At 52.0% G+C, this 230,686-nt stretch carries 205 protein-coding genes, 6 tRNA genes, 1 other RNA gene and 2 pseudogenes (2 of these 214 only partly in view); 90 read left to right on the top strand and 124 right to left on the bottom strand.

Going from position 1 to position 230,686, the window contains the following annotated elements; all coding sequences use genetic code 11:
* Positions 1–126, top strand: a pseudogene (locus GUC46_RS07315) (tyrosine-type recombinase/integrase) (it extends 1,043 nt beyond the left edge of the window).
* A 74-nt stretch (positions 127–200) separates the two neighbouring features.
* Here GUC46_RS07315 and GUC46_RS07310 read toward each other — a convergent pair.
* Positions 201–1,403 (bottom strand): acyltransferase, encoded by a 1,203-nt coding sequence (locus GUC46_RS07310; protein ID WP_160179992.1) that lies wholly within the window; start codon positions 1,401–1,403, stop codon positions 201–203.
* 97 nt (positions 1,404–1,500) lie between these two features.
* On the bottom strand, positions 1,501–3,147 hold the full coding sequence (locus GUC46_RS24020) for a phage tailspike protein (protein WP_226807676.1): 1,647 nt from the start codon (positions 3,145–3,147) through the stop codon (positions 1,501–1,503).
* 522 nt (positions 3,148–3,669) lie between these two features.
* On the opposite strand from GUC46_RS24020, the gene GUC46_RS07300 reads away from it, so the two are divergent.
* The gene (locus GUC46_RS07300) at positions 3,670–3,975 is read left to right on the top strand and encodes a hypothetical protein (protein ID WP_087878867.1); all 306 of its coding nucleotides are present in this window, start codon (positions 3,670–3,672) and stop codon (positions 3,973–3,975) included.
* A 192-nt stretch (positions 3,976–4,167) separates the two neighbouring features.
* Here GUC46_RS07300 and GUC46_RS07295 read toward each other — a convergent pair.
* Positions 4,168–4,430 (bottom strand): annotated as a pseudogene (locus tag GUC46_RS07295) (ogr/Delta-like zinc finger family protein).
* Positions 4,431–4,912: 482 nt separating this feature from the next.
* On the opposite strand from GUC46_RS07295, the gene GUC46_RS07290 reads away from it, so the two are divergent.
* Positions 4,913–5,158, top strand: coding sequence for a type II toxin-antitoxin system Phd/YefM family antitoxin (locus GUC46_RS07290; RefSeq protein ID WP_052932205.1), 246 nt, complete (start codon positions 4,913–4,915; stop codon positions 5,156–5,158).
* A complete protein-coding gene (locus tag GUC46_RS07285) occupies positions 5,158–5,418 on the top strand; it encodes a Txe/YoeB family addiction module toxin (protein WP_023218457.1) in 261 nt (86 codons plus the stop codon). The genes GUC46_RS07290 and GUC46_RS07285 overlap by 1 nt, the downstream gene beginning before the upstream one ends.
* 252 nt (positions 5,419–5,670) lie before the next feature.
* Here GUC46_RS07285 and GUC46_RS07280 read toward each other — a convergent pair whose 3' ends face one another.
* Positions 5,671–6,300: a DNA-binding protein gene (locus tag GUC46_RS07280; protein ID WP_003028217.1), complete on the bottom strand. Its 630-nt coding sequence runs from the start codon at positions 6,298–6,300 to the stop codon at positions 5,671–5,673.
* Between the two features lie 174 nt (positions 6,301–6,474).
* Entirely contained in the window at positions 6,475–8,373 is a 1,899-nt protein-coding gene (locus GUC46_RS07275) for a methyl-accepting chemotaxis protein (RefSeq protein WP_049002112.1), read from the bottom strand.
* A gap of 519 nt (positions 8,374–8,892) precedes the next feature.
* Here GUC46_RS07275 and GUC46_RS07270 point away from each other — a divergent pair.
* From GUC46_RS07270 to GUC46_RS07245, 6 genes are all read left to right on the top strand, one after another.
* Positions 8,893–9,147, top strand: coding sequence for a DUF1471 domain-containing protein (locus GUC46_RS07270; protein ID WP_044714077.1), 255 nt, complete (start codon positions 8,893–8,895; stop codon positions 9,145–9,147).
* A 123-nt stretch (positions 9,148–9,270) separates the two neighbouring features.
* Positions 9,271–9,864 carry a Slp family lipoprotein gene (locus tag GUC46_RS07265; RefSeq protein ID WP_003845054.1) on the top strand — a complete coding sequence of 198 codons (594 nt, stop codon included), beginning with the start codon at positions 9,271–9,273 and terminating at the stop codon, positions 9,862–9,864.
* A gap of 528 nt (positions 9,865–10,392) precedes the next feature.
* The gene (locus GUC46_RS07260) at positions 10,393–10,923 is read left to right on the top strand and encodes a hypothetical protein (RefSeq protein WP_003845053.1); all 531 of its coding nucleotides are present in this window, start codon (positions 10,393–10,395) and stop codon (positions 10,921–10,923) included.
* Positions 10,924–10,971: 48 nt separating this feature from the next.
* Positions 10,972–11,361 (top strand): fluoride efflux transporter CrcB, encoded by a 390-nt coding sequence (gene crcB / locus GUC46_RS07255; protein ID WP_160179990.1) that lies wholly within the window; start codon positions 10,972–10,974, stop codon positions 11,359–11,361.
* A 36-nt stretch (positions 11,362–11,397) separates the two neighbouring features.
* Positions 11,398–12,552: an efflux RND transporter periplasmic adaptor subunit gene (locus tag GUC46_RS07250; RefSeq protein WP_080975634.1), complete on the top strand. Its 1,155-nt coding sequence runs from the start codon at positions 11,398–11,400 to the stop codon at positions 12,550–12,552.
* Positions 12,553–12,576: 24 nt separating this feature from the next.
* The gene (locus tag GUC46_RS07245; protein ID WP_160179988.1) at positions 12,577–15,696 is read left to right on the top strand and encodes an efflux RND transporter permease subunit; all 3,120 of its coding nucleotides are present in this window, start codon (positions 12,577–12,579) and stop codon (positions 15,694–15,696) included.
* Positions 15,697–15,910: 214 nt separating this feature from the next.
* On the opposite strand, the gene GUC46_RS07240 is transcribed toward GUC46_RS07245, so the two are convergent.
* Positions 15,911–16,480: an HdeD family acid-resistance protein gene (locus tag GUC46_RS07240; RefSeq protein WP_003845049.1), complete on the bottom strand. Its 570-nt coding sequence runs from the start codon at positions 16,478–16,480 to the stop codon at positions 15,911–15,913.
* Positions 16,481–16,742: 262 nt separating this feature from the next.
* On the opposite strand from GUC46_RS07240, the gene hdeA reads away from it, so the two are divergent.
* The 12 genes from hdeA to GUC46_RS07180 all read left to right on the top strand — a co-directional run bounded on the left by hdeA (position 16,743) and on the right by GUC46_RS07180 (position 25,882).
* Positions 16,743–17,057 (top strand): acid-activated periplasmic chaperone HdeA, encoded by a 315-nt coding sequence (gene hdeA / locus GUC46_RS07235; RefSeq protein WP_003845048.1) that lies wholly within the window; start codon positions 16,743–16,745, stop codon positions 17,055–17,057.
* A 154-nt stretch (positions 17,058–17,211) separates the two neighbouring features.
* Positions 17,212–17,457, top strand: coding sequence for an acid-activated periplasmic chaperone HdeB (gene hdeB, locus GUC46_RS07230; RefSeq protein WP_371419216.1), 246 nt, complete (start codon positions 17,212–17,214; stop codon positions 17,455–17,457).
* A gap of 95 nt (positions 17,458–17,552) precedes the next feature.
* Positions 17,553–18,812 carry an ammonium transporter gene (locus tag GUC46_RS07225; RefSeq protein WP_003845046.1) on the top strand — a complete coding sequence of 420 codons (1,260 nt, stop codon included), beginning with the start codon at positions 17,553–17,555 and terminating at the stop codon, positions 18,810–18,812.
* Between the two features lie 3 nt (positions 18,813–18,815).
* A complete protein-coding gene (locus GUC46_RS07220) occupies positions 18,816–19,118 on the top strand; it encodes an urease subunit gamma (protein ID WP_044714083.1) in 303 nt (100 codons plus the stop codon).
* Between the two features lie 18 nt (positions 19,119–19,136).
* Positions 19,137–19,565 carry an urease subunit beta gene (locus tag GUC46_RS07215; RefSeq protein WP_044714084.1) on the top strand — a complete coding sequence of 143 codons (429 nt, stop codon included), beginning with the start codon at positions 19,137–19,139 and terminating at the stop codon, positions 19,563–19,565.
* A gap of 9 nt (positions 19,566–19,574) precedes the next feature.
* Complete coding sequence (locus tag GUC46_RS07210) at positions 19,575–21,293, top strand: urease subunit alpha (protein ID WP_160179986.1); 1,719 nt, start codon at positions 19,575–19,577, stop codon at positions 21,291–21,293.
* Between the two features lie 13 nt (positions 21,294–21,306).
* Positions 21,307–21,870: an urease accessory protein UreE gene (ureE, locus tag GUC46_RS07205; protein ID WP_044714088.1), complete on the top strand. Its 564-nt coding sequence runs from the start codon at positions 21,307–21,309 to the stop codon at positions 21,868–21,870.
* A 19-nt stretch (positions 21,871–21,889) separates the two neighbouring features.
* On the top strand, positions 21,890–22,591 hold the full coding sequence (locus GUC46_RS07200) for an urease accessory protein UreF (RefSeq protein ID WP_044714090.1): 702 nt from the start codon (positions 21,890–21,892) through the stop codon (positions 22,589–22,591).
* 12 nt (positions 22,592–22,603) lie between these two features.
* Positions 22,604–23,263, top strand: coding sequence for an urease accessory protein UreG (ureG, locus tag GUC46_RS07195; protein ID WP_003845037.1), 660 nt, complete (start codon positions 22,604–22,606; stop codon positions 23,261–23,263).
* The gene (locus GUC46_RS07190; protein WP_160179984.1) at positions 23,238–24,188 is read left to right on the top strand and encodes an urease accessory protein UreD; all 951 of its coding nucleotides are present in this window, start codon (positions 23,238–23,240) and stop codon (positions 24,186–24,188) included. Before ureG ends, GUC46_RS07190 begins: the two co-directional genes overlap by 26 nt.
* A gap of 32 nt (positions 24,189–24,220) precedes the next feature.
* Positions 24,221–25,213, top strand: coding sequence for an urea transporter (yut, locus tag GUC46_RS07185; RefSeq protein WP_080953310.1), 993 nt, complete (start codon positions 24,221–24,223; stop codon positions 25,211–25,213).
* An 18-nt stretch (positions 25,214–25,231) separates the two neighbouring features.
* Complete coding sequence (locus GUC46_RS07180) at positions 25,232–25,882, top strand: MgtC/SapB family protein (protein ID WP_003845032.1); 651 nt, start codon at positions 25,232–25,234, stop codon at positions 25,880–25,882.
* Positions 25,883–26,073: 191 nt separating this feature from the next.
* Here the strand turns inward: GUC46_RS07180 and GUC46_RS24220 are convergent, their stop codons facing one another.
* A complete protein-coding gene (locus GUC46_RS24220) occupies positions 26,074–26,577 on the bottom strand; it encodes a helix-turn-helix transcriptional regulator (RefSeq protein WP_223232865.1) in 504 nt (167 codons plus the stop codon).
* 76 nt (positions 26,578–26,653) lie between these two features.
* Here GUC46_RS24220 and GUC46_RS07170 point away from each other — a divergent pair, with 76 nt between their 5' ends.
* Together GUC46_RS07170 and GUC46_RS07165 are read left to right on the top strand one after the other, a co-directional pair.
* Entirely contained in the window at positions 26,654–27,607 is a 954-nt protein-coding gene (locus tag GUC46_RS07170; RefSeq protein ID WP_160179982.1) for an AraC family transcriptional regulator, read from the top strand.
* Between the two features lie 112 nt (positions 27,608–27,719).
* Positions 27,720–28,259, top strand: a complete 540-nt coding sequence (locus GUC46_RS07165) for a DUF2058 domain-containing protein (protein ID WP_003839289.1) — start codon at positions 27,720–27,722, stop codon at positions 28,257–28,259.
* A 105-nt stretch (positions 28,260–28,364) separates the two neighbouring features.
* On the opposite strand, the gene pgtA is transcribed toward GUC46_RS07165, so the two are convergent.
* Genes pgtA through pgtC form a run of 3 tightly spaced genes read right to left on the bottom strand, consistent with a single transcriptional unit; the run spans position 28,365 to position 32,807 of the window.
* Positions 28,365–29,612 (bottom strand): two-component system response regulator PgtA, encoded by a 1,248-nt coding sequence (pgtA, locus tag GUC46_RS07160; RefSeq protein ID WP_003839279.1) that lies wholly within the window; start codon positions 29,610–29,612, stop codon positions 28,365–28,367.
* Complete coding sequence (gene pgtB, locus GUC46_RS07155) at positions 29,602–31,596, bottom strand: two-component system sensor histidine kinase PgtB (protein WP_174775180.1); 1,995 nt, start codon at positions 31,594–31,596, stop codon at positions 29,602–29,604. Before pgtB ends, pgtA begins: the two co-directional genes overlap by 11 nt.
* An 11-nt stretch (positions 31,597–31,607) precedes the next feature.
* Positions 31,608–32,807, bottom strand: a complete 1,200-nt coding sequence (gene pgtC / locus GUC46_RS07150; protein WP_103414868.1) for a phosphoglycerate transport regulator PgtC — start codon at positions 32,805–32,807, stop codon at positions 31,608–31,610.
* Between the two features lie 415 nt (positions 32,808–33,222).
* Between pgtC and pgtP the strand changes: the two genes are divergently transcribed.
* Positions 33,223–34,614 carry a phosphoglycerate transporter PgtP gene (gene pgtP, locus GUC46_RS07145; RefSeq protein ID WP_049016330.1) on the top strand — a complete coding sequence of 464 codons (1,392 nt, stop codon included), beginning with the start codon at positions 33,223–33,225 and terminating at the stop codon, positions 34,612–34,614.
* 106 nt (positions 34,615–34,720) lie between these two features.
* Here pgtP and GUC46_RS07140 read toward each other — a convergent pair whose 3' ends face one another.
* Positions 34,721–34,963 (bottom strand): YfdY family protein, encoded by a 243-nt coding sequence (locus GUC46_RS07140; protein ID WP_003028231.1) that lies wholly within the window; start codon positions 34,961–34,963, stop codon positions 34,721–34,723.
* A gap of 440 nt (positions 34,964–35,403) precedes the next feature.
* On the opposite strand from GUC46_RS07140, the gene lpxP reads away from it, so the two are divergent.
* Positions 35,404–36,324 (top strand): kdo(2)-lipid IV(A) palmitoleoyltransferase, encoded by a 921-nt coding sequence (gene lpxP, locus GUC46_RS07135; protein ID WP_003845019.1) that lies wholly within the window; start codon positions 35,404–35,406, stop codon positions 36,322–36,324.
* 41 nt (positions 36,325–36,365) lie between these two features.
* Here lpxP and GUC46_RS07130 read toward each other — a convergent pair whose 3' ends face one another.
* Positions 36,366–36,983 (bottom strand): lysozyme inhibitor LprI family protein, encoded by a 618-nt coding sequence (locus GUC46_RS07130; protein WP_032948015.1) that lies wholly within the window; start codon positions 36,981–36,983, stop codon positions 36,366–36,368.
* Between the two features lie 343 nt (positions 36,984–37,326).
* Here GUC46_RS07130 and ypdK point away from each other — a divergent pair, with 343 nt between their 5' ends.
* Positions 37,327–37,398 carry a membrane protein YpdK gene (gene ypdK, locus GUC46_RS07125; RefSeq protein WP_010723117.1) on the top strand — a complete coding sequence of 24 codons (72 nt, stop codon included), beginning with the start codon at positions 37,327–37,329 and terminating at the stop codon, positions 37,396–37,398.
* A 65-nt stretch (positions 37,399–37,463) separates the two neighbouring features.
* Here the strand turns inward: ypdK and alaC are convergent, their stop codons facing one another.
* Positions 37,464–38,702 (bottom strand): alanine transaminase, encoded by a 1,239-nt coding sequence (gene alaC, locus GUC46_RS07120; protein ID WP_003028236.1) that lies wholly within the window; start codon positions 38,700–38,702, stop codon positions 37,464–37,466.
* 387 nt (positions 38,703–39,089) lie between these two features.
* On the opposite strand from alaC, the gene GUC46_RS07115 reads away from it, so the two are divergent.
* From GUC46_RS07115 to GUC46_RS07105, 3 genes are read left to right on the top strand one after another with little or no spacing between them, the layout of a single operon-like run.
* Entirely contained in the window at positions 39,090–40,787 is a 1,698-nt protein-coding gene (locus GUC46_RS07115; protein WP_003028239.1) for a sensor histidine kinase, read from the top strand.
* A 14-nt stretch (positions 40,788–40,801) separates the two neighbouring features.
* Positions 40,802–41,536 (top strand): two-component system response regulator YpdB, encoded by a 735-nt coding sequence (gene ypdB / locus GUC46_RS07110; RefSeq protein ID WP_032936528.1) that lies wholly within the window; start codon positions 40,802–40,804, stop codon positions 41,534–41,536.
* A 15-nt stretch (positions 41,537–41,551) separates the two neighbouring features.
* On the top strand, positions 41,552–42,415 hold the full coding sequence (locus GUC46_RS07105) for an AraC family transcriptional regulator (RefSeq protein ID WP_003839254.1): 864 nt from the start codon (positions 41,552–41,554) through the stop codon (positions 42,413–42,415).
* 37 nt (positions 42,416–42,452) lie between these two features.
* Here GUC46_RS07105 and GUC46_RS07100 read toward each other — a convergent pair whose 3' ends face one another.
* Entirely contained in the window at positions 42,453–42,836 is a 384-nt protein-coding gene (locus tag GUC46_RS07100) for a cupin domain-containing protein (protein ID WP_003028244.1), read from the bottom strand.
* 154 nt (positions 42,837–42,990) lie between these two features.
* On the opposite strand from GUC46_RS07100, the gene GUC46_RS07095 reads away from it, so the two are divergent.
* Positions 42,991–43,170, top strand: coding sequence for a hypothetical protein (locus tag GUC46_RS07095; RefSeq protein WP_071524306.1), 180 nt, complete (start codon positions 42,991–42,993; stop codon positions 43,168–43,170).
* A gap of 43 nt (positions 43,171–43,213) precedes the next feature.
* Here the strand turns inward: GUC46_RS07095 and ptsP are convergent, their stop codons facing one another.
* The 6 genes from ptsP to glk all read right to left on the bottom strand — a co-directional run bounded on the left by ptsP (position 43,214) and on the right by glk (position 50,628).
* On the bottom strand, positions 43,214–45,709 hold the full coding sequence (gene ptsP / locus GUC46_RS07090; protein WP_160179980.1) for a phosphoenolpyruvate--protein phosphotransferase: 2,496 nt from the start codon (positions 45,707–45,709) through the stop codon (positions 43,214–43,216).
* A gap of 23 nt (positions 45,710–45,732) precedes the next feature.
* Positions 45,733–46,773 (bottom strand): aminopeptidase, encoded by a 1,041-nt coding sequence (gene ypdE / locus GUC46_RS07085; protein WP_016150724.1) that lies wholly within the window; start codon positions 46,771–46,773, stop codon positions 45,733–45,735.
* Positions 46,773–47,858 (bottom strand): aminopeptidase, encoded by a 1,086-nt coding sequence (ypdF, locus tag GUC46_RS07080; RefSeq protein WP_160179978.1) that lies wholly within the window; start codon positions 47,856–47,858, stop codon positions 46,773–46,775. The genes ypdE and ypdF overlap by 1 nt, the downstream gene beginning before the upstream one ends.
* Positions 47,859–47,875: 17 nt before the next feature.
* A complete protein-coding gene (locus tag GUC46_RS07075) occupies positions 47,876–49,123 on the bottom strand; it encodes a PTS fructose transporter subunit IIC (RefSeq protein ID WP_096889851.1) in 1,248 nt (415 codons plus the stop codon).
* Positions 49,124–49,143: 20 nt separating this feature from the next.
* Positions 49,144–49,470, bottom strand: a complete 327-nt coding sequence (locus GUC46_RS07070; RefSeq protein ID WP_003028254.1) for a PTS fructose transporter subunit IIB — start codon at positions 49,468–49,470, stop codon at positions 49,144–49,146.
* 192 nt (positions 49,471–49,662) lie between these two features.
* A complete protein-coding gene (gene glk / locus GUC46_RS07065; protein ID WP_003028256.1) occupies positions 49,663–50,628 on the bottom strand; it encodes a glucokinase in 966 nt (321 codons plus the stop codon).
* A 204-nt stretch (positions 50,629–50,832) separates the two neighbouring features.
* Here glk and GUC46_RS07060 point away from each other — a divergent pair, with 204 nt between their 5' ends.
* Positions 50,833–52,068: an ion channel protein gene (locus GUC46_RS07060; RefSeq protein WP_016150726.1), complete on the top strand. Its 1,236-nt coding sequence runs from the start codon at positions 50,833–50,835 to the stop codon at positions 52,066–52,068.
* Here GUC46_RS07060 and GUC46_RS07055 read toward each other — a convergent pair whose 3' ends face one another.
* Positions 52,069–53,721: an alpha-keto acid decarboxylase family protein gene (locus GUC46_RS07055; protein WP_044714123.1), complete on the bottom strand. Its 1,653-nt coding sequence runs from the start codon at positions 53,719–53,721 to the stop codon at positions 52,069–52,071.
* Between the two features lie 181 nt (positions 53,722–53,902).
* Here GUC46_RS07055 and mgrA point away from each other — a divergent pair, with 181 nt between their 5' ends.
* Both mgrA and ypeC read left to right on the top strand, forming a co-directional pair.
* Entirely contained in the window at positions 53,903–54,892 is a 990-nt protein-coding gene (gene mgrA, locus GUC46_RS07050) for an L-glyceraldehyde 3-phosphate reductase (protein WP_003845004.1), read from the top strand.
* Positions 54,893–55,029: 137 nt separating this feature from the next.
* The gene (ypeC, locus tag GUC46_RS07045) at positions 55,030–55,362 is read left to right on the top strand and encodes a DUF2502 domain-containing protein YpeC (RefSeq protein WP_003839243.1); all 333 of its coding nucleotides are present in this window, start codon (positions 55,030–55,032) and stop codon (positions 55,360–55,362) included.
* Between the two features lie 32 nt (positions 55,363–55,394).
* Here ypeC and GUC46_RS07040 read toward each other — a convergent pair whose 3' ends face one another.
* A complete protein-coding gene (locus GUC46_RS07040; RefSeq protein ID WP_160179976.1) occupies positions 55,395–56,633 on the bottom strand; it encodes an Nramp family divalent metal transporter in 1,239 nt (412 codons plus the stop codon).
* A gap of 343 nt (positions 56,634–56,976) precedes the next feature.
* On the opposite strand from GUC46_RS07040, the gene nupC reads away from it, so the two are divergent.
* Positions 56,977–58,179, top strand: a complete 1,203-nt coding sequence (gene nupC, locus GUC46_RS07035) for a nucleoside permease NupC (protein ID WP_003028275.1) — start codon at positions 56,977–56,979, stop codon at positions 58,177–58,179.
* Between the two features lie 145 nt (positions 58,180–58,324).
* On the opposite strand, the gene GUC46_RS07030 is transcribed toward nupC, so the two are convergent.
* Together GUC46_RS07030 and GUC46_RS07025 are read right to left on the bottom strand one after the other, a co-directional pair.
* Positions 58,325–58,400 (bottom strand) — tRNA-Ala (locus GUC46_RS07030).
* Positions 58,401–58,442: 42 nt separating this feature from the next.
* Positions 58,443–58,518: transfer RNA gene (locus tag GUC46_RS07025), tRNA-Ala, on the bottom strand.
* Positions 58,519–58,739: 221 nt separating this feature from the next.
* Between GUC46_RS07025 and GUC46_RS07020 the strand changes: the two genes are divergently transcribed.
* Both GUC46_RS07020 and GUC46_RS07015 read left to right on the top strand, forming a co-directional pair.
* Positions 58,740–59,102 carry a YfeC-like transcriptional regulator gene (locus tag GUC46_RS07020; protein WP_003028277.1) on the top strand — a complete coding sequence of 121 codons (363 nt, stop codon included), beginning with the start codon at positions 58,740–58,742 and terminating at the stop codon, positions 59,100–59,102.
* 1 nt (position 59,103) lies between these two features.
* Entirely contained in the window at positions 59,104–59,496 is a 393-nt protein-coding gene (locus GUC46_RS07015; RefSeq protein ID WP_121540290.1) for a YfeC-like transcriptional regulator, read from the top strand.
* Positions 59,497–59,552: 56 nt separating this feature from the next.
* Here the strand turns inward: GUC46_RS07015 and gltX are convergent, their stop codons facing one another.
* Entirely contained in the window at positions 59,553–60,968 is a 1,416-nt protein-coding gene (gene gltX / locus GUC46_RS07010) for a glutamate--tRNA ligase (RefSeq protein WP_003845002.1), read from the bottom strand.
* 258 nt (positions 60,969–61,226) lie between these two features.
* Here gltX and GUC46_RS07005 point away from each other — a divergent pair.
* The 5 genes from GUC46_RS07005 (at position 61,227) to GUC46_RS06985 (ending at position 61,783) form a co-directional block, all read left to right on the top strand.
* A tRNA-Val gene (locus GUC46_RS07005) sits at positions 61,227–61,302 on the top strand.
* A gap of 46 nt (positions 61,303–61,348) precedes the next feature.
* Positions 61,349–61,424 (top strand) — tRNA-Val (locus GUC46_RS07000).
* A 47-nt stretch (positions 61,425–61,471) separates the two neighbouring features.
* Positions 61,472–61,547 (top strand) — tRNA-Val (locus tag GUC46_RS06995).
* A 4-nt stretch (positions 61,548–61,551) separates the two neighbouring features.
* Positions 61,552–61,627 (top strand) — tRNA-Lys (locus GUC46_RS06990).
* A 29-nt stretch (positions 61,628–61,656) separates the two neighbouring features.
* Positions 61,657–61,783, top strand: a non-coding RNA gene (locus GUC46_RS06985) — RtT sRNA.
* A 137-nt stretch (positions 61,784–61,920) separates the two neighbouring features.
* On the opposite strand, the gene GUC46_RS06980 is transcribed toward GUC46_RS06985, so the two are convergent.
* The 3 genes from GUC46_RS06980 to xapA all read right to left on the bottom strand — a co-directional run bounded on the left by GUC46_RS06980 (position 61,921) and on the right by xapA (position 65,050).
* Positions 61,921–62,805, bottom strand: coding sequence for a LysR family transcriptional regulator (locus tag GUC46_RS06980; RefSeq protein ID WP_003838579.1), 885 nt, complete (start codon positions 62,803–62,805; stop codon positions 61,921–61,923).
* Positions 62,806–62,903: 98 nt separating this feature from the next.
* Positions 62,904–64,160 (bottom strand): nucleoside permease, encoded by a 1,257-nt coding sequence (locus GUC46_RS06975; protein ID WP_160179974.1) that lies wholly within the window; start codon positions 64,158–64,160, stop codon positions 62,904–62,906.
* A gap of 56 nt (positions 64,161–64,216) precedes the next feature.
* Positions 64,217–65,050 carry a xanthosine phosphorylase gene (gene xapA / locus GUC46_RS06970; RefSeq protein ID WP_003838576.1) on the bottom strand — a complete coding sequence of 278 codons (834 nt, stop codon included), beginning with the start codon at positions 65,048–65,050 and terminating at the stop codon, positions 64,217–64,219.
* Positions 65,051–65,341: 291 nt separating this feature from the next.
* Between xapA and GUC46_RS06965 the strand changes: the two genes are divergently transcribed.
* On the top strand, positions 65,342–65,683 hold the full coding sequence (locus tag GUC46_RS06965) for a FlxA-like family protein (RefSeq protein WP_049000830.1): 342 nt from the start codon (positions 65,342–65,344) through the stop codon (positions 65,681–65,683).
* Here GUC46_RS06965 and GUC46_RS06960 read toward each other — a convergent pair.
* Complete coding sequence (locus GUC46_RS06960; RefSeq protein WP_003838572.1) at positions 65,674–66,600, bottom strand: LysR family transcriptional regulator; 927 nt, start codon at positions 66,598–66,600, stop codon at positions 65,674–65,676. The genes GUC46_RS06965 and GUC46_RS06960 overlap by 10 nt on opposite strands.
* A gap of 89 nt (positions 66,601–66,689) precedes the next feature.
* Here GUC46_RS06960 and GUC46_RS06955 point away from each other — a divergent pair, with 89 nt between their 5' ends.
* Positions 66,690–67,688, top strand: a complete 999-nt coding sequence (locus tag GUC46_RS06955; protein WP_160179971.1) for a bile acid:sodium symporter family protein — start codon at positions 66,690–66,692, stop codon at positions 67,686–67,688.
* On the opposite strand, the gene GUC46_RS06950 is transcribed toward GUC46_RS06955, so the two are convergent.
* The 3 genes from GUC46_RS06950 to zipA all read right to left on the bottom strand — a co-directional run bounded on the left by GUC46_RS06950 (position 67,685) and on the right by zipA (position 70,999).
* On the bottom strand, positions 67,685–67,903 hold the full coding sequence (locus tag GUC46_RS06950) for a DUF3820 family protein (RefSeq protein WP_003038102.1): 219 nt from the start codon (positions 67,901–67,903) through the stop codon (positions 67,685–67,687). The two genes, GUC46_RS06955 and GUC46_RS06950, sit on opposite strands and share 4 nt — an antisense overlap.
* 1 nt (position 67,904) lies before the next feature.
* Entirely contained in the window at positions 67,905–69,920 is a 2,016-nt protein-coding gene (gene ligA, locus GUC46_RS06945; protein WP_160179969.1) for an NAD-dependent DNA ligase LigA, read from the bottom strand.
* Positions 69,921–69,991: 71 nt separating this feature from the next.
* A complete protein-coding gene (gene zipA, locus GUC46_RS06940; protein ID WP_106902368.1) occupies positions 69,992–70,999 on the bottom strand; it encodes a cell division protein ZipA in 1,008 nt (335 codons plus the stop codon).
* A 230-nt stretch (positions 71,000–71,229) separates the two neighbouring features.
* Here zipA and cysZ point away from each other — a divergent pair, with 230 nt between their 5' ends.
* From cysZ to crr, 5 genes are all read left to right on the top strand, one after another.
* Positions 71,230–71,991 (top strand): sulfate transporter CysZ, encoded by a 762-nt coding sequence (cysZ, locus tag GUC46_RS06935; protein ID WP_160179966.1) that lies wholly within the window; start codon positions 71,230–71,232, stop codon positions 71,989–71,991.
* A 163-nt stretch (positions 71,992–72,154) separates the two neighbouring features.
* Entirely contained in the window at positions 72,155–73,126 is a 972-nt protein-coding gene (gene cysK / locus GUC46_RS06930) for a cysteine synthase A (protein ID WP_003038091.1), read from the top strand.
* Positions 73,127–73,509: 383 nt separating this feature from the next.
* Positions 73,510–73,767 carry a phosphocarrier protein Hpr gene (gene ptsH / locus GUC46_RS06925; RefSeq protein WP_003038086.1) on the top strand — a complete coding sequence of 86 codons (258 nt, stop codon included), beginning with the start codon at positions 73,510–73,512 and terminating at the stop codon, positions 73,765–73,767.
* A 45-nt stretch (positions 73,768–73,812) separates the two neighbouring features.
* Entirely contained in the window at positions 73,813–75,540 is a 1,728-nt protein-coding gene (gene ptsI / locus GUC46_RS06920) for a phosphoenolpyruvate-protein phosphotransferase PtsI (RefSeq protein WP_003038080.1), read from the top strand.
* A 40-nt stretch (positions 75,541–75,580) separates the two neighbouring features.
* Positions 75,581–76,090 (top strand): PTS glucose transporter subunit IIA, encoded by a 510-nt coding sequence (crr, locus tag GUC46_RS06915; RefSeq protein WP_000522253.1) that lies wholly within the window; start codon positions 75,581–75,583, stop codon positions 76,088–76,090.
* Positions 76,091–76,224: 134 nt separating this feature from the next.
* Here crr and GUC46_RS06910 read toward each other — a convergent pair whose 3' ends face one another.
* Positions 76,225–76,464, bottom strand: a complete 240-nt coding sequence (locus tag GUC46_RS06910; RefSeq protein WP_130714466.1) for a cytoplasmic protein — start codon at positions 76,462–76,464, stop codon at positions 76,225–76,227.
* Complete coding sequence (gene pdxK / locus GUC46_RS06905) at positions 76,461–77,327, bottom strand: pyridoxine/pyridoxal/pyridoxamine kinase (protein WP_160179964.1); 867 nt, start codon at positions 77,325–77,327, stop codon at positions 76,461–76,463. The genes GUC46_RS06910 and pdxK overlap by 4 nt, the downstream gene beginning before the upstream one ends.
* 82 nt (positions 77,328–77,409) lie before the next feature.
* On the opposite strand from pdxK, the gene ptsJ reads away from it, so the two are divergent.
* Positions 77,410–78,702: a transcriptional regulator PtsJ gene (gene ptsJ, locus GUC46_RS06900; RefSeq protein WP_149912075.1), complete on the top strand. Its 1,293-nt coding sequence runs from the start codon at positions 77,410–77,412 to the stop codon at positions 78,700–78,702.
* 13 nt (positions 78,703–78,715) lie between these two features.
* Positions 78,716–79,432: a GMP synthase gene (locus GUC46_RS06895; RefSeq protein WP_003838553.1), complete on the top strand. Its 717-nt coding sequence runs from the start codon at positions 78,716–78,718 to the stop codon at positions 79,430–79,432.
* Positions 79,433–79,523: 91 nt separating this feature from the next.
* Here the strand turns inward: GUC46_RS06895 and cysM are convergent, their stop codons facing one another.
* The 10 genes from cysM to GUC46_RS06845 form a co-directional block, all read right to left on the bottom strand.
* Positions 79,524–80,435 carry a cysteine synthase CysM gene (cysM, locus tag GUC46_RS06890; RefSeq protein WP_003838552.1) on the bottom strand — a complete coding sequence of 304 codons (912 nt, stop codon included), beginning with the start codon at positions 80,433–80,435 and terminating at the stop codon, positions 79,524–79,526.
* A gap of 67 nt (positions 80,436–80,502) precedes the next feature.
* A complete protein-coding gene (cysA, locus tag GUC46_RS06885; RefSeq protein ID WP_003847288.1) occupies positions 80,503–81,600 on the bottom strand; it encodes a sulfate/thiosulfate ABC transporter ATP-binding protein CysA in 1,098 nt (365 codons plus the stop codon).
* A complete protein-coding gene (gene cysW, locus GUC46_RS06880) occupies positions 81,590–82,465 on the bottom strand; it encodes a sulfate/thiosulfate ABC transporter permease CysW (RefSeq protein ID WP_003038064.1) in 876 nt (291 codons plus the stop codon). Before cysW ends, cysA begins: the two co-directional genes overlap by 11 nt.
* Positions 82,465–83,298: a sulfate/thiosulfate ABC transporter permease CysT gene (gene cysT / locus GUC46_RS06875; protein ID WP_003038061.1), complete on the bottom strand. Its 834-nt coding sequence runs from the start codon at positions 83,296–83,298 to the stop codon at positions 82,465–82,467. Before cysT ends, cysW begins: the two co-directional genes overlap by 1 nt.
* A complete protein-coding gene (gene cysP, locus GUC46_RS06870; protein WP_003038059.1) occupies positions 83,299–84,315 on the bottom strand; it encodes a thiosulfate/sulfate ABC transporter substrate-binding protein CysP in 1,017 nt (338 codons plus the stop codon).
* A gap of 157 nt (positions 84,316–84,472) precedes the next feature.
* On the bottom strand, positions 84,473–85,264 hold the full coding sequence (gene ucpA, locus GUC46_RS06865; RefSeq protein WP_003038057.1) for an SDR family oxidoreductase UcpA: 792 nt from the start codon (positions 85,262–85,264) through the stop codon (positions 84,473–84,475).
* A gap of 172 nt (positions 85,265–85,436) precedes the next feature.
* On the bottom strand, positions 85,437–86,336 hold the full coding sequence (gene yfeX, locus GUC46_RS06860) for a porphyrinogen peroxidase (protein WP_160179962.1): 900 nt from the start codon (positions 86,334–86,336) through the stop codon (positions 85,437–85,439).
* A 93-nt stretch (positions 86,337–86,429) separates the two neighbouring features.
* Positions 86,430–87,005 (bottom strand): RpoE-regulated lipoprotein, encoded by a 576-nt coding sequence (locus tag GUC46_RS06855; protein ID WP_016150735.1) that lies wholly within the window; start codon positions 87,003–87,005, stop codon positions 86,430–86,432.
* 59 nt (positions 87,006–87,064) lie between these two features.
* The gene (locus GUC46_RS06850; RefSeq protein ID WP_003847269.1) at positions 87,065–87,514 is read right to left on the bottom strand and encodes a DUF2919 domain-containing protein; all 450 of its coding nucleotides are present in this window, start codon (positions 87,512–87,514) and stop codon (positions 87,065–87,067) included.
* A complete protein-coding gene (locus GUC46_RS06845; protein ID WP_003038048.1) occupies positions 87,501–87,926 on the bottom strand; it encodes a GNAT family acetyltransferase in 426 nt (141 codons plus the stop codon). The genes GUC46_RS06850 and GUC46_RS06845 overlap by 14 nt, the downstream gene beginning before the upstream one ends.
* A 212-nt stretch (positions 87,927–88,138) precedes the next feature.
* Between GUC46_RS06845 and amiA the strand changes: the two genes are divergently transcribed.
* Entirely contained in the window at positions 88,139–89,008 is an 870-nt protein-coding gene (amiA, locus tag GUC46_RS06840) for an N-acetylmuramoyl-L-alanine amidase AmiA (RefSeq protein ID WP_003038046.1), read from the top strand.
* Positions 89,009–89,010: 2 nt separating this feature from the next.
* Positions 89,011–89,910 carry an oxygen-dependent coproporphyrinogen oxidase gene (hemF, locus tag GUC46_RS06835; protein WP_130714462.1) on the top strand — a complete coding sequence of 300 codons (900 nt, stop codon included), beginning with the start codon at positions 89,011–89,013 and terminating at the stop codon, positions 89,908–89,910.
* A gap of 122 nt (positions 89,911–90,032) precedes the next feature.
* Here hemF and eutR read toward each other — a convergent pair whose 3' ends face one another.
* The 17 genes from eutR to eutS form a co-directional block, all read right to left on the bottom strand.
* The gene (gene eutR, locus GUC46_RS06830) at positions 90,033–91,085 is read right to left on the bottom strand and encodes an HTH-type transcriptional regulator EutR (protein WP_160179960.1); all 1,053 of its coding nucleotides are present in this window, start codon (positions 91,083–91,085) and stop codon (positions 90,033–90,035) included.
* A 48-nt stretch (positions 91,086–91,133) separates the two neighbouring features.
* Entirely contained in the window at positions 91,134–91,679 is a 546-nt protein-coding gene (locus GUC46_RS06825) for an ethanolamine utilization microcompartment protein EutK (RefSeq protein ID WP_003838538.1), read from the bottom strand.
* A gap of 11 nt (positions 91,680–91,690) precedes the next feature.
* Positions 91,691–92,350: an ethanolamine utilization microcompartment protein EutL gene (eutL, locus tag GUC46_RS06820; RefSeq protein WP_003838537.1), complete on the bottom strand. Its 660-nt coding sequence runs from the start codon at positions 92,348–92,350 to the stop codon at positions 91,691–91,693.
* A 9-nt stretch (positions 92,351–92,359) separates the two neighbouring features.
* Entirely contained in the window at positions 92,360–93,250 is an 891-nt protein-coding gene (gene eutC / locus GUC46_RS06815; protein ID WP_003038033.1) for an ethanolamine ammonia-lyase subunit EutC, read from the bottom strand.
* Between the two features lie 20 nt (positions 93,251–93,270).
* Positions 93,271–94,632, bottom strand: coding sequence for an ethanolamine ammonia-lyase subunit alpha (gene eutB, locus GUC46_RS06810; RefSeq protein ID WP_003038029.1), 1,362 nt, complete (start codon positions 94,630–94,632; stop codon positions 93,271–93,273).
* An 11-nt stretch (positions 94,633–94,643) separates the two neighbouring features.
* A complete protein-coding gene (gene eutA, locus GUC46_RS06805; protein ID WP_088903197.1) occupies positions 94,644–96,047 on the bottom strand; it encodes an ethanolamine ammonia-lyase reactivating factor EutA in 1,404 nt (467 codons plus the stop codon).
* Positions 96,044–97,276, bottom strand: a complete 1,233-nt coding sequence (gene eutH, locus GUC46_RS06800) for an ethanolamine utilization protein EutH (protein ID WP_003038023.1) — start codon at positions 97,274–97,276, stop codon at positions 96,044–96,046. Before eutH ends, eutA begins: the two co-directional genes overlap by 4 nt.
* A 119-nt stretch (positions 97,277–97,395) precedes the next feature.
* Entirely contained in the window at positions 97,396–98,583 is a 1,188-nt protein-coding gene (eutG, locus tag GUC46_RS06795; RefSeq protein WP_003038020.1) for an ethanolamine utilization ethanol dehydrogenase EutG, read from the bottom strand.
* A complete protein-coding gene (gene eutJ / locus GUC46_RS06790) occupies positions 98,573–99,412 on the bottom strand; it encodes an ethanolamine utilization protein EutJ (RefSeq protein ID WP_003838530.1) in 840 nt (279 codons plus the stop codon). The genes eutG and eutJ overlap by 11 nt, the downstream gene beginning before the upstream one ends.
* Before the next feature lie 12 nt (positions 99,413–99,424).
* On the bottom strand, positions 99,425–100,828 hold the full coding sequence (locus GUC46_RS06785; RefSeq protein WP_003038014.1) for an aldehyde dehydrogenase family protein: 1,404 nt from the start codon (positions 100,826–100,828) through the stop codon (positions 99,425–99,427).
* A gap of 11 nt (positions 100,829–100,839) precedes the next feature.
* A complete protein-coding gene (gene eutN / locus GUC46_RS06780) occupies positions 100,840–101,127 on the bottom strand; it encodes an ethanolamine utilization microcompartment protein EutN (protein WP_003038011.1) in 288 nt (95 codons plus the stop codon).
* Between the two features lie 114 nt (positions 101,128–101,241).
* Positions 101,242–101,535 (bottom strand): ethanolamine utilization microcompartment protein EutM, encoded by a 294-nt coding sequence (eutM, locus tag GUC46_RS06775; RefSeq protein ID WP_003835054.1) that lies wholly within the window; start codon positions 101,533–101,535, stop codon positions 101,242–101,244.
* A 37-nt stretch (positions 101,536–101,572) separates the two neighbouring features.
* On the bottom strand, positions 101,573–102,589 hold the full coding sequence (pta, locus tag GUC46_RS06770; RefSeq protein WP_016150739.1) for a phosphate acetyltransferase: 1,017 nt from the start codon (positions 102,587–102,589) through the stop codon (positions 101,573–101,575).
* On the bottom strand, positions 102,586–103,389 hold the full coding sequence (eutT, locus tag GUC46_RS06765; protein ID WP_003838524.1) for an ethanolamine utilization cob(I)yrinic acid a,c-diamide adenosyltransferase EutT: 804 nt from the start codon (positions 103,387–103,389) through the stop codon (positions 102,586–102,588). The genes pta and eutT overlap by 4 nt, the downstream gene beginning before the upstream one ends.
* A 9-nt stretch (positions 103,390–103,398) precedes the next feature.
* Positions 103,399–104,103 (bottom strand): ethanolamine utilization acetate kinase EutQ, encoded by a 705-nt coding sequence (eutQ, locus tag GUC46_RS06760; protein WP_003847253.1) that lies wholly within the window; start codon positions 104,101–104,103, stop codon positions 103,399–103,401.
* Positions 104,081–104,560, bottom strand: coding sequence for an ethanolamine utilization acetate kinase EutP (gene eutP, locus GUC46_RS06755; protein WP_003037998.1), 480 nt, complete (start codon positions 104,558–104,560; stop codon positions 104,081–104,083). The genes eutQ and eutP overlap by 23 nt, the downstream gene beginning before the upstream one ends.
* A 12-nt stretch (positions 104,561–104,572) precedes the next feature.
* Positions 104,573–104,908: an ethanolamine utilization microcompartment protein EutS gene (eutS, locus tag GUC46_RS06750; protein WP_003037995.1), complete on the bottom strand. Its 336-nt coding sequence runs from the start codon at positions 104,906–104,908 to the stop codon at positions 104,573–104,575.
* Positions 104,909–105,294: 386 nt separating this feature from the next.
* On the opposite strand from eutS, the gene GUC46_RS06745 reads away from it, so the two are divergent.
* From GUC46_RS06745 to GUC46_RS06730, 4 genes are all read left to right on the top strand, one after another.
* A complete protein-coding gene (locus tag GUC46_RS06745; protein WP_160179957.1) occupies positions 105,295–107,757 on the top strand; it encodes a type VI secretion system Vgr family protein in 2,463 nt (820 codons plus the stop codon).
* 10 nt (positions 107,758–107,767) lie between these two features.
* Complete coding sequence (locus GUC46_RS06740) at positions 107,768–108,328, top strand: T6SS effector amidase Tae4 family protein (protein ID WP_088903194.1); 561 nt, start codon at positions 107,768–107,770, stop codon at positions 108,326–108,328.
* A 159-nt stretch (positions 108,329–108,487) separates the two neighbouring features.
* Positions 108,488–108,745, top strand: a complete 258-nt coding sequence (locus GUC46_RS06735) for a hypothetical protein (protein WP_225990936.1) — start codon at positions 108,488–108,490, stop codon at positions 108,743–108,745.
* 460 nt (positions 108,746–109,205) lie between these two features.
* Positions 109,206–109,490 carry a type VI secretion system PAAR protein gene (locus GUC46_RS06730; RefSeq protein ID WP_031605187.1) on the top strand — a complete coding sequence of 95 codons (285 nt, stop codon included), beginning with the start codon at positions 109,206–109,208 and terminating at the stop codon, positions 109,488–109,490.
* A gap of 247 nt (positions 109,491–109,737) precedes the next feature.
* On the opposite strand, the gene maeB is transcribed toward GUC46_RS06730, so the two are convergent.
* Positions 109,738–112,017, bottom strand: coding sequence for an NADP-dependent oxaloacetate-decarboxylating malate dehydrogenase (maeB, locus tag GUC46_RS06725; protein WP_003838520.1), 2,280 nt, complete (start codon positions 112,015–112,017; stop codon positions 109,738–109,740).
* 280 nt (positions 112,018–112,297) lie between these two features.
* Between maeB and tkt the strand changes: the two genes are divergently transcribed.
* Positions 112,298–114,292: a transketolase gene (tkt, locus tag GUC46_RS06720; RefSeq protein ID WP_016150740.1), complete on the top strand. Its 1,995-nt coding sequence runs from the start codon at positions 112,298–112,300 to the stop codon at positions 114,290–114,292.
* Here tkt and GUC46_RS06715 read toward each other — a convergent pair.
* From GUC46_RS06715 to aegA, 3 genes are all read right to left on the bottom strand, one after another.
* Positions 114,282–115,325, bottom strand: a complete 1,044-nt coding sequence (locus GUC46_RS06715) for a DUF1176 domain-containing protein (protein WP_130714458.1) — start codon at positions 115,323–115,325, stop codon at positions 114,282–114,284. The two genes, tkt and GUC46_RS06715, sit on opposite strands and share 11 nt — an antisense overlap.
* Positions 115,326–115,448: 123 nt before the next feature.
* A complete protein-coding gene (gene nudK / locus GUC46_RS06710; protein WP_003838513.1) occupies positions 115,449–116,024 on the bottom strand; it encodes a GDP-mannose pyrophosphatase NudK in 576 nt (191 codons plus the stop codon).
* A 156-nt stretch (positions 116,025–116,180) separates the two neighbouring features.
* Positions 116,181–118,160 (bottom strand): formate-dependent uric acid utilization protein AegA, encoded by a 1,980-nt coding sequence (gene aegA / locus GUC46_RS06705; RefSeq protein ID WP_049002449.1) that lies wholly within the window; start codon positions 118,158–118,160, stop codon positions 116,181–116,183.
* 260 nt (positions 118,161–118,420) lie between these two features.
* On the opposite strand from aegA, the gene narQ reads away from it, so the two are divergent.
* Both narQ and acrD read left to right on the top strand, forming a co-directional pair.
* Positions 118,421–120,118: a nitrate/nitrite two-component system sensor histidine kinase NarQ gene (narQ, locus tag GUC46_RS06700; RefSeq protein WP_044714589.1), complete on the top strand. Its 1,698-nt coding sequence runs from the start codon at positions 118,421–118,423 to the stop codon at positions 120,116–120,118.
* 184 nt (positions 120,119–120,302) lie between these two features.
* Complete coding sequence (gene acrD, locus GUC46_RS06695; protein ID WP_160179955.1) at positions 120,303–123,416, top strand: multidrug efflux RND transporter permease AcrD; 3,114 nt, start codon at positions 120,303–120,305, stop codon at positions 123,414–123,416.
* A gap of 75 nt (positions 123,417–123,491) precedes the next feature.
* Here the strand turns inward: acrD and ypfM are convergent, their stop codons facing one another.
* Positions 123,492–123,551, bottom strand: a complete 60-nt coding sequence (gene ypfM / locus GUC46_RS06690) for a protein YpfM (protein ID WP_001386977.1) — start codon at positions 123,549–123,551, stop codon at positions 123,492–123,494.
* A 388-nt stretch (positions 123,552–123,939) separates the two neighbouring features.
* Here ypfM and GUC46_RS06685 point away from each other — a divergent pair, with 388 nt between their 5' ends.
* Genes GUC46_RS06685 through GUC46_RS06675 form a run of 3 tightly spaced genes read left to right on the top strand, consistent with a single transcriptional unit; the run spans position 123,940 to position 125,655 of the window.
* Positions 123,940–124,296 (top strand): ArsC family reductase, encoded by a 357-nt coding sequence (locus GUC46_RS06685; protein ID WP_003835078.1) that lies wholly within the window; start codon positions 123,940–123,942, stop codon positions 124,294–124,296.
* A gap of 3 nt (positions 124,297–124,299) precedes the next feature.
* Positions 124,300–125,427 (top strand): succinyl-diaminopimelate desuccinylase, encoded by a 1,128-nt coding sequence (dapE, locus tag GUC46_RS06680; RefSeq protein WP_003037976.1) that lies wholly within the window; start codon positions 124,300–124,302, stop codon positions 125,425–125,427.
* 27 nt (positions 125,428–125,454) lie between these two features.
* The gene (locus GUC46_RS06675) at positions 125,455–125,655 is read left to right on the top strand and encodes a membrane protein (protein WP_003037974.1); all 201 of its coding nucleotides are present in this window, start codon (positions 125,455–125,457) and stop codon (positions 125,653–125,655) included.
* 103 nt (positions 125,656–125,758) lie between these two features.
* Here GUC46_RS06675 and ypfH read toward each other — a convergent pair whose 3' ends face one another.
* The 6 genes from ypfH to dapA form a co-directional block, all read right to left on the bottom strand.
* Positions 125,759–126,457 (bottom strand): esterase, encoded by a 699-nt coding sequence (gene ypfH, locus GUC46_RS06670; protein ID WP_003037972.1) that lies wholly within the window; start codon positions 126,455–126,457, stop codon positions 125,759–125,761.
* 73 nt (positions 126,458–126,530) lie between these two features.
* A complete protein-coding gene (locus GUC46_RS06665; protein WP_160179953.1) occupies positions 126,531–128,546 on the bottom strand; it encodes a tRNA(Met) cytidine acetyltransferase TmcA in 2,016 nt (671 codons plus the stop codon).
* 15 nt (positions 128,547–128,561) lie between these two features.
* Positions 128,562–129,428: a neutral zinc metallopeptidase gene (locus tag GUC46_RS06660; RefSeq protein WP_003037967.1), complete on the bottom strand. Its 867-nt coding sequence runs from the start codon at positions 129,426–129,428 to the stop codon at positions 128,562–128,564.
* 128 nt (positions 129,429–129,556) lie between these two features.
* Complete coding sequence (gene purC / locus GUC46_RS06655) at positions 129,557–130,270, bottom strand: phosphoribosylaminoimidazolesuccinocarboxamide synthase (RefSeq protein ID WP_048217279.1); 714 nt, start codon at positions 130,268–130,270, stop codon at positions 129,557–129,559.
* A gap of 111 nt (positions 130,271–130,381) precedes the next feature.
* Positions 130,382–131,416: an outer membrane protein assembly factor BamC gene (gene bamC, locus GUC46_RS06650; protein WP_032937846.1), complete on the bottom strand. Its 1,035-nt coding sequence runs from the start codon at positions 131,414–131,416 to the stop codon at positions 130,382–130,384.
* A 16-nt stretch (positions 131,417–131,432) separates the two neighbouring features.
* Positions 131,433–132,311: a 4-hydroxy-tetrahydrodipicolinate synthase gene (dapA, locus tag GUC46_RS06645; protein ID WP_003037957.1), complete on the bottom strand. Its 879-nt coding sequence runs from the start codon at positions 132,309–132,311 to the stop codon at positions 131,433–131,435.
* Positions 132,312–132,456: 145 nt separating this feature from the next.
* Between dapA and GUC46_RS06640 the strand changes: the two genes are divergently transcribed.
* Positions 132,457–133,029 carry a glycine cleavage system transcriptional repressor gene (locus GUC46_RS06640; RefSeq protein ID WP_003037954.1) on the top strand — a complete coding sequence of 191 codons (573 nt, stop codon included), beginning with the start codon at positions 132,457–132,459 and terminating at the stop codon, positions 133,027–133,029.
* Positions 133,029–133,499: a thioredoxin-dependent thiol peroxidase gene (gene bcp, locus GUC46_RS06635; RefSeq protein WP_003037951.1), complete on the top strand. Its 471-nt coding sequence runs from the start codon at positions 133,029–133,031 to the stop codon at positions 133,497–133,499. The genes GUC46_RS06640 and bcp overlap by 1 nt, the downstream gene beginning before the upstream one ends.
* Before the next feature lie 115 nt (positions 133,500–133,614).
* On the opposite strand, the gene iadA is transcribed toward bcp, so the two are convergent.
* The 4 genes from iadA to GUC46_RS06615 form a co-directional block, all read right to left on the bottom strand.
* Positions 133,615–134,778, bottom strand: coding sequence for a beta-aspartyl-peptidase (gene iadA / locus GUC46_RS06630; RefSeq protein ID WP_160179951.1), 1,164 nt, complete (start codon positions 134,776–134,778; stop codon positions 133,615–133,617).
* Positions 134,779–134,789: 11 nt separating this feature from the next.
* Positions 134,790–135,251, bottom strand: coding sequence for a YjiG family protein (locus GUC46_RS06625; protein ID WP_003037948.1), 462 nt, complete (start codon positions 135,249–135,251; stop codon positions 134,790–134,792).
* A 1-nt stretch (position 135,252) separates the two neighbouring features.
* Positions 135,253–135,912, bottom strand: coding sequence for a nucleoside recognition domain-containing protein (locus tag GUC46_RS06620; RefSeq protein WP_003847228.1), 660 nt, complete (start codon positions 135,910–135,912; stop codon positions 135,253–135,255).
* Between the two features lie 166 nt (positions 135,913–136,078).
* The gene (locus GUC46_RS06615) at positions 136,079–137,143 is read right to left on the bottom strand and encodes an AI-2E family transporter (RefSeq protein WP_003037941.1); all 1,065 of its coding nucleotides are present in this window, start codon (positions 137,141–137,143) and stop codon (positions 136,079–136,081) included.
* 226 nt (positions 137,144–137,369) lie between these two features.
* Between GUC46_RS06615 and bepA the strand changes: the two genes are divergently transcribed.
* Both bepA and arsC read left to right on the top strand, forming a co-directional pair.
* Positions 137,370–138,833 carry a beta-barrel assembly-enhancing protease gene (gene bepA / locus GUC46_RS06610; RefSeq protein WP_003037939.1) on the top strand — a complete coding sequence of 488 codons (1,464 nt, stop codon included), beginning with the start codon at positions 137,370–137,372 and terminating at the stop codon, positions 138,831–138,833.
* A 123-nt stretch (positions 138,834–138,956) separates the two neighbouring features.
* Positions 138,957–139,316, top strand: coding sequence for an arsenate reductase (glutaredoxin) (arsC, locus tag GUC46_RS06605; protein ID WP_003037937.1), 360 nt, complete (start codon positions 138,957–138,959; stop codon positions 139,314–139,316).
* Positions 139,317–139,349: 33 nt separating this feature from the next.
* Here the strand turns inward: arsC and GUC46_RS06600 are convergent, their stop codons facing one another.
* From GUC46_RS06600 to GUC46_RS06585, 4 genes are all read right to left on the bottom strand, one after another.
* The gene (locus tag GUC46_RS06600) at positions 139,350–140,051 is read right to left on the bottom strand and encodes a DnaA inactivator Hda (protein ID WP_211924219.1); all 702 of its coding nucleotides are present in this window, start codon (positions 140,049–140,051) and stop codon (positions 139,350–139,352) included.
* Positions 140,052–140,146: 95 nt separating this feature from the next.
* Positions 140,147–141,436 (bottom strand): uracil permease, encoded by a 1,290-nt coding sequence (gene uraA, locus GUC46_RS06595; protein WP_003037932.1) that lies wholly within the window; start codon positions 141,434–141,436, stop codon positions 140,147–140,149.
* A 96-nt stretch (positions 141,437–141,532) separates the two neighbouring features.
* Positions 141,533–142,159 (bottom strand): uracil phosphoribosyltransferase, encoded by a 627-nt coding sequence (gene upp / locus GUC46_RS06590; protein ID WP_003037929.1) that lies wholly within the window; start codon positions 142,157–142,159, stop codon positions 141,533–141,535.
* Between the two features lie 183 nt (positions 142,160–142,342).
* Positions 142,343–143,773, bottom strand: a complete 1,431-nt coding sequence (locus GUC46_RS06585) for a 6-phospho-beta-glucosidase (protein WP_130714454.1) — start codon at positions 143,771–143,773, stop codon at positions 142,343–142,345.
* A gap of 295 nt (positions 143,774–144,068) precedes the next feature.
* Between GUC46_RS06585 and purM the strand changes: the two genes are divergently transcribed.
* The 4 genes from purM to ppx all read left to right on the top strand — a co-directional run bounded on the left by purM (position 144,069) and on the right by ppx (position 149,571).
* On the top strand, positions 144,069–145,106 hold the full coding sequence (gene purM, locus GUC46_RS06580) for a phosphoribosylformylglycinamidine cyclo-ligase (protein WP_130714453.1): 1,038 nt from the start codon (positions 144,069–144,071) through the stop codon (positions 145,104–145,106).
* Positions 145,103–145,744 (top strand): phosphoribosylglycinamide formyltransferase, encoded by a 642-nt coding sequence (gene purN / locus GUC46_RS06575; protein ID WP_160179949.1) that lies wholly within the window; start codon positions 145,103–145,105, stop codon positions 145,742–145,744. The genes purM and purN overlap by 4 nt, the downstream gene beginning before the upstream one ends.
* A gap of 214 nt (positions 145,745–145,958) precedes the next feature.
* Entirely contained in the window at positions 145,959–148,025 is a 2,067-nt protein-coding gene (ppk1, locus tag GUC46_RS06570) for a polyphosphate kinase 1 (RefSeq protein WP_003037917.1), read from the top strand.
* 4 nt (positions 148,026–148,029) lie between these two features.
* Positions 148,030–149,571 carry an exopolyphosphatase gene (gene ppx, locus GUC46_RS06565; protein ID WP_160179946.1) on the top strand — a complete coding sequence of 514 codons (1,542 nt, stop codon included), beginning with the start codon at positions 148,030–148,032 and terminating at the stop codon, positions 149,569–149,571.
* Here the strand turns inward: ppx and GUC46_RS06560 are convergent.
* Positions 149,551–151,821 (bottom strand): sensor domain-containing phosphodiesterase, encoded by a 2,271-nt coding sequence (locus GUC46_RS06560; RefSeq protein ID WP_049014902.1) that lies wholly within the window; start codon positions 151,819–151,821, stop codon positions 149,551–149,553. The genes ppx and GUC46_RS06560 overlap by 21 nt on opposite strands.
* Before the next feature lie 350 nt (positions 151,822–152,171).
* On the opposite strand from GUC46_RS06560, the gene GUC46_RS06555 reads away from it, so the two are divergent.
* Positions 152,172–152,375, top strand: a complete 204-nt coding sequence (locus GUC46_RS06555; RefSeq protein ID WP_071524479.1) for a YfgG family protein — start codon at positions 152,172–152,174, stop codon at positions 152,373–152,375.
* A gap of 364 nt (positions 152,376–152,739) precedes the next feature.
* Positions 152,740–153,615 carry a small-conductance mechanosensitive channel MscS gene (gene mscS / locus GUC46_RS06550; protein WP_130714450.1) on the top strand — a complete coding sequence of 292 codons (876 nt, stop codon included), beginning with the start codon at positions 152,740–152,742 and terminating at the stop codon, positions 153,613–153,615.
* 100 nt (positions 153,616–153,715) lie between these two features.
* Here mscS and guaA read toward each other — a convergent pair whose 3' ends face one another.
* Together guaA and guaB are read right to left on the bottom strand one after the other, a co-directional pair.
* The gene (guaA, locus tag GUC46_RS06545) at positions 153,716–155,293 is read right to left on the bottom strand and encodes a glutamine-hydrolyzing GMP synthase (RefSeq protein WP_003037760.1); all 1,578 of its coding nucleotides are present in this window, start codon (positions 155,291–155,293) and stop codon (positions 153,716–153,718) included.
* Positions 155,294–155,356: 63 nt separating this feature from the next.
* Positions 155,357–156,823 (bottom strand): IMP dehydrogenase, encoded by a 1,467-nt coding sequence (guaB, locus tag GUC46_RS06540; protein WP_003037756.1) that lies wholly within the window; start codon positions 156,821–156,823, stop codon positions 155,357–155,359.
* A 160-nt stretch (positions 156,824–156,983) separates the two neighbouring features.
* Here guaB and xseA point away from each other — a divergent pair, with 160 nt between their 5' ends.
* The gene (gene xseA / locus GUC46_RS06535) at positions 156,984–158,357 is read left to right on the top strand and encodes an exodeoxyribonuclease VII large subunit (RefSeq protein WP_115489989.1); all 1,374 of its coding nucleotides are present in this window, start codon (positions 156,984–156,986) and stop codon (positions 158,355–158,357) included.
* Positions 158,358–158,404: 47 nt separating this feature from the next.
* Here xseA and GUC46_RS24015 read toward each other — a convergent pair whose 3' ends face one another.
* The 17 genes from GUC46_RS24015 to GUC46_RS06455 all read right to left on the bottom strand — a co-directional run bounded on the left by GUC46_RS24015 (position 158,405) and on the right by GUC46_RS06455 (position 187,580).
* On the bottom strand, positions 158,405–158,629 hold the full coding sequence (locus GUC46_RS24015) for an adhesion domain-containing protein (protein WP_232481242.1): 225 nt from the start codon (positions 158,627–158,629) through the stop codon (positions 158,405–158,407).
* A 121-nt stretch (positions 158,630–158,750) separates the two neighbouring features.
* Positions 158,751–164,312, bottom strand: coding sequence for an adhesion domain-containing protein (locus tag GUC46_RS06530; protein WP_371729204.1), 5,562 nt, complete (start codon positions 164,310–164,312; stop codon positions 158,751–158,753).
* 133 nt (positions 164,313–164,445) lie between these two features.
* Positions 164,446–165,402, bottom strand: a complete 957-nt coding sequence (locus GUC46_RS06525) for a SinI family autotransporter-associated protein (RefSeq protein ID WP_003838469.1) — start codon at positions 165,400–165,402, stop codon at positions 164,446–164,448.
* 58 nt (positions 165,403–165,460) lie between these two features.
* On the bottom strand, positions 165,461–167,659 hold the full coding sequence (gene sinH / locus GUC46_RS06520) for an intimin-like inverse autotransporter SinH (protein ID WP_130714449.1): 2,199 nt from the start codon (positions 167,657–167,659) through the stop codon (positions 165,461–165,463).
* Positions 167,660–167,864: 205 nt separating this feature from the next.
* Entirely contained in the window at positions 167,865–168,083 is a 219-nt protein-coding gene (locus GUC46_RS06515; RefSeq protein ID WP_003838464.1) for a zinc ribbon domain-containing protein, read from the bottom strand.
* 53 nt (positions 168,084–168,136) lie between these two features.
* Entirely contained in the window at positions 168,137–169,171 is a 1,035-nt protein-coding gene (locus tag GUC46_RS06510; protein WP_130714448.1) for a Gfo/Idh/MocA family oxidoreductase, read from the bottom strand.
* A gap of 63 nt (positions 169,172–169,234) precedes the next feature.
* Positions 169,235–170,776: a peptide MFS transporter gene (locus tag GUC46_RS06505; protein WP_003037736.1), complete on the bottom strand. Its 1,542-nt coding sequence runs from the start codon at positions 170,774–170,776 to the stop codon at positions 169,235–169,237.
* A gap of 299 nt (positions 170,777–171,075) precedes the next feature.
* A complete protein-coding gene (gene der, locus GUC46_RS06500) occupies positions 171,076–172,548 on the bottom strand; it encodes a ribosome biogenesis GTPase Der (RefSeq protein WP_003037733.1) in 1,473 nt (490 codons plus the stop codon).
* Positions 172,549–172,665: 117 nt separating this feature from the next.
* Complete coding sequence (gene bamB / locus GUC46_RS06495; protein ID WP_003037730.1) at positions 172,666–173,844, bottom strand: outer membrane protein assembly factor BamB; 1,179 nt, start codon at positions 173,842–173,844, stop codon at positions 172,666–172,668.
* Between the two features lie 10 nt (positions 173,845–173,854).
* Positions 173,855–174,475 (bottom strand): YfgM family protein, encoded by a 621-nt coding sequence (locus GUC46_RS06490; RefSeq protein WP_003037727.1) that lies wholly within the window; start codon positions 174,473–174,475, stop codon positions 173,855–173,857.
* A 13-nt stretch (positions 174,476–174,488) separates the two neighbouring features.
* Positions 174,489–175,763 (bottom strand): histidine--tRNA ligase, encoded by a 1,275-nt coding sequence (gene hisS / locus GUC46_RS06485; protein ID WP_003835173.1) that lies wholly within the window; start codon positions 175,761–175,763, stop codon positions 174,489–174,491.
* A gap of 110 nt (positions 175,764–175,873) precedes the next feature.
* Positions 175,874–176,992 (bottom strand): flavodoxin-dependent (E)-4-hydroxy-3-methylbut-2-enyl-diphosphate synthase, encoded by a 1,119-nt coding sequence (gene ispG, locus GUC46_RS06480; RefSeq protein ID WP_003838451.1) that lies wholly within the window; start codon positions 176,990–176,992, stop codon positions 175,874–175,876.
* 26 nt (positions 176,993–177,018) lie between these two features.
* Positions 177,019–178,011 (bottom strand): cytoskeleton protein RodZ, encoded by a 993-nt coding sequence (rodZ, locus tag GUC46_RS06475; RefSeq protein ID WP_003847106.1) that lies wholly within the window; start codon positions 178,009–178,011, stop codon positions 177,019–177,021.
* A 284-nt stretch (positions 178,012–178,295) separates the two neighbouring features.
* Complete coding sequence (locus GUC46_RS06470; protein WP_003037713.1) at positions 178,296–179,462, bottom strand: bifunctional tRNA (adenosine(37)-C2)-methyltransferase TrmG/ribosomal RNA large subunit methyltransferase RlmN; 1,167 nt, start codon at positions 179,460–179,462, stop codon at positions 178,296–178,298.
* Positions 179,463–179,752: 290 nt separating this feature from the next.
* The gene (gene ndk, locus GUC46_RS06465; RefSeq protein WP_003037710.1) at positions 179,753–180,184 is read right to left on the bottom strand and encodes a nucleoside-diphosphate kinase; all 432 of its coding nucleotides are present in this window, start codon (positions 180,182–180,184) and stop codon (positions 179,753–179,755) included.
* A 148-nt stretch (positions 180,185–180,332) separates the two neighbouring features.
* Positions 180,333–182,645: a peptidoglycan glycosyltransferase PbpC gene (gene pbpC, locus GUC46_RS06460; RefSeq protein WP_160179943.1), complete on the bottom strand. Its 2,313-nt coding sequence runs from the start codon at positions 182,643–182,645 to the stop codon at positions 180,333–180,335.
* The gene (locus GUC46_RS06455; protein WP_160179941.1) at positions 182,646–187,580 is read right to left on the bottom strand and encodes an alpha-2-macroglobulin; all 4,935 of its coding nucleotides are present in this window, start codon (positions 187,578–187,580) and stop codon (positions 182,646–182,648) included.
* Between the two features lie 206 nt (positions 187,581–187,786).
* Here GUC46_RS06455 and sseA point away from each other — a divergent pair, with 206 nt between their 5' ends.
* Positions 187,787–188,632 carry a 3-mercaptopyruvate sulfurtransferase gene (sseA, locus tag GUC46_RS06450; RefSeq protein WP_032937887.1) on the top strand — a complete coding sequence of 282 codons (846 nt, stop codon included), beginning with the start codon at positions 187,787–187,789 and terminating at the stop codon, positions 188,630–188,632.
* A gap of 43 nt (positions 188,633–188,675) precedes the next feature.
* Here the strand turns inward: sseA and sseB are convergent, their stop codons facing one another.
* The 11 genes from sseB to trmJ all read right to left on the bottom strand — a co-directional run bounded on the left by sseB (position 188,676) and on the right by trmJ (position 197,425).
* Positions 188,676–189,452 (bottom strand): enhanced serine sensitivity protein SseB, encoded by a 777-nt coding sequence (gene sseB / locus GUC46_RS06445; RefSeq protein ID WP_032937889.1) that lies wholly within the window; start codon positions 189,450–189,452, stop codon positions 188,676–188,678.
* 109 nt (positions 189,453–189,561) lie between these two features.
* Positions 189,562–190,845 (bottom strand): aminopeptidase PepB, encoded by a 1,284-nt coding sequence (gene pepB, locus GUC46_RS06440; protein WP_130714445.1) that lies wholly within the window; start codon positions 190,843–190,845, stop codon positions 189,562–189,564.
* Between the two features lie 61 nt (positions 190,846–190,906).
* Positions 190,907–191,107 carry a Fe-S cluster assembly protein IscX gene (gene iscX / locus GUC46_RS06435; RefSeq protein ID WP_003037694.1) on the bottom strand — a complete coding sequence of 67 codons (201 nt, stop codon included), beginning with the start codon at positions 191,105–191,107 and terminating at the stop codon, positions 190,907–190,909.
* 11 nt (positions 191,108–191,118) lie between these two features.
* A complete protein-coding gene (gene fdx / locus GUC46_RS06430; protein WP_003037690.1) occupies positions 191,119–191,454 on the bottom strand; it encodes an ISC system 2Fe-2S type ferredoxin in 336 nt (111 codons plus the stop codon).
* A gap of 1 nt (position 191,455) precedes the next feature.
* Positions 191,456–193,306: a Fe-S protein assembly chaperone HscA gene (hscA, locus tag GUC46_RS06425; RefSeq protein ID WP_003838439.1), complete on the bottom strand. Its 1,851-nt coding sequence runs from the start codon at positions 193,304–193,306 to the stop codon at positions 191,456–191,458.
* 15 nt (positions 193,307–193,321) lie between these two features.
* Positions 193,322–193,837, bottom strand: coding sequence for a co-chaperone HscB (gene hscB / locus GUC46_RS06420; RefSeq protein WP_160179938.1), 516 nt, complete (start codon positions 193,835–193,837; stop codon positions 193,322–193,324).
* Positions 193,838–193,945: 108 nt separating this feature from the next.
* Entirely contained in the window at positions 193,946–194,269 is a 324-nt protein-coding gene (iscA, locus tag GUC46_RS06415; RefSeq protein WP_003037681.1) for an iron-sulfur cluster assembly protein IscA, read from the bottom strand.
* A 20-nt stretch (positions 194,270–194,289) separates the two neighbouring features.
* The gene (gene iscU / locus GUC46_RS06410) at positions 194,290–194,676 is read right to left on the bottom strand and encodes a Fe-S cluster assembly scaffold IscU (RefSeq protein WP_002913991.1); all 387 of its coding nucleotides are present in this window, start codon (positions 194,674–194,676) and stop codon (positions 194,290–194,292) included.
* Positions 194,677–194,701: 25 nt separating this feature from the next.
* Positions 194,702–195,916, bottom strand: coding sequence for a cysteine desulfurase (gene iscS, locus GUC46_RS06405; protein WP_003838433.1), 1,215 nt, complete (start codon positions 195,914–195,916; stop codon positions 194,702–194,704).
* A gap of 112 nt (positions 195,917–196,028) precedes the next feature.
* Positions 196,029–196,520: a Fe-S cluster assembly transcriptional regulator IscR gene (iscR, locus tag GUC46_RS06400; RefSeq protein WP_003037674.1), complete on the bottom strand. Its 492-nt coding sequence runs from the start codon at positions 196,518–196,520 to the stop codon at positions 196,029–196,031.
* Positions 196,521–196,693: 173 nt separating this feature from the next.
* Entirely contained in the window at positions 196,694–197,425 is a 732-nt protein-coding gene (gene trmJ, locus GUC46_RS06395) for a tRNA (cytosine(32)/uridine(32)-2'-O)-methyltransferase TrmJ (RefSeq protein ID WP_003838431.1), read from the bottom strand.
* A 118-nt stretch (positions 197,426–197,543) separates the two neighbouring features.
* On the opposite strand from trmJ, the gene suhB reads away from it, so the two are divergent.
* Positions 197,544–198,347, top strand: coding sequence for an inositol-1-monophosphatase (gene suhB / locus GUC46_RS06390; protein ID WP_003037670.1), 804 nt, complete (start codon positions 197,544–197,546; stop codon positions 198,345–198,347).
* Positions 198,348–198,419: 72 nt separating this feature from the next.
* Here the strand turns inward: suhB and GUC46_RS06385 are convergent, their stop codons facing one another.
* Together GUC46_RS06385 and GUC46_RS06380 are read right to left on the bottom strand one after the other, a co-directional pair.
* Positions 198,420–199,400: a nickel/cobalt transporter gene (locus GUC46_RS06385; RefSeq protein WP_003838430.1), complete on the bottom strand. Its 981-nt coding sequence runs from the start codon at positions 199,398–199,400 to the stop codon at positions 198,420–198,422.
* Positions 199,391–200,029, bottom strand: a complete 639-nt coding sequence (locus GUC46_RS06380; RefSeq protein WP_130714444.1) for a DUF1007 family protein — start codon at positions 200,027–200,029, stop codon at positions 199,391–199,393. Before GUC46_RS06380 ends, GUC46_RS06385 begins: the two co-directional genes overlap by 10 nt.
* Positions 200,030–200,449: 420 nt before the next feature.
* Between GUC46_RS06380 and GUC46_RS06375 the strand changes: the two genes are divergently transcribed.
* The 7 genes from GUC46_RS06375 to csiE all read left to right on the top strand — a co-directional run bounded on the left by GUC46_RS06375 (position 200,450) and on the right by csiE (position 208,835).
* Complete coding sequence (locus GUC46_RS06375) at positions 200,450–201,433, top strand: autoinducer 2 ABC transporter substrate-binding protein (RefSeq protein WP_003037665.1); 984 nt, start codon at positions 200,450–200,452, stop codon at positions 201,431–201,433.
* Between the two features lie 103 nt (positions 201,434–201,536).
* Positions 201,537–203,045 (top strand): sugar ABC transporter ATP-binding protein, encoded by a 1,509-nt coding sequence (locus GUC46_RS06370; protein ID WP_003838428.1) that lies wholly within the window; start codon positions 201,537–201,539, stop codon positions 203,043–203,045.
* A complete protein-coding gene (locus GUC46_RS06365; protein WP_003037661.1) occupies positions 203,038–204,027 on the top strand; it encodes an ABC transporter permease in 990 nt (329 codons plus the stop codon). The genes GUC46_RS06370 and GUC46_RS06365 overlap by 8 nt, the downstream gene beginning before the upstream one ends.
* Before the next feature lies 1 nt (position 204,028).
* Entirely contained in the window at positions 204,029–204,982 is a 954-nt protein-coding gene (locus GUC46_RS06360; RefSeq protein ID WP_003037658.1) for an ABC transporter permease, read from the top strand.
* 17 nt (positions 204,983–204,999) lie between these two features.
* The gene (locus GUC46_RS06355) at positions 205,000–206,637 is read left to right on the top strand and encodes an FGGY-family carbohydrate kinase (RefSeq protein ID WP_046670152.1); all 1,638 of its coding nucleotides are present in this window, start codon (positions 205,000–205,002) and stop codon (positions 206,635–206,637) included.
* Positions 206,634–207,233, top strand: coding sequence for an SIS domain-containing protein (locus GUC46_RS06350; protein WP_003838425.1), 600 nt, complete (start codon positions 206,634–206,636; stop codon positions 207,231–207,233). Before GUC46_RS06355 ends, GUC46_RS06350 begins: the two co-directional genes overlap by 4 nt.
* 324 nt (positions 207,234–207,557) lie before the next feature.
* Complete coding sequence (gene csiE, locus GUC46_RS06345) at positions 207,558–208,835, top strand: stationary phase inducible protein CsiE (RefSeq protein WP_160179936.1); 1,278 nt, start codon at positions 207,558–207,560, stop codon at positions 208,833–208,835.
* On the opposite strand, the gene GUC46_RS06340 is transcribed toward csiE, so the two are convergent.
* From GUC46_RS06340 to GUC46_RS06325, 4 genes are all read right to left on the bottom strand, one after another.
* Entirely contained in the window at positions 208,830–209,978 is a 1,149-nt protein-coding gene (locus GUC46_RS06340; protein ID WP_003037650.1) for a 3-phenylpropionate MFS transporter, read from the bottom strand. The two genes, csiE and GUC46_RS06340, sit on opposite strands and share 6 nt — an antisense overlap.
* 88 nt (positions 209,979–210,066) lie before the next feature.
* Positions 210,067–210,909 carry an aldose 1-epimerase gene (locus tag GUC46_RS06335; RefSeq protein ID WP_057101991.1) on the bottom strand — a complete coding sequence of 281 codons (843 nt, stop codon included), beginning with the start codon at positions 210,907–210,909 and terminating at the stop codon, positions 210,067–210,069.
* On the bottom strand, positions 210,909–212,348 hold the full coding sequence (locus tag GUC46_RS06330; RefSeq protein ID WP_003838420.1) for a sugar porter family MFS transporter: 1,440 nt from the start codon (positions 212,346–212,348) through the stop codon (positions 210,909–210,911). The genes GUC46_RS06335 and GUC46_RS06330 overlap by 1 nt, the downstream gene beginning before the upstream one ends.
* Positions 212,349–212,421: 73 nt before the next feature.
* Complete coding sequence (locus GUC46_RS06325; RefSeq protein ID WP_160179934.1) at positions 212,422–215,688, bottom strand: DUF5107 domain-containing protein; 3,267 nt, start codon at positions 215,686–215,688, stop codon at positions 212,422–212,424.
* Positions 215,689–215,802: 114 nt separating this feature from the next.
* Between GUC46_RS06325 and GUC46_RS06320 the strand changes: the two genes are divergently transcribed.
* The gene (locus tag GUC46_RS06320) at positions 215,803–216,996 is read left to right on the top strand and encodes an ROK family transcriptional regulator (RefSeq protein WP_003037640.1); all 1,194 of its coding nucleotides are present in this window, start codon (positions 215,803–215,805) and stop codon (positions 216,994–216,996) included.
* Positions 216,997–216,999: 3 nt separating this feature from the next.
* Here the strand turns inward: GUC46_RS06320 and hcaR are convergent, their stop codons facing one another.
* Entirely contained in the window at positions 217,000–217,893 is an 894-nt protein-coding gene (gene hcaR, locus GUC46_RS06315; protein WP_032949800.1) for a DNA-binding transcriptional regulator HcaR, read from the bottom strand.
* 135 nt (positions 217,894–218,028) lie between these two features.
* Between hcaR and hcaE the strand changes: the two genes are divergently transcribed.
* The 5 genes from hcaE to hcaD are packed head-to-tail and all read left to right on the top strand — an operon-like array spanning position 218,029 to position 222,246.
* A complete protein-coding gene (hcaE, locus tag GUC46_RS06310) occupies positions 218,029–219,390 on the top strand; it encodes a 3-phenylpropionate/cinnamic acid dioxygenase subunit alpha (protein WP_003037637.1) in 1,362 nt (453 codons plus the stop codon).
* Positions 219,387–219,905 (top strand): 3-phenylpropionate/cinnamic acid dioxygenase subunit beta, encoded by a 519-nt coding sequence (hcaF, locus tag GUC46_RS06305; protein ID WP_016150770.1) that lies wholly within the window; start codon positions 219,387–219,389, stop codon positions 219,903–219,905. The genes hcaE and hcaF overlap by 4 nt, the downstream gene beginning before the upstream one ends.
* Complete coding sequence (gene hcaC / locus GUC46_RS06300; RefSeq protein WP_003847084.1) at positions 219,905–220,225, top strand: 3-phenylpropionate/cinnamic acid dioxygenase ferredoxin subunit; 321 nt, start codon at positions 219,905–219,907, stop codon at positions 220,223–220,225. The genes hcaF and hcaC overlap by 1 nt, the downstream gene beginning before the upstream one ends.
* Entirely contained in the window at positions 220,222–221,034 is an 813-nt protein-coding gene (gene hcaB, locus GUC46_RS06295) for a 3-phenylpropionate-dihydrodiol/cinnamic acid-dihydrodiol dehydrogenase (protein ID WP_003037631.1), read from the top strand. The genes hcaC and hcaB overlap by 4 nt, the downstream gene beginning before the upstream one ends.
* Before the next feature lie 9 nt (positions 221,035–221,043).
* Positions 221,044–222,246, top strand: a complete 1,203-nt coding sequence (hcaD, locus tag GUC46_RS06290) for a phenylpropionate dioxygenase ferredoxin reductase subunit (RefSeq protein WP_160179932.1) — start codon at positions 221,044–221,046, stop codon at positions 222,244–222,246.
* Between the two features lie 92 nt (positions 222,247–222,338).
* Here the strand turns inward: hcaD and glyA are convergent, their stop codons facing one another.
* The gene (gene glyA, locus GUC46_RS06285; RefSeq protein WP_003037627.1) at positions 222,339–223,592 is read right to left on the bottom strand and encodes a serine hydroxymethyltransferase; all 1,254 of its coding nucleotides are present in this window, start codon (positions 223,590–223,592) and stop codon (positions 222,339–222,341) included.
* Positions 223,593–223,918: 326 nt separating this feature from the next.
* Between glyA and hmpA the strand changes: the two genes are divergently transcribed.
* Positions 223,919–225,109 (top strand): NO-inducible flavohemoprotein, encoded by a 1,191-nt coding sequence (hmpA, locus tag GUC46_RS06280; protein WP_016150774.1) that lies wholly within the window; start codon positions 223,919–223,921, stop codon positions 225,107–225,109.
* Positions 225,110–225,210: 101 nt separating this feature from the next.
* Here hmpA and glnB read toward each other — a convergent pair whose 3' ends face one another.
* From glnB to purL, 5 genes are all read right to left on the bottom strand, one after another.
* Entirely contained in the window at positions 225,211–225,549 is a 339-nt protein-coding gene (gene glnB, locus GUC46_RS06275) for a nitrogen regulatory protein P-II (RefSeq protein ID WP_002914032.1), read from the bottom strand.
* A 60-nt stretch (positions 225,550–225,609) separates the two neighbouring features.
* Positions 225,610–226,944 (bottom strand): two-component system response regulator GlrR, encoded by a 1,335-nt coding sequence (gene glrR / locus GUC46_RS06270; protein ID WP_304502307.1) that lies wholly within the window; start codon positions 226,942–226,944, stop codon positions 225,610–225,612.
* Positions 226,944–227,687, bottom strand: coding sequence for a two-component system QseEF-associated lipoprotein QseG (gene qseG / locus GUC46_RS06265; protein ID WP_003037617.1), 744 nt, complete (start codon positions 227,685–227,687; stop codon positions 226,944–226,946). Before qseG ends, glrR begins: the two co-directional genes overlap by 1 nt.
* Before the next feature lie 22 nt (positions 227,688–227,709).
* Positions 227,710–229,140 (bottom strand): two component system sensor histidine kinase QseE/GlrK, encoded by a 1,431-nt coding sequence (gene qseE, locus GUC46_RS06260; RefSeq protein WP_003037614.1) that lies wholly within the window; start codon positions 229,138–229,140, stop codon positions 227,710–227,712.
* A 635-nt stretch (positions 229,141–229,775) separates the two neighbouring features.
* A protein-coding gene (purL, locus tag GUC46_RS06255) for a phosphoribosylformylglycinamidine synthase (protein ID WP_160179930.1) crosses the window boundary here: on the bottom strand, positions 229,776–230,686 show its 3' portion. 2,977 nt of this gene lie beyond the right edge of the window; the window shows 911 of its 3,888 coding nt (coding positions 2,978–3,888); its start codon lies beyond the right edge, outside the window; it ends in the stop codon at positions 229,776–229,778.

The following is a 230,686-nucleotide window of genomic DNA, read 5'->3' as shown; positions in this document are numbered from 1 at the left end:
ATAGAGATGCAACTGGCACACGTAAGTGGCGGAACTCGCTCTGTTTACAACCACGCAGCTTACCTTGATACGCGCAGGGAGATGATGCAGTGGTGGGCGGACTGGCTTGATGAGAAGGTGTCGTAATCGAACGACGCGGAAGATGATGTCATCCATTGATGGCCCAGCTATTGTTGGTAATCTGCCGGGCCAGGAAATTTTTACCGAGAGGCGTCCTCTACAAGATCGACTTTAACACCCTTCTTACGTGATATTACCCGGTCAATGAATGAAGCGAAATTAGCTGAAAGATCGATTGATTTTTTATCAACAAACTTATAAAAAACTGTGCTTGCCAAAAGCGTAACTGCTGTTACTGACACGAACGCAATCAATGCACCCTGCGATGTTTGCCCTGTGTAATTCCAGATATAAGGGCCAATTAGTGCAAGAAAAATAGGGTGCAGCAGGTAAACTGAAAACGACATTTTACCGAAAAACTTGAAGGGCTGCTTTGCCAGAAACTTTAATACTGCGCAGTCAACAAATATGCTTGTTATCACAAGAATTGCACCAGTTCCAAGCGGCAGCATCCAAGAAACTCTTATACCATGCTGAGACATGTGTACAAAAAGAGAAACAACATATTGATACGAATAACTTGCAGAAGTATAACCCATCAGGTAAAGGCCTAAAGCCAACAGGGCAAGCGATATAAATTTAGTTTTTAATGTTGACGTGTAATTTATTTCAAAAGTTGAGATAAATACACCGGCCATAAATAGGCCATAAAACACAGCAAAATCATTTGGGTGAAAGGTAAGAAATATAAAAGCTGTAAATGAAGCTATCCGCAATAAATTCTTATCTCTTCCAAATAATGCAAGAGTTGCGTAAACCAACAACGATCCGAAGAATTCTACACTTATCGTCCACAGAACATAATTATATGGAGTAACACCAAATAGCATTGCTCCAAAAGCACCATCCCACAAAGCCCCTTTTAATGTCGGATCAAAAAGGAACTCAGCAGCCAGAGGAACGTGCCTTGCAACATCTGCATTCGCTTTGAACGCTCCGGATACTGCAAACAGAAAACAAACCATAACCGAGAAGAACACTGGCAGGCCAAGGCGTATGTATCGTTTAAGTGCCGCATCTCTAACATACTCATATGCAACATTTCTTTTTAAGCAACTCATAGAGAGCACAATGCCGCTAAGGACAAAAAATATAGCGACAGCAGAGCTACCATTGTAGAAAAACTTAAATGGTGAGTTAAAAATTGCAGCTTCTATCTCACTTTTAAGTGCTGCACCTGAATGCATCCATGGCGAAAACATGAGGAAGGCGTGAGAAAGGACAACCGCGATAGCAGCTACCCCTCTCACCCCGTCAAGAACGAATATATTAGATTTACTCATTTCCATCACTCACAAAATTTTTGTGAGATTATAGTTAAAAAACAAATAAATTCAAGGCATAATCATAATTATTGAATTTATTAAAAAACAATAAAGCTTATTGGAAGCTTTTACTTATAGCTGAAATATAAATTTCTGAGGTAACTCCTACTGGTGCTGACGTCAAATTAACCATTTGAAGTTCAACGTAGCTATTGTTTGTATTAGCCACTTGAATTACAAGTTGAGGATATAATTTTTGCATGGTCCATGAAATTGCCGCGCCTTGTTTTAAGTTGTTAAATAAAATGCTCTCAGTATAAGTTGCATTTGCTGCTATGGTTGTGCTTATTTCTTTTGACACGAAAAGCTTATTGAATATTCCGGCGAGAGAGTGTATTTCTTCTCTAAATTGGGTCTTCAACTGATTGTTTGGTATATCTTCTCCATTATCTGTCCCTATTACATTTCTTCGGTGGCCGCTTGGATTTATTGTTGACCAGTTTACTTTTGTTGGGTCATTGTATGGAAACAATGATAGCCCTACAAATGTTTGTCTTCCGGGGTCTTTTGCTAAACAAGTAAAGTCTGGATTGCCGTTATCAATGCTAGTATTTATCCATACGTTATGATAAGGGGAGTTTATTGAAAAGAACCATTCAAATGCTGACTTGCATCCCTCAATATTACATGTCATAAATGTGTTTGTTTCGTATACTCCGCGAACATTACTGAAATCATACGCCAGCTCATTTGATGACCACGTGTTACTGATAAATGTATTTCTATTAACAACCCCTCCAAATCTAACGGCTCTGGTGCTTCCTCCACCGTAGCATTGTTCAATTATTCCGAAATAGCACTGACCGCCTGCCGTTGGATCATGAGCGTTTGGATAAGTGATAACGCCGCCAGATTCAGTCCTTGTGTCATCTATCCACCTATTAAATGAAATATCATTATTGAATAAATCCATTCTTATTCTTTTTAACTTGAAGTAAGATGAATCACCAATATCAATTGCATCTATGTCTTTTGCAGTTTGGCCTACCAGATAAATATCCTCAATCCCGATATTATGACATCCAGGAACCCATCCCGATGGCCTGTTCGACCTGATCATTGTCTTTCCGGCTGGAAAACCACTCGAGGCTCTGATTAATGTCTTATCGTAACCTCCGCCCTTCAACGTAACGCCAGGATATAGCAACACTGTATCTGAGATGTAAAAATCACCAACGACGGTTACCTCTGGAATTCCTAAAGTGTGCGCGGCCACAATTGCAGCCTGGAGATTTGTAGTCAGATCTGGTTGACCAGTAATCACCCCACCTGGAACAAAATCAGCAGCCAGGTCGATAGAGTTTCTTAGCTTTCTGTCTACGGTGGTGAGTTGTGATGATGGCTGGTTGAGATTGTATCCAACCATAGTGGAGCCGTCTGCAGACTGTAGTTCTGCGGTGAATCTCTGCTCGAACTGGTCAGGGTCGTATTTTAATACGTTTGGATAGTAGAATTGCTGAGAGCCATAAGCGTCGTAAATTGCCATTGAATGGCCTTCAACGGTAACAAACTTTGCAATTTGCCCGTTGTAAACCGGATAGCCGGCAGCGTTTATAATGATTGGCTGAGAAACTGGTATTGGATCTGAACCATCTTCTGGGTCAATGTATACCTGAATCTGATTAGCTGGATTAACCGGGTCAGTATCAATCTGACCGATATAAACTTTACCGTTAGCGTTGGCTGCCGGAGATCGGCGCAAAAAAAGTGTATGTGTTTAACGGCGGCGTGATCGGGTAACGCTATCGAGCACTGTCATAACTGGCGGGGCTGGCCAACTTCCGGCATGGTGAAAAGATAGCCAGCCAGGAAGAAGTGATCGCGCGTATCCTATTTTTAAGTGGTAACAGTGGGATCAGTGGTAGCAGAATTGATTTATAGGCAGTTTTTCTGTTACCACCTGCTGTTACCATGTGGGATCAGGTGGTAACACGTTTTAAATCAGAGGGTTAAACAAGCTGCGGCGAACGTGATCCCACCAGTGGAAAAGCAGTGGTAACAAGATAAATCTTTAAATATCAACGTTGTTACCACTGATCCCACTGTTACCACCGTTTTGGCAATAACAATGTTTAATGCCTTTCCCTGTTAGTCAGGCTCCCAACGAAGCGTTGACTACACCGTATAGTTTTAAAAGTGAGAGGTGACACCATAATTTTTATCGTTACTAGGATTAGTCTGGTTAAGCTCATTTGGGTGACTAGTCAATTTTAAAGGAATAGAAATGCCAAAAATGAAAGATGGGGATCTGCTCTATAAAGATTACGTCAACCATGCCCGATCAGCTGGTGACGACCCAACAAAAATTATTTCAGATGCTAAGCGCTTTAACAGGCATGAAAAGTATGAGGTCCTTGATTTTCTTAATGCATTACATGGAGAGAACGGGGCAGATCTTTCTATCAAAACACGTCAGATTTGTGAGTGGATGATTCGCAACTACTTACCCGGTACGATCCAGAGTACCAAGGCGGTTGAATCGTGGATTGCTTCGAATTTCGACGAACTATCTAAAAAATATCCGTATTGAGTGAATTTCATTATTCAAGGTCATCATTGATGGCCTTTTTATTAATAATATCAAAAGCCAACCTCCACAGGTTATTTCACAGTATTTTTACCATAACAATAAAATAAATTTTATTGATAGAATAAAAATCGCGCATAACATATTTTTGTAGATGTAAAATAACATCTACATCCACGAAATAAATAACTAAATTCATTTGCTAATCTGCAATAAATCCAGCGCCGCGCGTTTCTGATCCGGCGTCATCATATCAATCATAGTCTTTACAGCTTTCGCCCCGGTCAGTGCGCTGGGGCTTAGTGTATGGGAGAACGTCATGTTCACAACGAAAGTATGCCCGCACTCCACGTTATTGCACGCGCAATAAATATCAGAAAGTTGAGGGTGTTTGCGGACGGTCTTTTTATTACTGAATTACTTTCACATTCAGGGCAAATAATCTTAGGGCTGCGCATAATAACCACCATTTGAAAAGATGCATTATTATACCACTGTTAATACTGCCCCCAGAAACCAAGCATGATTTAAATTATCTTTAATATCATTATGTTACGTTATTTTGTTCTTTTTCTATTTTTCCAGTTTCGTCACGCAATGTGCATTTTTCATTTTAATTTTCAAATGGTTATATAAACTCTGCTAAAAATTGAATTTTGTGCATGACTGTAATTATTGAAATCCTTTGCAAAGAACTGCATTTTTTCAGTCTCCAATCTCCCATAAAACCTTGTTTAACGCCTGTCCTGGCGCTTCTTTCCTGTAATTTTTCAAACTGAAAAAACTCTCACCACGTAAACACCGTGGGCGTGCGGGTGAGCGCGGTTTTCGTCCCGCTGCCGTTTATGCCGTAACAAATAAGTAACACACAACCAGATGTACAACTAACTGTACGTGTGACATACTTACCTTCTCAGGGCCTCGACACCATGGAGAAATAATGCAACACGTAAACTATACCGATGCTCGACAGCATTTAGCTGACCTGATGCAGCAGGCTAATGATGATCGTGCGCCAATCCTGGTTACTCGTAAGGGTGCTAAAAGCGTGGTAATGATCGACGCGGAAGAGTTCGCATCGATTCAGGAAACGTTACATCTGTTCAGTAATCCGGCGAACGCCGCACACATTGAAGCCAGCCTTGCATCACTCGAACGCGGCGATTATGAGGAACTGGACATTTAATGAAAGTCAGGATATCCCCGCAGGCAAAAAGCGATCTTCAATACTGGGCCGAGACTGACCCAAAGACGCATAACAAAGTAATGGAGTTAATCAAATCGGCTAAGGAAAGCCCCTTCAAGGGGATAGGGAAACCGGAGGCGCTAAAGCACCGTAAGCCCCTCTGGTCACGTCGCATCACAAAAGAACATCGCCTGGTGTACTACGTTGAGCAAGGCGATCTGTACATTGTCGCGTGTCGTTATCACTACACCACGATCTAGCGGCTTTTCCCTGGCTGGCGGGTTTATATTGGACTTTGCCAGCTAATCTTGCCCTCCCCTTTCTGTATTTGATTCTCAAAAAGGGAATCTCGCAAAACGGGTATAAATACGGGTATAAATACGGGTACAAATAAAACCATCACTGTAAAAACAAATTAAATATCAATCAGTTATCATTTAAGGCGTTTCCTGCAGGGGACACTCTGAAATTAATGCATCCTGTTTAAATCCAATCAATTACCAGCCAGTTCATCACTGGGCCAGGCGGTAGAACGGCACATTCCTCACTGTTGCAGTAAGATTGTCGGACACCATTGTCTGCTTTGTAGCTATCCGCATCCCTGCTTTTCTCAGCCTCAACACATCAGCGGCAATACGCTGGCTGCCAAACCAGAAAAGCCCATCCAGCGCAGTGACATCAAGGCCCGATTCAAGTGCCAGCTTCAGACGTTCGCGTGGTGCTTTTACTGTTTTAGCAATCTGCTGATATGGCGCTTCGCTTGAACCTGCAGGACTAATGCGCCGGATTCGATGCGACAGGCGGTACTGAAATTCATCCGGTATCCCACCGAGACTCGCTTTCAGGCTGTAAACACAACCAAAGCGTTTGCCGTTAAAGATGACGTTTTTCTGACTAAGCTGCAGCTCTTCACGCACGCTGGCAATCAGTTGCGGAGTACGGAGTAATAATAGGCGGAAAGGCAACTCAAAACTGGTCACGTAGTCCACATTCAATAAAGCAATACGCAGACGCTCTTGCGGTCCCGCCTTCAATTCGCGACATTCAGTAATAACATCAGCCCACTGGCCGGTAAGGCGGGAACTCTCAGTCGCCTCAGTAAAGCTGTATTTTTCAGTCTCATAATCAATACGTTCAGTCACACGGAATTCCCTTCTGGCCACATCTCGGTATCGGTTGTTCACTTTACCAGCGACAAGATTGCTATGTCAGGAATCTTTGCTTAACCCACCCAATATTTGCTTCATACCATCACACTAAGATGACGACAACTGACCGATCCGGCGCGTTTACCGGATCGGTACAGCGGCGTCATGTCAGACAACAAAACGATTGACCAGCCCCTTCATGGTGACCGACAGATTGTCCAGCCGCTGGCTGTCGCTCGCGGCCTGAGAAACCAGCGCCGCATTTTGCTGCGTAACCTGCTCCATCGGTCGCAGAGCCTGGTTTATCTGGGTTACCCCTTGCGACTGTTCTGTCGCCACGCGCGCGATATCCGCAATATATTGCTTCATACTGGTGGTATTGTCCGCTGCCGCTTCCAGCGCGGTAGCTGATGCCGTGACCCGCTCAACGCCCTCACTAATTTTAACCATGTTCTGCGCAACCAGCTCGCGGATCTGGTTAGCTTCTTTGGCGCAACGCTGGGAAAGATTCCGCACTTCACTGGCCACAACCGCAAACCCCCTGCCCATCTCTCCTGCCCGCGCAGCTTCCACTGCCGCATTCAGCGCCAGTAAGTTAGTCTGAAACGAGATATCATCAATTGAGGTCACAATATTCGATATTTTCTCACTGGAAGCGCGAATATCCCCCATACTCTGGTTCGCCGCAGTGGCAACGTTACTGGCCTGTCGGACCTCTTTTTCCAACCTGATTGTCAGATGCTCCGCTTCGCGGGCATTATCCGCTGTTTGCGTAATCGCAGTTGATAGCTGCTCCATACTGGCCACGGCTTGTACTATTGATGCAGCCTGTTCATCTGTACGTTGAGCCAAATCCTGATTTCCCACCGTAATACTGCTGCTGGCATCGGACAAAACCACGGCGCCTTGTTTAATCTCCTGTACGATATGCTGAATACTTTCCAGCATCGTGTTATAGGCACGATTAAGTGAGGAAAGCTCATCTTTACCCGGCGTCGCCAGACGTTGAGTCAGATCGCCATTCATCCCCGCAATCTTGCGCAGCGTGTCGCTGAATTGTCGATGCATATTGATTGCGATGGCTCCAGCGAAGGTCAATGATGCCAGTAGCGCTAACAAGCTGACGACCATATATATTTGCCAGTTTTTTCGTGCATCCTGCGCGAGTTTTTCTGCATTCGCCAACAGAAGATTCGCCGTCACATTTTCTATCTGCCGCATCACTTCAATACGCTGGGTTTGTACTTTGAACCAGGTAGTAGGATCGACACCAAATCCACCGTTCTCGACATGATTAAACGCGGTTTCACGAAATGAGAGGGCTTTTGACGCTTCTGCAGATTGTAAGCGATTTTTCAACATGGCCGCCTGTTCAGGCGAGCTCAGGCGCAACGATTGTGCCAGCCAGACGTTCTGTTTACTGACGACATCACTGAGCTGATGTAACTGTCCGTCGGCGAAATGACCGGAGGAAAAGATATTTGATAACAGTGCCCGTTCAATACCCGCTTGTTCTTTCAAATTCAGCAGATTGTAGTAGGCGGCGAATGCGTTTGCCATTTCGCCAGAATCCGTCAACTGCCCCAACTTACCGACAAAACTCAGCACATCAGCAATGACGTTGGTGTAAAACTTGACCACATCTGCGGCTGGAAGCCCCAACTGCGTGACATTTTCCCGGATGGTGGCGAGCGAAAGAATGTTTTTCTTAAACGCAGCGACAGAGGTAGCAACATCCCCTTCCGGTAATTCAGTATCGGACAACGAGCGCACGAATACCTCGATCTCGCGATCGGTCAAAGCCCGCTGCGCGTTTAACTCATCTTTGAACGTAGTCCCTGCAGCCCCCAGAAATCCGACACTCATTCCCCGTTCTTTTTGCAGTTCATGCACCACATTTCCGGCACTGCGTGCGAGCGCTGTCAGTTGGGCAATATTCTCCATCTGTCGTTCTGTTTCTATACGCGCCAATATTCCTGAACCTGCAAACCAACACAACGCCAGCAATAGTGGTTGTAGTGCGATTATTAACTTCATTTTCATCGGCATTCGATAAACCCACCACATGCCACTTCCCTCCATTAACCATATTTTCACCATGGTTATCGGCATCAAACAGCCTCTCTTTAAAATCCCCCATGAGACAAGTGATTGTTTTTAGGCCTAATATTCACCAGAATACCTCTATTGGGCTATATTACTCAGAATTAATGTTTGCCCAATCACAGTAATTCAAACTTATATTTCATCTTTTTGAATAATATAGATTATTATTTTATTCTTGTTGCGCGTTTATCCGTTCGATACAGGCACAGACATCCGGTTTATCTCGTGTTCCCTTAAACAATGATCAAAAGAGCAGTAATTTAATTGATGCAATACACAATACACTTTGCAAAGTGCTATTATCATTCTGCATTAAGATTATTATATTAAATATTCAACAAGAGAAAAACACATTCAAATCAAATAATTATTAGCATAATGAATTACTACTGATAAATCCGAACAACATTTATATTGAATTAAAAAATAAGTTATCTAACATAATTATTGCTTATCACTAATCTATAAGAGAATAAACTTATGAAAAAACTCAGCATTATTGCATTGTTAGGTTCAACATTAGCATTTTCAGCATATGCCGCTGAACAAATCTCACCAGAGCAAGCCAGCAAATATACAAAAATAGGAGAACTTAGTGTAACTGAAGACGGCTTTACAATGACAGATGACGGGCTCAGCAAAAAGGTGGATGAAAAGGGTGGCAAATACTATGTAATTACCTCAATTGAAGGGCAATCGGAACACAAAACGATCAATGCTGATATTTATAAATAAACCATAATAGAAATAAATCATTACCAATCTGCACCGCCATGATTACTTGACCCTCCCTAAACAGGAGAGTCAAGTAATTGCATGTAATTATTGTTTTTCGTTGAATATATTTAAGGAGATAATATGCCCAGAATTTATATCTCTGGAAAACTGACGTATATCGCCTTCTCCGCGATGACACTCTTGCTATCAGGTTGTGCCTCCATTCCTTCATCAATTAAAGGTAATGGCCAACCAGACCTGCAGAAAGATTTTCTAAAACTGAAGCAAACTCCCAATCTCTATGTAGGACAGCAAGCGCGACTGGGTGGACTGGTTATCAATGTCGTTAACCAACCGCATGAAACGTTGCTCGAAATAGCGGTACTACCGCTTAATTATAATGCGAAACCAGAAATCGGGACACCATATCAAGGACGATTATTAGCCCGGAGTTCAACTTTTCTCGACCCTGTTAATTTCCGCAATCACTACGTTACCGTTTTGGGTAACCTGACCGGGAGCCGTTCTGGTCGGGTCGGTAATTCCAGTTACCCATTTGTTACAATGAATATTCTTGGGTATCAGGTATGGCAGGAAGAAACACGTATTATGCCAGCACCGGGTTTTGATTACGGTATTGGACCCGTTTGGCCTGCCGACTGGAATGGTATGATGTATCCTGGCTGGGGATGGTACGATCCGCCGCTGCAAGTGGAAAAGACGCTATCTCCTTAAGTTTCGGTACCTCCCCCTTCATAACCTCGTCTCCATTCAATGCCTGGATGGCCCACGTTTCCGGGCATTATCAGTAATCATCCGTTAATTATCTTGTTAAAGATGAATAAAAAAAGCTGGCGAATCCATCGCCAGCAAAAGTCTGTAAAGGAGTCTCGAGTTTGTCACCAATACAAGTGACATAGTAATCCTAATACTCTGGCAGATACACAACAAGTTACTCTTATATAAATTAATCTGGATAAGATAAAACATAATATCTCATAGTAATACCTAAGGAGTATTTGTAATACCAGATTATTCTTATACTAAAAACAAAAAACCATATATTTTGCAGGATTAAGAATTTTACTTAGGATTATTATATAGGTACATCTCTGGATAAATTATAAAAATAGATTATGTTTATATTATTATCTAAGCATAACACGGGATAATTACCCCTACATATCAAACTCGATCACCAATGTTAAAACTCTGTTTTCTACAAACATTATAACTAGACATCTGCACCAAAGGAGCATTTTTATGATTTTCATTATCACAAAGGATTTTTTCCTTTTCCAGGGTGTTTTTAACCTACAGGAAAAGGAAAAAACCATCAAAATCAATCAACTTTCAGACATTAACTTTAATGATCTTGATCACAATGTAAAAATCATTATTGACACTTATCATAATAATATTATTGATGAAATTACGGTCAAGCTACTCAATGACATCAATGTTGAAAGGATCATCATCCTGGCCCCCTTTCACATTAGCAAATTAAAAAGCCAGTCGCCTTTACTGTTCGTAAGCAGAAAAGAGCAGATATTAAATTTACTCTCCCTCATCATAGATGAAAAAATTTCATATCAAAAACCTAACGTGGCACTCTCGCACAACCAACTTAAACTTGTCAACTCCATAATTAACCAACATAACATACATGAAATTACGCAGTCCCTGAACATTTCAGAGCAAACAATGCGCATTCAAAAATTTAATATCATGCTCAAGCTAAAACTTAGAAGAATAAGCGATCTTGTTACCTTGAAGATATCACCTTATTTTTAGCATACAAGTGATTGACATTCAAAAACATCCATTAGAAAAGAAGGTTTTATGCTCGCATCTTTAATTGCCATTATGGTTGGTGGTGGTGTCGGTAGTGCTTTACGTTGGGGCATTTCCCTGCGATTGAATGCACTATTCCCTTTATTACCCCCCGGAACGCTCGTTGCAAATATAATTGCCGGATTCATTATTGGATTTGCTACAGTTTTTTTTACCCGACTAACATCATTTTCTCCGGCAGTGAAGCTGATGGTCACCACAGGGCTATGTGGTGGTTTATCGACATTTTCTACTTTTTCAGAGGAGGTATTTTCGCATTTGCAAAACGAAGATTACATTTGGGCCGGTACTGAAATCGCGGTTCACGTGCTGTTCTCCTTACTCGCCGTGTATACCGGCTTCTTAATTGCGTCATTTATTATCTATTGGTACCGATGAACCGTAAACCTTCGTAACTTATATGTGAGGGATATAATGCAGATAAAAAGAAAATTTGCGGTAATTGGCCTGGTTAATATTCTATTCGTTGTGGGGTGTGATGATAGTAAGAATGCCCCACCACATACCGTGATACCGGATGTCGGTATTATTACGCTTAAAGAAGAATCCGTGAATATCACCAGTAAATTACCCGGGCGAATTGTACCTTATGAAGTTGCTGAGATACGCCCGCAGGTTGGGGGGATTATTCTCAGCCGTCAGTTTAAAGAAGGCAGCACGGTTAATGCCGGAGAACCGCTGTACCAGATTGACCCTGCCCCTTTACTGGTAGAACTGGATCGGGCGAAGGGAAGTCTGGCTAAGGCTCAATCAGCAGCAGATAACAGCCGCTTAACGTTGAATCGTTTTACGTCATTGCTTAAATCACATTATGTCAGCCAACAAGACTACGACGAGGCCCAGACTAACGCGAAGGAAGCGCAGGCAAACCTGCAAGTGGCGAAAGCGGCGGTTGAAAGCGCCAGAATCAACCTGAACTATGCCAGCGTCACCTCGCCGCTGAGTGGATTAAGCGGCAAGTCAACTGTCACCATCGGCGCACTTGTCACCGCCAATCAGGGGCAAGCACTGGTCACAGTTCAACGTCTTGATCCTATATACGTGGATGTTACCCAGTCCGCCAATGATTTTCTCCGGCTAAAAACAGACATGGAGCAAGGCATAATAGAGCAAAGCCAGGGCCAGGCAACGGCCATATTAGAGTTTGATAACGGTAAGCAATATGCTCACACAGGGAAATTGCAGTTTTCCGACCTCACAGTGGATGAAACAACGGGGTCTGTTACGCTCAGAGCAATTTTTCCTAATCCAGATAACACGCTATTACCTGGCATGTACGTCACTGCCGTGCTCAGTGAGGGTATCCAGCGCAATGTATTGTTGGTTCCACAAGAAGCGGTAACTCGCAATGCCAGCGGCAAAGCAACAACGCTTATTCTTGATCCGGAAAACATTGTCCAGTCGCGTGAAATTATTGCCACTAAAGCAATAGGAGATAAGTGGCTGGTGACTTCCGGTTTGCACCCTGGCGATAGGGTCATTATTTCTGGGCTCCAACAGATTCGGCCTGGCATTAAAGCTCATGCTCTCCCCTCCCCTTTAGATTCAAATCCCCCTTTACCTCAGTAAGGCCGGGTAACAGGAGTTTTTTCTATGGCTAATTTTTTTATTGAGCGCCCGGTCTTCGCCTGGGTTCTTGCTATTATCATGATGCTAAGCGGCGTCATTGCTATTACTCAGTTGCCCATTGCTCAATACCCCAACATTGCCCCACCGGCGGTAACTATCAGCGCATCATACCCAGGAGCCGATGCACAGACTGTACAAAACTCGGTGACGCAGATTATTGAACAGAATATGAATGGTCTGGATGGATTAATGTATATGTCCTCAACCAGCGACGCCTCTGGCAATGCCGCCCTGACCCTCACGTTCGAGTCGGGGACCAACCCGGATATCGCTCAGGTACAGGTGCAGAATAAATTACAGTTGGCGATGCCGTCATTACCGCAGCAAGTACAACAGCAAGGTATTAGTGTTGATAAAGCCAGCAGCAATATTTTACTGGTTGCCGCATTTATTTCAGAGGATGGGGCGCTTAGCCAGTACGATATTGCCGACTATGTTGCGTCCAATATCAAAGATCCGCTTAGCAGAATCGCAGGGGTGGGCAGCATTCAACTATTTGGTTCACAGCATGCCATGCGAATTTGGCTTGATCCGGTCAAACTCAACCAATATCAGCTTGTCCCTCAGGATGTTATTCAGAAAGTCAAAATACAGAATAATCAAATATCGGGAGGACAGTTAGGTGGTGCACCTCAGGCAAATAACCAGCAGTTGAATGCTTCAATTATCGTCCAGACTCGATTACAAAACACACAGGAGTTTGGAAATATTCTACTGAAAGTTCAACAAGATGGCTCACACGTTACATTGAACGACGTTGCTCACATTGAACTGGGTGCTGAAAGTTATGGCACTGTAGCAAAATACAACGGGAACCCTGCAGCAGGGATTGCGATTAAGTTGGCCACAGGTGCCAATGCCCTGGATACCGCAAAGTTAGTCAAAGAAGAAATAGCCCGACTTTCGCCCTGGTTCCCGCCAGGTCTCAAAACCGTCTATCCCTATGACACCACGCCCTTCATTAAGATATCCATACAAGAAGTCGTTAAAACGCTGGTTGAGGCCATTGTTTTAGTTTTCATTGTTATGTATTTATTCTTACAAAATTTTCGGGCAACACTTATTCCAACAATAGCAGTCCCGGTTGTCATATTAGGCACATTTGCCGTTCTCTCCGTTGCTGGCTTTACCATCAATACTCTGACAATGTTTGGCCTTGTCCTGGCCATTGGTCTGCTCGTTGATGATGCTATTGTGGTGGTGGAAAATGTTGAGCGCGTGATTGCAGAAGAGCACCTTTCGCCCAAAGAGGCTACGCATAAATCAATGTCACAAATACAAGGGGCGCTGGTGGGGATTGTGCTGGTCCTGTCGGCTGTATTTGTACCGATGGCGTTACTGGGCGGTTCAACCGGAGAGATATACCGGCAATTCTCGGTAACGATTGTCGCCGCCATGGCGCTTTCTTTATTAACCGCATTATCGTTAACGCCCGCATTATGTGCCACGCTGCTCAAACCAGCGCATCATGATACCTCCCATTCTGCACCTCGTTTTTTCACACTGTTTAACCAGCACTTTGAGCGTTTTACCCAGCATTACAGCGACAGTACGCGCAAGATTCTGCGAGTCACTTCTCGATATATGATTCTGTATTTACTGATCATTATTGCCATGGTGCTACTGTTTCTACGCATTCCGACCTCATTTTTACCTGAGGAGGATCAGGGCGTATTGCTGACCATGGCCCAGTTGCCACCGGGTGCTACGCTGGTGAAAACTAATAAAGTACTTGAAGACGTCAGCCACTATTACCTGACGCAAGAAAAAAGTAATGTGGAATCAGTTTTTACTGTCAGCGGTTTTGGATTTAGCGGGCAAGGTCAGAACAACGGGTTGGCCTTTGTAAGCCTGAAACCCTGGTCTGAACGCACGGCAAGTGCCGATGGTATTAATGCGATCATTCAACGTGCCACCAGAGGTCTGGCTACAATAAATCAGGCTATTGTTTATCCCTTCAATTTACCCGCCGTCCCGGAACTTGGCACGGCCTCAGGTTTTGATCTGGAACTTATAGATAAAGCCAATCTGGGTCACCAAAAGCTCACTCAGGCAAGAAATCAGCTCCTCGGAATGGCAAAACAGCATCCCGAACAGGTGGTCGGCGTTCGCCCCAATGGACTGGAAGATACGCCCATGTTTCGGGTGCATGTCAATGCGGCAAAAGCAGAATCTATGGGCGTATCTCTCAACGATATAAATCAGACGATCTCAACCGCGTTTGGTAGCAGCTACGTTAATGACTTCCTGGATAATGGACGCGTCAAAAAGGTCTTCGTACAGGCAGCCATTCCTTATCGCATGCTTCCGGAAAGTATTGATAGCTGGTATGTCCGTAACGCTTCTGGGGACATGGTACCGTTTAGCGCATTTGCCTATACAGATTGGACTTATGGTTCACCGCGTCTTGAACGCTATAACGGCTCTCCTTCAATGGAGATTCTTGGCGAAGCCGCACCGGGAAAAAGCACCGGAGATGCAATGGCATTTATGGTCTCACTCATCGAAAAACTGCCTGCTGGCATCGGATATGACTGGACAGGAATGTCGTATCAGGAGCGTTTATCCACAGACCAGGCCCCTATGCTATACCTTATTTCAATCATCGTTGTTTTTCTGTGTCTGGCAGCACTCTATGAAAGCTGGTCAATTCCCTTTGCCGTAATGCTGGTTGTTCCACTTGGCGTTGTTGGCGCCTTATCAGCGACCTGGTTGCGTGGGTTATCCAACGATGTCTACTTTCAGGTTGGTCTACTGACAACAATTGGGTTATCGGCTAAAAACGCGATTTTGATTGTAGAATTTGCCGTTGAAATTATGCAAAAACAGGGTAAAAGCGATATTGAAGCGACATTAGACGCAGCCAGAATGCGCTTAAGACCGATTCTGATGACCTCTTTGGCATTCATTCTTGGTGTGCTTCCATTAGTCATTAGCAACGGCGCGGGTTCAGGCGCACAAAACGCAGTAGGCACAGGCGTGATGGGCGGTATGATCGCCGCAACTATCCTGGCGATATTCTTTGTCCCCGTGTTCTTTATTGTTGTACATCGCTTTTTTACAAAAATAGCGATAAGAAAATAAACAATATTAGTTAGGATTTATTTATTAAAAACAAGCGCCGGAAGTTTTGCAACATATCGCAAGAGTGTTTACGATAATACGGGTATCAGTGCAGACTGATCCCCTGAGAAAACATTTGGTATGCTTCCGATTTTAACTGCCCGCGAGGGCAGTTTTTTTAATGTAATGACCCCGCTATCGGGGCCAGATAATAGTAACAACTAACTACTTAGTTTCAGGTTTTACGAAACTGATTAGCAATATATGCGCAACTAATACCACTCAGCATAAGCTCAATTCCCGTCACCATTGACACCATATAAATTGATGCCTGCGGAGTGGCAGTAATAAAACACCATGCGATAAAGAGATCCAATATACCGATAACACCCTGTAACCATACCTTTTTCTCTTTTCTGTGCTTAAAAAAGTTGGTCAGTCGGATAATTCCACCTAAACAAAATAGACATGCCAAAAAAGTTGCGATAGCAAAAACACCCAATTCAGGTGCAGTAATAAAAAAATACCCCATCAAAAAATATGCAATACTGACGACTACCCCAGAAACAACTGGCCAAAAATTATGCACCCTGTTTTTAAACATACCCACTGCTAACGCTACACCACTGCACATCAAAATCCCACCGACAATGATACTGAGCACGCCTCCAGACACATAAGGGAATAGGATAAAAAGCACCCCACCCAAGAACATCAGGCATGCCAAGAACTTAAGAAACCGCCGCTGTTTGACCAGCACATCATCGTCAAGCTTAGATAGAATATCTCGTGTTACATTTAACATTTGCTTCTCCTGTTAGTCAGAGTACTACTGACAACATTAATTTATTCTAAATATCATCAATAAATACTACGTCATTAATAATATAGTCCGATGATTTCTTCTTAAACGCCTTACAACTATCTAATAACAAAAGAGAATATTGGACATATTAAAAACCCCATTCAATTCAAAATATGACATCCACGCTGTTCCAGGATATATATTTAATGTCGCAATCAGACTTTTCACCCATAGATATTAATTGATACACGAGGTACGTTAGATGAATAAAACATTAAGCATGATCGTTGGCTCCCTACTCATGATCCCTGCTCTGGGTCAGGCGGCAGAAAATCACAAACCCGTCAGTCAATGGACGTGTGAAGATTTTCTTGCCACAGATACCACATTCCAACCCACAGTGGTTGGCTTTGCCGAAGCGTTGAATAAAAAGGACAAACCAGAAGACGCGGTACTGGATGTTAAAGGGATTGAAACAGTGACCCCTGCACTGGTGCAGGCATGTATGCAGGATAAAAAAGCCAATTTTAAGAAAAAAGCTGACAGTGAGTGGGACAAAATCAAAAAAGATCTGTAATTAAACCAACACCAGTAATTTTTTTATTGATATCACTGAAGCGAGAACTGTACCCCAACAGTTCCCGCTTCAGTAAATTAATTGTACTAAAGACACTATGAGGTTATATATGAAACGCGTACTTATCACACTTACTCCCCTGTTATCCTTATTTATGCTAAACGTCCCTGTTACGCATGCGGCAGACAACAGTCCTGATAAAATGACCTGTCAGGAGTTTATCAATCTGAATCCTAAGGCCATGCTTCCAGTTGCATGGTGGATGCTCAATGAAGAAACGGTTTATAAGGGTGGTGATTCTGTTTCTCTGAATGAAACAGACCTTACCAGCATCCCGCAAGTCATTGAATATTGTAAACGCAACCCACAATCAAAATTATATTCATTCAAAGACAAGTAATTATCCATTAATAAATTAAGTAGTAATTTATCTTTCGTATGGAAAATAGCCAAGTTACATCTTTTTATAAACCTTAAGCAAGGGGCACAGGGTATATGGGAATATTACCTGTACAATTTCAAATACTGGATCCAGCGAATACAGCATTTATGCTGTTATGCACCAGTCTGGTCATGTTAATGACACCGGGACTCGCTTTTTTTTACGGGGGGTTAGTCCAGCGTAAAGGCATACTCACCATTATGTTTCAGAGTTTTGTCTCTATGAGCTGGGTAGCCATATTATGGTTTGCTGTGGGTTATTCCCTGGCCTTCGGTCCCAGCCTCAATGGCATTATTGGCAATCCGCTTCATTATGCGTTTTTACAAAATATCAATGCGAACACGCTATTCACCGGCAATGAGGCAGGGATCCCAATCCTGGTACATTTCGTCTACCAGATGATGTTCGCCATTATCACTCCGGCCCTTATTACTGGCGCTTTTGTCGGACGGGTAAAATTCAAGGCGTACCTGATTTTTATTACCCTTTGGACATTATTCGTTTACTGCCCGTTTGTGCATATGGTCTGGAGCCCGCAGGGCGTGATGGCTAAATGGGGAGTAGTTGATTTTGCCGGTGGTATTGTTGTCCACGCGACAGCAGGATTCGCTGCGCTTGCTTCCGCTTTATACGTCGGGCGTCGAGTCATTCAACCCGATGGTAGCCACAACATTCCTTATATTGCTCTGGGGGCGGGATTACTGTGGTTTGGCTGGTATGGGTTTAACGCAGGCTCTGAATTACAGGTTAACACAATTACTGTTTCTGCATTTGTCACCACCGACATTGCAGCTGCTTTTGCCGGTGCGACATGGCTACTCATTGAGAAAATGCATACCGGTAAACCAAAGTTTGTTGGCTTTCTGACAGGAGCTGTCGCAGGCCTTGCCACCATAACCCCTGCTGCGGGGTATGTTTCAATTCAATCTGCCGCATTAATTGGCATTATTGCCGGTTTTGTCTGCTACTACTGCGCACTGTTCGTTAAAAAGTATGTTGATGATGCACTGGACGTTTTTGGCGTACATGGTATGGGAGGAATTACAGGCTCAATCCTGCTTGGTGTTTTCGCATCACAGGCATGGAATAGCAAAGGACCTTCAGGTTTGCTGGAAGGTGGTGGCATTTTGCAAGTTGCAAAACAACTCGCCGCTGTGCTTATTACCAGCATATGGTCTTTTATCTTTACCCTTCTAATCTTGTGGATAATTAACAAATTCACCCCAGTGCGAATTTCGACCAATGACGCCCGCCAATCTCCTGATTATTCAGCGTTTGGCGAAGATGCCTATACCCTTTCAGGTAAGGAGTAATTTATGAAACTTAGCCCCAGAGAAATAGAGAAAATCATGATTTACTCACTTGCCAACGTGGCGCAAAGCCGGAAAGAAAAAGGAATTAAGTTAAATTATCCGGAAGCCGTTTCTATTATTGCGTCAACTGCCATGGAAAGTGCCAGAGAAGGAAATGATCTGGAAACCGTCATGAATAAATCAAGAGATGTTTTGACTAAAGACGACGTTATGGAAGGCGTCGCTGACCTTATCCCACAAATACAGGTTGAGGCTATTTTTACCGATGGCAGCAGACTGGTAACCGTGCACGACCCTATTCGTTAAGAGCGGGAGAAATAGACTATGTCGCAGAACAAAGAAGCAGAAAATGTACCCTATGGTGGCTACGTTCTGGGAGCCTCCCCTATTTCATTTAATACCGAGAAACCTGTAACCAAAGTACGTGTCAAGAATACAGGGGATCGACCGGTCCAGGTAGGATCACATTTTCATTTCTTTGAAGTTAATAAAGAACTGGAGTTTGATCGCGAAAGCGCACTGGGTAAACGCTTAAATATTACCGCCACAACAGCCATACGCTTTGAACCCGGTGATGAGATAGAAATAGAACTTATCCCCTATAGCGGTAATAACGATATTTTTGGTTTTAATAACCTTGTCGACATGACCGGTGAACAGCTCGCTGAAGTGATCAACGATCCCACGAAGTTAAAATCACTCATTGATAACGCCCGGCAAGCCGGTTTCAAAATGCCTACTAATCCTAGCTGAGGACCTATTATGCCAACAATATCCAGAAAGGAATATGCCAGCCTGTTTGGTCCAACGATCGGTGATAGAATTCGTTTAGGTGAAACTGATTTATATATTGAAATCGAACAAGATCTACGCGGTTATGGTGACGAATCGGTTTATGGCGGCGGAAAATCATTACGCGATGGTATGGGTGCTAATAATCAGTGTTCCCGCGACCAGGGCGTTCTCGATCTAGTTATTACCAATGTCACGATAGTTGATGCCAAACTAGGGGTTATTAAAGCAGATGTTGGTATTAAGGATGGATTGATATCGGGCATTGGTAAAAGCGGCAACCCAGCAATTATGTCTGGCGTCACGCCAGGGATGACGGTCGGGCTTAGTACCGACGCTATTTCTGGTGAGCACTTGATTCTGACTGCGGCAGGTATCGACTCTCATATTCATCTGATCTCCCCTCAGCAAGCATATGCCGCATTGTCTAACGGTATCACCACCTTCTTCGGTGGAGGAATTGGGCCAACTGATGGTACAAATGGTACCACTGTGACCGCTGGACCAAAGAATATGCGTGCCATGCTACGTGCATGGGAAGGTATTCCAGTCAACATTGGCCTACTGGGCAAAGGCAATGCCTACAGTAAAGCTCCCCTGCAGGAGCAAATTATTGCCGGTGCCGTTGGGCTGAAAGTGCATGAGGACTGGGGTGCCACACCAAACTCGCTCCGCCACGCACTTCGCACCGCCGATGATATGGATATTCAGGTCTCCGTACATACTGACAGCCTCAATGAAGCCGGATATGTTGAAAATACGATTGCGGCCTTTGAAGGACGGACAATTCACACCTTTCATACAGAAGGCGCTGGCGGTGGTCATGCTCCGGATATTATTAAGGTCGCCAGCCAACCAAACGTTCTGCCAAGTTCGACCAATCCAACGTTACCTTTTGGTATTAACAGCCAGGCAGAACTGTTCGATATGATTATGGTGTGCCACAACCTGAATCCTAACGTTGCTGCCGATGTTTCATTTGCAGAAAGCCGCGTTCGTCCTGAAACGATTGCAGCAGAAAACATTCTGCATGATATGGGTGTTATATCCATGTTCTCCAGCGATTCTCAGGCAATGGGTCGCGTAGGAGAAAACTGGCTGCGTCTGGTGCAAACTGCGCATGCGATGAAAGTCGCTCGCGGGAAATTACCGGAAGACAATCCGAATAACGACAATTTCCGTGTTCTTCGATACGTTGCCAAAATTACGATCAACCCTGCCATTACACAAGGTGTTAGCCATATTCTTGGTTCTGTTGAAGTGGGTAAGATGGCTGACCTTGTACTCTGGGAACCTCAATTTTTTGGGGCCAAGCCGAAACTTATTATTAAAGGGGGGATGATTAACTGGTCCTTAATGGGTGATCCTAACGCTTCTCTGCCAACTCCTCAGCCCGTCTTCTATCGCCCTATGTTTGGTGCTATGGGAAAAACGTTGCAGGATACCTGCATTACCTTCGTATCACAGGCTGCCCTTGAGGATGGTGTTAAAGAAAAAGCCGGGCTTGAGAGACAGGTGGTTGCAGTTAATAACTGTCGTAGCATTAGCAAACATGACCTTATCAGAAACAATGCAACCCCACACATTGATGTGAACCCAGAAACATTTGCCGTAAAGGTTGATGGTGTGCATGCAACCTGCCAGCCCATTCAAACTGCTGTTATGAATCAAAAATATTTCTTTGGTTAAAAGGAAAGCTGTTATGTATTTAATCGAAAAAACCCTCGGAAATATAAATTCCCGTGGCGAGCTTGATCTCTCCGCTGAAGGAATTAAACACGATGTACTGGTTCTTGAACAATGGGAAGCACAGAAAAGCCGTTGCCGGAAAAAAAGTCAATTCGGCTACGATATCGGTTTATCGCTTGACCGTCATATCCGCCTAAATGATGGTGATATTCTTTTATATGATCAAGCCAAGCGATATTTACTTACGGTAAAAATACAGCTACGGCGCGTAATGGTTGTCGATCTTGGATTATTTGGCGTAGAAAAAATCACTGACCTTCTCACCCGAGCGTTTGAACTAGGTCACGCTTTAGGAAATCAGCACTGGAAAGCCGTCATAAAAGGATACTGTGTTTTTATTCCTATTGTTGTAGCCGACAAAATGTTGGCTTCAGTCATGAAATCTCATGGTTACATTGAAGGGCAATACTATTTTACGGAAGGTGAAAAAGTCATCCCGCTCTTAACACCGTCTGAATCCCGACTTCTTTTTGGTGGCACAGAAGAAGCGCATACGCACGTACACATTGACCACTAACGTAATAAGGTTGGCAATCATGTCAGAGAGCTCACATAGGTTACTTAATATCGCTCGGATACTACAATTTGGCGATTCAGTCCTTCCTGTCGGGGCATTTACTTTTTCCTGTGGAGTTGAATCTGCCATATCTTGCGGCATTGTCTACAATCGGCAAACCCTGAAGCAGTATGTCTGTACCGCCCTATTGCAGGCCGCAAAGTGCGATGCTGTCGCGCAAATACAAACCATGCGCGCCTGCCGCAGTAACAGGTTAAATGAGCTTATCTCAATTGATAATGATTTGATCAGTAGAAAATTATCTCCAGAACCCAGACTGATGACCCAAAGAATGGGAAAAAAAATAACTGAACTTTCAGCCGCTATTTACCCTGATCCGGTATTTAACTGGTGGCTCGAGCAAATTCGCCAGGGAACGGTTGTTGGCACCTACCCTGTTTCCCATGGGCTACTCATGAGCCATTTAGATCTTGATGAAGATGCGATGCTGGCCATGCATTTTTATGGCGTAGCAATGACCATTCTCAGTGCCGCGCAAAGACTGATGCGGATCACACATCTGGATAGCCAAAAAATTCTGGCCGAAGTCACGTCACTTTTTCCTGATTACGCTGAAATGGCGCTCAACACCCGACCGGAAGAAATGTCTTCTTTTTCACCGATGATCGACATTCTGGCAGCTGTTCATGTCGATGCCCATGTACGTTTGTTTATGAATTAACTGAGGTTAGAAATGAAAAAAATTACTCGAATTGGCATTGGTGGTCCCGTGGGTTCAGGAAAAACGGCCATTATTGAAGTTATTACTCCCGTTCTTATTCGTCGCGGATATAAACCTCTGATTGTGACTAATGATGTGGTCACTACGGAGGATGCAAAGCAGGTCAAAAGAACACTGAAAGGAATATTAGAAGAAGAAAAAATCATTGGCGTTGAAACAGGGGCATGTCCACACACAGCAGTGCGCGAAGATCCCAGTATGAATATTGCGGCCGTGGAAGAAATGGAAGATAAATTCCCGGATAGCGATTTAATCATGATTGAAAGCGGTGGAGATAACCTTACCCTCACTTTCAGTCCTGCATTAGCTGACTTTTATATCTATGTTATTGACGTCGCTGAAGGTGAAAAGATTCCACGTAAAAATGGTCCAGGCCTGGTACAGGCCGATATATTAATCATCAATAAAATTGATTTAGCGCCCTATGTAGGTGCCAGTCTGGAGGTAATGGAAGCGGATACCCGTTATGTCAGAAATAATCGTCCTTATATTTTAACTAACTGTAAAACAGGTGAAGGCATTGAACAACTGGTGGATATGATTGAGCGCGATTTTTTATTTGGTCACACTATTGAAGGAAAACAAGATGACTCATCCACAGAATATAAATGACGAGGTAGAGAAGACCCGGAAACGTTGGGACAAGCAAATCCCAAAAGAGTATCGTCAGGAGCCGGAGCAAATGCCCAGTGGGGCAATCGGTAAAGAGGGTTTTTTGCACCTGGGTTTCACGCGTTCCGGGAGAAAAAGCATTCTTCATCGTATGGAAAAGCGCACACCATTATTTGCGCAAAAGGCATTGTATCATGACGAGGCACTGCCTGATCTTCCCTGCGTGGCCGTGATATCGACTTCAGGCTGTGTTCTGCAGGGAGATCGCATGGTGTTATCCATTAATGTGGGTGAAAATGCTTTCGCCAGCGTCAACACACAATCAGCAACCAAAGTACATTCGATGGATAAAAACTATGGCGCGCAGATTCAATTTATCCAACTTAACGAGAATTCCTATCTGGAATACCTACCCGATCCTTTAATCCTGCATCGCAATGCAAGATTTATTAACGATACCGTTATTGATTATAAAAGAAACGCAACACTTATTTATTCAGAAGTTATTATACCGGGACGTCGTTATCATCATAAAAACGAGCTTAATGGTTTTGATTATTATTCCTCAACTGTATCTGCAAAAGATGAGTCGGGGAATATCCTTTTCAAGGAACAGATTGTGCTAAGCCCCAAGGAGCATCCCATGACAGAAATTGGGATTATTGGAAGTTTTCAAATTATCGGCACTATTTTTATATTAACCCCAGTGGAAAATATTGCATCTATTCTGTCGACCTTCAAAGCTCATTACGGCAAAGATTGTTGCTATGGGATGTCAACACTCCCTGCGGAATCGGGTCTTATATTCAAGATATTAGCTAATGACAGTAGTATTATAAAAAAACATATTCGTACCGTGTGGGCCACGACCAGAAAAGTCGTTCTGAATGCAGAATTACCGGCCCCCTTTATCTGGAAAAAATAATCCTCGCCCCTACTTTACCCTGGTAAATAATGATGACAACACATCCAATCCCAGTATTATGGAAGAATAATATTGATAAGCACTACATTCTCAAAATCATTGATATATCACTACGTGGTTGTGCCCAGGTAATGTTTCAAAACAACCCCATCACAGGGGTATTGTTTTTTATTGCTATATTTATCGCTGCTTATAGCAATAATAATCCTTTGGCTGCATGGGGATGCGTAATTGGAACTGTCCTTGCTTCAATAACAGGAGCCATAACTCATGATGTAAAAGGTTGGCGGGACGGTCTCTATAGCTATAATGGCTGTCTGGTAGGCATTGCTATTCCGGTATTTATCACTGCAACGCCGTTAATGTGGTTCTGCCTGATCGTTGGTAGTGTCGTGTCAGTTATTGCTACGGTGTGTATTGCCGATATATTAAAAACGTGGAAAATAGCTGCATTAACAGCGCCGTTTGTGCTAACAACTTGGGTAATTCTACTGGCCAGCTACGCCTTTCATGAAATCTATGGTTCGGGTTTGCCCTTACCAGAGCTGCCCCAACATTATATCCCGACAACTCCAAGCAGTTACTCGTTTAGCTTTTTTATTGACGGCACCCTGCATGGGATATCACAGGTATTTTTGTTTCCTGGGATCCTTGCAAGTTTATTCTTCATTGCAGGTCTGGCCGTAGAATCTGTTGTATGCGCCTGCTATGCCGTCGTCGGCTCTCTAATCGCGACACTGCTTGCTTATTATCTGGGTGCTAATGCTCATGACATTTCTTCAGGGTTGTATGCCTTTAGTGCCGTTCTGACATCAGTTGCCTTGGGCACCGTATTTAATCAACCTGGTTGGCGAGTATTTATTTATACTATCTCAGGGATCATTTTTACAGTTTTTATTCAGGCCGCCATGAATGTGCTTTTAATGCCTTTTGGTATACCAACATTAACCATGCCATTTGTTATTTCATCATGGTTATTCCTGGTACCAAATAAAGAATTTATGCCCGAGCATCGTCATTCCTGAATCAATGAGAGAATCATCATGACTGAAGAATTTCTTTTCCGACTTATATTAGCCAGTCTGCTCGGTGGCGTAATTGGTCTGGAGCGTCAAATTCGCGCTAAAGAAGCAGGTGTACGCACACATATCTTGATTGGTATTGGTAGTGCTATGTTCATGATAGTTTCTAAATACGGTTTCTATGATGTTATTGAACATACCCATATAGGATTAGATCCTAGCAGAATCGCAGCTCAGGTTGTCACTGGCGTGGGATTTCTCGGTGCAGGAAATATTCTGGTACAAAAACAAACCATCAAAGGATTAACAACAGCCGCAGATGTGTGGGTCACCGCGGCAATAGGCCTGGTTATCGGCAGTGGAATGTATGAAGTTGGCATCATAGGTACGATTATGGCGCTCATCGTGCTGGAGTTGTTCCGTCAGCTTACCTACCGCTTTTTAAATCGCCATCTGCATCTACGTATGCGAATTGCAGCCGGGACTACGCAGGTTGTTCTGGCCTGGATTACTGAACAGGGATATCGCATCCAATTGCGTTCACTGGCTAATGATACGTCCGATTGTCATGTACTCACGGCAAACGTTGAGTATACGGACGCAACCTCAGTGAATCAGATACTTTCTTCACTTAAAGAAAACCCAGCAATTAAAGAGGTTTCTGTGGCATAACACTATTCACATGTTAATTATATTATGTGCGATAGTTACTTTATTTATCATTGATTGTTTTTACATTTAAAATAGGATTTAACTATTATATTAGGAGATATATGCTTTGAAAGCTGTGTTATACAATACGTGCTTTCCCCTGCACTTTAACAACTTAATCCTGGTCTTTAAAAATGACCTGCGGTGTTTTTTCACAATAGATAACATGAAATCTTATGCCGTACTAAGTCACTCATTTTTCTGAGTTTAAGCAGTAACATTATATTATACTTATGGCAATGATAGGTCTTCAATGTGATGTGCATTTGCTCAGCAATTGAAGAACATGATCTTTGCTGCAGAATATAGGTAAGAATCTGGTGCTGTCGTCGAGAAAGCGATAATTCCGGAGTAATAGCATAATTTTCATTGCAATTTAGCAAAGAAATGAAGCTACTCAGCGAAACGTTTCGATTTACAAAAAAAACGGGGGTATCACCGAAGCAACGTTTGATTCTAAACGGTGAGAGTATATAAATTTTTGAGGGCTTAATTTTCTCCAATTGATACGCTAAACGAGTATGGAAAATATTGTTATTCAATGTATCAATGATCACTTTCGCATTGTGATTTTCTACAGCACATAGCTCATGTACGTGCTGAACATGAACGATCACATCATTCTTAAAAAGATGATAAATAGCCTGTAACAACATAATATCTTTAGTAAATATCAGAAACACTATCCTCTCCTGTAATGCGTATCTTAGTTAACAAATCTTATAATCACTAATGGCAACTATCTATACGCCATCGTTTCAAAATCAGTCTATTAATGACAATATTGGGGAAAATATGAATACTGCAGGCTGGCTACTAAAGGGAGGAGAAGCGAAAACATCCGTCTTCCACCTCGGTAGGTATTGTCGCGAATGGAAAGCATCAACATACTCCTATGGTGAACCGAGTTTTCATATAGTCCTGAGTGGGGAGTGCTGGCTGGATTTGTTTAACCAAAAGCCACGTATTAAGCTGGAAAAGGGAGATATCCTCTTCTTTTTTAATAACTTCTCTTTTTTTCTGGCCTCATCTCCTGATATAAACCTTGATGATTTACCCCGCAAACAGATGAGTAAAATTGAAGATTCATCTTCAGAATCCACCGATCTACTTTGTGGTTTCATTCAACCCAGAACCATCGCCAGCCAATTGCTATTTGCCTTACTTCCGGACATTTTTGTGATCAAACAAAAAGACGACGTCAGCAATAAAATACACTCTCTCTTTGAGTTACTACTGGCTGAAGTAAACGCATCTGCCGATGAAAACAATTGCATTATTGCACAGCTGACCGATGCTATATTGCATTATGTCATTAGCGAATCTTCTTCCTTATATGATATTGACGTAAATCTCTTGAATGCCGCAAATGATGAAGCCTTAGCCAAATTAATCATTGCGATAATAGACAACCCACAATATTCATGGTCACTGGATGATATGGCTCGCTTCACCTATATGTCGCGCTCGACATTTATTCGCCGTATATTGAAAGCGACAAGCTACACACCGAATCTGGTATTAAGTAAATTAAGGATTTATGTCTCATTAAACCTGCTTAGAAGAGGTATAAAAAATGAGGATATTTACAGCAGAGTCGGATATGAATCATTATCTGGATTCTATCAGGCATTTAAGCGCGTTATGGGTACCGCGCCTGGAGACCATCTCTCATCTTGCAAATAAACTACCCATGGGGTAAATCCCTGGTCTATCTGGAGAACGCTTCCACATTCTGGCATCCCGCCGAACGTTAAGGTTATAATCCTTACAACAATTTTTTGGATTAGAAGCGACAATGACAAAACTTACCCTACAAGAACAGATGCTTAAAGCGGGTCTGGTCAGCAGCAAAAAAATGGCGAAAGTGCAGAGAACGGCGAAAAAATCGCGCGTTCAGGCTCGTGAAGCCAGAGAAGCGGTTGAAGAGAATAAAAAAGCGCAGATCGAGCGTGATAAGCAACTCAGCGAACAACAGAAGCAGGCCACGTTGTCTAAAGAGTATAAAGCGCAGATCAAGCAACTAATTGAAATGAATAAAATCACCATTACCCGTGGCGATATTGGTTACAACTTTACTGACAATAATCTGATCAAAAAAGTCTATGTTGATAAGGTGACTCAGTCTCAGTTGATCAAGGGCCGTCTGGCTATTGCCCGTCTGACGGCTGAAAGTGGTAGCGAGAGCGAATACGCCATCATTCCGGCAGTCGTCGCCGACAAGATTGCCCAGCGCGATGCAAGCTATATCGTGCTTAATTGCGAACTGAGCCAGGAAGCTAAGGATGAAGACGATCCGTATGCTGATTTTGTCATTCCTGATGATCTGATGTGGTAAGCAAAATCTCTCAATAATCACCCGGAATTTCGTCACATATTTCGGTGAACGCTCACGCTGCCACCGAAATACTGTCAACGTCTCTTCATCCCCACATTCCGCCTGCTAAAACTTATAGTGTTCTTTGCTCAGTCCGTATTTTCTCATGCGTAAATAGAGTTTTTTACGCGGGATTTGTAAATACTCCGCGACTTCATTAATACGCCCCTGATGGATATTTAGCGCTTCAGTAATGATCTGCCGCTCGTACTCGTCGACCCGACGATCGAGCGGTGTCGGTTGAGGCAAATGCAGTTGCGGATTCGCGGTTTCAGCCAGTGGCAATAGCCCAACGGCAAAAAGCTCGGCGGCATTGGCCAGTTCCCGAACATTGCTTAACCACACGCGACGCCGCATACCTTTTAGTAATTCCCCGTCAATCTCAGGCACAGGATGGTTCAGACGCAGACAGGCTTTCTGCAGATAATGGCGAAACAGCGGTTCAACATCATCCGGGCGCTGAGACAACGGCTGGCAACCAATTTGCGTCATCGCAAAACAGTAATAGAGTTCGGCCACAATCTGGTTGGTTGCCGCCAGTTCCACCAACGAAGTGGCGCCAATGCCAATTAGGCGAAACGGACGTCGCTCCTGGCTTTGCAAATGCACCAGATGGTGCTGCTGTTCACGCGTCAGGCACTCAATATGGCTCAGAACCAGCGTTCCCCCTTGCGCCTGGGCAATAAGGTCATTGAGTTGTTCCGAGTTCCCGGGCGTCAGTTCACCGCGAATAAACGCTCCTTCAGCGCTGCGCCCAAGTTGATGTAAATAACGGGCCCCGGTCATACGCCCGGTTCCCGGCTCGCCATAAAACCAGACGGCAATATCCGTTTCCGCCAGTTGCCGTAAACGCTGGCGATACTGATTAACCCAGTCACTGTAGCCGACCAGTTCAACTTGTAGCTTTTGCTGGCAATAGTGACGACGTGCAATCACAGATTTTCTCTGACGCAACGCATCCTCTACCAACACCAGCAGTTTGCCAGGATCAACCGGTTTTTGCAGAAAGTCCCACGCCCCTTTCTTCACCGCGTCCACCGCCATCGGAACATCGCCATGCCCGGTGATCAACAGGATCGGAAGCTGATTATCATCCTGATGAAACAACGTCATCAGGTCGATTCCATTACAGCCAGGCATACACACATCGCTCAGGACAATCCCTGGCCAGTCGGCCTGCAACCAATTTCGGGCATCAAAAGGGTTACTGCATGCGAATACATGATATCCCTCCTGTTCAAGCAACAGGGTGTAAGCGTCGAGAACATCGGCATCATCATCAATAAGCAGAACAGAATATTCATCACTCAACATCGTTTACATCCGTCAGATTAAATTGCAGAACGACACAGGCATTGCGCCCCGGGGTTGACGCCAGGCGCAGTTCGCCGTTCATTTGCATCATTAACGATACACAAATCGATAAGCCAATACCGAGGCCAACATCCTTACTGGTGGTAAACGGTTTTAACAGTGATGGCAATAATGCCCCAGGCCAGCCGGGGCCGTTATCGCTGATAAATACGCACAACCGGCCGCCTTCGGTCTGCCAGCGAACATCTATTTTCGCCGCTACCGGACAGGCATCCAGCGCATTTGCCAGGACGTTTACCAGCACCTGCTGAATACGCACTTCATCACCAGCCACCCACACGCTACGGTCTGGGAGCGTCAGCGTACCCTGCTGTGGCTTATGCCGCATGGACAACAGTTCCCAGGCAGCGTTGAACGTTTGTCGGAGATCGACCGGATGCAGAGGCGTACCTGGCTCGGCCCGGCGCGCAAACTGACGCAGCGAACGGATAATGGCATCAATGCGAGTAATCAGTCCCTCCGCTTTGGTTAATGTGCTTCTGGCCTGAGCGGATTGCCCCTGTTCAATTGCCCTCCCCGCCGTAAACAGGTACATCGACAGCGCATTCAGCGGTTGATTAATCTCGTGCGCCAGCGTGGTCATAGTCTGGCCGACCACCGCCAGTTTTGCGGTTTGGATCAGCTCATCCTGCGTTGCGCGAAGATCGGATTCAATCTCTTTGCGCTCAGTCACTTCCTGCTCCAGCTGATTTTTTTGCGCGCTCAACTGGCCCAGAGTATGGCGCAGCAAGCCTGCGATACGCCCCAGTTCATCGCGTCCATATACCGGGATAGTGGCATCCGTTCTGCCAAGACCAATTTGCACCACGGCCTGGTTGAGCGCAGTAAAACGTTTCACCAGACGCGAACGAATGAAGTAGTGATTAAGCCCCCAGGCGAGAAGTAGCGCCAGCAGCGTCGCCAGCAGGATAAGTCCACCGCTGACACGAACAATTTGTTCCAGCCGTTGATTAAACGTCTGCATTTGCTGATGGCTACTCCCCAGTTGCGCTTCAAGCAGTGTTCGAAAGCGCCCAAGTGTGGCCTCTCTGGCATGGCTGGCATCAACGAGCGCTTTTTGCGCGGCGACATAATCGCGCATGGTATCGGGCATTTTATTTTTCATCATCCCGATTTCCAGCAGCTCATCGATAGTTTGTCGCAGTGTGATAGTGCTGGGCCAGTCATCAAGGGTACGGATATTTTCATCCGCCGTTTTCTTCAGATTTTCCAGGTAGCGGATGTGATTCTCCACCAGCATTCCGTCGTCGCTGCCCGATTTCAGTTCATTAAGCCTGTCGCGTAAATCATCAACGATCTGGTTTTCAATTCTTGCCAGGGTGTAAACCTGCTGCTGCTCGTTTTGCACCTCTCGGGCACGTTTGAGATACAGCGCCGCATCACCATTTTTGGCCTCGATTTGATCCAGCAACGTCCCCTGCTGCCAGGTAAAATCCTGCACCAGTGAATTCAGCTCAGTAGTAAAATCATCATGTAGCCAATCAATACGCGCGGAAAGTTCGCTCACTTTTTCGCGTACAAGGAACATGTTGTAGAGCACCCGGTCCAGTTCTGCCATCAGCGCCCGGCTGTCTTGCAAAATCACCGCCAGCTGCTGCTGTTCTGCTGGTTGTAACCCCCTGCTCAGCACTTCGATTTTATCCAGATGCGAGATTATCTGATTGCGCAGTTGCAGCCTTACCGTCGTATTGGGAGCCAGCAGGAATTCATTAAGCTGGTCCACAACCAGGTTGAGATTCCCTTCAATCAAAAAAGCGGAATGCACGCGCGGGAAGTAATCATCAAGCGAATAGCGTATCTGCGAGCTCTGCTCATGCCAGGAGTACAAACTGACGCAGCTTACGCTCAACGTCAGTAATGCGCCCGTCAGAAAGGCTCCTCGCAGACTGCTGCTGATGCTGAGCTGACGCAGACGGTGCAGTATCGATCCACCTTTCATTTTAATTCTTCCAGTTTTGATATCGCCTGACGCTGATTTTTAAGAAACCAGAGCTGCCACTCCATCATCTGCTGTTCGGCAACGCTTTTATTATCAAACTGCGCAAGCCAGGCTTCATCTTCACTACTTTTGGCATCTATCGGAACGCTGGTCAGTAAGGCTCTGATTTCGGGTAGCGGGCGTTTCAGGCGAGCTTCCGCACTGTATAGCGCCCGCCATGCATCCTTTAGTTGCGCAAGACGAAAACTGATTGCGGTATCAAACATCCGCTGCACCAACTGTTGCCGCTTAAGGATCAGCCGATAATTAAGCGCAGGCTGGTTCATTAAAATAGCCTGCTGAGCAGCGCGGGGATTATCAGATGCGAGCTGCGTTACCGGGTATTTCCCCGTATTAGCATCCGCAAGGATCCGCTGTCCCTCCGGGCTTAACAAATAGCGGATAAAACGACGCGCTTCATTGGGGTGCTGGCTGTTATTGAGAACAGCAACATAGGTTGGCGATACTGCCGAGCGTGGAAAATAGGTAAACGCCAGGTGAGGATCGTTAAGCAACAAGTTAGCATAATTATCAATGACCGGCCCCGCAACGCCAAGGCCGCTCTTAATTTTGTCGGCTACGCCAAAACTGCGTGATGAAATCGTCACCAGATTTCCAGCACTCGCCAGTAATGTCGCCCAGCCCTCTTCCCACCCTTTTTGCTGTAGCAACGACTCAACCATCAGATGGTTGGTATCGGAACGCGACGGGCTACTCATTAACAAAGCGTTCTGATATTTAGGATGCGTTAAATCCCCCCAGTCAGCAGGAGGCGACAAATGACGCGCCGCCAGCGCAGAACGGTTAATCAATAGGCCAAAACCAGATATCGCAACAGCCACGGAGGTAGAACGAATCGAGTCCGGCACCAGCCGCTGGCTTTCCGGCAGCACATTATCGAAGGGCGCCAGCTTCTGATGCTCCTGAAGATGCTGCAACAGCATGGGCGACGAGGTCAAAATCAAATCGACGTTCTCCGCATTGGCAGTATCAAGCAGTTGTTCCAGTGAACTGCTGGTCCGGTTTAATGTGCGAATCATCACCGACCCCGGTTCCGTCTGCCAACGCTGAATAATCCAGGCCGTTGCCCCCGGTGAAAAGGTTGTCGCCATTACCAGCTCTTTACCCTGCGCCAGATAACTCACCGACAGCGACATAAAACAGAGCAAGATCGCCCAACAACGCCCCCGGCCCAAAAGTCTGTTTGTGATCCCGTTCATAAATACCAACATGTGCAAAAAATAATATTGAGACAAAACTTACCCGTTTATCACTGCCAGAGGGAAGAATAAGGTTATTCGTAGAATAACCAAACGGAAAGTGACGGCATCGGTAAAGAATACCCGAAAATGCAGCCTGAATTTGTTAATATCCGCACACGCTGATGATAAAAACGTCCGTAAAAGAATAGAATTTAAAATCCATTATTTAAAAAGAGTCAAAATCAGCCACGCAATCCACAAATTGTGTCAATAGTGACTCATTTCATCAACTTGAGTTTCTCTGCCGTCTATTTCACTCTTTACTGCGAAAAATCCTGATATTCACATCAATATAAATTTAGGTGATGATATGTTATCAATATTTAAAGCAGGGCCAGCGGCAAATAAAGTCCCGGCGGAGAAAGTCCAGGAAACTTATGGCCGATACCGCATTCAGGCATTACTCAGCGTATTTCTTGGCTATCTTGCGTACTATATTGTGCGCAATAACTTCACGCTCTCAACACCGTACCTGAAGGAACATCTGGATCTCAGTGCCACACAAATTGGTCTACTCAGCAGCTGCATGCTTATTGCTTATGGGATCAGTAAAGGCATTATGAGCAGCCTGGCAGACAAGGCCAGCCCTAAGGTCTTTATGGCATGCGGCCTGATTCTGTGCGCCATTGTAAACGTCGGTTTAGGATTCAGTACCGGATTCTGGATTTTTGCCGCTCTGGTCGTTTTCAACGGTTTATTCCAGGGTATGGGCGTTGGCCCTTCATTTATTACCATTGCCAACTGGTTTCCACGTAAAGAACGTGGGCGCGTTGGCGCATTCTGGAATATCTCTCACAATGTTGGCGGTGGTATTGTTGCCCCGATCGTGGGTGCCGCCTTTGCCATTTTGGGGAGCGAGCACTGGCAAAGTGCCAGCTATATTGTTCCGGCCGGTGTGGCCGTCCTGTTCGCTTTTATTGTGCTAATGTTGGGGAAAGGTTCACCGCGCCAGGAAGGCTTACCGGCTCTGGAACAAATGATGCCGGAAGAAAAAGTCGTATTAAATTCCCGACACGCTGTCCAGGCACCAGAAAATATGAGTGCCTTCCAGATCTTCTGCACTTATGTGCTGCGTAATAAGAATGCCTGGTATGTTTCACTGGTAGATGTCTTCGTCTATATGGTGCGTTTTGGCATGATTAGCTGGTTGCCTATTTATCTGTTAACCGAAAAACATTTTTCGAAAGAGCAAATGAGCATCGCTTTTCTGTTTTTTGAATGGGCGGCAATCCCTTCCACATTACTGGCGGGTTGGCTTACCGATAAACTGTTTAAAGGCCGTCGCATGCCGCTGGCCATGATTTGTATGGCGCTGATTTTCGTCTGTTTGATCGGCTACTGGAAAAGTGAATCCCTGCTGATGGTCACTATTTTTGCCGCCATTGTGGGTTGCCTGATCTATGTTCCACAGTTCCTCGCTTCTGTTCAGACGATGGAAATCGTCCCCAGCTTCGCAGTGGGGTCAGCGGTAGGTTTACGCGGATTTATGAGCTACATTTTTGGCGCGTCGCTGGGAACCAGCCTGTTTGGCGTAATGGTCGACAAAATGGGATGGCATGGCGGATTCTATCTGTTGATGGGTGGGATTGTCTGCTGCATCCTGTTTTGCTACCTCTCTCATCGTGGCGCGCTGGAGCTTGAACAACAGCGAAAAAATGCTCAGCACGAGGAAGCCTCACTCCAGTTGGCGGATGCCCGGTAATTCATTTCGCTCTCACAAAAAAGTGCCAGCGATGCTGGCACTTCAATAACTCAGATAAATAAAAAAGCTCAACGTGATAATTTATTGCTAAACGTAACATTCCAAATTATTGCTTACCGTAACCCACCATAAAGCGAATAATCAAACCGCAAGCAGGAGCAAGAAACAGGAATAACCCGGTTACCATTTCGTTACCATTGGTCAATCGCATAGTAAAAAAGTAAATTAATGCCGTAAGGATGGCCATGCCGAGAAAAGCGCTGATTGACGCCGCAGCGCCCATAACCTGCCAGATATAGCAACTGACGCACAAAATGCTCAGAGCGAGAAAGATCCAGAAATAGAGCATAGCGATACCTCCTGTTTGCCGTAAACTTAACGTAAGTCCTTACACTCCCTTAACTTTATATTCTAAGACAATTCCTATCCTCGTGCAATTTCAGCAACATCTTAGTTACAAAAATCCTTCACCTGCATACTATTACTCTCTCGGGCAGACATTTATTTAATCTGCATAAAAACAACGGATTATATATAGGTTAATTTTTGTTCTTAATCGCCTTAAAAACATTTACGAATCTTGAGTAATTATTTCTGGCTGACATTAATTTTCGGGTGTACATTGTGCGTCCGATCATTCATGCCCCCTCGTGGTTTTGTCCTGACTCAGTTTTACACTCTTTACAGGAACCAATGTCGTTCATGGCGGCCTAACGATCAGTACAGAGAGTAAAGCGAAAGACAAAGAATCTTCGCGATACATCTATTTCGTATCAACAACAGGTGCTTATGTTCCCCCAATGTAAATTTTCACGCGCGTTTTTGCATCCGCGCTACTGGCTCACGTGGTTTGGTGTTGGAGTGCTCTGGTTACTGGTACAGCTTCCCTATCCCGTATTGTGTTTTCTTGGTACCCGTACAGGAACGCTGGCTCGTCCATTTTTAAAACGCCGTGAATCTATTGCACGTAAAAATCTCGAACTCTGTTTCCCAAATTTGTCGCAGGAAGAAAGAGACAAACTGGTCGATGAGAATTTCCGTTCACTCGGCATGGGGCTACTTGAAACAGGTATGGCCTGGTTCTGGCCGGACCGTCGGGTGCGTAAATGGTTTGATGTAGAAGGACTGGACAACCTGAAGCGCGCCCAGTTGCAAAATCGTGGCGTGATGGTTGTCGGCGTACACTTTATGTCGCTTGAGTTGGGTGGCCGCGTAATGGGGCTTTGTCAGCCAATGATGGCGACCTATCGCCCGCACAACAATAAGTTGATGGAGTGGATCCAAACCCGTGGTCGTATGCGCTCCAACAAGGCGATGATCGGCAGAAATAATCTGCGTGGTATTGTCGGTGCTCTGAAAAAAGGAGAAGCCGTATGGTTTGCCCCCGATCAGGACTACGGTCGTAAAGGAAGCTCGTTTGCCCCCTTCTTTGCCGTCAAAGATGTGGCAACCACCAACGGTACTTACGTGCTGTCGCGTTTGTCGGGTGCAGCGATGCTGACCGTAACCATGGTGAGAAAAGCAGATAACTCAGGTTATCGCCTGTTCATCACGCCTGAAATGGAAGGTTACCCGGCTGATGAGTGCCAGGCAGCGGCCTATATGAATAAAATTATCGAAAAAGAGATCATGCGCGCCCCCGAGCAGTATCTCTGGATCCACCGTCGCTTCAAAACGCGCCCGATGGGTGAAGCCTCGTTGTATATCTGAAAAGAAAGGCCGCAAGGCCTTTCTTTTTTTCTACGGCTGAATTACTTCACGCCCCATTTATTGTGGAGTTCAGTCATTCGTTCGTTATAGCTTCGGGCAATGCAGGCTGGCTCATCATCCTTCTCCTTCCAGCACTCGTTGCGTCCTTTGATCCAACCGCGCTGCTCTGCTTTTAACATCGGATCATTCTTCGATTTAGCCAGTGCCTGTTTAAAAATTTCGTTCAATTTCAGATCCATTGCAGAGAGCGATGGGCTCTGGCAAATAATATCTTCCGCACTTCCCTTTTGAACAGCAGAGCAGGAGTAAGACGGACCAGCGTTGGTCGATTTTTTCGCTGGAGAATAATCAATATTATCCTCCGGCAGGCAAACCCCGTGCTTACGATTAGGTCCAGTCCAGGATACGTCCGGATTTCCGTCATCTTTGCGGGAGATAGAAACGGTATTTTTACCACTTGTCGCCTCCCAATAGTTTTTATTGAAAGCCTTCACCGTCGCCTTCGCGCCATCAATCCAGACATTGCCTTTACCATCACTATTCACACCACCAATACTTGCGCAGCTGAAATTGAACGCCAGCGGCGAGGCCGCCATCGACGTCAACGGCGTAAGAGCGAGTGCTAACATCATTAACCTGGTCATTTTTAACCTTTTCATTATTAAATTCCGCGAAAAATTAACCGCATTAACATCATGGCGATATGAGAACTATCCGAGTAAGCATTCCGTCGCTCAATAGCAATTTATTACCGAAAGAAATTAAACTGTCGCCGAATCACGACACTTGTAAGTTATTAAAATTAAATAAAAAAATGCCTCTTGTCTCACCTCATTTTTAGGCGTACATTAGCGCCGTCTGGAGCATTAAAGCTCAGAATTCTGAGGTGATGCAGCCAAGTAAACGAGGGGAATTCTCCATTTCGTTTATGCGTGCATCAGCTCTCTGTCAGGTAAGCATATGTTCATTTAGACATACCCAAGGTATGCGGAGAGATGAAAAGTGAAATATTTCTTTATGGGCATTTCTTTTATGGTCATCGTTTGGGCCGGTACTTTCGCCCTGATGATCTAAATTAAAAGACGCAGCAAAAAACAGGAGCCATAAGGCTCCTGTTTGCATTTTGGGGGAACATTCGGTCAGTCGGTACTTTCAGAAGTCGATTTTGCACTGGTCGGTAACAGGCCATCTGCGCGGAACATTGCTTTGATACCGCGAATAGCCTGGCGGGTACGGTCACGGTTTTCAATCAACGCAAAACGCACATGCGTATCACCATAATCACCAAACCCAATCCCCGGTGAAACACATACCTTCGCTTCGTTCAGCAGTTTCTTGGCAAACTCAAGTGACCCCATCCCGGCGTATTGCTCTGGAATTTTCGCCCAAACGTACATCGAGGCTTTTGGCACCTCGACCATCCAGCCAGCTTCATGCAGCCCTTTGACCAGCACATCACGACGACGTTTATATTGCTCTGCAATATCTCGCACGCACTGCTGATCGCCTTCCAGCGCGGCGATAGCCGCAACCTGTAACGGTGTAAAGGTCCCGTAATCGTGATAGCTCTTAATTCGCGCCAGCGCGTTCACCAGCGTTTTGTTGCCCACCATAAAACCGATACGCCATCCCGCCATGTTGTAGCTTTTCGACAGGGTGAAAAATTCAACTGCGACATCGCGAGCGCCCGGTACCTGCATAATCGACGGCGCTTTCCAGCCGTCGTAGACAATATCGGCATAGGCAAGATCATGAACCACCAGCACGTCATAGCGTTTAGCCAGAGCCACAACTTTTTCGAAGAACTCCAGCTCGACGCATTGCGCAGTCGGGTTCGACGGGAAACCTAAGATCATCATCTTCGGTTTCGGATAGCTTTCGCGAATCGCGCGCTCCAGCTCATTAAAGAAATCGACGCCTTCGACCAGCGGCACAGATCGTACCTGCGCGCCGGCAATCACCGCGCCATAAATATGGATGGGATAACTTGGGTTGGGTACGAGGACCGTATCACCGTGATCGAGCGTTGCCAGCATCAGGTGCGCAAGTCCCTCTTTGGAACCGATGGTCACAATGGCTTCGGATTCAGGATCGATCTCAACGTCATAGCGTTCCTGGTACCAGCGGGAAATCGCCCGACGCAGACGCGGAATACCGCGAGAGGTGGAATAACCGTGCGTATCCGGGCGCTGCGCTACGGTACACAGTTTTTCAACAATGTGAGGAGGCGTGGCCCCATCCGGGTTCCCCATGCTGAAGTCGATAATATCTTCGCCGCGCCGACGCGCAGCCATCTTCAGTTCAGCCGTGATGTTAAAAACGTACGGGGGAAGGCGATCAATACGCGTAAAGCGACGTTCAGGGCGGGAGTCAGCCATAATATCCTCAGATTAACGTTAGCGCCCGGACCGTCCGAGCGACGCTGCCACGATGGTGGCACGTTTAGAAAATAGCCTGAATAATTTCCTTCTGTCGAGAGGCAAAACAAAATATTTTTTCCTGACAAAAAAGAGGAACAACATAGTAAAATGAGGAAATATTCATTTTCACAACCCGCTTAAAATTACCATCATTTAACATTTTGTTGTTAAATACATTACCTTGAACGCAGCGCTGACAGGACAGGTATTGTAAATACAACAATCATGCAACAATCCCCTTTTAATATTATGGTTTTTCCTCATTAGGCACAGGCTGCGTGGGCACTGGTCATCCTGGCCCAGGTTACCTATCATAGAGGTTTAACCCTTGCGCAAGAGTCACCCGTGCACGAAATATTCAATATGCTGCTGGCGGTATTTGACCGGGCAGCACTGATGCTGTTCTGTCTGTTTTTCCTGATTCGTATCCGCCTGTTCCGCGAACTGTTGCACAAATCAGCCCACTCCCCAAAAGAGCTGCTCGCCGTTACCGCGATTTTCTCAATGTTTGCCCTGTTCAGTACCTGGTCCGGCGTACCGGTTGAAGGCTCACTGGTTAACGTGCGTATTATCGCGGTCATGTCAGGGGGGATTCTGTTTGGCCCGTGGGTCGGTATCATTACGGGCCTCATCGCGGGTACCCACCGCTATCTGATCGACATCGGCGGCGTCACCGCCCTGCCCTGTTTTATCACCAGTATTCTGGCAGGCTGTATTGCCGGGTGGATCAACCGTAAGATCCCTAAAGCACAGCACTGGCGAGCTGGCATTTTAGGCGGAATGCTTTGCGAATCCCTGACGATGATCCTCGTCGTCGTCTGGGCCCCCTCTACCGCACTGGGACTGGATATTGTCTCAAAAATCGGTATCCCAATGATCCTGGGCAGCGTCTGCATTGGCTTTATCGTCATGCTAGTGCAAAGCGTGGAGGGCGAGAAAGAGGCCAGCGCCGCGAAGCAGGCCAAGCTGGCGCTGGATATTGCCAACAAAACCTTGCCGCTTTTTCGGCAGGTTAACAGCGAGTCGCTCCGCCAGGTATGCGAAATTATTCGCCATGACATCCATGCGGACGCCGTCGCAATTACCAATACCCAGCACGTTCTGGCCTACGTTGGCGTGGGGGAACTTAACTACCGTGATAACGATGATTTCGTCAGTCCTACCACGCAGCAGGCGATCAATTACGGAAAAATCATCATTAAAAACAATGATGAAGCGCATCGCACACCGGAAATACACTCCATGCTGGTGATCCCGCTGTGGGAGAAAGGCGTTGTCACTGGTACGCTAAAAATCTACTACTGTCACGCCCACCAGATAACCTCCTCGCTGCAGGAAATGGCTATTGGCCTGTCGCAAATTATCTCGACTCAGCTTGAAGTTTCCCGGGCGGAACAGCTACGCGAAATGGCAAATAAGGCAGAGCTACGCGCACTACAAAGTAAAATAAATCCCCATTTCCTGTTTAACGCCCTGAACGCAATTTCGTCGTCGGTGCGACTTAACCCGGACACCGCACGCCAGCTCATTTTTAATTTGTCGCGTTATCTTCGCTACAATATCGAATTAAAAGACGATGAGCAGATCGACATCAAAAAAGAGCTGTATCAAATCAAGGATTACATCGCCATCGAACAAGCGCGTTTTGGCGACAAACTAACGGTTATTTATGATATCGATGAAGAGGTAAGCTGTTATATTCCCAGCCTGCTGATTCAGCCGCTGGTAGAAAACGCTATCGTCCATGGGATTCAGCCCTGCAAAGGGAAAGGTGTGGTCACCATCAGCGTGGCGGAGTGTGGTAACCGGGTTCGTATTGCTGTGCGGGATACGGGCCACGGTATCGATCCAAAAGTGATTGAACGGGTCGAATCCAATGAAATGCCGGGCAATAAAATTGGTCTGTTGAATGTGCACCATCGCGTTAAGCTGCTCTACGGTGAGGGATTACATATCCGCCGTCTGGAGCCAGGCACTGAGATTGCCTTTTATGTACCGAATCAGCATTCGCCCGCAGCCGCACCGGCCACATTGTTGCTTTAACCAGGAGTGAAGTCGTGAAAGTCATCATTGTTGAAGATGAATTCCTGGCCCAACAGGAACTGAGCTGGCTGATAAAAGAGCACAGCCAGATGGAGATTGTCGGCACGTTTGACGATGGTCTGGACGTGCTGAAATATCTCCAGCACAACCGCGTTGACGCCATTTTTCTGGATATTAATATTCCCTCGCTGGACGGCGTATTGCTGGCACAAAATATCAGCCAGTTCGCGCATAAACCCTTTATTGTGTTTATTACCGCGTGGAAAGAGCACGCCGTTGAAGCCTTCGAACTGGAAGCTTTTGACTACATTCTGAAGCCGTACCAGGAATCACGCATTGTCAGCATGCTGCAAAAGCTGGAAGCCGCCTGGCAACAGCAGCAAACGGGAACTTCGCCCGCCAGTCCGGTGGCCCGCGAAAACGATACGATCAACCTGATCAAAGATGAGCGGATCATCGTGACCCCGATCAACGACATCTACTACGCAGAAGCCCATGAAAAGATGACATTTGTCTACACCCGGCGCGAATCGTACGTGATGCCGATGAACATCACCGAATTTTGCAGCAAACTGCCGGCTTCGCATTTCTTCCGCTGCCACCGCTCGTTCTGCGTGAATCTGAATAAAATCCGCGAGATCGAACCCTGGTTTAATAATACCTATATTTTGCGCTTAAAAGATCTGGAATTTGAAATCCCGGTTAGTCGGAGTAAAGTGAAAGAGTTCAGACAGTTAATGCACTTATAGCGCAGAGAAAGAGCGATGAAAGAGCCAGGCCTTCCCGCAGACCAACAGTTTTTCGCCGATCTGTTCAGTGGCCTGGTGTTAAACCCACAGCGTCTGGGGCACGTGTGGTTCGCAACCCAGCCCACCACGTTACCGACCGGCAGTTTATGTATTGATCTTCCGCGCCTTGATATCGTGCTACGTGGGGAATACAGCAACCAACTGCAAAAACAGCAGCATAACCTGGCAGAAGGCGACATGCTGTTTATCCCGGCGAAAGCGGCCAATCTGCCCGGCGGCGACAAACCCGTGATGCTGCTGAGCCTGGTTTTTTCTCCGGCATGGCTGGGACTCTCTTTTTACGATAATCGAACCGCATCGCTGCTTCGTCCGGTACGCCGTATTGAGTTACCCCATCCACAGCGCGGCGAAGGCGAGGCGATGCTCACCGCATTAACGCATTTAAGCCGGTCTCCTCAGGCCCAGGATATCATTCAGCCGTTGGTGCTTAGTCTGCTGCATCTGTGTCGTAGCGTGGTGAATACCCGCCCAGACACAGAGCGCCCACGCGCTGAATTTCTCTATCATAGTATGTGTAATTGGATACAAGATAACTATGCCCAGCCGCTGACTCGCGAAAGCGTGGCGCAGTTTTTTAATATCACACCCAATCACCTGTCAAAAGTGTTTGCCCAGCACGGCACTATGGGGTTCGTCGAGTATCTGCGGTGGGTAAGAATGGCGAAGGCGCGCATTATCTTGCAGAAATACCATCTGTCGATTAGCGAAGTTGCACAGCGGTGTGGATACCATGACAGTGATTATTTCTGCCGCCTGTTCCGGCGTCAGTTTGGCCTGACGCCGGGAGAGTACGGCGCGCGTTTTCAGTCAGCGCGTTGATTATGTCAACACCTGCCAGGGCCGCCGCATCTTTGCTTTATGGTGAGTCGTTACAGCCGATGTCTGTGTGTTTAGCCCAATTGACCATTCCCTGGAAATCAACAATCACCACGGATTCATCGCCAACCACCCAGGCATCATGGCCTGGAGGAATGCGCGACAGCTCACCGGGCTTACAATCAAATTCGCTGCCATCATCCATTTTTACCCGCAGCACACCGGAAACGTGGTACTGAAAATGAGGGGCTTCGCAACTCTTCGTTCCAGCGATAGGTTGAACTGACGTAGACCACCGCCAGCCTGGCTCCAGGACAGCACGGCCGACGATTGCACCTCCCACATCGAGAAGCTCCAGTCGCCCGTGAGGGAACTCACGAACTTCGTCTGGAAGACCAAATGACTTCACTTCTGCTTTGTCCATTGCGCACCTCCTTAGGTTGATTACGCGCATGGCCGCTCTTAAATTATATCAGCAGCGGTCATTTATTGTACGATTCGTAATCTCAGCCAGGATCGTTGTAAAATAACGGCCTTTAGCTAAACCCTGCAGGCTTACTCAATAAAGTGAATATACGATGAAGAACAGACGTGCACTCTCCCTGATGTGTTTTCAGATGCTGGAATCAGGTGCGGATCGTCGGACCGTGAAAAGAGCCCTGACCTCCCGCCGTGTTAAAGGTCGCCAGGCGGTAGTTCTGCTCTGCAAGCAAGAGATGACGCTGTTGAGGGCCGGGAAACTACCGTTCTCTGATTGATAATTTCCCTTTCTGACCCGCTTATCCACTCTTGCTGTCAAACTTAAAACGTCAGTTCTGCCTCCAGCAGCGCAAGAATGCTCTCAGCATTTTCAGCGGCAAACAACGACTGGCGGAACTGCTTGTTCACCAGCTTGCGCGCCAGCTGCGAGAAGACCTTCACGTGGTTTATGCCTTCATCGGCACCCAGCGTCAGCATGATCACCAGTTCCACATCACCCATATCAGACTGCCAGTCAACGGGCTGCAGAAGCCGGGCAATGCTGATGCTGGAATGGCGGATCCACTGGGATTTCGTGTGCGGAATAGCCACGCCGAAGCCGACGGCGGTGGTGACGATCTCTTCGCGCTGCCAGACATCCTCTTCCAGTTCAAACGGATGTTCAGTCCGTCCATTAACGCCAAGATTGCCGCACAGGAACTGGATCACCTGCTCTTTGTTACTCAGAGATTCGCCGACAAAGATGTTCTCCAGCGCCAGCAGCGGACGCACATCTTTCTGCGGTGCAAACTGGTTTAGCAGATCTTCTATCTCCTGAGCGCTACGGCATTCGCAGGCCTGCATGGCGAGCTCACGACATGCCCGACCGTCCAGTTGACGAAGCTGGCTTTTTACCGCCGGAATACGTGGGCTGCTCATGCTCAGCTCGTCCAGCCCGAGGCCCAGAAGCAGCGGTAAATAACGTCCTTCACCGCCCAGTTCGCCGCAAATACCCACCCATTTACCGCGTTCGTGCGCCACGCGAACAATCTGCTGTAACATGCGCAGGAACGACGGCGTAATCGGGTTGTACAGCTGCGAAACGCGCGGGTTATTGCGATCAACGGCGTACAAATACTGGGTCATGTCATTTGAGCCAATACTGAAGAAATCCACCTCATCACAGAAATGGTCGATGATGTAACACACCGAAGGGACTTCAACCATAATCCCCAATGAGATTGTCGGAGCATGACGTAAGCCGTCCGCTTTCAGCGCCACCAACGCTTTTTGCAGTTCGCTTTTTACCCATAAAATCTGGTCGAGGCTGTGCACCATCGGGATCATCAGTTGCGGATTGCCGAAGGACGCCGCCCGTAAAATCGCGCGCAATTGAGTGCGAAAAAGCCCGGCAAACTCCGGATAAATCCGCACCGCGCGATAGCCCAGGAACGGATTCTCTTCCTGCGGAATATTAAGATAGCGGATGTTCTTATCGCCGCCGATATCCATGGTGCGAAAGATAACCGGCTTGTCGCCCGCGGCCAGTAAGACCTGCTGGTAGGCTTCAAACTGTTCCTGCTCATCAGGTGCGCTGTCGCGGTCCATAAACAGCATTTCAGTACGAAACAGCCCAATCCCTTCCGCACCATTGGCAAACGCTCCCGGCGCTTCCAGCGCGGTACCGATATTCGCTGCAACGTCAATACGCTGATGATCTTTGGTCAACGCAGGCTGGGCGGCATCAAGCGCCTGCCGCCGCTGGCATTCATCGGCCAGCTTCTGCGCAATCGCGTAATAGCCGCGAACGGCATCGTCTGGATTGATGGCTAATACCCCACATCGGGCATCCAGTACCGCATGCTGCCCGGAATACCGGTTAAAGGCCGCTAGCGGCAAGCCGCTAAGTACCGGAATAGCTGACGCACGGGCAAGGATCAGGGTATGCGAAGTGCGCCCCGTTTTCTCCAGGATCATGCCAGACAGATGCTGCAAATCGAGGCTTAAAAACTGGCTGGGCGTCAGATCCTCAGCAACCAGAATCGTCGGTTTATTCAGCACCAGCGCATTACGCGGTCGTCTTTCAGGCCAGGTGATGTGCAGCAACTGTTCGCTGATATCACGGATATCACTGACGCGTTCGCGCAGGTAATCACTACCGGAGGCCGACAGCTTGTCGCACACCAGCTCCATATTGGCAACAATTGCCGCCCCTAGCCCCAGATGTTGCTCCAGCATTAAGCGGCGAATATTCCCGGCAAACTCGTCATCCTGAATCAGAGACAGATGCGCGCTAAGGATGGTTTTACTCTCGCCGTCGCGCTCGCGCAGCTGCTGATTGAGCTGTTCGGCAAGCGTCGCCAGACTATGCTCCAGCCGGGTATTGTCTTCCGCACTCGCCGCAATCGCACGATAACTTTCCAGGTTATCACTCTGCCAAAGCGTGAGCGTACCTGCTCCCACGCCCCCTGCCAGCACGCTGCCGTACAGCAGGTCCGGGTTGAGGCGAATCAGCGAACGCGGCAACGGGTGCGCCGCCAGTTCCGCCGGGGTCGGCTGAACGCTATCGCTGTCAATAAACCGGTGCTGCAGGTACTCCTCCAGCGCTCGCCGGGCCTGTTCTTCATCGCGACCAGTAATGGACAGGCTGCAACTGTCGTTAAAAAGCGTTCCGGTGCCTATCAGCGCCAGCGAGCTTTTCGCATCCGCCCGCGCATTCTGGCGATGATTAATAAATACCACCTCACTTTGCCACTGGCTGCATTGTTCTTTCAGCTCCCACGCCGGACGCGCATGCAGACCATTGGGTAACGGGCAAAGAAATTGAATCGTTAGCATAACAACTCCTGATTAGCGCGAAATCAGCACCTGAAATCCGTCAGATGAGCCACGGTTTCGCACGTAAGATGTGAAATAAGAGCCGACAACAGCTGCTGCGTCTGGATGATGTCCCGGCAGTCGGCAATCGACGCCGCGCAATGTCCATACCGTGTGGCGGGTCCCATGACAACCGTTGGGATCCCTGTGCCGCTTACGTGCACCGCCCCGCCGTCGGTGCCGCCGTTACTGAACATATCGAGCTGCAGGGAAATACCCGCGTCAGCGGCCACGCTTTCAACCCACACCGTCAGCTTTGGCGGTGCAATCAGCGATTTATCGCTCAGCACCAGCATCGGACCTTTGCCGAGCTGCCGATGGTTGGCCACACTGTAATCAAAGTTTTTGGCCCAGCAGGCGGTATCCAGCACAAATGCCACATCCGGTGCGACAACGCGTGCAGCCGTTTGTCCTCCGCGCAGTCCCACTTCTTCACTGGAACTGGCCACCAGCCAGACCTCGCAAGGAAGTATGGCGTTATGCCATTCACGCAGTAGCGCCACCAGCAAATAACATCCAAGACGGTCATCAAAGGCTTTGCCCATGATTCGCTGGTGCGGCAAGACCTGAAAGGTTGTGTCGAATGTGACGCGATCGCCGGGGCGTACGCCGGCCTGGAGTACCTCATCATAAGATCGCGCGCCAATATCTACCCGCAGCGTATTGACCTCATTACCGCAGCGCTCTCCGTCGAGCAGACCGGGAATTTTGCTCTCTTCACGGGTGGTGATCCGCACCGGCTGCAGTTGTCTGGCCGCCATACGCACATTTCCCACCGGCAATACATCGATCGCCCCTTCGCTGGAAATACTACGCACGATAAACCCCACTTCATCCATATGCGCGCAGATCATCACCTTCGGACCGGTTGATTCATTGAGACGGATCAGCACCGATCCCAGACCATCGAAGCGCACCTCTTTATTAAGACGATCCGCCTCCTCAAGCAGGATCTGCCGCACTTCCTGTTCTGACGAGGCGATCGCGTCCGCCTCGCTCAGCGCCTTTAGTAACGATAAATCCATTACGCCTCTCCCGTGTGTAGCAATGTTTTCGCCATGGTATAGAGCACCTCTCCGCCGTCAGGCGTAACCAGCACAACATCTTCAATACGCACCCCCCCCTGCCCCGGCAGATAAATACCCGGCTCAACGGTGAGCAGCATGCCAGCGACCAGAGGTGTTGTGTCAGCGGGGGAAAAACTTGGATTTTCATGCACTTCAATGCCGATAGCATGTCCGGTGTTGTGACCAAATGCATCGCCATAGCCCGCCTGGATAATGACTCGCCTGGCTGCGGCGTCTACCTCATTGCATCGCGCACCTGGTCGAATTGCCGCCACCGCGGCACGCTGCGCCGCAAGGACAATCTGGTACACGGCAAACAGCGCGCTTTCTTCCGCTGGCTGGCTCGCATCGGGGATGCGAAAGGTTCGCGTCATATCCGAACAATAACCCTGATACAGCGCGCCAAAATCCAGCGTGATGAACTCACCCGCCTCAACACGTTTGTCGCTGGCTTTGCCGTGTGGCAGCGCACCGCGCCAGCCGCTGGCGACAATGGTGTCAAAAGAAGCTTTATCTGCGCCGAGCGTGCGCATAAACCACTCCAGTTCAGCGGCAATTTCGCGCTCACTGAGACCGGGTTGAATAAAGCGTCGTATATGTTCCGCGCTGAGGTCAGCTATCCGGCAGGCTTCGCGGATGCAGGCTATTTCCTGCGCCGTTTTCACCTGCCGGAGCACATCCGGTACGGCGCTCACCAGTCGGGCGCGCAGTTTTTCCGACCACGCGTTCGCCGTTTCCCAGCTTACTTGCTCACCTTCGAATCCCACCGTCTGCAGCTTTTCGTGTGCAATAATGTGATTCACCTGCGAATACAGCGTCTGCGTTCCATCGAGCCGATGGATCTGATAGCCCTGAGTACGCGTGGCAACATCGGTGTAGTAACGGGCATCAACCAGGATATGCGCACTTTCATGGCTGATAAACACAAACCCTGAACTGCTGGAGATCCCCATATGCGGCTGTTTGTTCTGCCGTGATGACAACAGCATCGCGTCGAGATGTTGCGCCGTTAACCAGTCGCGCAGTGAAGCAAGTAAGCTCATAGTTACAATCCTTTTAATCAGAGGCTTTCAATCAGCAACTTGCCTTTGCGATACATCAGATGGCGAAGGAACACCACCATCAGCGCCGTAACCACCGCGCCTAACAGGATCCCCGCCATATAGACGCCGAGGTTAGTCACCAGCGGCCACGCCCAGATAGCGGATTCCGGGAACCACTGCACGGCCCCCAGCCAGACGGCAGCCGTCGACCCGACAATGGCGCCAACCATATAAGAAGGAATTGCGGTGATGGGACTTTCCAGTGCAAACGGGATCGCCCCTTCGCTGATGCCCATAAATGCGAGGAACATTGCCGTTTTCCCCTGCGGGTAAAGCTGTGCGCTGAACAGGCGTTTGCCGGTTAAGCGACGGTCAATAAGCGTGGCCAGTCCGAGGCCAATCGGCGGAATGACAATCGCAATAGAGCGCGCGGTGACCGGCAGAACGTGATCGGTAGTAAAGCTGAAGGCGACAAAACCTGCGGCTTTATTAATCGGGCCGCCGAGGTCAATCGCCGTTGCCGCGGAAATCCCCATCGCGTACATCAGCGTGCCTTTCTCGCCAGCCGCCGTCAGCAAAGTACGGATCCCGCCGTTAATCCAGCCGCCAAACGGCGTTATCACGTAATACATCGCCAGCATGACGAAAATGGCGGAGAGAATGGGCAGTAAAAAGGTGGTTTTGAATGCCAGCAGGAAATCAGGCAGCTGGATTTTTTGGTTCATCCACTTCACCAGATACCCGGCGACAATCGAGATAATCAGCGCACCAATAAAGGTTGACGGAACCGGAGCACTGGTTACCCATTGCAGCGTTGATGGGTCAAAATTCAGTATCTGTGTCGGCTGAGTAGACATCAGCCCGCCGATGAACCCCGCCGGAAACGCCAGCTTGCCGCCTATGGAGTTGGCAACGAACGCGGCAAACATCGGAATAGCAAAACCAAACAGCACGCCGCCAAAAGATTGCGACAGCCAGGCAAACTTCAGTAATGAGAGATTAAAACCGGTAAATTTTCCGCTGTTCAGCGCATCCATGATGCCAGTGTCAGCAGGAATATCGAGCCAGCTATAGGCGATCAGTTGCGAGAAGGCGAGAATCACCCCGCCCATAATTAACGTCGGCACCATGCGTGAAATTCCCGACATCACATGTTGCGGAAGTTCACCCCAGAAGCTATTGCGGGAGGCCGGTGGATTTTTTATTGCCGCTGCCGCACCAGATGCGCCAGGCACAACGGTTGCACTGCGTTTTTTAATGGCCATACGTAATTCCCTGTCGATGATTATTGTTGTTCAGCGGCAACCATCTCTTCGATCTCTTTAATGATGCCGGCAGCATTTTTTATCGCGTCCTGTAGCGTAATTTCGTAGACATCACGCGACTCAAAACGCTCGTTATCTTCTGGAGTTACGGCAACTGAATGGATGATTAACGTCGCCTCAGCAATATCCTGCGCCGTCAGGCGATTTTGTATTCCGTCAGCACCCTGGGTTTCGATTTTCACTTCATAACCGGCTTCAACCGCGGCTTCTTCCAGCGCCTGAGCTGCCATAAAGGTGTGGGCCAGCCCCATTGGGCACGCGCAGACGGCAATTAATTTTTTACTCATAATCATTTCCTCGTAATAGTTAACGAGTGAAATTATGGTCCGAGGAAAGTAACAACCGTTATCAGACAAATAATGCTTTTACTGGACAAATAATCCAGCAATGAGGAAGTGTGACGAAGGTCGGAAAGGTGGGCGGCAGGCATAAAAAAAACCGCGTGATTTACGCGGTTTTGCAGATTTCTGATTGAAGAATTAAAGAATATGGCCCAGCGTCTGACGCAAATGCGCACCTGCGCCAAGTAGTCCAGGATTATCGTGCACAATCAGGTACACCGGAATATCCTGCACGTAGGCTTTAAAACGGCCTTTATCTTCAAAACCACCGCGGAAGCCTGAAGCCTTAAAGAAGTCGAGGAAGCGCGGTACGATACCACCGGCGATGTACACACCGCCAAACGTCCCAAGGGTTAACGCCAGATCGCCACCAAAACGCCCCATAATGACGCAGAACAGCGACAGCGCCCGACGACAGTCAATGCAGGAATCTTCCAGCGCCCGTGCGGTGATATCCTTCGGCTGCAGATTTTCCGGCAACCGCCCGTCTGATTTGACGATGGCGCGATACAGATTCACCAGCCCCGGACCGGACAGCACGCGTTCTGCGGAAACATGGCCAATTTCGGCGCGCAGGACTTCAAGGATAATTCCTTCTTCTTCGCTGTTAGGCGCAAAATCTACATGACCGCCTTCACCGGGCAGGCTCACCCAGCGTTTGTCCACGTGCACCAGATGCGCCACGCCGAGCCCGGTTCCTGCGCCATAGACGGCTATCGGTTTACCTTCAACAGGTTCCGCGCCACCAAACTGGATCAAATGCTCTTTTTTCAGCATCGGGATCGCCATCGACACGGCGGTGAAATCATTGATGATTTCCAGATGGCTAAAGCCCAGATTTTTTTTCATCTCAGCAATAGAGAATGCCCAGGTATGGTTGGTCATTGCCACCCAGTCGCCAGTAATCGGACAGGCAATGGCAATGCAGCCATCTTCGACGCTGACGCTATGCTCATCCAGGTACACGCGCACCACGGCTTCCAGACTAGGGTAATCCAGCCCGGAATAGGTTTTTGCCTGCGAAATCTCGCCGCTGGCAATATCGCACAGAGCAAGACGCGCGTTGGTGCCGCCAACATCCCCTACTAAAGCATATTTTGTCATTCTTCCACTGCTCCGCTAAAGTCAGATTAAATCTTTGCCACACTGTAAATTCATGGGGACATAACAACAACGGTCTGAAGGCTGATGCCCGTGGAAAATCGATCCAGATCACACAATTACTTTATCGTTTCAGCATCATTTGCAGCAATGCCGTCAGGCATGCTGTGCAAACTATGGCTATGACTCTGTTTTAAGGAATACAAAATGCTCCATCCGCGAGCCAGAACGATGCTCTTGCTATCAACCCCAGCGCTAATCATTGGCATAGCGTCCAGCCTGGTGTTGATCGTTGTGATGAAAGTGGCTTCCGTTTTACAGCAGTTTTTGTGGGAACGTCTGCCTGTTAGCATCGGTATAGCCCAGGACTCTCCGGTCTGGATTATCGGTATGCTGACGCTCACGGGGATCATGGTCGGGTTAGTTATCCGGTACAGCCATGGTCACGCAGGTCCGGATCCGGCCTGTGAACCGTTAATTGGTATGCCGGTGCCAACGTCAGCACTTCCGGGCCTGCTGGCAGCGCTAATCCTTGGCCTCGCGGGTGGCGTCAGTCTGGGTCCGGAACACCCCATCATGACCGTAAATATCGCTCTGGCAGTGGCACTTGGTAGCCGCATGTTTCCCCGCATTGCGAAACTGGACTGGACCATTCTCGCCTCTGCCGGCACCATCGGCGCGCTATTTGGCACCCCCGTTGCCGCTGCGCTGATATTTTCGCAAACGCTGAATAGCTCAAACGATGTGCCCTTGTGGGATCGCCTGTTCGCGCCGTTAATGGCCGCGGCCGCGGGTTCGCTAACCACCAGCCTGTTTTTTCACCCCCATTTTTCACTGCCCATCGCGCACTACACGCAGATGCACTTGATCGATATCCTCAGCGGCGCGGTTGTTGCCGCAATCGCTATTGCTGCCGGAATGGTAGCCGTCTGGTGTCTGCCACGTTTGCACCATTTAATGCATCGATTAAAACACCCGGTACTGATCCTCGGGGCAGGCGGTTTTATCCTTGGAATTTTGGGTGTTATCGGCGGGCCGCTTACCTTGTTTAAGGGACTGGACGAAATGCAGCAGATGGCGTTTAGCCAAACGCTGGGGACATCGGATTATTTCATGCTCGCCGTAATTAAGCTGGCGGCGTTAGTAGTTGCGGCAGCGAGTGGTTTTCGCGGAGGGCGAATATTCCCGGCGGTATTCGTTGGTGTCGCCTTGGGTCTGATGCTGCACGCCCATGTTGAAGCGGTGCCGGCTGCCATCACGGTTTCTTGCTCTATCCTCGGGCTGGTGCTGGTCGTCACCCGCGACGCCTGGCTGAGCCTGTTTATGGCAGCAGTGGTGGTACCAGATACCACCCTGCTGCCGCTGCTGTGCATCGTCATGCTGCCCGCCTGGCTGCTGCTGGCAGGCAAGCCGTTGATGGTCGCTGAGCGCCCTGATAAATAGCTATCCGCTGTTGCGAGATTCCAGCGCACGGGTCACCGTGCGCAATAATTCAGGAAGATCGGCTTTCGGTAGCACCACCTCAATTAACGATAATCGTTGCGGATGGGACAGCCTGGCCAAAACTTCCTCCAGCTGTACCGCCTGCCTCACCCGCCAGCATTCCGCCTGGCATTCACGACTAAACGCCTGCGGCACCAACGTCCAGCTCCAGGCGGCGATATCGTTATAGCGCTGATTTGCCCCGTGTATGGCCCGCTCCACGGTATAGCCGTCATTGTTGAGGAGTAAAATAACGGGTGATTGCCCGTCTCTGAGCATGGAGCCCAGCTCCTGAATGGTGAGCTGCGCCGCGCCATCGCCAATAATCAGGATCACCCGACGGTCCGGACAGGCCGTTTGCGCGCCGAATGCCGCCGGTAGCGCGTAGCCAATAGATCCCCACAACGGTTGAACCAGTACTTCCGCCCCGCAAGGTAATGAGAGCGCAGCCGCGCCAAAGGCGGCGGTTCCCTGATCGACGAGGATAATGTCATTAGGCGCCAGATACTGCTGCACCGTATGCCAGAAGTTTTCCTGCGTCAGAGGCCCCTTCTCAACCTGAATGCGCGCCACTGGCGGACGTTCTGGCGGCAGTGAAAACGACATTTCCAGACACAGCTCCCGCAATGTGGTGACCGCCTGCTCCATCGGGATGTTAAACCAGCTGGTTCCAATCCGTGAGGCATGTGGCTGAACCTCAATGGTGCGCTCCTGCGGTAGCTGTTGCGTAAACCCGGCGGTCAGGGTGTCGACAAATTGTGTGCCGACACAAAATATCGTGTCGGCATCTTCGATAGCCAGACGAACATAATCGCTACTGGCTCCGGCACTGTATGTGCCAACAAACGCCGGATGACGTTCATCGAACAGCCCTTTGCCCATCAACAACGTGGCGTGGGCCATCGGCGTTTCCGCCATCCAGCGCTGTAAAACCGGCTGCAAACCAAAACGTAGCGCGAGAAAGTCCGCGAGCAGCGCGACGCGCGGGCTGTCCAGCAATCGTTCACGGGCATGATAGCGAAAAGCTTCTGCCACACTGCTCTCCGGCTCGCTCAGAGGAACAATCAGGATGTCATTCGGTGGTGTAGCGGGCTGTTTTGCCACATCTGCAGGCAACATCAGATAGCCCGGTCTGCGTTCGATGAGCATTGCTCGCAACACGCGGTCAATTTCATAACAGGCGTTTTGTTCATCCAGTACCGCGCTCGCCGTCGTCACCGCCTGCTGCATACGGTAAAAATGTTGAAAGTCACCATCACCCAGCGTGTGATGCATCAACTCCCCACGACGCTGTGCACCGCGACAGGGCGCGCCAACAATATGCAAAACAGGAACATATTCCGCATAACTTCCTGCAATACCGTTAATCGCACTTAACTCGCCCACACCAAACGTGGTGAGCAGCGCCCCTACCCCAGAGACCCGTGCATAGCCATCTGCCGCATAAGCCGCATTCAACTCGTTCGCACACCCGACCCAACATACGTTGGGATGTTCAATCACGTGGTCAAGAAACTGCAAATTATAATCGCCTGGCACACCAAAGAGATGGCCGACGCCACAGCCTGCCAGCCTGTCCAGCAGATAATCAGCAACGGAATACGGGGTTTGCATGACAGCTATCCTTCTGACGGTAACCTCATGTTGAGTATCGAAGAACTGTGATGACTGTCCAGGAAAGTCGCTGTGAAGGGGTGGAAAGCAGGATTTACAGTTTTGGCGGTAAAAATTCATTGAAGAATAGACGGTGTAACCGTATACACTGAAAGACACACGCATTGTGGAAGGGGGTAACATGGTTTATCACGCAGATGAAAATCGTTATCAGACAATGGAGTACCGCCGCTGCGGTCAGAGTGGCCTTAAACTGCCGATTGTCTCGCTGGGTTTGTGGCACAATTTTGGCGATACCACACAGGTCGAAAACAGTCGGGCATTGTTACAGCGCGCATTCGATCTGGGGATCAACCATTTTGATCTGGCAAATAACTATGGTCCACCGCCGGGTTCGGCAGAACGGAATTTTGGTCGGATCCTGCAGGAAGATTTTTTACCGTGGCGAGATGAGCTTATTATCTCCACTAAAGCGGGCTACACCATGTGGGAAGGTCCCTACGGTGACTGGGGTTCACGCAAATATCTGATTGCCAGTCTCGATCAAAGCCTGAAGCGCCTGGGACTGGAGTATGTCGATATTTTCTACCACCATCGCCCCGACCCTGAAACACCGCTAAAAGAAACCATGCGCGCACTGGATCACATCGTCCGTCAGGGCAAAGCCCTGTACGTCGGGTTATCTAACTATCCGGCAGATCTTGCCAGGCAGGCGATTGAAATACTCGACGATTTAGGTACGCCATGCCTTATTCACCAGCCCAAATATTCCATGTTTGAACGTTGGGTCGAAGGCGGTCTGCTGTCGTTGTTACAGGAAAAAGGTGTCGGCAGCATCGCCTTCTCACCGCTTGCTGGCGGACAGTTAACCGACCGCTACCTGAACGGCATTCCTGCTGATTCTCGTGCGGCAAGCGGCAGCCGTTTCCTGAACCCGGATCACATTACGCCAGAGAAACTGGAGAAGGTGCGGGCGCTGAATGCGCTGGCAGAACGACGCGGGCAAAAGCTTTCCCAGATGGCGCTGGCATGGGTGTTACGGGATGACAAAGTTACGTCAGTGCTGATTGGCGCGAGTAAAACGGCGCAGATTGAAGACGCTGTCGGCATGCTGGCAAACCGTCACTTTACGTCTGAAGAGTGCGCGGAGATTGATGCTATCCTGAGTTGATTGAAATAAAGACACATTTATTAACAAAAAGTGCTCTCACTTGCGATTTAAGAGTTAAGGCGATGAAACGGGGCTTTACTGCCCCGTAATATTGTATTAACAGGCCGGCTACGGCTCGATCGTGAAGGAGAGAAAACATGTTCAGGTCACTGATTCTGGCGGCAGTCTTATTGGCTTTTACACCGCTGGCCGCGAACGCCGGCGAAATCACCCTGCTGCCATCAATAAAATTGCAAATTGGCGATCGCGATAACTACGGTAACTACTGGGATGGCGGCCGCTGGCGCGACCGGGATTACTGGCACCATAACTATGAGTGGCGCAAAAATCGCTGGTGGCGTCATGACAATGGCTATCATCGCGGTTGGGATAAACGCAAAGCTTATGAGCGCGGCTACCGTGAAGGCTGGAATGACCGTGACGACCACCGCGGTCGCGGAAAGGGCCGAGGTCATGGCCACCATCATTAATGTAACAAAAGGGCCCGCAGGCCCTTTTGTTTTTACAAACCGAGCGCGGTTCCTACCAACAGCCAGATATTGAGCGTCACCACCAGCACAACAATCACCCAGCCTACCTGTTTTACCCATCGGGTATTCACCAAATCGCCCATCAGCTGACTGTTGCTGGTGAAAATCAACAGCGGCACCAGCGCCAGTGCAATACCAAAACTGAGCAACACCTGGCTCATCACCAGAATACGCGTTGGATCTAATCCCATCAGAATCACAATAAAGGATGGCATCATGGTAACCGTACGGCGAACCCAAAGCGGAATGTGAAAACGGATAAACCCTTGCATCACCACCTGCCCCGCCAGCGTACCGACCACGGTAGAAGAAAGTCCCGCAGCCACCAGGCTTAAACCGAACACTGTCGCCGCAGCGTGACTCAACAGCGGTTCAAGTGTCAGATACGCTTGATCGAGATCGGCAATACCGGTATGCCCGCTAAAATGAAATGCAGCGGCAGCCGTCGCCATCATCGCCAGATTGACAAATCCGGCAATCGTCATGGCGATAGCCACATCCCATTTCGTGGCCGCATAGCGCTGTTGACGTGTTCCACCGTGCAGATGCTGGGTTAAGGAAGAGTGCAGATAAATGACATGCGGCATGATAGTCGCGCCGAGCACACCAGCGGCGAGGAACACCGCTTCGTAATTAGGTAGGCTCGGGATAACCATCCCCTTGCTGAGTTGCGCGAAGTTCGGCTGGGAAAAGATCAATTCCACAATGTAAGCCGCAGCCACAAACAGCAGCAAGCCGCCAATCACTTTTTCCAGCGGTTTTTGCCCGCGGCGCTGCAACATCAGAATCAAAAAAGTCGCGATACCGGTGAGCACGGCACCCTGCAATAACGACACGCCGAGGATCAACTTAAAGCCAATCGCGGCACCAATGAATTCAGCAAGGTCTGTCGCCATGGCGATAATTTCGGCCTGCACCCAGTAGAACCACACCACCGGACGAGGATAGTGATCGCGAATTTGTTCCGCCAGATTTTTACCCGTGGCAATGCCAAGCTTTGCCGATAGCACCTGGATCAGCATCGCCATCAGATTTGCCCAGACCACCACCCACAACAGTTTATAGCCAAAGCTGGCCCCTGCCTGGATGTTGGTGGCGAAGTTGCCCGGATCGATATAGCCGATCGCCGCGATGAACGCAGGTCCCATTAATGCGAGCTTCAACTTGCGCGCTGCCCGTCCACTGCTACTCTCAACGCGATCGTTAGTCATTTTAGTGCCTCAGAAACATAGCCTTTGCTATGTTTCAAGCTACGCCTATTGAGAATGATTATCAAATTCATTTTGATGGGTGAAGTTGATTTCTCTGATAGTGTTTGTCTATGGATCGATAAGGATTCTGGGAAAAACGGTAAGATGTTTAATTATTGTTATAGATTAGCACAATGACATAACTTTTCACTTCGATACAAAGCATAACGGAAGTGTATCACCGATCACTAATTTTGAATCTCGTCACAGGTCCTTATTATAGTGTGTGTTTGATCTCGTTTTCTTTATGGTTGTTACATAGAATGTGCACGAAAACTAAACCTGCCTCATATTTGGAGCAAATATGGACCGCGTCCTTCATTTTGTATTGGCATTGGCCGTTGTTGCGATCCTTGCGCTGCTGGTAAGCAGTGACCGTAAAAAGATTCGCATTCGTTATGTTATTCAACTGCTTGTTATTGAAGTGTTACTGGCGTGGTTCTTCCTGAACTCCAACGTCGGCCTGGGCTTCGTAAAAGGCTTCTCCGAAATGTTCGAAAAACTGCTCGGTTTTGCCAACGAGGGGACGAACTTCGTCTTCGGCAGCATGAATGATCAAGGGCTGGCATTTTTCTTCCTGAAAGTGCTGTGCCCTATCGTCTTTATCTCCGCCCTGATCGGTATCCTTCAGCATATCCGTGTGCTGCCGGTTATTATCCGCGCAATTGGTTACCTGCTTTCCAAAGTGAACGGTATGGGCAAGCTGGAATCCTTCAACGCCGTCAGCTCTCTGATCCTGGGTCAGTCCGAGAACTTTATCGCCTATAAAGATATTCTCGGCAAAATGTCTCGCAACCGTATGTACACCATGGCTGCAACGGCGATGTCTACCGTTTCCATGTCTATCGTCGGCGCGTACATGACCATGCTGGAGCCGAAGTACGTTGTTGCGGCGCTGGTACTGAACATGTTCAGCACCTTTATCGTGCTGTCGCTGATCAACCCTTACCGCGTTGATGCCAGCGAAGAAAATATCCAGATGTCTAACCTGCATGAAGGTCAGAGCTTCTTCGAAATGCTGGGTGAATACATCCTGGCAGGTTTCAAAGTGGCAATTATCGTTGCGGCGATGCTGATTGGTTTCATCGCGCTGATTGCTGCCCTGAACGCCCTGTTTGCCACCGTGACCGGCTGGTTTGGCTACAGCATCTCCTTCCAGGGCATCCTGGGTTACATCTTCTATCCGGTTGCATGGGTAATGGGTGTTCCGTCCAGCGAAGCGCTGCAGGTGGGCAGTATCATGGCGACAAAACTTGTTTCCAACGAATTCGTTGCGATGATGGACCTGCAGAAAATCGCCTCTACGCTCTCTCCGCGCGCTGAAGGCATCATCTCTGTGTTCCTGGTCTCCTTCGCTAACTTCTCTTCTATCGGTATTATCGCCGGTGCGATTAAAGGCCTGAACGAAGAGCAAGGTAACGTAGTTTCCCGCTTTGGTCTGAAGCTGGTGTATGGCTCTACGCTGGTGAGCGTACTGTCTGCATCTATCGCAGCACTGGTGCTGTAAGCGTAAGACAACGTCGTAGTGATAAGGCCGGGGAATTTCCCCGGCTTTTTTTATGCTTGCTATTCAGCAGAGCAGAGAGATACCGGTAAGAATCGACAGGATGCAGAAACAAAAAACCCCCGCTTTTCAGCGAGGGTTTAAATTTTGGTGGAGCTAAGCGGGATCGAACCGCTGACCTCTTGCATGCCATGCAAGCGCTCTCCCAGCTGAGCTATAGCCCCACGATGCGTTTACGTATATACCAAATTCGTTGGGATAAAATTTGGTGGAGCTAAGCGGGATCGAACCGCTGACCTCTTGCATGCCATGCAAGCGCTCTCCCAGCTGAGCTATAGCCCCATTACGTAAAGCTTGTCGAGTTGACGGGCGGCATCATATGAATTCCCTTCGCGTGTGTCAACGGCAAAATTAACTCATAGAATTCAATCGCTGAAAAAGCAGTCAAATGAAGAACATTGCGCAACAACTCGCATTCAGTAGTTAAACGCGTCACGGTTTCTACTAAAATGGTGCTATAAAATGAGCCACTAATTAACCCCACGACTATTCAGGGAATCGTTATGTTCAAGGAACGGATGACGCCAGAAGAACTTGCTAATCTGACCGGATACAGCCGACAGACCATCAATAAATGGGTGCGCAAGGAGGGTTGGGCTACATCACCAAAACCAGGCGTACAGGGCGGTAAAGCGCGTCTGGTTCACGTCACCGAACAAGTTCGTGAATACATTCGCAGCGCTGAGCGTTCAGCCGAAGGTTTATCAGATAATTTATCGTTATCAGGCGATACCTCTATCGAAGCTCTACTGATTAGGCTCGCCAAAGAGATGACTCCGTCAGAACAGAAAATGTTTACGTCACTGATCCTGCGTGAAGGCATTACGGGTTTATTACAACGCTTAGGGATCCGCGACAACAAATAATATGAAAAAATTACGCAGCAAAATGACGACCGAAGAACTGGCGGACTGTCTCGGAGTTGCCAAACAAACCGTCAATCGTTGGATCAGAGAACAAAACTGGACCACCGAAAAGTTTCCCGGCGTTAAAGGGGGTCGTGCAAGGCTGATTCATATCGACTCCAGCGTCCGCACGTTTCTGCTCAATATTCCGGCTTTTCGCAAAGTACCTGAAATTTATCAGGTAGAGGAACCGTTGGCAGAATACAACCACGTGGTGCGTAGCCACGCCTGTCGCCAGATAATTAGCGCACTGGACAACATGTCCCCAACGGAACAAGAAAAGCTGGCAATGTATATTTCTCGCGAAGGTATTCGCACTTTCCTTACCCGTCTGGGTATTGATGAGTCTGAATAACAGGCAAAAAAAACGGCAGGATGCGCTCCTGCCGTTGTTTAATCGCTCAACCGATCTTACTGCTGGCTTTCACGCTCAGCAATAAACGCCAGCGCTTTATTAATACGCTCAATGCTGCGGGATTTACCAATCGCATGCACTGTGACGTCTAACGCCGGAGACTGACCCGCACCGGTTACGGCTACGCGCAGCGGCATCCCAACTTTACCCATACCCACTTCCAGCTCATCAGCGGTCGCCTGAATCGCGTGGTGCACGTTTTCTGCCGTCCACTCGCTGATAGCAGCCAGTTTATCGCGAACCACTTCCAGCGGCTGACGTGCTACCGGACGCAGGTGTTTCTTCGCGGCGTCCGCGTCGAACTCAGCAAAATCTTCGTAGAAGTAACGGCAGCTCTGCGCCATCTCTTTCAGCGTTTTGCAGCGCTCACCCAGCAGTTTAACCAGCTCAGACAGCTGCGGGCCGACGCGAGTGTCGATATTTTCCTGCTCAATGTGCCATTGCAGATGCGTTGCCACATATTCCGGTGCCAGCGCATTAATGTAGTGATGGTTCAGCCACTGCAGTTTTTCGGTGTTGAACGCACTGGCAGACTTACTCACCGCACCAAGGGAAAACAGTTTGATCATCTCTTCACGGGTGAAGATTTCCTGATCGCCGCTGGACCAGCCCAGACGCACCAGATAGTTCAGCAGCGCTTCCGGAAGGTAACCGTCGTCGCGATACTGCATAACGCTGACCGCACCGTGACGTTTTGAAAGTTTTTTACCATCGTCGCCGTTGATCATCGACACGTGTGCATAAACCGGTACCGGCGCATTCAGCGCTTTCAGGATGTTTATCTGACGCGGAGTGTTGTTGATATGGTCTTCACCACGAATAACGTGAGTGATTTCCATATCCCAGTCGTCGACCACCACACAGAAGTTGTAGGTCGGGGAACCGTCGGTACGGCGGATGATCAGATCGTCCAGCTCCTGGTTGCTGAATTCGATCGGCCCACGGATCTGGTCATCAAAAATAACGGATCCATCCTGCGGGTTGGCAAAACGCACCACGCATGGTTCATCATCAGCATGATGTTCATGACCGTGGCGGCAGCGACCGTCGTAACGAGGCTTCTCACCGTTTGCCATCTGCTCTTCACGCAGCGCGTCCAGACGTTCTTTGGAGCAGTAGCATTTGTACGCGGTACCGGCTTCCAGCATCTCATCAATCACGGCGTTGTAGCGATCAAAACGTTTGGTCTGGAAGTACGGACCTTCATCCCATTCCAGATTCAGCCAGTTCATGCCATCCATAATGGCTTCAATAGCTTCCGGAGTGGAGCGTTCGAGATCGGTGTCTTCAATACGCAGCACAAACTCACCGTCATGGTTACGTGCAAAAAGCCAGGAATATAGAGCAGTACGCGCACCACCGACGTGCAGGTAACCTGTCGGGCTTGGCGCGAAGCGAGTTTTGATTTTCATGAAATGGCCTTACGTTTATAAAGATGCCGACAACCGGCAAATCCTGGGAAGATTATCAGGCTCGTATTCTATCACTGTGGTCTGATTCCTCAATGTTGTTCAGGTTGGAACATCACGCTTTGCCATTTTCGTATACAAATCATGCTGCATGGATTGATTTGCGATCGTTTTGTTTAAATTTACGACGAACGAACAAATTCTTTAGAAAATGCGTTGACTCATTTTCAACTCTCCCTATAATGCGACTCCACACAGCGGGGGTGATTAGCTCAGCTGGGAGAGCACCTCCCTTACAAGGAGGGGGTCGGCGGTTCGAACCCGTCATCACCCACCAACTACTTTATGTAGTCTCCGCCGTGTAGAGTAAGAAATTGAGAAGTGGGTGATTAGCTCAGCTGGGAGAGCACCTCCCTTACAAGGAGGGGGTCGGCGGTTCGATCCCGTCATCACCCACCACTTTCTCGCCAGCTGGATTTCTTACGATAAAATTGAAGTACCGAAGTGGGTGATTAGCTCAGCTGGGAGAGCACCTCCCTTACAAGGAGGGGGTCGGCGGTTCGATCCCGTCATCACCCACCACTTCGGGTCGTTAGCTCAGTTGGTAGAGCAGTTGACTTTTAATCAATTGGTCGCAGGTTCGAATCCTGCACGACCCACCAATGTAAAAAAGCGCCCTAAAGGCGCTTTTTTGCTATCTGCGATTTGTAAGATTCGAACCTGCCGCAGGTTCGGTGTTGAGCGCAGCGAAACAACGGAGCCGGTTACGGCGACGGCCCGAAGGGCGAGCGAAGCGAGTCATCCTGCACGACCCACCAATGTAAAAAAGCGCCCTAAAGGCGCTTTTTTGCTATCTGCGATTTATACAACTGCCTGATGCGCTACGCTTATCAGGCCTACCGACAATACTCCCTTCGTAGGCCGGATAAGACGTTAGTCGCCATCCGGCACAGATTCACATCGTCAATGCCGCTACCAGTTTCTCCAGCGCGGGTGTCGCCTGCTGTTGGTCATACACAATATATAAATCCGCCGGAATACGTTCCTCTAACGGTCGGAATACCACGCCTGGCCAACTCATCTGCGCATAACTGTCAGCAATTAACGTAATACCAATCCCCATGCTGATCATCGCCAGCACCGTTTGCGGCTCCCTCACCTCACGGATAATCATCGGGGAAAATCCAGCGCTCAGGCAAACTCGCTGCAAAAATGCCCAGTCGGTATGAATGGAGGGCATCGTGACAAAATATTCATTTCTCAACGCTTCCAGCGGTACGGATTCACAGGCGGTAAGAGCATGTTCTTCTGGTATGGCCACCAAAAATGAGGACTCATGTAAGCGCAGGCTGGTAAATCCGGGAGAGGGTTCAGTAGCCATGCGCCAAATCCCCGCATCCAGTTCACGTCTTTCCAGCATCGTCATCTGCATTGCGGGCATGTTCTCGCGAAACTGCACCTCAACGTTGGGATTTTCCTTCAGAAAACGCCGCATCACCGGACGCATTTTTCCCCACATTGCGGTACCAATGACGCCTAGCTCAATTCGCCCTGCCTCACCGCGACCAATCTGTTCCACTCGTGCCAGCGCCTGATTAGCACTGGATAACAGTCTGCGCGATTCTTCCATCAAAATTTTTCCGGCGTGGGTTAACGCCACGCTGCGGGAATGACGGATAAATAGCAACGTGCCGAGCTGCTGTTCCAGCTCTTTGATATGCGTACTGAGCGGCGGTTGCGACATATTCAGGCGAGCAGCAGCGCGTCCAAAATGCAGTTCTTCTGCGACGGCAAGAAAATAACGCAGTAACTTCAGATCGATGCGGTGCGTGCGTTCCATGGATAATGCGCTCCTGAGTGAAGAATAATGCGCAAAGTTACCACATTGCATCGCAGAAAATGAAACGGCGGGTATCAGAACCCGCCGCTAAAGGAGCATTAATGTGCCGGTGATTTCTGCGCCAGTCGTTCAGGCTCATGCTTATATTTAAAGAACAATGCAAAGATAACCGCCAGGACCAGCGCGTAAGCGGCAAACACCAGCCAGATAGTTTGCCAATCCTTGACGCCATCGACAGAAAAATAGTCCACCGCCATCCCGCTCAGGATTGAACCCACCCACGCGCCAATGCCATTTACCATCGTCATAAACAGCCCCTGGGCGCTGGCGCGAATGCTTGAGTCAACTTCCTGCTCGACAAATACCGACCCGGAGATGTTGAAGAAATCAAACGCGCAGCCGTAAACGATCATCGACATCAGCAGCAACACAAAGCCAAACGGGGACGGATCGCCAAAGGCAAAGAAGCCAAAGCGCAGCGTCCACGCCAGCATGCTCATCAGCATCACCGTTTTGATGCCAAAACGTTTGAGGAAGAACGGGATAGTGAGGATAAAGCCCACTTCCGCCATCTGCGAAACTGACAGCAAAATGGAGGGATATTTCACCACAAAGCTGTTGGCAAACTCAGGGTTACGGGCAAAATCATGCAGGAACGGATTGCCAAAGACGTTGGTGATTTGCAGCACCGCCCCCAGCATCATGGCAAACAAAAAGAAAATTGCCATACGTGGATTTTTAAACAAAACAAACGCATCCAGCCCCAGTTTACTGACCAGGGTGGCGGACTCTTTTTTCTTCGCAACCGGTATTTTTGGTAACGTCAGCGCATACAGAGCCAGCAGCAGCGATGCGCCTGAAGCGATATAAAGCTGTGCGCTGCTCAGTTCCAGTCCCATTAAGCTGACCGTCCACATCGCCACAATAAAACCTATCGTGCCAAATACACGAATTGGCGGGAATGCGGTGGCCGGATCCTGACCCGATTGTGCAAGGCATGAATATGAGACGCTGTTCGATAACGCAATCGTCGGCATATACGCCATAGCGTTAACCAACATTACCCAGAACATGGTCTGTGGATCGGTAACGGTTGTGGCGTACAGCAACACGCCAGCACACACCAGATGGCACAGCATATAAGCGCGCTCGGCACGCAGCCACTTATCGGCAATGATCCCCATAATGCCCGGCATAATAATCGCTGCCAGCCCTTTCGAGCTGTAGACCATACCCACATTCGCGCCGGTAAAATCCAGGGTGTTAATCATGTAAGAACCCAGGGTTACCAGCCAGCTTCCCCAGATGAAATATTGCAAAAACGACATGAGCTTTAAGCGAGATGCGATACCCATTTTTCCGTTCCTTGCCATAAAGTAAGACCCCGCAAGCGGGGTCATGTTTTAATTATTCAGGCCAGTTTGCGCAAGAAGCCACAGATCAGATTGATGAAGTTCTGCCGGGAGAGTTCCGCTGCAGCCAACGTCTGTGCGTGAGATAACTTCACATCCCCCAAACCTTCCGCCAGGTTGGTGATGGCAGCCACCGCAACCACTTTCAGACCGCAGTGACGCGCAGAAATAACTTCAGGCACCACCGACATCCCCACCACGTCACCGCCAATAATTTGCATCATGCGGATTTCTGCCGCCGTTTCAAAGTTCGGTCCCGGATAAGAAACAAACACCCCTTCGCTCAGCGGAAACCCTTCTTCTGCGGCGACGGTTTGCAGGATCGCACGATAGTCAGCATCATAGGCATTCGCCAGCGAAAAGAATCGCTCACCAAAACGCTCATCGTTTAGTCCGACCATTGGTGTACCTGGCATCGTATTAATGTGATCGCTAAGCGCAACGAGACTACCTGGTCCGACTTCGGGGCGCAAAGAACCTGCGGCATTAGTACAAAATAACAGTTCGCAGCCCAGCAGCTTCAGGGTGCGAATGGCATCGGTCATCACCGTCATGCCGCGACCTTCATAAAAATGCCCACGCCCTTTCATACAAGCCACCGGAATACCCGCCAGATTTCCCAGCACCAGCTCACCGGCATGACCATGTACAGTACTGACAGGGAATCCCGGCAATTTCTCGTAAGAGATGGCCACTGCATCCTCGATTTGATCCGCCAGAGCACCGAGGCCAGAGCCAAGAATAAAGGCTACGCGCGGGGTGAAATCGGGTTTGTAACTACGAATGATGTCGGCGCTATACCAGGGATTTTGCGAGAAAAGAGAGTGACTCATGAGATATCCTTAATACTGAGTAGTCGAAAATAATGTCGCGTACCGCACTGTTATAGCGAGACTACGCAATCGATTACCAATACCGTTTATCCCGACAACCGATAGTAAATCGGTATCGATGAGTCGCACTAAACCAGCCTGAAATCACATTTTTTTCGGGCCAGAAATGGCACAGGAATAGAGATACATGAAGATTTGGAACTTGTATTATTAAACTCCGCTCCGCCATATTGTAACTGAAGTTCTGTTCACTAATGCCGATACTCATGTTTTATGGTGTGAGGAATCCGTATGACAACGATTAACGTTTCCACCCCAACTGTTCAAAGCAGTAGTGGTGGTGGAAAAGCCCCAGCCGGGAATGACATCTCCGCTCAGATTGCACAAGTCACCCAAAAGATAACCAAGCTAACTCAGCAGCTCAAAGATATTCCCAATAGTAGTGGCAGCGTTGAGCAGAAGCGCGAACAGCAGGAACTTATTCAGACACAAATCAAAATGTTACAAGCACAGCTGGCTCAACTGTTGCGACGGCAGGCCGAGGAGTCACAGCAAAAGCAAAGCGCCGATCAGAGAAAAGCTGAGGGCATCAACACGGTTTCCGACCAACATCAGGTCGATATTTATATCTGATACAACGGATCACGGGCACGACCGGCGGTTAATTCACTGGCCTGCATACGCACCACGTCCCACAGCGCCTGAGCCGCGGTTGATAAAGAGCGGTTTTTACGTCGAGCCAGCATCAGTTGCCGTTCAACTACCGGCGTCAGGCGCTTAACCTGCAAGTGACTGCCCTGCGGTAAGGGGAGCGCCAGCGCGGGCAGCACACTGATGCCAATCCCCGCCTCCACCATCGGGAACAGCGTGGCGGGATGACCAATCTCCTGAACGATGTTGGCATCAATGGAAAAATGGGCCAACGCCGCATCGATCAGCGGTCGACTACCGGAAGCGTAATCCTGTAACACCAAACGTTCGTGATACAAATCCTGCCAGTTCACCCACTCACGTTGGGCTAACGGATGATCCTCGCGACACAGCAGCAGGAACGGTTCGGACAGTACGGCTTCACACTGCAGGTCGGTCACCGCTCCGGGATCAATCACAATGCCAAAATCGACTTCTCCCTGGCGAATACTTTCCAGCACCCACTGCTGGGGCCTGTCGTGCAGCACAAAATCGATCGCAGGGTAAAGCTCATTACTCTGGGCAATACACTGTGGAATAAGGTGAGCAGAGATTGTCTGGCTGGCGGCAACACGCACCGTTCCAGTTAACTGTGTCCCCACCTGGCCTGCTTCACGCAGCGTGCTGTGCAGTTCATCCAGAATACGTTCCAGCCGCGTCGCCAACTGGTACCCCGCTTCCGTCAGCACCACTTCCCGCGTTGTTCTATCTAACAACCGCACCCCCGTCTGAGCTTCAAGCTCTTTAACGCTGTGGCTGACCGCAGACTGGCTTAAGCCAATAATATCCCCCGCCCGGCTAAAGCTTTTGGCCTGAGCGACGGTAACAAAGATACGCAACTGACGCAGAGAGTAATTCATCTATTCGATTCATATATGGATGCAATAAATCAATTTTATTTCTCAAATGGAAAAACGCAAAATGTTGCTACTGAATTTCAGGAGCTTTTATGAAACTTTTTCGTATCCTTGATCCGTTCACGATTACGTTGATTACGGTCGTATTACTGGCGTCCTTTTTCCCAGCCGAAGGTGGCTTTGTGCCTTTCTTTGAAGGCTTAACCACCGCTGCCATTGCCCTGCTGTTTTTTATGCACGGGGCGAAGCTCTCTCGTGAGGCAATTATTGCCGGCGGTAGTCACTGGCGTTTGCATCTGTGGGTGATGTGCAGCACGTTTGTTGTTTTCCCGGTGCTGGGCGTTCTGTTCGCCTGGTGGGCGCCGGTTAATGTTGACCCGATGCTGTACACCGGTTTCCTGTACCTGTGTATTTTGCCGGCCACGGTGCAGTCGGCAATCGCCTTTACGTCGCTGGCGGGGGGTAACGTTGCCGCCGCCGTGTGTTCCGCTTCGGCCTCCAGCCTGCTGGGTATTTTTCTCTCGCCGTTGCTGGTTGGCCTGGTAATGAATATGCACGGCGCAGAAGGCAGCCTGGAGCAGGTGGGGAAAATCATGCTGCAGCTGCTGCTGCCGTTCTTACTGGGACATCTTTCGCGTCCGTGGATTGGTAACTGGGTGTCCCGACATAAAAAATGGATTGCAAAAACGGATCAATCATCCATTTTACTGGTGGTTTACTCCGCCTTCAGTGAAGCCGTGGTGAACGGGATCTGGCACAAAGTGGGGATTGGCTCACTGCTGTTTATCGTGGTGGTCAGCATCGTATTGCTGGCAATCGTGATTGGCATCAACGTCTTTGTTGCGCGTAAATGCGGCTTCAACAAAGCCGATGAGATCACCATTGTCTTTTGCGGATCGAAAAAGAGCCTGGCGAATGGGATCCCAATGGCAAATATTCTGTTCCCGACGTCAGTGATAGGAATGATGGTGCTGCCGCTGATGATCTTCCATCAAATTCAACTGATGGTTTGTGCGGTGCTGGCACGTCGCTACAAGCAACAGACGGACGCATTGCAGGCGCAGCAGAAAAGCCGCGCCGCAAAGGCTTAAAGCGGGCGTTTCAGGGGCTGCACCAGTTGCGTCAGCCCTTCAGTTTTAATCAGCAGCGTGATTTGCATCAGTTCGCCGAGCTTGCCCGGCGGGAATTCATCCTTACGGGCAAACCACAGCAGATACTCTTCCGGTACATCAATCAGCCGACGCCCTTTATATTTGCCAAAGGGCATCACGGTATTGGCGATTTCAACCAGCTGCTCTTTTTCCATCTCAGTCACCCAGTAAGCGGATCATTTCAGCTTCGTCGATCACTTCAATGCCCAACTCCTGCGCTTTTGCCAGTTTAGAGCCCGCCGCTTCCCCCGCAATCACTAGATCGGTTTTCTTCGACACGCTACCGGCCACTTTTGCCCCCAGCTCGGTCAGTCGTGCTTTGGCATCATCGCGTGACATCAGGCTCAGGCTCCCGGTCAGCACCACCGTCTTACCCGCGAAGGGGCTGTCGATTTCTTCAGCGTTGATAACCACCGGCGCTGGCCAGTGAATCCCCTGCTCCAAAAGCTGGACGATCACCTCGCGGTTACTCTCTTCGGCAAAGAAATTAAACACGTGGGTCGCCACCACGATGCCGACATCCGGCACTTTTTGCAGCTCTTCAACAGAGGCGGCTTCCAGCGCGTCGAGCGTGCCGAAATATGCCGCCAGACCTGCAGCCGTCGCTTCGCCGACTTCACGAATACCCAGCGCATAGAGGAAACGGGCAAACGTGGTCTCTTTCGCTTTTTCCAGCGCATTCACTACGTTTTGCGCCGACTTCGGCCCCATGCGATCAAGACCGGTCAGCTTACCTGCGGTCAGCGTGAAGAGATCCGCTGGCGTATGGACATACTCTTTCTCGACCAGTTGATCGATAATTTTGTCGCCCATGCCGTCGACATCCAGCGCACGGCGGGAAACGAAGTGTTTCAATGATTCCTTCCGCTGTGCCCCGCAGATTAAACCTCCGGTACAACGAGTAACCGCTTCGCCTTCCACACGCTCAACGTCAGAGTTGCATACCGGACAGTGGGTGGGAAACTCGATTTCGCGGGTATTGTCCGGGCGCTCGGAAAGCACGACGTTCACTACCTGCGGGATGACATCGCCCGCACGGCGAATGACGACTTTATCGCCAATACGCAAACCAAGACGCTCAATTTCATCCGCATTGTGCAAGGTGGCGTTACTGACCAACACCCCTGCAACCTGAACTGGCTCAAGGCGGGCGACAGGCGTAATCGCCCCTGTACGTCCAACCTGAAACTCAACATCGCGGACAAAGGTCATCTGCTCCTGCGCCGGGAACTTAAAGGCCACCGCCCAACGCGGCGCGCGGGCAACAAAACCCAGTTGTTCCTGCAAGGCCATAGAGTTGACTTTGATCACCACACCATCGATATCGAATCCCAGCGTCGGTCGGTCTTCTTCAACCTTATGATAGTAAGCAAGTACTTCCTCCGGAGAGTCGCAAAGCGCCACTCTGTCGCTCACCGGCAATCCCCACTCTTTAAATTGCAGCAGACGGCCCAGATGGGTATCGGGCAACACACCACCTTCCAGCACACCAACGCCATAGCAGAAGAAAGTAAGCGGTCGCTTCGCTGTGATACGCGGATCGAGCTGGCGTAATGACCCAGCCGCCGCATTTCGCGGGTTAGCAAACACTTTGTTGCCAGTACGGCGGGCCTCTTCGTTGATTTTTTCAAACCCGGCCTGCGGGAGGAACACCTCGCCGCGCACTTCCAGACGCGTCGGAATGTTATCGCCGCGCAGTTTTAACGGGATCGCACGAATGGTGCGCACGTTCGAGGTAATGTCTTCCCCGGTGGTGCCATCGCCGCGCGTTGCGGCGCTAACCAGCACGCCGTTTTCATAGAGAATACTCACCGCCAGCCCGTCAAGCTTCAGCTCACAGCACCAGGTTAGTTTGTCCGTACTCTTCAGTCGGTCCTGTACGCGCTTGTTAAAGGCGAGAAAACTCTCTTCATCAAACACGTTATCCAGCGACAGCATCGGCACTTCATGGCGAATCTGACTGAACGCCGTTAACGGGGCGGCGCCAACGCGTTGGGTTGGCGAGTCAGGGGTAATAAGGTCCGGATGCTGCGCTTCCAGCTCGCGGAGTTCGCGCAGCAGACGATCGTATTCCGCATCTGGAATTTCCGGCGCGTCCATCACATGGTAGAGATACTCATGATGGCGAAGCGTGGTTCGCAGTTCTGTCAGTTGTTGTTCGATTGATTCCATATCGCACCATCAATGATAAAAAACCCCCGACAGGCGGGGGTTTAGCAAGGAGATGTCACGCCAAAGGAGAATCAGGCGCGAGATTCTTTAACTTCGCGGATGCGGTCCTGATACTCGCGCAGTTTCTGCGGCGTCATCATGCGACGTTGATCGTCAAGCACCACACCACCCACTTCATCGGCGATGTGCTGTGCGGACTGCAGCATCAGCTTAAAGTTTTGCAGCTCGTCCCCATAGGACGGAACCTGCATAAAAATAGTTACGCCAGGGGTGCTGAAATCACCCGTCATTTCGGGGTCAAACGTTCCTGGGTTAACCATATTGGCAAGGCTGAACAGCGACGGACCGCTGCCATCCGGGCTCAAATGACGATGGAAAATATTCATATCGCCAAATTTAAAACCGGCTTGCTGAATGCTATTGAGCAGCACTTCACCGTTGAGCTCGCTACCGTGATGCGCCGCTACGTTCATAATAATGACCGCTTCTTTACGCTGCGGTTTTTCAGCAGCAGGCGCTTCTTCAACTACCGGCTCAGGCTGCGGTTGATGTTCAACGGCAGGCTCTGCAGGCTGAAAAGTCTGCGGCGCAGGTTGCGGTGCTTGCTGCACGGGCTGCTGAACCTGCGGAGCAACGGGCTGATGCTGCATCGGCTGCTGTACAGGTTGTTGCTGAACAGGCTGATGTTGCGCCGGCTGCTGCGGTTGTACAGGCTGCGGCTGAGCATGCGGCGGCGGTACCGGCGCTTGTGCAGGCTGCTGCGCGGGTTGACGCGGCTGAGCCGACGCATAAGGCGGCTGGTACTGGTGTTGCGGCGACTGAGGAGGAACACCATGTTCCTGCGCGTTACCGGGAGCATGATTCACACGATGAACGCGAACTTCGCCCACGCCTTCGTCTTCCTCGACGTTGTCGTCGAACGAATCCTCGTCTTCACGTTTAGACTTCATGCGTTTCAGTGGGCGATCGCGGAATATAGAAGACCGCTCTTTACGGCTAGTCCAAAAACCATGTACCAGTAAAGCGATTATGGCGATCGCGCCAACAATGATTAATATCAGACGCAAATCCTGCATCATTATATTCTCTGTTGTTCTAACACCTTGCCACCACGGCAAACATTTACTCACTAAGAGTATTTGTCGATTACGCCAAGTGCAAGTGCACTCTTGGCTTTCACGGCATAAAGATGAACAAAATTGTGCTTTTTGCTGTTTTTTCGAACATTTCTGAACAGCTTAACGCTCAACAACCCGGTAAGATACGCAAAGTTTACCAGAGCTTATATAACAAGGAGTATGTCCTGACCATGGTTTCATCATCTGCAGTCGTACCTCGCAGCGGCCTTTATTACTTTTCACAGGGATGGAAGCTCATCACCCAACCGGGCATTCGTCGCTTTGTCATCCTGCCTTTGCTGGTGAATATCCTGCTGATGGGCGGCGCATTCTGGTGGCTATTCACACAACTCGATAGCTGGATCCCCGCGCTGATGAGTCACGTCCCTGACTGGCTTCAGTGGCTCAGCTACTTGCTGTGGCCGATTGTCACTATCTCCGTACTACTGGTGTTCGGCTACCTCTTTTCCACCATAGCCAACTGGATTGCCGCGCCGTTTAACGGTCTGCTGGCTGAACAACTGGAAGCGCGCTTAACGGGCGCAACACCGCCTGACACCGGTGTTCTCGGCATCATGAAAGATGTTCCCCGTATTATGAAACGTGAATGGCAAAAGCTGGCGTGGTATCTCCCGCGCGCCATCGTATTGCTGATCCTCTATTTCATTCCGGGTATTGGGCAGACCGTCGCCCCGGTGCTGTGGTTCCTGTTCAGCGCATGGATGCTGGCCATTCAGTACTGCGATTATCCGTTTGATAACCATAAGGTGCCTTTTAAGGAGATGCGCGTCGCGCTGCGCACACGCAAGGTCACCAATATGCAATTTGGCGCATTAACCAGTTTGTTCATCATGATTCCGGTGCTCAATCTGTTCATCATGCCGGTCGCGGTTTGTGGTGCTACGGCGATGTGGGTAGACTGCTATCGTGCTAAGCACGCGTTATGGAAGTAATGCAAAAATGTGTAAAAGCGGGCTGGCTTATGCCCGCTCTTATTCCATACTGCAAGGCATTATTTCCCATCAGCATATAGATATGCGATTTCCTTACTTCCCCATACTTTCTCAACAGGTATGCTGAAGCGGTATCCCAATTTCATACAGTTAAGGACAGGCCATGAGTAAGATTTTTGAAGACAACTCGCTGACTATCGGTCATACGCCGCTGGTTCGACTGAACCGTATCGGTAACGGACGCATTCTGGCGAAGGTGGAATCTCGTAACCCGAGCTTTAGCGTCAAATGCCGTATCGGTGCCAATATGATTTGGGATGCCGAAAAACGTGGTGTACTGAAACCGGGTGTTGAGCTGGTAGAACCGACCAGCGGCAACACGGGGATTGCGCTAGCCTACGTTGCCGCAGCCCGCGGTTACAAACTGACTCTGACCATGCCGGAAACGATGAGCATTGAGCGCCGCAAGCTGTTGAAAGCTCTGGGTGCGAACCTGGTGCTGACCGAAGGCGCAAAAGGGATGAAGGGTGCAATCCAGAAAGCGGAAGAAATTGTCGCCAGCGATCCGGAGAAGTTCCTGCTGCTGCAGCAGTTCAGCAACCCGGCGAACCCGGAAATTCACGAAAAAACCACCGGCCCGGAAATCTGGGAAGATACCGATGGCCAGGTTGATGTCTTTATTTCCGGCGTAGGTACCGGCGGTACATTGACTGGTGTGACCCGTTATATCAAAGGCACTAAAGGCAAAACCGATCTGATCACCGTCGCGGTTGAACCTACCGACTCCCCGGTTATCGCCCAGGCGCTGGCGGGTGAAGAACTTAAACCGGGCCCACATAAAATTCAGGGGATTGGCGCGGGTTTCATTCCAGGCAACCTTGATCTGAAACTTATCGATAAAGTCGTCGCCATCACCAATGATGAAGCAATCTCTACTGCGCGTCGCCTGATGGAAGAAGAAGGTATTCTGGCGGGCATTTCTTCCGGCGCTGCTGTTGCTGCCGCGCTTAAGCTGCAGGAAGATGAAACCTTTACCAATAAGAATATAGTGGTTATTCTACCGTCATCGGGTGAGCGTTATCTGAGCACTGCACTGTTTGCCGATCTCTTCACAGAGAAAGAACTGCAACAGTAATGCCAGCATGTTAAAAACGCGTAAAAAAGCACCCATTTGGGTGCTTTTTTGTGGCCTGCTTCAAAGTTTCAACTCGCCTGGCATTGATTCAACCCACCAGAACTGGTATTTAACCAAGCTAATTATTTTGATGCGCGAAATTAATCGTTACAGGAAAAGCGCTAGCTGAATCGATTTTATGATTTGGTTCAACTCTTCCTTTCGCGGCATAATGTTTAATGACGAACGAAACGTCAGCGGCAAGAAGTTGCCAGCAACGGATTGCACCGAACTCCTTTTGTGTCGCGTCCAGTTTACGCCGATGCTAACAATACAGGCTAAAGTTGAACCGCCAGGCTAGACTTTAGTTCCACAACACTAAACCTATAAGTTGGGGAAATATAATGTTCCAGCAAGAAGTTACCATTACCGCTCCGAACGGTCTGCATACTCGCCCTGCTGCTCAGTTTGTTAAAGAAGCAAAAGGCTTTACTTCTGATATTACTGTGACTTCCAACGGCAAAAGCGCTAGCGCCAAAAGCCTGTTTAAACTGCAGACTCTGGGCCTGACTCAGGGTACCGTTGTTACCCTGTCCGCAGAAGGTGAAGACGAGCAGAAAGCAGTTGAGCATCTGGTTAAACTGATGGCTGAACTCGAGTAAGTTCAACGAGTTCTTTTAAATATCAGTCACAAGTAAGGTAGGGTTATGATTTCAGGCATTTTAGCATCCCCGGGTATCGCTTTCGGTAAAGCATTGCTACTGAAAGAAGACGAAATCGTCATTGACCGGAAAAAAATTTCTGCCGACAAGGTTGATCAGGAAGTTGAACGTTTTCTGAGCGGTCGTGCCAAGGCATCTGCGCAACTGGAAGCGATCAAAACCAAAGCTGGTGAAACGTTCGGTGAAGAAAAAGAAGCCATCTTTGAAGGGCATATCATGCTGCTCGAAGATGAGGAGCTGGAGCAGGAAATCATAGCCCTGATTAAAGATAAGCACATGACGGCTGATGCAGCCGCGCATGAAGTTATCGAAGGTCAGGCCACAGCCCTGGAAGAGCTGGATGATGAATACCTGAAAGAACGTGCGGCTGACGTACGTGACATCGGTAAACGCCTGCTGCGTAACATCCTGGGTCTGGCAATTATCGACCTGAGCGCTATTCAGGAAGAAGTTATCCTGGTAGCCGCAGACCTGACCCCGTCAGAAACCGCACAGCTGAACCTGAACAAGGTGCTGGGTTTCATTACTGACGCGGGCGGACGTACTTCCCATACCTCTATCATGGCGCGTTCTCTGGAACTGCCTGCCATCGTCGGTACGGGTAGCGTCACCTCTCAGGTTAAAAACGACGACTATCTGATTCTGGATGCCGTAAACAATCAGGTTTACGTCAATCCGACCAACGACGTTATCGAGCAACTGCGTGCCGTTCAGGAGCAGGTTGCAACCGAGAAAGCGGAACTCGCTAAGCTGAAAGATCTGCCGGCTATCACGCTGGACGGACATCAGGTTGAAGTTTGCGCCAATATCGGTACCGTTCGTGACGTTGAAGGCGCTGAACGTAACGGCGCTGAAGGTGTGGGTCTGTACCGCACCGAATTCCTGTTCATGGACCGTGAATCGCTGCCAACTGAAGAAGAACAGTTTGCTGCGTATAAAGCCGTTGCTGAAGCCTGTGGCTCTCAGGCGGTCATCGTTCGCACCATGGACATCGGCGGCGATAAAGAACTGCCGTACATGAATTTCCCGAAAGAAGAGAACCCGTTCCTGGGCTGGCGTGCCGTGCGTATCGCCATGGATCGTAAAGAGATCCTGCGTGACCAGGTTCGCGCGATTCTGCGCGCCTCTGCTTTCGGTAAACTGCGCATTATGTTCCCAATGATCATCTCTGTTGAAGAAGTGCGTGCACTGCGCAAAGAGATCGAAATCTACAAACAGGAACTGCGCGACGAAGGTAAAGCATTTGACGAGAGCATTGAGATTGGCGTAATGGTGGAAACACCGGCTGCGGCAACAATTGCGCGTCATTTAGCCAAAGAAGTTGATTTCTTTAGTATCGGCACCAATGATTTAACGCAGTACACCCTGGCAGTTGACCGTGGTAATGATATGATTTCACACCTTTACCAACCGATGTCGCCATCTGTGCTGACGCTGATCAAGCAAGTTATTGATGCTTCTCATGCTGAAGGCAAATGGACTGGCATGTGTGGTGAGCTTGCAGGCGACGAACGTGCTACACTTCTGTTGCTGGGGATGGGTCTGGACGAATTCTCTATGAGCGCCATTTCTATCCCGCGCATTAAGAAGATTATCCGTAACACGAACTTCGAAGATGCGAAGGTGTTAGCAGAGCAGGCTCTTGCTCAACCGACAACGGACGAGTTAATGACGCTGGTTAACAAGTTCATTGAAGAAAAAACAATCTGCTAATCCACGAGATGCGGCCCAATTTACTGCTTAGGAGAAGATCATGGGTTTGTTCGATAAACTGAAATCTCTGGTTTCTGATGATAAGAAAGACACCGGAACTATTGAGATTGTTGCTCCGCTCTCTGGCGAGATCGTCAACATCGAAGACGTGCCGGATGTAGTTTTTGCTGAAAAAATCGTTGGTGATGGCATCGCTATCAAACCAACCGGTAACAAAATGGTTGCTCCTGTTGACGGCACCATCGGCAAAATCTTTGAAACCAACCACGCTTTCTCTATCGAATCCGACAGCGGCATTGAGCTGTTTGTTCACTTCGGTATTGATACCGTTGAACTGAAAGGCGAAGGCTTCAAACGCATCGCTGAAGAAGGTCAGCGCGTGAAAGTGGGCGACCCGGTTATTGAATTCGATCTGCCGCTGCTGGAAGAAAAAGCCAAGTCTACCCTGACTCCGGTTGTTATCTCCAACATGGACGAAATCAAAGAACTGATCAAACTGTCCGGTAGCGTGACCGTGGGTGAAACCCCGGTTATCCGCATCAAGAAGTAATTCTTGCGTAGGCCGGATAAGGCGTTTACGCCGCCATCCGGCAATCAGGCAGTACCTTGCCGGATGGCGCTACGCTTATCCGGCCTACAAAGAATCTCGTATCGTAGGCCGGATAAGCGTAGCGCCATCCGCAATTAAATGTATGCAGTCACCGGGCGATAACACGCCTCGCGCATCAGGATCTTCATCCCTTCCGGCCCGCTCTCCAGCATCCGTCGTTCCGAATCCGCCACTAACAACTCACAGTCGTAACCACCCGCAATGCCGAACATAGCCCGCGCCACGCAGATATCTTCCAGCGCCGCTGTCCCGCAGGTATCAAAGTGTCCAACCATACGCCCATTCTGACGAACCACCAGCCGGTAACTCTTCATCGCGCCTCCCCTGCCGGTGGCAGAATTAATTCATCACAACCGCACTGGTGCGTCCACGTCATCACGTCCAGCACCCGCTGTGCAGCATCGTGCGTCGCGGTCGTCAGCGCTTTCCCCATCACAAGGCCGCTCACCAGCTCGGCACAGAACAGATCGCCAGTCCCCTTCAGATCCGTTTTCACTCGCGGATGAGCTAACACCTCAACCGTTTCAGCCGTCACCACCGCAACATGAATAATCTCTTCCGTATCCCCCGGCGCACTGGTGATCACCACCCATTTGAGGGTGTCGGTGAGCAGTGATTGTGCCGCCGTAATGGCTTCATCAAGCGTACGACACGGCTTTCCGCTCAGCATTTGCAGCTCAAACACATTTGGAGTCAGCCCCTGAGCCAGCGGCAGCAGGTGCTGACGATAAGCCTCCGGAATTTCGGCTTTAACATACATACCGCTATCCGTATCGCCAATCACGGGGTCGACCAAAATGCACAGGTCCGGATGCGTGGTCAGAACGGTTTTCAGCCACTGTGCCAGCAAGACGATTTGTTCCGCGCTGCCCATGTACCCTGTCGTCACCGCCTTTAGCTCGCGCAAGGCATCACGCTCGTTTAAGGCGCGGAGATAACCGCTAAACCAGTCTGCTGGAATAACGCCGCCGTAGAAGGTTTCATAATGCGGGGTATTACTGAACAGCACCGTAGGTACTGCCGTCACGCGTAACCCCTGCGCTTTAATGGCCGGGACGGCGATGCTGTTACCTACGCTGCCATAAACCACCTGTGACTGAACGGCGACGATATCGGTCTGTAACGCCCGATGCGTGTCGTCGAAGAGCACTGACTGGATATCACTCTCCTGCTCCATAAATTTCTCCTCTCGCTGGACAGCGGGTCTACGCCTCACTATTATCGTCATATGCTAAAATTCATTTTGTCATAGGTCAATAATGATCGACGGAAAAACCGCTAACGAAATTTTTGACAGTATCCGTCAACATGTCACTACAGGCACGCTGGCAGTGGGAGAAACGTTACCGCCAGTGCGGGAACTGGCAACGGAATTAAACGTCAACCGCAATACTGTCGCGGCGGCTTACAAACGCCTGGTCACCTCCGGGTTGGCACAGAGCCTGGGACGCAACGGTACGGTGATTAAGGGGATTACTGCCCCCGTAGCACTGGAAGGTGGTAATCCGGATACTCCGCTTATCGATCTTTCCGGCGGTAATCCAGCGCCCTCGCGACTTCCTGACCTGAGTAATTATTTTGCGAAGATAAATAAGAGTCCGCGCTTGTACGGCGATGCCGCTGTGTCACCTGGACTTAAGGCGTGGGCATCAGAATGGATGCAAAATGCAATGCCCGACAAAGGGGAAATTGATATTACCAGCGGTGCCATTGATGCTATCGAACGGCTACTGTGCGCCCATTTGCTGCCTGGTGATAGCGTTGTCGTAGAAGATCCATGCTTTTTAAGCAGCATCAACATGCTGCGCTATGCTGGATTCTCAGCAAACCCGGCCAGCGTTGACCGCGAAGGCATGCTGCCGGACCAGCTGGAACTCGCGCTACAGAAAGGCGCGCGGGCAGTAATTCTGACACCGCGCGCGCATAACCCGACAGGATGCAGCCTGAGCGCCTCACGCGCGGCGCAATTGCAGGAAATTCTGGCCCGCTATCCGCAGACGCTGGTGATTGTCGACGACCACTTTGCGCTGCTATCTGCTTGCCACTGGTATCCGGTGATTGCGAAGGAAACCACGCACTGGGCGGTTGTCCGCTCGATGTCAAAAACGTTAGGACCAGATTTACGCCTGGCCATTGTGGCCAGCGATCCGCTCACTTCAGGGAAGCTACGTTTAAGGCTTAACTCCGGCAGTCAGTGGGTCAGCCATCTGCTGCAGGATTTGGCCTGCGCCTGCCTGAATGACGAGACTTACCAACACACGCTGGCGCAAACTCAGCAATTTTACGCCGCCCAGCAGCAAAAGTTGACGGCAGCTCTGCGGCGACATGGCATTGAGTTGCCCGTTGGTGACGGTCTGAATATGTGGCTACCGCTGGAAGATAACAGCCAGGCGATCGCTTTTGCGCTGGCAAAGTCCGGCTGGCTGGTACGCGAAGGCGAAGTGTTTGGCGTCAATACGCCAGCCCACGGCCTGCGCATTACGCTGTCAACATTATCAGACAGCGACATTGATAAGCTGGCGACTGATATCCATCAGGCGCTAAAGCGCTAACAGGAGAGAAAAAGTGCGAGTTCATTTTGTTATTCATGAGTCTTTTGAATCTGCTGGCGCGTATCTGCCGTGGGCTGAATCACGCGGCTATACCATCACCTGGTCGCACGTTTACGCCGGGGAAGCGGTCCCTGCGAACGCGGATGGCTTCGATATGTTGGTGGTGTTTGGCGGTCCGCAGTCCCCCCGGACCACGCTGGCAGAGTGCCCGTACTTTGATTCTCAGGCTGAGCAGCATCTGATCAATCAGGCGATTGCGGCACGTAAAATTGTGGTGGGGATCTGCCTGGGTTCACAGTTAATCGGCGAAGCGCTGGGTGCGAAGGTGTGCCAGAGTCCGGAAAAAGAGATTGGTCACTACCCGATCACCTTGACCGAAGCAGGCCAACAGCATCCGTTGTTCAGCCATTTTGGTTCACCGCTTACCGTCGGTCACTGGCACAACGATATGCCTGGATTAACCGACCAGGCGACAATTCTCGCCACAAGCGAGGGCTGCCCGCGACAAATCGTACAATACGGTAATTTCGTCTATGGTTTTCAGTGCCATATGGAATTTACAGCTGATGCTATAGAAGGGCTTATTCAACACTCCGAACAAGAACTGGCGGAAGCTAAAGGCAAGCGCTTCATCCGCTCCGTTGAAGAGATGCGCGCATGGGATTATCAGCAGATGAATGAGAAGCTGTGGCAATTCCTTGATAAGCTTGTGGAAAAACGTAACGATTGATTATGGCAGGCCGGATAAGACGCTTTTCGTCGTCATCCGGCGATCGTGCCGTACGTTTGCCTGATGCCGCTATGCTTATCAGGCCTACAAACTAAATCCCTGATCCCTGGTTAAAGTGCTCTTCGCCAAACACGCCGGTTGAAAGGTAGCGATCGCCGCGATCGCAGATGATCGCCACCACCACCGCTCCCGGATTTTGTTCGGCCACGCGAATCGCTCCGGCTACTGCGCCGCCGGAACTGACGCCGCAGAACACACCCTCTTTCACCGCCAGCGCGCGCATGGTGTTTTCCGCATCGTTCTGATGAATATCCAATACCTCATCCACCAGCGAGGCGTTAAAAATGCCCGGCATATATTCCGCAGGCCAGCGGCGAATTCCCGGAATACTACTGCCCTCTTCCGGCTGCAGGCCAACGATGGTAACCGCTTTTTCTTGCTCACGCAGAAAACGCGACACACCGGTAATGGTGCCTGTTGTTCCCATACTGGAGACAAAGTGGGTAATACGACCTGACGTCTGCTGCCAGATTTCCGGTCCTGTGGTGGTGTAATGCGCGTATGGGTTATCCGGATTATTAAATTGGTCGAGAAGTTTACCTTCTCCGCGCTGCGCCATTTCAAGAGCTAAGTCACGCGCGCCTTCCATCCCCTGCTCTTTGGTCACCAGAACCAGTTCAGCCCCGTAAGCACGCATCGCCGCTCGGCGCTCCTGGCTCATGTTGTCTGGCATCAGCAGCTTCATGCGGTAGCCCTTCAGCGCGGCGATCATTGCCAGAGCAATTCCGGTATTACCGCTGGTAGCCTCGATCAGCACATCACCAGGCTTAATTTCTCCACGTTTTTCCGCTTCGACAATCATCGACAGCGCAGCCCGGTCTTTCACCGAACCCGCGGGATTATTCCCTTCCAGCTTGACCCAAATTTCACTGCCGTTATCCGGCGCCAGACGTTGTAGTTTCACCAGAGGCGTATTGCCAATTGTTTGTTCTAATGTGTTCACGTTTTGAGCTCGTAAAAAAGCCCGGGGGCGCAGCGCTTACCGGGCGATAAACATACTTTTTAACCTATCAGGCAGATTCCGCCAGAGCAAGTTCCTCTTCACGCGTTTCAATACGCTGGTCACCGTTATACAGACGCGCATTTTGCAGCCCGACAAACAGCCGCTCGCCGCGGCTTGGGGAATCATCGCCTTGCATGATGACCGTCAGCGGTTCGTTATACCACCCCAGCGGTTGCACAACTAATTGGGTGTAGTGTCCTTTCGGGCTGGCTTCCAGTACCTGTACCGGCAACGGCGAATCCAGGCTGGTACGACGGCTGACGTCCACTTCCCACGGACGCAGAAACAGATCCACCGGTCCCTGATAACCAGGCGTATAACCCAGCGGCCAGCGGTGTGCGCCCACGTGGAATTGTCCACCGCGAATCGTCCCCTGCAGGCGGTTAACTTCCCCCATAAACTCCAGCACAAAACGGGTAGCCGGTTCGCGCCAGACTTGATCCGGCGCATCAGCCTGCTCGATATGACCCTGACTCATCACCACCACGCGATCGGCAACTTCCGTCGCTTCTTCCTGGTCGTGGGTAACAAACACGCTGGTGAACTTCAGCTCTTCATGCAGCTGACGCAGCCAACGACGCAGCTCTTTACGCACCTGCGCATCGAGCGCGCCAAACGGCTCATCGAGCAGCAGGATCTGCGGCTCTACCGCCAGCGCACGCGCCAACGCCACACGCTGCTTTTGCCCACCAGAAAGCTGCGCTGGGAAGCGGTCCGCCAGATGAGCCAATTGAACCATCTCCAGCAGTTTGGTGACTTTTGCTTTGATGGCCGCCGCATTTGGACGCTCACGCCGTGGCAGGACCGTCAGACCAAACGCGATATTGTCGAAAACGGTCATATGACGAAACAGCGCATAGTGCTGGAATACGAATCCCACTTTACGGTCGCGAGCATGCAAACGACTGACGTCGGTGCCGTGAAAACGGATATGCCCGCTGGACTGATGCTCCAACCCGGCAATAATGCGCAGCAGCGTGGTTTTGCCCGAGCCGGATGGCCCCAGCAGCGCGACCATCTGACCTGAAGGAATATCCAGCGAGATATCGTTCAGCACCTGGGTGCGACCAAAAGACTTCTTAATATTGGCAATCTCAATGCTCATGATTTTCCTCCTGCTGCGCGCGTTTCTCCTGGTTCTCCAGACGCCATTGCAACATGCTCTTCAAAAACAGGGTAATAATCGCCATCAGCGTTAATAGCGCCGCGGCGGTAAAAGAGCCGACCGTGTTGTAGTCCTGCTCCAGTAATTCAATTTGTAGCGGTAGCGATAGGGTTTCGCCGCGAATCGAGCCGGATACCACCGACACCGCGCCAAACTCGCCAATCGCACGGGCGTTGGTCAACACCACGCCGTACAGCAGCGCCCAACGAATATTCGGCAGCGTAACGCGGCGGAACATCTGCCAGCCGGACGCGCCCAGCAACACAGCCGCTTCATCTTCATTACTGCCCTGGCTTAACATCACCGGCACCAACTCGCGCACCACAAACGGACAGGTCACGAATACCGTCACCAGCACCATCCCCGGCCAGGCAAACATAATTTGCAGATTATGCTCATCCAGCCATCCACCCAGCGGACCGTTAGAGCCGTAAAACAGCAGATACACCAGGCCGGCAACCACCGGCGAGACGGCAAACGGAATATCCAGTAACGTCAGCAGAAGTTGGCGTCCTGGGAAGTTAAAACGGGTCACCAGCCAGGCCAGCAACACACCAAACACCAGGTTCACCGGCACCGCAATCAGCGCAATCAGCACCGTCAGCCAGATGGCATGCAGCATGTCCGGGTCTGCCAGGTTCTGTAATACCGGCATTAATCCCTTGCTGAACGCCTGCACGAAGATGTAAATCATCGGCACCAGCAAAATAAACGCGGAGACCAGCATGCCCGTGCCGATCAGAAACCATTTCCCCCAGTTGATGCGGGGTGCGCCATAGCGTTTCAATTGGGTAATGTCTGCCATCAGTGACCTACCACACGTCGACCAAAGCGACTTTGCAGGGTGTTAATTGAAAACAGCAGCAACAACGAAGCCCCGAGGATCACAGAAGCAATCGCGCTGGCGGCCGGGTAGTCAAACTCCTGCAAGCGAACAAAAATCATCAGCGAGGTTACTTCCGTTTTCCATGCGATGTTCCCAGCGATAAAGATAACCGCGCCAAACTCACCGAGGCTTCGGGTAAACGAAAGCGCAACGCCCGCCACCAGCGCGGGGGACAGCTCCGGCAGCACCACTTTACGGAAACTCTGCCAGCGCGTAGCACCGAGCGTTTCTGCGGCTTCTTCATATTCGGGACCTAATTCTTCCAGCACCGGCTGGACGGTACGCACCACAAACGGAATGCTGGTAAACGCCATCGCCACCGCGATACCAAGCCAGGTGTAGGTCACCTTGATATCCAGCTTCGCCAGCCACTCGCCGTAGAAGCCATTAACCGAAAACAGCGACGCCAGCGTCAGACCCGCCACCGCTGTAGGCAGCGCAAACGGCAGATCCATCAGTGCATCCAACAGCGTACGGCCAGGAAAGCGATAGCGGGTTAAGATCCACGCCATCAGCAAACCGAACACGCCGTTAAAAATCGACGCGACAAACGCCGACAGCAGCGTCACTTTATAAGCCGCCACCACCTGCGGATTGGTAATCACATCCCAGTATTGCGCCCAGCTCATTTGCGCCAGTTGCATCACCAGCGCGCTCAGCGGCAGCAGCAATATCAGGCAGACAAACAGTAGGCTGGTGCCCAGGCTCAAAGTGAAGCCGGGCAGCACGCGTCGGGAAGAAACAGCAAACATTTACTTACGCCCCGCCGCCAGCAGTTTGTCCAGCTCTCCACCGCTGACAAAGTGTGTTTTCATCACTTCAGGCCACGAACCAAACTTATCTTCCACACGGAACAATTCGGTCTGCGGGAATTTATCTTGCTGTTTGTCCATCACCTGCGGGTTATTCACGCGGTAGTAGAAATCGGTAATAATGGTTTGCGCCTGTGGGCTGTACAGCCAGGTCAGGTACGCTTTAGCTGCTTTTTCAGTACCGTTGGCTTGCACATTTTTATCTACCCAGGCTACCGGGAATTCAGCGAGAATATTGGTTTTCGGGATAACCACTTCAAAACCCTGCGCTTCATACTGTTTACGAATGTTGTTCACTTCTGATTCGAAGCTGATCAGCACATCGCCCAGACCGCGCTCTGCAAAGGTGGTGGTAGCACCGCGACCGCCGGTATCAAACACTTCGACGTTTTTCAGAAACTGGGTCATGAACTGTTCGGTTTTGGTTTTATCACCACCGTCAGCTTTATCCGCAGCACCCCACGCCGCCAGATAGGTATAGCGCGCGTTACCGGAGGTTTTTGGGTTCGGGAAAATCAGTTTCACATCAGAACGCACAAGGTCATTCCAGTCATGAATGTTTTTCGGATTCCCCTTACGCACCAGGAAACCCATAGTGGAATAGAACGGCGAGCTGTTATTCGGCAGACGGCTTTGCCAGTCGGCGGGGATCAGTTTGCCTTTGTCATGCAGGATCTGCACGTCGGTGACCTGGTTATAGGTCACCACATCGGCTTTCAGCCCCTGCAGAATCGCCAGAGCCTGTTTTGATGACCCGGCATGAGATTGTTTAATCGTCAGTTTGTCACCGCCGTTATCCTTCGCCCATTGCTGTTCAAACGGCGGATTAAGGGCGGCAAAAAGCTCACGGGAAACATCGTATGAACTGTTCAGCAGTTCCGTTGCCTGCGCCTGCCCCACCAGCAACAGCATGGCTGCCAGCGTCAGTGTTCTTTTTTTCAGTAAGTTAACGGCCATTGCGCACCCTTATAAATTTAATGACTTTCTTATGGTCATCATATTTATAACCAGTGCTAAAGGAGTAACGGTTTTATATACCGTTTGATGATTTGAAAGTTGAAAAGAGAATAAGAGAATCCCTCCCCACATCGAGTGAGGAGGAGACCGGCATCAATCAGACGCCGACGCTAACGCTTTCTGGCAGGGTGCTACCGCCATCAATCACGTTTTGCGTGCCAGTTAAGTAACTGGACTCATCCGACGCCAGGAACGCCGCCAGTTCACCGACCTCAAGCGGACAGGCCAGACGACGCATCGGGATCGCTTTCGCCATTTCGACTAATACGGATTCAGGATCTTCCGGGTTAGATTGACGCGCAATGCTTTCCGCCATCGGCGTACGAACGTAGCCTGGGCAGATGGCATTAACGCGAATGCCTGACTGCGCATATTCTACCGCCAGGGATTTGGTCAAACCGATGATTGCGGCTTTCGACAGTGCGTAGGCCGTTTCGCCCGGGTCGGCAACCATATCGCCGGTCACCGATGACATCATCACGATGCGCCCATCTTTGCGCGCAATCATCTCCGGCAGAACGGCTTTCGTCACATTCCAGACGCCTTTAATGTTGATATCAATGTGAAAATCGCGATCTTCATCGCTCATATCAAGGAAGTTGCCGAGGCGGCATACGCCGGCATTGTTCACCAGAATATCGATTTTGCCTTCAATCTGCTTCGCGCGCATCACCGCTTCCTTGACCGACGCAAAATCTCTGACGTCAGCGTGAACGGCTGTGCAACGGTGCCCTCGCCCAGCCAACTCATCCGCCAGTTTTTCAATCTCATCGGAGATATCCAGCAGAATTAAGTTCGCACCATGGCGGGCAAACGTTCTGGCGATACCCTCGCCAATACCCTGAGATGCGCCCGTAATCAATGCTGTTTTGCCCGTGAGTTTTCCCATTTCAATATTCTCCTTTTGAATATGAAGCCTTCGCTTCATTCACGCAGAAGATACAGCAATAACAAATTAGTGCTGAGGAATAGCTCACTAAATCAGGTTAATCTCAGGTAAAAAAAATCCCCGACGATGCGGGGATGTCTATTTCGTGGCCGATAACAGGATCAGATCGCCATTACAGCGCCATTAAACGGTCCAGCGACGGTGCAAAGTAATAGCCGCCGGTTACCGGTTTGGTGAAGCGCAGCATTGCATCACGCTTACCGTCGGTGTCACCAAACATGCTCAGCAACTGTTGTTCAATGTTGTGCAGACGGGCGCAGTAGGCGCAGAAATAGAGACCATGCGTGCCGCTGGCAGTGCCGTATGGCAGGCTCTGGCGCACAATTTTCAGCCCTTTACCGTCTTCTTTGAGGTCAACACGGCTCAGGTGAGAGGTGACCGGACGGTCATCACCGTCGATCTCTTCGTTGGCTTCCTTGGTGCGGCCAATCATCATTTCCTGGTCATGGATGCTCATGCGATTAAGCTGCTTCAGGTTATGTTCCCAACGCTGCACAAACACATAGCTGCCACCGGCATCCACACCATCTTTGATAACGGCGACTTCACGGCGCGTTTCTTCGCCTGCCGGGTTTTCCGTACCGTCAACAAAGCCGCTGAGATCGCGCTCTTCGACCCAACGGAAACCGTGGATTTCTTCTTTGACTTCAATACAGTCGCCAAATGCTTCCATTGCCGCCTGCGCAACGGAGAAATTCACGTCATGACGCAAAGAGAGAATATGGATCAACACGTCATATTGGGTTGCTGGTGCCAGACCTTTACCATAAGGGATAAAGTCTTTTAACTCTTCAGCACCGACGCCGCCGCTCAATGCACGCCAGGTGTTGTTGCCAAAAGCGACAACCGCGCCCAGATGCGCATCCGGGAACTTAGCTTCAAAGGTCGCCAGCTTATCGGCGAAGGTTTTGCTGGCCGCACGCAGGGCCACAACGTCGCCTTTAACATTGGCTTCAATCCAAATCGCCGCACGGCAATGTTCTGGCAAAATGCCACTCTGAACCTGAGACATTGTTCCTCCTGAAAAAAAGATGCCACGACATCGTGGCATTGATGGGCGCTATTCTACCTGTTTTTTTAACAAGCCGATTTGTTCAGACGCAAATTAACGCCGCCAGATAATTTTGCTTACTTTCCACGCTTTCAGCGTGTCGTCAGACGGCATTATATCCTCAGGCCCGCTCCATTCACCGGAAAAAATATAGCTAATATGTTGACTTCCTTCAGCTTTACACTCAACGCCCGCGCTGTCATCGCCGGTTGCCTTTTGGCAATTACCGAAAGCTTTAGTGTAAAGGTCGCTAAACGGTGTACCGATTTCGACACCCGCGACTGACGAAATATCGTGGTCTAACACATCAATACGACTAATGGTTCCCTGGCTGCCATTGATGACTATCGCCAGCTTGTCGTCTTTCATCGCTTCATAGAAGCGCACCACATTTCCGTTATCAGTCTTCATCCCGCTACGCAGGCGGTAATCACCGTCCAGCGCATCAGCAATGGCTTTTTCATCCAGCGGTGTCGCGCCCGTTAACGCTCCGACGCCCTGCTCTGTGACCTGCGTTGAAGAACCAAACCAGTTCCACGGATTGGCGGCAGACCAGTTCACCGAGGACAACGTTGAACACCCGGCCAGTAGCAGCGGCATCGCGCATAAAGTCAAACGCAGTGATTTCATTTCACTTCCTTCCTTATTTATCAACGTTGCTTGGAGTCCGGTTTCCCCAAAAAGTGCCGTTATTCTTTCTCAAGGGAAAAACAGGCGCGCAGACGTTGATTGGTTAACAGCCAGATCAATGCGACGATATCCGCCACCAGCAGCGCCAGCCCGACACCGTTGAGCGGATCGCCTGCCAGCCACATCACCGGCTGCCAGCACAGCAGCACCAGTTGAGCGAGAATCAATAATCCGCGCAGCCAGCGCCAGATTCCCGGAAACGCAAAGCGTCTCCCGCTGAGTAAAAACGCCAACACGGCGGGAACGCCGGGGAGCAAACCCAGCCAGAATGCGTCATGATCGGGATAAAACAGATTCAGCAACGTGTTGCCCTGCTCACGAGAAGAACCGGCAATCACAAACAAAACCCAGGTGCGTGCCTGTAACAACAGCACGCACCAGAAGAGAAAAGGCAGGCGCAGACGCCCATGACCGTCATAGTCGGCCGGATGAAACTCAGTACTCTTCATCTTCAATCAAACGCTTGCCCAGATTGAGTACATCCGCATGTTCATAGCCCAGACGTTCATACATGCCCTGAACAACATCGTTATCGTCACGCACCATGATTTGAATCTTCGGGCAACCGCGGGCAATGAGCTTTTTCTCCAACCGGTTGAGTAGCGCATTGGCGATACCGCGACCGCGAAACTCAGGATGCACGCCCAGGTAATAGGCGGAACCACGATGCCCGTCGTATCCGCCCATCACCGTACCGACCACCTCACCGTTCACTTCAGCGACGAGGAACAAGCTGACGTCATGATTGACTTTACGTTCGATGTCCATTTCAGGGTCGTTCCATGGACGCAGCAAATCACAACGCTCCCAGAGGGTGATCACCTCTTCGAAATCTTCCTGGCGAAAAACGCGTATTTCCATGGTATTGGTTACCTTTTCAGGACGTTAAAAAGCGATTATGGCGCGAACGGCTGATTTAGCCAATATCTGACGCGAAGCGGCGGAAAAAATGGCATAATACGGAATTGTCACGTATTGAAATGAAAAGTAAAACAATTCTTATCTCGATCCGTCGCAACGGACTACGCGATACGATATAACGTTTAGAACCTTTTTTTTACAACTCAGGCCGTATGAGCACTTTTAAACCACTAAAAACACTCACATCGCGCCGCCAGGTGCTGAAAGCCGGGCTGGCCGCCCTGACGCTGTCAGGCATGTCGCAAGCCATCGCTAAAGAAGAAGCGCTAAAGACCAGTAATGGACACAGCAAACCGAAAGCGAAAAAATCAGGCGCTAAGCGTGTTGTTGTTCTTGATCCGGGGCACGGCGGGATTGATACCGGCGCAATTGGTCGCAACGGATCGAAAGAAAAGCACGTGGTGCTGGCGATTGCCAAAAACGTGCGCTCAATCCTACGCAACCAGGGGATTGATGCACGCCTGACCCGCTCCGGCGATACGTTTATTCCGCTCTACGATCGCGTCGAGATCGCCCACAAACATGGCGCAGATCTTTTCATGTCGATCCACGCCGACGGTTTTACCAATCCGAGCGCTGCGGGTGCTTCGGTCTTTGCCTTATCCAATCGCGGTGCCAGTAGCGCCATGGCGAAATATCTGTCCGATCGTGAAAACCGGGCCGATGAAGTCGCCGGGAAGAAGGCCACCGACAAAGATCATTTGTTGCAGCAGGTGCTGTTCGATCTGGTGCAAACTGACACCATTAAAAACAGCCTGACGTTAGGCTCGCATATTCTTAAGAAGATCAAGCCGGTACACCGTCTGCACAGTCGCAGCACGGAACAAGCCGCCTTCGTGGTGCTAAAATCACCTTCGATTCCGTCGGTCCTGGTCGAAACCTCGTTCATCACCAACCCGGAAGAAGAACGATTACTGGGGACGGCTGCGTTTCGTCAGAAAATCGCCACCGCTATCGCCAATGGCATCATCAGCTATTTCCACTGGTTTGATAACCAGAAAGCACACTCGAAGAAACGTTAACCATGAAGCCCGATGTACAACGCGTAAAACAGTTCCTGCTCAACTTGCAGGATGAGATTTGTCAGCAGTTATCCACCATAGACGGCACCGAATTTGTTGAGGATAACTGGCAACGCGAAGCGGGCGGCGGCGGGCGCAGTCGAGTGTTGCGTAACGGCGGTATTTTCGAGCAAGCAGGCGTCAACTTCTCTCATGTCCATGGAGATGCAATGCCGGCCTCGGCTACTGCGCATCGCCCGGAGCTTGCCGGGCGTAGCTTTGAAGCGATGGGCGTCTCGTTGGTGGTGCATCCGCAGAATCCTTACATTCCGACCAGCCATGCCAACGTACGTTTTTTTATCGCGGAGAAACCGGGCGCCGACCCGGTGTGGTGGTTTGGCGGCGGCTTTGACTTAACGCCCTACTACGGCTTTGATGAGGATGCAGTTCACTGGCACCGCACGGCGCGGGATCTATGCCAGCCGTTCGGCGATGACGTTTATCCCCGTTACAAAAAGTGGTGCGATGACTACTTCTTCCTCAAGCACCGTAACGAGCAGCGCGGCATTGGCGGGCTGTTCTTCGATGATTTGAATACGCCAGATTTCGACCACTGCTTCGCCTTTATGCAGGCTGTTGGAAAGGGTTATACCGAGGCGTATTTGCCCATCGTCGAGCGCCGCAAAGCAATGAGCTGGGGCGAGCGTGAACGCAATTTTCAGCTTTATCGTCGCGGACGCTATGTGGAATTTAACCTGGTGTGGGATCGCGGCACATTATTCGGTTTGCAAACCGGCGGGCGCACGGAATCGATTCTGATGTCGATGCCGCCGCTGGTACGCTGGGAGTATGACTGGCAGCCAGAAGCGAACAGCCCGGAAGCCGCCCTTAGCGAGTTTATTCAGGTCCGCGACTGGGTGTAATGGCCTGATAGCGACACAATTCGTAGGCCGGATAAGACGCAAGGCGTCGCCATCCGGCAGCGCAGCCAGCACAATTGCCTGATGGCGGCTAACGCCTTATCAGGCCTACTCAAGCTATACCATCACGCCCACTGGCGCATACGCTGATGCAGCGTCAACGAAGGTTTCTCCGCAAACAGTTGCTGGTAGTCGGTAGCAAACTGCCCTAAATGCCAGAATCCCCACTGCATGGCGGCGTCTTTCACCGTCGCACTCTGCGACCACGGGCTTATCAACTCACGGCGCACGGCGTTCAGGCGAATACGTTTCAACCAGGCATTCGGGCCAATACCGAGGATCGCGTGAAAGGCGTTTTGCAACGTCCGGCGGCTAACGTGCAGTTGATTGCATAAGTCGAGCACGGTCAGCGGCTCTGACATATTTTCCAGCACATATTCGCGCGCACGCGACAGCAAGCGACGATAGCTCTGATGGCTGATGCTCTCCGCAGTCATAATCGGCTGCGCTTCTTCCAGCATAGTCCCCATCGCCAGCAGCAGGTTATCGCCCAACACTTTGCGTACCGCAGGTTGGCGAAGGTTTTCCGGGTTTTCGCTAAACGTCGCCAGCGCCTGCTGCACAAAGCCCCACAGCGCGGCTTTGTGTTGTTCTTTCACTTCCAGCGCCGACTGGTTGCGCAGCATATGCAACACCCTTTCCGGGTTATGCAGGAAGTTGGCCTGACGGGCAATGGCCTCTTCAGAAATGACGACACCCAAAATGGTGTAGTCATCCGGCGTACTTAGTTCAAACTCCGTCCCGCCTGGGCGGGTGGCAATTTCAGCGTTACCCAAACACTGGGTACCAATAAATCCCTGCTCGCCGCGCGTGGCCGGAATGCCAAACCAAAATGAGTTTGGCCAGACAAGGCATGACTGACGCAGCGCCAGTCCGGTGTATTCACGGAACACCTGAATATCATCGAGCAGGATTTCCGTGAACTCGCCTTGAAATTTTCCCGGATGCAGCTGGTCGTAGATCTGCTGCCAGGCTGTAATCGTCAGCGCGTGCTCATACACATCCGTTGTTCGCCGTTGGTGAACGTTGTCCACTTCCACTTTCGGCGTCAATTTAACGTCTTCGGGTAATACTTCATGATAAAGATGGTGCAAGTTTGCAGTACGGTTCTTTTTCATGATCTTTTAAGCCGGAAGCTTCAACGAAGCCCCCGGCCCTCCGACAGGTTAATTTTTTAAGCGATAGCGACTACTGCGTTTACGCAACGCTCCGTCAGAAAAGAGCTGTTCCAGCGCATTTCTGGCTTCATCAAGTGACCAGCCAAAGTGGGCAGCCACTTCCCCTGCCGTCATTCCTTGACGGACCGATGTTAACAGCGCCAGCAATTCATCAGAGGATTCAGATGACACAGGTGCTTCCTGCGTCTTCTCTGGGGCCACATCTGACTTCACTTCAGGCTTCTGCTCTGGTTTCTTCGGTTCTGGTTTCTTCGGCTGGCGTTTAAAACCGCCGATCAGCCACTGGGTGTCATCGTCCGGCCGGCCTATTTCCTTACGGCTGATAACACGGCCTGTACGCGCTGCAGCTGCACTGCCAGCATCCAGCGCTGCTCGGCATGCCGCCAGATCGCCTTCCACCACCAGCGTCAGCCGACCAGGATCGAGCACTTCGTGGCTAAGCAGGCGCACATTCGCGGCTTTCAGCATGGCATCGGCCGCGTCCACGGCAGCCACCATGCCATCCACTTCCAGTAATCCCAGTGCATTGATCATCACTACCTCTCTTACGCGCGCTGGATTGGATTACGGGCAATATCCAGAACGGCATCGGCAAAGGCGTTACATGCGGCTTTACAAGCGGCCTGGCTACCGGTCAAAAACGCTGCTGAATAGTTGGTTTCTGACGGCGGTGGTACATAGGTTACCAGTTGTACATCGGCAGATTTCAGCGCGGCATCAATACCAAATGTCGCTTCCAGCGGCGGTGCTACCAGATACGCCATCGGATCGCCCAGTCGGCATCCCGCGGTCGCGGAAAGATACGAACCGGTACGCGAAACCACATGCGCCAGGAAGGCGGTATCTTCTGCGTCATTCGCCCACTGGAATGCCGCACCGCTTTCAATATTGGCCACCATCGCGTCCAGACCCGCGCGAACTTCGGCCGGGTTTGGTCCACCGAGCATAATCAGCACTTCGCCCGAGGTTGGAGAGGGACTGTGCGCCGCACCGGCATACAGCGAGCGGCCATAAACCACTTCCACCATCGCCTGTTTTGTCGCTTCATCTGCGGCAATATACGCCACGTCATCAGAGTCTGCTGTGATGAGTCCGAGGCTACGTATATGTGGCGGTAATTTAAGTTCGCGGGCAAAACCGTCATTTACCGAGGCAATCACACGCATCGCGGTGACTGAAGGTCTAATCAAATCTAATGCTGGCATGATGCCTCCTTAACGGGTCATATTGATGCCGGATGCTTTTTGCTCCAGCATGCGCTTGGCCAAATCCACAATCACCGCCGCCGCTTCAACCGGTGGCGTACCGCCCTGGTGAATGTTCGAGATGCAGGTACGGTCAGCCTCAACGGTGGTTGCCACACGCGGCGAATAGACGGCGTAGCAAGAAAGACTTTCCGACTGGCCGAGGCCCGGACGTTCACCAACCAGCAGGATCACCGCTTTTGCACCCAGCAGTTCGCCGATCTGATCTTCAATTTTCACGCGCCCATAGCGAACAAAGAACGGCGTCCCGACCTTCAATCCGGCCTGTTTTAAACCCGACAACAGCGGCGGCAGGATCTCTTCGTAGTTGGCGGTGATGGCGTCAGTAGACAGGCCATCAGAAATAATCACCTGCACATCCGGATTCATTACACACTGTGATTTCAGTGCTTCAATGGCTTCCGCACTCAGACGACGTCCCATGTCCGGGCGCGTCAGATACAGGTTTTTGTCGCTGATTTCCGAGCGCACTTCCAGTAGTCCCTGGGCTTTTACCCACTCTTCCGGCACTTCTTTCAATACCGTATCTTTCGAACGCGAGTGGTCAGCAAGGAAGCGCAGCAGCGCCTGGGTACGCGGACGTGGACCGGCACGACCGGTACATACACGCGCAGCGGTGCTACGGCGCAGTTCGGTCAATACCTCTGCACGATGCGGATTCTCAACGCCAATCCACGCTTTCGCTTCAGCTGAACCTAAGTCCATCGCACAGCTTTCACCGGTCGGCGCGGCGCACTGCGTAGTGCTACATTTCACTTCCGCTGATGGCGCTTGAACCTGCGGCTCTCCCATTGACGCCATTACGCTGCGTACAATTTCTTCAATCTGTTTTTGATCCATCGTGTGTCATCCCCGCGTCATCAGAAGAACAGTGACGGATCGCCCGCCCGTTTGGTCAGGCGACCGTTTGCCATAATGCCCATGGTTTCCAGCCAGCGTTCAAACTCCGGCGACGGGCGCAGGTTCAGCAACTGGCGCACGGTCGCGGTGTCGTGGAAGGCGGTGGTCTGGTAGTTGAGCATGATGTCGTCACCGAGCGGCATGCCCATGATGTAGTTGCAGCCAGCGGTGGCGAGCAGAATCATCAGGTTTTCGTTGAGGTTCTGGTCAGCATCAGCATGGTTGGTGTAGCAGCAGTCGCAGCCCATTGAGATGCCGCTCAGCTTGCCCATGAAGTGATCTTCTAAGCCCGCGCGAATAATCTGACGATCGTTGTAGAGATATTCCGGCCCGATAAAGCCCACCACGGTGTTCACCAGGAACGGATCGTAGTGACGCGCCAGCCCGTAGTTACGCGCTTCCATCGTCACCTGATCGGCACCAAAGTTAGCGCCAGCGGAGAGCGCAGACCCTTGCCCGGTTTCAAAGTACAGGCAGTTTTCCCCGGCGATACGGTTGAACTCAGCACCCACTGCACGCGCTTCATCCAGCATGGCCAGCTCAACGCCAAACTCTTTTAAGCCTTTTTCGCTACCGCAGATACTTTGGAAAATCAGCCCGCCCGGCGCACCGCGACGAATTGCTTCAATCTGGGTGGTGACGTGCGCCAGTACGCAGCCCTGGGTCGGAATATTGAACTTGTCGATAACGCCATACACGGTATCGAGCACGCGGCTTAAGTTTTCCACGTCATCTGTGACCGGGTTGACACCGATCACCGCATCGCCCGCTCCGAAGGACAGTCCTTCATAGATTTGCGCCGCAATACTCTGTACATCGTCACGGGTATCGTTCGGCTGCAAACGGCAGCTAAAGGTGCCCGGTAAACCGATGGTGGTGTTCGCCTTTTTGATCACCGGCATTTTCTTACCGCCGTAGATCAGGTCCGCGTTAGAGCAGATTTTTGCTACCGCAGCGACCACTTCCGACGTTAACCCTTTACGCGTAAACGCAATATCATCAACAGAGGTTTCATCGCTCAGCACGTACTCGCGCAGCTCGCTGATACTCCAGTTTTTGATGCGGTTATAGGCCGTTTCGTTGACGTCATCCTGAATCAGACGCGTCACGCAGTCCTCTTCATAGGAAATCACCGGGTTATTACGGATATCCGCTACCGTCATTTCCGACAGCACCTGCTTGGCCGCCACGCGTTCCTGCGAACTGGTTGCAGCGACACCTGCCAGCACATCCCCCGAACGCAGTTCGTTGGCTTTTGCCAGCACCTCTTTAACATCCTTAAACTGATAAACATTGCCGAACAATGTGGTCTTTAGTTTCATAAGTCGTTCCCTCAGGAAGGAAATGCGAGTGATTTCACCGTCACCGGCACAACCGATCCGCCAAAAAGAGGCGTACCAATGTCGATATAGTCCCCCGCCCGGACAACCACCTCATCGATGACCGCCAGCGGGTGTTGCTGTAACTGTGGGCGTAACAGCATGCCCAGGGCCTTACCAAAATCCTGCTCGGCTACCACCAGCAGGGGATGCGGATTCGGATAGCGCGCGACAAAGGCCAGCAGCGCATCAATCACCGTTAACAGCGCGGCGTAGCGCACCGGCAGAGAACCGGGCAGCGCCAGCACGTAGGCGTCCGTTTGCGGGTCCAGATCGAGCTGCATTAGCGCCTGTTGCCAGGCGGCCACCAGATCAGCCTCATCAACCGGAATCGCCACTGGCAGATTGCGCAGCGGAAGCGCCACACCCTCCAGCCAGATAGTGCTGCCCGAAAGCGACAGCGTATGCGCACCGGCGCCAATCACCGTGGCGCGCACGGTTTGCGCCGGGAACTGCACGTTCATCTCACGCAGGCGCGGATGTTCATGCAGCGCCGTCGCTAACAGCGGCCCAATGTCGGAAAAACAGAACGGATCGGCAGGTTGGTTGCGGTAGCATTCGCCCACCCCGCCGGACAACGTAATCACTTCCGGCTTCACGCCCGCCGGTAACAGAGCGGTTTGCATCAGCGCCTGTGCCAGCGGTGAAAGCGTGCCGTCAATCACCTCCACAATCAGCGCCGCCATCCGTCGGGCCACCTGAACAAGCTGCGCCGCATTGAGGGTTCGGGCATCAGTGCCTGGACCAAATACGTCATCCACAATCATTTGTCCCGGCTGATGCGCATGCACCACGCGCCCCTGACCGTCCGTTTCCAGTAACCGTCCGCCGACATTCAGACAGGCCGATCCGCTGACTTTTCCGGCATCGAACAGAACGTAGTTCGACGTACCGCCGCCGATGTCGATATTCAGTACGCGGCACAACTTCTGCTCGGAAAGGGTTTGTGCCCCCGCACCGTGACCAGCAATCACCGATTCCAGATGCGGACCGGCGCTGGCAACCACGAAATCCCCCAGCGACTGGGAGAGCGCCATCACCGCCGGGCGCGCGTTGCGCGTTTTGGCACTTTCCCCGGTAATGATGATCGCGCCGGAATCAACGGTCTCTGGCGCAATCCCCGCCGCCTGATACTGGGCGAGGATCAGTGCTTTCAGTTCGGCCTCTTTCAACCCGCCCTGCTTATCAACGGGGGTAAAGAACACCGGGCTTTGCCAGCTAATTTCGCGTTTGATGAATTCGTAGCGCGGCACCTGCGACACTGCCGCACGGTTAACCAGCTCAAGGCGCGAGAAGATCACCTGAGTGGTGGTGGTGCCGATATCGATACCGACGCTGAGTAGCTGGCGAGTATTCACGATTGCGCCTCCGGATTGGTTTCTGCTGGTGCCGGAACATCTTCGTCTTTCGGTACTAACAGCATAGCCACGCCAATCGCCGTCACGCCGCCGATCAACTTGCCGACAATCATCGGGAAGATCATGGCGTTCATGTTGGCAGCGGCGAAACCTAAGTGGTCACCCAGAGCGAAGGCCGCGGAAACCGCAAAGGCGCAGTTGATCACTTTGCCGCGGGTATCCATGTTTTTCATCATGCCGAACATTGGGATGTTGTTGGCAAGCGTTGCCACCATACCCGCAGCCGCAATGTTATTGACTTTTAACAGGTTGCCGACGCTCATCAGCGGTTTTTCAAACCAGCGGGTCAGCAGCAGCACCATCGGGTAGGCCCCCAGCAGCACACAGGAGATAGAACCGATAACTTCGATGGCGCGCATCACTTCACCCGGCTTGTCGCCTGGCGCCATGAAAATAGGATCAAGACCTGGGATCAGCTCCCAGCCGAGCAGGAACTTGATGACTGCCGCAGCCAGACCGAGGGTGATCAGCGCTACCAGGAACTTGGCGAAGATCTGGAAGCCGTTTATCATTTTTTCCGGGATGAATTTCAGTCCTAGCGCCACCAGCACGGCTACGATCAACACCGGGATCATGTTCATCAGGATCAACGCAAAGGTGAACTCCACCGGCTGACCGTTGATTTCCACGCCGGAGTACATCGCGACCAGACCACCCGCAATACAGCCAATCGGAATGGTGACAATACCGGCCAGCACGCCCAGCGCCAGATAACGACGGTCAGACGGTTCAATAATTCCCAGCGCAACCGGAATGGAGAACACCAGCGTCGGCCCCATCATCGCGCCGAGAATCAGGCCAGAGTACAACCATGCCGCCACGTCGCCGCCCGCCAGTTCTTTCGCCAGGAAGAAGCCGCCCATATCGCACGCCAGCAGCGTTCCGGCAAACATCGACGGGTTCGCGCCCAGCATTTCATACAGCGGAATAATTACCGGCCCGAGCACATGCGCCAGTACTGGCGCCAGCGCGGTCATACCGACCATCGCCAGACCCAGCGCGCCCATTGCCATAAAGCCTTCTTCAAACTGACCGCCCGATCCCTCAATACTCTTACCGAACTTACCGAGGAAGCGCGCCGAACCGCCGAACTGCGACAGGATCCTGTCCACGGCGGCAATCAGCATAAAGAACATCATGATGTACATGATGATTTCGTTAATTCCCATAGCCCCTACTCCCTGTCATTTGTGATTTGTAGGCCGGATAAGACGTTTACGTCGCCTCCGGCATTAACGCCGTGTTATTGCCGGATGGCGGTGCGAGCACCTTATCCGGCCTACAGGCATTACCCGGCAGCCGCGTACAGGTCGATAATCTGTTCCTGCGTGGCGGTGCGTGGGTTACTGCGAATACAAATATCCTCCAGCGCGGCGTGTGCCCATGCGCTGTAATGTTCGGGTTTTGCTCCAACGTCTGAGAGCCGTTTGGTCTGGCCCACTTCGCTAATCAACTCGCTGACCGCGTTGATAGCATCACGATCGTCCGATTTCTTGTTGGTTAACGCGCGTCCGATATGGCTGAAGCGCTCACGACACACCATGCGGTTGAACCCCATTACCGTAGGAAGCAGCATGGCGTTAGCCTGTCCGTGTGGGATATGCAACGTCGCTCCCGGCTGGTGCGCCATCGCATGGCACAGGCCCAGCCCTGCGCTGGAAAACGCCATCCCGGCCATACAGGAAGCCAGCAGCATGCTTTCGCGCGCCGCCAGATCCTGACCGTAGCCGACGGCCTTCGGCAGCGATTTACCTATCATCGCAATCGCGCCAATCGCCAGACTGTCGGTAAATGGCGTCGCGTTCAGCGCGCTATACGCTTCAACGGCGTGCGTCAGTGCATCAATCCCGGTCATTGCCGTTACATGTGCAGGCACGCCTTCCGTCAATGCAGCGTCCAGGATCGCCACATCCGGCATCAGGGTTGCGTGGGCCAGCACTTTTTTGAGTCCAGTCGCGGCGTCGATTATTACCGTGACGTTGGTGGTTTCTGAGCCCGTTCCGGCGGTAGTCGGTACGGCAATCAGCGGCAGACGTGGGCGTAACGCGCTGCGCTCGTCCATGTCTGCCAGCGTCTGAGTGGGGTTGGTCACCAGCAACGCCACTGCCTTGGCGGCATCCAGTACGGAGCCACCACCAAAGGCCACAACGCCATCGCACTTCGATTCACGCAATTGCGCGACCGCCGCGCAGACGTCCGTAATACACGGTTCGCCTACCGGACATGGCCACAGCGTCATCGCCACGCCTTTCATCGCCAGACTGCGTTCCAGCGCGGCGGTCATCCCCGCCTGATGCAGGAAGCTGTCCACCATGACGAACATATGCGTCAATCCGCGCGTTTGTGCTTCCTGTCCGCAGGTACTGAGCGCTCCCAGCCCACAAAGGGTTACCGGTGGAACGCTAAACGTTTTTACGCGTTGCAGATTCAGGGTATCGAATGCCTGAAAGAGCGCGGTCTGCAATTCAGCTTGCATAGATTCCTTCCGCTTTTTCTTTTCCGCTGTTGGCAATCGCCAGCGGGGTCATAAACAGGCTGTGCTGGGGTAAATGCACCTGCAGTTCCGGGAAACGCTTACGGAACAGCTCATCAACGCCCGGCTGCATGCAGGAACCACCGGCCAGCCATAAATCGGTAACGCCCTGACCCGCAATATGATGAGCCACGATTTCCGCCATTTTTTCGTAGACAGGCTTCACCACCGGCCAGATTTCTTTGCCGTTGCTACGCTTGTACTGCTCGGCTTCTTCTAACTGGATACGACGGTTCCCGGCCAGCGTCAGAGAGATATGATGCCCACCGGTTGCTTCATCAGCGGAGTAGGTCACCTTGCCTTGTTTAACGATCGCAATCCCGGTAGTGCCACCACCAATATCCACCACGCCGGCGTTATCGAGCTGCAACAGATCCGCCACCGCTGTCGGTTCGTCGAGCACATGGCTCACTTCAAGCCCGGCAGACTCCAGCACGTTAATAGAGATGCGAGGGTCAGTTCCCGGTGGAAATGAGGTTGCCGCATGGGTAAAGCGGCAACCCAACTGTTGTTCGAGCGTATCGAGATGGCGACGAACGATGGTCACCGCACCAAAGAAATCCCAGACGATGCCATCGCGCACGACATCGGCCCAGTCCAGGCAAACCGCGACCGGCTGTCCGTCACTGTCCACAACCATCGACACCACATCACACGTTCCCAAATCAATGCCCAACCACAGCGGTGAATCGCTCTTTGTGGGCGTCTGGTTACATAGCGTTGCCGCTTTTAGCAGTCTGGGTGTCAACCAACGTTGTTCGTCGTGCGCCATCTCATTTACTCCTTATACAATCCTGAAGGCGTCTACCAACACACAGCGACGCAGACGCACAAACGTACGCGCACTGGTCACCCCTTCCCCGGTTGGTGTGGTAATGGTCATCGTGGTCCAGCCTTCACCGCCCAGTCCAAGACCGGCAATGCACGGTCCATTCTTAACGAAAATGCTGGTATCAATGGCGTTTGCCATGCGGTTCATGTTGTCGATATTGCGTGAGTGCATCGCCGCCGTATGGTGGCAACCGCCTTCAAGCTTGACCGCCAGTTCAATGGCTTCATCGACGTTAGCGACCCGCACGACTGGTAGAACCGGCATCATCAGTTCGGTGACGGCAAACGGATGCGTCGCGGAGGTTTCGACGAATAACAGACGGGTTTGCTCCGGTACGTTCAGACCAATCGCCGCAGCGATTTTGCCTGCGTCACGACCTACCCAGTCACGACTGACCGTGCCTTTACCGCGCTCATCGATATTTTTCAGCAGCACCGGCTGCAGCTGTTCTGCCTGGGCCGTGGTGAGTTTCACCGCATGCTGGCTTTCCATCAGACGCATCAGTTCATCAGCGACACTATCGACCACGATCAGCACTTTTTCGTCAGCGCAGATGATGTTGTTGTCAAACGATGCGCCTTTGACTACCGACTGCGCCGCGCGTGCCAGGTCAGCCGTTTCATCAACCACCACCGGCGGATTACCTGCGCCAGCGGCAATCAAACGTTTGTTGGTGTGCTTACGCGCGGCATCTACTACGGCTTCACCACCGGTCACCACCAGCAGGCCGATACCAGGGTACTTGAACAGACGTTGGGCAGTCTCGATATCTGGGTTGGCAACCGTCACCAACAGGTTTGCCGGACCGCCTGCGGCAACTACCGCCTGGTTAAGCAGAGTGATAGCGCGCTGAGAGACTTTTTTCGCCGCCGGATGCGGTGCGAAAACCACGCTGTTACCAGCGGCAATCAGGCTGATGGCGTTGTTAATAACGGTCGCGGCCGGGTTGGTAGATGGGGTTACCGAGGCCACCACGCCCCACGGCGCGTTTTCAATCAGCGTCAGACCGTTATCGCCGGTCAGAACCTGTGGAGACAGGCATTCCACACCTGGAGTGCCGCGCGCCTGCGCCACGTTTTTGGCAAATTTATCTTCGACGCGTCCCATGCCGGTTTCAGTGACGGCAAGTTCCGCTAATTCTCTGGCGTGCTTTTCGCCCGCCTCACGTAGCGCCGTGATAGCCAGTTGGCGCATAGCGACGCTTTTCAGCCCCTGCTGGGCCAGTTTTGCTGCCGCCACTGCGTCATCCAGGGAGGCAAAAACGCCCATTTCTTGAACGGCACTGACGGGTTGGCTGCTGTCTTTCATTTTCAGCAGTACCGCTTTCACGACCTGTTCAATATCCTGTTGATTCATGATTTTCTGCCTTATTTATGGAAGATCACCTGACCACCTGCCACCACTTCATCGACAATGCCAATCACGCACAGATCGACAGGCGATGATTCATTCCGGTGCGCCTGACGGGCGGAGCTTCCGCTGACCAGCAGCACCCACTCTCCGGTTCCCGCCCCGATGCTGTCGATAGCAACAGCACATTGCCCGTCGGGATTTCCCTGGGCGTCAATCATTTCCACCATCAGCAACTTGTCGTGCGCGAGCCCCTGATGGCGTACGGTACAAACAATTTGTCCTGTAACGATTGCCAGTTTCATACGCGCCTCCGTGGCATATTTCAGGTAAAACCTCCCCCTACCCTCCGCAGAAGGTAATGTGAAAAGGAGAGAGGGTGACGCCAGCAATGAAGTCTGTGGCGTCACATGGACGACTTACATGTCGTTGCTGTCGCCTTTAAAGCTGATCGGGAACACTTCTTCCAGATCGCCGTGCGGACGCGGGATCACGTGCACTGAAACCAGCTCGCCAATACGCTGTGCTGCCGCAGCACCTGCGTCCGTTGCAGCTTTACATGCCGCTACGTCGCCACGGACCATGGCAGTGACCAGACCGCCACCGATCTGCTTCACGCCAACCAGTTTCACGCGTGCCGCTTTAACCATTGCGTCAGAAGCCTCAATCAGTGCAACCAGGCCCCGGGTTTCAATCATTCCTAATGCTTCCATTGTGTTTTCCTCTCATTAAGGGGTCCTGAACGGGACCTTATACAACCAGTGTGTGCGAGGCGTTTTCACGACTCATGTCAGTCTGGCGCGGCACTGCTGCCACCAACGCCAGTTCGATAATTTCCTGTACGCTACAGCCACGAGAGAGATCATGAAGCGGTGCGGCAAGCCCCTGAATCAATGGCCCTACTGCGCGATACCCTCCCAGGCGCTGAGCGATTTTGTAGCCAATATTGCCCGCCTCCAGCGATGGGAAGACCATCACATTGGCATTGCCCTTTAACGGACTTGCGGGCGCTTTTTGCGCAGCGACATCCGGAACAAAGGCGGCATCAAATTGCAGTTCACCGTCCACGGTAAGCTGCGGGGCACGCTCACGAACGATCTCGGTCGCCTGCTGCACGTTAGCGACGTTAGGATGGCGAGCACTGCCATTACTTGAAAACGACAGCATGGCCACACGCGGCTCTTCACCTGTGATCGCCTTCCAGGTTTCAGCGCTGGCGATGGCGATATCCGCCAGCTGTGCAGCAGTGGGCTGCGGCACAACGCTACAGTCTGCAAATCCTAATGACGGCCCGAGATACTGCGGCAGCATCAGGAAAATTGACGACAGCGTTTTGCAACCAGGCTGTAATCCAATAATGCGCAATCCTGCACGCAGCACGTTTGCCGTTGATGACAGGTTGCCCGCAATACACACATCGGCTTTACCGGCACTGACCATCGCGGCGGCAAACATCAGTGGATCGTTGAGCTTCTCTCGCGCATCCGGCGGCGTTTTTTCACCCGCACGCGCCAGCCAGCGCAGGGCAAACTCTTCACGCATCTGTACATTGCTTTGTGGATCAATAACCTGAATACCATCCATGGCTACGCGATGGCTGAGCGCAAACTGGCGTAGCGCAAACGGGCTGGCGACGAGAATGGGGCGTGCCAGACCGTGCTGATGCAGGTAATTCGCCGCCTTCAGCACCCGGACATCCAGCGCATCCGGGAACACTACTCGTGCAGGTGAGCGTTGGGCGAGTTGACGAGCACGTTCAATGATCATTGCTTCTCCCCCAGTCTCTGTTGAATTTGACTAACCGTCAGCGGATGCTTTGCAACACTCAGAATCATCATCACGTAGACCGTACTGGAAAGGCGGTTGAGCGCCTGCATAATGTCCGGTCGTATAACCTCAAAACTGCGAGTGATGAATACCTGGGCCGCCACCGTCTCCGTTTCACGGACTTTGGTACGCAGCAGATTAAGCAGCGCGCAATCACGTCCATGGCTGGCTTCAGGCACCAGATGGTCGTGGTCCAGATAGCGCAGCGGTTGATGCGAAAGACGGTGTAAATCTTCGTCACTTAAACCCACGACAGCTTGTGCTGCCAGCGGCTCATCCATGGCGTCTGCGCGCATAATATTGCCCAGGCGCGAGCGGATATCCGCCAGCCACGGCTGCCACGGTTCTGCCATCTCAATCTGCAACCACACGGCCAGGGCGATGGTGCTGTCCAGCGCGGCGCGAAATCCCAGCCGAGGGTCACTTTTGGCGACCATCTTGTCCGCCGTCAGATGCGTCAGGGTGTCCGGTTTCTTCGCCACCGGTTGATGGCACAGTTCGCAGCTGGCCTGTGGATGCGTATCACTGCTGGTTAACCCATGCACCGGCTGCGGCTGCTGTTCTTCGTCATCAATAAACAGGCTGCCCTGCTCGTCAATAAACTTAATGCGCAGATGTCGGCTTTCCAGTAATTCCCGGGCAGACGGCGTCAGGCGAGCGTCAGCGGGGAGATGAATTTCAGCCCCTTCGCTGAGCGTATGATTCGCTCTGAGCCATGCTTCGGTAATGAAATCCTTCATACATCCGCCTTAGCAGGACTGCCAGTTCGCAGGCCAGGCCACATACAGAAACTTCACCGTCGATGGCGTACCAAATTCGATGCTGGAGCCTTTCGGGATAAACATCACGTCCCCGGCTTTTGCAATCATGGTTTCGCCTTCGTGGCGAACATGCAGCTCTCCTTCCAGAATCATGTCGATTTCGTCGTAGTTCAGCGTCCATGGGAAAAAGGCGTTATCCCACTGCATAAACCCGGCGGCCATGCTGCTACCGTCCTGGTCGGTCACCAGATCGGTTAAGCCCACGCAGTGCGGCTGCGCGCCGTCAAAACGACCAAACTTCACGCTGCTGCCGTCGATGACTTTCACACCGCCTTTGCCGGTCACCGAGTTAAAGCTCGGCTGCATTCCGCCCTGCTCCAGCGACTGCTTTTCCTTCATGACTTTGTCCATCAACTGCGCGACCAGGCTTTCGGTAAACTGCCCTTCCGGTAACTGCGCAATGATGGTTTCGCGAATGCGCTGGCTTTCCGTTTTGCCATCAGTCACCGCTGCCGGAGCAGCAGCGACGGCTCCTGGCGCGGATTCATCGCATTCACTGATGGTAACGCCCAGCAGCTCCGCAACTTCGCGCGCCTCCGGGGTGATGATGCTGGCGCGCAGAACAACCGACATTTCCTGTTCGCCGCGTGCGTGGGCCGCACGAATATCGTTAGCTGTGATGAGTTTTTTCACCTGCCCTTTCCTCCTTTTGGCTGAGCTCAGTCAGATAATCCACCAGGTGCTGCACACTGCGCGGGTCATGGCTATTGAGCTCAAAAATCGGCTCCTGAAACCCCATCCCGCGAAGTAGTTGTCGCGTTGCGGCGACGTCGGCATCCGGCATGTCCGTTTTACTGATAACGGCGATTTGTCGTTTACTGGCACCGATATCCAACAGCCCGGCAGGTAAGCGACTTTCTTTATCATTTGCCGCGTGTATATAAATCAACGTATCAACATCCTGCAGCGTGGTAATTAAGGCGTGATACCAGCGCGGATGGCTAAAATATTCCCCTGGCGTATCGATATCGCCATTTTCATTAAACTCCACGGCCTGTGTTTTTCTGGCGAGGGAATAATTCCCCTGTAGCGCATTAAAGAGCGTTGTTTTCCCCGCCCCCACCGTACCGACAAACGCAATACGTTTCATCGCCGCCTCTGATTAACTTTTTGTCAGGTTGCACAAAGTGAAATTTAATAATCGACCCAGACCGCTTACCGTCTGTAATAACGCTTCTTCTACTGCGCCTACCGAGCCGTAGATCACCAGTGCGCCGCTGAATCTATCGAGAAAACCGATATGTACATCCGCCGCCTTCATGGCTAAGTCACCGGCAATCATCGCGGTTTCGCCTGGCGTCAGCGTCATGATGCCGATAGCGCCCGCTTCGGGAACGCCGATCTTTTTCGCTAATTCCTCGCCGGGGTGCGCAATGAGATGCGCCAGCGTGACCTGTTTCCCCGGCACAAATTCCTGAATAATGCGTTCTTTTTCCATTGCTCACCGCCTCCGCTAAAACTGCCCTCATCGTGGCAATTTTTTGTCAGAGTAAATAACAAAATTCGGCAACCAGGTTTAAAAGGTGAAGTAGATCACTAAGAGAAGGGGTAATAAAAAGTGAAGCGCATGAATTTGATGTAGAAATCAAAGAAGTTCATTTGCTTTAAATGGAATCATTAGCTTTTAAATAAGTTTAATCAAAACATCTATCATAGATTGTGTAAAAGGTTGCTTCCGCCGCGAGTAGCGACAAACTGATGATAGTTTTTTATCTCCAGACCTAAACGTTTTCTGAATCTCATTCACCCCCCCCTTCAGTTCTACCTGTGCTGACTTTACTGGCGTATGGTGACTTTCGGATGATATATCATGGAGAGAAACTCATGTCACAGCAGGGACTGCGCTTTACGCTGGAAGTGGACGGGTTACTGGCGATGAGCACCGCCGTCGTCAGCTTCACCCTCAGCCAGAATCTCTCCACCCTCTTTACACTCAGTGTCGATATCGCCAGCGGCCTGCCTGACCTCACCGCCACAGATTTTCTCGAGAAAAGCACCACCCTCACTGTCTGGCAGGGGGCTGTTGCACTGCGTTATCTTCACGGCATCATCACCGGCGTGGAGCTCAGGGAGAACAACGACTGGCAGATGAATTACCAGCTGACTGTTTCGCCCCCGCTCTGGCGGGCAGGGCTGCGGCAGAACTTCCGCATCTTTCAGCAGCAGGATATCCAGACTATTTCCTCCACCCTGCTTGCTGAAAACGACGTCACTGACTGGGTGCCTTCCTTTTATGAGCCCCATCCCGCCCGCGAATTCTGCGTGCAGTACGGCGAAACTGACCTCAATTTTCTGAGCCGCCTGTGGGCCGAAGAGGGTATTTTCTTCTTTGACTGGTTCCTCCCGACCGGTCCCGACCAGAAACTGGTGCTCTGCGATGACGTCGCCGGGGTCTCCACACTCGGCGACATGCCCTTTAACCCGAACACCCGGGAAGCCACCACCGCATGCATCAGTGCGTTCCGCTACCGGGCGCAGATTCGCCCTTCCTCGGTGGAAAACCAGGATTACACCTTTAAAGCCCCCGGATGGCCCGGTTACTTCAGCCATCACGCCAAAAACCTCAACGGCCAGCGCACACAGTATGAAATCTTTGATTATCCGGGACGCTTCAAAGACGTACAGCATGGTCAGGACTTTGCCCGCTACCAGGCGGAGGGCCACCGGCAGGATGCTGAAACGGCAGCCTGCGTGAGCAACTCCCCGAAACTGTGGCCCGGCAAACGTTTTACCCTGACCGGTCACCCGTCAGAGACGCTGAACCGCGAATGGCAGGTCACCGGCTCTGTACTGGAAGGAAAGCAGCCACAGGCGCAGCACGGTAGCTCCGGTGAAGGCACCACACTCAGTAACCACCTGGACGTCATCCCGGCTGACCGGACATGGCGTGCCTCCCCGCTGCCCAAACCCGCCGTGGACGGCCCGCAGAGTGCCATTGTCACCGGTCCTGCCGGCGAGGAAATCTTCTGCGACGAGCATGGCCGGGTGCGGGTGCGTTTCCACTGGGACCGCTACTGCCCGGGAAACGAAGACAGCTCCTGCTGGGTGCGGGTGTCACAGGCGTGGGCCGGTGCCGGATTCGGCAACCTCGCCATTCCGCGTGTGGGTCAGGAAGTGATAGTGGATTTCCTGAACGGCGACCCGGACCAGCCCATTATTATGGGCCGCACCTACCACCAGGATAACCGCTCGCCGGGCAGCCTGCCGGGCACGAAAACGCAGATGACCATCCGCTCGAAGACCTACAAAGGTGGCGGATTTAACGAACTGAAATTCGATGATGCGACGGGCAATGAGCAGGTCTATATCCATGCGCAGAAGAACATGGATACGGAGGTGCTGAACAACCGAACCACTGATGTGAAGGTGGACCATACGGAGACCATCGGCAATAACCAGAGCATCACTGTGGGACTCGGGCAGACCATCACGGTGGGTAAAGAAAACGCATCCGGACACGACCGGACAGTCACGGTCGCGCATGACCAGCGCAACACGACGGGGAATGACCGTCAGGTGACGGTGGGTCATGATGACACGGTGACCGTAAAAAACGACCGGAAGACAGAAGTGATGCACGACCGGCGTGAGCAGGTGGGGAATGACGAGACGCTGGTTGTGGGCAATGACCGGAAGATGTCGGTGAAGGGAAAACAGGAGCAGACCACCACCGGTGACCATATCAGCCTGGTGAAAGGGATGAAGAGCCTGGAGGTGAAGGGAGACCTGGCGCAGAAGATAAGCGGCGCGCTGGGAATAAAGGTTCAGAGCGATATTGTGCTGGAAAGCAGCAGCCGGATAAGCCTGAAGGTGGGCGGTTCGTTTGTGGTCATCCACCCGGGCGGCGTGGATATTATGGGGCCGAAAATCAATCTCAACAGCGGCGGGAGTCCGGGTACGCCAGTGGGGACACTGCAACCAGTTGTTCTGGCAACTTTATCAAGTGATGGCACTGGAGAAAATTCAGGAGGCGGCGATGATTCGAATGTCTCAGGTAATCCGGTGATTGAGTCGGAAGATGTAGATGAAGAGAAAAAAATTACCTCGATTAGTTGGTCTTATGGTGAAGATAAAATAGAGCTTGGTGATATATCGAGACATTATTTTGACCTGAACCTTCATATTCAGACAGAAAACTATAATCCTGGCGAAAGTGTTTGTTGTGCTGTGGAATATAATGACATAGATAATATTAAACAAATAATAACTGTTACTGGAATTGTTGATAATACTGGAAATGTTTGCATACGCAATGTTTTTAGTGATGTACTAATGAGCGTGCAATAAGGATATTGTAATGGGTAAAGTTCACGCAAGCGCAGGGGGACAAAAGTCCTCTTTGACGGCAAGAAGACCTACATGGAATAATGTTTATAATGGATACCCTAAAGTTAATGGAGGTACTTCATCGGAAGGTGATGAGTATTATGATACCGTTTTTACTAATGTTTTTGGTGCGAGTTATGATAAAACGATATATTTTAATGCTTGTGGAACAAGAGTTTCCCTAGCGTTGCTTGCTGGTGGAGTGAGGCAGGTTGGGAACCGAGGGATAAAAATAACAAATAAAAATCATAAATTTTATGGTAAGCAAATTGAACCTGGCGCTGAAAAATTAAAGAGTATTCTCGAAGGTAAGTGGGGAAAGGCTGACATAGTTGTAAATTTCCCGACTAACCTGAGTGATGTAAGTTCAAAACTAGATGGCAAGAAGGGTATTTATATTATGATCCCTAAATCCCCTAGAGATTTCCACGCATCAGGGCATGCAACATTATGGACCGGGAATAGAGTTATGGCCGATCATTACTATATCGCAGAATATACTGCCGCAATATACTTTTGGGAGTTGAAATAATGATACACAGACTCAACTTAGTCTTTTTTTTTATTTTTTGTTCCCAGATATGCCATTTGTTCAAATGGAAACGATCTCAATATCCATGAGCATCTTCTAGATAATTACAAAACGTATTCTCTTGCTCGATGCATTACTAATAATTATGAGGAAATGGGAATGGATTTTAATAAACTACCCTTGAAAGATTATACAATGGGATTCATTGATATCGAGAAAGGATTAGCTTTTAGTAGTGATAAAAATAATGCTCTTGATATGTTTATAAAAAGTAAAACAGATAATTTTTATAAAACCAGACAAACTGAAGGCGATCTGGCTCAGCTAAATATGGTTATATATGATTGTGTTGATTTTTATCACTCAAGAGAGCTGGATGCGCTTTTAAATAGTTTGATTTCAAAAAAAACAAAATAAGACAGGGTATGAAACTATCGATAGTGTTTTCAATTAAAGCCAAATAGCTGAGTCGAATACTGTTATATTTTTTACCGGCCCTCTCAGGACAATGGCGTAGTGTTATTTTCTCTGCTAAGTGACACTACGTCTAAACTTGTATTACCTTGCTCTTGAGTAACTGCCCCACTCAATAAATCATAAGTATGAATCTTGTCCAGCAATTGCACATAAAGTATGAATGATTCAGATATAGAACATAACTTACATATCATTACAAAATGATATTTTAAAAATTTGGCTGCATTGTAAACATTCAAATATTGTTTTTACTCACAACATTAATAATGGAGAACACTTGAATCACAAAAGATAATCTTCTGAAGATCATGTAATAGCAATAAATTCTAAATTTAAAATCATTTATTAACATAAATTTAATTTCTGCTCTAACTCTGACTAAATATTATGGAGGATCCCCATGCCCACAGCAGCCCGACTTAACGATAAAGGTACCCAGCACGATGGTTATCACGAAACTGTCATTACAGCGGGTTCCCCAACGGTATTTATTGATGGATTGCCTGCTGCCCGTATGAGTGACCCACTGACGCCTCACGATAAACCGAAACACCCACCTCACCCCCGAAAAATAGCCAGTGGTTCAGGCACTGTGTTTATTGACGGCCTGCCTGCCGCCAGAACCGGTGATGCAATTGACTGTGGCGGCGTGGTGATCGGCAGCGGCACAGTCAGTATCGGCTGATATACAAGGACAAGGTTATGTCACAAAATGGTTTGTGTTTTACGCTGGATGTGGAGAACTCAGTGTCCGGGAAGTGACTTCAAGGAAGAATTTACGGTCGTAGTGATAGATTCGAAACAAGAAAAGGATAAACCAATAAACTAAAGAGATGATAAAAAATCACAAAACATAATTTTAATGATATCAATGAAATTCCCCCTTACCCCATTCAAGCCAGGGTAAGGGTTCATACTTCACACTAACATAATTACAGCGGCTGAGTCTGTGCTTCTACAACCGCCAGCGCCACCATATTAACGATACGACGAACAGAGGCGATCGGCGTTAATACATGAACAGGTTTCGCAACCCCCATCAGCACCGGGCCAACCGTTACGCCTTCAGAACTGGAAACGCGTAGTAAGTTGTAACTAATACGGGCCGCTTCCATATTCGGCATCACCAGAATATTAGCTGAGCCTTTCAGCGGACTGTCCGGCATGCGGTCATTACGGATACTTTCCACCAGCGCGGCATCGCCGTGCATTTCGCCGTCAATCATCAACTCTGGCGCGCGCGCCTTAATCAGCTCCAGCGCTTCGCGCATTTTGCTGGCCGACGGGCAGTCAGAGGAACCAAAGTTGGAGTGCGACAGCAACGCCACCTTCGGTTCAATACCAAAGCGACGCACAGTCTCTGCCGCCATCACGGCGATTTCCGCCAGTTGCTCAGGCGTAGGATCGTCGTTGACGTAAGTATCGGCGATAAAAGTGTTACCGCTTGGCAGCAGCAAGGCGTTCATCGCCCCAGCAGTATGCACGCCGTCACGATGACCAAACACCTCTTTCACCACGCTGAAGTGCTCATGGTAGTCGCCAATCGTACCACAGATCATCGCATCCGCTTCGCCACGCTGCACCATGATTGCACCGATCACCGTAGTGTTGGCAATCACCGCACGCTGCGCCTGCTCCTGGGTGATCCCACGGCGCTTCATGATCTGATAATACTCACTCCAGTACTCTTTAAAGCGCGGATCGGATTCGTTGTTGACGATTTCAAAATCGACGCCCGCTTTGATCTGCAGCCCCAGTTTCTGGATACGCATTTCAATAACGCTCGGACGACCGATCAGGATTGGTTTTGCCAGCCCTAAAGTAATCAGCTCCTGGGTAGCATGCAGTACGCGCGCTTCTTCCCCTTCCGTCAGCACCACACGCTTCGGCGCTTTGCGTGCCAGGGAGAAAATTGGCTTCATGAACAGGTTGGTTTTGTAGACGAATTCAGTCAGCTTATCGATGTAAGCGTCAAAGTCGGCAATCGGACGCGTTGCCACACCAGAGTCCATCGCTGCTTTCGCCACAGCAGGGGCGATTTTGACGATCAGACGCGGGTCGAACGGTTTCGGAATGATGTATTCCGGGCCGAAGCTCAGGTCCTGATCGCCATAAGCAGAGGCCACCACTTCACTCTGCTCGGCATGCGCCAGCTCAGCAATGGCGTGCACCGCCGCCAGTTTCATCTCTTCGTTGATGGCCGTCGCACCAACATCCAGCGCACCGCGGAAGATGAACGGGAAGCACAGGACGTTGTTAACCTGGTTCGGGTAGTCTGAACGACCAGTACAAATGATTGCGTCGGAACGCACCTCTTTTGCCAACGGCGGCAGGATTTCCGGTTCCGGGTTAGCGAGTGCCAGAATCATTGGCGCACGCGCCATCTTCTTAACCATTTCCTGCGTCAGCACTTTCGGACCGGAGCAACCGAGGAAAATATCTGCGCCGTCAATGACATCATCCAGCGTACGCTTACCGTCATCCACCACCGCATAAGCCGCTTTGGTTTCCGCCATGTTCGGTTCGCGGTCTTTGTAAATCACGCCTTTGGAGTCACAGACCACAATATTGTGTTTCTGCATACCCAGCGCTACCAGCAGGTTCATACAGGCAATCGCTGCCGCGCCTGCGCCAGACACCACCATGCGCACGTCGGAGATATTTTTCTCAACCACCCGCAGACCGTTCAGAATTGCGGCAGTACTGATGATTGCTGTGCCGTGCTGGTCATCGTGGAAGACCGGAATATTCATGCGTTCGCGCAGCTTTTGCTCAATGTAGAAGCACTCCGGCGCTTTGATATCTTCGAGGTTGATACCGCCAAACGTGGGTTCCAGGGCCGCAACCACATTGATAAATTTATCCGGATCGAGTTCATCGACTTCAATGTCGAACACGTCGATCCCGGCGAATTTCTTAAACAGAACGCCTTTACCTTCCATCACCGGTTTGCCGGCCAGTGCGCCAATGTTGCCAAGACCCAGCACCGCCGTACCGTTAGAGATAACCGCAACCAGGTTGCCACGCGCGGTGTATTTGTAGGCTGCCAGCGGGTCCTTTTCAATTTCAAGACACGGTGCAGCCACGCCCGGCGAGTAGGCCAGCGCCAGGTCGCGCTGCGTTGCCAGAGGCTTGGTCGGAGAAACCTGGATTTTACCGGGTACTGGAAATTCGTGGAAATCGAGGGCGCTTTGTTTTAACTGGTCATCCATCTTGTTGTTCCTTTCACGTATCTATCAAAAAAGTGGCGCGGGTAACCATTCTACTGAGCCGCACATTATCACCTCAGTCAACGGCACAAACTTTGAAGGTCCCCAAACTCTCACCATTCAAAGAAAGAATTTGTTATCAATTTATAACAGCCATGTTACCTGCTTAATCCAGCAATACCATGCTTGTCTGCTATGCTTTTTGCTGACAACGCCCGCAATTTTCCCAAAAGTGTGAATCACAACACGCATCTAACACTTTACTTTTCAAGGAGTATTTCCTATGACCCGTAAAGAGCTTGCCAATGCCATTCGTGCGCTGAGTATGGATGCCGTCCAAAAAGCTAACTCCGGCCACCCAGGAGCACCAATGGGGATGGCCGATATCGCCGAAGTGCTGTGGAACGATTTTCTACGCCATAACCCGACAGATCCCACCTGGTACGATCGTGACCGGTTTATTCTGTCCAACGGCCACGCCTCAATGCTGCTTTACAGCCTATTGCATCTTTCCGGTTACGACCTGCCGATCGAAGAATTAAAGAACTTCCGTCAGCTCCATTCGAAGACGCCAGGTCACCCGGAAATTGGCTACACGCCGGGCGTGGAAACCACCACCGGACCGCTGGGCCAGGGTTTGGCCAACGCCGTCGGCATGGCCATTGCCGAGCGCACGCTGGCAGCGCAGTTTAACCAGCCGGACCATGAGATTGTTAACCACTTTACCTGGGTCTTTATGGGCGACGGCTGTCTGATGGAGGGTATTTCACACGAGGCTTGTTCGCTGGCGGGCACGCTGGGGCTTGGCAAACTCATCGGCTTCTACGATCACAACGGCATCTCAATTGATGGCGAAACCGAAGGCTGGTTTACCGACGATACTGCAAAACGCTTTGAGGCTTACCACTGGCATGTAGTGCACGACATTGACGGTCATGACCCTGAGGCGGTGAAAAAAGCCATTCAGGAAGCGCAGGCTGTTACCGATAAACCGTCGCTGATTATCTGCCGCACGGTGATTGGTTTTGGCTCACCGAATAAAGCCGGAAAAGAGGAAGCGCACGGCGCTGCGCTGGGCGAAGAAGAGGTGGCGCTGACCCGGCAGAAACTGGGGTGGCATCATCCTGCTTTTGAAATCCCCAAAGAGATTTACCGGGCCTGGGACGCACGCGAGAAAGGCGAAAAAGCGCAACAGGGCTGGAAGGAAAAATTCGCAGCTTACGAACAAGCCTACCCAGAACTGGCGGCAGAGTTTACTCGCCGGATGAGCGGCGGACTGCCTAAGGAGTGGGAAGCAACAACCCAGAAATATATTACCGACCTGCAAGCCAACCCAGCCAAAATAGCCACCCGTAAAGCTTCGCAAAATACCCTGAACGCCTATGGGCCGATACTGCCAGAACTGCTCGGCGGCTCGGCGGATCTGGCACCCAGCAACCTGACCATCTGGAAAGGCTCCTCCTCTCTTAAAGAGGATCATGCAGGAAACTACATCCACTACGGCGTGCGGGAATTTGGCATGACCGCCATTGCCAATGGTATCGCGCACCACGGGGGCTTCGTACCTTACACTGCCACGTTCCTGATGTTTGTTGAATATGCCCGTAATGCCGCGCGCATGGCGGCGCTGATGAAAGCCCGACAAATCATGGTTTATACCCACGACTCGATTGGCCTGGGGGAAGATGGTCCCACGCACCAGGCCGTCGAACAACTCGCCAGCCTACGCCTGACACCTAATTTCAGTACCTGGCGACCGTGCGATCAGGTTGAGGCGGCAGTAGGCTGGAAGCTGGCGGTCGAACGCCATGACGGGCCAACGGCGCTGATCCTCTCGCGGCAGAATCTGGCGCAGGTTGAGCGCACACCTGAGCAGGTGCAGCAAATTGCCCGCGGCGGCTATGTGCTGAAGGACGGCGGCGGTAAGCCGGATGTTATCCTGATTGCTACCGGTTCAGAAATGGAAATCACACTGCTGGCAGCGGAAAAACTGACCGGCGAAGGCCGTAACGTACGGGTAGTTTCTCTGCCTTCAACCGATATCTTCGACGCCCAGGATGAGACGTACCGGGAGTCGGTCCTGCCGGCAAACGTCAGCGCGCGCGTGGCGGTAGAAGCCGGTATTGCCGACTACTGGTACAAATATGTTGGGCTGAAAGGGGCGATTGTTGGGATGACGGGCTATGGGGAGTCGGCGCCGGCAGACAAGCTGTTCCCGTTCTTCGGCTTTACGGTAGATAACATCGTCGACAAAGCACACAAGGTGCTTAACGTGTGATCCACAGTGTGGGCCAGGCATCTGGCCCATGCCAGTTATCACAACTTGGCTCCTGGGCATAGCGCACCAGGCGAAAACGCTGACCATCGTAGCGCCAGCGGGTCTGGATACCGCAATCTGCCAACCCTCGTCCTTTAGCGAGGGTAACCAGCTCCCGCGACTTTTCGTCAAACGTAGCGTTGGTCAGCTCCATATCGCGACTTTCCGCATCCGTTTTAAAAGGCAGGCTTAACCGTACCGCGCGTGAAGTCAGCGGGGTTGTACGTGAAACCACCCACGCCAGATCGATAGTGTTATACGCTCCGGCCTCACAGCCAATCATCAGCAGCGCTTTATCATCCGTTAGGGCCGTGACGCGCATCTCGCGACGCAGCGGATCGATAGAGCAACGAATACCGTTGATTCGCCAGTTACCATAGTCCAGCAGTTCACTGCGCTCTTGCTGTGTGAGAGGCGTTGGTGTTGGGTTAATGACCGCTACGCCTTTCAGCGCGGGGGCAGGAGGTACACTGAGCGGAGGCTCGTCACCTTTTTCGATCCATGCGGTTTCGCTGCCAACCCGTTTTTGCTGGGCATCGATAAACAACAATGCGGCTTTTAGCCCGACCAGCGAAAGATTTTGCGCACCTTTTTGCAGGGTAATCGCCTTCGCGTCCTGTACGGTTTGTAAAAATGCGCTAATGGTGGCGGGATCATCGGTCATCAGTTGCCATGGGGTAACACGCCAGAGCTCGCCGCTCAGCGAGAGCGGCACACCATCCAACAACAGACGCGGCGCAATATCGCTCTCTTTGACGTTGGACGATTCCAGCCCGCCCAGCTCAATACGCAACACGGCGTCAGTATGTGCCCCGGCGCTGCGGCTCAAGGTCATGACCAGGCCGTGGTGCTCTCCGGTATTGCGCGCCACGCAAAAATTTTGGTTATTACACGTCACCTGCCAGTCAGAAAACGCCTGTTGCGCGGGCGCAGCCCAGAGCAATCGGGCTGGTAGCAACCCGAGCAGGAAAAGGAGAATAACGCGATAGCGCATGGACGGTACAACCCCGAAGTCAAAACACACAGCCTAAGCGGTATCTTCCTTGCGCGACTGATGTGGCTCAATAAGAATTGTCGGATTGGCCGTAAATTTGTAAAGAAATATAAATTCCACGCATTAGTCCATGAGATGCGACGACTGCAAATAGTTCAACAATAGCACCGTTTTACCGTCACGGATCTCACCCGTTTTGATCATTTCCAGCGCCTGTGTGAACGGCAGTTCCAGAACTTCAATATCTTCATCTTCCACACCGCCACCAGCGTTTGCTCGCTGGCTGTCACTGTATTGTGCAATGAAGAAGTGGATTATTTCCGTCACGCCGCCCGGCGACATGTATAACTCAAACAGTTTGCGCACTTCGCCCACTTCAAAGCCGGTCTCTTCAATGGCCTCTTTGCGAATGCACGCTTCCGGTTCGTCGTTATCCAACAGCCCAGCGCAGGTTTCAATCAGTTGACCATCTTCATTACCGTTGACCCAGGTGGCGACGCGGAACTGGCGAATTAAGACCACCGTTTTCTTCTCCGGGTTATACAGCAGGATTGTGGCACCGTTACCGCGATCGTAAACCTCGCGTTTATGACGAATCACCTCCCCAGTGCTACGGGTCAGGTCATAGGTGATATTGCGCAGGATGAAGTAGTTATCGGAGAGGACTTTATCTTTGATGAGGGTAATTTTTTGCGACATACCGGCTCCACAGCAAGAAGTGAGAAATAATACTACGCCGTGAAACCGGGTTTGTCTTGGAACAATGTAGGCCTGATAAGCAAAGCGCCATCAGGCATTCATGCGGCACATTGCCGGATGGCAACGCTAACGCGTTTTATCCGGCCTGGACGCCGATTAGTGAGATTTGACTGATTTTACGCCCAGCCAGTCGACGATCCCCTGGGCGGCGTGCCGCCCCTCCGCCATGGCCGTCACCACCAGATCCGCACCGCGTACCGCGTCGCCACCGGCAAAGATTTTCGGGTTACTGGTTTGGTAACGGTATGCGCTTTCAACATCGGCGGCAATGCGCCCCCAGTTATCGACCTTAACGCCATGCGACTCCAGCCACGGCATGCCGTGTGGGTGAAAACCAAACGCCATGATCACCGCATCTGCGGGCATCACAAACTCACTCCCGGCGATGGGAACAGGGCGACGACGCCCCTGCGCATCAGGTTCGCCAAGTTGGGTACGTAAGAAACGCACGCCGCTGACTCGCCCATCGGCATGCAACACCAGCTCAACCGGCTGGACGTTAAACTCGAAGTTTGCCCCCTCTTCCCGGGCGTTCTTCACCTCTTTTTTCGAACCCGGCATGTTGGCTTCATCACGACGATAGGCGCAGGTCACCTGGCTTGCACCGTGGCGCAGCGCGGTACGTACACAGTCCATGGCCGTATCGCCTCCGCCCAGAACCACCACGTTCAGTCCGGCGGTATCGATAAACGGTTCTTCAGGCAACTCATCCAGCCCCATCACCTGCTTGGTGTTGGCAATCAGGAACGGCAGCGCATCATATACGCCTGGCGCGTCTTCATTTGGCAGGTCCGCCTTCATGGAACGATAGGTTCCCACCCCCACGAACACGGCATCGTAATCCTCCAGCAACTTTTCAAGTGCGACGTCCTTACCCACTTCACAGTTAAGTTCGAAATGAATCCCCATAGCGCTGAAGATTTCACGGCGACGCGTCAGCAGCGATTTGTCCAGTTTGAAGGCCGGAATACCGAACGTCAGCAAACCGCCAATTTCAGGATGGCGATCGTAAACGGTGGCACTGATACCGCTACGCGCCAGCACATCCGCGCAGGCCAGACCCGCCGGACCCGCGCCGATAATGGCAACACGCTTGTCCACTTTCTGCACATGGCTTAAGTCCGGTCGCCATCCTTTACTCAGCGCCCGATCGGAGATGTAACGCTCAATATTACCGATAGTGACTGCGCCATGCTCACTACGCACCGTGCATGCCCCTTCGCAGAGTCGATCCTGCGGGCATACACGCCCGGTCACCTCCGGCAAACAGTTGGTTTGATGTGAAAGCTCAACCGCGGCATCGATGTTTCCGGCTTTGACCAGCTCAATCCACTGCGGAATGTGGTTATGCAACGGACAGGTCCATTCGCAAATACTGTGGTCGCCGCATTTCAGGCAGCGAGAGGCTTCCCGCTCCGCCTGCGCCGTACGAAACGGCAGATAGATCTCTTCAAAGCTGGTTTTCCGGGCATCAATCGCCAGTTTATCCGGTTCACCACGCGCAGGCGTTGCCTGCATTCGCTCACGTTTGGTGATGACATGTGGAACAAAATCGGTAGTGCTGGCGTGCCATGGCTGGCTTTCCAGACTTGCGGTACGCAGCCTGCGCGCTTTTGACAGACCGGTAAGCGAGCTTTCCGTCACCAACTGTAACGCCTGCGCCGGGCAGTTCTCTACGCAGGCGGGCCCCTGTTCACGCCCCTGGCACAGATCGCATTTGTGCGCGGTGGCTTTCACCTTCCCTTTGGCGACGGGAGTGAGTACGATCTGCATCGTGCCGAAAGGACAAGCAACGACGCACGATTTACAGCCAATGCACTTTTGCGGGTTCACCTGAACGCTGTCGTTATCATGGCTAATTGCCCCATTTGGGCAACTTCTGGCGCAGGGTGCATCTTCGCAGTGGTGACAGGTCACCGCGCTGCGCTGCTGCTGATGTTTAATGACGGTAATTCGGGGCTGAAAATGCCGTTGGCTCAGGACATGCTGTTCGCCATTGTGAGCCATGACGCAGGCGACCTCACAGGCATGGCATCCCAGGCACTGCTGGCTATTGACCATAATAAAACGATTCATGGCTTCCTTCTTTTTTGGTTGCAAAAACCTTATTCTTTATAAGAGTGTTATTAACCGACACGGAAGGAAGCGGCAATGTTCATTTGCCCAGGAAGCACAACTATTTATGCAGAACCTGTGGCAGATCAATTTATTTCATCGCATATGAAATTGTGTTTCAGTTACCATCCAGTTTCATGGCGTTTTATTAACCTTTATCAAATACACCGCATCGTTCACGCTGTTTTCAGGCGCGACGTGTATTGTGTGAGGATGCACAAGTGACGGTAAAGCGTCCGGTCTCGGCCAGTCTGGCTAAAGCTTTTTTCTACATAGTGCTGCTGTCAATTCTCTCAACTGGTATTGCGCTGCTCACGCTGACCAGCAGCTTGCGAGATGCCGAAGCCATCAACGTTGCTGGCTCATTGCGCATGCAAAGCTACCGTCTGGGTTACGATCTGCAAAGCCAGAGCTCGCAGCTTAACGCCCACCGCCAGCTTTTCCAGCAGGCGCTAAACGCACCGGCATTACAGAATCTGAATGCGTGGTATGTGCCACAAGCGGTAAAAAGCCGCTATGGACGTCTGCATGCTAACTGGCTGGAAATGAATGCCCGCCTGATCGACGGCGATTTAAAATGGTACCAGGCCAATATCAACAACTACGTCGATCAAATCGATCTCTTCGTGCTGGCGTTGCAACATTATGCCGAGCGTAAAGTCATGCTGGTATTTGGTATCTCGCTGGCGGGCGGGATCGGCATATTCACCCTCGTCTTCTTTACCCTGCGGCGCATTCGCCAGCAGGTGGTGCGTCCGCTGAATAAACTGGTGATGGCCAGTCAGCAAATTGAACACGGTCAGTTTAATATCCCACCGCTTGATACCGGTTTGCCCAATGAGCTGGGGTTGCTGGGCAAAACGTTTAGCCAGATGTCGAGTGAATTACACAAGCTGTATCGCTCGCTGGAAGCGTCTGTTGCCGAGAAAACTCACGATCTCCATGAAGCCAATCGCCGTCTGGAGGTGTTGTATCAGTGCTCCCAGGCGTTAAATACCAGCCAGATTGACGTGTACTGTTTCCGCCATATTTTACAGATCGTCCGCGAACATGATGCCGCGTATTTCCTTGAGCTCACCGTCGGTGATAACTGGCGGATTAGCGAAGGGACTAAAAGCCTGGAGCTACCGATGCAGATCCTGCCGGTCACTATGCAGGAAACCGTCTACGGCGAACTGCACTGGCAAAGTCCAAACGTCAATGCTTCTACTCCGCTGCTTAACAGCGTTTCCTCAATGCTGGGACGCGGGTTGTACTTCAACCAGGCACAAAAACATTTTCAGCAACTGTTGTTAATGGAGGAGCGAGCGACGATTGCACGCGAACTGCACGACTCACTGGCACAGGTACTCTCTTATTTACGCATTCAGTTGACGCTGCTGAAGCGGTCAATTCCGGAAGATAACGCCCCAGCGCAAAGCATCATGGCGGATTTCTCCCAGGCGCTGAACGATGCCTACCGCCAGCTACGCGAACTGCTCACCACCTTCCGTCTGACCTTACAACAGGCAGACTTACCCTCCGCCCTGCATGAAATGCTGGAAACGCTGCAAAATCAAACCTCAGCTAAACTCACACTCGACTGTCGGTTACCCACGCTGGCGTTGGATGCGCAAATGCAAGTGCACCTGTTGCAGATCATCCGCGAAGCGGTGCTGAACGCCATTAAGCATGCCAGTGCGAGCGAAATTGCCGTCAGTTGCGTAACGGCTCCGGACGGCAACCACACGGTTTATATCCGCGATAACGGCATCGGCATTGGCGAGCCGCATGAGCCTACAGGGCACTATGGACTAAATATTATGCGTGAGCGGGCGGAAAGACTAAGCGGCACGTTGACCTTCTCTCAACCTTCCGGAGGAGGAACGTTGGTAAGCATCAGTTTCCGATCGGCTGAATCAGACAGTTATCTAACGTAAAGAACCACAAAGCGCCGTCGGGTCTGGATCCTGGCCTGACGGCGTTGGCACGAAAGGTATGCTGTAAACGGGCATGATAATTTACATTATCTTCTTTTTTTCTCCACGTTTGACCCGTACCTTGCCGCTAAAGTGAAGCAAGCCATACCCATAACGATACGCAGAAACACGAGGTCCTCTTTTAATGGCGAATTTTTTCATCGATCGCCCCATTTTTGCCTGGGTGTTAGCTATCCTGTTGTGCCTGACAGGAGCCCTGGCTATTTTTTCACTACCCGTTGAGCAATATCCCGATCTGGCGCCGCCAAACGTACGGGTCACCGCCAACTATCCTGGCGCCTCGGCTCAGACTCTGGAAAACACCGTCACCCAGGTGATCGAGCAGAACATGACCGGTCTCGATAACCTGATGTACATGTCGTCACAGAGCAGCGGGACAGGTCAGGCGTCAGTTACGCTGAGCTTTGTCGCCGGAACCGATCCTGATGAGGCCGTCCAGCAGGTGCAAAACCAGCTGCAATCGGCAATGCGTAAACTGCCGCAGGCGGTACAGGATCAGGGGGTCACGGTGCGTAAGACCGGGGACACCAATATTCTGACAATCGCCTTTGTCTCCACCGATGGCTCAATGGATAAGCAGGACATCGCCGACTATGTCGCCAGTAACATTCAGGATCCGCTCAGCCGTATTAACGGCGTGGGGGATATTGACGCTTACGGCTCACAGTACTCCATGCGAATCTGGCTTGACCCGGCCAAACTGAACAGTTTCCAGATGACCGCTAAAGATGTGACCGACGCTATCGAGTCACAGAATGCGCAGATTGCGGTCGGACAACTTGGCGGTACGCCTTCGGTGGACAAGCAGGCGCTGAACGCGACGATCAACGCCCAGTCGCTACTGCAGACTCCGGATGAATTCCGCGCCATTACTCTACGTGTCAACCAGGATGGCTCAGAAGTTAAACTGGGCGATGTGGCAACGGTCGAAATGGGGGCCGAGAAGTACGACTACCTCAGCCGGTTTAACGGCAACCCGGCTTCCGGTCTGGGCGTGAAACTGGCCTCCGGCGCCAATGAAATGGCAACGGCAGAGCTGGTGCTCAACCGCCTTGACGAACTGTCACAGTATTTTCCACATGGGCTGGAATATAAGGTGGCATATGAAACCACCTCCTTTGTCAAAGCCTCAATCATCGACGTGGTAAAAACCCTGCTGGAAGCGATAGCGCTGGTATTCCTCGTGATGTACCTGTTCCTGCAAAACTTCCGCGCCACGCTGATTCCCACCATCGCTGTTCCCGTCGTCCTGATGGGTACCTTCTCCGTGCTTTACGCCTTTGGCTATAGCGTTAACACCTTGACGATGTTTGCGATGGTGCTGGCGATCGGCCTGCTGGTCGATGACGCCATTGTGGTAGTGGAAAACGTCGAGCGTATTATGAGTGAGGAAGGGCTCACACCGCGGGAAGCGACGCGGAAATCGATGGGGCAAATCCAGGGCGCGCTGGTTGGTATTGCCATGGTGCTGTCGGCGGTGTTTATCCCGATGGCCTTCTTCGGCGGCACTACCGGGGCTATTTACCGCCAGTTCTCGATTACTATCGTCTCCGCAATGGTGCTGTCTGTTCTGGTGGCGATGCTCCTCACTCCTGCTCTGTGCGCCACCCTGCTCAAACCGCTGCATAAGGGCGAGCATCACGGACAAACCGGTTTCTTCGGCTGGTTTAACCGAATGTTTAATCGCAACGCCGAGCGCTACGAAAAAGGCGTTGCCAGGATCCTGCACCGCAGCCTGCGCTGGATACTGATCTACGGCCTGCTGCTCGGCGGAATGGTTTTCCTGTTCCTGCGCCTGCCAACCTCCTTCCTGCCGCTGGAAGACCGCGGCATGTTTACCACCTCGGTACAGCTGCCTAGCGGCTCCACACAGCAGCAAACATTGAAAGTGGTTGAGGAAGTAGAGAAGTATTACTTCACCCATGAGAAAGACAACATTATGTCGGTCTTTTCCACGGTCGGTTCAGGCCCTGGCGGGAACGGTCAAAACGTGGCGCGTATGTTTGTCCGTTTAAAAGACTGGGATGAGCGCGACACCACCACCGGAACCTCTTTCGCCATCATTGAACGTGCGACCAAAGCTTTTAATAAGATTAAAGAAGCCCGCGTCTTCGCCAGTAGCCCTCCGGCTATCAGTGGCCTCGGAAGCTCTGCCGGTTTCGATATGGAGCTGCAGGATCACGCTGGTGCGGGGCATGACGCGTTAATGGCCGCGCGCGACAAGCTGATTGAGCTGGCCGGGAAGGATTCTTCCCTGACCCGCGTTCGTCATAACGGTCTGGACGACAGCCCGCAGTTGCAAATTGATATCGATCAGCGCAAAGCCCAGGCACTGGGCGTTTCCATCGACGACATCAACGATACATTGCAAACGGCCTGGGGTTCCAGCTACGTCAATGACTTTATGGACCGCGGTCGCGTGAAGAAGGTTTACGTACAGGCGGCAGCAAAATATCGCATGCTCCCTGACGACATCAATTTGTGGTACGTCCGTAATAACAACGGTGGCATGGTGCCTTTCTCGGCCTTTGCCACGTCGCGCTGGGAAACCGGTTCACCGCGTCTGGAACGCTACAACGGCTACTCCGCGGTCGAGATTGTCGGAGAAGCCGCGCCCGGCGTCAGTACCGGTACAGCGATGGACATAATGGAATCGCTGGTGCGCCAGTTGCCGACCGGATTTGGCCTCGAATGGACTGCGATGTCTTATCAGGAACGGCTGTCGGGTTCTCAGGCCCCCGCCCTGTACGCCATTTCTCTGCTGGTGGTATTCCTGTGTCTGGCGGCCCTGTATGAAAGCTGGTCAGTTCCCTTCTCTGTCATGCTGGTTGTGCCGCTGGGGGTCATTGGTGCTCTGCTGGCGACCTGGATGCGCGGTCTGGAAAACGACGTGTACTTCCAGGTCGGGTTACTTACCGTTATCGGGCTATCGGCGAAGAACGCAATCTTGATTGTTGAATTCGCCAATGAGATGAACGAGAAAGGACACGATCTGCTCGATGCCACGCTCCACGCCTGTCGCCAGCGCTTGCGTCCGATTCTGATGACGTCGCTGGCGTTTATCTTCGGGGTCCTGCCGATGACAATCAGCAGCGGCGCGGGCTCCGGCGGTCAACATGCGGTGGGGACAGGCGTAATGGGTGGAATGATTTCAGCCACTATCCTGGCGATTTACTTCGTGCCCCTGTTCTTTGTGCTGGTGCGCAGACGCTTCCCGTTGAAACCGCGCCCGGAATAATCGGGCACAAAAAAGGCGACTTACGTTGAGTCGCCTTTTTTTATCCTTTACAGGATATGAATTTCTTCCAGAAAATTATTTACGAAGCATCACTTCAATAAAGTCTTTCCAGTTCCCCAGTTCACGTTCAATCATAACAACCTCTCTTATTATTATGAGCATTCTACAAAATCATCATCATCAAAAGAAGAACATTTAACCGATGGTTGTGATTACATCCTCCCGTGCTTGGGGTTTATGTCATCACTATGCGCCATACTCATAAATTTTATGTGACTTACTGCAATATTTTGAAATATTCATACGCTATCTACTACTTTGCCAATTCTGATGGAAAAACAGGCTGATGCAAACAGATAAATTCTGAATTGTGGCTCAGCACAGATTATTGGAACTTTCAGGAATTATTATTAACCATTGCCCAACAATGTTATATTTTTCTATAACGTCTGAATGACAATATGTATTATCTGCATTCATCAGCATAAGAATAGATATTCAAAATTAGTTAATAAGGATTCAAATGATCACCCTCTACGGCATTAAGAATTGCGACACGATTAAAAAAGCCAGACGCTGGTTGGAAGCTCAAGGTATTGACTATCGCTTTCATGATTATCGCGTCGACGGTCTTGACAATACGCTATTACAGTCCTTTATCAGCGAATTAGGTTGGGAAGCGCTGCTCAATACACGTGGAACCACCTGGCGTAAACTCGATGAATCCACGCGCAGTCAAATCACCGATGCGGCTTCCGCCGCCGCATTGATGATTGAAATGCCAGCAATTATCAAACGCCCATTGCTCTGCGCGCCGGGTAAGCCTATGCTGCTTGGTTTCAGTGAATCCAGTTATACTCTGTTTTTTAATGAGGTGTAGTCTATGTCGTGCCCGGTTATTGAGCTGACACAGCAGCTTATTCGCCGTCCTTCCCTGAGCCCGGATGATGCCGGGTGCCAGGCGTTAATGATTGAACGCCTGCGCGCGGTAGGTTTTACCGTTGAGCGTATGGATTTTGGTGACACACAGAATTTTTGGGCATGGCGCGGTAAAGGTGAGACCCTGGCATTTGCCGGTCACACCGACGTAGTGCCCGCCGGCGATGTCGATCGTTGGATCAATCCACCGTTCGAACCGACCATTCGCGATGGCATGCTGTTCGGGCGTGGCGCTGCCGATATGAAAGGCTCACTGGCAGCGATGGTCGTGGCCGCAGAGCGTTTTGTCGCCCAGCATCCAAACCATCAGGGTCGTCTGGCATTTTTGATAACGTCCGACGAAGAAGCCAGCGCCAAAAACGGCACCGTAAAGGTGGTTGAAGCACTGATGGCGCGTAATGAGCGACTGGATTATTGTCTGGTTGGCGAGCCGTCCAGCACGGAAATCGTTGGCGACGTAGTCAAGAATGGACGTCGTGGTTCACTGACCTGCAACCTGACCATTCATGGCGTGCAGGGGCACGTAGCCTATCCGCATCTGGCCGATAACCCGGTACACCGCGCGGCGCCAATGCTCAACGAACTAGTGGCGATTGAGTGGGATCAGGGGAACGAATTCTTCCCGGCGACCAGCATGCAGATTGCCAATATTCAGGCAGGTACCGGCAGCAACAACGTTATCCCCGGCGAACTGTTTATCCAGTTCAACTTCCGTTTCAGCACTGAGCTGACCGATGAGATGATTAAAGCACGGGTTCACGCGCTGCTGGAGAAACATCAGTTGCGCTATACCGTCGACTGGTGGCTTTCCGGTCAGCCGTTCCTGACTGAACGCGGTAAACTGGTGGATGCAGTAGTGAACGCCATTGAGCACTATAATGAAATTAAACCGCAGTTACTGACTACAGGCGGGACGTCCGACGGGCGCTTTATTGCCCGCATGGGGGCACAGGTAGTCGAACTTGGGCCGGTCAACGCCACTATTCATAAAATAAATGAATGTGTTAATGCCGCCGACCTGCAGCTGCTTGCCCGTATGTATCAACGTATCATGGAGCAACTCGTCGCCTGATGAGTGTTCCTGCAAGAGGAAAAATACATGGACTGGCTAGCAAAATATTGGTGGATTCTGGTGTTGGTGTTTCTGGTAGGCGTGCTGCTTAACGTTATCAAAGATCTCAAGCGCGTCGATCCAAAGAAATATCTGGCCAACAAACCGGAGCTTCCCCCACATCGTGACTTTAACGATAAATGGGATGACGACGACGATTGGCCGAACAAGGATCAACCGAAGAAATAATTTCCAGGCCGATAAGTCACGTAGGCCCGGTAAGCGTTAGCGCCACCGGGCGTTAAGTGCCGGATGGCAACGCTTCGCGTTTTATCCGGCCTACGGTTATCAATCAGATCATCTCAATCACATCATCATCGTGAGGCTTACCGCCGCTCAGCGCTTCATCAAAATAGTGCTTCGGTACGGTAAAACGCAGATGATCGAGCGCAAACTGCATGCTGCGTTCATCAATGGCGTGCCCCAGGTTTTCGACGATATCCAGCGTCACATCCCCACCCGCAGCAATTAATGCCTCCTGCGCGGCAACGGCATGGGAGAGCTCTATCACCCGGTCTTCACCACCGTGAATCAAATGCACCGTCGTTGCGGTAGTTGCAACCTCCGGTAAGGTGGCATAGCGACCATTGAAGGCAATGACCCGCGACGCCAGCCCCGGCTCGGCTTTGATGCTCTCAAGCGACATAATCGAACCCTGAGAAAAACCAATCAGCGCGGTGGCCTGCGGTGAAACACCGCTTTGTTTCTGCCAGTAGCGCACGGTTTCGATAAACACCGGCATAATCGCGTCGATACGCGCCTGGCGGTTCTCTTCCGTTACGCCCTGTACCGAAAACCACTGACGTCCGGAAGTCGTACCGTAAGGCTCTGCCCCGCCAATGCTGACGATTAACGCATCCGGAAACAGCGGCGCAAACCAGGAGCCAATTTCACCCATGGCAACCGGGTTATCGCCGACGCCATGAAACAGCAGCAGTAGCTGTTGAGCGGGTTTATCAGGACTTTGAACAACAAAATGGTCATGTTTCATGGCGATCTCCTTAACTGATGAGAATCATTCTACGCCGCTTAACCGCAATGACCATGCCAGGAAATTGAAGATGTTAGTGAAAAAATTGCCATTGCATAATGCGATTATGTAGCCGCTGTTCACGTTCAGCATCCAGTTGATTTAACGCTTGTGCCGCTTCGGCGCGCTGAACGACCAGCAGCGCTTTACGACCTGAGATCTTCAGCTGTTGGCATAATTCGGCGTCGCTGCGTTTAGCCTGTATACGTCCGCGCAATGCCGGAAGAGGTAATTCACTGTGCTCAAGCAGACGACTCAGACAGCCTAACGACGTCAATAATGGCCGATGCGCGAAGGCAAACCCAGCCAGCTCAGCCCAGTCATCCTCATTAAGCGTAGTCTCTTTCAGCGGGACCAGCGGAATGCTCTCACCGTTCCATCGCGCAAGGATTTCCACGTCACGCCGCAAATGCTGGTGCTCCCGCTCGGCAAGGCGCTTTCCCGCTTCGCTAATCGGCAGCAACGCCATGGCGGTATAACAGCCGCTGCTGGCTTCCCGGTGATTTCCCACTCTCACCAGCACAAAACCGCAGCGCTGCCAGAAACGCCATAGTTCAGCCGTATACCCAAAACTGACCGACAGATAGTCACACGATGTGGAATAGTGGTGGGCCAGCACAATCAGCTGTTGCCCAATACCTTCTCTTTGGCGCGCAGGATGAACCGCAATTCGACTGACTCGTCTCCCAACGAGCGTCGCCGCCAACGGGTCACCACCGTGCGCCGCCAGCGACTGCGCAACCAAATTCCCCCTCGGTCGACGATATCCGGCCCAGACGGCCTGGCTTAATTCTGCGGATAGTCCCCCTTCATCGACCAGCCAGACAGCACCCGCCACTGAGTCAGCGGTTGATGCCTGAAGAAAATGCTGACCAGGCGCGTCCATCATTCGCCGCAGGTCTAATGGCGAGGTGCGATAATGCGCTCCGGAGAGCAACTGGTATACCGCTAACGGCAGCGCCGGGCCAGCACCCCAGGACTGTTGCTCAAATGCCGAGAAGTGAAGCTCCCCCAATGGGGCATGCGTGAACGTTTCATCATCAAACACCAGCGCATCGCTGACAATTTGCTCCAGCGGACATCCCTGCGCCCAGCGCACGGGTTGTTGCAACTCATAGCGTCGAAGATTAGGGAAGCGGGCGCAGAATTTCAGCAAGAAGCCTCTACCCGTTCCCTCGTAGCCTTGTACTGTAGTGGTTAACAGCGTACGAGGAAAACGCGCCACCAGTTGGTGTAGCAGCGGCGCGGGGATCGCGGCGGCTTCATCCACAATCAGCCAGTCTGCGGTTTCAGAACTGCTTAATAGTGCATCCGGCGCCATAAAGCGGTAACGCTCTGCGGCAAATTGTGCCAGCACATCCGTTGCAGCTTTGGCAGGTGCGGTCACAATCGCAGTGCCGTTAATCCGCGCTATGAGTTGCCCTGCCAGAGCGGATTTGCCCCGACCCCGTGCGGCCGTCACCGCAACCACACCGGGAGGCATAGCCAGCAAATGATTTAATATCATCGCCTGTTCTGGTTGGGGTTCGCCGGTTGCCGCGAGCCAGGCTGCGCGAGCAGGAAAGTGCGGACAGGAAACCGGCTGATGCAGCTGCCAGTGCAGAGCCTGTCTATCGAGGGAAATCACCCGTTTGACGTGCTCAACAAAGTGCGGTGTGGGAATGGGCTCAGCACAATCGCTCCAGCGTAGTGAATCCACGTCCGGATGCGTGTGCCAGGAATGCCAGGGTGGGGTCAGCAAAACCAGCCAACTGCCGGCAAGCAGTGTACCGCTTAAGGCGGCAAACGCAGCAGCGTCAAATCCCTGCCCGGCGTCGAAAACTGCATGACGAAACTCGCGCCCCAGTAACGTTTGCAGCGCCTGTGGCGTACAGTTCGGTTCAGCAGGGGCATTCGCCCCTACCCACAACCAGTCGCCGGGTAATATGTCGCGTAGCGCTAACGCCTGCCCCTGACACCAGTTCTCCTCGCCGCTGATAATCAGCAAACGACGGATCCCCTCACGAGCCATCTGTTCGGTTAACGCCCTCAGCGCCGTGTTATCGGACATCCCTGCCTCTGTATCTTAAATACCTTTACCAAAAGTATTACATTGTCCCGGATCGCCGCTATCAAAACCGCGTTTAAACCAAGTAAAACGCTGTTCAGAGGTTCCGTGAGTAAAGCTGTCCGGTACGACGCGTCCTTGCCCCTGCTGTTGCAGACGATCGTCACCAATGGCCTGTGCGGCGTTTAGTGCCTCTTCCAGGTCACCAGACTCCAGCACGCCCTGCTGCTGCATGCTGTGGCCCCAGACACCGGCAAAGCAGTCCGCCTGCAGTTCCATACGAACGGAAAGACGGTTCACTTCTGCCTGTGAAGCATTTTGTTGCATCTGGCGAACTTTCGGTTCAATACCCAGCAGTTTCTGCACGTGGTGACCCACTTCATGGGCGATAACATAGCCCTGCGCAAAATCACCATCCGCGCCCAGCTTGTTTTTCATGTCATCATAGAATGAAAGGTCGATATATACCGTACCATCTGCCGGACAATAAAACGGCCCCATCACGGACTGGCCCGCGCCGCAGCCGGTACGCGTCGCACCCCGGTACATCACCAGCTTCGGCTGTTGGTAGGTGCGGCCCATTTTTTCAAACTGCTGTCCCCAGGTATCTTCTGTTGTAGCCAGAATCACCGAGGTAAATTTTGCCGCTTCATCATCGTTTGGGCTGATGGAGCGTGATGATTGTTGTTGGGAGACCGGCTGGCCGGTCATTAATCCGGTGAGATCCACGCCATAATAACCCGCCACCAGCACCACAATCAGCAGGATGATACCGCCTTTACCACTGGGCAGACGAAAACCAGGCCCCCCCATAGAGGGGCCGCCGCCAGAGCTGTTTCGTCTGTCTTCCACGTTGTCACTTTCACGACGCCCTTGCCAGCGCATAATCACCTCAACTTTTTATTCATTATGATGATGATCGTAGGCGGTTCGGAACAGGATTACCATAAGAAATAGTAATCAAATCAGGTGGGGTTAATGAGCCGGAGAGCGATCGCCGGCTCAGGGAAAGATTAGTCTAACTTCACACCCAGGCGATGCGCGACGGCTTCATAGGCTTCGATCAGGCCGCCCAGACTCTGGCGGAAGCGATCTTTGTCCATTTTATCCAGCGTTTCTTTGTCCCACAGGCGGCTACCGTCCGGTGAGAATTCATCACCCAGGACAACTTCACCTTTATACAAACCAAACTCAAGTTTGAAGTCGACCAGAATCAGACCAGCATCATCAAACATCTTTTTCAGCACGTCGTTAGCTTTGTAGGTCAGCTCTTTCATACGTGCCAGATTCTCTTTGCTCACCCAACCAAAAGTTTCGCAATAGGAATCGTTAATCATTGGATCGTGCATAGCATCGTTTTTCAGGAACAGATCAAACAGCGGCGGATTCAGTTCAATACCTTCCTCAACGCCTAAACGCTTAACCAGAGAGCCTGCCGCGCGGTTACGTACCACACATTCAACCGGTACCATATCCAGCTTTTTCACCAGACATTCGGTATCAGAAAGCAGTTGCTCCATCTGGGTAGGAATACCCGCTTCTTGCAGTTTAGTCATAATGAAATGGTTGAATTTGTTGTTCACCATACCTTTACGGTCAAACTGTTCAATGCGCGCGCCATCCCCTGCTGACGTATCATTGCGGAATTCGAGCACCAACAGGTCCGGGTTTTCCGTGCTGTATACGGTCTTCGCTTTACCACGATACAACTCAGCTTGCTTTTGCATCTTTATTACTCCTGGGTGTGAATTAACGATAAATATTGCGTTTTTCTGCCGACGCACACGTTTGCGTATCATATCAGAAAAAAAGGGCTGGAGTTATCCAGCCCTTTATTTTTACTTACTGAACGCTGCCTGGAAGACGGCGACCAGCGCGTCGTTCTGGCTTTGCGTCAGGGTATGCCCCTTCGGATCGATAAACTGCAAGCTACTGCGGTTGTCTAAATCACCGACCTGCAGTTTATAGTCGCCGGATACCAGACCTGGGTCACTTGCGCCCAGCTCCTGCCAGCTGCTATCAGACAGAGGTTTGTAGGTCACCGCGATGCTACCCTGAGAACGGGTGCTGTCGGTTACCTTCATCCCCACTTTCTCAAGCGCTGCTGGCAGACGCTGCCACACCACGTTGAACGGTCCGCGTACCACCAGCATTGGTAAACCGGTGTCATCGGCTGCGCTCTGAACATCCATGGTGGCTGCAGAGCGGTTCTGCGCGGCATTCGCGGCGTCGGTGGCGTTCTTATCCAGACCAGCAGAGATAACGTTCATCATCTCAGCGCTGTAACGCTGCATTGATGCCGCATCGGCTACGGGTTTACCCGCCTGCTCGAGGTTAACCAGTTTCACCGTTACCGCTTGCTGATAGCCCTGCGGTTTAACCGAGATTTGATAACGTCCACGGTACTGCTCGTCTTCATCCAGACGGTTCCAGTCAACCCAGTCGGTGGTCAGCGTCTGGCTGGCATCATCACGTTTGGTGATCGTGTAGTTTTTAGACTGAATGACGCTCACGACCTGCGGCCACAGCGTGTTGCCACGACCATTTTCCACCAGCAACGTTGAGGTATCGCCTGCGATTTGCGTGCGAGCGCCAGTGACTAACGCTAACGGCTGAGCCGGTGGACGAATATCCAGCGCTTTACCCACGGCACCACTGCCGTTGGTTACCGGGATATTATAGTCGCCCGACATAACCGGCAAAATCATCCCAGCTGGAGCATGAAGCTCAGCAAGCGGTGCGGCCTCCAGATAGGATTCATCACCGCTCACCTGGCGCTTATAGCGCGAGTCAGAGCTACAGGCCGCGAGCAACATAACAAGCGAAACACCCGCAACCTTGGCCAGGCGCGACTTTTGTACTGAGTAAGCCATCAAATCTCCCTAAACTTTACAGCAAACCGGCATGCTTAAGTGCCGCTTTGACGATTTCACGAGCATTGTCCGTGATTGGCGTCATCGGCAGACGTAGCGTATCGGTCGCCACAAGTCCCAATTCCTTACACGCCCATTTCACGGGAATAGGATTGGGTTCGACAAATAGTTTGTTGTGTAACGGCATCAGACGCTGGTTAATCACCCGCGCCTCGGCAAATTGCCCGGCTGCCGCCAGTTTGCACATTTCAGCCATATCACGTGCCGCAACGTTAGACGTTACGGAAATCACGCCATGACCACCGAGCTGCATAAAATCCAGTCCGGTCGCGTCATCACCGCTGAGCAGAATAAAGTCGTCCGAAACCAGCTCTTTGATCTGGTGAACGCGACTTAAGTTCCCCGTGGCCTCTTTAATAGCGATAATATTTTTAACTTTCGCCAGACGACCAACGGTTTCCGGCAGCATATCGCAGCCAGTACGGGACGGCACATTATACAGAATTTGCGGCAGGTCAGTATGCTCAGCGATGGCTTTGAAATGCTGGAACAAACCTTCCTGGGTTGGGCGGTTGTAGTAAGGCGTCACCGTCAGGCAGCCAACAACACCGCTGTCGTTGAAACGCTGCGTCAGACTAATGGCTTCCGCGGTCGCATTGGCGCCGGTTCCGGCAATAACCGGAATACGCCCGTCAGCCAGCTCCAGCGTCATCATCACCACATCGCCATGTTCATCATGACTCAGGGTGGCGGACTCACCGGTGGTGCCAACAGAAACGATCGCCGAGGTGCCGCTGGCGACATGATAATCAATCAGTTTTTTCAGGCTCGACCGGCAGACTTTACCTTTCTCATCCATCGGCGTAACAAGCGCGACAATACTTCCCGTGAACATGGGCCATCCTCTGTGCAAACAAGTGTCTCAATGGTACGTTTGGTACGACAATAAAAGCAAGCGACCAGAGCCGTTCTGATTGTTGTATGCATGTTTTTTTTATGCTTTCCTTATGATTACCTCACCGCTCAAAGGAAGAACAGGTTTGACATCGTCATCGCAACACTATCTGGTCATTACTGCGCTGGGTGCCGACCGCCCAGGAATTGTGAACACCATCACACGTCATGTCAGCAGTTGCGGCTGTAATATCGAAGACAGCCGACTGGCCATGCTGGGTGATGAGTTCACGTTTATCATGTTGCTGTCGGGCACCTGGAATGCCATCACCCTGATTGAATCAACCCTGCCATTAAAAGGCGCAGAGCTGGATTTACTCATTGTGATGAAGCGCACGACCGCGCGCCCTCGTCCGGCGATGCCTGCTACGGTATGGGTGCAGGTCGATGTCCCTGATTCTCCCCATTTGATTGAACGCTTCACCGCACTGTTTGACAGCCACCAAATGAATATTGCGGAACTGGTTTCACGCACGCAACCGGCGGAGAATGGAAAGGCGGCGCAGTTGTTTATTCAAATTACCGCACATAGTCCTGCGTCACATGATTCGGCAAATATTGAAGATGCGTTTAAAGCACTCTGTACAGAACTCAATGCGCAAGGCAGTATTAACGTCGTCAATTACTCACAGCATGATGAACAGGATGGAGTTAAGTAATGAACCCACTGAAAGCCGGTGATATCGCACCGAAATTTAGCTTGCCGGATCAAGACGGAGAACAAGTAAATTTAACCGACTTCCAGGGACAGCGTGTTCTGGTTTATTTTTACCCGAAAGCCATGACACCCGGCTGTACCGTACAGGCCTGCGGCTTGCGCGATAACATGGATGAGTTAAAAAAAGCTGGTGTTGAAGTGCTGGGGATCAGCACCGACAAACCAGAGAAGCTTTCCCGATTCGCGGAGAAAGAAGTCCTGAATTTCACGCTCCTGTCCGATGAAGATCATCAGGTTTGCGAGCAGTTCGGCGTCTGGGGTGAGAAGTCATTTATGGGCAAAACCTACGATGGCATCCACCGCATCAGCTTCCTGATTGATGCCGAAGGCAAAATTGAGCACGTGTTCGATGACTTCAAAACCAGCAATCACCACGACGTGGTACTGAACTGGCTGAAAGAGAACGCCTGATTTACGTTTTGCTGGAAAAAGCCTGATGGCGCTTCGCTTATCAGGCCTACGCAGCTTATTAATATTGCGAAACTTGTAGGCCGGGTGAGGCGTAGCCGCCACCCGGCATAAACGTTTATTCAAACGTCCCTTTTACGCAGGCTTTCTTCTCTCTGACCACGGCTTTTCCCTTCGCCCAAAGATGATTAACCTCCAACGCATCGTTAAGCACCAGAATGTCCGCATCGCATCCCACCGCCAGGCGCCCCTTATGTTCGAGCCCCAAAAATTCTGCGACCGTACGCGTCAGCGGACAGAGCGCCTGTTCCAGCGGTATGGCATGAACTTTCACCAACTGGCGCACCGTTTCAGCCAGTGATTCAAACCCCGCGACACCGATACCGATGAGATTACCTAACTCATCAAATTCCGGCTGGCTGCCGTTGCCATCCGAGCTAAGCGTAATGCGCGACAGTGGCACGTTCTGCCGCAGCGCCGTGGCGATAGCCGTGGCGGGGTCGACGGGCTCATCAATGCTGCTGGTAATGTCGATATAACCGCCTTTACGGGCATACTCCAGCGCCGCCTGGAACAACGGTTCCGCACGGTTAACGTGTGTCGGCAACAGTTTAGTAATCGGCACATCGCAGCAGTTGAGGATCTGGTACAATGGTTCCAGCATGCGCGGGCTATCGCCCATATGGAATACACTGATCCCCGGTTTGCGTCCTAACAATCCACCGACGCGCGACTGCGCTGCCATGTTTGCCAGCACCGAGGTATCTGGGGGTGAGGAACGATGGTCCGAAATCGCACATTTCACGCCAATGATTTTATCGATCAGCGCCACGTCACGCTCGATGCTGCCGGTGATCGTCGGGGAAGGCAGAGAATACGCCCCAGTAAGCATCCATGCGCTGATGCCTTCAAACTCCAGCGCGCGGGTTTTTGCCAGCAGCGATTCCGGATGACGGGTAATGCCATCGGTACCCAGCAAACCCACCACCGAAGTTACACCAGCTTCAACCAGGCGTGACAAGCGCACTTCCGGCGTGCGGGTATGCGGCCCTGCTTCCCCGCCTCCGCCAATCAGATGGACGTGTTGATCGATAAATCCTGGGCACACAATCGCGCCGTCAAGATTGATACACTCGCAACCGGGAAAGTCTTCAGGAGAAATTGACGGGGCGATGGCAACAATTTTACTGCCGGAGACCAGTATATCCTGTCGCCCTAAATCTTCCGGTGCGTACACGTGTCCCTGCTGGAACAACGTCAAATTAAGAATTGAACAGTTCATAACCTTCCTTGTCAGGCAATTACCTGCATAACCCAAATAGAGAGCAGCGCATTAATGACGCATACCGCAATAATCAGCGGGTAGTAACGGGGATGGACCCCCGCAGTTCCCAGGCAGCGTCCCACATTTTGCACCGGATTGCCCATCAGGTAGATTGCCGGTAGCAATACAGTCGCATCATGTCCCGAAAGCGTACCAGCAACAACCAGACTGGCACAAACGCCGACGCCGCCTCCCATACTCATCACCGCCGCCAGCAGCACGGTGGCAGATTCCCCCGGTAGCCCCCACAACGCCATCACCGGTTCGCACACCCGCCCGACAATCTCGAGCAATCCCGTCACCTTCAGCGCCTGAATAATCACAAACGCCATCACCACGTTAGGTAACAGGCTGGTTGTAGCAATTGTAAACCCGCGCCGCGCGCCATCGATAAACATATCCATGACGTTTTTACGTACCTGCGTTGTCATCTCAGACCTCCTGCTGCAGACGGCGATTTTCCAACTGCGCAATCCACAAACGCAGCAGGTTCGCACCCACAAATTTGAAGACAAGGATCACCGCCAGCGGCGTAATCACCGGAACGGTAACCACCGTAAACAGCGCAGCACCAGAGGAAAAATAGTTGGTAATACACGCGCTGCCGCTGGTTTGCCAGCAGGCAAAAATGGCACGCTCCTGTTCAGTAATAATGCCCTCTTCCGCCATCTCTTTGGTCATCCCGGCCGCGGCATCGGTATTTTGCAAATTAGCAATTAGCGCCAGCGAACAAACTCCCGGAATACCGAGTAACGGGCGCAGGACCGGCGTCATCAGCTGTTGTGCCGCACGTAAACCACCTAGCCCTTCGGTGACGGAAATAATCCCGAGTGAAAGAATGACGGAAGGTGCCAGCTCAAGCGCGAATAAGAAGCCGTCTTTGGCTCCCATCCCTCCAGAGCCGCGAAAAGAGACCGCCGTATCGCCTGCGGCATTAATCTGCCCAAAGGCGCCGTTGAGGACGGTGAAGTCAAAGACCCGCCACCATTCAGTACTTTTCGCAAACATGCCGGAAAAAAGGATAATCGTGATAAAAAAAGCGAGATAACCGCCCCATCCCACCTTTTGCTGCGTGTGTGTGTTGTGACCCATTTTGTTCTCCTGTTGGTCTTATTCCTTGCGTGACAGAAAGACATCACGCGGGTCAAGTTAAAGACAAATGCGGAGAAAAACGACAGCAGAAGAGATTATTCAGAAAGTGTGGATAGAGGTCAGACAAGTTCGGATCCGGCGACATGATATCGCCGGATCTTGCAGATTAGGGTTCGTCAACGACCTGACCATCCGGCCAGGCGTGCATTACCGCTTTGATTAACGTCGCCAGAGGGATCGCAAAGAATACGCCCCAGAATCCCCACAGACCGCCGAAAATCACCACGGAGAGAATAATCACCAATGGATGCAGATTGACCGCCTCGGAGAACAGCACGGGAACCAACAGATTGCCGTCCAGCGCCTGGATTATCAGGTACACGGCAAAACAGCTCCAGAACTCGGTGCCAAGCCCGAACTGAAACAGCGCCACGCCGACCACCGGAATCGTCACCACAAAAGCGCCGATATACGGGATCAGCACAGAGAACCCTACCAGCACCGCCAGCAGCAGCGAATAGTTGAGACCAAACAGCAGGAAGCCGAGCCAGGTCGCCACGCCGACCACCACCATTTCCAGCACCTTTCCGCGAATATAGTTGGTGATTTGCTGGTTCATCTCTTTCCACACCTGCCCCGCAAGCCCACGATTACGCGGCAGCACCCGGCGCACGGCGTTCAGCATCTGTCCTTTATCTTTGATCAGGAAGAACACCATCAACGGGACGAGAACCAGATAGACCGCCAGGGTCAGCAATCCAACCAGTGAAGCTAACGAATATTTCACCACCGAATCACCCATGGTGAGCATTCGCGAGCGCATGTTTTCCGCCATCGCATCAATGATGCCCGCATCCATCAGCGCCGGATAACGTCTTGGCAAGGTGGCGGCAAAATCAGACAATTTATTGAGCATGCCGGGCATGTCGCGGATCAGGTAAATACCCTGCTGCCACGCAACGGGCATCACCACAAAGGCCATCAGCAGCAAAATACCGACAAACACCACCAGCACAATCGATGTCGCCCAACGCCGTGAACACCCAATATGTTCCAGCCGCACAGTCGGCCATTCAAGCAGGTACGCCAGCACTATGGCGACCAGTAGCGGCGCCAGAAGACCGCTAAAAAAGAACAGGATGCCAAAACCGGCAACAAGAATAATCAGCAGGGCGATGGCTTCGGGGTCGCTAAAGCGGCGACGATACCATTGCATCAACATTTCGAGCATAAAACCCTTCCATGAACCCAATAGCGGGATTGCGATCCCGAATTGTATCGAAATGTCACAAAAAAGACTTCGCTTTTTATGGCTGATTACGCAAAGTGAAAAGACATTTTTCCTGGGTGTTCATCGTCAGGTTTCGCAGTTACACTCCGTAAGCTTGCGGAGTGTGAACGATACTTCACAGCATTGGTCAAATGGCTATCTCAAAAAAGAATACAGGACAGAGGTTATGTTCAGGCAGTTGAAAAAAAACCTGGTTGCTACCCTCATTGCCGCACTGACTATCGGTCAGGTTGCGCCCGCATTTGCTGATACTGCGGACACCCTGCCTGATATGGGAACGTCGGCAGGCAGTACGCTTTCCATAGGACAGGAAATGCAGATGGGCGATTATTACGTACGCCAACTGCGCGGCAGTGCGCCATTAATTAATGATCCATTGCTCACCCAATACATTAATGCGCTGGGAATGCGTCTGGTCTCGCACGCCGACTCGGTAAAAACACCCTTCACATTCTTTTTGATCAACAACGATGAAATCAACGCCTTTGCTTTCTTTGGCGGCAACGTTGTCTTGCACTCCGCACTGTTCCGCTATTCCGACAACGAAAGCCAGTTAGCATCGGTCATGGCGCACGAAATCTCCCACGTCACTCAGCGCCACCTGGCTCGTGCAATGGAAGATCAGAAACGCAGTGCGCCGCTAACATGGGTAGGTGCGCTAGGTTCAATTTTATTAGCGATGGCTAGCCCGCAGGCGGGTATGGCGGCGCTGACCGGTACGCTGGCGGGAACACGTCAGGGGATGATTAGCTTTACGCAACAAAACGAACAGGAAGCAGATCGCATCGGTATTCAGGTGCTGCAACGCTCGGGATTCGATCCCCAGGCCATGCCGACGTTCCTCGAAAAACTGCTCGATCAGGCCCGTTACTCTTCGCGTCCGCCGGAAATTTTGCTGACTCACCCCCTGCCTGAAAGCCGCCTGTCGGATGCCCGTAACCGCGCCAACCAAATGCGTCCGGTGGTCGTCCAGTCGTCAGAAGATTTTTATCTGGCTAAGGCACGAACCTTGGGCATGTACAACTCTGGTCGTAACCAGTTGACCGATGACCTGCTGAGTAACTGGTCGAAAGGCAACGTACGTGAGCAACGTGCGGCACAATATGGCCGGGCATTGCAGGCGATGGAAGCCAGCAAATATGACGAGGCGCGTAAAGCGCTGCAACCGCTGCTGGCTGCAGACGCGAACAATGCCTGGTATCTCGACCTGGCAACGGATATCGATCTCGGCCAGAAGAAAACCAGTGATGCCATTAACCGCCTGAAAAACGCCCGCGACCTGCGCACTAACCCGGTACTGCAGCTCAACCTGGCGAATGCGTATCTACAGGGCGGACAAGCCAAAGAGGCGGCAACCATCCTGAATCGCTATACGTTTAACCATAAGGACGACCCTAACGGCTGGGATCTGTTAGCGCAAACGGAAGCCAACCTGAACAACCGCGATCAGGAGCTGGCGGCGCGGGCGGAGGGGTATGCCCTCGCCGGACGTCTGGATCAGGCGATTTCGATGCTCAGCAGCGCAAGCTCTCAGGTGAAACTGGGTAGCCAGCAGCAGGCCAGATACGATGCTCGTATCGACCAGCTACGCCAGCTGCAAGAACGCTTTAAACCCTACACGAAGATGTAATTATCGAACCCTTGCCGGATGGCGGCGCTGTAGCGTCTTATCCGGCCTACGTCAGACACGATATGTAGGCCGGATAAGGTCTTTTGGCCGCCATCCGGCAATATTGTTATGCAAGGAGAAGTCATGTCAGACGCGATTAAAATCTACCATAACCCACGCTGCTCCAAGAGCCGTGAAACGCTGGAATTACTGAAGTCCAATGGCGTGGACCCGGAAGTGGTGCTGTATCTGGAAACCCCGGCTGACGCCGCAACCCTGCGTGAACTTCTGCAGATGCTGGGTATGTCCAGCGCGCGTGAGCTGATGCGCCAGAAAGAGGATCTCTATAAATCGCTTAACCTGGCGGACAAAAATCTGAGTGAAGATGCGCTGATTCAGGCAATGGTGGAAAACCCGAAACTGATGGAGCGCCCAATCGTAGTTGCCAAAGGTCAGGCTCGAATTGGACGCCCGCCGGAGCAGGTACTGGAAATCGTCGGTTAACCGAAACCTGCCGCAGTCATTTGGCTGCGGCGCTTACAGCTTCAGAATTTCTTTTACGAACGGAATGGTCAGCTTACGCTGGGCGGTGATCGATGCGTGATCAAGCTGATCCAACGTCATAAACAGCGTACGCATTTCCCGATCCAGACGCTTAAGCAGAAAGCGGCCCACATCTTCCGGCAGTTCAAATCCGCGAAGTCTGGCGCGTAATTGCAACGCCTGCAGCTTATCTTCATCGGAAAGTGGTTGCAGCTTGTAGATTTGCCCCCAGTCCAGACGCGAAGCGAGATCTGGCAATCCCAGATTCAGCTGTCTTGGTGGACGATCGCCGGTGATCAGCAGGCGTGTTTTCCCCGACTCCAGGATACGGTTGTAGAGATCAAAGATCGCCATTTCCCACAGCGAATCACCGGCCACACATTCGATGTTATCGATGCATACCAGCGATAAATGCTCCATCCCGTCGAGCACCTCGGGGACGAACCAGGTACGTTTGTCGAGCGGCACGTAGCCTACCGCATCGCCGCGCGCGGACAGTTCCGCACAGGCTGCATGCAGCAAATGACTACGGCCAGCGCCTTCACGCGACCAGAGATAAATATACCCGCTATGTTCCTGACGCAGCACGTTTTGCAGTGCAGCCAGTAAAGAGGAGTTATCCCCCGGCCAGAAACTTGCGAAAGTTTCGTCGTCAGGAAGATAAAGTGGCAAAGAGAGCTGTGCCGGTGTGTTCAGAGATACCTCAACCCAGGATTTCATAAAATCGCGTTGAGTTTAACACAGAAATGCGTCGCGATAGAACCGGGCAGCATCGCCACCCGGTCAAAGGTTTACTGTTGCTCAGTGTCGGCATCTTTGGCGTCGAGCACCACTTCTTCTGGACGCAGCAGGCTGATAACTTTGAAAATCAGGCTCAGACAGACACCCACAATGGTCGCCAGCGCCATGCCTTTCAGCTCAGCAGCACCGATGTGAACTTTCGCGCCGCTGACGCCGATGATCAAAATGACCGAGGTCAGGATCAGGTTCTGTGCTTTGTTGTAGTCAACTTTTGACTCGATCAGCACGCGAATACCGGAAGCGCCAATCACGCCGTATAACAGCAGAGATACACCGCCCATGACCGGCAGCGGAATGATTTGGATCGCCGCAGCCAGTTTACCCACGCAGGAGAGCAGAATGGCGAAAATCGCCGCACCGCCAATAACCCAGGTACTGTAAACGCGGGTAATCGCCATGACGCCGATGTTCTCGCCGTACGTGGTGTTCGGCGTAGAACCAAAGAAGCCGGAGATCACCGTCGACAGGCCGTTAGCAAACATAGAACGATGCAGGCCAGGATCGCGAATCAAATCTTTTTTCACGATATTCGCCGTTACCACCAGGTGGCCGACGTGTTCAGCAATAACCACCAGCGCCGCAGGCAGAATGGTCAGAATAGCGACCCATTCAAAGCGCGGCGTGTAGAACGTCGGCAGAGCAAACCAGTGAGCCTGCGCTATCGGCGTGGTGTCCACGACGCCCATCACGAAGGAGAGCGCGTACCCGGCCAGCACCCCAATTAAAATCGGGATAATCGCCATAAAGCCACGGAACAGCACGGAACCAAATACCGTCACCGCCAGCGTCACCATTGAGATGATGATGGTTGTTGAGTCTGGCGCTTGTCCTTCCGCAGGCAGCAATCCCGCCATACCCGCAGCGACACCCGCCAACTCCAGACCGATAACGGCAACGATTGCGCCCATCGCCGCAGGCGGGAACATTACATCCAGCCAGCCAGTACCGGCTTTCTTAACGATGAACGAAACCAGGCAGAACAGGATGCCACACATAATGAAACCGCCCAGCGCCACTTCATACCCTAGCGGCAGCAGCAGCAGAACTGGGGAAATGAACGCAAAGCTTGAACCGAGGTAAGCCGGAATTTTACCTTTACAAATAAAGAGATACAGTAAAGTACCAATACCGTTAAACAGCAGAACGGTAGCTGGGTTGATATGAAACAGGACTGGCACCAGTACCGTTGCGCCAAACATGGCGAACAGGTGCTGTAAACTAAGCGGGATTGTCTGTAAAAGCGGCGGTCTTTCACTCACCCCGATAGCACGGCGCGTCATAGTGTTTTCCTCTGAGTGTTGTTTGTTATTAGCGATTGGGTTGTTTTATTCAAAAAAAAGCCGACTCTTAAAGTCGGCTTCTTTTCACTTATTCGTTTACTTGGTACCAAAAATCTTATCGCCGGCATCGCCGAGCCCCGGAATAATGTATCCGTGCTCGTTCAGTCCCTGATCGATGGAGGCAGTGTACAGCTCAACATCCGGGTGCGCTTTTTCCAGCGCCGCGATACCTTCCGGCGCTGCAACCAGCACCAGGACTTTAATGCTGCTGCAGCCTGCTTTTTTCAGCAGGTCGATGGTAGCGATAACGGAACCGCCGGTTGCCAGCATCGGGTCAACGATCAGCGCCATACGCTCATCAATGTTAGAAACCAGCTTCTGGAAGTACGGAACCGGCTCCAGCGTCTCTTCATTACGGTACATACCGACCACGCTGATACGCGCGCTCGGAACGTTTTCCAGAACGCCTTCCATCATGCCCAGGCCCGCACGCAGGATTGGCACAACGGTGATTTTTTTACCTTTGATTTGGTCAACTTCAACCGGGCCGTTCCAGCCTTCAATGGTCACCTTTTCGGTTTCCAGACCGGCGGTTGCTTCATAAGTCAGCAGGCTGCCAACTTCCGAGGCGAGTTCACGAAAGCGTTTAGTGCTGATGTCGTTTTCACGCATCAGTCCCAGCTTGTGTTTGACGAGTGGGTGTTTGACTTCCACGATCTTCATACTCTTCTCCTTTCCTCAGACGAGTGGCAACCACAAAAAAAATCGCCGGATTATACCGCTTTTCGTCTCTGGCGCAACACTGCATACGCTTGATATGGATCAACCAAAATCGTTTGCGTCTGGATGATGAGTATAAAACAACCCCCACAATAAGTGCGGGGGTTGTTATCAATGCTATGAATTTTATAGATTTTCAGCATTACTCTGGATGACGTTTTGATACCATGAAAAAGATTTCTTCGGCGAGCGTGCTAATGTCCCACTCCCGTCATTATTTTTATCAACATAGATAAAGCCGTAGCGTTTTTTCATCTCCCCCGTCCCGGCCGAGACTAAATCAATACAGCCCCACGGGGTATAACCCATCAGATCCACGCCATCTTCCACCACCGCTTTTTTCATTTCGCGGATATGCGCGGCCATATAGTCAATACGATAGGAATCATCCACCGAGCCATCGGCCTGCTGCACGTCAATCGCCCCAAAGCCGTTTTCAACAATAAACAGCGGCAACTGATAATGATCCCAGAACCAGTTCAGCGAATAGCGCAGACCGACGGGATCAATCTGCCAGCCCCAGTCCGACTTCTGCACGTACGGGTTAGAAACCAGGCTTTTCGACTCGTCGTAATCCAGTTGTGGGTTGTCCGCCGTTGCCTGGGTCGCGAAAGACATATAATAGCTAAAGCCGATGTAATCAACGCAGCCCTCGGTCAGCGCCTGACGGTCTTCCTCGGTGATATCCAGTTCAAAGCCACGACGGGTAAAGTAATTGAGAAGATGCTGCGGGTATTTGCCGCGCACATGGACGTCAGTAAACCAGTAACGCCGGTGCATAGCGTTCATCGCCATCATCATGTCGTTCGGCGCACAGGTCAGCGGATAAATTGGGCACATTGCAATCATGCAGCCAATTTGCAGCGCCGGGTTAATTTCACGCGCGAGCTTCACCGCCAGCGCGCTTGCCACCAGCTCGTAGTGCGCCGCCTGGTACATGACCGGCTCGCGGTCTTCACCAGGCAGATATTTCAGGCCAGAGTTAGTAAAGGGCGCGAAGTCTTCGTGATAATTTGCCTGATTGTTAATCTCATTAAACGTCATCCAGTACTTCACTTTGTGCTGGTAACGAGTGAAAACCACCCGGGCAAAACGGACAAAAAAGTCGATAAGCTTACGGTTGCGCCAGCCGCCGTACTCCGTCACCAGATGGTAGGGCATCTCGAAGTGCGACAACGTAATCACCGGTTCAATGCCATATCTCAGACATTCGTCGAACAGATCATCATAGAACTGCAGGCCAGCTTCATTGGGTTGCGCTTCGTCACCTAAAGGGAAAATCCGCGTCCAGGCAATAGAAGTGCGAAAACATTTAAACCCCATTTCGGCAAACAGCCTGATGTCGTCTTTATAGCGATGATAAAAATCGATGGCATCGTGGTTAGGGTAGTTTTTACCGGCAATCACACCGTCAGTAATTTCACGCGCCACGCCATGCGCCCCCGCCGTCATGACATCGGCAACGCTAATTCCTTTACCGCCCTCCTGCCAGCCACCTTCCAGTTGATGAGCGGCGACAGCGCCACCCCACATGAAATCTGCTTTAAATCCTGACATCCCCTTCCCCTATCGTGATGACTCTGCGCAAAACGCTCCAAATGAGGCCCGCAACAGAAAACAGAAACCGGTTTCAGTACGATACTGTGCATTCGGCTGGCAGGTTTCAAGCACAAGGCTGTACCCGGTTTCATTTTCGTGGCGCAGTTCAAACAAATAGATAAATGATTGTAAAATGCTGAAAAAACCAGCAGATAAAACTTGATGCAGAGCAGGCTCGCAAACGTTTGCTTTCCCTGTTAGAATTGCGCCGAATTTAACTTTTACTGCAAGTAAACATGTGGGGAAGCAGGCAGTGACCGATAAAACCTCTCTTAGCTACAAAGATGCCGGTGTTGATATTGATGCAGGTAATGCTCTGGTTGATCGAATCAAAGGCGTAGTAAAGAAAACGCGTCGTCCGGAAGTTATGGGTGGTCTGGGTGGCTTCGGTGCGCTGTGCGCATTGCCGCAAAAATATCGTGAACCGGTACTGGTTTCCGGCACTGATGGCGTTGGTACAAAACTGCGTCTGGCGATGGATCTGAAACGCCACGACACTATCGGCATTGACCTCGTCGCAATGTGCGTCAACGACCTCGTGGTTCAGGGCGCTGAGCCGCTGTTCTTCCTCGACTACTATGCAACCGGCAAACTGGATGTGGACACCGCAGCCAGCGTCATTAACGGGATTGCAGAAGGCTGCCTGCAGTCTGGCTGTGCGCTGGTCGGTGGGGAAACAGCTGAAATGCCGGGGATGTACCACGGCGAAGATTACGACGTGGCAGGTTTCTGTGTTGGCGTCGTCGAAAAATCAGAGATTATCGACGGTTCTAAAGTGGCTGACGGCGACGTACTGATTGCGCTCGGCTCCAGCGGTCCGCACTCCAACGGTTACTCTCTGGTGCGTAAAATCGTTGAAGTCAGCGGTTGTGACCCGGAAACCACCGAGCTTGAAGGTAAATCGCTGGCCGACCACTTGCTGGCTCCGACCCGCATTTACGTAAAATCCATTCTGGAACTGATCGAGAAGGTTGATGTGCACGCCATTGCCCACCTGACCGGCGGCGGCTTCTGGGAAAATATTCCACGCGTTCTGCCAGACAACACGCAGGCCGTGATCGACGAGTCTTCCTGGCAGTGGCCAGCCGTCTTCAACTGGCTGCAAATGGCGGGTAACGTCAGCCAACATGAGATGTATCGCACCTTTAACTGCGGTGTAGGTATGGTTATCGCCCTGCCAGCTCTGGAAGTGGACAAAGCCCTGGCTTTGCTCAATGAGAAAGGTGAAAACGCATGGAAAATCGGTATCATCAAAGCTTCTGATTCCGAACAGCGTGTGGTCATTGAATGAAAAACATTGTGGTGCTCATTTCCGGTAACGGAAGCAATTTGCAGGCGATAATAGACGCCTGCGAACAGAAAAAAATCAATGGCACCATACGTGCAGTATTCAGTAACAAGACGGATGCGTTCGGCCTTGAACGCGCACGCGAAGCGAATATTCCAGCGTACTCGCTGGAAGCCGCCCAGTTTGCAAGTCGCGAAGCCTTCGACCGCCAACTGATGCAAGAAATTGACGCCTGGGCGCCGGATGTCGTGGTGCTGGCCGGTTATATGCGCATCCTCAGCCCGGCGTTTGTCGCGCACTATTCTGAACGATTGCTGAATATCCACCCGTCTTTATTGCCGAAGTACCCAGGCTTGCACACGCACCGCCAGGTACTGGAAAATGGCGATGAAGAGCATGGTACCTCCGTCCACTTCGTCACTGATGAACTGGACGGCGGACCGGTTATTCTTCAGGCCAAAGTTCCGGTATTTGAAGGCGACAGCGAAGATGATGTCACGGCACGGGTTCAGGCTCAGGAACATACCATTTACCCACTGGTGGTAAGCTGGTTTATTGATGGTCGCCTGAAAATGCGTGATAACGCTGCATGGCTGGATGGTATCCGCCTACCGCCACAAGGCTACGCCGCCGACGAATAATAAAATTCAACCTGTAAGCCGCATGTCACCATCCGGCTTACAGGCATAACTACCTTTTCCGGTTAATACCACCGGTATGCATCTACGCTCCCCCTTTCTCTTTGCTATCAGACGGTTTATTGTCATATTTTTCTGGCACAGTTGGACATCTGAGAGCAATGCTCGCCATAATAAATCGGTAGTGTCCCGTGAATGAAACGGAGTAAAAGTGGTAATGGGTCAGGAAAAGCTATACATCGAGAAAGAACTCAGTTGGTTAGCGTTCAACGAACGCGTACTCCAGGAAGCTGCTGATAAGTCAAACCCGTTGATCGAACGGATGCGTTTCTTAGGCATCTATTCCAATAACCTCGACGAGTTTTATAAGGTTCGTTTTGCCGAACTGAAGCGCCGAATCATTATTAGCGAAGAACAGGGTTCAAACTCTCACTCCCGCCATCTGTTAGGCAAAATCCAGGCCCGCGTATTAAAAGCCGATCAGGAATTTGACGGTCTGTACAACGAGTTGCTGCTGGAGATGGCGCGCAATCAGATTTTCTTAATCAATGAACGCCAGCTATCGGCCAATCAGCAGAGCTGGTTGCGTCATTACTTCAAGCAATATCTTCGCCAGCACATCACGCCGATCCTGATTAACCGCGAGACGGATTTAGTCCAGTTTTTGAAAGATGACTACACCTATCTGGCGGTAGAGATTATCCGCGGCGATACAATCCGCTACGCGCTGCTGGAAATCCCTTCTGACAAGGTTCCCCGTTTTGTGAATCTGCCGCCGGAAACCCCGCGTCGTCGCAAGCCGATGATCCTGTTGGACAACATTTTACGTTATTGCCTTGACGATATTTTCAAAGGGTTCTTTGATTACGACGCACTTAACGCCTATTCGATGAAAATGACCCGTGACGCCGAATACGATTTGGTGCACGAGATGGAATCGAGCCTGATGGAGCTGATGTCCTCCAGCCTGAAACAGCGTCTGACCGCAGAGCCTGTGCGTTTCGTCTATCAGCGCGACATGCCCAATGCGTTGGTCGAGGTGCTACGTGAAAAACTGACGATTTCTCGCTACGACTCGATTGTTCCCGGCGGCCGTTACCATAACTTCAAAGACTTTATTAACTTCCCCAACGTTGGCAAAGCCAACCTGGTGAATAAGCCGCTGCCGCGTCTGCGCCACATCTGGTTCGACAATGAGAAATTCCGTAACGGATTTGATGCAATCCGCGAGCGCGATGTGCTGCTGTATTACCCGTACCACACCTTTGAGCACGTTCTTGAACTGTTGCGCCAGGCGTCTTTCGACCCGAGCGTACTGGCAATAAAGATCAACATCTACCGTGTGGCAAAAGACTCGCGCATCATCGACGCGATGATCCATGCCGCGCATAACAGTAAAAAAGTCACCGTGGTAGTGGAATTGCAGGCGCGCTTTGATGAAGAAGCCAACATTCATTGGGCCAAGCGCCTGACCGAAGCGGGCGTTCACGTCATCTTCTCCGCGCCGGGTCTGAAAATTCACGCCAAACTGTTCCTTATCTCGCGTAAAGAAGGTGATGAAGTCGTGCGCTATGCCCATATCGGGACGGGCAACTTCAACGAAAAAACGGCGCGGCTGTACACCGACTACTCGTTGCTTACCGCCGATTCGCGCATTACCAACGAAGTGCGCCGGGTATTTAACTTCATCGAAAACCCGTATCGTCCGGTGACGTTCGATTATCTGCTGGTTTCCCCGCAGAACTCACGCCGTCTGCTGTACGCGATGATCGACAAAGAGATCGCCAATGCGCAGCAAGGCCAGCCTTCCGGTATCACGCTAAAACTGAACAACCTGGTCGATAAAGGTCTGGTTGATCGTCTCTATGCAGCCTCAAGCTCAGGCGTACCGGTTAATTTGTTGATTCGCGGTATGTGCTCTCTGATCCCGAACCTGGAAGGCATCAGCGATAATATTCGCGTGATAAGCATTGTCGACCGCTACCTTGAACACGACCGGGTTTATATTTTCGAAAACGGTGGCGATAAGCAGGTATACCTCTCCTCTGCAGACTGGATGACCCGCAATATCGACTATCGTATCGAGGTCGCCACTCCGCTGCTGGACCCGCGCCTTAAGCAGCGCGTGCTGGATATTATCGATATCCTGTTCAGCGACACGGTGAAGGCTCGCTTCATCGATAAAGAACTCAGTAATCGCTACGTACCACGCGGAAACCGCCGTAAAGTTCAGTCACAATTGGCGATTTACGACTACATCAAATCACTCGAGCAACCTGACTAACGCTATGCCAATACACGACAAGACTCCACGACCGCAGGAATTTGCTGCGGTCGACCTTGGTTCAAACAGTTTCCATATGGTCATTGCCCGCGTGGTAGATGGCGCAATGCAGATTATCGGGCGGCTGAAACAGCGCGTTCATCTGGCGGATGGTCTCGGCGAAGATAACAAGCTGAGCGAAGAGGCAATGGAACGCGGATTAAGCTGCCTGTCGCTGTTCGCCGAACGCCTGCAGGGCTTTCCCCCGTCAAGCGTATGCATCGTGGGAACCCATACTTTGCGTCAGGCGCTGAATGCGACCGATTTTCTCAAGCGAGCGGAAAAAGTCATCCCCTACCCGATTGAGATTATCTCCGGTAACGAAGAAGCCCGACTGATTTTTATGGGCGTGGAGCACACTCAGCCGGAAAAAGGCCGCAAGCTGGTTATCGATATCGGCGGCGGCTCAACAGAACTGGTGATCGGCGAAGATTTCGAACCCAAGCTGGTCGAAAGCCGCCGTATGGGCTGCGTCAGTTTTGCCCAGATGTATTTCCCGGGCGGTGTTATCAGCCGGGAAAACTTCCAGCGTGCCCGCATGGCGGCAGCGCAAAAGCTTGAAACCTTAACGTGGCAGTTTCGCATTCAGGGCTGGAACGTCGCAATGGGCGCGTCAGGCACGATTAAAGCGGCACACGAAGTGCTGCTGGAGATGGGTGAAAAAGACGGTTTTATCACCCCCGAACGCCTGGACAAACTGACATCTGAAGTGCTGAAGCATGCGTCATTTGATGCGCTCAGCTTGCCGGGATTGTCAGAAGAACGAAAAGCAGTGTTTGTACCCGGACTCGCGATTCTGTGCGGCGTTTTTGACGCGTTGGCTATCCGCGAACTTCGCCTTTCTGATGGCGCACTACGCGAAGGCGTACTGTACGAGATGGAAGGACGTTTTCGCCACCAGGACGTTCGCAGCCGTACCGCCAGCAGTCTGGCGAACCAGTACAACATTGACAGTGAACAGGCCCGGCGCGTACTGGAAACAACGATGCAAATGTACGACCAGTGGCATACGCAACAGCCCAAACTGGCCAATCCTCAACTGGAAGCATTACTGCGCTGGGCAGCGATGCTGCATGAGGTTGGGCTGAACATCAACCACAGCGGCTTACATCGCCACTCTGCTTATATCTTACAAAACAGCGATTTACCGGGGTTTAATCAGGAACAACAACTGATGATGGCAACATTAGTTCGTTATCATCGCAAAGCGGTGAAACTGGATGACTTGCCCCGCTTTACACTGTTCAAGAAAAAACAGTTTCTGCCGTTAATTCAACTGTTACGCCTGGGCGTGCTGCTGAATAATCAGCGTCAGGCGACCACCACGCCGCCAACCCTGACTCTGATAACCGACCACAACCACTGGACCTTACGTTTCCCGCATGACTGGTTTAGCCAAAATGCGCTGGTGCTGCTCGATCTGGAAAAAGAGCAGCAATACTGGGAGGGCGTAACCGGCTGGCGTCTCAAAATTGAAGAAGAAACCTCACCCGATATCGCCGCATAAACTCAGAACAGGTGCCAGCGCGTCTGGCGCCTGTTCTTCCAGCGTTTCATGCAATGGCTGTGGTTTACCAATCAAGTACCCCTGCATGTAGTCAATCCCCAGCGAAATTACCGCACTGCGTATTTCTTCACTTTCGACGTACTCCGCAACCACCAGCATTCTTTTCATCCGAGCCAGATGGCAAATAGAGGCCACGATTTGGTAGTCGAGGCTATTCGAAACGATACTGCGAATAAAGCTGCCATCAATTTTCAGGATATCGGCACTCACATTCTTCAGCCGCGCATAGCTGGCGTAACCCGTCCCAAAATCATCAATCGCAATCTGACAGCCCAGTGATTGCAGCTGCAGTAACGTTGCCTGTGCCTGTTCCGCATTGGTTAAGGCGTTGCTTTCCGTGACTTCAAAAATCAACTGCCACGCTTCAACCTTGTACTTAACCAGTAGCTGCTTGATGTCATGCGGAAGTCGGGCGCGACATATCGACGTGGGTGACAAGTTAATGGCAAACCGACGGGCGGGCATTTTTTCCCGATTCTGTGCCATAAACTTCAGCGTATTTTCAATCACCCACATATCGATGCTGGATGACAAGCCAAACTCATGCGCGACCGGCAAGAAGCAATCAGGCGGGATGGTTTCACCGTCATCTCCCTCAAGGCGCAGCAGGATTTCATGATAAACGTCGCCGCGTACGCCAAAAATCGGCTGCGCCATCAGGAAAAAACGATTGTGCTCCAACGCCAGCTGTAGACGATTCATCATCGCAACCTTATCTTTCAGGTCACGTTGCAAGTGCATGACGCCTCGGCGCTGCAAGTTCTCTGGTGAATTCGTCGCCAGAGAAAGCTCGGCAATGGTGCTTAACTCTCCCAGTAACAGATAGATATGGTTAACAGGAGAACGGACATAGCAAAAACTGATCCCCACCTGCGGCTGTAATGGCATGCCATCCCAAATAAAACGGAACTGCTTGATATGCCTGTCCAGGGCTTCAATGCGCTCCTGATACGACTCAGTGTTAAAACGCAAAACTAAGTCATTACCCGATAACTGATAGACATGCTCATCCTGTGCCAACAGTGGCGTTATCCACTGTGAGAGTTTTTGCTTGTACTGGATACGCAGCATAATGCCGTAATTTTTTACCAGTAGCTCCATGCCCGGAACACGCAAAAAGCAGAGCACTGACCATGGCGTTTTTTTCAAATCCCGGTTCAATGCGCGCAAATTTGGCAGATGCACCATCGGATCAAAGAATGCCAGACGATGGTTGCGCCGGGTAACAAAGCGTTGGCGCGTTGCCAGTACGGCAATGAAGTTCACGATGAAGGAGAAAACAAGATAGCTCGATGAGGTAATGGCAAGCTGGGTATCGTAGCCAGAATACCAAGGCATATAGCGCTGGTAATAATGAATTGCGGTAATAAGTACGACAGACCATATCAGCGAAATAAATCTGTAACCGTAACGCATTGCTCCCCAGAGCATGACAGGTAGCAACAACGACAGAGTATAATTTGTGCTGAATATTGAGCTTTGTTCATTTAACGGCATACACAGCAATGCCATAAGTACAGCCAATATAATCAGCCAGACCGCAACCTCAGTTTTGGTAACTTTGGTATCAAACTGCTGCTTTAATTGAGAAAAATAGCCTCTGACATGCAAAGGGTTGCGGATCGTGCGAATAATAAAGTAGCACAAAGGAACCCCAATCAGATTCCCGACCAGCATAGCCTGATAGTTGATCAACGTGCCAGTATTAAAGGGCATAACCCCCACCATGCCGGATTTACTCTCATAAACACCCACAAACGCGGCAAACTGGAAGAGGATCAGAAACAGCGTCGCCGGGCAGAAGACCTGCCAAAACATGCGCTGAAACATCAGGTGGGAGTCACCGTGAGATACGTTGTTCCGCCGGGGTGCAAATACTTTATACCCTCCCCAACTCAGCACTATCGTTACAATAAAGTGCGAAATTATTGAGAGCGTTTCAAATAACCCAACCTGCGGATATTTGTAGCAGATAATGGAAATGATAATTCCCGGCAATGCCGCCCAGCCAAAAAATAGCATCAGGCTAATCATCAACGCCAAAGGCATGTAGAAAAGAATTACGGTCCCAGTACTAATATGGGCATAGGTATTGGCAGTGCTCAATATAGGCAACAGCAAAGATGGTATGATGAGAGGTAACGCCCACCATCTATCTCTCATACAAATATAATTTTTATTGAGTTTCATAGATGCTCAGTAGAATCCCGCACATCCTGCAGGGGGTATTCAGACAGGCATCCCACCTGACTCTAAAACGATGAAGTTAAATACATTACTATGTCTCATCGATTTTAGTTATCAGTAAAGGGTGACGTTTGATATATATCAAAAAAAAAGCCCCTCATTAATCAATTATTACTATTTTCATCGTTTCTTATCGTTAATTCATTATTAATGCAAATAATAATATTAATTTTCATAACATATGAGGATAAAACAACTGAAGCAATTTTACATAACGAAAAATTGACCATTGCCTCACAGTATGCCTTAATGTGAGTATCGCCCTCAGTTGGGTACACTACAAGGAACCTTTTGTGAGCCAGGTTACCAGCCTACGCAAACGACACCGATTTAATAGTCGCATGATCCGGATCGTACTGCTTATCAGCTTTCTCTTCTTCTTCGGACGCTTCGTCTACTCCGCTATAGGTGCGTGGCACCACCACCAGAACAAAAAAGACTCTCAGCAGATCACCCAGCCGCAACAGGCATCTCCTGCTCAAACTGACGTGCGCTGATCGCTCGCGCCTGTAATATCTCAGCATTAAGATTCCTTACCGGATGGCTAATCGCCTGACATTTAACCATCCGGTAAGGGATTTGAGTGATGAAAAAATACGTAGCCTTACCCACCACAAGCACGGAGTTATCCGATAATAGACCGTGTTTTTCGCACAAATTCACAATCTTTTAATCTCACTTCACTGCACCATTCGCGCTCATTTTTACGTTCCGATTTACTGGGTATAAAAAGACACACTGTGTTCAAATAGACGCCAATTAATATCACCAAAAAATATCACAGGTGAAAGCATTAATATTATGTATGAAATTAAATGCTTATTTGAATCATTACCATTTTAAATTCTACAGGGTAATACCATGAGTGGTTTTTCATTATTTCCGAAAATAAGCAGCGGTCTTGAATGGATCGCTGGACACAGCGATGCGGTTATTCAATTCGGCTGGAATATCGTTGCCGCCGTAATTTTACTGTTTGTCGGTAAATTTGTCTCTCGCCTGATCTCCAGTGGTCTGGAAAAATTACTGTTAAAACGTAAAGTTGACCGAACCATTATCCAGTTCTTCACCGCGCTGGTACGTTACATTACCCTCGCCTTTGCCGTTGTTGCCGCATTGGGTCGCGTCGGTATCGAAACATCCTCCATTATTGCCGTCATTGGTGCCGCCGGGTTGGCCATTGGACTCGCGCTACAAGGATCGCTTTCCAACTTTGCCGCTGGCGTACTATTGGTCTCCCTGCGTCCATTCCGCGCCGGAGAAGTGGTACAAATTGGGGCAGTCACCGGAACGGTGGAAAAGGTACATATTTTCTCCACCACCCTGCTCACCGCCGACAGCAAAGAAGTGGTCATTCCAAACGGTAAGATCATCGCTGACAATATCATTAACTATTCCCGCCACCCTTTCCGCCGTATCGATCTGGTGATTGGCGTCGGCTATCAGAGCCGGATAGCTGACGTTAAGCGCGTGATTAACCATATTATCGATCAGGATACCCGCATCGATAAGCAACGTGGGGTAACCGTTCGTCTGGGCGAACTGGGCGCTTCAGCATTGAATTTTTACGTCCGCGTATGGGTACCCAACATCGAATACTGGAATACCTATTACGATCTGCTGGAAAACATTAAAGAAGCCCTGGACGCCAACCATATCTCCCTGCCGTATCCGCAGATGGATATTCGCGTTGAGAACGTAGCCCCCCCAATCTCAACCCCAGCTACAGTTGGTTGATTAATTCACAGCGCTTCGGTATGAGCGCAATAAAAAACCCTCTATAAAAGAGGGTTCTTTTACATATTACCGGTTCAGAAACCGCTAACAGAAAGGGCTATTATTCCCACTCAATGGTAGCCGGCGGCTTACCGCTGATATCATACACCACGCGGGAAATGCCGTTCACTTCGTTAATGATGCGGTTAGAGACACGGCCTAAGAAATCATACGGCAGGTGTGCCCAGTGCGCGGTCATAAAGTCGATGGTTTCTACTGCACGCAGGGAAACAACCCAGTCGTACTTACGGCCATCGCCCATGACGCCAACGGAACGTACCGGCAGGAACACGGTGAACGCCTGGCTGACTTTGTTGTACAGGTCAGCTTTGTGCAGTTCTTCAATGAAGATAGCATCCGCGCGACGCAGCAGGTCGCAGTACTCTTTCTTCACTTCGCCAAGCACACGTACACCCAGCCCCGGTCCCGGGAACGGGTGACGGTACAGCATGTCGTACGGCAGGCCCAGCTCCAGACCAATCTTACGCACTTCGTCTTTGAACAGCTCACGCAGCGGCTCAACCAGACCCATCTTCATCTCTTTCGGCAAACCGCCCACGTTGTGGTGAGATTTGATAACGTGCGCTTTACCGGTGGCAGATGCCGCGGATTCGATCACGTCCGGATAGATAGTTCCCTGTGCCAGCCACTTAACGTCTTCCAGCTTCAGCGCTTCTTCGTCGAACACTTCAACGAATACGCGGCCGATGATCTTACGTTTCGCTTCAGGATCGTTCTCGCCTTTCAGCGCGTCGAGGAAACGCTGTTCGCCTTCAACGTGAACGATGTTCAGGCCGAAATGGTCACCAAACATATCCATTACCTGCTGGGCTTCGTTCAGGCGCAGCAGACCGTTGTCGACGAACACGCAGGTCAGGTTTTTTCCGATTGCACGGTGCAGCAGCATCGCAGTCACAGAGGAGTCAACGCCACCGGACAGACCGAGGATAACTTTGTCATTGCCAACCTGCTCACGAATGCGGGCAACGGCGTCATCGATAATTTTTGCCGGCGTCCACAGCGCTTCACACTGGCAGATATCGCGCACAAAACGCTCCAGCATGCGCATGCCCTGACGGGTGTGGGTAACTTCCGGGTGGAACTGCACGCCATAGAAGCGTTTTTCTTCGTGCGCCATGATAGCAAACGGGCAGCTGTCGGTGCTGGCAACGGTCACGAAACCTTCCGGAATGGCAGTCACTTTGTCGCCGTGGCTCATCCACACATCCAGCAACGGTTTGCCGTCTGCGGTCAGGGAGTCTTCAATACCGCGGACAAGCGCGCTGTCGGTCTGAACTTCAACCTGCGCATAGCCGAATTCACGTTCGTTAGAACCTTCAACATGACCACCGAGCTGCATTGCCATGGTCTGCATGCCGTAGCACACGCCGAACACCGGCACGCCCGCATTGAAAACGTATTCCGGCGCACGCGGGCTGTTTTCTTCAGTGGTACTTTCCGGGCCACCGGAAAGAATAATACCGCTTGGGTTGAATTCGCGAATTTGTGCTTCCGTAACATCCCATGCCCACAGTTCACAGTAGACGCCCAGTTCACGTACGCGACGTGCAACCAGCTGAGTGTACTGCGAGCCAAAATCGAGGATGAGAATGCGATGTTTATGAATATTGTCTGTCATTGACGCTAATTCCGAGGCAAGTGAAACAAATTCGCCCGGCATATAGCCGGGCGCGGAAACTTATCAGGAGCCCATGCGGTAGTTAGGGGACTCTTTGGTGATGGTCACATCGTGAACGTGACTTTCCTGAATACCCGCACCGCTGATGCGTACAAACTCTGCTTTCGTTCGCAGCGCGTCGATAGTACCACAGCCGGTCAGCCCCATACAGGAGCGCAGGCCGCCCATCTGCTGGTGAATGATCTCTTTCAGGCGGCCTTTATACGCTACGCGGCCTTCGATACCTTCCGGGACCAGTTTGTCAGCGGCGTTATCGCTCTGGAAGTAACGGTCAGAAGACCCTTTGGACATCGCGCCCAGAGAACCCATACCGCGGTAAGATTTGTAAGAACGGCCCTGGTACAGTTCGATTTCGCCCGGGGATTCTTCAGTACCCGCCAGCATGGAACCAACCATCACTGCGGCAGCACCAGCAGCAATCGCTTTAGCGATGTCGCCGGAGAAACGAATACCGCCATCGGCGATAACCGGAATACCGGTGCCTTCCAGCGCTTCAACGGCATCAGAAACGGCGGTGATCTGCGGAACACCGACGCCGGTCACGATACGGGTAGTACAGATGGAGCCAGGGCCAATACCCACTTTAACAGCGCTGCAGCCAGCTTCAGCCAAAGCGCGAGCACCTGCGCCCGTAGCAACGTTACCGCCGATAATCTGCAGATCAGGATATTTAGCACGAGTTTCACGAATACGCTGCAGTACGCCTTCAGAGTGGCCGTGAGAGGAGTCAATCAGCAGTACGTCAACGCCCGCGGCAACCAGCGCGTCAACACGCTCTTCGTTACCAGCACCTGCGCCTACAGCTGCACCAACGCGCAGACGACCATGCTCGTCTTTACAGGCGTTAGGTTTACGTTCAGCTTTCTGGAAATCTTTAACGGTGATCATACCGAGCAGATGGAAGCTGTCATCAACAACCAGCGCTTTCTCAACGCGTTTTTCGTGCATTTTGGCGAAAACGACATCGCGCGCTTCGCCTTCACGAACGGTCACCAGACGCTCTTTTGGCGTCATATATACGCTAACCGGCTGGTTCAGGTCAGTCACAAAACGCACGTCACGGCCGGTGATGATACCGACCAGTTCGTTATCTTCAGTCACCACCGGGTAGCCTGCAAAGCCGTTACGCTCGGTCAGTTCTTTCACTTCGCGCAGAGTAGTGGTTGGCAGTACGGTCTGTGGGTCAGTTACCACGCCAGATTCGTGTTTCTTCACGCGGCGAACTTCTTCAGCCTGGCGCTCGATGGACATGTTTTTGTGGATAAAACCGATGCCGCCTTCCTGGGCCAGGGCAATTGCCAGGCGCGCTTCCGTCACGGTGTCCATTGCTGCGGAGAGCATAGGAATGTTCAGGCGAATGGTTTTCGTCAACTGGGTGCTGAGGTCAGCAGTATTCGGCAGAACGGTAGAATGAGCGGGAACGAGGAGGACGTCGTCAAACGTCAGGGCTTCTTTTGCGATACGTAGCATGGGCAATATCTCACCTGGGAGGTTATTAAATATTGCCGCGGCATTATACAGAGCGTAACCGATTGCATCCACACTTTTTTGCAAAAAAACCTTGCGCTCCTCTGTGAGCATGTTACTTTCGACTGAATAACCTGCTGATTTAGAATTTGATCCCGCTCACATGTTATCCTCTCAGACCACCTCAATTTTTACCGTAAGCCGCCTGAATCAGACGGTTCGTTTGCTGCTTGAGCAGGAAATGGGGCAAGTGTGGATCAGCGGTGAAATCTCCAATTTCACTCAGCCGTCCTCGGGTCATTGGTACTTCACGCTCAAAGATGACACCGCTCAGGTTCGCTGCGCGATGTTTCGCAACAGCAACCGCCGGGTAACGTTCCGCCCGCAGCACGGGCAACAGGTGCTGGTGCGCGCCAACATTACATTGTATGAGCCGCGTGGGGACTACCAGATAATTGTTGAGAGCATGCAGCCTGCGGGTGAAGGTCTGTTGCAACAGAAGTATGAGCAACTGAAGGCCAAACTACAGGCTGAAGGGCTGTTCGATCAGCAGTTCAAAAAAACGCTGCCCTCACCGGCCCACTGCGTCGGGGTGATAACCTCGAAAACCGGGGCAGCGCTACACGATATTCTCCACGTATTGAAACGCCGCGACCCTTCCCTGCCCGTTATTATCTATCCAACCGCTGTCCAGGGCGACGATGCGCCGGGGCAGATTGTGCGCGCAATTGAGCTGGCAAACGCCCGTGGCGAGTGTGACGTATTAATCGTCGGGCGCGGCGGCGGCTCGCTGGAAGATTTGTGGAGCTTTAACGACGAGCGCGTAGCACGGGCGATATTTGCCAGCCGCATTCCGGTGGTCAGCGCCGTCGGCCATGAAACCGATGTGACCATTGCCGATTTTGTCGGCGATCTGCGCGCGCCAACGCCGTCGGCGGCTGCAGAAATTGTCAGCCGCAATCAGCTCGAGCTGCTGCGTCAAATTCAGCATGGTCAGCAACGTCTGGAAATGGCGATGGATTACTATCTCGCCAACCGAACTCGTCGATTTACCCAGCTTAATCACCGCTTGCAACAGCAGCATCCGCAGCTGCGTCTGGCCCGCCAGCAGACCGTGCTGGAACGACTGCGTCAGAGAATGAACTTCGCACTTGAGAATAAAATTAAACAGGCCAATCAGCGTCAGCATCGCATGCTGCAGCGGCTGAACCAGCAGAACCCACAGCCGCGTATCCACCGCGCGCAAACACGTATTCAGCAACTGAAATATCGACTGGCGGAAGATATTCGTGCGCGGCTAAGCGAGCAGCGCGAGCGTTTCGGCAACGCGGTCACCCATCTGGAAGCCGTCAGCCCACTGGCAACGTTAGCGCGCGGCTATAGCGTCACGACAACAAGCGATGGCACAGTGCTAAAGAAAACCAAACAGGCCAGACCCGGCGACCTGCTCACCACCCGACTGAACGACGGCTGGGTGGAAAGCGAGATAAAAACGGTAACGGCTGCCGGGAAAAAGCGCCAGCCAAAAGCTAAGTAGCCCGCTGCCGTCTGTCTATTCGTTCTATCGCGGGGGAGATAGCGTCATCATCGCAGTGGAAACGTGCGGGTTCGCCAGGCAAACCGTTCCCCTATCTGACTGCCAGGGTAGTCACTATACAGCTTTTGCAACTCACTCAATGTCGGCTGATAGTTTTCGGGGCAACCCGATTTACTCGCCAGCCCCGCACCGTCATGGTTAAACAGCGTCCAGATTTCATCACCCATAGCGATAGGACCAAAGGTGTTATCATGCGACGGCGCTTCATTCATCAACAGTGGTCGCTTAAAGACTACGCCATCGCTGCTGGTTTCGCAGACGGATTGCCGCTGCTGTCTTTCATGGTGACGGTGAGCGGGATCTCTTCGCCTTTTTTGACTTTCACCGCATCGCTTACCTATCGAGGGCAATACTGGAAGTCCGTTCAATCGTCGCAGGTACCGGTGAATGCGGGTCGACCAGGCAAACCTGCGCCCCTGTATTACTCGCAGAACTGCTTGACGATACGTTCCCCACATCCAGCCGCATAGACTGATAGTTCCCGGTATTCGCCGCGCGATCTACCGCAAACCAGAACCATTTTTCATTCACCGGCCAACCATAACGTTCAAACAACGCTCCGCTGGGATTATCTGCATACAATGTTTGCAGATCGCTTAATAAAGGCTGATACGCCTCATCACAGTCGGACTTCCCGGTCGTCAGCGTGGTGGATTGCAACCTCAACGGCCAGCGTTCATTGCTACTGGCAACGCTGGAAGTATAACCCGACGTCTCCGCAGCAAGATAAGGGCGATGGAATGTGACGCCAGCGCTGTTCGTCACCGTTTCCGGCATATGGCCCCACATGGCAGCCTTATCGCTGTCCGGGCTGGTGAGAACGGAAAAGATTACGTTTTTACTCACCGTGGCTAAACTGTCTCCCTCCACCGTGGCGGTTACCGTCGTTTTCAGGCCGCTCGAATTGTCCTGCGCTAAGGTTAATTGCACCTTACCGTCGGTATCCGTCATCCCATACCATTTCGACGAACCGGAATTGAAACTCGTCGCACTCCCCTCAGGCGTAACGGGCGTCAAGGTCATATAAGCCTGGGTGTTTGTTATCACCGTACTGGCGCGCGTGGTCGATGAAGAACGCCCCACCACCACCACGGTATTGGCCTGTGGGATGCCGGCAGCATTTTTTACGCTAACCGTTAGCGGTAACGTTTCACCTTTCTTACTCATGAAGCTTGCGTACGTCTCATTCCATAGAGTGGAGGAGTCAAGCGTAATGGCATACTCACGTTTTGCCGTCAGACACAACTGCGTTACGTTGGTCGGGGACGAAGATGTCGTTGTGTTCATGACACCATTACGAAAATTAATGTATTGATATAAAGACGTTTGCCCGCTTAGCGTCTTATCACCCGCCCACCACCCATACGAGGCGATCATCGGAAGACCGTAATCAGCGGTTAATGCGCTATCCGGGTGATCGTTATACAGCGACGTTAAATCGGCCGCCGTCGGCATTTGGTTCATCGTGCAGGCCCCGCGCCCGCTATTCACATTTTTCACCGTGTACCACATTTCATTGTTTTGTATGACCGACTCCGTATCCGTGGTTGAATTCAGCTCATACCTCAGCCTTGGGCGCATAAATTCCGCGCCGTTGCTGGCGGTGAAAGTCTCCGGCATATGCCCCCACATCTGGGCTTTACTGCTGTCTGGACTGGTGAGTACGGTAAACACTGTCGACAGCGACGAGGTTGCCGCTGGGGTTTTATACAAGCTGGCGTTCAACACCGTTTTCAACCCCGGCCCAGTATCTTCACCTACATCAAGAGACAGCGTGCCGTCCGAGCCGGTGACCCCATAATAGGTGCCGTTATAAAGCCAGGTCTGCGGCGCCTGTCCGGTCAGCACCAGCTCCATGGTTGGTATGGTCCAGGAAGTAAGCGCACTGCTGCCGCGTATCGAACCTCGGTCTCGCGTCAGGGTAAACACTGCGTTCCCTACCGGGTTACCGGCAGCATCCGTGGTGGTGATCGTTAACGGCACTCTTTCACCCGTCTTCACTTTCACCGCCTGCGCGGTTTTGTCTATTGCCACCGTCGAGGTCAGCGCGATCATCGTTGCCTGTGCAGCCCCCGTACTCGTACAAATCTGGTACTGCATGGCGCTGGTATCCGTCGCCGACACCGAATGATGGCTGCCATCATCCAGATCGACGACATAAAAATCGATGGGCGCTTCAGAAGAAAACTTACTCACATAGCTACCACTCCAGTAGGAGTAGTCTATCGGCCAGCCCTGTGCCGTCTTGATGCTTCTGTCCGGGTATTGGCGATAAAGCGCGTCCAGAGCGTCGATGGCAGGGTAATACCCGGCCGCGCACATCTCCGCATTGTTTTTGCGGCCATCAGGGCCGTAAAACCGGGACCACGCCTCGTTATCTTCCGTATAACTCATCACATTGAGGGTATTACTCAGCTCCGCGTACAGCAGCGGCCGGTGGTAGCTCGTACCGTCTGCCGCCGTCAGCGTGTCCGTCATATGCCCCCACAGCGTCGCCTTGTCCGAGTCGGGGCTGGTGACCACCGTAAAGATGGTGTCGAGGCTGGCACTCACGCTGGCATTGCCGTACAGCGCCGCCGTTATCGCCACTTTAGTGCCATGCGTATCCGGGCGGGTCACATTGATGATTTTGCTACCGTCCACGCCCGTCAGGCCGCCGATTTTCGTCGCCGTGTCGTTAACAGATTCGCCGTCAATGACCACCGGCGACACAATACCATCACCGCTGCCAGCGGCATGTTTAACATTCTGTCGGGTAAAACCATCACCACGGCTCATGACAAAAGGCGCTTGCGGCACAGGGTTTCCATTGGCATCTTTCACCGTGACCTTCAGTTGTAGCGTCTCGCCTTTCTTCACTCTTACCGCATGTACGCTATTAACGTTGTTGTCATACCACTGCGACGCATCCACCGGTTCAATGGTGATGGACGCCGCCGCCGGGTTATCGCTGGTCAGGCAACTGACGTAATCCGAAACATCGCCCCCCGCCGTCACCTCTCCACCCGACAACGATATCTGTTGCCAGCTGGACTGGCTGGCGTACGTGACGGACCAGTAGCCCAGCCCCACAGGCCATCCGGCAACCGTATGTATCTCGCCGTCATTGTTGGCATTGTACAAAGTGGTAAGCTGGTCGATACGTGGCAGACGATTAAGCGCACATCCCCCGGCTGCGGTATTTCCCAGCGCATCGGCATGTGTGAGGCGAGCCCAGGTTTCATTCGCTTCATCCTGGGTTCGGGTTGCCCCTGACTCTGCCGCCAGTTTCGGGCGTTCAAACGTGAGATTATCCACGGTTATGACGTCCGCCATATGCCCCCACATATGGGCTTTTGGCGTATCCGGGCTTGTCGGAACGGTAAACTTCACGCTACGCGAGATAGGCGAGTTTAGCAGTGAATCAATCGGTACTACGCTTAGCGGTGTGATTAACCCCACGCCGCGTGGCTGCTCAAGAATAATTTGCGCGTCACCGTTCGCATCCGTCATCCCCTCATACGTCATTGAAGATGTACCCGCGCCATAGGCAACGCTGTCAAATAGCAATTCCCCCTGACTTGGGTCAGTAAAGCCGGTGGTCATCCCGCTGCGATTTTTGCCGAGCCCCATGGTGACTGAAAACTTCACATTCGCTATCGTTGCTCCGTTCAACGCATTTTGCGAATGGACGTTCATTTTGATTTGCTCGCCTGTTTTGGCGACGGGCAGGCGTAACGAAACATCGTCATTGAAATAGACGCTCAGTTGAGCCACCATTTCATTGGCTGAACAGGTCAGATAGTGGGCTGAGCCACCGACCCCCTTGCTACCATCGTCCAGATTAAAGTACGCCATCTGCGTGGCATCATCGGCCATATAAGCATCAGACGCCGTCGGCCAGCCGTGTTCTGTCAGGATTTTATTATCAGGATGTGCGCTGTAGAGCGTTTCAAGAGAACCCGTGTCGGGGACCTGACCTGCGCCACACTGATTCGTGGCAGAGATCAGAGAATCGAAGGTGGCCCATTCTTCGCTATTTTCACTTTGCTGACCGGTTTTATGACTTGTTTCGAACGCCAATAGCGGACGCTTGTAGAGATTTCCTTTCTCCACAATACCCCGTTGCATATGGCCATACATATTCGCCCCGTCAACGTCCGGGCTGGTTATCACCGTAAAAATCACATTAAAGGGGAACGTGATGCTTGCGCCTTCATCATCCGCCATCACAATGCGGATCGGCGTTTCTACCCCTATCCCATTGTCATGACTTAACGACAAATGTACCTGACCGTTCGCGTCCGTTACCCCGGTATAGTGTTCCGGGGACGATGCACGCATATCATCACTACGGACAACGACCCGCAGATTATCCCACTCATCTTTATGCTCCCCTTTACGGTTAGAGGCGGGGTCGACAAACAGTTCAAGATAGCGATAAGGCAACGGTTTATTGGTATTCCGGTCAACCACGCTGGCTATCACATCAATCGTCTCGCCGACTTCCGCCTTGTATGGCGCATCGGGAGAAAGCGTGATTTGTGGATACGCTAAAGGCAGCGCTTTATCCACGCAGCTCACAAGTAAAGCCGTACTGTTGCTTTCTCGTATCACCGCCCCACTCCCCATACTGGTAGCGTAGTGATAAATATCGAGCTGATCTTTCGTGGACGACCAGTAGGTATCAATTGGCCAACCGGGATAGGCCGCCGCGGTGCTGTGGGCGGCCCGCAGCGCCACCAGCTGTTCGGCATCCGGCAAAATGGCACAGTGGTTATCCGCGCTATCCCAGGTAAACTGCGCCCAGCTTTCATTGCTGGCAGCAAAAGTAGCACTAGTACCACTGGTTTCCGCCGCCAGTTTTGGACGCGTGAAGGTATAGATGACGCCATCGACGTTTGCCGTAGCGCTTTCTTCCATATGCCCCCACATCGCCGCTTTGTCGCTGTCCGGGCTGGTCAGGGTGGTGAAAATGACATCGACGCTGTCTTTTAGCGCCGTATTGTTTGCCGGCATCACCGTCAGGGTAGTTTTTACGCCGGGACCGTTTGCCTGGGTGACGGTCACTGTCGCTTTGCCGTCAGCGCCCGTAACACCGTGGTATTCCGTCGCCGTGGTGGTCAGTTCCGTATCACCAACGTGTACCGGTGCATTATTGTTGACGATGTTCTGGCGGTTAAGCGCATCGCTGCGGGTAATAATAAATGCGGTATTGCCCACCACGTTACCGGCGCAATCGCGGGTGGTAACGGTCAGCGTGATACTTTCCCCTGCTTTGACCTTGGCTGCTTTTAACGTGTCGTCCATCGGCACGGCGCTGAGTGACAGTGGCTCGCCCACGGCGGTAGCTACGTCAATCGCCACTTTTTGTTCGGTTAAAGCAACCGTATTGCTGTTCGGTGTTCCCGTCGACGTAATGAGGTAAAGCGCGGGTAGCGCACTGCTATCTTCCAGTTGTGGCCAGACCACGTAATGCCCGCCGGCCATATTCTGCGCACAGAACGTTTTATTGGCGACCGGCTGCGGGTTAAGCGGTTCATCCGGTGTGGCGGCATCTGCCCAGACTAAACTGATAGCGGGCGTCTGTTCGCTTTCCCAGCGCAGCGGCGGTATGGCGAACAGATCGCCCTCGGTATCGAGCGGATTAGCCAGCTGCAGTGCGCTGGCTGAATCGTCAACGCTGAAGTCGCGGGGCATCGCGCTGAAGGCCACAGCGTGCGCTTCACCGGGAGAGAGCACAACGCTGCCCTGATAAACCGGAACGAACGCGCTGTCCGCCGTCGGCGGGGTGCCGTTTATCGCATCCGTAGCTGTGCGCAACTCCTGCCATGCCCCACTTTTTAGTGCAGAAAGTACCGGCACTGCACCCATTAACAGAGCTAACGCCAGTAAAGAGCGATAAACTTTATTCACCTGCCAGATCCCCCATCCTTGAGCAGTCACTACCCATTTATTCTGTGTTCGCGTTTCAACACACTTTGCTTAACCCCGAGCTAAACAAAGGGCGCGGAAAAACCGCTCCCTAAGGAAGCGGTCTTGCACGGTTTTATTTACGTTGGTAGTCGATAGACAAGCCATATCCCTGGACGCCATCGTTGCCGAGGGTAACGCCATCGGCATAATCGAAGGCAGCCTTCGCTTCGGCGTTGGTAAGCGGAATAACCAGATCGCTATTGTTGTAGGTAGCGTTGACAATCCCACCCACAGTGCCCAACTGCAGACTGTTACCGGTGAATTTCCAGCGGTAGTTGTAATCACTGGTAACTTCTTCACCTGCATCGTAAGAGCGACTGGCGTTTTTATCTTTCCACAGCAGCACTTTATAGGTGGTGTTGGTTTTAAGTTTGGTGCTCGTGCCCAACAGATTGGTTGTTGTACCCGCCTCGTAGATGACGACGTGGACATTTTCATCGACCACCGGACCTTCCGGAATGTCATCATCGTCAGAACCACCGCCAGCGTTGGTCGACAGATCGTTTAGCAGCAATTCTGTGGCAACATTCGGATCGCCGGTAGTTGTGGTAGGCGTAATTTTAATACCGATGTAGCGATCGGCATCCGCAGCCTGAATTTCATAGGTGTCGCTGCCTTTTGTACCTATCTCTTGTGCATCGCCGCCATTCTGATCGCTATAGCTCATCCACTGCACAGTCGCTTTGGTCGCCGTGTTATCCGCATCCAGGTCACCTTCCGTATCGCCGATAGCCCAGTTGACCTTCACTTTGTCGCCCGCGTGAAACTGCCGGTCACCTTCAGTTGCCACGGTTCGACTACCACGGTCAATCGTCACCGTGACATGTGCTTTATCCGTTTCCGCCGTTTTATCTGCAGCCCGTGTAATCCACGGGATAGTCCCTTGAATAGTACCGGTACTTTCTGTCGCGCTTTGCCACTGACCGGCTTTCAGATTCCCATTAGCCGCGACTGCAGGCACAGCACAATACCCTGCCACAGCCAACGCCAGTGCGACCTTCGTCAGCCGCCGTTTTAATACTAATTGCATCAAGACTCTCCTTTTTCTTCAACATTCAGCGACTGGCTGGTCAGCCACTACGCTGACACTATTTCTGGCTATACACCACGCGTATGCCATAGCCCTGAATACCATCCTGCTCATGAGCAGCGAATTTTTGCGCAGCCTCTCTATTTGTTGCTGGCAACACCAGATCTTCATTGCGGGTATTGGCTTGTGCTCCGGTATTTCCCGTCACGCTTTGCCCGGTAAATTCCCATTGATAGTCATAAAGCGCCATTTCATCTTCTGCCAGTTGTTCTGACATCTGGAAAACGCCGTCTTTATTGGCATCACGCCACAGTACAAATCGATAGGTATTATTAACGACAGGATGCCTATCTTGTTTGCCGCTCAAATTAACGGGAGAAGATGTTTTCATTTGATAAATGAGCGCATTCAACGCATCAAACGCATCACCGGTAAACGTCACGTCAACATAGTTACTGTCGCCGTAGGCGTCTTCCTTCGCTTTCCAGCGAAACGTACCAGGAAGCGTACTGGAGAGCGTGACGGTTCCCGCCTTTTTGTCACGGCTGGCAATGAAGACGCAGGGCAATTCGGCGGTACAAGCGGTGGAAGAAAGCGACACCTTTTTGTCATTGCTGTCATAGAGTTCAGGCGCCATAGCCTCATCCACCAGCACTTTACCGTTACGATCGGTCGTATCCCCAAATGAATCGGTCAGCACCAGGTCCATCACAACACCATCGACGCCATCCGCCAAAGCGCTGGCCTCATGGCTATGATCGGTACGATCGGCGTCGGCGACGTTATCGACAATCAATTCGATTTTACGATCCTGCTGGACGGTAATTTCCACAGCACCCGAGTTTTGCTTATTCCCCTTTTCATCTTCCAGGGTCATGCGCACTTTCCAGGTATTTAACTCTGTACGCTGTGCTTCTGTATCCGCATTGACCCACGCAGGGAGGACCAGATTCCAGCGGTTATTATTCCCTTCAGTGAGGGCATCAGCTTTTACTACTGGCATCACTAATGTGCGATTGGCATTATTTTTTGCCTGCCAGGAGGCGGAGATGATTTTGTAGTGATGAGAGACAAGCGCATTGATCGTCCACTTACATTTCTCCAGTCCCACCGCAGACTCAGGCGTGTCTTCAATTACGCATTCAGGATGGACATTGGTCGCATCGGCTTTGAGCCATAACGCAACATCAAGGGGATCTTTTTCACGGTATTCAAGAACGATAAAATTATTACGCTCGACAAAATCGGTACGACTGCCCATTAAAGATCGCTGAATTTTTACGTTTTCCGGATCAAGCTGAGCCGCCAGGGGCGTACCTAACTGATAAGTGACGGTTGCGTTGATGCTAAGGTCGGCATTATCTCCAGTGCCGGCTTTGTAATCTGCACCCAACGTGACCATCGGCACAGGCATGTAATTGAGACCAACGGTTACCGCATGGGGATTTTTTTGTAAATTGTCGGTACCAAATAATGCCACTTCATCGCCATAGTACTGCTCGTAGACTAATTTCCCACCGATCTGTGGATAAAATGACAGCCAGCTTTCAGCCCGAATATCCCATCCCCGGGCAGGGCGCTCTTCATAAAACTCGAAATCCTCAGACTCTTTCCAGTCAGAAAGTGGATGGTAATAGTTGCCAGAGAGCTTCAGATAATCTGTCCATGCCTCAGTGCCCAAACCTAAGCGACGGTGCCCACGGCTAAAATCGTAGTCATAAAAAGCGTTGCCACCGAGTAACCAATCCCCCACATTTTGACGCAAGCCAAAACCGATATTTCCAATGGTCCGGTCCTCTTTACGCTGCGCGGAGACTTGGCTAAAAATCAATGTATATTGGTTATCGTATAAGGGAACAAAATAGTCGAGAGAGCTACCATCAAGATCGCCACCTTCGCCAACAGATAAACTGGTCCGTACTTTTCCGTACGGTGACATTAACCCTTCTATATACGATTGCGTGGAGGAGGTAATTTGATTTTGAAAATAGCTTTGCGCCTGTGATTTCAACGCGTCAGGCGTCAGGTTTTCAAAGCCTTGTGTCGCAGAGTTAATAAAATAGTCGGCACCTTTCTCTTTAATGGATTGTTCTTCGTTATTATGCTGTTCTTTTAGTACCGACTCACTGCCGAGATCGGGCAACGTAGACTCACTTATGTTATTGGTTGCTGCAGGCGCAACAATATTGTCCCCGGCAATAACTGCACCAGAAACGAATAGAACAAGCAAGATAACAAAGCGCGCCCTTCGGGCCATAACATGTTCCTGTATTAACAAAGTTGCTGTACAACAGGAACATTATATTTATGATTCAACCTAATGAATGCCTTTATAACCTAAATATAATCCTAAAAAATCAGCCAGATTATCAAAGCAAGATAAAACATTTGTAATAACAATAATTAAAGCTGATTAGCATTCATAATAAATATTAATCAGCAAAAGTTATTCATAATGTAATTTATATTATTACATTATATTCCACGCGTTTCTTCGAAATAAGGCCATGGCCGTTCTGACAGAAATAATCCACCGCTCCGCAGGCTTTTAATACTTGCAGTGGCAGATGGCATTCCGGACAACGCGCTTCCAGTTGAATATCTTTGTGACAATGCTCGCAGTGCGCCACACCATTTTGCGGCTCCAGCTCTGCATGACAATCCGGGCAGGTAATCGACATATCGTGTCCTTATACAGAAAATGTATTGCTGCTTTTATATTAACACCATGCGCTTAATGTGGCCCACGTAACTGCTGCTGCAATGTTAACAGGCACTCCACTTCTTCCAGCCTGCGCAGTGTCGTTTGGCTCACCTCCTGCGGACAACGTTCAAACAAACTTTGCGCTCCCAGAATTTGCTCAGCGAGACAATGGGCGTAAATCGTACCAGTAATGCTCCAGCGTTGTACCACCTCGCCGTCAATCACTTCCAGTACATCTTCTGTACCGCGTCGGTCATGGCTGATAATACGTCCGTCACGCAGATAAAGCCGCAGACCTTTTTGCCCACCAGCTGGCCCCGCATATTTGTTGAGCCGGATATCCAGTGGAATGCCGCTAATCTGCCCCTGAAGATGCGCCTCGCCTTCTGCCGTGGTCAGGTCACTCTGGGGGATATCACGTCCCAGACGGTCTTTAGCACTCACTAACCGCAGCACCATCTCATTATTCCCTCCCAGATACCGTACCGTTTCCCGCAGCATTGCTAACACGTGCGTACCGATATCCAGAATCACGCCATCCGGGTGGCGAAGTTCACGCGTGTCCGGTTCACCGGTGGCAAAGTTAAGCGCTATCGGCTCCCCTGCAGCGTTAAATCCACTTGGCTCCTGCAAAAAACCTTCGATTTTCACAATCTCGGCAAAAGTGCTGACCAACCCTCGTTTCACCGTTTCGATGCGCGCCATCCAGTGGTCGAGTGCCAGTGCACGATCGGCGGCTCCTGGTTGAGCCAGCAGCATTTTCAGTTTTTCAATTTGGGAGAGCGTGGCGACAATAGGTTTTTCAACCACGATACGTGCGATGGGAGAGGCCAGGGCCTGTTCAAGCACCTCAAGGTGATGCAAGGATGCGGTCGTGACGAACAGGGTATCAAGAGGCTGAGTAAGCAGCTCTTCGAGCGACGTACAACGCGTCACGCCTGTTGGCTGTTTTGTGGGTTGAACATCAAACCCCACACAGCGTAATGAATCACCGAAGAGGCTACGTAATGCGGGCAAGTATGCCGTTTCAACGACTGCGCCCAGCCCAACAAACCCTAACAGCATGTTCTCACCTCAAAAGTTGAATTACCGGGGCATAACGTCTGCCCCAGCATCATCGAGGTGCTATCAGGCGCTAGTTGCCGGTTTAGTCTGTGTATTCTCCAGCATGCGACGAATCGGAACAATGAGAACGATCAGTACCGCGGCGCAGATAAGCAGCGCAATCGAGCAGCGCGCGAAGAGATCTGGCAGCATATCAAGCTGGTCGGCCTTCACATGACCACCAATCAGACCCGCGGCCAGGTTACCCAGCGCACTGGCGCAGAACCACAGACCCATCATCTGTCCACGCATTCTTTCCGGTGCCAACAGCGTCATGGTCGCCAGACCAATTGGGCTCAGGCACAGCTCGCCGAGCGTAAGCATCAGGATACTGCCTACCAGCCAGAATGGAGAAACACCCGCGCCGCCATTTGCCAGCACGTCTTGCGCCGCCAGCATCATCACGCCAAAGCCCGCCGCTGCGCAGAGAATGCCGATGACAAACTTGGTGATACTGCTTGGGCGAATATTCATGCTCGCCAGTTTTGGCCACGCCCAGCTGAATACCGGGGCCAGCAGAATGATGAACAAAGCGTTAATCGACTGGAACCATACTGCCGGGATTTCAAAATCGCCGATCATACGGTTAGTGTAGTCGTTGGCGAACAGGTTGAACGAGGTAGGTTTCTGCTCAAAGGCAGACCAGAAGAACGCAGCGGAAACCAGCAGGATAAAGCAAACCAGCAGCCTGGCGCGTTCTTTACGGTTCAGCCCCGCAAAGACGAACAGATAGATAAAGTAAAGCGCAACTGACGCGGCAATCACGTACACCAGCATGCTGGCAACCGCGACCGGGTTAATCACAATCACTCCCTGCGCAATCAGGGTAACAACAATTGCTACACCAACTGCCAGCGCCAGCAGCCACGCGCCCACACCATTACGTTTCACAACCGGGCTGTTCCAGGTCGAGTCCAGGCCCACTTCGCTATCGTAGCGTTTCATCGCCGGAACGGCAAAGATACGGAAGATGAGCAACGCCACCAACATTCCGATACCACCGATACCAAAACCCCAGTGCCATCCGTGAGTTTTAATCAGCCAACCGGAGATCAATGGCGCGATGAAGGAACCCAGGTTGATACCCATGTAGAACAGCGAGAAACCGCCGTCACGGCGCGCATCGCCTTTTTTATACAGCGTACCCACCATCACCGAGATACAGGTTTTGAACAGGCCAGAACCGAGCACAATGAACATCAGGCCAATAAAAAACAGGTTGTCACCCATGATGGCCGAGAGTGCAATCGACAGGTGACCAAGTGCTATCAGGATGGAGCCATACCATACCGCTTTTTGTTGACCAAGCCAGTTATCCGCCAGCCAGCCACCTGGCAGCGCAGCAAGATACATGGTACCGGCAAAGATACCGACAATCGCCGAGGCATTTTCACGCGCCAGTCCCATGCCGCCGTCATAAACGGTAGCCGCCATAAACAGGATCAGTAACGGACGAATGCCATAAAACGAAAAACGCTCCCACATCTCAGTAAAGAACAATGAGCCGAGCGGATAAGGATGACCGAAGAAAGTTCGGCTTTCTTTTTGATTAACAGAGGATTGCATAATTCTCCCGAAAGTTATGTCGTCGTGCGTGTAAACACCGCGATGTACGCCGACCAGTTACGTAGCTGGTCGATTTTTTACATGCGGCGAAGATTTATTTAACCATTTGATAACCTGGCAGTAGTTTTGTCTAGTACCAACCGGGGGACTTTAAGATGAAAACTCGACAATTGTCTACTTTCTTAGATTTAAACTTGGTAAAAAACGAATAGTGATTGACATTGCGCGGGCTGAGGTTGACGTTGGAATAACGAAAAAAACCCGCGACAAGCGCGGGTTTTCATCTGCATCAGCAACGATTACTTACTTTTTTTAATGTGTTTAATCAAACGCTTACGTTTACGCATCTGAGTCGGAGTCAGCGTATTGCGTTTGTTGGCAAACGGGTTTTCCCCTTCTTTGAACTGAATACGGATCGGCGTCCCCATTACGTCCAGAGATTTGCGGAAATAGTTCATCAGATAACGCTTGTAGGAATCAGGCAGGTCTTTGACCTGGTTACCGTGAATCACCACGATTGGCGGGTTATAACCGCCCGCGTGGGCGTATTTCAGCTTCACACGACGACCACGCACCAGTGGCGGCTGATGATCTTCTACTGCCATGGTCATGATGCGCGTCAGCATCGCGGTGCTCACGCGACGGGTGGAGCTGTCATACGCTTCACGGACCGATTCAAACAGATTACCCACACCGCTGCCGTGCAGCGCAGAGATAAAGTGTACGCGTGCAAAATCAATAAAGCCCAGACGGAAGTCCAGCGTCTCTTTGACCTGCTCTTTTACTTCCTGCGTCAGACCATCCCACTTATTCACAACGATAACAAGTGAGCGCCCACTGTTGAGGATAAAGCCCAGCAGCGACAGGTCCTGATCGGAAATCCCTTCGCGCGCGTCAATCACCAGCATCACCACGTTGGCATCTTCAATCGCCTGCAGCGTTTTGATAACTGAGAATTTTTCTACCGCTTCGGTAATTTTGCCGCGCTTACGCACGCCCGCGGTATCGATAAGCACATATTCGCGCTCATCGCGCTGCATCGGAATATAAATACTGTCACGCGTGGTCCCCGGCATGTCGTAAACCACCACACGATCTTCGCCAAGAATACGGTTAGTAAGTGTGGACTTACCTACGTTCGGGCGACCCACGATCGCCAGTTTGATCGGCAAATCCTGCGGATTGAAATCATCTTCAGGCTCTTCTTCGCCATTTTCTTTGGCTTCCAGCTGCGCCCAGTATTCCGCGTCTTCGTCGACTTCTTCCTGCGGAGCAACGTCATCCATCCACGGCAGCAGAACATGCTCCAGCAGGCTGAGAACGCCACGACCATGGGACGCCGCGATCGGATAAATTTCACCCAGACCCAGAGAGTAGAAATCAACAACCGCCTGGTCAGGATCGAGTCCGTCAGTTTTGTTGGCTACCAGGAACGTCGGTTTCTGGCGCGAGCGCAGATGTTTCGCAATAGCTGCATCCGCTGGCATCAGGCCAGCACGCGCGTCCACCATGAACAGCACAACGTCCGCTTCTTCGATAGCCAACAGCGACTGTTCCGCCATACGGGTTTCAACACCGTCTTCGGTGCCATCAATACCGCCGGTATCAATACAGATAAACTCGCGGCCTTCAATTTCCGCACGACCGTACTTACGGTCACGAGTCAGACCCGGGAAATCCGCAACCAGCGCATCTCGGGTGCGAGTTAGACGGTTAAATAACGTGGATTTGCCAACGTTAGGGCGCCCGACAAGCGCGACCACAGGTACCATGTTTAAAGCCTCATTTAAAAAATCATCAGACAACGGGCACATTTTTGCTCCGTTGTTAAAAACAGTAAAACGGCCCCTGCACCAGGAGCCGTTTTTCAAAGCGAGCGGCCGCGACGATTAACGGGTAATAGAGTACAGCGTACCGTCTTTCGCCTGGATCAGCAGTTTACCATCAGCAGAGACCGGCTCGGTCAGGAAACCTGAGCTGTCAACTTTCTGCTGGGCAACAAAACGGCCATCGTCAACGTTAATCCAGTGCAGGTAGCCTTCGCTATCACCGACGACCAGATTGCCGTTATACAATACCGGGGACGTCAGCAGACGGTGCAGCAGATCGCTTTGCGTCCACAGCGTCACGCCGCCATCGGTGGTCAGTGCCAGCACGCGGTCATTCTGGTCAACCAGGTAGATACGGTTACCGTCGACGATGAAATCATTCACCGAGCCCAGTTCGCGTTTCCACATGATCTGACCACTGCGCAGATCCAACGCCGTCAGGTTACCATTATAAGCCAGCGCGTAAACAACGCCATTGACGATAACCGGCGTGGTATCAACGTCGCTCAGACGATCGATTTCCGTTGGGCCTGTCGCCTGAGAGATACGCTGCTGCCAAATCATCTGGCCCTGCTGCATCAGCACGGCGCTTACGCGACCGTTATCACCGCCAACAATAGCTGCGCCAAAGGCGGTTGCCGGAGCGGATTCGCCACGCAGAGACAGAGAAGGCATGTCGAGGTTAACGGTCCATTTGATGGCGCCGTCGGCTTCGTTTAAGGCCTGCAACTGACCGTTGCTGGTGTGGATCAATACCACGCCATCGCTCACAACAGGACGAGACAGCGCTTCACCAGCGACTTTCGTCTGCCATGCGGTAGTACCGTCACTGGTGTTCAGCGCATAAACCTGTGCTTTTTCACTGCCGATATAAACATGACCGCCGGACACGGTTACACCGCCAGAAAGCTGTGCAGATGCACGGGAGAACCAGCCATCTTTCTCACCCAGATTCACAGACCAGACTTCTTTGCCGTCGCCTGCGTTCAACGCTTTAACTACACCAGCGCGAGAGGCAGCATAGACAACGTTATCCGCCAGCGCAGGATGAAGATTGGAATAGAAATCACCAATACCGTTTCCTACAGAGGTGCTCCATTCCGTAGACGGAGTAAACTGGTTTTCAACTACCGGTAATGGGGACATCTTAACGACATCTTCTTCGCCACTAAACAGTGAACAGCCGCTCAATAGGGTAACGGAAAGCAGCCCTGGCAGAAGTAATTTACGCAATTGCATCGGGTCCCTCTCAGATGGACAAATTATTGATTTTCATCTGCATCATTTCGCTCAGAGCAGGAGAGGCATCGCTTTTCACACCCGCTTCCCATGCGCTACGCGCACCTTGTTTATCGCCTTTACTCAACAACGCTTCACCACGCAGATCGGCAACAATGGCCGCCCACCCTTCACCTTTAATGGTTTCGAGTGTTTTCAGCGCGGTATCAGCCTGTTTAAGCTGAACCTGAACACGAGCCAGACGCAGGTTTATCACTGCTTTGAGATTTTCATCGCTGGTCGCAGCCAAGCCTTGTTGCAGCTGGCTTGCGGCTTTCTCAAGTTCATTTTGGTCAACAAACTGCTGCGCCAGTTCCAGTGAAGCCAGCGCGCCATAGGTATTTTTATTCTCTGCAGCAAATTTCTCAGCGGCAGGAATGCTGTCCGGTTTACCCGCGCTAACCGCAGTCACCGTATTTTGATACGCCAGAGAAGCAGAGCGTGCGGACTCCGTCTGATGGCTGGTCCAGTAACGCCAACCAACCAGCGCGCCAACCCCTAAAATGATCCCAACAGCCAGCGCCTTGCCGTTTTCAGCAAAGAAGCGTTTTACCGCATCAACCTGGTCGTGTTCGTTCTCGTAAATTTCCACGCTGTCCTTCTCCTTAGCCCAGTAAAGTGCGCAAATGCGCGGCAACGCTATCCTGCGCTACTGCCGTTTGCTCACCAGAGCGCAAATCCTTCACTACAACAGTACCGTCAGCCACTTCGGACTCGCCCAGTACCAGTGCAACGCGGGCGCCCCACTTATCGGCACGGGCAAACTGTTTCTTAAAGTTGCCGCCACCGTGGTTTGTCATCAGTTTCACACCAGGAACTTCATCGCGCAGACGTTCTGCAAGCGTCATTGCTGCCGACTGCGTGTCCGCCCCTGAAGCGACCAGGTATATATCGACAACAGGATCTGCGTTAAATTCCGGATTAACTGCCTGAACTAACAAAACAAGTCGTTCCAGACCCATAGCAAAGCCCACGGCAGGCGTTGCACGACCGCCAAGTTGCTCTACCAGACCGTCGTAACGACCACCGGCACACACGGTACCCTGAGAGCCCAGGCTGCTGGTGACCCACTCAAATACGGTGCGGTTGTAGTAATCAAGACCACGAACCAGACGCTGATTGACGGTGTAGGCAATGCCTGCGGACTCCAGCAGTTTGCACAAACCCGCGAAGTGCTCGCGCGAGTCGTCGTCAAGATAGTCGCCCAGTGCAGGCGCGTCGTTGAGCAGCGCCTGTACTTCCGGGTTTTTGGAGTCGAGAACGCGCAGCGGGTTGGTGTACATACGGCGCTTGCAGTCTTCGTCCAGTTTCTCTTTGTGCAGTTCCAGGTAGGCAACCAGCGCATCACGGTAGTTAGCGCGGGCTTCAAGCGAACCGATCGAGTTCAGCTCCAGGCTGACATGCTGAGAAATACCCAGCGCGCGCCACCAGCGAGCGGTCAGCATAATCAGTTCTGCATCGATGTCCGGGCCTTGCAGGCCAAACACTTCGACACCCAGCTGATGGAATTGACGATAGCGTCCTTTCTGCGGACGTTCGTGGCGGAACATCGGCCCGATATACCACAGACGCTGTTCCTGATTGTACAGGAGACCATGTTCGATGCCGGCGCGTACGCAGCCCGCAGTCCCTTCAGGACGCAACGTCAGGCTGTCGCCATTACGGTCCTCAAAGGTATACATCTCTTTTTCAACCACGTCGGTGACTTCACCGATCGCGCGTTTGAATAACGGGGTCTGCTCTACAATCGGCAAGCGGATTTCACTGTAACCGTAGCTGCCGAGCACGTTTTTAAGAGTGCCTTCAATGCGCTGCCAGATGGCGGTTTCGCCAGGCAGATAATCGTTCATGCCGCGAATGGCTTGAATGTTTTTTGCCACGTTTATTCTCTTTATGAATATAAAAATGAACCCTCAGCGCTAACCCGAACAATGCGGGCGCCATGCGGGTTCAATCATACACGGGAAGCATGCCGCTTCCCATCACGTTGTTATTTTTCAAGCTGCTGCACGTCGATACGACGCGCTTCGTCCAGAATACTTGCTTTGGCACGAATGCGGGCTTCAAGCTGCGTAATCATGTCGTCGTTATCGAGTCTGTCCTTACGCACGCCGTCTTCATACAGGCCGCTTTTCTTGTTACCGCCCGTCACGCCCAGCGTAGAAACCAGCGCTTCACCAGGGCCGTTTACTACGCAGCCGATGATCGAAACGTCCATTGGCGTAATGATATCCTCCAGGCGTTGCTCCAGCGCGTTAACCGTACCAATAACGTCAAACTCCTGACGCGAACAGGTTGGGCAAGCGATGAAGTTGATCCCGCGCGCGCGAATGCGCAACGATTTCAGGATATCGAAACCAACTTTGATCTCTTCCACCGGATCGGCCGCCAGAGAAACACGCAGCGTATCGCCGATCCCTTCAGATAACAGCAGGCCAAGGCCGATCGCGGACTTCACCGAACCACTACGCAGGCCACCAGCTTCGGTGATCCCCAGATGCAACGGTTGATCGATCTGTTTCGCCAGCAGGCGATAGGATTCTACGGCGAGGAAAACGTCAGACGCTTTAACACTAACTTTGAATTGATCGAAGTTCAGACGATCGAGGTGATCCACGTGGCGCATCGCGGATTCCAGCAGCGCCTGAGGCGTCGGTTCACCGTATTTTTCCTGCAGATCTTTTTCCAGCGATCCGGCGTTGACGCCGATACGGATAGGAATATTTTTATCACGAGCGCAATCCACCACCATGCGAATACGCTCTTCACTGCCGATATTACCTGGGTTAATACGCAGGCAATCAACGCCGTATTCCGCCACCTTCAGTGCGATACGATAGTCGAAGTGTATATCGGCAACCAGCGGGACGTTAACCTGCTGTTTGATAAGCCTGAACGCTTCTGCGGCATCCATTGTCGGTACAGAGACACGAACAATGTCTGCGCCTACGCGTTCCAGCGCTTTAATCTGATTAACCGTCGCTTCCACGTCCGTGGTACGCGTATTAGTCATAGACTGTACGGCGATGGGCGCACCATCGCCGATCGGCACGTTCCCAACGTAAATGCGTGTCGATTTTCTACGTTGAATTGGAGCCTGGTTATGCATTAAAAAATCTCCCGCATTGCCGTCTGTTACTGAGCCGGTGATTGTTCGGCATTAACGGTCAGACGCGCAACCTGGTTAGTTCTGATAAAACGACTCAGATCGACAGGTTTACCCTGGAACTGAATCTGCACTGCCGCCGGAGCACCAATCTTCAGTTTGTACGGTGCCTGACCGGTCAAATTCAGATTGCCGTCTTTACGCTGCATCCCGCTGAACAGTTTTTTACCGGTCGCATCGGTGACTTCCAGCCAGCAATCGGCGGTAAAGTTCATCACCAGCGCGTTAGGATCGGCTGCAGGTGTAGTCACACCTGCCTGATCGGTCGGCAGCGGTGCCGCGGTAGCTGGCGCTGTGGTTGCAGTATCGACGTTAGCCTGAGAAGGGGCAACGACGGCGTTTTGTTGCGCATCAGCAGCCGGGGCCTGAGCCGCTGCGGTATCTTGTTGCGCTGGCGCTGAATCCGTTACCGCGCCATTTTCAACAGCCGACGTGGTATCCGGGCTTGCTGCAGCGCTGGTATCTAACGGTACATTCTGCGCCCCCTCTTTACCGGCATTCAACTCAGCGGAGGATTGATCGGCCATGGTGGTGATCTCTTCCTGCTGCGCTTTATGGTTCTGCCACCACCAGGCGCCAGTCAGTCCGACCACGACAAACAGTACCAGCCAGGTAAAGGTCATTAACCAGCCGTCGCGTTTCTTACGACGCTTACCGAGCGAGAAGCTCTGCATCGGTGCGACTTTGGCAGGACGAATCGGAGCCTGTTTTTCCAGCCCTGGCAACAGTTCTTCTTCAGGAATATGCACCAGACGCGCATAAGAACGGATATACCCGCGCAGGAATGTTGAAGCAAGATCGGCTGGCGCCTTATCTTCTTCAATATCGCGTACCGTGGAGACCTTCAGGCAAAGTCGCTCCGCGACTGCCTGCTGGCTGAATCCGAGTTGTTCACGGGCATTGCGCAGACGAATGCCGGTGGATAGTGTTTCATTTTTGTCGTGCGTGGCTTCAGTATTCATTCGCTACAGCTGCGTAATATTTGGGTTCTGATGCCGGCGAGCCACAATGCTCACCCACACCGCGAAACATCTGGTCAGTTAACCTTCGTCAGACAGTATAAAACGGTCAGACTATCAATGACAAAACGGCGTAAACCTGAGGGCTAAACACTTGTTACGCCGTTACATACTGCCTTAAAGTCGACAAAAACGCACCGTTATTATTGACCTGACGACGACAACAAAAAACCTCATATGGCTTACGTTGCACTACGGTACAAGAATTATACCGTAGTGCGCCAACATCAAACGGTCTTAATGTCGATAGCGTCGCCCTGCATACGCTTACGCAAAGTACGCTTGGTACGGTCGATAACGTCGCCCGCCAACTGACCACAGGCTGCATCGATGTCATCGCCACGTGTTTTACGCACAATGGTGGTGAAACCATAGCTCATCAACACTTTGGAGAAACGATCGATACGGCTGTTAGAACTACGACCATACGGCGCGCCCGGGAACGGGTTCCACGGGATCAGGTTGATCTTACACGGCGTATCTTTCAGCAGTTCTGCCAGCTGATGCGCGTGTTCAGTGCCATCATTGATGTGATCTAACATCACATACTCAATGGTCACACGGCCCTGGTTAGCGTTGGATTTCTCCAGATAACGACGAACCGCGCCAAGGAATGTTTCGATATTGTACTTTTTGTTGATCGGTACAATTTCGTCACGAATTTCATCGTTCGGCGCATGCAGAGAAATCGCCAGCGCGACGTCAATCATATCACCCAGCTTATCCAGCGCAGGGACAACGCCCGAGGTGGAGAGCGTGACGCGACGCTTGGACAACCCAAAACCGAAGTCATCCAGCATGATTTCCATCGCCGGCACTACGTTGGTCAGGTTGAGCAGCGGCTCACCCATCCCCATCATCACCACGTTGGTGATAGGACGCACGCCCGTTGCTTTGACCGCGCCGACGATTTTCGCCGCGCGCCAGACCTGGCCAATGATCTCCGATACCCGCAGGTTACGGTTAAAGCCCTGTTGCGCCGTAGAGCAGAATTTACACTCTAATGCGCAACCGACCTGTGAAGAAACACACAGGGTCGCACGATCGTCTTCCGGGATATACACCGTTTCAACGCGCTGATCGCCAACAGCGATAGCCCATTTGATCGTACCGTCAGAAGAACGCTGCTCTTCCACCACTTCCGGGGCGCGAATTTCAGCCACTTCTTTCAGCTTGTTACGCAGCACCTTATTGATGTCAGTCATGTCATCAAAGTTGTCGCTGCAATAGTGGTACATCCACTTCATGACCTGATCGGCACGAAACGGTTTTTCGCCCATCTCTTTGAAGAATTCGCGCATTTGCTGACGGTTCAGATCCAGCAGGTTAATTTTTCCATTTTTATTTGGAACCGCAGGAATGACGACTTCAGAGGTGTTAACTAATTCAGACATAATTTTTTCCGGCCTCGTTGTTACACGTTGTGGCCCGTGGAGGGTTAAAAAGAAACGCCCCGGCAAGCGATCTGCTCTTCCGGGGCGTTGCATTGTACAAAGTCTGGCGCAGGGATGCCACGTTTGCACGAAGCATTAGCGAAAATAATATGTAAATCGCTAATTCATCTCCAAAGGATTTCGCGTCGCAGGAAGGCGGCAAGTTCGAGCATCCCCGGGAGCATAGAAAACTCTGTGACCGGGGTAAACGAATGCAGCCAACGCATCTGCGACGTGAAAGACGCAGGAGATTAGCGAGTGCGCGGGCAAACCTCACCTTCACCAAAGAAATAGGCGATTTCGCGCGCCGCTGACTCAACGGAGTCGGAACCGTGAGTACCGTTCTCGGTGAAGCTGTCAGCATAGTCTGCACGCAGAGTACCGGCCAGCGCATTCGCCGGGTTGGTTGCGCCCAGCAGATCGCGATGACGCTGTACGGCATTTTCGCTTTCCAGAACAGAAACAACGATCGGACCAGAGGTCATGAATTCAACCAGACCGTCAAAGAACGGTTTGCCATCGTGCTCAGCATAGAAACCACGCGCCTGCTCAACGGTCAGGTGCAGCATTTTAGTCCCGACGATTTTGAACCCTGCTGCTTCAAAGCGCGCAAAGATGCTCCCAATAACGTTTTTTGCCACCGCGTTTGGTTTGATGATGGAAAAAGTACGTTCAATAGCCATGATAACCTCTGTAATGTGTTCTGTTGTTGTCTATATAGATGTACGACCTGGCGCGGATTATAAAGAGCATCCCGGCAATTGACTATTGATGAAGGTAACATTTCTTTAAAATAAGATGAATTTTAGCAACAAACAGTCACTAACTGGTCTACTGCATCGAAAATCTCACCGTCGCTACCTGGCCTGCATCATCCATCACCAGCAGTTGATAATCCCCTTTAGTCGCCAGCCGTAACGTAAGACGACGTCCGCGTTCATCCAGCCTTTCACCGTTAAGAAACCACCAGCGTTCACCGCTCCCACCGCTGGTTTGCACCGGTAATGAGGCTTGAGCAGAACCGGGTAAACGCTTCACAATCGCGCCATCACGAATGCCTGTCAACTGCAACGGCTGCGAAGCGTCTTGTCCCAGCGGCGGACATGTGGCAGAAACTGGCGGTAATCTCGCCCCACGGCGTTCTGATTCCGGTAGCCATGGCTCCAGCGGCAAAGGCCAAACGATTAACGTTTGCTCGTGCGCCTGCGGGCAATCCGCCGCCACACGTTTACCATCATCATCCAGCCAGACAGGAAAACGAATGCCATTAACCCCTTCCTGTTCGGGCAATAATAACGTTGGCGGCTGACTGCCATCCAGTAACCAGGTTGCCAGACGGCGACGGCAGTTGCTGTCACCGGGGGCAAGAGATTGCCCGCCCGGCCAGCACACCACACCACGACTCACGGATTCAGGGCGTGGATCTTCCGGCTGATTTGTCCCGCGAGAGAGCAAAAGATTGTTGACCTGATTGAGCAACGGCACGGCACTGGCGAAACCAAACTGCCCCACAACTGGCGTACCGTCGGGCCTGCCGGTCCAGATACCGATCACATAACGCGCATTAACGCCAATCGCCCAGGCATCGCGATAGCCATAGCTGGTACCCGTTTTCCACGCCAGAGGGACCACTCTGCTCAGCGCGTTATCCGGCAGCGGTTGCGCTTCGTCGGCCATAATGCGGCGAATAATCCACGCCGCGCCCGCCGACATCAACGGACGTTCCAGTAGTGGATCACCCGGCTGCAGACGCAGTTTTCCCGCTTTTCCCTGGCGGGCAAAGGCACTGTACGCTGCAGCCATATCTTCCAACCTTGCCCCCGCGCCACCTAAAATCAGCGACAGATTCGGCGCAGCCCCTGCGGGCAGATACAGCGGTAAGCCGACGTTACGTAACGATGCGGCAAAACGCTTCGGGCCATAGGCTTCGAGTACCTGCACGGCGGGTAAATTCAGCGAGCGCACCAGCGCTTCGCTCATGCTCACCGGGCCATGAAAACCGCTGTCAAAATTCCCCGGTCGATAGTCCCCGGTTCGCCGCGGGACATCCTGCAATAACGAAGCGGGATGGATGAGTCCGTCATCCAGCGCCAGGCCATAAACAAACGGCTTCAGCACCGAGCCAGGCGAACGGATCGCATTCACCATATCCACATGACCAAAGCGGGAGTCGTCATTCATATCTACCGACCCCACCCAGCCACGCACGCTCATATCGGTGTGATCGACCACGATCATCGCCAGCGAACTGCGCGCAGGTAAGCGCCCCTTCCAGTTTTGCGCCAGCTCTTCCAGTTGACGCTGCAATCCGGCATCAAGGGTAGTCACGATTTTATCGCTTCGGCTTTTTCCCAACATCATGCGCGAGAATAACGGTGCTAACTGCGGCATTTGCCGGGGCGCCAGCCAGACCGGTTCTTCACGCGACTCCTGCACCTGTCTGGCAGGCCAAATACCCTGGGTCGCCATACGTTCGAGCACTTTATTACGCGCCGCTTCAGCACGGTCCGGCCAGCGATCCGGACGCAGACGGCTCGGTGCCTGTGGCAAAACAGCCAGCAGCGCGGCATCGGAGTAACTCAATTGCACGGGTGATTTACCAAGATAAGCCCAGCTTGCCGCCCCCACGCCCTGCAGCGTACCGCCAAACGGCGCGCGGTTGAGATACAGTGTCAGGATGTCGCGTTTGGAGAGATGCCATTCCAGCTGCAATGCGCGCCAGAGCTGGCGAAACTTGCCGCCAAAGGTTCGCGGATGGGGATCGAGTAATCGTGCGACCTGCATGGTGAGCGTACTGCCGCCAGAAACCACACGCCCAGAGGAGAGGTCTTGCCATGCCGCGCGCAGTACTGAAAACGGATTGACGCCGGGATGCTTCCAGAACCAGCGGTCTTCGTAGTTAATTAACGCCTCAAGGTAGCGGGGCGACACCTCATCAATCGTTACCGGATACCGCCAGATACCATCCGCATCGGCAAAGCGCCACAGCGGCGTACCATCATGCGCCACCACGACCCGCGCCGGATCGACTTCGTGCAGCGGCAGCGGCCAGATTTTATCTGCCGCCCAAACCGCCGCCACAAACAATAGTGCAACGGCTGCCAGCCAGAGCCAGCAGCCGCGTTTACCCAACCCGCGTATCATTTACGGTCTGACAATCAAAAGTCCCTCTGTCGCACCGGTCGCGCGCCACTGCGGAATATACATTGATTCCACCTGCGGGACAGGAACCCGGTAGGTCCCCGGCGTTACCGCCCGCGCCAGATACACCAGCGTAACCGGTTGTCCTTCGTTGACCGCCACCGCGGCGACAAAGCGATCGTCACGGAACTCAACGTGCTGGATATCTGCCTGCTGCATCTGATTGAGCAGATTCGCCACTTCGCTGCCGCTATCCTGCAGGCTGGCACTGCCGTTGGCCAGATTCTGGTTTTCCAGTTCCAGTCCTGCTGGCAGTAAATCGACCACCAGCGCATCCGGCACGTTCTGGCTGGCTTTTACCTCCAGCCAGACCAGCACCAGTTCGCCGCTACGCAGCGAATCTAGCGATTTGCTATTTCCGTCAATTCCCAGGATTTGCCGCTCAATATGCAGAACGTTGCTGGCAGGCGTCGGTGCGGTTTGTGGATAACCACTCACATCCAGACGCAACCACAGCGGTAAATTACCGGTATTGGTGACGCTCAGCGTAGACAGCGCATCGGCATCCAGATTGCGGGTTAGCGATTTATCCCCTGCTAATGGTTGTTCCGAGAGTGAAGTTTGCGCCTGCCACGTACCAGGCAAATCCTGTAACGTACGCGCGGCAAGGAACAACGCATTATTTTCCTGCGTCGAGAGCCAGCGCTGTCCAAAGGCCTGTTCTGACAACGTGTTCAGCAGCGTATTCTGCACGTCAGGTTTGATCTTGTTCTCTTCGAGCAAGGCCAGCATCAACGCGTTATCCCGTAACGCACTGCCGTAATCCGCCATCCACTGTTGCGTATCGCGGCGCGGTGTATTCAGGGCCAGCGTCAACGCCTGTTCACTGCGGTTGGCATCGCCCATATTTTTCAGCGCGATCCCCAGTTGTAACAGCGGTAAACCAGAGGCTGCTTGCGCACGACGCTCCCAGATCTCACGCAATGCGCCGAGCGGAGCTTTTTGCTGATGTGCCAGAACCAACGCGGCGTAGGCTTGTACGGCAAACCGGCTTGCTGAAGAGTCGTCGGTATAGCGAATCGACATCATGCCCGGGTCCTGCAAATAGCGCAGTAGCCGCTCGTTGCCCCGGTTAATCACCTCTACCGGGACACTGTAGCCCTGTTCATTTGCCCGGACGAGGAAATCCATGACATACGCGGTCAGCCAGTACTCTTCCGACCCGTTTTTATCCCACAGCGCAAAACCGCCGTTATCACGCTGCATCTGCACTAAACGGGAAATCCCAATATCAACTGCCGCGCGACGTTTTTCATCGCTGTCGCCCACAATACCTAACGCCTTCAATTGCGCTGCGTTGGTGTATAAGGATGGGAACAACCCGCTCGCCGTTTGCTCCAGACAACCGTAAGGGTACGCTTTCAGTTCGCGGATATAGCGCGCCAGGTTTAGCGGCGGCTTACCGCTGAACAGCAGTTGCCCCTGCATCGTCACAGGGGAGTAATTGGTCAGTTCTTCGCCCGGAAGCTGCCAGGTCGCGCCCGGCTGAAGTGCGACACCGTTATTAACGGTTTGCGCCGGGAACGCCGGACGCACGCCAATCTTCCACTGTTTATGCTGAACAGGCAGCGTTTCACCCGGTAAAGTCAGACCGCTAATTTCTGCCTGAATTTCGCCATCGCCAAACCCTTCCCGCGCGCGCACCGGAATAAACAGCGTAGTCCTTACGCCTGGAGCCAGATTTACCGGTGCGGGATCTTGCCCCATCAGCTCCAGTAAACCATTGGCCGCGAGCTTAATATTCAGCGTTTGCGGTTTGTCAGTCAGGTTAGTCACGTCCAGCGTCAGGCGCGACGTATCTCCCCCCGCCAGAAAGCGCGGCATATTCAGCTCAGCAATTACTGGCGCGGCGACAATCACTTTGCTTTCGCTGCTGCCAAAGTCATCCGTCGTCCAGGCCTGCGCCATTACCCGCAGCTCGCCGTTGAAATCACCAATAGGTAACGTCACCGTACCTTCGCCCTGCTCGTTAAGCGTGACCGGCAGCGCCTGTTGCGCCACGATATTGACGTGATTAACCGGTGGCTTACCGCCGCGTTTTAATTCATCGCCATCACCACCAAAGCGCAGCGCCGCCAGGCGTCCTTGCCCTTCGATCACCTGGCCGTAAATATCATAAATATCCGCGCCATAGCGTTTTTGCCCGAAAAACGCCTGCCACGGATCCGGCGTGGCGTAATCGGTAATGTTCAGCACCCCGCTATCAACGGCAGAGACCAGCACGTTAACCTGTTTTGGTACGTCGCCATTTTTGACGCTGGCTTTAATCTTGACGGTCAACGGCTGGTTTGGACGTATTTTCGCCGGGTTTTCCAGCGCCAGCGCCAGACGACGGTTTTCGTCACCTAACGGCAAATGCAGTAAACCGACCGCCCGTTTTGGCGTTGCCGAACGGGACTTGTCGCCAGGACGAACCACCAGCGCACTAAGATACAAATCGTGGCGATTCCAGGTTTTATCGATTGGGATGGAGATATCGAGACCATCCGCCGGTACGTCTATTTCTTGCCACCACAGCGGGCCTTCGCTGGATTCCACCATCGCATAACCTTTGCCAGCAGCGGGAGCGGCAACGTGCAGCTTCATGGTATCACCGGGACGATAGCTGGGTTTGTCCAGTTTCAGCGTCACGCGATCGGGACGCACAGCCCCACTGCCGTCGCTGTTATCCTGCCAGCTATAACCGGCCCAGAAGCGTACGCTGCTCACCGCATCATTCGGAGCTTTCACTTCCAGACGATAGGCGCCCCACTCAACCGGGAAGCTGACTTTACCGGTTTCATCGGCCTTAAGATCCAGAGTCTGCTCACCTTCAACCAGATCCTTTTGATCGAACTGTGATTGCCAGCCCTCGCCTTCAGACCAGTTCCAGTAATAATCTCGTCGCTCGCGGATCAAACGCACCTGCAAACCGGACACCGCTTTTTTCTTGCCTTGCGCATCGGCATACACAATGTCGAAAGCGGCGTTGCTGTTTTCATCAACGATAGGCTGATTCACGGTGGTATCGGTGCGGTAGTCATAGACGGCTTTCGCTGCAAACTGCGGACGAATGCCCGGCAGCGTATCCGCAGGCCAGATGGCTTGCTCAACCCGACGCGTCACCGGACGGCCCCCCGACTCCAGCAGACTGGCTTGCAAAACCACCTGTAACGGGGAATGCGTCTCCTGCCACTGGCTGTTGGTGGTCACTTCGCCGCGTCCGTGGTCATCCAGCGTGAGCTGAACTTCATCGAGGCTGCGGGAAAGATTTTCTTCGGCAATATTACCAAACTGGAACCCCGGCAATGCCTGCACCGCTTCGCGCAGCGGGCGCAGGAAAAGCTGCCCTTGCAGAGCATTGCCGTTAGCGGGCGCGCCGTACAGGTAGTAGCCCACTACCGAAAACTTCACGTCATCAGTTGGTGCCACCGGGATCTTATTGGCGGTGAGATTGAGCGCCATTCGCTCCGGCATAAAGTCTTCGACGTGGAAATCCCACATCCGTGACTGGTTGTCGCCCGTATTAGCCCGAATATGCCACATGCCGGTTGGCGCGTTGGTGTCCAGCGGCCAGCTAAAGCGGTACAAGCCGTTTTCCGGTTGGCTAACCACCGAGCGTAACACTTGTCCGTCGGGCTTCACGACCTCCAGCTTCACCGGCTGGTCGGGCAACGTTTTGCCATCGCTGTCACGCAGTAATCCGTTGAGGATCACCGTTTCGCCAGGACGATAGAGATCGCGTGGGCCGAACATAAAGAACTGCTTGCTGTATCCCGGCGCACCGGCAATATCAAATTCAGCCAGATCCAACGCCGGGAGCTTCAGATCCAGCAGCGTGGTTTGCCCGTCTTTGCGGGCCAGCAATAAAGCCGCGTCTTTATCAGTCTCCAGTTTGACATGACCCTGAGCGTCGCTGGTAGCCTGCGCCAACGTCTGTCCTTTTTCATTGAGTAACGTGACCTCAATCCCCTGCTGCGCGGCGCCGTTTTCCAGACTCTGCGTAAAGACATCCAGTTGATTATGGTAACGGTGTACAGACACACCAATATCGCTGAGCGTGAACAGCGTAGCGGCATTACTGTAGTTGTATTGTCCAGCCTGATTCATCACCGCGATGTAAACACCTGCTTGCTGCAACGGCTTGATATCGCTCAGCGGCAACAGCAGCTTCTCACGGGTGTTGCGCGCAGGATTGAGGTCAAAGCGTCCGGTATACACCAGTTCCGCCATTTTCAGCAGATTGTCAGATTCCCAGTTAGTCAACGAATTGCGGTATTCCCACTGGCTGACAAACGCACCGAGCGACTCAGGCTTCACGCGGAAGAAGTTCACATCTACGCTATTAACGTTAAGGGCCATCACCGGCAGCCCTTCAATCACTTTTCCCGGCAGCAGCGAGCCGCGACTGGCAAACCCTACGCTTGGCTGGACGTCGCGAGTAGTAATGTTTTTTTCATAATCAATAGCGAACGTCGCTTTATTCAGCGCCAGCAAATCACGCTCAATGGTAACGACCAGTTCCCGGTTAGGTTCCAGATGGCGTAAGCGTAGCTCTTTCAGATTTGGCGCCAGCTCCCAGGCACCATCCACTTTGCCGCTTTTTTTATCAACAACGTGCACGACGCGGGAAAAATCTTGATCCGGATCGAGGGGAATGGAGAAGGTCAACACGAGCGTTGCCGCACCGTCGAGCTGGACCTCTGAGGCATCCAGCAGCGTCAGCGACTTGCCCTGGCTTTGCTGCATCAGTTTTTGTAATTGAGCCTTATCTTTTGCTGGCGCTGTCTGTGGCGCAGGCGCATCAGGCTTCGCAGCCGTCGGTGATTTTTCGTTATTATTATCGCACCCGACCAGTGCCAGCATCAGCATGCAGGCCGCTACGCGTAAATGTTTCATTTTTCATCCCTGGCCGTAGTGGCCCGTTAGCTACGTAGAACAACTATTATGCGTCAGATTTCCGGCGGTGGAAGTCAGTAACTGAACAACGTTGTCTTAATTTTAGTGATTAATGTGGATTCACCTGACAAATCAGCCTGTTTTACTTGTCGCTTTACGGTAAACATCCGACAATTTGCCAAAACCTGGTAAAAATGGAGATGCCTATGACCACCGCCTTCTTTGTCGCTGCCGACTGGCTTGCCGAACACATTGACGACCCGGAAATACAAATTCTTGATGCCCGGATGGCACCTCCAGGACAGGAAGATCGCGATGTTGGCGAGGAGTATCGTGCGGGCCATATTCCTGGCGCAGTCTTTTTTGATATTGAAGCGCTTTCCGATCATACCTCACCGCTACCGCATATGATGCCACGCCCGGAAGCTTTTGCCGTTGCGATGCGCGAGCTGGGCGTTGATCAGGATAAGCATCTGGTTATCTACGATGACGGTAATCTGTTTTCCGCGCCACGCGCATGGTGGATGCTGCGGACATTTGGCGTCGAAAATGTCTCCATTCTGGCGGGCGGTCTGGCAGGCTGGAAGCGCGATGATCTAATGCTCAAAGAAGGCGATGAGGATTTACCTGAAGGTGAATTTAACGTGGCCTTTACGCCTGGCGCTGTTGTGCGTGTTACCGATGTACTGCTGGCCAGTCATGAAAAAACCGCACAGATCGTCGATGCCCGTCCGGCTGCGCGTTTTAACGCAGAAGTTGACGAACCTCGTCCTGGCCTGAAGCGTGGTCATGTGCCCGGTGCGCTTAATGTACCGTGGACAGAATTGGTTCGTGACGGCGAGCTGAAAACTACCGACGAACTGGATGCTATTTTCTTCAGTCACGGCGTGAGCTTTGACCGCCCGATTATCGCCAGCTGTGGCTCCGGCGTAACGGCTGCCGTGGTGGTGCTGGCACTTGCCACGCTGGGCGTTTCTAACGTCGCATTGTATGACGGCGCATGGAGCGAGTGGGGTGCTCGCAACGATTTACCGGTAGAACCGGTATTATAAAGCTAGAAATGCCGGATAGCGCTTCGCTTATCCGGCTTACAATTTAGATAATCCGATTCTGTTTAAAGTCGCGCAGGAAACCGCCCCAGCGACGTTCGTAGAACGGTGCGATATGCTCAGTGATAAAGTGGCTCACGCCCTTCTCACCTTTCCTCACCTGGCAGATGTCAATCGGTTCATCACCCGGTAACGTATCCGTTGCAACACTCCCCGTGGCATGAATAATCTCTTCAATATCGCCATCGGCTTCAATGCCAATAAGCAGGTTGGGTTGGGCATCCGGACTTTCTTTGATCGAGCAGAGAAACGCGCGTTTTACTGGCTTAATGGTTTTAAACAGCGTAGTCAGCGAGTCAATCATCTGCGCCGGAGGTTCAGCGACTTCAGAGAGGATCAGCGATTCACCGCCTTCCAGTACTTCCTGGGTGCTGAGCGGATTCCCTTCTTCCCCCATCAGCAGGCTGATTTCACGCGGCATAAATTCTTTGCCAGTCGGCAGTTTCGCGTTGAGAAACAGCGTTTCGCCGAGCGTCATTTCAAACAATGTACGCACCGGCATGACGACAAACGCCTGCTCATCTTCAACCGCCTGCTGCAGAGCTTCCAGGGAGGTGAAGAACGGGATCACGGTCGTGCCGTCTTCTTTTTCCCAGTGCTGAAGATCGAGGGCGCTGTCTTCAACCACCGCCTCGCCTTCTGCGGCTGTACCCGGCACCCAGACGGTAGACTCCAGTAAAGTACGGAAAAATGCCGGACGATGCGCAGGCTCTGTCGCCGCTTGCTCCAGCAGGGTTTCTAATTCGTTTTTCGTTTCGGACATAGAGATCACAAATTATGTATATGGGTTGTAGGCCTGATAAGACGCACGGCGTCGCCATCAGGCAAAATGCCGGGTGGCACTTCGCTTACCCGGCCTACAAAAACACCGTTCAGGCAATCAGCAGATTTGCAATCGTGCGCACACCCAGACCAGTTGCGCCCGCAGACCACTGCTCAACTGGCGCTTTGCGATAGGTTGCAGAGCAGTCGATGTGCAGCCAGCCTTGCTGATAGTTTTCCACGAAATGGGACAGGAAACCCGCCGCGCTGCTAGCACCCGCCGGATAGGCCGCACTGCCAGTATTATTCAGCTCGGCAAAGTTAGACGGCAGCTGGCTACGGTGGAACTCTGCCAACGGCAGACGCCAGAACGGCTCGTTTTCTTGCGCCGCGCTTGCCAGCAGACGGGCAGCCAGTTGATCGTCAAAGCTAAACAGCGCATGGTAATCGTTGCCCAGCGCAGTTTTCGCCGCGCCGGTCAGCGTCGCAGCATCAATGATCAATTCTGGTTTTTGCGCGCTGGCGTCAATCAGTCCATCGGCCAGTACCAGACGCCCTTCGGCATCGGTATTCATCACTTCAACTTTTTTACCATTGCGATAGTGAATAATATCGCCGAGCTTAAAGGCGTTGCCGCTGATCAGGTTATCCGCGCAGCACAGATACAGCTTCACGCGCTTGTTCAGACCACGGGTGATGGCGAACGCCAGCGCGCCGGTCACCGTTGCCGCGCCGCCCATATCAGACTTCATCGAGTCCATAAATGCGCTTTGCTTGATGCTGTATCCGCCGGAGTCAAAGGTAATTCCCTTACCCACCAGGCAGGCATAAACCGGGGCTTCTTTATCGCCAGTTGGATTGTAATCCAGCGCCAGCAGCACCGGAGGACGTTCGGAGCCACGACCTACGGTATGCAATCCCATGTAGTTCTGCTCGCGCAGATCTTCGCCTTTAGTGATGCGGTAAGAGACGTTATCGCAGGCAACAGAGCACAGCAGGTCTACTGCGCGTTGCGCCAGCTGTTCCGGGCCCAGCTCTTCTGCCGGGGCGTTAATGGTATCGCGCACCCAGTCAATAATTTTCAGGCGGTTATCCAGCTCTTTGCGCTGCGCCTCATCCAGAGCGGCCCACTCAACTTTGCGGGTGCCTTTTGGCCCTTTGTAGCCCTGCCAGAACGCCCAGCTACGTTCGGTATCCCAGCCTTCACCGTCCAGTTGGACATGTTTAATACCCAGGCCGTCAATTTTACGGGCGGCGCGCTGGATAAGGCCGAGGTCATCTTTTCCGTTCAGGTGCAGGGTAATGCCATCATTATTAATGCTGTATGTCGCCTTTTCACCCCAGCGGGCATCAGCGGGTTGCGTGGAAAGCGTAATTTTCATGGCTTCTGTCATTTTATTTATCCTTATTTTCGCGCATACAGGAAAACGGGCCACCCGTGGGCAGCCCGTTGACTTATTCGGCTTCGTCCAGCCAGACCAGCAAAATGGCCTCAAGGATTTTTTCGTTCGATGCCTGTGGATCATCATCGAACTCTTCCAGGTCACAGATCCACTGGTGCAGATCGGTGAAACGAACGGTCTTGGGGTCGAGATCGGGGAACGCGTCGTACAGCGCCTCGCCGATTTCACGGCTATCGGTCCACTTCAGTCCCATACTACCCTCTGTTAATGCTCACGTGCATGATTGATTGTGTAACGTGGGATTTCGACCACTAAATCGTCCTCGGTGACACGTGCCTGACAGCTTAAACGGCTCTCCGGCTCCAGTCCCCAGGCTTTATCCAGCATGTCGTCTTCTTCTTCTGTGCTTTCCGGCAAAGAATCAAAACCTTCACGTACGATGCAGTGGCAGGTTGTGCAGGCACAGGATTTTTCACAGGCGTGTTCAATCTCGATACCGTTACGCAGGGCAACGTCAAGAATGGTTTCGCCGGTCTCAGCTTCCAGAACTGCGCCATCGGGACAGAGATCCTGATGAGGCAAAATAACAATCTTTGGCATATTAAACCTCGTCCACGGAATGGCCTTTCAGCGCGCTACGGACGGATTTGTCCATGCGGCGAGCGGCGAATTCCTGGGTTTGTTTGTCTACGTTTTTAATGGCTTGTTCTATCGCGTCAACATCGTCACCCTGTGCAACCTCGCTCAAATGCGCGGCGGCGGTGTCGATAGCCTGACGTTCTGCGGCGCTTAACAGCGCGGCATCAGCGTTCAACGCACCGGATAAACTTTCCAGTACGCGTGCCGCTTCGACTTTCTGTTCTGCCAGCATACGGGCTTTAACGTCCTGCTCGGCAAAACTCATCGAATCCTGAATCATGGAGGCGATTTCACTGTCGGTCAGACCGTAGGACGGTTTAACCTGAATTGAGGACTCAACGCCGGTGGATTTTTCCATGGCGGTGACGCTCAGCAGGCCATCGGCGTCCACCTGGAAGGTCACGCGGATGTGTGCGCCGCCAGCTGGCAATGCCGGGATGCCGCGCAGCGCAAAACGCGCCAGTGAACGGCAGTCCTGCACCAGCTCACGCTCGCCTTGCATTACGTGAATGGACATCGCGGTTTGGCCATCTTTAAAGGTGGTAAAGTCCTGCGCGCGCGCCACCGGGATAGTGGTGTTACGTGGGATCACTTTTTCCACCAGACCGCCCATGGTTTCCAGTCCCAGGGACAGCGGGATAACATCCAGCAGCAGCATTTCGCTGTCCGGTTTATTTCCGACCAGAATATCTGCCTGGATTGCCGCACCAATAGCGACCACTTTGTCCGGGTCAATAGAAGTCAGCGGCGTACGGCCAAAAAATTCACCGACGCGTTCACGCACCAATGGCACGCGAGTTGAACCACCGACCATCACCACTTCCAGCACATCCTGCGGCTCCACGCCCGCATCTTTCAGCGCGCGACGGCAGGCCAGCAGCGTACGCTTGACCAGTGCGGAAATGAGTTCATTAAAGGTTTCACGGGTGATTTCACCCTGCCATCCCGCCACGTTAACCGTTACAGAATCAGCGTCGCTAAGCGCGATTTTCGCTGCAATAGCGGCATCCAGCAGTTCGCGCTGTACGCGGTTATCGCTACGGTCGGCCACGCCAGCCTGCTCGCGAATATAATCGGCCAGCAGATGGTCAAAATCGTCGCCGCCGAGCGCGGAATCACCGCCGGTCGCCAGCACTTCAAACACGCCGCGGCTCAGGCGCAGAATAGAAATATCAAAAGTACCGCCGCCAAGATCGTAGACCGCAATCACGCCTTCCTGACCGGAGTCCAGACCATAGGCAATCGCTGCTGCGGTCGGTTCGTTCAACAGACGCAATACGTGCAGGCCCGCCAGACGCGCGGCATCTTTGGTCCCCTGACGCTGTGCATCGTCAAAGTAAGCCGGAACGGTGATTACTACGCCATCCAGTTCGCCGGACAGTGATTCGGTTGCCCGCGCGGCCAGCGCTTTCAGAATATCCGCGGAGACGCGCACCGGATTAAGCAATCCGGCAGCGGTTTCAATCATCGGCAAGCCGTTTTCGCTTGCCTGGAACGTATATGGCAGATGCGGGTAACGCGCCTGGATATCCGCCAGAGAGCGGCCCATCATGCGTTTTACCGAACTGACGGTGTTTGCCGTATCCAGCGCAGCATTGGCGCGGGCATCGTAACCGACAGAATAACCCTGCTGCTGATAGTGAACCACTGACGGCAACAGGTGGCGACCTTCATGGTCTGCCAACGTTTCGGCCTGGCCGCTGCGTACGGTCGCAACCAGGGAGTTGGTGGTGCCTAAATCGATACCTACCGCCAGACGACGCTGGTGCGGCGCGGCGCTCAGACCAGGCTCACTAATTTGTAATAAGGCCATTTTCGCTTCCGGAAATTAAAAATCGAGCAGTTTTTCTTCGAGTTGTTCTGCACTGCTTCGCAGTTTATCGAGAAAACGCAGCTTACGCACGGTATCTGCCGCTGCGTCCCACGTCTCGCTATCCAGCTGTTCCACCATCAGTTGATGACGAACGTTATACATTTCGCTGAGGCGCTGCATAAACGCATCTAAACGTTGACTGTCTTTTGCCTGTTCAATTTCGTCCAGCTCTTCCCGCAGCTCCAGTTGTTCCATCAGGAACGCGGTATCGCGCACCGTGTGCTGCTCGCTACGGATGTCAAAGCCGTGTAAAGACAATAAGTATTCGGCGCGCATCAAAGGATGACGCAGCGTTTGCCAGGCCTGGTTGATCGTGGCGGACTGCGAAACCGCAGCAAGTTGTTCCGCCTGGGAACCGCTGGCAAATTTATCAGGATGATACTGACGTTGTAGATCCTGAAAACGTAGGCTCAGCGCCTGAGTATCGAGCTGATAACGGGCCGGCAAGCCAAAGAGGGTGAAGTAGTCCATAACATTCTCAGGGCATCGATTCTCTGTTGTTCACGGGAGCAAAACCAGAGAGTCAGGTAAAACAAACCCCACGCGCAGGCGACCACGGTGGGGTTATCGGTAAGCGCGTTACACGTGGAAGCTTTCGCCGCATCCACATTCGTCTTTCACGTTCGGGTTAGTAAACTTAAACCCTTCGTTCAGACCTTCTTTGACGAAGTCTAACTGCGTACCGTCGAGGAATTGCAGGCTCTTACCGTCGACCACAACTTTAACGCCTTTGTCTTCAAACACGGTATCTTCAGCCGCCGGCTCGTCAACAAATTCCAGTACATAGGCCATACCTGAGCAGCCGGAGGTTCTCACGCCCAGACGCAGACCAAACCCTTTACCGCGGTTTGCCAGGAAGGTATTTACACGCGCTGCTGCACTGTCGCTTAAGGTAATCGACATAATAAAACCTCAACTCTTAATTATTTTGCTTCACGTTTGCTTTTGTAATCCGCAATCGCGGCTTTAATCGCGTCTTCAGCCAGAATAGAGCAGTGAATTTTCACCGGTGGCAGTTCAAGCTCGTCGGCGATATCGGTGTTTTTAATCGCCTGTGCTTCGTCCAGAGATTTCCCTTTTACCCATTCGGTAACCAGAGAGCTGGAAGCAATAGCGGAACCGCAGCCGTAAGTCTTGAAACGCGCGTCTTCAATGATACCTTCATTGTTGACTTTAATCTGCAACTTCATCACGTCGCCACAGGCTGGTGCACCCACCATGCCGCTGCCCACGTTCTCGTCGCTGTTGTCAAAAGAACCCACGTTACGTGGATTCTCATAATGATCGATTACTTTTTCGCTGTAAGCCATGCTGAATTCTCCTTATCGGTACCGATTAGTGATGTGACCATTCAATGCTGTTCAGATCCACGCCCTGTTTGTACATTTCCCACAGCGGAGAAAGGTCACGCAGGCGGCCGATGGAGTTGCGAACCAGATTAATGGCGTAGTCAATCTCTTCTTCGGTAGTGAAACGACCTAAAGAGAAACGAATTGAGCTGTGTGCCAGCTCGTCGGTCATCCCCAGCGCGCGCAGCACGTAGGATGGCTCCAGGCTTGCAGAAGTACATGCAGAACCGGAGGATACAGCCAGATCTTTCAGCGCCATAATCAGCGATTCGCCTTCAACATAGTTGAAGCTAACGTTGAGAATGTTCGGTGCGCCCTGCTCGAGATCGCCGTTAAGATACACTTCTTCCATATCTTTCACGCCGTCCCACAGACGGTTACGCAGACTGCGCAGGCGCGCCATCTCGGTTTCCATCTCTTCTTTAGCGATACGGTAAGCTTCACCCATGCCGACGATCTGGTGCACAGGCAGCGTACCGGAACGCATACCGCGCTCGTGACCGCCGCCGTGCATCTGCGCTTCAATACGAATACGCGGTTTACGACGCACGTACAGCGCACCGATACCTTTCGGACCATAGATTTTGTGGCCGGAGAAGGACATCAGATCAACTTTCAGTTGGCTCAGATCGATAGGCAGTTTGCCCACGCTCTGGGTCGCATCGACGTGATAGATGATGCCGCGCGCACGGCACATTTCGCCGATAGTCGCGATATCCTGCACCACGCCGATTTCGTTATTCACGTGCATGATGGACACGAGGATGGTGTCGTCACGCATTGCCGCTTCAAGTTCTTTCAGGTCAATAATGCCGTTACGCTGCGGGGCGAGGTAGGTGACTTCAAATCCTTCGCGCTCCAGCTGACGACAGGTGTCCAGCACGGCTTTGTGTTCGGTTTTGCTGGTGATGATGTGCTTGCCTTTTTTCTGATAAAAGTTGGCTGCACCTTTAATCGCCAGGTTATCGGATTCAGTCGCACCGGAAGTAAAGACGATTTCACGCGGGTCAGCGCCCACGAGGTCAGCAATCTGGTTACGGGCGATATCTACCGCCTCTTCAGCCTGCCAGCCGAAACGGTGTGAACGAGACGCTGGGTTACCAAAGTTTCCGTCCAGGGTCAGACACTGCATCATTTTCTCGGCAACACGCGGGTCCACCGGCGTGGTTGCGGAGTAGTCGAGATAGATCGGTAATTTCATTGCTCTATAAACTCCGTACATCGCTTCAATGCAAGGAATCAGGCAACCGGCTGGATGTACGACCGAGTTAACGGGGTGTGTAACACCCCGGCCTGATTCTAAAATACTTTTATTATGCGCGTAACTTAACGTCGATCGCGTCTTGTGCACGATTAGTGCGTGGAGCGTCATGGGTGTGCTGGCGACCAGACACATCCAGGACTTCCTGATTATTCACCAGTTCGCCCAACGTAATGTTGTTGAGGAAACCGGTCAGACGATCGCTCAGATCGCGCCACAGCGCGTGGGTCAGGCATTTATCGCCGCCCTGACAACCGCCTTTGCCCTGGCAACGGGTCGCATCTACAGACTCGTCCACAGCGCTGATTACTTCACCTACTGCGATGCTGCCGGCATCTTTACCCAACAGATACCCGCCGCCTGGTCCACGTACGCTGGAAACCAGACCGTTTTTACGCAAACGGGAAAACAGCTGCTCCAGATATGACAGGGAAATTCCCTGACGTTCAGAAATATCAGCCAACGGTACCGGGCCCGTTTCGGAGTTGAGCGCAACGTCCAACATTGCGGTCACGGCATAACGCCCTTTTGATGTCAGTCTCATGTCTTACTTAGCCTCAAACTCGCCCCTGCCCGGGGTTTTTTATTGTAAAATGGGGGTATTGCATAGCAGGGGCAAGTCTGACATTCCCGACTAAATCAGTCAACTATTTACTTGACTAATTTAGTCAGGTATTTAACCTTCAGTGCCATTTTTACTTGCCGGAGGCGTTACGTTTACTTGCCTTTATTCTGTTGCTCAATTGAAGCTAAAATTCCGCGCAAAATGTTCAGCTCCTGGCTCTCAGGACGCGCACGCGTAAACAGACGGCGCAGCTTGTTCATCACCTGCCCCGGATGCCCTTCACGGATAAATCCGGTCGACAGCAGCGTTTGTTCCAGATGACCGTAAAAACGCTCTAAATCATCGACCAGCGGATACTCAGCTTCTTCGTATTCTGCGGTCTTCTCACTTTCCTGCGTTGCCAGCCAGGCCATGCGCACTTCATAAGAGATGACCTGCACCGCCATCGCCAGATTAAGCGAACTGTATTCCGGGTTCGCGGCAATAGCGACGTGGTAATGGCACTTCTGCAGTTCTTCATTCGTCAGGCCAACACGTTCACGACCAAACACCAGCGCTACGGGCGAATTCGTCGCTTCAGAGACGCTTTTTAAACCGCATTCACGCGGATCCAGCATCGGCCACGGTAGCGTACGGGAGCGCGCACTGGTGCCTACTACCAGGCTGCAACCTGCCAGCGCTTCATCGAGAGTATCGACAATCTGCGCGCTGCCAATTACATCACTGGCACCTGCCGCCAGAGCGATGGCCTGAGAGTCCGGTTTAACCAGTGGATTTACCAGCCACAGATTGGTTAAACCCATGGTTTTCATTGCGCGGGCTACAGAGCCCATGTTGCCAGTGTGAGAGGTTTCCACCAGCACGATTCGAATATTTTGCAGCATTGTATTTCTTCGGCTAAAGATTATTCGGGCATATTATCATAAAACGAAGACATATTCCGAACTCGCTGCTATACTCTGCGCCGTTTTCCCGTTCTTTAACATCCAGTGAGAGAGACCGATGCATCCGATGCTGACCATCGCCGTGCGCGCAGCGCGCAAGGCGGGTAATGTAATTGCCAAACACTACGAAACCCCAGACTCTGTAGAAACCAGCCAGAAAGGCAGCAATGATTTCGTGACTAACGTCGATAAAGCCGCCGAAGCGATTATTATCGAAACTATTCGCAAATCTTACCCACAGCACACCATCATCACCGAAGAAAGTGGTGAGCACGCAGGTGAAGATCAGGATGTTCAATGGGTTATCGATCCACTGGATGGCACTACTAACTTCGTAAAACGTCTGCCGCACTTCGCGGTATCTATCGCAGTACGCATTAAAGGCCGTACTGAAGTCGCCGTTGTTTACGATCCAATGCGTAACGAACTGTTCACCGCCACTCGCGGCCAGGGCGCACAGCTGAACGGCTATCGTCTGCGTGGCAGCACCGCCCGCGATCTGGACGGCACCATCATCGCCACCGGTTTCCCGTTCAAAGCGAAGCAGCACGCCGCTTCTTACATGAAAATTCTTGGTAAAATGTTTACCGAGTGCGCTGACTTCCGCCGCACAGGTTCTGCTGCGCTGGATCTGGCTTACGTTGCCGCTGCGCGCGTTGACGGTTACTTCGAAATCGGTCTGAAACCATGGGATTTCGCAGCAGGTGAGCTGATTGCACGTGAAGCTGGCGCACTGGTTTGCGACTTCACCGGTGGTCATAACTACCTGGCAACCGGCAACATCGTTGCAGGTAACCCGCGCGTTGTTAAAGCCATGCTGGCTAACATGCGTGACGAACTGAGCGATGCGCTGAAGCGTTAATCTGCTGTGGTGCCGGATGCGACGCTTTCGCGTCTTATCCGGCCTACAAGTCATACCATTCCGCTCACTAATCTAAAATGGTCTTATCCCTCGCCCTACCGGCACCGCGCTCATCCACATCACTACCGCAGCAACAATAAGCACCGCACCACCGGCTAACGCCAGCGTCGTCCAGCCAATCTGTCGCCACAGCACCGGCGCTTTATGCCCGCTAATTTTCACCGCCAATGAGCGAAAGCTATGTACCAGCAAAGCCAATGACGTAATCGTCAAAGAGGTTCCTGCCGCCATCGCCAACGCCGACGCCATACCCCAGCTAAAGACGCCAACCACTTTACTGAACAGCAGCACCATAATTGCGCCAGAGCAGGGACGCATGCCCATAGAGAGAATAATCATCAACCGGGCGCGCCAGTCATCGCCGCTTTGCAGTTGTTCCGGGTTGGGCAAATGCTGATGCCCGCAGCCGCAGCCCTCGTGATGCACATGGTGCGGCGTAAAGGCGGTGAATTTCGGGCGCATCAGCAGCTGGCGCAATTTCTTCAGCGCACGGACACACAATAAAACGCCCAACATGCCAACCAGCGCATAACTTCCTTTCTCCAGCCAGAAACTGCTCATATGCAGCTGTCGGGCAGGCAGTTGCAGCACCGTGAGGACTACAACCACCAGTCCTATTGCCACCAGCCCCTGCAATAGGGAAGACGCCAGCGTCAGCCCAATGCTCGACTTGAGCTTCGACGGATGCGTCGCAAGCCAGGTCGTGATGACGATTTTGCCGTGCCCCGGCCCCAATGCGTGCAATACCCCATATATAAAGCTAAACAACAGCAGAGATCCGCCCGCACGTGTGGGGTTGGCGGCAACCGCTTTCAGCAACCCGCTCATCTGCTGGTTAACGTCGCGCTGCCAGACGACACTGTGCATCATTACCTGAGGCCAGGCTTGCCACAACCACAGCCCCCCGCCTGTCGCCAGCAACAAAAAGACCGCCAGCGGCCATAGCGTGAGCCAACGGCGTCTGGCTGCGCGTTGTTGATAAACTACTGACATTGCAGCGTCACCGTCTGTGCAAACTGTTTACCCAACTCCATATCCTCCGGCGGTGCGTCTTCTTTATCCAGCGACTGCGCAAAACTTAACATGTGTTCATTCGGCGTCGGCGTATGCATTGAAATATGGCATTGCTGGCTTATGGTCTGCGAAAGTCGGGCGTCGCTGTCTTTGTCATAGCTCATATCGACGTAGTAGGTCGGATCGAAGGTTGAAATAGTATATTTTTGACCGCTCAGTGGTTGAGCTTCGGCCAGCGGCAGAACGAACGTCAGCACCGCCTGGTGTTCTTCACGCGCCATGCCATATTCCGTCGGTCTGTTTTTAAACTTTACCTTTTTCCCATCGTGCCACACTTCGGTGAAATAGTGCTGCCCGAGAACGTTGGCCATCACTTCCGCCGCCAGTTTTTTCCAAATTTCATCACCAGGTTTAGCATCCCCCGCGTCGTAAAGCAGATCCGCCGACGTGATTTCATCCATCGTCCAGCGCATTTTTAGCGCGACGAACCGATCATTTTCGCTCACAACTTCGGTTTTCAGATGAATAAAGCTGTGGGGATGCGCACCTGCGCCAAAAGACAGGACAGCGAGAAACAACGTCATATTGATACGTTTAACGCCTTGCATGAGTTCTCCACGATAAAAATCAACACCGCCACAAATAATGATGCCGTATTTGGCGCAAGTGTGCCGAGGATACCATTGAACGAAAAAAAGTTGAGCACCCTTTTCCGGTATCGATTCAGTTCTCAATTTCGATAATTTCTTCTTCGGGAAATTCCACCCAAACACCTTTTCGACGTCAAATCTTAAGTAAAATGATAATAAAATGTTAATTAATAGTTTCATTTTAATGCTTTATTAACACTTAATTTGAACGCTTGAATCTAAAACCATGCAAATTTAACCAATTGTTAACCATTTTGTTTCCATAAATTCACAATAGTGGGCGTATATCACATTCTCCAAACTTATGATTCATTCCCTCTTCCATTCGTTGTTAACTTCACGCCGTGACATGTCCTGCCCCCTACGAAAGGTACAACTATGAAATTCAAACTCGCATTACTCAGTGCAACCCTGGTTTCTGCATGCATGTTGTCCGGCACGTCCTTTGCGGCGGAAAAATATGAAATTGCTGTGGTTGCAAAGGTCACCGGTATTCCCTGGTTTAACCGCATGGAAACCGGCGTTAACGAAGCAGCAAAAAAACTGGATGTGAACGCTTACCAGACCGGTCCATCTACGCCGGATCCGGCACAGCAGGTCAAAGTGATTGAGGATCTGATCGCCAAAAACGTCAACGCAATCATCGTGGTACCGAACGATGCCAAGGTTCTTGAGCCAGTACTGAAAAAAGCGCGCGATAAAGGCATTGTGGTCCTGACGCACGAATCCCCGGACGAGCAAATCGGTCAGTGGGATATCGAAACCATCGATAGTGAAAAATACGCACAAGCCAACGTCGATGAGTTAGCGAAAAATATGGGCGGCAAAGGCGGGTATGCAATCTATGTTGGTTCGCTGACGGTCCCACTGCATAACGCGTGGGCGGATTATGCAATTAAGTACCAGAAAGAAAAATATCCGGAAATGTTCGAGGTCACTTCACGCCTGCCGGTCGCGGAAAGCATTGATAAATCCTACGCCACCACGCTAGATCTGATGAAAACCTATCCGCAGATGAAGGGCATTATCGGCTTCGGCTCACTGGGTCCAATTGGTGCGGGTCAGGCTGTGCAGAAAAAACGCGCCAAAGATAAAATTGCCGTTGTCGGGATCGCCATGCCAGCGCAGGCTGCGCCTTACCTGATGCGTGGAGATATCAAAAAAGCGCTGCTGTGGGATCCAAAAGATGCGGGCTATGCGCTGGTAACGGTTGCCGATCAGCTGTTGCAGGGCAAAGAAGTCAATGCAGATCTGAGTATCGACGGTTTAGGGAAAGCCGATATCGACACGGAGAAGAAAGTGATCCGCTTTAACAAGATCCTCGAAGTCACCAAAGACAACGCACAATCACTTGGTTTCTAAGGCTTTAGCCAACACCAGGGAACCTTAACGCCGACCGTCTGGTCGGCGCTATCAACCAAACTAACACTCAGCGTCCGTCAGGGCGCTCGCAGGGGTATTGTCCATGGCAGACACCACCGCATTTATCACTCTTGAGAATATCAGCAAACAATTCCCGGGCGTGCTGGCGCTGGATAACGTGAATCTGACGCTGAGAAAAGGCGAAGTTCACTGTCTGGCGGGTCAAAACGGCTGTGGTAAAAGTACCATTATTAAAGTGATCTCTGGGGTTTATCACCCGGAAAAAGGCGCGCAAATTTTACTCGACGGAAAATTGTTCCATCACCTGACGCCGCAGCTCTCTTCCCATTATGGCATTCAGGTTATTTATCAGGACCTGTCGTTGTTCCCCAACTTTAGCGTCGCAGAAAATATCGCGGTCAACCGCTATCTGCCGGGCGGTGATATCTGGGTGCGTCGTGGTGCTATGAAACAGCAGGCGCTGGCAGCCATGAAACGTATCGGGGTGAATATCGATCCCGATAAAAAAGTAGAAAAACTCTCGATTGCCGACCGACAGCTGGTCGCTATTTGCCGAGCAATTGCCGCCGATGCGCGTCTGGTGATTATGGACGAGCCCACCGCCTCGCTGACCCGTCAGGAGGTCAATGGCCTGCTGAAGGTGGTTAACGAACTGAAAGCGGCTGGCATTTGCGTGGTGTTTGTCAGCCATCGTCTGGATGAAGTAATGGAAGTGGCAGACCGTATCAGCGTCATGCGCGACGGCAAACTGGTGGGCACATATCCTGCCAGCGAACTGGACAGTCACGAGCTGGCTTTCCTGATGACCGGACAACGCTTCCACTACAGCCCGCTGCCGGAGAAATCATTCGACGATCGAGAACCCCTGCTGGAGCTGCGCAACCTCAGCCGCAGAGGCAAATACCAGAACATTAATCTGTCGCTACATGGCGGCGAGATTGTCTCGATTGTCGGCCTGTTGGGCGCCGGGCGTACCGAACTTTGCCTCAGTTTGTTCGGCATGACCCAGCCGGAAAGCGGAGAGATGCGTATTAACGGTCAGCCGGTCACGCTTCGTAATAACCACGACGCCATTAAGCACGGGATCGGCTACGTCTCAGAAGATCGCCTGACGCAGGGGCTGATCATGGAGCAGTCGATTTACGACAACACCATCGTCACGGTGTTTGATCAACTGCACACCGGTAGCGGCTTGCTCGATCATCGTAAAGCGCAAAAGCTGGTCGCCGATTTAATCCGCGAACTGAATATCAAAGTGTCCGATCCGCACCTGCCGGTCAAAACCCTTTCCGGCGGCAATGCCCAGCGTATCGCCATTGCCAAATGGGTGGCGACCAATCCCCGCATCCTGATCCTCGACTCGCCTACCGTCGGCGTGGATATCGCCAACAAAGAGGGCATTTACCAGATAGCCCGCGATTTGGCGGAACAAGGTATGGCGGTGCTGATGATTTGCGATGAAATTCCGGAAGCATATTACAACAGCCACCGCGTGCTGGTGATGCGTCGCGGCAGACTGGTGGCGGAATTTAATCCTCATCACTGCCGTGAAGAGGAGATTGCTGAAGTGGTCGAGGTAATCAATGAATAAGATGCATCTGTCCCGTTTAATCGGGCAACATGAATTCTGGCTGGGCCTGCTGGTCGTGGCGCTGGCGGTTGGGCTAAGTGTCAGCACCGATGAGTTCCTCTCGCTCGGCAATCTGACAGATGTGGCCACCAGCTACGCGATTCTCGGCATTCTCGCCTGCGGGTTGTTTGTGGTGCTGATTTCCGGTGGGATCGATATCTCATTTCCGGCGATGACCGCGATTGCCCAGTATGCGATGGCCAGTTGGGTGATCGGCCACGGCGGCAACTTCGCTCTGGCGTTAACCATTGCGATTGCGGTGGGCCTGCTGCTTGGGCTCATTAATGGCTTCCTGGTCTACTGGCTGCGCGTTCCGGCAATCATCATTACCATCGCCACGCTGAACGTCTACTACGGTCTTCTGGTTTACGCCACCAAAGGTACCTGGCTGTACGGTTTCCCTGACTGGTTTATGAACGGCATTAACTGGTTCTCCTTCACCGCGGCAGATGGCTACGACTACGGCCTCACCCTGCCCCTGCTGTGTCTGGCGGCGGTGATCGTCTTTACCGCAGTGCTGATGAACTATACCCGTCTTGGCCGTCAGGTTTACGCCATGGGCGGCAACCGCGACGCGGCCTCACGCCTGGGGCTGAATCTGCTGAAGCTGCATTTCTACGTCTATGGCTATATGGGCATTCTGGCAGGTGTTGCCGCCGTGGTTCAGGCGCAAATCACCCAGTCAGTTGCACCCAATTCGCTGCTCGGCTTTGAGCTGACGGTGCTGGCGGCGGTCGTACTCGGCGGAACCAGCATGAGCGGCGGGCGCGGTACGTTGACCGGAACCCTGCTCGGCGTTGTCTTGCTCGCCTTCTTACAAAATGGTCTGACGCTACTCAGCGTCTCCTCTTACTGGCACACCGTATTCAGCGGCGCCATTATCCTGGTCAGCATCAGTGCCACGGCCTGGAACGAAAAACGCAAACTGGCAAGGGAGCTTTGAGATGAAAACAATCGCCAGATTTTTACCCGGTGATGCCATCATTCGTCTGCAATGCGTCATTATTGTGGTCGTCGCCCTGGTTTTCTCAGCCCTGCTCGGCAGCCGTTTTTTTAGCGTCGCTAACTTCCAGTCGATAGGCTCACAGTTACCGATCCTCGGTATGCTGGCCCTCGGGATGGGTATGACCATGCTGACCGGCGGCATTAACCTGTCAATTATTGCCGGGGCGAACGCCTGCTCGCTGGTAATGGCAGCGATTATCGTTACCCATCCGGATAACCCGCTGTTTCTGGTGCTGGCGCTGCTGGCAGGTGCAGCCGTGGCGGTGGCTATCGGTACGCTCAACGGCGCGCTGATTGCCTGGGTCGGCGTCTCACCGATTCTCGCCACCCTCGGCACGATGACACTTATCTCCGGGCTGAATATTCTGCTCTCCAACGGGACGGTGATTTCGGGTTTCCCGACCGCCATTCAGTACCTTGGCAACGCCACGATTGCGGGTATTCCGGTGGCGCTGTTGCTCTTTTTCCTGGTGGCAATCCTGCTATGGGTACTGCTGGAGCACACCACGCTGGGGCGCAGTCTTTATCTCGTCGGCTCCAATGAACAGGCTACCCGCTACAGTGGTGTTAATACCGTACGGGTACAAATTTCCGTGTACGTGATTTCAGCCCTGCTCGGCTGGGTCGCCGCCATTCTGATGATGGCGAAATTCAACTCGGCAAAAGCCGGATACGGTGAGTCCTACCTGCTGGTCACCATCCTTGCCTCCGTACTCGGCGGCATCAATCCGGATGGCGGCTTCGGACGCATTATCGGCCTGGTACTGGCGCTGATTGTGCTGCAAATGCTGGAAAGCGGCCTTAACTTGCTGGGGGTCAGCAGCTATCTGACGATGGCGCTGTGGGGCGCGGTGCTGATCCTCTTTATCGCATTACAGAATCGTAAAGCCTGATTTCAGGAGAAAAAATTATGGCAAGTTACTTTATTGGTGTGGATGTCGGAACCGGTAGCGCCCGTGCTGGCGTGTTTGATCTCAACGGCAGAATGGTCGGCCAGGCCAGTCGGGCCATCGAGATTTACCGCCCGCAGGCCGATTTTGTTGAGCAGTCTTCCGATAACATCTGGCAGGCAGTGTGTAACGCGGTTCGCGATGCGATTAACCAGTCGGATATCAACCCTATCCAGGTGAAAGGTCTGGGCTTTGACGCGACCTGTTCACTGGTGGTGTTGGATAAAGAAGGTAAACCGCTGACCATTAGTCCGTCCGGGCGCAGCGAACAGAATATCATTGTGTGGATGGATCACCGCGCCATTACTCAGGCTGAGCGCATTAACGCCCTGCATCATCGGGTGCTGGACTACGTTGGCGGTATTATCTCCCCGGAAATGCAAACGCCCAAACTGCTGTGGTTGAAGCAACATATGCCCAACACCTGGGCCAATGCGGGATACTACTTTGACCTGCCCGATTTCCTGACCTGGCGCGCAACGGGCGATGACACGCGCTCACTGTGCTCGACGGTGTGTAAATGGACCTATATGGGCCATGAAGACAAATGGGATGACAGCTATTTCCGCCAGATTGGGCTGGAAGACTTGCTGGAACATGATGCTGCCAAAATTGGTCGCTACGTGAAAACCATGGGCGAACCGCTCGGTCATGGTCTTTCTCCGCGCGCCGCCAGCGAAATGGGGCTGATTCCGGGGACCGCTGTCAGCGTCTCGATCATCGATGCCCACGCCGGTACGCTCGGCACGCTCGGCGCGAGCGGTGTCTCTGGCGAGGTGGCGGATTTTGACCGCCGCGTCGCGCTGATTGGCGGCACCTCTACCGGACACATGGCGATTTCCAAAGAGCCGCGTTTTATCGGCGGCGTTTGGGGTCCTTACTACTCAGCAGTGCTGCCAGAATACTGGCTTAACGAAGGTGGACAGTCGGCAACCGGGGCGTTAATCGACCACGTTATTCAGTCGCATCCTTGTTACGAAACCTTGTTGACCCAGGCGAAATCTCAAGGGCAGACCATTTATGAAGTGCTGAATGCGCTGCTGCGTAAAATGGCCGGTGAGCCGGAAGATATCGCATTTTTAACCCGTGACATGCACATCCTGCCCTATTTCCACGGCAACCGTTCACCTCGCGCCAACCCAACGCTCACAGGCGCTATCACCGGACTGAAGCTGTCACGCACGCCGGAAGATATGGCGTTACAGTACCTCGCGACCATCCAGGCCATTGCGCTGGGAACCCGTCATATCATTGAAACGATGAATCAAAGCGGCTACACCATCGATACCATTATGGCCAGCGGCGGCGGGACGAAAAACCCGATCTTCGTTCAGGAGCATGCCAACGCCACCGGCTGTGCGATGCTGCTGCCTGAAGAGAGCGAAGCCATGCTGCTGGGTGGCGCCATGATGGGAACTATCGCCGCGGGCGTGTTCGATACCTTCCCGGAAGCAATGTCAGCGATGAGCCGGATTGGTAAAACGGTTACCCCGCAGACTAATCGCATTAAGCAGTACTACGATCGCAAATATCGGGTATTCCACGAGATGTATCAGGATCATATGAAATACCGCCAGTTGATGCAGGAGGACGCATGAGTAACTCCTGGTCTCAGGCCAGCGGCGTATTCCAGCTCTATAGCGATGCCCTGGCGGGTCTGGGGCAGCATCTGACTGAACCTGTCTGGCAGTCGCTGATGGCGGAGCTGCGCGGTTGTCAGGGCAAAATCGTCGTCACCGGCGTCGGCACCTCTGGCATTGCTGCGCGTAAAGTCGCGCATATGCTTGCCTGCGTGGAACGTCCAGCGATTTACCTCAACGCGACGGATGCAGCGCATGGCGATCTCGGTTTTTTACGCGCAGACGACCTGGTGATTATGCTGTCACGCGGGGGTAATTCGGACGAGCTCACCCGGCTGCTGCCCGGACTGGCTGCGAGGAATGTGCCCATACTGAGCGTGACTGAAAACGCGGATTCGGCCATCGCTAAAGCATCGAAGCTAGTGATTTCCACAGGCGTTCAGCGAGAGGCCGACCCGCTGAACATGTTGGCTACCACCTCTATTTTACTGGTGCTGGCTATCTTTGACGCCGCCTGCGCCTGTCTGATGAGCGAGAGCGGCTACTCAAAGGAAACGCTGCTGGCGGTACATCCGGGCGGCGATGTGGGATTAACGTTGAGTCGTGAGAAGTAACGCCAGACAGCTGTTACGGAGGTAATGAATCTGTTGCCTCCGTCGTATTGCTACGTTCACTTTAGGTTTTTCACTTCTCTGCGATAGCATGTTCATACCTCCCTCCGCCAGCATTCCCCCCTCTGGCATTTTTTTATATCTCAACAAAAAGATAAAACAGTGAAAAAGCGGATTAACGCGCTGCGTTCCACTCCCGCTATCTGTTCCGCACGTTAAAAATTCTGTGACGCTCTCCAGCATTCCTGGTGGAAAGCATTCCATTCATCAAATCTATGAGCAAACTTTAGCTATTCTTATCAAACATACTTACGGGAGACCCTACAGATGATGTCAACGCTTGCTCCGCCATCTGTACTTTCCGCTCCCCAGCGCCGTTGCCAGGTTCTGCTGACGCTTTTCCTGCCAGGGCAAATCGCGACTACACAAACCTTCAGCAGCCTCAATGGTGTCGATGATGCCACGGTTCAGGAAGATATTATTGGCGCAGGGCTCGAAATCCAGCGCTATCACCGGCTCACGATAGCCACCGCGCAGAATGGTGGCTATGCGATCGAAGGACCCCCGCTAAATCAGCGTCTGTGTCTGTTGCAGTGGCTGCGTCGTGGCCTGCGGATTTGCCCTACTTTTATCGCTCAGCATTTCACGCCCACTTTAAAAATTGCTCTTAAACAACAAGGTATCGCACGTACGCTGTATGACGACACCAATCTGCATGCGCTCATCAATCTGTGCTCCCGGCGCTTACAGAAGCCGTTTGAGTGTCGTGACATCCAGTTCCTGCGCTTGTATTTACAATATTGCCTGCTGCAACATCACGCAGGGATCACCCCAGAGTTTAATCCACTCCAGCAACGGTGGGCACAATCCTGCGCGGAGTATCCGCTCGCCGAGGAAATTGGCCGCCACTGGCAGCGCCACGTCATGCAAAGTGCGCCGCTGGGCGAATCGCTGTTTATGGCGTTGTTATTCTCAATGATCCGCATCCCCGACCCGATCCGCGATAATCACCAGCAGGATCGCCGCCTGCGCCTTGCTATTGCGCGGCTGGTGCTGCGTTTTCGCGAGTATGGCAACGTGCGCTTCAGCGACGAGCAAGGGTTGAATGACCAGTTGTATATCCACCTGGCCCAGGCACTGAACCGCAGCGTGTTTGCCATCGGCATTGATAACACGCTACCGGAGGAGTTCAGCCGACTTTATCCCCGGCTGGTTCGAACTACCCGCGAGGCGATTCACGGCTTTGAAGCGGAATACGATGTCCAGTTTTCAGAAGAAGAGATCGGCCTGGTCGCCGTTATTTTCGGCGCCTGGCTGATGCAGGAGAAGGATTTGCACGAAAAGCAGATTATCCTGCTGACCGGTAGTAACGAACAACTTGAAGCGCATATAGAGCAACAGCTGCGCGAACTGACGTTGCTGCCGCTCAACGTAAAACATATGCCGATGCAGGACTTTCAAAAAGAGGGAGCGCCGCGTGGCGTAACGCTGATTATTACACCGTACACCACGCCGCTACCGCTGTTTTCTCCCCCGCTGATTCATGCGGATCTGGCGCTTACGTCTCACCAGCAGCAGCAGATCCGCAAAATCCTTGAATCATAACGTCGCAGGCTGCGCCACCACTTTCGGGCGCAGAACAATTGCCGGGAGCGCCACCAGCGCCATCACCCAGAATACGCCGCTGCCCAGGTTCTGGTACAGATAGCCGGCGAAAACGGTCATGATGGCGATACTGCCGCCCATCGCCACCGCAGAATATACCGCCTGGAGACGAATCACCTCACTGCCCTGTCGCGCAGCAATGTAACGCATCGCCGCCAGGTGGCAGACGGTAAACGTTCCACAATGCAGGATTTGCACCACAATCAGCCATGGCAGCTCTGTGCTCCAGCCCATCAGACCCCAACGCGCCACGCCGCAAACGGCGGAAAGCAGCAGAAGATCGCGAGCGCTAAAGCGGCGGAACAGCTTGTGGCTGAGCGCAAAAATAATCACTTCCGCCACCACGCCTAATGACCATAAATAGCCCACCGCCGAAGCGGAATACCCGGCAGACTGCCAGTAAATGGCGCTGAAACCGTAATAAGCTGCATGTGCGCCCTGCAGCAGACTCACGCAGGCCAGAAAACGCCAGCTTTGGGTTATTAGCGCGCGCCAGGCGGGCCATCCTGCGCTCTCCTGCTGACGGTTTTCACCCGCTGGTTGCACGCTCGGGCGAATCATCATGCCCAGCAGCATTGAGGCGGCGCCAAGCGATAACAGGACCAGGATCACCCGATAGTCGAACAGGCTCACCAGTTTGCCGGTCAACGCAGAGCCGATCACAAAGGCCACGGATCCCCACAGTCGCACCCGACCGTAATCCATGGTTATCTGTTTTTGCCAGGTGTTGGCCAGTGCGTCGGTCAGCGGCACCAGCGGCGAGAAAAACAGGTTAAAGCCGACCATCACCACCATCAGCCACGCCACGTTAGTCCCCGCCCAGAAGGCCAGCGCAAACACCAACGTCAACAAGGCCAGAATACGTAACGCTGAGATCAGCCGAGAGGGATCGCTCACACGCGGTGCAATCAGCAAGCTACCGAGAAAACGGGCAATCAGCCCCGCGCCCAGCAGTAAACCGATGGTTTCCGGCGTCAGCCCTAACCCTTCGAGCCAGACGCTCCAGAAAGGCAGAAAGATACCGTAGCTAAAGAAGTAGGTGAAATAACCGAGCGCCAGCCAGCGCGTGGAATGCAAAGCCATGAATCCCTCCCGTTTGGAGGCGATAGTCTGGCGACAAACGCAGGCTGGCGCAAGAGAGCATTAACAGGCAGATAACATGATTTTTGCCCTATTCGACGCTAATTTGCATCGCAAAATGGCAGCGTTCTCCCTGCGCTAAAACCTGCAATCCCGGCTGCCCCTGCATGTTGTGGGCATTCACCGGATGCGTTTGCGGCTCCAGGCACAGGAACTCCTCACCCGACATTCTGAACAGCATCAACCACGGAGTTTGCGCTAAAATCGTGACTTTCATCACATCTCGCTGAATAACGGCCCGCCCGCTCCAGCCAGAATATCCGACATTCAGCCAGCTATCCTCACCGTATTGCGCATGCTTGAAATCCGCCACTGCAGGGATATCGCGTTGCCATTCCAGCGGCAGATGCTGTTCCCCCTCCGGCCAGTAACCGCCGGCGGTGAACTGCGCCGTGCTGCGCTTATCAAAGGCGAAAAATGGATGGAACCCACAGCCGTAAATCATTGGCTGCTCACCGCAATGGGTGAGCGTCAACGAGGCGTGCAGGCTTGAGGTTTCCAGTTGATAACAAAGCCGCGCCGTATAGTCGTAGCCGCAGGGGTGCCAACTGCGCAACTGCAGCAAACAGCCGCTTTGGGTAGCGGTAATAATCTGCCAGCGTTGCAGCCAGCCGTCACCGTGCAGGAAGAAAGTGTCGTCTGCGCCATGCTGAGGTAAAACCACCTCTTCACCGCGCAGCATAAAACGATTTCCCGCCACCCGATTCGCGACCGGCAGCATCGGGAACAGGCCGCAATCACCAGGCCGCTGACCATGACCTTCGCGTAAAATGGCCTGTTGATGTTGTAACGAAACCAGGCTTAATAGAGAACCGCCCTGCGGATCGACGCACATCCGCAGATGTGCGTTTTGTAGCGTCAGCAGACCATCCATTAGCGGGCGCTTCGCGGTTGGGTTGATGCACCGACTTTTGTATGCTGCGCCGCCAGCTGTTCTTCCAGCGCTTCCAGCGTCACGCCTTTGGTTTCCGGTACATTACGCAGAACATAGATGAAGCCCATCGCGCAAATCACACCGTACAGCAGGAAGCTTCCCGACGCGCCCAGACTCGCATTGAGCAGCGGGAAGGTATAGGTCAGCAGGAAACAAGCAATCCACAGCGCCAGCGTCCCCAGCGACATTGCCAGCCCGCGCACGCGGTTGGGAAAAATTTCTGATAGCAGCACCCAGGTCACCGGCGCCAGCGTCAGAGCATAAATCGCGATTGCCGCCAGCACCAGAACCAGAACCGGCCAGCCCATAATGCCCAACCCGTACGCCCCGGCAATCAGTACGTAGATAACCGTCAATCCTGACGCGCCGAACAGCATCAGTTTACGACGGCCAATTTTGTCCACTAACGGCAGAGCGGCAAGGGTAAAGACCAGATTGATGATCCCTGTCGCCACGATCGATTTTAACGTACCGTTGATGTCGAATCCGGCAGAGGCGAAGATCTCCTGCGCATAGTTGAAAATAACGTTGATCCCACACCACTGCTGGAACACTGCCAGCACCATGCCAATAATCACGATCGGTTTGATCTGCGGTTGTAACAGCGTTGACCACGCGACCTTGTGATTATCTTTTTGCAGCGTATGTTCAATCTCTTTCAGCGTTTGCCCGGCATATTCCGCCGAACCAATGCGCTGCAGCATGGCACGCGCACGATCGGCTTTGCCCGCTTTCACCAGCCAGCGCGGCGATTCAGGTACAAAGAACATCAGCACCAGGAAAATTACCGCAGGCACTAATTCAGCACCAAACATCCAGCGCCAGCCTGTCTGACCGTTCCAGCTTTCAACAATTGCCTGCTGCGTAGCGCCTGTGGCAACAGGTTCGGCAATCATCAGGTTGATAAGCTGCGCCGCCAGCACGCCAATGACGATGGTGAGCTGGTTAACGGCAACAAAGCGACCACGCTTTTCAGCGGGGCTGACCTCGGCGATATACAGCGGACTTAGCGCAGACGCCAGACCAATCCCCACGCCACCCACAATGCGATAGACAATAAACATGTCGAAATTGCTGGCGACGGCAGTTCCCCAGGCAGAAGCGCTAAAGAGGATCGCTGAAAGAATCAGCGGCATTTTTCGGCCAAATTTATCGGCGCACCAGCCGGAAATCAGCGCGCCAAAGATACAACCAACCAGCGCGGAACTCATCGCCCAGCCGGATTGCGCCGGATCGGTAATCGAGAAATATGCTTCATAGAAGGGTTTTGCCCCGCCGATCACCACCCAGTCATAGCCAAACAGTAAACCTCCGCAGGCCGCAACCAGGCAGATAGTCCAGACGTAACCAATCTTTAAATGTGTCTGCGCGTTATTCATTATGATTCCTCTTTCAGGGAAACGCAGGGTACAGTAGGTTTCGGGTGAGGTTATCCCCCACCCGTTTCGGGTGTTACTGGAAAAGCCTTACGTTAATGGCGTGACGCAGCAGTAATGCCTTGTCATGTGCCGGATTGAGTTGCAGGAGTTCATCAAGTTCACGCTGACAGGCGGCGCTATTTCCTAGCCCCAGATGCCCGAGCGCATTGATAAACAGGCAGTGTTGCTGGTGTTTTGCTTGTGCTGAGGTATCCAGCACCACCAGGTCGGGTAGCGATACGGCAAAGAAATCGACATCCGGCACGTTGTCGTGATGCGACTCAACCCATTGCAGGAAGCTATTGAACAGAGCGTCCGCCTCTGCATCATCGCCAAGTTTTCTCTGCGCCATACCCTGCCAGAAGAGATAGTCCACTGGCTGGTCGTTATAGTAACGTCCGGCATCCAGTGAGCTTCCGCCGCGCGTCGCACGGGAGAAGTAGCGCTGAGATTCTTCGAAATGGCCTTGCAGCTGCGCGCAATACCCCAGCAAATACCAGATGTCGTTATCCGTTTGCCCTGGCAAACGGCCTTCCCCGAGGTTTTGCGGATAGTGCAGCGCCTGTTGCAGTTGCGTAATAGCAGTTTGCGGGTCGCCGGACTGCACGGCAGCCAGCGCACGATGTAATTGATTAAGCAGATATTGCCCGGTGGCTTTACCTTCACCGCCTTCCCACGGATGGAACACCCGCTCACGTAATACTGCGGCGGCATCGTCATAGCGCCCCAACCCATTCCACAAGCTGAGCAGTTCCACCGTCAGATCATCACGCAGGAAGACAATCTCTTTACTGGCTTCCAGCCGCTGCAGGCGCTGTTCAGCCGGTTGTGCCATCAGCTTGTTGAGATAGTCGAGTTCAAACAGGAAGCGGGCATTTTGCGGCTCCAGCGCCACGGCTTGCGACAGATACTGTTTCGCCTGCTGCGCATCGTGCAGTTTGTTCCAGGCGTAAATCCCCAGTAAACGATGCGCCGGAGCGAAATCCGCTTCCTGCGCAAGCGTGAACTGCCAGCAGGAAACCGCCTCGGCATAACGCCGTTTGCTGTACCAGAAACAGCCGAGTAAATAGCGGGCAAAAGCGCTTTGCTCAAGAGTTTGCAGCATCTGCACTTCATCCAGCGTATTGGGGAAACGCACGCGGTTTTGCAGACACTCACGAGCACGTTCAATGAAGGGTTGTGGATTATCGCTCAGCGAGGCGCGCCACAGCATCGGCAGCGTTTCCTGGCTGTCGAGCAGTTCCAGCACGCCACGGGCAGCATCCTTTTGCCCCAAAGAGGTCAGCCAGCCTGCCAGTTCACACGCGTTGGTCCCGCGACGCCCGGTAATCGAGATCAGCGCAAGCGCTGTCGCTTCGTCCTGGCAGATTGCCCAGCGTGCATAATGCAGGGTATAGCTCAGCGGATAATCCACCAGCTGTTGGCGAATGTAGTCCAGCGCTTGCGCATTGCGATCAAGCTTTGCCAGCGCCAGCGCTTTCAGCCCCATCGCCAGGTTATTACTACCGTTAAAGCGCAGGCTCTGCTCCACCTTTTCCAATGCGCCAGCGTAGTCCTGACGCTTCATCGCCAGACGCGCTAACGACCAGAAAGCCGCATCCCGGCAGTTGCCGCTCCAGCTGGCCTTATAATAATTATCCCACGCGCTGTCATCATCGCCCTGACGTTCCTGTGCGGCGGCCAGCAGCATACTCGCCTCGCCATCACGCGGATTTTTATTGAGCTTATGCGCCCGCTCCAGCGCCTTGCCGGCACATTGTGCCGCCAGCGCCCAGTCCGCGCGGTTTAGCGCCAGCGTCCCCAGGGCCACATTATTGCGGTAGTCCAGCGGATCAACGTCCAGCGCGCGGCGATAATAATCTTCGGCATAGCGGCTGGCATGGTTGTACTGCTCCAGATGCTGACCAATAAAATAGAGTTCATCGGTATTAGAAAGCGCTTCTGGCAGCGCTGGCGCGACGGCCGCCGATGGCAGTGGTAACTCTTGCGCGATGTGCTCTTCGTACTGCAAAAGCGTAGTGCCATCGGCGCCAGTGACAGTCATCGTTACCCGCGCATGGTTATCGTCAGACACATCAGCCAGCCAGCTTTGTCCGGGCTCCAGGGTCAGCGTATGCTCATAGAACGGTTGTCCATCGGCAGAAAGCGTAATCTGCACGTCGTGCAGCGGCGCAATGGCATAAACGCCCACAGAAAGCTGGTTACTCTCACGTACCAGACGAAGCGCCAACTGCGTACTGGCGTTTTGCACCATGCCCAGTTCGCTGTAGGGCAGGAAGTTTTGTACGAAGACTTTCTCTTCGTACGGCGCAAGCCAGGTAAAATCCGGCTGGTTGTCAGTAAAGACCCCGGTCATCAGTTCAATATAAGGACCGTTGTCATCGGTAAGGTTACGATCCCAGGCAACGCCAAAGTCGCCATAGCCCCAGGTCCACTGTTTTTTCCCTGGCGAAACGTGGTGGTCAGCCACATGTAGCAGCCCGCCTCGCTCACCGTGATGCCATGCGCCAACAAAATCATAATCTGATTTTTCAGCCATGTAGGAGGTCGGTACCGGCACGTTGTTGTAGCGCGAGATATCCACGCCAGCCGAGTAGTCCACTTTATAGTATGTGCCGGTGGCGATAGGAAACGCAGAAACATCACGCTTACCGTGGTCAAATACTGCGGTCACATCCGGCGGAAACACGCTCTGGTGATCGTCGCCGCCCTTCACCGCTGGATTCGCCCACCATAAAAAATGGCGCGGCGTAGCGTTACCGTTAAACACCTTCCCGGTTATCTCGATCAGGGCGCGATCCGGATACAGCGTAAATCCGGTCATCACCTGTAAACCGCGCATAGGTTCTATCTCACCCATCCATACGGTATATTCGCCATGCTCACCCTGCTGCTGCGTAAAATCGACTGGCATAAAAGTGGTTGGGCGATGATGCTGCGGCCAGTTAAATTCAATGCCACCAGAGATCCACGGCCCAAGCAAACCAACCAGAGCGGGCTTCACCACTTCGTTGTAGTAGACAAAATCGCGCTGCTGTACTTTGTCATACGCACGATGAATACGCCCACCTAACTCCGGCAACAGCATGACGCGAATGAAGTCATTCTCCATCCACACCGCCTGATAGTCGCGCATTTCACGTTTGCCGGTCAGCGTATCAATCACGCCATACGGATACACCGCGCCAGAAGATCCCTGGTAAACCCGCTTTTCCAGAAACATTGGGTTGGCATCTTCTTCACCCGCCGTCCACGTTGGGAGGGTTATCGTTTCTTGCCAGACTTTAACTGAACCGTACATGCCGCTCTCCACTCAATAAGCAAAAGTAAAAATTCAACTTGATGCTATTCTGCGGCAGTTAAGTGGCGCTAAAATGCGCAATGCTCACGCAATATAGTTAAGGGAGTTAAGTGAATGCAGCGTTCGGGGTTCAACAACGCCAGGGTTCGTCAGGCGAATAAGCAGATCTTTTTGTCGCACCTGTGGCGGGAAAAGCAGCTCAGCAAGTCACAGCTGGCGCAGCTCACCAGCCTGTCGATCCCGGCGGTCAGCAATATCCTCGAAGAGCTAATGGATGAGGGGAGGATCAGTCATTCGCGAAAAACCTTAAGCCAGCGCGGTTTGAGCAGCGGCAGCTATCATTTGCCAGAAAAAGGCGCATGGACGCTATGTATCAACGTCACCCCTACCAGTATCACCAGCCAACTGGCGGACGCACGGCTGGTTGCCATCGGCGACTGGCGTCATGAAGTCATTAAGCCGGAAACCCCCAAAGCGCTGCTGTCAGCCCTGGCTGCACACTGGCGGGAATACCGTCGACAATTTCCCGAGGTCACGATTAATCTGGCGCTCGGCGTTCACGGCCAGGTTGATCCGATCACCGGCGCATCAAAAACCATGCCCCAGGCCCCGTGGAAAACACCGGTGGAAATAAAATATCTGCTGGAAGAGATGCTTGGCGTACAGGTCCGCCTGGACAATGACTGTGTGATGCTGGCGCTGGCCGAAAAATGGCAAAACCCAGCGGCTAACGGTGATTTTTGCGTGATTAACGTTGATTACGGTATCGGCTCATCGTTTGTGATTAACGACAATATCTGGCGCGGTAGTCTGTATGGCAGCGGCCAGATTGGACACACCATCGTTCATCCCGATGGAATTGCCTGTGACTGCGGTCGCTATGGCTGTCTGGAAACGGTGGCATCATTGAGCGCGTTGAAAAAACAGGCCCGCGTGTGGATGAAATCGCAGCCGACGTCCCTTTACGATCCGGAAACGCTCACCACCGACCAGCTTATTACTGCCTGGCAGAACGGTGATGTTCGTATTCAGGCCTGGGCCGAGCATGCCGCCAGCGCCATTGGGCTTAGTTTATATAACTTTCTGAATATACTGAATATTAATCAGATATGGTTGTACGGTCGTAGCTGTGCTTTTGGCGATAGCTGGCTCAATACCTTGGTGCAGCAAACTGGGTTTAACCCGTTTGATCACGGTGATAACCCGCGCGCCAGAGCGACTCAGATAAGCTTCGGCCAGCTCAATCGTGCCCAGCAACTCATGGGAATTGGCTATCTGTATGTCGAGTCACAGCTCAGCGAGTTGTAACCATTACACCGTCAGACTCACGGCCAAACGTTCATGTACCGTGGCGATAAAATCGGTCAGTGCCGGTTTGAGCGATCCTTTTTTCCACGCCATCAGCAACGCGATGGTTGGGACATCACCAATAATTGGCCGAAAAACCACCTGTCCGGTATTAAAATTATTCATATAACCGGGTATCAAAGTCACCCCCAACCCCATGCCGACCAGGTTCATGGTCACCAGAATGTTGGTTGCCACTTGCACAATGTTAGGCTGGCTTTTTTGCTGCTGAAACCAGTTTTTGACAATCATCGCTAACGCGCCGGAATAGGCCGGATCGGTGCTGACAAAATTCACGCCGTGTAGTTGTTCTGCGGAGATTGCCTGCTCATCAGCTAACGGATGATTCACCGGTAACACAACTACCAACGGCTCATGAATCAGCTCCAGATAATCGAGATCCGGGCTGTACACCGGGTGGCGCATTAAGCCAACGTCCAGCTCTCCGCTGAGGATCTTCTCTTCCTGCTCGGTGGTGATCAGACTCACCAGTTCAATGTGCGTATCCGGTTGTTTTAAACGAAACAAAGGCAGCACCTTCGGTAACAGATTGACCTCTGCGGAAGGGACAAAGCCAATGGAGAAATGATTATCTTCCTGCACCGTTCTACGGGCACGAACTTTGGCGTTTTCCGCCTGTTCGAGGATCGCCAGCGCATCCTGTAAAAAGCACTCACCGGCCGCCGTCAGCGCAACTTTTCGTTTATCCCGCACCAGCAACGAAACGCCCACGCAGGTTTCAAGATCGCGGATCTGGCTGCTTAATGACGGCTGAGAGGTATGCAGCTTTTCTGCCGCTCGGGTGAAATTCAGCGCCTGCGCCACTGCTACGAAATAGCGTAAGTGCCTCAGTTCCATGCCCTGCTCCTTGTTATCGAAAAAATGTCTCAACTGGTAGAAATTTACTATTTCACAGATTGATAACTAACCAGCAACATCCTTAGGGTACAAAAAAAGAAGGTCAATACATCTTAGCTTTCAGGATTAAAAAATATGACCACACCCTCAAATTTAGACATCTACCAACTGATCGACACGCAAAACGGTCGCGTAACCCCACGAATTTATACCGACCCTGAAATTTACCAACTGGAGCTGGAACGCATCTTCGGACGCTGCTGGCTATTTCTCGCCCACGAAAGCCAAATCCCTAAACCCGGTGATTTTTTTAACACCTACATGGGCGAGGATGCGGTGGTGGTGGTTCGCCAGAAAGACGGCAGCATCAAAGCGTTTCTCAACCAGTGTCGCCACCGTGCGATGCGCGTCAGCTACGCCGACTGCGGCAATACCCGCGCCTTTACCTGCCCGTATCACGGCTGGTCGTACGGTATTAACGGCGAGTTGATCGACGTCCCGCTGGAGCCGCGCGCTTATCCGCAAGGTTTATGCAAATCGCACTGGGGGCTGAACGAAGTGCCTGGCGTAGAGAGCTACAAGGGACTGATTTTCGGTAACTGGGATACCTCCGCGCCTGCGCTTGGCGATTATCTCGGCGACATCGCCTGGTATCTCGACGGCGTACTCGATCGTCGTGAAGGCGGCACCGAAATCGTCGGTGGCGTACAAAAGTGGACCATCGATTGTAACTGGAAATTCCCCGCCGAACAGTTTGCCAGCGACCAGTATCACGCGCTGTTCAGCCATGCCTCTGCGGTGCAGGTGCTGGGAGCGAAAGACGACGGTAGCGATAAGCGCCTCGGCGATGGTCAGACCGCCCGCCCGGTGTGGGAAACCGCCAAAGACGCGCTACAGTTCGGTCAGGATGGGCACGGCAGCGGATTTTTCTTTACTGAGAATCCCGATGCCAACGTCTGGGTCGACGGTGAGGTCTCCAGCTACTACCGCGACACCTACGCGGAAGCCGAGCAGCGTCTGGGTAAAGTTCGCGCCCTGCGTCTGGCCGGTCACAACAACATTTTCCCCACGCTTTCCTGGCTCAACGGTACCGCCACGCTGCGCGTCTGGCACCCGCGTGGGCCGGATCAGGTTGAGGTGTGGGCGTTCTGTATTACCGATAAAGCCGCCTCTGATGAAGTGAAAGCCGCGTTTGAAAACAGCGCCACGCGGGCTTTTGGCCCCGCCGGGTTCCTGGAGCAGGACGACTCGGAAAACTGGTGTGAAATTCAAAAACTGCTGAAAGGTCATCGCGCACGCAACACGAAATTGTGTCTGGAAATGGGGCTTGGCCAGGAGAAACGCCGTGAAGACGGCATTCCGGGGATCACCAACTACATCTTTTCGGAAACCGCCGCGCGTGGCATGTACCAACGCTGGGCCGATTTGCTCAGCAGCGAAAGCTGGCAGGAAGTGCACAAGAAAACCGCCGCCTACCAGCAGGAGGTGATGAAATGAGCGCTTTAGTTTCTCTTGAACTGCATCATCGCATCAGCCAGTTTCTGTATGAAGAAGCGCGTATGCTCGACGACTGGCAGTTTCGCGACTGGCTGGCGCAGCTGGATGACGACATTCGCTACACCATGCGTACCACGGTGAACGCCCAGACGCGCGACCGTCGCAAAGGCGTGCAGCCGCCGACCACCTGGATTTTCAACGACAACAAAGACCAGCTTGAGCGCCGCATCGCGCGGCTGGAAACCGGCATGGCCTGGGCGGAAGAGCCGCCGTCGCGTACCCGTCATCTGATTAGCAACTTACAAATCAGCGAAACCGACGTGCCCGACGTGTTCGCGGTGCGCCTCAACTATCTGCTGTATCGCGCGCAAAAAGAGCGCGATGAAACCTTTTACGTCGGCACGCGCGTGGACAAAGTCCGTCGTTTGCCCGGCGATGAGTGGCGCTTACTGGCGCGTGAGATCGTGCTGGATCAAGCGGTGATCACCTCCCATAACCTGAGTGTACTGTTCTGATGAGCCGTGTATTTGCCTGCCCTGTAGGGGATTTGCCGGAGGGTGAAGCGCTCCGGCTTGATACCTCGCCCGTCATCGCGCTGTTCAACGTTGGCGGCGAGTTCTATGCCATTAACGATCGCTGTAGCCACGGTAACGCCTCGATGTCGGAAGGTTATCTGGAAGACGACGCTACGGTGGAATGCCCACTGCATGCCGCCAGCTTCTGCCTGAAAACCGGCAAGGCGTTGTGTTTACCCGCCACCGATCCGCTAACCACCTACGCAGTATATGTGGACGGTAGCGATGTGTTTGTTGATATTCCGGAGGACGCCAGATGAGCGATTTACGCGATAACGTGGTCTTTATCACTGGCGGCGGCTCCGGCCTTGGCCTGGCGCTGGTCGAGCGTTTCATCGAAGAAGGTGCGCGGGTCGCCACGCTGGAACTGTCGCCAGCTAAAGTCGCCAGTCTGCGTCAGCGCTTTGGCGAACATGTACTGGCAATCGAAGGCAACGTCACCTGCTACGCCGACTATCAGCGCGCGGTGGATCAAATCCTGATGAATTACGGTACGTTGGACTGTTTTATCGGTAATGCGGGCATATGGGATCACAACGCCTCGCTGGTCAATACGCCTGCAGACGCACTGGAGAGCGGCTTTCATGAGCTGTTTAACGTCAACGTGCTGGGTTATCTGCTGGGGGCGAAAGCCTGCGCCCCGGCACTTATCGCCAGCGAAGGCAGCATCATCTTTACCCTGTCCAATGCGTCGTGGTATCCCGGCGGCGGCGGGCCGTTGTATACCGCCTCTAAACATGCAGCTACCGGGCTGATTCGCCAGTTGGCCTACGAGCTGGCGCCAAAGGTACGTGTTAACGGTGTCGGTCCGTGCGGTATGGCGACAGATCTACGCGGCCCGCAGGCGTTGGGACAAAACGATACATCGATTATGCAGTCGCTGACACCGGAAAAAATCGCCGCTATTTTGCCGCTACAGTTCTTCCCTGAACCTGCGGATTTTACCGGCCCGTATGTGATGCTGGCGTCAAAACGCAACAACCGCACATTAAGTGGCGTAATGATCAATGCCGACGCCGGTCTGGGTATTCGCGGTATTCGTCACGTTGCCGCCGGACTGGATCTCTGAGGAGGCGTTATGAACCAAAAAACTATCGCTATCGTCGGCGGCGGTCAGGCTGCTGCTATGGCTGCCGCCGCACTGCGCCAGCAGGGATTTGACGGCGAATTACACCTGTTTTCCGATGAGCAGCATCTGCCCTATGAACGCCCACCGCTCTCCAAAGCGATGCTGCTGGACGACAATCCGCAACTTCAGCCGATACTCCCCGCTGGCTGGTGGCGGGAACACAACGTACAGCTGCATCTGGGTGTTACTGTACAGACGCTCGGCCGCCAAACGCATCAGTTGGTGCTGGCTGATGGTCAGAGTTATCCGTGGGATCGGCTACTGATTGCGACGGGCGCTGCGGCACGCCCCCTTCCGCTGTTGGATAAGCTGGGCGATCGATGCTTTACTCTGCGTCATGCCGCTGATGCCGAGCGCCTGCGCGACACTTTGTTGCCGGGTAAGTCGATTGTCATTGTCGGTGCGGGCACCATTGGTCTGGAACTGGCGGCCAGCGCGACTCAACGAGGCTGTCAGGTGACGGTGGTGGAGCTGGCACCAACGGTCATGGGCCGTAACGCGCCTGCTCCGGTGCGCGACTACCTGCTTGCCCGCCACCAGCAGGCGGGCGTGCGGGTGTTACTCAACAGCGCCATTGAACACGCCGAAGCGAGAGAGAGTCTCTCGCTCACCCTGCAAAACGGCGAGACGCTGCTGGCCGATGCGATGGTTTACGGCATCGGTATCGTGGCGAATGATGCGCTGGCCCGCGAAGCGGGGCTGGAGACGGCGAACGGCATTATCGTTGATAGCGCCTGCACCACCTCCGATCCGGACATTTTCGCCGCCGGTGACGTAGCGATAACGCGCAAGCCCGACGGTTCGTTAGTACGCATGGAAAGCTGGGAAAACGCCAATTTTCAGGCACAGATTGCCGCCGCCGCAATGCTAAATCTGCCGTTGCCGGAGAAGACACCAGACTGGTTCTGGACCGACCAATTTAATGACAACCTACAATTTGTTGGCGAAATGCAGGGAGAAAGCTGGTTCATACGCGGCAATTCAGATGCGCATAAAGCAATATGGTTTAACCTGCAGGATGGTGTGATTGTCGGCGCAGTAACGTTGAATCAGGGCCGAGAAATACGTTTATTGAGAAAATGGATTCAGGCAAAGAAAAAGCCACCAATGGCGGCTTTAGTCGATGAAACAATCTTGCTTAAGTCAATATAACTGCCGGATGGCACTTCGTTTATCCGGCCTACATGTGAGTTACCTGTAGGCCGGATAAGGTGTTTACACCGCCATCCAGCAATCAGTATGGCTTACGCGTAAACCGGGAAGCGTGCGCAGATATCCAGAACTTTACCTTTGACGCGCTCGATTACGGCTTCGTCATTGATGTTGTCCAGCACGTCACACATCCAGCCAGCCAGCTCTTTCGCTTCCGCTTCTTTGAAGCCACGGCGAGTGATTGCCGGAGAACCGATACGGATACCGGAAGTCACAAACGGGCTCTTCGGATCGTTCGGTACGCTGTTTTTGTTAACGGTGATGTTAGCGCGGCCCAGCGCGGCATCAGCTTCTTTACCGGTCAGGTTTTTATCAACCAGATCCAGCAGGAACAGGTGGTTTTCAGTACCGCCAGAAACCACTTTGTAACCACGGTTCAGGAACACTTCCACCATCGCTTTGGCGTTTTTAGCAACCTGCTGCTGGTAAACCTTGAACTCAGGCTCCATCGCTTCTTTCAGCGCCACGGCTTTCGCTGCGATCACGTGCATCAGCGGGCCGCCCTGCGCGCTTGGGAACACAGCAGAGTTCAGTTTTTTGTACAGCTCTTCGTCACCGCCTTTCGCCAGGATCAGGCCACCGCGTGGACCCGCCAGGGTTTTGTGGGTGGTGGTGGTCACAACGTGTGCGTGTGGAACCGGGTTCGGATAAACGCCTGCGGCAATCAGCCCCGCAACGTGCGCCATATCGACGAACAGGTATGCACCGATGCTGTCAGCGATTTCACGCATTTTTGCCCAGTCAACAACGCCGGAGTAAGCAGAGAAGCCACCGATGATCATCTTCGGTTTGTGCTCTTTGGCCTGCTTCGCCATGTCTTCGTAGTCAATTTTGCCGGACTCATCAATACCGTAAGGGATGATGTTGTACAGTTTGCCGGAGAAGTTAACCGGGGAGCCGTGAGTCAGGTGGCCGCCTTGTGCCAGGTTCATACCCAGAACGGTATCACCCGGTTGCAGCAGAGCGGTGTAAACAGCGAAGTTAGCCTGAGAACCAGAGTGCGGCTGTACGTTAGCGTAGTCAGCGCCAAACAGCTCTTTTGCACGATCGATAGCCAGTTGCTCAACGATATCAACGTACTCGCAACCGCCGTAGTAGCGTTTGCCCGGATAACCTTCAGCATATTTGTTGGTCAGCTGAGAACCCTGCGCCTGCATAACACGCGGGCTGGTGTAGTTTTCGGAGGCGATCAGTTCGATGTGCTCTTCCTGACGTACTTTTTCCTGCTCCATAGCCTGCCACAGTTCGGCATCATAATCGGCAATGTTCATTTCACGCTTTAACATCCGCATCTCCTGACTCAGCTAACAATAGAATTTCGGCCTAAAAAGGCAGTCCCGTTGGACGACGGCCAACAGTATAACCGAATCATTCTTCGATAACAGGTCTTGACAAAGGATTTTACGCAAACGATTACCTTCACGGCACGCAAGGCTTTGGAGAACAAAGGTCTGCTGAATTTCAACGGATTTCTTTTCAGGTTTGTGATGCAGATTTTTCACGATGTAACCTTTACAACGCAAAGTTACAAAGAACCATTTACAATGCAGGGGTATTTTTTATAAGATGCATTTGACATACATCATTAAAGTCTCAGATAAAGGAAGACCGTATGCTTGACGCACAAACCATCGCTACAGTGAAAGCCACCATTCCCCTGCTGGTTGAAACAGGTCCGAAGCTGACCGCACATTTCTATGATCGCATGTTTACGCATAACCCAGAGCTGAAAGAAATTTTCAACATGAGTAACCAGCGTAATGGCGATCAGCGCGAGGCGCTGTTTAACGCGATTGCCGCGTATGCCAGCAATATCGAAAACCTGGCGGCGCTGTTGCCAGCGGTTGAGAAAATCGCGCAAAAGCATACCAGTTTCCAGATTAAACCAGAGCAGTACAACATCGTGGGTGGTCATTTGCTGGCAACGCTGGACGAAATGTTCAGCCCAGGCCAGGAAGTTCTGGATGCGTGGGGTAAAGCGTATGGCGTACTGGCGAACGTTTTCATCAACCGTGAAGCGCAAATCTATAGCGAAAATGCCAATAAAAATGGCGGCTGGGAAGGTACCCGTCCTTTCCGCATCGTGGCAAAAACCCCACGCAGTGCACTGATCACCAGCTTTGAGTTTGAACCTGTCGATGGTGGCGCAGTAGCTGAATATCATCCGGGACAATACCTGGGCGTCTGGTTAAAGCCGGAAGGTTTCCCGCATCAGGAAATTCGTCAGTACTCACTGACCCGTAAACCTGACGGCAAAGGCTATCGTATTGCCGTTAAGCGTGAAGACGGTGGTCAGGTTTCCACCTGGCTGCACAACCACGCGAATGTTGGCGACATTGTTCACCTGGCCGCACCTGCGGGCGATTTCTTTATGGACGTCGCGACCGACACCCCGGTATCTCTGATCTCCGCAGGCGTGGGACAAACCCCAATGCTGGCGATGCTGGACACGTTGGCGAAAGCGAAGCATACGGCGCAGGTTAACTGGTTCCACGCGGCAGAAAATGGCGATGTACATGCCTTCGCTGATGAAGTAAATGAACTCGGCAAAACGCTGCCACGCTTTAGTGCGCACACGTGGTATCGTGAGCCAACCGAAGCCGATCGCGCGAAAGGTGCGTTTGATAGCGTAGGTCTGATGGATTTGAACAAGCTGGAAAGCGCAATCAGCGATCCGGCGATGCAGTTTTATCTGTGCGGTCCGGTTGGTTTCATGCAGTTCGCCGCGAAGCAGCTGGTCGGCCTGGGCGTGAAAAACGAGAACATTCATTACGAATGCTTCGGTCCGCATAAAGTCTTGTAATGTATTATGCGAGTAGGCCGGATAAGGCGCTTACGCCGCCATCCGGCAATCACTCGGCCTGATGCGCTACGCTTATCAGGCCGACAAATTAACGGCGCGGCTTAGATTGCCGCGTCGTCTTCTTCACCGGTACGAATACGAATAACGCGAGCCACGTCGAAGACAAAAATCTTACCATCGCCGATCTTGCCGGTCTGGGCAGTACGGATAATGGTGTCGACGCAGGTATCGACGATGTCGTCGGTAACCACAATTTCAATTTTTACCTTCGGCAGAAAATCCACCATATATTCCGCGCCACGGTACAGCTCGGTATGGCCTTTCTGACGGCCAAAGCCTTTCACTTCCGTTACCGTCATCCCGGTGATACCGACTTCTGCCAGCGCTTCGCGGACGTCGTCCAGCTTGAAGGGTTTAATAATCGCATCAATCTTTTTCATGCTATTCCTTGAAAAGGTCGCCTGTCTTTTAATCGAATAAAGCTAACATAATCCGCAGATTTATTCTTTGAAATCGTTTGCATCCAGCTCGTGTCGAGAAAGCAACTTATAGAATTCGGTGCGGTTGCGCCCCGCCATTCTTGCCGCGTGAGTCACATTGCCCTTGGTGATTTGCAGCAGCTTACGCAGATAGTTGAGCTCAAACTGGTTACGCGCCTCAACAAATGTCGGCAGCGCGGTGTTTTCCCCTTCCAGCGCCTGCTCCACCAGCGCGTCGCTGATCACTGGCGAAGAGGTCAACGCCACGCACTGCTCAATTACGTTTACCAACTGACGCACGTTGCCCGGCCAGCTGGCGGTCATTAACCGCTTCATGGCATCGGTTGAAAAGGCGCGTACGAACGGTTTGTGCCGTTCAGCAGACTGGCGCAGCAGATGGTTCGCCAGCAACGGAATATCTTCCGTACGCTCGGCCAGCGCAGGGATCTTCAGGCTCACCACGTTGAGGCGATAGTACAAATCCTCGCGAAATTCGCCCCGAGCCATCGCTTTGGGTAAATCGCGGTGGGTCGCAGAAACGATCCGCACATCAATGTCGATATCGCGGTTACTGCCCAACGGTCTGACTTTTCGTTCCTGCAATACGCGCAGCAGTTTCACCTGTAACGGCGCAGGCATATCGCCAATCTCATCGAGAAACAGCGTGCCGCCTTCCGCGGCCTGAAACAGCCCTTCACGATTACTCACCGCGCCGGTAAAAGCGCCACGCGCATGACCAAACAGTTCAGACTCCAGCAGTTGTTCCGGCAACGCGCCACAGTTAATGGCAATAAAGGGCTTGTGGCTGCGCGGGCTGGCGTTGTGAATAGCCTGGGCGAAAACTTCTTTCCCGGTTCCGCTTTGGCCGTTGATCAAGACACTAACATCCGATTGCGCCACCATTCGCGCCTGTTCCAGCAGACGTAGCATCAGCGGGCTGCGGGTGACTATGGACTCACGCCAACTGTCATCAGTAGCAGGCGCAGACTGTTCCAGCGCCCCGTCAATCGCGTGATATAACGCATCCTTGTCGACTGGCTTAGTGAGAAAACTGAACACCCCTTGCTGGGTCGCCGCAACGGCGTCCGGGATGGAGCCGTGAGCGGTCAGGATAATCACCGGCATGCCCGGCTGCACTTTCTGGATTTCAGTAAACAGCTGCATGCCGTCCATTTCATCCATGCGCAGATCGCTGATAACCAGATCCACTTTTTCACGGTTCAGTACCCGTAACCCTTCCTGCCCACTTTCCGCGGTCACGACGCTGTAGCCTTCGCTGGTTAGTCGCATTCCAAGTAATTTCAACAGGCCCGGATCGTCATCCACCAACAGCAGATGCGCGGGCTTACGGCTTATCATGGCGTAACCTCATCGGCAGACGGCGCTGCGCCTTCTTCGTTATCAGGCATAGTGAGTTTATCGTTCCCGTGCGGCGCATCAGGATTGTAGTTACCGGCGGGTTTGCGCGTTGAAAGCTGGCGCTCAATATCGGTCAGATTCTCCAGCTTGCGGGTCGTGAGATCGAGCTGGGACTGCAAATGCTGTTGCTGTTGACGCAGCGTATCGAGATCGCTGTCTGACGACTGCTGGAGCTTACTGTAGCGCAGGCGCTCTTCGGCAAGCTGTAACTGCAACATTTGATTACGGAACCAGGCCTGATAAAGCGGTCGAACCTGACTCGGAATTTGTGGGCTTAACGCGTCGAGACGCGTAACTGCCTCTCGCCGTTCAGGCGGGGTAATGCGGGCGTTATCAAGCAGGATCCCGCGTTTGAAAGCGCCCTGCCAGGTATCCGTGAGCTGAGCACTGGCTTCACTGCGCGCCTGTACCGGCATCATGCGATCGGCACAGTCCATCGCCCGCAGCCAGTACAACGGGTTGGTTTCTGTGGACTGGCCAGATAGCGACCAGATATCCGTACAGTCGGTTGCAAGGTAGTCCGCCAGTTGATTAGGCGGAATTTTCTCCTGCGAAGGATCGCCGATAATATGATTCACCGCGTTCGGGACGCAACCAACCAGTGCCAGGCACGGCAGGCTTGCAAGGATGACGCGATGAAGAAAATGTCGTTTAAGCATTCGGGCAACAACGTATGGCATACTCACCAGACTTAGGTTTATTTTAGTGATTTTTCGCAGCAGCTAGCGGCAGTTCTATGCGAAAACAAACGTTTTGCGCATGGTCATCAACCAGATACAGTTTGCCCCGCATACGGCGAATGCAATCTCTGGCAATGCTTAGCCCCAACCCGCTTCCTTTTACCGCCCCTTTTCGCTGATGGCTACCCTGGAAAAAAGGCTCGAAGATCATGGTCTGTTCTGCTTCTGGGATCGGTGTGCCGGTATTCATTACATCGATGTATACCATTGATCCATGCAAACTGCTGCGGATCCAAATGTTACCGGATTCAGCGCCGTAGTGCACCGCATTGGAATAAAGATTGTCCAGCACGCTCATCAACAGCATCGGTTCTGCCAGGCAGGCGTTCACCGCAAGCGCAACATCAGTATGTATCATTTTGGCGCGAGCGGGCAGGCTATGCGCAGAAACAACGCTTTCCACCAGCGGCGCGATTTCCACACTTTCAAGCTCAGCCTCGTCATCCGCCAGCTTGCGGTTGTAATCGAGAAGCTGCTCAATCAGTTTTTGCAAGTTGCGGCTGCTGTCATCGAGGATGCCGACCACCTCTTTTTGCTCCGGTGTTAACGGGCCCACTACCTGATCGGCCAGCAATTCAGTACCTTCACGCATACTCGCCAGCGGTGTTTTCAGCTCATGAGAAAGATGGCGTAAAAACTGATGCCGCTGCGACTCAAGCCAGGAGAGGCGTTCGCTTAACCAAATAATACGCTGCCCCACGGATCGCAGCTCACGGGGCCCAGTTAATAATACGCTATCGCCCAGCGAGCGCCCTTCTCCCAGACGATTGATCATCCGTTCGATGCCCTTCACCGGACCGATAATCATACGGGTAAACAACAGCACCATCGCCAGGCTAAGGAGAAACAGCACCAGTGCCTGCCAGCCAAAAAACTGCCCGCGTTCGGCTATTTCCTGCTGTAACTGCTGGCCACGAGAAAAGACGACGGTACGCGTCGCTTGCACCATCTCGGTATTGGCATTAGCGAACGCTTCCAACCGTGCAGCCGACACACTGTCAGGGCCGCTGTTTTTACACTGCAACTGCGCGAGATCGTTAAGATCCTGACGCAACGCCTGGTAGAGCTTGGTATCTGGCAACACCCCCGCATGCGCATCCAGCATATCACTGTAGCGTTTACGCTGACTTTGGTAGACCTTGGCCAACGTTGAGTCATCAAGCACACAGTATTGCCGATAGCTGCGCTCCATCTCCAGCGCAGCATTGGTCATCGCTTCACTGCGTCTGGCGTCAATCAGCGTGGTGCGGTTCGTCAGCGCAGCCTGCGCGCTCAGGGCATTCAGACTTTGCCATGCCTGCCAGGCCAAAACTAACAACGGCAACAGGATCAGCAAAAATGCCAACATCACCAATTGACGTAAAGATCGGGGGAAAACTGACCAGCGCTTCAAGGCGTTACTCTCAATGGACAGGAATAGGTTGATGCTAACTGAGGGGAACGCCAGATACAACAAAGCCGGGATTAACCCGGCTTTGTTGTGGAATAAGGCGGTGCCTAACTCGACGTTTCGCCCGGAGGTTGATATGAGCTTCGCTAATATCAGATGTTGGACGGCAGGCACCTTGTTGTGCGTCATTCGAAGTTTATGTAGCACGTCCCGAAGGGGCTGACATAAGAAGGTGAATGAGCCACTGGTTAATATTATGCAGCATCTGTGCCAATATTCAAAACACTTTATTAACACAATGATAAATATAGAAAATATGATTATTTATATGAGAAATGATATTGTCTATTTTTCGCCCACACCGTCGCCAATCAGCAACACCCGTAACACTTAAAAATAAATTCGTTTTAAATCAAATAATTAAATGTCTCTTTTTGGCGACAATGTAACCTTACCTATGTCGGCATTTCCCGACACTTTACTTTTAGGTGCAAGCGCTGAGTTTATTGCCGGATAGCGGCGTGAACGCCTTATCCGGCCTACAACCGCATTTCCCCGTAAGCCTGATAAGCGTAGCGTTATCAGGCGGCAGACAAAAAAAAGCCCCTCACAAGAGGGGCTTGATGATCATAGGCTAATTATCCAAGCTGTTTACGCGCGTTGCGGAAGATACGCATCCACGGGCTGTCCTCGCCCCAGTTTTCCGGGTGCCAGGAGTTGCTCACGGTACGGAACACGCGTTCCGGGTGCGGCATCATAATGGTGACGCGACCATTTTCAGTGGTCACAGCAGTAATACCGTTCGGCGAACCGTTCGGGTTAGCCGGGTAAGCCTCGGTCACCTTACCGAAGTTATCGACGTAGCGCAGTGCCACCAGACCTTTGCTCTCAAGCTGAGCCAGATGCGCACCGTCACGCACTTCCACACGACCTTCACCGTGAGAAACGGCAATCGGCATCATCGACCCCACCATATCGGCAAGCAGTAAAGACGGGCTTTGCGTCACTTCGACCAGGCTGAAGCGGGCTTCAAAGCGGTCGGAGTGGTTACGCACAAAGCGCGGCCACAGGTCGCTTCCGGGGATTAGCTCACGCAGGTTAGACATCATCTGGCAACCGTTACACACCCCGAGCGCCAGGGTTTGCGGGCGATGGAAGAAGGTTTCGAACTCATCACGCACGCGGTTGTTGAACAAAATTGACTTCGCCCAACCTTCCCCTGCGCCGAGTACATCGCCGTAAGAGAAGCCGCCGCAGGCTACCAGCGCCTGGAAGTTACCCAGGCCGATGCGTCCCCCCAGCAGATCGCTCATGTGTACATCGATGGCGTCAAAGCCCGCACGGTGGAAAGCTGCCGCCATTTCGACGTGGGAGTTAACGCCCTGCTCGCGCAGCACGGCCACTTTCGGACGCACACCGGTGGCGATATACGGCGCGGCAACATCGTCGCTAATATCGAACGTCAGTTTGACGTTGAGACCCGGATCGGCATCGTTGGTTTTAGCGTCGTGTTCCTGATCGGCGCATTCCGGGTTATCGCGCAGACGCT

Source organism: Citrobacter sp. LUTT5 (genome assembly GCF_009905315.1).
Classification (GTDB): Bacteria; Pseudomonadota; Gammaproteobacteria; order Enterobacterales; family Enterobacteriaceae; genus Citrobacter; species Citrobacter freundii.
This window is presented reverse-complemented; position numbering and strand designations above follow the sequence as displayed.

Coding starts and splice junctions, on each gene's coding strand:
- hcaC (WP_003847084.1), top strand. CDS start 219,905: ATGAGCCGTGTATTTGCCTGCCCTGTAGGGGATTTGCCGGAGGGTGAA.
- ptsI (WP_003038080.1), top strand. CDS start 73,813: ATGATTTCAGGCATTTTAGCATCCCCGGGTATCGCTTTCGGTAAAGCA.
- GUC46_RS07190 (WP_160179984.1), top strand. CDS start 23,238: ATGACTCATCCACAGAATATAAATGACGAGGTAGAGAAGACCCGGAAA.
- xapA (WP_003838576.1), bottom strand. CDS start 65,050: ATGAGTCACTCTCTTTTCTCGCAAAATCCCTGGTATAGCGCCGACATC.
- pta (WP_016150739.1), bottom strand. CDS start 102,589: ATGATCATTGAACGTGCTCGTCAACTCGCCCAACGCTCACCTGCACGA.
- gltX (WP_003845002.1), bottom strand. CDS start 60,968: ATGAAAATCAAAACTCGCTTCGCGCCAAGCCCGACAGGTTACCTGCAC.
- GUC46_RS07215 (WP_044714084.1), top strand. CDS start 19,137: ATGTCGCAGAACAAAGAAGCAGAAAATGTACCCTATGGTGGCTACGTT.
- GUC46_RS07055 (WP_044714123.1), bottom strand. CDS start 53,721: ATGCAAACCCCGTATTCCGTTGCTGATTATCTGCTGGACAGGCTGGCA.
- GUC46_RS06320 (WP_003037640.1), top strand. CDS start 215,803: ATGCAGCGTTCGGGGTTCAACAACGCCAGGGTTCGTCAGGCGAATAAG.
- fdx (WP_003037690.1), bottom strand. CDS start 191,454: ATGCCAAAGATTGTTATTTTGCCTCATCAGGATCTCTGTCCCGATGGC.
- acrD (WP_160179955.1), top strand. CDS start 120,303: ATGGCGAATTTTTTCATCGATCGCCCCATTTTTGCCTGGGTGTTAGCT.
- GUC46_RS07310 (WP_160179992.1), bottom strand. CDS start 1,403: ATGAGTAAATCTAATATATTCGTTCTTGACGGGGTGAGAGGGGTAGCT.
- nudK (WP_003838513.1), bottom strand. CDS start 116,024: ATGTCGCAAAAAATTACCCTCATCAAAGATAAAGTCCTCTCCGATAAC.
- GUC46_RS06325 (WP_160179934.1), bottom strand. CDS start 215,688: ATGTACGGTTCAGTTAAAGTCTGGCAAGAAACGATAACCCTCCCAACG.
- uraA (WP_003037932.1), bottom strand. CDS start 141,436: ATGACGCGCCGTGCTATCGGGGTGAGTGAAAGACCGCCGCTTTTACAG.
- trmJ (WP_003838431.1), bottom strand. CDS start 197,425: ATGCTGCAAAATATTCGAATCGTGCTGGTGGAAACCTCTCACACTGGC.
- GUC46_RS07015 (WP_121540290.1), top strand. CDS start 59,104: ATGAAAAAATTACGCAGCAAAATGACGACCGAAGAACTGGCGGACTGT.
- mgrA (WP_003845004.1), top strand. CDS start 53,903: ATGGTTTATCACGCAGATGAAAATCGTTATCAGACAATGGAGTACCGC.
- GUC46_RS06955 (WP_160179971.1), top strand. CDS start 66,690: ATGAAACTTTTTCGTATCCTTGATCCGTTCACGATTACGTTGATTACG.
- GUC46_RS06585 (WP_130714454.1), bottom strand. CDS start 143,773: ATGTCAGGATTTAAAGCAGATTTCATGTGGGGTGGCGCTGTCGCCGCT.
- pbpC (WP_160179943.1), bottom strand. CDS start 182,645: ATGATACGCGGGTTGGGTAAACGCGGCTGCTGGCTCTGGCTGGCAGCC.
- eutL (WP_003838537.1), bottom strand. CDS start 92,350: ATGCCAGCATTAGATTTGATTAGACCTTCAGTCACCGCGATGCGTGTG.
- GUC46_RS06470 (WP_003037713.1), bottom strand. CDS start 179,462: ATGTCTGAATTAGTTAACACCTCTGAAGTCGTCATTCCTGCGGTTCCA.
- GUC46_RS07070 (WP_003028254.1), bottom strand. CDS start 49,470: ATGAGTAAAAAATTAATTGCCGTCTGCGCGTGCCCAATGGGGCTGGCC.
- sinH (WP_130714449.1), bottom strand. CDS start 167,659: ATGGCCCGAAGGGCGCGCTTTGTTATCTTGCTTGTTCTATTCGTTTCT.
- GUC46_RS24220 (WP_223232865.1), bottom strand. CDS start 26,577: ATGTTGTTACAGGCTATTTATCATCTTTTTAAGAATGATGTGATCGTT.
- GUC46_RS06980 (WP_003838579.1), bottom strand. CDS start 62,805: ATGGAACGCACGCACCGCATCGATCTGAAGTTACTGCGTTATTTTCTT.
- GUC46_RS06385 (WP_003838430.1), bottom strand. CDS start 199,400: ATGTCAGTAGTTTATCAACAACGCGCAGCCAGACGCCGTTGGCTCACG.
- iscR (WP_003037674.1), bottom strand. CDS start 196,520: ATGAGACTGACATCAAAAGGGCGTTATGCCGTGACCGCAATGTTGGAC.
- hcaB (WP_003037631.1), top strand. CDS start 220,222: ATGAGCGATTTACGCGATAACGTGGTCTTTATCACTGGCGGCGGCTCC.
- zipA (WP_106902368.1), bottom strand. CDS start 70,999: ATGATGCAGGATTTGCGTCTGATATTAATCATTGTTGGCGCGATCGCC.
- ndk (WP_003037710.1), bottom strand. CDS start 180,184: ATGGCTATTGAACGTACTTTTTCCATCATCAAACCAAACGCGGTGGCA.
- ureE (WP_044714088.1), top strand. CDS start 21,307: ATGTATTTAATCGAAAAAACCCTCGGAAATATAAATTCCCGTGGCGAG.
- eutS (WP_003037995.1), bottom strand. CDS start 104,908: ATGGAAAAAGAACGCATTATTCAGGAATTTGTGCCGGGGAAACAGGTC.
- hscA (WP_003838439.1), bottom strand. CDS start 193,306: ATGGCCTTATTACAAATTAGTGAGCCTGGTCTGAGCGCCGCGCCGCAC.
- GUC46_RS06735 (WP_225990936.1), top strand. CDS start 108,488: ATGGATTTTAATAAACTACCCTTGAAAGATTATACAATGGGATTCATT.
- hemF (WP_130714462.1), top strand. CDS start 89,011: ATGAAGCCCGATGTACAACGCGTAAAACAGTTCCTGCTCAACTTGCAG.
- bamC (WP_032937846.1), bottom strand. CDS start 131,416: ATGGCTTACTCAGTACAAAAGTCGCGCCTGGCCAAGGTTGCGGGTGTT.
- GUC46_RS07220 (WP_044714083.1), top strand. CDS start 18,816: ATGAAACTTAGCCCCAGAGAAATAGAGAAAATCATGATTTACTCACTT.
- yfeX (WP_160179962.1), bottom strand. CDS start 86,336: ATGTCTCAGGTTCAGAGTGGCATTTTGCCAGAACATTGCCGTGCGGCG.
- GUC46_RS06675 (WP_003037974.1), top strand. CDS start 125,455: ATGGACTGGCTAGCAAAATATTGGTGGATTCTGGTGTTGGTGTTTCTG.
- GUC46_RS06380 (WP_130714444.1), bottom strand. CDS start 200,029: ATGCAAGGCGTTAAACGTATCAATATGACGTTGTTTCTCGCTGTCCTG.
- GUC46_RS07170 (WP_160179982.1), top strand. CDS start 26,654: ATGGCAACTATCTATACGCCATCGTTTCAAAATCAGTCTATTAATGAC.
- GUC46_RS06370 (WP_003838428.1), top strand. CDS start 201,537: ATGGCAGACACCACCGCATTTATCACTCTTGAGAATATCAGCAAACAA.
- iscX (WP_003037694.1), bottom strand. CDS start 191,107: ATGGGACTGAAGTGGACCGATAGCCGTGAAATCGGCGAGGCGCTGTAC.
- ptsJ (WP_149912075.1), top strand. CDS start 77,410: ATGATCGACGGAAAAACCGCTAACGAAATTTTTGACAGTATCCGTCAA.
- GUC46_RS06355 (WP_046670152.1), top strand. CDS start 205,000: ATGGCAAGTTACTTTATTGGTGTGGATGTCGGAACCGGTAGCGCCCGT.
- GUC46_RS07100 (WP_003028244.1), bottom strand. CDS start 42,836: ATGGACAAAGCAGAAGTGAAGTCATTTGGTCTTCCAGACGAAGTTCGT.
- ucpA (WP_003038057.1), bottom strand. CDS start 85,264: ATGGGAAAACTCACGGGCAAAACAGCATTGATTACGGGCGCATCTCAG.
- GUC46_RS06560 (WP_049014902.1), bottom strand. CDS start 151,821: ATGAAACTCAATAAAAATTATATTTGTATGAGAGATAGATGGTGGGCG.
- ligA (WP_160179969.1), bottom strand. CDS start 69,920: ATGGAATCAATCGAACAACAACTGACAGAACTGCGAACCACGCTTCGC.
- upp (WP_003037929.1), bottom strand. CDS start 142,159: ATGAAGATCGTGGAAGTCAAACACCCACTCGTCAAACACAAGCTGGGA.
- hdeA (WP_003845048.1), top strand. CDS start 16,743: ATGAATAAAACATTAAGCATGATCGTTGGCTCCCTACTCATGATCCCT.
- GUC46_RS06825 (WP_003838538.1), bottom strand. CDS start 91,679: ATGATCAATGCACTGGGATTACTGGAAGTGGATGGCATGGTGGCTGCC.
- GUC46_RS06350 (WP_003838425.1), top strand. CDS start 206,634: ATGAGTAACTCCTGGTCTCAGGCCAGCGGCGTATTCCAGCTCTATAGC.
- yut (WP_080953310.1), top strand. CDS start 24,221: ATGACAACACATCCAATCCCAGTATTATGGAAGAATAATATTGATAAG.
- GUC46_RS07265 (WP_003845054.1), top strand. CDS start 9,271: ATGCCCAGAATTTATATCTCTGGAAAACTGACGTATATCGCCTTCTCC.
- GUC46_RS06340 (WP_003037650.1), bottom strand. CDS start 209,978: ATGGCTTTGCATTCCACGCGCTGGCTGGCGCTCGGTTATTTCACCTAC.
- GUC46_RS07140 (WP_003028231.1), bottom strand. CDS start 34,963: ATGCTCTATTTCTGGATCTTTCTCGCTCTGAGCATTTTGTGCGTCAGT.
- amiA (WP_003038046.1), top strand. CDS start 88,139: ATGAGCACTTTTAAACCACTAAAAACACTCACATCGCGCCGCCAGGTG.
- guaB (WP_003037756.1), bottom strand. CDS start 156,823: ATGCTACGTATCGCAAAAGAAGCCCTGACGTTTGACGACGTCCTCCTC.
- GUC46_RS06855 (WP_016150735.1), bottom strand. CDS start 87,005: ATGAAATCACTGCGTTTGACTTTATGCGCGATGCCGCTGCTACTGGCC.
- GUC46_RS06625 (WP_003037948.1), bottom strand. CDS start 135,251: ATGACAACGCAGGTACGTAAAAACGTCATGGATATGTTTATCGATGGC.
- hcaF (WP_016150770.1), top strand. CDS start 219,387: ATGAGCGCTTTAGTTTCTCTTGAACTGCATCATCGCATCAGCCAGTTT.
- GUC46_RS06525 (WP_003838469.1), bottom strand. CDS start 165,402: ATGCAATTAGTATTAAAACGGCGGCTGACGAAGGTCGCACTGGCGTTG.
- sseA (WP_032937887.1), top strand. CDS start 187,787: ATGACCACCGCCTTCTTTGTCGCTGCCGACTGGCTTGCCGAACACATT.
- GUC46_RS06660 (WP_003037967.1), bottom strand. CDS start 129,428: ATGCGCTGGCAAGGGCGTCGTGAAAGTGACAACGTGGAAGACAGACGA.
- GUC46_RS06785 (WP_003038014.1), bottom strand. CDS start 100,828: ATGAATCAACAGGATATTGAACAGGTCGTGAAAGCGGTACTGCTGAAA.
- GUC46_RS07095 (WP_071524306.1), top strand. CDS start 42,991: ATGAAGAACAGACGTGCACTCTCCCTGATGTGTTTTCAGATGCTGGAA.
- alaC (WP_003028236.1), bottom strand. CDS start 38,702: ATGGCTGACTCCCGCCCTGAACGTCGCTTTACGCGTATTGATCGCCTT.
- glyA (WP_003037627.1), bottom strand. CDS start 223,592: ATGTTAAAGCGTGAAATGAACATTGCCGATTATGATGCCGAACTGTGG.
- GUC46_RS06845 (WP_003038048.1), bottom strand. CDS start 87,926: ATGGAAATACGCGTTTTTCGCCAGGAAGATTTCGAAGAGGTGATCACC.
- GUC46_RS06505 (WP_003037736.1), bottom strand. CDS start 170,776: ATGCAATCCTCTGTTAATCAAAAAGAAAGCCGAACTTTCTTCGGTCAT.
- GUC46_RS24015 (WP_232481242.1), bottom strand. CDS start 158,629: ATGAATGAAGCGCCGTCGCATGATAACACCTTTGGTCCTATCGCTATG.
- cysP (WP_003038059.1), bottom strand. CDS start 84,315: ATGGCCGTTAACTTACTGAAAAAAAGAACACTGACGCTGGCAGCCATG.
- eutH (WP_003038023.1), bottom strand. CDS start 97,276: ATGGGAATTAACGAAATCATCATGTACATCATGATGTTCTTTATGCTG.
- ypdF (WP_160179978.1), bottom strand. CDS start 47,858: ATGAGCTTACTTGCTTCACTGCGCGACTGGTTAACGGCGCAACATCTC.
- GUC46_RS07250 (WP_080975634.1), top strand. CDS start 11,398: ATGCAGATAAAAAGAAAATTTGCGGTAATTGGCCTGGTTAATATTCTA.
- GUC46_RS07240 (WP_003845049.1), bottom strand. CDS start 16,480: ATGTTAAATGTAACACGAGATATTCTATCTAAGCTTGACGATGATGTG.
- eutM (WP_003835054.1), bottom strand. CDS start 101,535: ATGGAAGCATTAGGAATGATTGAAACCCGGGGCCTGGTTGCACTGATT.
- rodZ (WP_003847106.1), bottom strand. CDS start 178,011: ATGAATACTGAAGCCACGCACGACAAAAATGAAACACTATCCACCGGC.
- GUC46_RS06330 (WP_003838420.1), bottom strand. CDS start 212,348: ATGAATAACGCGCAGACACATTTAAAGATTGGTTACGTCTGGACTATC.
- GUC46_RS07285 (WP_023218457.1), top strand. CDS start 5,158: ATGAAAGTCAGGATATCCCCGCAGGCAAAAAGCGATCTTCAATACTGG.
- bepA (WP_003037939.1), top strand. CDS start 137,370: ATGTTCAGGCAGTTGAAAAAAAACCTGGTTGCTACCCTCATTGCCGCA.
- GUC46_RS06360 (WP_003037658.1), top strand. CDS start 204,029: ATGAAAACAATCGCCAGATTTTTACCCGGTGATGCCATCATTCGTCTG.
- pgtP (WP_049016330.1), top strand. CDS start 33,223: ATGTTATCAATATTTAAAGCAGGGCCAGCGGCAAATAAAGTCCCGGCG.
- GUC46_RS07060 (WP_016150726.1), top strand. CDS start 50,833: ATGCTCCATCCGCGAGCCAGAACGATGCTCTTGCTATCAACCCCAGCG.
- cysZ (WP_160179966.1), top strand. CDS start 71,230: ATGGTTTCATCATCTGCAGTCGTACCTCGCAGCGGCCTTTATTACTTT.
- GUC46_RS06665 (WP_160179953.1), bottom strand. CDS start 128,546: ATGTCCGATAACACGGCGCTGAGGGCGTTAACCGAACAGATGGCTCGT.
- bcp (WP_003037951.1), top strand. CDS start 133,029: ATGAACCCACTGAAAGCCGGTGATATCGCACCGAAATTTAGCTTGCCG.
- GUC46_RS07300 (WP_087878867.1), top strand. CDS start 3,670: ATGCCAAAAATGAAAGATGGGGATCTGCTCTATAAAGATTACGTCAAC.
- glnB (WP_002914032.1), bottom strand. CDS start 225,549: ATGAAAAAGATTGATGCGATTATTAAACCCTTCAAGCTGGACGACGTC.
- ppx (WP_160179946.1), top strand. CDS start 148,030: ATGCCAATACACGACAAGACTCCACGACCGCAGGAATTTGCTGCGGTC.
- iscA (WP_003037681.1), bottom strand. CDS start 194,269: ATGTCGATTACCTTAAGCGACAGTGCAGCAGCGCGTGTAAATACCTTC.
- hcaR (WP_032949800.1), bottom strand. CDS start 217,893: ATGGAACTGAGGCACTTACGCTATTTCGTAGCAGTGGCGCAGGCGCTG.
- eutJ (WP_003838530.1), bottom strand. CDS start 99,412: ATGGCGCACGACGAACAACGTTGGTTGACACCCAGACTGCTAAAAGCG.
- hscB (WP_160179938.1), bottom strand. CDS start 193,837: ATGGACTACTTCACCCTCTTTGGCTTGCCGGCCCGTTATCAGCTCGAT.
- cysW (WP_003038064.1), bottom strand. CDS start 82,465: ATGGCAGACATTACCCAATTGAAACGCTATGGCGCACCCCGCATCAAC.
- GUC46_RS06850 (WP_003847269.1), bottom strand. CDS start 87,514: ATGAAGAGTACTGAGTTTCATCCGGCCGACTATGACGGTCATGGGCGT.
- hdeB (WP_371419216.1), top strand. CDS start 17,212: ATGCTAAACGTCCCTGTTACGCATGCGGCAGACAACAGTCCTGATAAA.
- suhB (WP_003037670.1), top strand. CDS start 197,544: ATGCATCCGATGCTGACCATCGCCGTGCGCGCAGCGCGCAAGGCGGGT.
- GUC46_RS06730 (WP_031605187.1), top strand. CDS start 109,206: ATGCCCACAGCAGCCCGACTTAACGATAAAGGTACCCAGCACGATGGT.
- ptsP (WP_160179980.1), bottom strand. CDS start 45,709: ATGCTAACGATTCAATTTCTTTGCCCGTTACCCAATGGTCTGCATGCG.
- GUC46_RS07020 (WP_003028277.1), top strand. CDS start 58,740: ATGTTCAAGGAACGGATGACGCCAGAAGAACTTGCTAATCTGACCGGA.
- GUC46_RS07225 (WP_003845046.1), top strand. CDS start 17,553: ATGGGAATATTACCTGTACAATTTCAAATACTGGATCCAGCGAATACA.
- purC (WP_048217279.1), bottom strand. CDS start 130,270: ATGCAAAAGCAAGCTGAGTTGTATCGTGGTAAAGCGAAGACCGTATAC.
- GUC46_RS07105 (WP_003839254.1), top strand. CDS start 41,552: ATGAAAGAGCCAGGCCTTCCCGCAGACCAACAGTTTTTCGCCGATCTG.
- xseA (WP_115489989.1), top strand. CDS start 156,984: ATGTTATCCTCTCAGACCACCTCAATTTTTACCGTAAGCCGCCTGAAT.
- GUC46_RS06975 (WP_160179974.1), bottom strand. CDS start 64,160: ATGGGTATCGCATCTCGCTTAAAGCTCATGTCGTTTTTGCAATATTTC.
- crcB (WP_160179990.1), top strand. CDS start 10,972: ATGCTCGCATCTTTAATTGCCATTATGGTTGGTGGTGGTGTCGGTAGT.
- GUC46_RS06455 (WP_160179941.1), bottom strand. CDS start 187,580: ATGAAACATTTACGCGTAGCGGCCTGCATGCTGATGCTGGCACTGGTC.
- cysT (WP_003038061.1), bottom strand. CDS start 83,298: ATGTTTGCTGTTTCTTCCCGACGCGTGCTGCCCGGCTTCACTTTGAGC.
- GUC46_RS06740 (WP_088903194.1), top strand. CDS start 107,768: ATGGGTAAAGTTCACGCAAGCGCAGGGGGACAAAAGTCCTCTTTGACG.
- mscS (WP_130714450.1), top strand. CDS start 152,740: ATGAGTGGTTTTTCATTATTTCCGAAAATAAGCAGCGGTCTTGAATGG.
- tkt (WP_016150740.1), top strand. CDS start 112,298: ATGACCCGTAAAGAGCTTGCCAATGCCATTCGTGCGCTGAGTATGGAT.
- eutC (WP_003038033.1), bottom strand. CDS start 93,250: ATGGATCAAAAACAGATTGAAGAAATTGTACGCAGCGTAATGGCGTCA.
- dapA (WP_003037957.1), bottom strand. CDS start 132,311: ATGTTCACGGGAAGTATTGTCGCGCTTGTTACGCCGATGGATGAGAAA.
- eutB (WP_003038029.1), bottom strand. CDS start 94,632: ATGAAACTAAAGACCACATTGTTCGGCAATGTTTATCAGTTTAAGGAT.
- pgtA (WP_003839279.1), bottom strand. CDS start 29,612: ATGTTGAGTGATGAATATTCTGTTCTGCTTATTGATGATGATGCCGAT.
- cysA (WP_003847288.1), bottom strand. CDS start 81,600: ATGAGCATTGAGATTGCCAATATTAAGAAGTCTTTTGGTCGCACCCAG.
- pdxK (WP_160179964.1), bottom strand. CDS start 77,327: ATGGAGCAGGAGAGTGATATCCAGTCAGTGCTCTTCGACGACACGCAT.
- eutG (WP_003038020.1), bottom strand. CDS start 98,583: ATGCAAGCTGAATTGCAGACCGCGCTCTTTCAGGCATTCGATACCCTG.
- arsC (WP_003037937.1), top strand. CDS start 138,957: ATGTCAGACGCGATTAAAATCTACCATAACCCACGCTGCTCCAAGAGC.
- GUC46_RS07260 (WP_003845053.1), top strand. CDS start 10,393: ATGATTTTCATTATCACAAAGGATTTTTTCCTTTTCCAGGGTGTTTTT.
- GUC46_RS06335 (WP_057101991.1), bottom strand. CDS start 210,909: ATGGATGGTCTGCTGACGCTACAAAACGCACATCTGCGGATGTGCGTC.
- GUC46_RS06715 (WP_130714458.1), bottom strand. CDS start 115,325: ATGCGCTATCGCGTTATTCTCCTTTTCCTGCTCGGGTTGCTACCAGCC.
- GUC46_RS06365 (WP_003037661.1), top strand. CDS start 203,038: ATGAATAAGATGCATCTGTCCCGTTTAATCGGGCAACATGAATTCTGG.
- GUC46_RS06745 (WP_160179957.1), top strand. CDS start 105,295: ATGTCACAGCAGGGACTGCGCTTTACGCTGGAAGTGGACGGGTTACTG.
- GUC46_RS07200 (WP_044714090.1), top strand. CDS start 21,890: ATGTCAGAGAGCTCACATAGGTTACTTAATATCGCTCGGATACTACAA.
- GUC46_RS07270 (WP_044714077.1), top strand. CDS start 8,893: ATGAAAAAACTCAGCATTATTGCATTGTTAGGTTCAACATTAGCATTT.
- nupC (WP_003028275.1), top strand. CDS start 56,977: ATGGACCGCGTCCTTCATTTTGTATTGGCATTGGCCGTTGTTGCGATC.
- der (WP_003037733.1), bottom strand. CDS start 172,548: ATGGTACCTGTGGTCGCGCTTGTCGGGCGCCCTAACGTTGGCAAATCC.
- dapE (WP_003037976.1), top strand. CDS start 124,300: ATGTCGTGCCCGGTTATTGAGCTGACACAGCAGCTTATTCGCCGTCCT.
- ptsH (WP_003038086.1), top strand. CDS start 73,510: ATGTTCCAGCAAGAAGTTACCATTACCGCTCCGAACGGTCTGCATACT.
- csiE (WP_160179936.1), top strand. CDS start 207,558: ATGATGTCAACGCTTGCTCCGCCATCTGTACTTTCCGCTCCCCAGCGC.
- ypeC (WP_003839243.1), top strand. CDS start 55,030: ATGTTCAGGTCACTGATTCTGGCGGCAGTCTTATTGGCTTTTACACCG.
- hcaD (WP_160179932.1), top strand. CDS start 221,044: ATGAACCAAAAAACTATCGCTATCGTCGGCGGCGGTCAGGCTGCTGCT.
- ypfH (WP_003037972.1), bottom strand. CDS start 126,457: ATGAAACATGACCATTTTGTTGTTCAAAGTCCTGATAAACCCGCTCAA.
- iscU (WP_002913991.1), bottom strand. CDS start 194,676: ATGGCTTACAGCGAAAAAGTAATCGATCATTATGAGAATCCACGTAAC.
- GUC46_RS06615 (WP_003037941.1), bottom strand. CDS start 137,143: ATGCTCGAAATGTTGATGCAATGGTATCGTCGCCGCTTTAGCGACCCC.
- GUC46_RS07075 (WP_096889851.1), bottom strand. CDS start 49,123: ATGGCCATTAAAAAACGCAGTGCAACCGTTGTGCCTGGCGCATCTGGT.
- GUC46_RS06515 (WP_003838464.1), bottom strand. CDS start 168,083: ATGTCGATTACCTGCCCGGATTGTCATGCAGAGCTGGAGCCGCAAAAT.
- GUC46_RS07130 (WP_032948015.1), bottom strand. CDS start 36,983: ATGAAAAGGTTAAAAATGACCAGGTTAATGATGTTAGCACTCGCTCTT.
- GUC46_RS07275 (WP_049002112.1), bottom strand. CDS start 8,373: ATGTGGTGGGTTTATCGAATGCCGATGAAAATGAAGTTAATAATCGCA.
- maeB (WP_003838520.1), bottom strand. CDS start 112,017: ATGGATGACCAGTTAAAACAAAGCGCCCTCGATTTCCACGAATTTCCA.
- ureG (WP_003845037.1), top strand. CDS start 22,604: ATGAAAAAAATTACTCGAATTGGCATTGGTGGTCCCGTGGGTTCAGGA.
- ispG (WP_003838451.1), bottom strand. CDS start 176,992: ATGCATAACCAGGCTCCAATTCAACGTAGAAAATCGACACGCATTTAC.
- GUC46_RS07040 (WP_160179976.1), bottom strand. CDS start 56,633: ATGACTAACGATCGCGTTGAGAGTAGCAGTGGACGGGCAGCGCGCAAG.
- ypdE (WP_016150724.1), bottom strand. CDS start 46,773: ATGGATTTATCGTTACTAAAGGCGCTGAGCGAGGCGGACGCGATCGCC.
- bamB (WP_003037730.1), bottom strand. CDS start 173,844: ATGCAATTGCGTAAATTACTTCTGCCAGGGCTGCTTTCCGTTACCCTA.
- GUC46_RS06965 (WP_049000830.1), top strand. CDS start 65,342: ATGACAACGATTAACGTTTCCACCCCAACTGTTCAAAGCAGTAGTGGT.
- GUC46_RS06375 (WP_003037665.1), top strand. CDS start 200,450: ATGAAATTCAAACTCGCATTACTCAGTGCAACCCTGGTTTCTGCATGC.
- GUC46_RS06910 (WP_130714466.1), bottom strand. CDS start 76,464: ATGAAGAGTTACCGGCTGGTGGTTCGTCAGAATGGGCGTATGGTTGGA.
- crr (WP_000522253.1), top strand. CDS start 75,581: ATGGGTTTGTTCGATAAACTGAAATCTCTGGTTTCTGATGATAAGAAA.
- GUC46_RS06685 (WP_003835078.1), top strand. CDS start 123,940: ATGATCACCCTCTACGGCATTAAGAATTGCGACACGATTAAAAAAGCC.
- eutT (WP_003838524.1), bottom strand. CDS start 103,389: ATGAAGGATTTCATTACCGAAGCATGGCTCAGAGCGAATCATACGCTC.
- eutP (WP_003037998.1), bottom strand. CDS start 104,560: ATGAAACGTATTGCGTTTGTCGGTACGGTGGGGGCGGGGAAAACAACG.
- eutR (WP_160179960.1), bottom strand. CDS start 91,085: ATGAAAAAGAACCGTACTGCAAACTTGCACCATCTTTATCATGAAGTA.
- glk (WP_003028256.1), bottom strand. CDS start 50,628: ATGACAAAATATGCTTTAGTAGGGGATGTTGGCGGCACCAACGCGCGT.
- hcaE (WP_003037637.1), top strand. CDS start 218,029: ATGACCACACCCTCAAATTTAGACATCTACCAACTGATCGACACGCAA.
- guaA (WP_003037760.1), bottom strand. CDS start 155,293: ATGACAGACAATATTCATAAACATCGCATTCTCATCCTCGATTTTGGC.
- lpxP (WP_003845019.1), top strand. CDS start 35,404: ATGTTCCCCCAATGTAAATTTTCACGCGCGTTTTTGCATCCGCGCTAC.
- GUC46_RS06950 (WP_003038102.1), bottom strand. CDS start 67,903: ATGGAAAAAGAGCAGCTGGTTGAAATCGCCAATACCGTGATGCCCTTT.
- iscS (WP_003838433.1), bottom strand. CDS start 195,916: ATGAAATTACCGATCTATCTCGACTACTCCGCAACCACGCCGGTGGAC.
- aegA (WP_049002449.1), bottom strand. CDS start 118,160: ATGAATCGTTTTATTATGGTCAATAGCCAGCAGTGCCTGGGATGCCAT.
- hmpA (WP_016150774.1), top strand. CDS start 223,919: ATGCTTGACGCACAAACCATCGCTACAGTGAAAGCCACCATTCCCCTG.
- sseB (WP_032937889.1), bottom strand. CDS start 189,452: ATGTCCGAAACGAAAAACGAATTAGAAACCCTGCTGGAGCAAGCGGCG.
- GUC46_RS07245 (WP_160179988.1), top strand. CDS start 12,577: ATGGCTAATTTTTTTATTGAGCGCCCGGTCTTCGCCTGGGTTCTTGCT.
- GUC46_RS06510 (WP_130714448.1), bottom strand. CDS start 169,171: ATGCTGTTAGGGTTTGTTGGGCTGGGCGCAGTCGTTGAAACGGCATAC.
- GUC46_RS06960 (WP_003838572.1), bottom strand. CDS start 66,600: ATGAATTACTCTCTGCGTCAGTTGCGTATCTTTGTTACCGTCGCTCAG.
- GUC46_RS07290 (WP_052932205.1), top strand. CDS start 4,913: ATGCAACACGTAAACTATACCGATGCTCGACAGCATTTAGCTGACCTG.
- pepB (WP_130714445.1), bottom strand. CDS start 190,845: ATGACAGAAGCCATGAAAATTACGCTTTCCACGCAACCCGCTGATGCC.
- GUC46_RS07165 (WP_003839289.1), top strand. CDS start 27,720: ATGACAAAACTTACCCTACAAGAACAGATGCTTAAAGCGGGTCTGGTC.
- ppk1 (WP_003037917.1), top strand. CDS start 145,959: ATGGGTCAGGAAAAGCTATACATCGAGAAAGAACTCAGTTGGTTAGCG.
- qseG (WP_003037617.1), bottom strand. CDS start 227,687: ATGCCATACGTTGTTGCCCGAATGCTTAAACGACATTTTCTTCATCGC.
- purN (WP_160179949.1), top strand. CDS start 145,103: ATGAAAAACATTGTGGTGCTCATTTCCGGTAACGGAAGCAATTTGCAG.
- GUC46_RS07210 (WP_160179986.1), top strand. CDS start 19,575: ATGCCAACAATATCCAGAAAGGAATATGCCAGCCTGTTTGGTCCAACG.
- pgtC (WP_103414868.1), bottom strand. CDS start 32,807: ATGTCGCTGTCGGTGAGTTATCTGGCGCAGGGTAAAGAGCTGGTAATG.
- eutN (WP_003038011.1), bottom strand. CDS start 101,127: ATGAAACTGGCAATCGTTACAGGACAAATTGTTTGTACCGTACGCCAT.
- GUC46_RS06620 (WP_003847228.1), bottom strand. CDS start 135,912: ATGGGTCACAACACACACACGCAGCAAAAGGTGGGATGGGGCGGTTAT.
- GUC46_RS07180 (WP_003845032.1), top strand. CDS start 25,232: ATGACTGAAGAATTTCTTTTCCGACTTATATTAGCCAGTCTGCTCGGT.
- iadA (WP_160179951.1), bottom strand. CDS start 134,778: ATGAACTGTTCAATTCTTAATTTGACGTTGTTCCAGCAGGGACACGTG.
- cysK (WP_003038091.1), top strand. CDS start 72,155: ATGAGTAAGATTTTTGAAGACAACTCGCTGACTATCGGTCATACGCCG.